This window comes from Acidovorax sp. LjRoot66 (genome assembly GCF_964253305.1).
Taxonomy (GTDB): Bacteria; Pseudomonadota; Gammaproteobacteria; order Burkholderiales; family Burkholderiaceae_C; genus Acidovorax.
In genome coordinates this window covers 6626008-6850178 of record NZ_CAXUQU020000001.1, presented here as the reverse complement: position 1 = coordinate 6850178, position 224171 = coordinate 6626008, and the positions used below count along the sequence as shown (strand labels likewise).

The window sequence follows — 224171 nt, the reverse complement described above, 5'->3', positions numbered from 1 at the left end:
ACGGCAAGCTGCGTGGCTCCATCCTCGTGCCGGCCCAGGCCGACAAGGCCGAGATCGAACGCCTGGCGCTGGCCAGCGAGGCCTTCATCGCCCAGGCCGCCGGTGCCGCGCCCAAGCGCGTGATCGTGGTGCCGGGGCGCCTGGTGAACGTGGTGGTATGACCATGATGAACAAGCGCACCCTGCTCCTGCTGGCACCTGCCGCCTTGCTCACGGCCTGCGGCTTCCGCCTGCGCGGTGTGCCCGAGTTCACATTCGATACGCTGTTCATCGCCGCGCCTCCCAGCTCGACGCTGGCGCGCGAACTGCAGCGTACGCTGGATGGGTCCGGCTCCAAGCTCACGGTGCTGCGCGACATGGCCGACCTGCCCAAGGCCCAGGTCGGGCTGGAGTTGTTGTCCGAGCAGCGCGAGCGCGTGGTCGTGGGGCAGAACGCCTCGGGCCAGGTGCGCGAGCTGCAGCTGCGGCTGCGCGTGAAGTTTCGCGCGCGCAGCTCCACCGGCGCCGAACTCCTGCCCGAGACCGAGCTGCTGCAACAGCGCGACATCAGCTACAACGAAACCATCGCCCTGGCCAAGGAGGCCGAAGAGGCGCTGCTGTACCGCAACATGCAGACCGACATCGTGCAGCAGTTGCTGCGCCGGCTCGCAGTCGTCAAGCGCTGAAGTTATTTCAGCGGGGGCACGCGCATCAGCGTGCTCTTGCCGAACAGTGATTCGACCAGGTCCACGGCCACCTCCGCCGTCTGGTTGCGCACATCCAGGGCCGGGTTCAGTTCCATGATGTCCAGCGAGGCCAGGCGGCCGCTGTCGGCGATCATCTCCATGCACAGTTGGGCCTCGCGGTAGGTCGGGCCGCCGGGCACGGTGGTGCCCACGCCGGGGGCGATGGCCGGGTCCAGGAAGTCCACGTCGAAGCTCACGTGCAGGTGGGTCTGGTCGTCCATGCCGGCCAGGGCCTGCTGCATGGCCTGGCGCATGCCGATCTCGTCGATGGCGCGCATGTCGAACACCTCCAGCCCCTGTTCGTGCACCAGGCGCTTTTCACCGGCGTCGACACTGCGGATGCCGATCTGGCGCACCTGCTGCGGCCGCAGGGCCGGGCCGCCGCCGGGCATGCCGGCCAGGCCGGTGAGCTCGGGCGGGCCCAGACCGCACAGGCAGGCCACGGGCATGCCGTGCACATTGCCGCTCGGGGTCAGGGCGCTGGTGTTGAAGTCGGCATGGGCGTCGAGCCACAGCACGCGCAGCTTCTTGTCCGTCTCGGCACAGTGGCGCGCCACCGCACTGATGCTGCCCAGGCCCAGGCAATGGTCGCCACCCAGCAGAATCGGCAGGCGGCCCTGCTGCAACTCGGCGTACACCGCGTCGAACACCAACCGGTTCCACTGCACCACCTCGGGCAGGTGGCGGTAGCCATCCACTGGCGGCTGCCAGGGGTTGGCCGGGCCGTTCAGGTTGCCGCGGTCCGCCACCTGCAGATCGTGCCGTTCCAGGGCAGCCTGCAGGCCTGCCACGCGCAAGGCTTCGGGGCCCATGGAAGCGCCTCGTGCGCCAGCACCGATGTCGGTGGGGGCGCCGATCAGGCTGGCGGCAAGCTGCGGGGCAGGGCAGGTGGTCATGCGAAAAGGCCTTTGTGGGGTGGTGATCTGGCAAGCCATTGCGGCACGGATAGCGCCGCAGCATTGCGGACCGTTATTGTGGGTCTGCGCACGCGCAATGGAAAGCCAGAGGCCTGTGCAATTCTTGCAGTAAATCGATCAATTTGCAGGGGCACACTGGCAGTTTGCGCAGTGTGATCGGTGTATCGCTTCGTGGGGTGGTGCGGCGCGCACTCCGGGAGCGATAGACTTTGCCCCATGCAAGTCGCCCTGGCCCAACTCTCCACCCACCTCCAACGGGCCTTGTCGCCGCTGTATGTCCTGCATGGCGACGAAGCCCTGCTGCAACAGGAGGCGGCCGACGCCATCCGCGCCACGGCGCGCACCCAGGGCTATACCGAGCGCAGCTCCTACACGGTAGCGGGCGCTCACTTTGATTGGAGCGCTGTGCTGGCAGCGGGGGGATCGCTGAGTCTGTTTGCCGACAAACAGATCGTGGAGATCCGCGTCCCCTCGGGCAAGCCTGGCAAGGACGGCAGCGTGGCGCTTCAGCAGATTGCCGAGGCCGCCAAGGGCAACGACAGCACTCTCACGCTGGTGATGCTGCCGCGCCTGGACAAGGCCACCCGCACCGGGGCCTGGTTCGCCGCGCTGGAAGGCAACGGCACTTCGATCCAGATAGACCCCATCGAGCGCGGCGTGCTGCCGCAGTGGATCGCCCAGCGCCTGGCCACCCAGGGCCAGCGCGTGGTGGCGGGTGAAGAAGGCCAGCGCACACTGCAGTTCTTTGCTGACCGGGTGGAGGGCAACCTGCTCGCCGCGCACCAGGAAATCCAGAAGCTGGCACTGCTGCACCCGCCTGGCGAGCTCACGCAGGCGCAGGTGGAGGCCGCCGTGCTCAACGTGGCGCGCTACGACGTGTTCAAGCTGTCCGAATCGGTGCTGGCCGGCCACACCGGCCGCGTGCAGCGCATGCTCGACGGCCTGCAGGCCGAGGGCGAGGCCGAGGTGCTGGTGCACTGGGCCCTGGCCGAAGACATCCGCGCCCTCAAGCGTGTGAAAGATGCGATGAACGCCGGCCGCCCCCTGCCCATGGCCCTGCGCGAGAACCGCATCTGGGGCCCCAAGGAGCGCCTGTTCGAGCGCATCCTGCCGAAGGCCAGCGATGCGGCGCTGGCACGCCTGCTGCAATCGGCCCACACCGTGGACGGCATCGTCAAGGGCCTGAAGTCGCCCGACTGGCCCACCGATGGCTGGCAGGCCCTGCAGCGCCTGGCGCTGCAGCTGTGCAAGCTCACCAGCGCGGCCCGCTGACAGGTCGATCGGCGGGGCTCAGCGAGCGTCCAGCGTGACTCGCGCCTTGTCCACCCACATCTGCAGGTTGGCCACCAGGTCCTTCTGGCTGAATGAGCAGCTCTCTTCGGAGAACAGCGCGCTCGATTCGAGCCGGTCCAGCAGATTCAGCAGCACCTCGCTGTAGCGCGGAGGCAGCGCCGCCAGCAATTGCGCCTGTCCGCGCGCCAGGTCGCTCAAGGACGCTGCACTGGCCGCGCCCTCGCTGAAACGCGCCAGGGCGCCTTGCAATGTGGTGAGTTGATCGTGTTCTGCAGCCATGCCCCAAGTATCGGCGAAAGGACGTGGCGACCCGGCGCCGGCACGACCGTGCGTTTTTCCGTACAGGGTTCGTGCACAAGTTCACGCCTGCCCCGCCGGCCTGTTCCGTACACCATTGTTTGCAAAGCCGGCCGTCGGCAGACTCGCAGCCAGGCGGGTCGCAGCCCGGCATCTCGGGGATGGAATGGCTGCAACACCGCTGGTTCATGGAGCCCTTGCAGGCTCTGAACGGTGATTCCATTTTCTTTTTTATTCTTATCGAGGGAACCGATGAAGTATCTGATGACGAAGAAGTCTTTGCGCACTGCCGCTGCCCTGGGTGCTGCCGCGCTGTGCTCCGCTTTCGTGATGACCTCCGCCCAGGCCGTGCAGCCTGCCATTTCCATGGGCTATGACCATGCCCTCGTGTTGCGTGCCGACGGCACGGTCTGGTCGTGGGGTTACGGCAATGGCGGGCAACTGGGCCTTGGCAATTCCAGCACTCGCACGGTGCCCACGCAGATCCCCACGCTGCAGAACGTGGTCCAGGTGGTGGCACGGGGCTCATTCTCGATGGCGCTCAAGGCCGATGGCACCGTCTGGGCCTGGGGTGACAACTCGGGTGGCCGCACCGGCGGCAGTGGCACCAGCGTGCCGGTGCAGATCAACGGCCTGTCGAACATCGTCAGCATCAATGCCGGCACCGATACGGCGGCGGCCTTTGCCACCGACGCTGCGGGCCAGGTGTACGCCTGGGGCAGCAACAGCACAGCGCAACTGGGCACCGGGCAGACCAGTGGCGGCGGCAACCCCGTGCCCCGCCTGGTGGCCGGCGCGCAGGGCGCCGTGGCGGTGAGCGCATCGGACGCAGCCGTGCTCGCGCTGCGCCAGGACGGCAAGGTGGTCGCCTGGGGATCCAACGGCAACAAGGCACTGGCCCCTGTTGCCGGGACCGCCACGGCCCCGGTCGTGATCGACGCCCTGGGCTCCGTGCAGGCCGTGGCCTCGACCTCCATCAACATCGCCGGTCAGTACTACGCGCTCAAGAGCGACGGCACCGTCGCCGTCTGGGGCCAGGCATCGACCAACGCCCCCTACTGCGGCCAGAAGGGCATCCAGAATGGAGGCTATGCGCTGATCGACATCTCGCCCATCCAGGGTCTGGCGCGCATCCAGCAGATCGAGCCCGGCGACGGCCACACCCTGTTCGTCGATGCCGATGGCGCCGTGCATGCCTGCGGCGTCAACAGCGCCGGCCAGCTTGGCGATGGCACCCTGGTGAACCCCTCGACCGAAGTACCCAAGATCGCGCACATTGCGGGCCTGCCGCCCGTGGTTGCAGCAGCGGCGGGGTCTGCGATCTCTGGCGTGATTGGAACGGACGGCAGCGTCTGGATCTGGGGCAAAGGCACCAACCTGGGCGGCACCGACAAAACTACCGCCCCCGTGCGGGTGATGCAGGCCAACGGGGCGGCGTTCGATGCGGGCCGGGTGGGGGACGCCACCGGCACCTTCTCCGGCGGGCAGACCGGCCCCCTGAGCAATGTGACGGTGGATGTGGGCGCCACGGTCTCGACACTGCACCGCGGCAAGACGGGCCGCGTCTACGTGGCAGCGCTGGCGGGATCGACCGTGCTGTTCCTGGGCCCCAATGGCTGGGCGCCCTACACCGGCGGAGCCTTTCCTGCCTACTTGTCGGGTGCGCTGCCGCGCACGGTCCCTGTGCGCATTGCCTCGGGCCTGAACTTCAGCGGGCTGGAGGGTGTGCAGCTGGTGGTGGGTTACGGTGTGGGTGACGATGCCACGGCCGCAGCGGAGATGGTCCGTGCGGGCCGCTACCAGGTCGTCCATACGCTGAACTGACCCCCTTGAGCCGGTGCGGGTGTCGGCGCGGGGCGCGGCAACCGCCCGGGAGCATGGCCCGCATGCCCTGCCCCTGGGTGCGCAGGGGCAGGGCGCTTCTGCGAGAATCGGGGCCATGAACGCGCTCAACGTGGCTGAATACACGCACACCCTCGGATCCCAGGCCAAGGCCGCCTCCGCCCTCATGGCGCGCGCGCCTGCGGCCGTCAAGAACAAGGCCCTGCGGTCCCTGGCGCGCCTGCTGCGCGAGCACACCGCCGCACTGCAGGTGGACAACGCCCGCGACCTGGAGCGCGCCCGCGCCGCGGGCCTGGCCGAACCCCTGGTCGACCGCCTCAAACTCACGCCCAAGGTGCTCGACACCTGCGCCGAAGGCTGCGAACAGCTGGCCGCCATGGCCGACGTGATCGGCGAGATCATCGGCATGAAGCAGCAGCCCAGCGGCATCCGCGTGGGCCAGATGCGCGTGCCCATCGGCGTGTTCGGCATGATCTACGAGAGCCGTCCCAACGTGACCATCGAGGCCGCCAGCCTCTCCATCAAGAGCGGCAACGCCTGCATCCTGCGCGGCGGCTCGGAAGCCATCGATTCCAACAAGGCGCTGGCGCGCCTGGTGCAGCTGGCGCTGGCCGAGGCCGGCCTGCCGCAGGACGCGGTGCAGCTGGTGCAGACCACCGACCGCGAGGCCGTGGGCCAGCTCATCACCATGCCGCAGTTCGTGGACGTGATCATCCCGCGCGGTGGCAAGGGCCTGATCGAGCGCATCAGCCGCGATGCCAAGGTGCCCGTCATCAAGCACCTGGACGGCAATTGCCACACCTACGTGGACGACCCCTGCGACGTGGCCATGGCCGTCAAGGTGGCCGACAACGCCAAGACGCAGAAATACAGCCCCTGCAATGCCAGCGAAGGCCTGCTGGTCGCGCGCGGCGTGGCGCCCGAGTTCCTGCCGCTGATTGGCGCTGTGTACGCCGCCAAGGGTGTGGAGATGCGCGTCTGCCCCGAGAGCCGCACCCTGCTGGCCTCGGTGGCCGGCGCCAAGCTGGTCGATGCCACCGAGCAGGATTGGTCCGAGGAGTACCTGGCGCCGATCATCAGCATCAAGGTGGTGGAGGGTGTGGACGAAGCGATCGCGCACATCAACCACTATTCGTCGCACCATACCGACGCCATCCTGACCACTAATCACGTCCACGCCCAGCGCTTCCTGCGCGAGGTGGACTCGGCCAGTGTGATGGTCAACACCAGCACCCGCTTTGCCGATGGGTTCGAGTTCGGGCTGGGTGCCGAGATCGGCATCAGCACCGACAAGTTCCATGCCCGTGGTCCCGTGGGCATCGAAGGCCTGACTTCGCTCAAGTACGTTGTACTGGGCGAGGGCGAGGTGCGCAGTTGATGCTCGGCTTTGACTGCCGCTTGCGGCAGCTGGCTTGACGCGCCTGTCGCCTGTACCCATCATCCTCCCGTGAAAATCATCATCCTGGGTGCCGGCCGTGTCGGCCACAGCGTGGCCGAGAGCCTGGTGTCGGAACGCAACGACATCACCGTCATCGACACCGACGCCGAGCGCCTGCGTGACCTGGAGTCGCGCTTTGACCTGCGCGGCGTGGTGGGCAACGGCATCGACCCGGCCGTGCTGGCCGAGGCCGGCGCGCACGACACCGACCTGCTGATCGCCTGTGCCGCGCAGGATGAGACCAACCTGGTGTGCTGCAAGATCGCGCAGATCGTGTTCAACATCCCCACGCGCATCGCGCGCGTGCGCTCCTCGGGGTTCGACAACGACGAGCGGCTGGTGGGCCCCGAGGGCTTTGCGGTGGACCGCATCATCTGCCCTGAAGAATCGCTGACCCGCTACATCGGCAAGCTCATCGAGTACCCCGAGGCCATGCAGGTGCGCGAGTTCGCGGGCGGCCGGGCCTGCCTGGCCTCGGTGCGCGCGCGGACCGGGGCGCCCATGGTGGGCCACACCATTGCCGAACTGCGTGCCGGCGCACCCGACGTGGCGGTACGCATCGTGGCCATCTACCGGCGCTTTCCCGACGAGCCCGACCGATTCGTGGCCTGCGACGGCAACACGCGCATCGAGCCTGGCGACGAGGTGTTCGTGCTCGCGGCCAGCGAGCACATAGCGCACGTGCTTGCCGCATTGCACCGGCGCGGCGCGACGGCCGTGCAGCCTGTGCGCCGCATCATGATCGCCGGCGGCGGGCGCGTGGGCCTGCGCCTGGCGCGCCAGCTGGCGAAACAGGCAGGGCGCTTTCGCGTGAAAATTGTCGAAGGCGACATGCATCGCTGTACCGAGCTGGCGTCCCTGCTGCCTTCGGACACACTGGTGCTGCAGGGCGACGCCACCGACGAGGACTTGCTGGGCGACGAGAACATCGAAGAGATCGACCTCTTCCTGGCGCTCACCGACGATGACGAGAACAACATCATGTCCTGCCTGTTGGCCAAGCGCATGGGGGCGCGCCGGGTACTGGCGCTGATCAACCGGCGCAGCTACGCCGACCTGATGCATGGCACGCAGATCGACATTGCGCTGTCGCCCGCGCAGGCCATGCTTGGCGAGCTGCTGGCCTATGTGCGCCAAGGCGATGTGCAGGCCGTGCACAGCCTGCGCCGGGGCGTGGCCGAGGCGCTGGAGATCGTCGCCCGTGGCGACCGCAAGAGCTCGCGCGTGGTGGGCCGCAAGGTCAGCGAACTGCAGTTGCCCGGCGAGGTGCACATGGGCCTCATCGTGCGCGGCCTGCCCGATTCGCCCGATGTCTCGCCCGAGGACCTGCGCGAGCCCCAGGTCATCATCCCGCGCAGCTCCACGGTGATCGAGAGCAACGACCACGTGGTGTTCTTCCTGCCGCACAAGCGGCTGGTGCGCGACGTGGAAAAGCTATTCCGTGTGAGCGCCACCTTTTTCTGAACGCCATGGTGGACCTGTTTCCTGTCCTGCGCGTGCTGGGCATCCTGGCCATGATCTTCTCGCTGACCATGGGGCTGCCGCTGGCCGTCTCGCTGTGGACGCGCGATGGCATCTGGCACGTGTACCCACAGGCCATGGGAGCCACCTTCATGGCCGGCGCCTGGCTCTGGTGGCGCCTGCGCCACTTTCGCCATGAGCTGCAGCCGCGCCACGGGGTCATGCTGGTGTCGCTGGTCTGGATGCTGCTGCCACTGGCCGCAGCCCTGCCGCTGATGCTGGCGGGGCACTACATCGGGCGCCCCATGTCGTTCACGCACGCCTATTTCGAGGCCGTGTCGGGCCTGACCACGAGCGGCTCCACGGTGCTCAGCGGGCTCGACACGCTGCCGGTGTCGGTCAACGTGTGGCGCACCTTTCTGCAGTGGGTGGGGGGCATGGGCATCCTGATCCTGGCGGTGGCCGTGTTGCCACTGCTGGGCGTAGGCGGCAGCCAGCTGTTCAAGGCCGAGGCCGCCGGCCCGCTCAAGGATGCCAAGCTCACGCCGCGGATGACCGGCACGGCCAAGGGCCTGTGGGGGGTGTATGCGCTGTTCTCCGTGTCCTGCGGTCTGGCCTACTGGCTCGCCGGCATGGCGCCGCTGGATGCGCTGATGCACATGTTCACCACGGTGAGCCTGGGCGGCCTGTCTTCCTACGATGCCAGCTTCGGGCACTTCCAGTCGCCGCTGCTCGAAGCCATCTGCATCTTCTTCATGCTGGTTGCCAGCTGCAACTTTGCGCTGTACTTCGTGGCCTTTCGCAAGGGACACTGGCGTGGCTTCTGGGCGGATCCGGAACTGCGTGCCACGCTGTTCGCGCTGATCGGGGGCGGGCTGGTGGTGTCGCTGTTGCTCTGGGCCAAGGGGGTGTACGCGCCGCTCGATGCCTTGCGCCACGGCATGTTCAACACGATCTCGCTGGCCACCACCACCGGCTATGCCACGGTGGACTATCTGGCCTGGCCTGTGTTCGCCCCCGTGTTCATGCTGCTCCTTTCGGGCGTGGCCACCAGCGCGGGATCGACCGGCGGCGGGATCAAGATGGTGCGCATGCTGATCCTGGTCAAGCAGGCGCGCCGCGAGATGAACCGCCTGGTGCATCCGCGCGCGGTGCAGCCGGTGTGCCTGGGCGGCGGCGTGGTGGACAACCGCGTGATCTTCTCCGTGCTGGCCTTCATGCTGGTATACGGCGGCACGGTCTTCGGGCTGAGCATGCTGCTGCTGCTGACCGACCTGGACCCCGTGACCGCGTTTTCGGCGGTGCTGGCCAGCGTCAACTGCGCGGGGCCGGGCCTGGGCGGCGTGGGGCCGGCAGGGAATTTCGCGGTGCTCACCGACTTCCAGATCTGGGTCTGCACCTTCGCCATGCTGCTCGGGCGGCTTGAAATCCTGAGTTTCATGGCCCTGCTGACCCCGTCGTTCTGGCGGCGCTGAAAGAAAGCGGGCCCGGGCTTGCGAAGAACCGGTCACGCCCCAACCCTACAATGGATTGCAATCGTTACCGTCTCCTCTGAGGGCTCCCCATGGTTCCGCATCTCATCACGGCCCTTACCGGGCCGATCAACGAACTCGAGCAGCGCGTGCTCGACTCCATGCCCGCCATCGAGCGCTGGTTCCGGCTGGAGTGGATGGAGCACACCCCGCCGTTCTACACCTCGGTGGACATCCGCAATGCCGGCTTCAAGCTGGCCCCGGTCGACACCAACCTGTTTCCGGGCGGCTGGAACAACCTGACCAAGGAGATGCTGCCGCTGGCCGTGCAGGCCGCCATGGCCGCCATCGAGAAGATCTGCCCCGAGGCGCGCAACCTGCTGATCATTCCCGAGAACCACACGCGCAACACCTTCTACCTGTCGAACGTGGTGCAGCTGCAGCGCATCTTCAACATGGCCGGCCTCAACGTGCGCGTGGGTTCCATCAGCCCCGAGATCAAGAAGCCCACCCTGATCGAGCTGCCCAATGGCGACACGGTGACGCTGGAGCCCGTGGTGCGCACCAAGCGCCGCCTGGGGCTCAAGGACTTCGACCCCTGCACCATCCTGCTGAACAATGACCTCACTGCAGGCGCGCCGGGCATTCTGGAAGACATCCACGAGCAGTATCTGCTGCCGCCCTTGCATGCCGGCTGGAGCGTGCGCAAGAAGAGCACCCACTTCAAGAACTACGAAGAGGTGGCCAAGCGCTTTGGCAAGATGCTGGGCATCGACCCCTGGCTGGTGAATCCCATGTTCAGCCAGTGCGGCGACGTGGACTTCTCCGAAGGCGCCGGCATGGAGAACCTGCAGACGCACGTGGATGCGCTGCTGACCAAGGTGCGCCGCAAGTACAAGGAATACGGCATCAACGAGAAGCCGTTCGTGATCGTCAAGGCCAACAACGGCACCTACGGCATGGGCATCATGACCGTGCGCGACGCCAAGGAGCTGGACGCGGTCAACCGCAAGACGCGCAACAAGATGGCCGTCATCAAGGACGGCCAGGTGGTCAACGACGTGATCATTCAGGAAGGCGTGCTCACCCAGGAGCGGGTGAACGACGCCGTGGCCGAGCCCGTGGTCTACATGATGGACCGCTACGTGGTGGGTGGTTTCTACCGCATGCATGCCGAGCGCGGCATCGACGAGAACCTGAACGCGCCGGGCGCGAGCTTCGTGCCCCTGGCCTTCGAGCACAGCACACACATGCCCCAGCCGGGCATGCGCCCCGGGGTGAGCGCGCCGAACCGCTTTTACATGTATGGCGTGGTGGCCCGTCTGGCCATGCTGGCGGCGAGCTACGAGCTCGAAGCCACCAACCCGGACGCCGAAGTCTACGACTGAGGTTTGCTCTCTAAAGACGACGACCCAAAGCCGCAGGACACCCGCCTGCCACGTCTGTCCGCAAGGCGCCAGAGGGCAGTTGCTGCGCTGCAACATGCCCCGGGCTGGTGCACCGCTGCACCAGCGCAGGAGCACAATAGCGTTCCCAAAAGTAACGGAACCCCGGCAGCCACGTGTGCCGGGCGCGGTCAGTGCAAAGCTCCAAATCCTCGCTCGCAGCGCTCACGCTGGGCGCCATCGGTGTTGTCTACGGTGATATCGGCACCAGTGTGCTGTATGCGCTCAAGGAGGTGTTCGGGTCCGGCCATGTGCCTTTTACCCAGGACAACATCTACGGCATCCTGTCCATCCTCTTCTGGACCCTGACGGTCATCGTCTCCCTGAAGTACGTGGTGCTGGTGCTGCGCGCCGACAACAACGGCGAAGGCGGGCTGATCGCCATGCTGGCCCTGGCCTCCCAGGCGGTGAAGGACAAACCCCGCCTGCGCAGCGTGCTGCTGGGGGTGGGCATCTTCGGCACCTCGTTGTTCTATGGCGATGGGGTGATCACCCCGGCGATCTCGGTGCTGTCGGCAGTAGAGGGGCTGGAGGTGGTCTCACCGCACTTCAAGCAGTACGTGATCCCGCTGACCCTGGTGGTGCTGTTCTGCCTTTTCATGGTGCAAAAGCGCGGCACGAGCGGCATCGGCAAGTTCTTCGGGCCCATCACGCTGGTCTGGTTTTCGACCCTGGCGGTCCTGGGCGTATCCCACATCGTCACCCACCCCGAGATCCTCTGGGCCATGAGCCCGCACTATGCGCTGGGCTTCATGCTCGCCAACCCGGGCACCAGCTTCATCATCCTGGGCGCCGTGGTGCTGTGCGTGACCGGGGCCGAGGCCCTGTACGCCGACCTGGGGCACTTCGGCAAGCGCCCCATCCGCCTGGCCTGGTTCGGCGTGGCCATGCCGGCGCTCACGCTCAACTACTTCGGTCAGGGCGCGCTGCTGCTGGCCCAGCCCGAGGCGGTGAAGAACCCATTCTTCATGATGGCGCCCGACTGGGCGCTGTTGCCCCTGGTGGTGCTGGCGACCCTGGCCACCGTGATCGCCTCGCAGGCGCTGATCACCGGCGCCTTCAGCGTGACCAAGCAGGCCATCCAGCTCGGTTACCTGCCGCGCCTGAATATCCAGCACACCAGCGTGCGCGACACGGGGCAGATCTACATCCCGCTCGTGAACTGGGGGCTGTTCGTGGCCATCGTGCTGGCCGTGGTGATGTTCCGCTCGTCGAGCAACCTGGCGGCGGCCTACGGCATTGCCGTGACGCTGGACATGCTGATCACCACCACGCTGACCTTCTTCGTGATCCGCTACGGCTGGGGCTACCCGCTGGCGCTGTGCGTTGCCGCCACGGGCTGCTTCTTTGTGGTGGACCTGGCCTTCTTCGCCTCCAACATGCTCAAGCTGTTCGCGGGTGGCTGGTTCCCGCTCATGATCGGGGGCGTTGTCTTCACGCTGATGATGACCTGGAAGCAAGGGCGCCATCTGGTCAACGACAAGCTGCGCGCCGATGCCATCGACCTCAAGGACTTCCTGGAGTCGGTGTTCATCAGCCCGCCTACGCGTGTGGAAGGTACGGCGGTGTTCCTCACGGCCGAGACGGGCGTCGTGCCCAATGCTCTGCTGCACAACCTCAAGCACAACAAAGTGCTGCACGAGCAGAACCTGTTCGTGACAGTCAAGAGCCATGAGGTCCCCTGGATCGGCATGGACAAGCGCCTGCAGGTGGATGCCCTGGGCCACGATTGCTGGCAGGTGGTGGTGCACTACGGCTTCAAAAACGACCCCGACCTGCCGCGCGCCCTGGAGCAACTGCGCGGACGCGGCTGTGGCATGGAGCCCATGACCACGAGCTATTTCCTCTCGCGCGACACCGTGGTGCCCACCATCGGCAGCGGCATGGCACCCTGGCGCGAAAAGCTCTTCGCCCAGATGCACCACAACGCCAGCGGTGCCGCGGACTTCCTGCACCTGCCCAACAACGCGGTGGTGGAGCTCGGGTCGAAGATCGAAATTTGACTCCCCCTGAGTCGCTTCGCGCCTTCCCCCTGAGGGGGATGCCACCGTTGCGGCGGGGCGGCCCTTGCACGGTGGCCCTGGCCTGGGATGCGCCAGTTGCAGGGATCGTGGGCGATGGAATCGCCTCTGCATAGCGCAGAGCAGGGGGGCAGCCATCGGAGCAGTTGTGCACCGCATCGGTGCAACGGGCAGAATCCAGCCCATGCAATTTTTCAAAGACCTGAGCCTGTCGGCTTTCACCGCAGGCTTTGTCGCCGTGCTGGTGGGCTTCACCAGCTCGGTGGCCATCGTGTTCCAGGCCGCGCAAGCCTTTCATGCCACGCCGGGGCAGATCACCTCCTGGATGTGGGCACTGGGCCTGGGCATGGGGCTGTGCTCGCTGGTGCCATCGCTGGTGCTGCGCATGCCGGTCATGATCGCGTGGTCCACCCCCGGCGCGGCCGTGCTGGCCACTGCGGGGCTGGCCGGCGGCTTCAGCATGGGCGAGGCCATCGGCGCCTTCATGGTCAGCGCCGCGCTGATCACGCTGTGCGGAGTCACCGGCTGGTTCGAGCGCATCATGAACCGCATCCCCATGGAGATCGCGGCCGGGCTGCTGGCCGGTGTGTTGGCGCGCTTCGGCATCCAGGCATTCACCGCCGCGCAGACGGCGCTGCCCCTGGTGCTGCTGATGCTGGCCACCTACCTGCTGGGCCGGCGCCTGCTGCCGCGCTATGCCGTGGTGCTCACGCTGGCCGTGGGCATTGCCTGGGTAGCCTTGCGCGGGCAGATGGCCTGGTCCGCAGTGCACCTCTCGTTGGCCGCGCCGGTGTGGACCACGCCAGAGTTCAGCCTGGCGGCCACCGTGAGCCTGGCCATTCCGCTGTTCGTGGTGACCATGGCCTCGCAGAACCTGCCGGGCGTGGCGGTCATCCGCGCGTCGGGCTATCCGCTGCCGATCTCGCGCCTGCTCACCCTCTCGGGCCTGGGTACGCTGGTGCTGGCACCATTTGGCGCCTTTGCCTTGAATTTCAGTGCCATCACCGCGGCCATGTGCATGGGCCCCGAGGCGCATGAAGACCGCGCCCGCCGCTATACGGCCGCCGTGTTCTGTGGCGCCCTCTATGTGGTGATCGGGCTGTTCGGCGCGGTCATCACGGGCTTGCTCACCGCGTTCCCTTCTGAACTGGTGGTGGCCGTCGCTGGGCTGGCCTTGCTGGGCACCATCGGCAATGGGCTGGCGACGGCGTTGCGCGAAGAGGGGCACCGCGAAGCGGCGCTCATCACCTTCCTGGTCACGCTCAGCGGCGTGGTGGTGGCGGGTGTGGGGTCGGCCTTCTGGGGCGTGGTCGCAGGCAGCCTTGCGCTATTTGTGCAACAGTACGGGCGTTCGCGCCCCCAAGGCGGCTGACGGCTTCCTCATATATGGAGCCCGTCCCAGCCTTCGGGACGCACGCCTTCTTCACACCCATCCACGCCCCGCCCATGCAAATCCTCTTCATCGCCGACCCGCTGGCCAGTTTCAAGATCTACAAGGACACCACCTTCGCCATGATGCGCGAGGCCCAGCGCCGGGGCCACACCATCACGGTGTGCGGCCCGCAGGACGTGAGCTGGGTGCGCGGTGGCAAGGTGACGGCGCGCGTGCGCGACATCGTGCTCACCGGCCACCCGCAAGACTGGTACACAGAGCAGCCCGTGCGCAGCGCGGTGCTGGCCGACTTCGGCGCGGTGCTGATGCGCAAGGACCCGCCGTTCGACAGCGAATACTTCTATGCCACCCACATGCTCGAGCAGGCCGAGCGCGATGGCGCCCGCGTGTTCAACAAGCCCCGGGCGCTGCGCGACCACCCGGAAAAGCTGGCGATCATGGAGTTTCCGCAGTTCATCGGCCCCACCCTGGTCACGCGCGACCCGGCGGACATCCGCAGCTTCCATGCCGAGCACAAGGACATCATTCTGAAGCCCCTGGACGGCATGGGCGGCATGGGCATCTTCCGCGTGGGGCCGGACGGCATGAACCTGGGCAGCATCATCGAGACGCTGAACAAGGACGGCGCCGAGAGCGTCATGGTGCAGAAATTCCTGCCGCAGATCTCCGAAGGTGACAAGCGCGTGCTGGTCATCGGCGGCAAGCCCGTGCCGTTCTGCCTGGCGCGCATCCCCCAGGGCACCGAAGTGCGTGGCAACCTGGCGGCCGGCGGCAAGGGCGTGGCCCGCCCCCTGTCCGAGCGCGACTGGGAGATCGGCAACGCCCTGGGCCCCATCCTGCAGGAGCGTGGTCTGCTGCTGGCCGGCGTGGACGTGATCGGTGACTGCGTCACCGAGATCAACGTCACCAGCCCCACCTGCTTCCAGGAGATCTTCGACCAGACCGGCTGCGACGTGGCCGCCCTGTTCATCGATGCACTGGAGGCTGCGCTGGCTGCCTTGCCCGTGCGATAAGTGGCCAACTTTGCCGGCAGCCCCAAAACTCATGCTATAGTCGAGGGCTTCGCTACCAAGACCTCTGTTCACAGAAGTCGGTCAGCAGAAGGTACTGCTTCGGTAGTGCCTTCGGCAGTTTGGGTAGACCGAAGCGAACTTTGCAAAAAGTTGGGTCCTTTGAGAAAAGCGAGCAAAAACTCGGTATACAATCAAAGGCTGCGCTGAAAAGAGCTGGTCGCCGAAAGGTGGTGAGAGCTTCGAAGTGCTGGGGTAGATGAAGACGCCAAGCGGCTTCAAAAACTTCCAAAAAGTTTGACGGAACTTAAAAACCGTGCTATAATTCAAGGCTCAGCTGATCGCAGCTAAGTCGGTAGAAATAAAGAAAAGAACTACGGTTCTGGCCTGATTTCTACAAGGATCCTTAAAAATATACAGCCGATAAGCGTGGGCGTTTGATGGCGAGTGCCAAGTTCTTTGGAACTAGTGCTTAGCACTACAAACGCTCATGAGATAGAAGTGAAGTTCACTTCAATTCTTTTTTATGAGTTGCTCGAAAGAGCGAAAAAAATCAAGATCGAACTGTAGAGTTTGATCCTGGCTCAGATTGAACGCTGGCGGCATGCCTTACACATGCAAGTCGAACGGTAACAGGTCTTCGGATGCTGACGAGTGGCGAACGGGTGAGTAATACATCGGAACGTGCCCGATCGTGGGGGATAACGGAGCGAAAGCTTTGCTAATACCGCATACGATCTACGGATGAAAGCAGGGGACCGCAAGGCCTTGCGCGGACGGAGCGGCCGATGGCAGATTAGGTAGTTGGTGGGATAAAAGCTTACCAAGCCGACGATCTGTAGCTGGTCTGAGAGGACGACCAGCCACACTGGGACTGAGACACGGCCCAGACTCCTACGGGAGGCAGCAGTGGGGAATTTTGGACAATGGGCGAAAGCCTGATCCAGCCATGCCGCGTGCAGGATGAAGGCCTTCGGGTTGTAAACTGCTTTTGTACGGAACGAAAAGACTCCTTCTAATACAGGGGGTCCATGACGGTACCGTAAGAATAAGCACCGGCTAACTACGTGCCAGCAGCCGCGGTAATACGTAGGGTGCAAGCGTTAATCGGAATTACTGGGCGTAAAGCGTGCGCAGGCGGTTATGTAAGACAGATGTGAAATCCCCGGGCTCAACCTGGGAACTGCATTTGTGACTGCATAGCTAGAGTACGGTAGAGGGGGATGGAATTCCGCGTGTAGCAGTGAAATGCGTAGATATGCGGAGGAACACCGATGGCGAAGGCAATCCCCTGGACCTGTACTGACGCTCATGCACGAAAGCGTGGGGAGCAAACAGGATTAGATACCCTGGTAGTCCACGCCCTAAACGATGTCAACTGGTTGTTGGGTCTTCACTGACTCAGTAACGAAGCTAACGCGTGAAGTTGACCGCCTGGGGAGTACGGCCGCAAGGTTGAAACTCAAAGGAATTGACGGGGACCCGCACAAGCGGTGGATGATGTGGTTTAATTCGATGCAACGCGAAAAACCTTACCCACCTTTGACATGTACGGAATCCTTTAGAGATAGAGGAGTGCTCGAAAGAGAACCGTAACACAGGTGCTGCATGGCTGTCGTCAGCTCGTGTCGTGAGATGTTGGGTTAAGTCCCGCAACGAGCGCAACCCTTGTCATTAGTTGCTACATTCAGTTGGGCACTCTAATGAGACTGCCGGTGACAAACCGGAGGAAGGTGGGGATGACGTCAAGTCCTCATGGCCCTTATAGGTGGGGCTACACACGTCATACAATGGATGGTACAAAGGGTCGCCAACCCGCGAGGGGGAGCCAATCCCATAAAGCCATTCGTAGTCCGGATCGCAGTCTGCAACTCGACTGCGTGAAGTCGGAATCGCTAGTAATCGTGGATCAGAATGTCACGGTGAATACGTTCCCGGGTCTTGTACACACCGCCCGTCACACCATGGGAGCGGGTTCTGCCAGAAGTAGTTAGCCTAACCGCAAGGAGGGCGATTACCACGGCAGGGTTCGTGACTGGGGTGAAGTCGTAACAAGGTAGCCGTATCGGAAGGTGCGGCTGGATCACCTCCTTTCTGGAAAACCGCATTCAAAATTGAACGCCCACACTTATCGGTTGTTGGAAAAGGGTCTGTAGCTCAGCTGGTTAGAGCACTGTGTTGATAACGCAGGGGTCGTTGGTTCGAGCCCAACTAGACCCACCAAATTCCGATGGACAGAGAACTGCGGCGAGAGCTGTGGGGAAATGCATGGAATGGGGGATTAGCTCAGCTGGGAGAGCACCTGCTTTGCAAGCAGGGGGTCGTCGGTTCGATCCCGTCATCCTCCACCAACGACGACAGACAAAAACAACAACAAGTTAGTAAGAGATTACTCAACACCAAAGCGGCTTTGAATCAGAAATGATGCGAGGCTGTTTTGTTGTTGATCAATATCGATTGATCAATCGGCTGTTCTTTAAAAATTCATAGAGTCGAATCAGAGTTGCTAGCGGAAACTGCACATTCGTAAAGGTTTAGTGCAGACCGTGCCGCTAGCAACGATAATTTTTGATTGCGTCAAAACGAATATTCAAACCTAGTTTGAAATTCTTAAGTAATACGATGACAGATCTAAGGATCTGAAGTTGTTTACGGCATAACGCGCCAGGTGAAAGACCTGGCAAGTCCTTGAAGATTACGGCGATATCTTGAAAGAGATGTCAAAGTTATAGGGTCAAGTGACTAAGAGCATGTGGTGGATGCCTTGGCGATTACAGGCGACGAAAGACGTGATAGCCTGCGATAAGCTTCGGGGAGCTGGCAAATAAGCTTTGATCCGGAGATTTCTGAATGGGGAAACCCACCTCGCAAGAGGTATCGCATGATGAATACATAGTCATGCGAGGCGAACCGGGTGAACTGAAACATCTCAGTAGCTCGAGGAAAAGACATCAACCGAGATTCCGAAAGTAGTGGCGAGCGAAATCGGAAGAGCCTTCTATTGATAGCACGACTGTTAGCAAAACGGAATGGAAAGTCCGGCCATAGCAGGTGATAGCCCTGTATGCGAAAACAGACGTGTGGTACTAAGGTAGAGACAAGTAGGGCGGGACACGAGAAATCCTGTCTGAATATGGGGGGACCATCCTCCAAGGCTAAATACTCGTAATCGACCGATAGTGAACCAGTACCGTGAGGGAAAGGCGAAAAGAACCCCGGGAGGGGAGTGAAATAGATCCTGAAACCGCATGCTTACAAAAAGTAGGAGCCCGCAAGGGTGACTGCGTACCTTTTGTATAATGGGTCAGCGACTTACATTCAGTGGCAAGGTTAACCGAATAGGGAAGCCGTAGAGAAATCGAGTCCGAATAGGGCGAATCAGTCGCTGGGTGTAGACCCGAAACCAAGTGATCTATCCATGGCCAGGATGAAGGTGCCGTAACAGGTACTGGAGGTCCGAACCGACTAGTGTTGCAAAACTAGCGGATGAGCTGTGGATAGGGGTGAAAGGCTAAACAAACTTGGAAATAGCTGGTTCTCTCCGAAAACTATTTAGGTAGTGCCTCAAGTATTACCGTCGGGGGTAGAGCACTGTTTAGGCTAGGGGGTCATGGCGACTTACCAAACCTATGCAAACTCCGAATACCGACGAGTACAGCTTGGGAGACAGAGCACCGGGTGCTAACGTCCGGACTCAAGAGGGAAACAACCCAGACCGCCAGCTAAGGTCCCTAAAATTGGCTAAGTGGGAAACGAAGTGGGAAGGCTAAAACAGTCAGGATGTTGGCTTAGAAGCAGCCATCATTTAAAGAAAGCGTAATAGCTCACTGATCGAGTCGTCCTGCGCGGAAGATGTAACGGGGCTAAGCCAGTTACCGAAGCTGCGGATGTGCAATTTATTGCACGTGGTAGGAGAGCGTTCTGTAGGCCTGTGAAGGTGTCTGGTAACGGATGCTGGAGGTATCAGAAGTGCGAATGCTGACATGAGTAGCGTTAAAGGGGGTGAAAAGCCCCCTCGCCGTAAGCGCAAGGTTTTCTACGCAACGTTCATCGGCGTAGAGTGAGTCGGCCCCTAAGGCGAGGCAGAGATGCGTAGCTGATGGGAAACAGGTCAATATTCCTGTACCGATGTGTAGTGCGATGTGGGGACGGAGAAGGTTAGCTCAGCCAACTGTTGGATATGTTGGTTCAAGCCTGTAGTCGTGCCTGGTAGGCAAATCCGCCGGGCTTAGATGAGGGGTGATAACGAGTCTGCTTGCAGACGAAGTGAGTGATACCCTGCTTCCAGGAAAAGCCACTAAGCTTCAGCTACACACGACCGTACCGCAAACCGACACTGGTGCGCGAGATGAGTATTCTAAGGCGCTTGAGAGAACTCAGGAGAAGGAACTCGGCAAATTGATACCGTAACTTCGGGAGAAGGTATGCCCCAAGTAGGTGAACTCGAACAGAGGGAGCCCAACGGGGTTGCAAAAAATCGGTGGCTGCGACTGTTTAATAAAAACACAGCACTCTGCAAACACGAAAGTGGACGTATAGGGTGTGACGCCTGCCCGGTGCTGGAAGATTAAATGATGGGGTGCAAGCTCTTGATTGAAGTCCCAGTAAACGGCGGCCGTAACTATAACGGTCCTAAGGTAGCGAAATTCCTTGTCGGGTAAGTTCCGACCTGCACGAATGGCGTAACGATGGCCACACTGTCTCCTCCTGAGACTCAGCGAAGTTGAAATGTTTGTGATGATGCAATCTCCCCGCGGAAAGACGGAAAGACCCCATGAACCTTTACTGTAGCTTTGTATTGGACTTTGAACAGATCTGTGTAGGATAGGTGGGAGGCTTTGAAGTGATGTCGCTAGATGTCATGGAGCCAACGTTGAAATACCACCCTGGTGTGTTTGAGGTTCTAACCTAGGTCCATTATCTGGATCGGGGACAGTGCATGGTAGGCAGTTTGACTGGGGCGGTCTCCTCCCAAAGCGTAACGGAGGAGTTCGAAGGTACGCTAGTTACGGTCGGACATCGTGACGATAGTGCAATGGCATAAGCGTGCTTAACTGCGAGACTGACAAGTCGAGCAGATGCGAAAGCAGGACATAGTGATCCGGTGGTTCTGTATGGAAGGGCCATCGCTCAACGGATAAAAGGTACTCTGGGGATAACAGGCTGATACCGCCCAAGAGTTCATATCGACGGCGGTGTTTGGCACCTCGATGTCGGCTCATCTCATCCTGGGGCTGTAGCCGGTCCCAAGGGTATGGCTGTTCGCCATTTAAAGAGGTACGTGAGCTGGGTTTAAAACGTCGTGAGACAGTTTGGTCCCTATCTTCCGTGGGCGCTGCAGATTTGAGGAAGCCTGCTCCTAGTACGAGAGGACCGGAGTGGACACACCTCTGGTGTATCGGTTGTCACGCCAGTGGCATTGCCGAGTAGCTAAGTGTGGAAGAGATAACCGCTGAAAGCATCTAAGCGGGAAACTCGTTTCAAGATGAGATCTGCCGGGGCCTTGAGCCCCCTGAAGAGTCGTTCAAGACCAGGACGTTGATAGGTCAGGTGTGGAAGCGCAGTAATGCGTTAAGCTAACTGATACTAATTGCTCGTGAGGCTTGACCCTATAACTTTGATAGCCGTGTACGCTCCTTCATGGACGTGTGCAAGCTTCGAAGATTGTTATGCCAAGTTGACGCAGTCAAAACACATAAAATCTGATTCCACTCTATGAATTCGTTGTCTTGCTCCAAGAGCAAGTCGACTCCAAGTTATGCCTGATGACCATAGCAAGTTGGTACCACTCCTTCCCATCCCGAACAGGACAGTGAAACGACTTTGCGCCGATGATAGTGCGGGTTCCCGTGTGAAAGTAGGTCATCGTCAGGCTCTTATAGCCCCAAACCCCCTCAGTCTCCAAAGGACTGGGGGGTTTTGCGTTTGGGCGAGCGAAATGCCTCCGGCCCGATGGTCGTGATGGCTGCAGAAGACACATAGCCGCGCGGCACGTGCTGCCATGACCGCACGGCCTTTGCGATTTTCCGCAGAGCGTTCAGAGGTTGGTGGGCCGGTCCGGCAAGTCTTCTCGCGATCCAGGCCCGCACCCAGCGGTTCAGCCGCCTTGCCGCTGGCCGTCCACAAACACCAGCAGTTCTTGCTTGCCAAATGCCGTCCACTCCTCATTGGTGGTGAGTGGTGCGGTCACGATCACGGCCACGCGGTCGGTGGCTGTGGTCTGGGTGGCGAAGTCGATGCGCACGTCCTCGTCGGACAGTTGCGCCTCGCTGAACGGGTGCTTGCGCTCGACGTAGTACAGGCCAGTGGAGGCATGGGCCCACAGCGCCTGCCCATTGGAGAGCAGGAAGTTGAAGGTGCCGTGCGGCGCGATGCGCGCGGCCAGTTCCTTCAAGGTGATGGTCAGCTCGGCAATGCTGGGCACGCTGGCATGGGACTTCGCCAGCTCCTGCATGATCCAGCAGAACGCGTGTTCGCTGTCGGTATCGCCCACCGGGTGGAAGGTTGAATGCAGGCGGGGCCGGAAGTCCTTGAGGTCGCCGTTGTGGGCAAACACCCAGTAGCGCCCCCACAATTCGCGCACGAAGGGGTGGCAGTTCTGCAGGCTCACCAGGCCCTGGGTGGCCTTGCGGATGTGCGCAATCACATTCTGGCTTTTGATGGGGTAGCGGCGGATGAGCTCTGCCACGGGCGAATCCACGGCGGGCAGATGGTCCACGAAGTGCCGCAACCCCCGGTCCTCGAAAAAGGCGATGCCCCAGCCGTCGGCATGGTCGGCCGTGTTGCCGCCGCGCTGTGCGAACCCGGTGAAGCTGAAGGTCACGTCGGTCGGCGTGTTGCAGTTCATACCCAGCAGTTGGCACATGGTCGCGAGAAGTCCGGATCAGTCGGCCATCAGGCCTGGGGTGAAGAGGAGGGGGTATCGGCCGGCGCCGCAGGCGCTTCGCGCAGTTGCCAGGCGGCCACCAGGGCCAGCACGCACAGCGCGGTCAGCATCAGAAAGGTTTCGCCAAAGGCATCGATGCGGGCGGCGTTGCTCGCGCCCGAGGTCAGCGATGCACCATGCGCACCCAGGCGCCATTCGAGCACGATACCGCACAGGCTCACACCCGCAGCACCGCCGAGCATGCGCAGAAAGCCGATGGCGCTCGATCCCTGCGAGATCAGCGACTTGTCCAGCGGCCGCATGGCCCCGAGGTTCAGCGATGGCAGGATGAAACCGAGGCCGATGCGGCCGAGGATGGCAAAGGCCACCAGCATCCACAGCGCCGAGCCCAGGCCCACCAGCACCATGAGCCCGAAGGACAGGGCCAGAAGGGCCAGCCCGATGCTCACCAGCAAGTGCGTGGGCTGCCGGTCGGCCAGCCGGCCCACCATGGCGATGGTGATGGCCAGCACGAAGCCTGCGGGCAGCATGATGGTGCCCACGTGCGAGGCCGACAGCTGCATGCCGAGCTGCATGAACACGGGCAGCAGGTAGGTGGATCCGAACAGCGCCGTGCCGTAGATGAAGGCCACGATACTGCCCATGGCGAATTGCCGGTACTGAAAGAGCCGCAGGTCCATCAGCGGCTTGCGGCCCTGCCGCAGTTGCCGGCGCTGCCAGCCGATGAACAGGCCTGTGGCCACCACGGCGCCCGCCAGCAGGAGGATGGCCTCCGTGGCGGTGCCCCCATGCAAGGCCACTAGCCCATTGAGCAGGCACAGCGTGCCGGCGGTACCCAGCGCCAGACCGCGCCAGTCGAGCGCCTCGCCATTGCGGTTGGCCGCCACGCCGCCCGGCGCCGTGACCGGTACGAACTTGTAGGCCAGCCAGATGGAGGCCAGGCACAGCGGCACCACCATGAAGAAGATGGAGCGCCAACCGAACCAGTCGACCAGCAGCCCGCCGATGCTCGGGCCGATCGCCGGTGCCAGCACCACGCCCATGCCGAAGATGCCGCTCGCGCGGCCCTGTTCATGGGGTTGGAATGCGTACAGGATGATGACGGCAGGAATGGGTTGCACCACCCCGGCCGCAAGGCCCTCGGCCACACGCGCCACCAGCACCAGGCCGAAATCGCGCGCCAGGCCACCCCCGATGCCGCCCGCCAGCAATAGCAGCATGGCCCCCACGTAGGTGGCGCGGTAGCCGTAGCGCGACAGCAGCCACGGCGTGGTGAGCATGGACACCGTGGTGGCCACCATGAAGCCCGAGGTCACCCACTGGGCACGTTCCTGCCCCAGGGTGAAGTAATGGCTCATGTCCGGGATGGCGACGTTGACGATGGTCGAGGACATTATCGACGCCATCGTGCCGACCATGACCGTCAGCAGCAGCAGCCAGCGGTAGCGCTCGCCATGGCGTTCGCGCAGTGCGGCGAGGGAGCTGGAGGATGGCTGTGCGCTCATGGGCGGGGGATCGTGGTCAGAAGGGTATCAGGTGCGCTCGGACCAGAGCTTGCCGCCGGTGGCCCAGTTCTCGCGCTTGATGTCGGTGATCAGGATGTCGACCGACTCGGGCGAGCCGCCGAGCACTTCGACGGACACGCGGGTGATTTCTTCCACGAGCTTCTTCTTTTGCTCGATGGTGCGGCCTTCCATCATCTCGACGTGGTAAGTGGGCATGCAGGACTCCTTGGGGTAATGGTCAATGAACGAAAAGAAAAGAGGAAATCATATCGGGGCCGCCGGGTCCAATGCGTCCAGAGCCGGACGAGGCCGAGCGCACAGCGGGCAGATGCAGACCTTGCCACGGGCCGCCGCAGGAATTTCGGCCAGGGCCTCGGGCGCCACGGTGGTGGCCATGCACCAGCAGGTTTCGGGCGGCTGTCCGGCCGCCATGGCGCACTGGTTCGCCTGCCCGCACAAAGGGCACTGCGAGACGGTGGAAATCGGTGGGGGAGTCATCGTGGGGTGGGTGCAGCAGGGCGCGCCATGCCTCGCGCGCTGCCTGGCTGGCGTGCCCGGCCCATTGTGCCGCCTCCCGGGCCCAGGGGCCAGGGTGAGGGCCTTTGTGGGGTCACCGGTGTGGGGCCATGCCGAAAAAAAAGGCACCCGAAGGTGCCGTTGGAGGAGGGATCCGGAGGACCCCTCTGTGCAGGGGGGCCGCAAGGCCCCGGTGGTCAGGCCGCCGCCTTGAGCTTCAGGCGCCAAGCGTGCAGCAGCGGCTCGGTGTAGCCGCTGGGCTGGGCCATGCCCTTGAAGACCAGGTCGCAGGCCGCCTGGTAGGCCATGCTGGTGCCGAAATGGCCGGCCATGGGCTGGTACAGCGGGTCGCCGGCGTTCTGGCCGTCCACCACGGCGGCCATGCGCTCGAAGGTCTCCTTCACCTGGGCTTCGGTCACCACGCCGTGGCGCAGCCAGTTGGCCATGTGCTGGCTGCTGATGCGCAAGGTGGCGCGGTCTTCCATCAGGCCCACGTTGTGGATGTCGGGCACCTTGGAGCAGCCCACGCCCTGGTCCACCCAGCGCACCACATAGCCCAGGATGCCCTGGGCGTTGTTGTCCAGCTCCTGCTGCTTCTCGGCATCGGTCCAGTTCGGGGTGGCGGTCACGGGCACGGTGAGCAGGCCGGTCAGCAGGTTGTCGCGCTCGGCGTTCACGTCGGTCTTTTCCAGGCCTATCTGGATCTCGGCCACGTTGACCTGGTGGTAGTGAAGGGCGTGCAGCGTGGCGCCCGTGGGGCTGGGCACCCAGGCGGTGTTGGCGCCGGCCTTGGGGTGGGCGATCTTCTGTTTCAGCATCTCGGCCATCAGGTCGGGCATGGCCCACATGCCCTTGCCGATCTGCGCCTTGCCGCGCAGGCCGCACGACAGGCCCACCAGCACGTTGTTCTTCTCGTAGGACTGGATCCAGGCGCTGGTCTTCATGTCGCCCTTGCGGATCATCGGGCCGGCCAGCATGGCGGTGTGCATCTCGTCGCCGGTTCGGTCGAGGAAGCCGGTGTTGATGAAGGCCACGCGGCTGGCGGCGGCGGCGATGCAGGCCTTGAGGTTCACGCTGGTGCGGCGCTCCTCGTCCATGATGCCCAGCTTGACGGTATCGGTGGCCAGGCCCAGCAACTGCTCCACGCGGCCGAACAGATCGCTGGCAAAGCCCACTTCGGCGGGGCCGTGCATCTTGGGCTTGACGATGTAGACGCTGCCCTTGCGCGAGTTGCGGATGCCGTTGGCACCGTGCCCTTGCAGGTCGTGCAGCGCGATGGTGGTGGTGACCACGGCGTCCATGATGCCCTCGGGGATCTCGCGCTCCTTGCCCTGGGCGTCGGTGTACAGGATGGCCGGGTTGGTCATCAGGTGGCCCACATTGCGCAGGAACATCAGCGAGCGGCCATGCAGGCGCACGGCACCGGTCGCGCCGGACGGCGCGGTGTACACGCGGTCGGCGTTCAGCCCGCGCGTGATGGTCTTGCCGCCCTTGGCGACTTGCTCGGTCAGCGTGGCCTGGATGATGCCCAGCCAGTTGCTGTAGCCCAGCACCTTGTCTTCGGCGTCCACGGCGGCCACGGAATCTTCGAGGTCGAGAATCGTGGAAAGCGCCGCCTCCAGCACCAGGTCACTCACGCCGGCCGCATCGCTCTGGCCGATGGGGGTGCTGCGGTTGATCTGGATGTCGAGGTGCAGGCCGTTGTGCTGCAGCAGCACCGAGGAAGGCGCTGCTGCGTCGCCCTGGTAGCCCTTGAATTGGGAGGGATCCTTCAGGCCCGTGGTGCCGCCGTTGGAGAGCGCCACCACCAGCTGGCCATCTTCCACGCGGTAGCCGGTGGAGTCCTTGTGCGAGCCGGTGGCCAGGGGCGCCGTGTCGTCCAGTACCTGGCGCGCGAAGGCGATCACCTTGGCGCCGCGCACGGGGTTGTAGCCCTTGCCCTTGTCCGCACCATCGGTCTCGGGGATGGCATCGGTGCCATACAGCGCGTCGTACAGGCTGCCCCAGCGCGCATTGGCGGCATTCAAGGCATAGCGGGCGTTGAGGATGGGCACCACCAGTTGCGGGCCGGCCTGGGTGGCCAGTTCGTCGTCCACGTTGGTGGTGGTGGCCTGCACGTCGGCAGGCTGGGGCACCAGGTAGCCGATCTTTTCGAGGAAGCCGCGGTAGGCCACCATGTCCGTGATGGGGCCGGGGTTGGCCTGGTGCCAGGTGTCGAGCTCGGTCTGCAGGCGGTCGCGCTCGGCCAGCAGGGCGATGTTGCGCGGCGCCAGGTCGGCGACGATGCCGTCAAAGCCCTTCCAGAAGGCGGCGCTGTCCACGCCGGTGCCGGGCAGCACCTTGTCTTCGACGAAGCGGAACAAGGACGTGGCCACTTGCAGGCCGTGGATGGAAGTGCGGTCGGTCATGGGAGTGCCTCAGGCGTTGGATGTGAACAAATGCGGAGCCCGCCACTGCAGGCCATGGGCAGACTGTATTGCAAATGTTTGTCGGTATAAATATGCTCAAAAGCTGTAAACCAATGACTTTTACGCACAAGTGAGGGTGCGGTGGGCGCGCTCCTTCACCATAATCAGCCCCATGGACAAGCTCAAGGCCTTCGAATCCTTCGTCTCGGTTGCCACGCGTGGCAGCCTCACCGCCGCCGCCAAGGCCGAGGGCGTGGCTCCGGCCATCATGGGCCGCCGGCTCGATGCGCTCGAAGAGCACCTGGGCGTGAAGCTGCTGGTTCGCACCACGCGGCGCATCAGCTTGACGCATGAAGGCAGCGCCTTCCTGGAGGACTGCCAGCGCCTGCTGTCCGACGTGGCCAATGCCGAGGCCAGCGTGTCCGAGGGCGGCGTCAAGGCCACAGGGCACCTGCGCATCACGGCGCCAGCAGGCTTTGGCCGCAGGCATGTGGCGCCGCTGGTGCCGCGCTTTCGCAGCGAACACCCGGACGTGACGATTTCACTCAACCTCAGTGACCGGGTGGTCGACCTCGCCGGTGAAGGCTTCGACTGCGCCGTGCGCGTGGGCGACCTGCCCGATTCGTCCCTGGTGAGTGTGCGCATTGCCGACAACCGGCGCCTGTGCGTGGCCACGCCCGGGTACCTGAAAAACCACCCGGCCCCGCGCCACCCGGGCGAACTGCCCTCTCACGATTGCCTGACCCTGTCGAGCGAAGCCTCGCAGACGCGTGGCTGGGCGTTCCGCATGCCGCTGGAGGGCGGCGGCACCGAGGTGGTCCACCTCAAGCCCGGCGGGCCGCTCGACTGCTCCGACGGGCAGGTGCTGCACGACTGGTGCCTGGCCGGCTACGGCATCGCCTGGCGCAGCACCTGGGAGGTGGAGGCCGAGATCGCCGCCGGCCGCCTGGTGGAGGTGCTGGAAGAGTTTGCTGCACCGCCCAACGGCATCTACGTGGTCTTCCCCCAGCGCAAGCACATGCCGCTGCGCGTGCGGCTGTGGATCGACTTCCTCAAGCACCATTACGCGCAGCCTGCCTTCTGGCGGGGCATACCGGCCCATTGATCGGGCCCGTGGCAGACTGCAGACTCCATGTCCGAGCCCACGCTCCTGGTCGCTGACGACCACCCCTTGTTCCGCGCTGCCGTGCTGCACGTGCTGCACGGGCGCCTGCCCCAGTTCCGCACGCTGGAGGCCGCCAGTGCGGCCACGCTGGGCACGGCGCTGCAGGAGCATCCCGAGGTGGAACTGGTGCTGCTGGACCTGAGCATGCCGGGCGCGCGCGGCTTCTCGGCCCTGCTGCACGTGCGTGGTGAGTATCCGGAGCTGCCCGTGGTGATCATCTCGTCCAACGACCACCCGCGCGTCATCCGCCGCGCCCAGCAGTTCGGCGCGGTGGGCTTCATCCCCAAGTCCGCGCCCGCCGAAGCCATGGGCGAGGCCATCGAGGCGGTGCTGGCCGGCGACAGCTGGTTTCCGCCCATGGCCGCCGAGCGCTCCGAGGCCGACGCCGAGCTGGCCGCCCGCCTGGCGCAGCTCACGCCCCAGCAGTTCCGCGTGCTGCTGTGCCTGGCCGACGGCCTGCTCAACAAGCAGATTGCGGGTGAGCTGGGCCTGGCCGAGAACACCGTCAAGGTGCATGTCACCGCCATCCTGAAAAAGCTGGCCTGCCACAGCCGCACCCAGGCCGCTGTGCTGGTCAAGAGCCTGGAGACCGAGGACGCGGCATCCGCCTGAGCCTGCTGCGGCGCTATCTTTCCTGCAGGCGCAGCAAGGTCTGGCTCATCAGTGCCCGCAGCGCGGGTGCGCGCACCGGCTTGGCCAGAAAGCCCCAGCCGCGTTCGGCGGCCTGGCGGCGCAGCGTGGCGTCGCGCTCGGCGGTCACCAGGATCACGGCCGGAGCCTGGCCCCAACGGCGGCACAGTTCGGTATAGACGTCAGGACCGTGCTGGCCGCCACCCAAGTGCACGTCCAGCAGCACCAGCTGCGGTGCCTGGCCCGGCTGGGCCTGCGCCAACGCCTCCTTCGCGTCACCGGCCAGCGGCACCTGGCAGCCCCAGCGCTCCAGCAGGGCCTTCGTGGCAGCGCAGGTCGGACCATCGTCCTCGATCACCCAGGCACTGCTGCCGTGCAGCGGGGCGTCCTCGAGCGCTGGCTGGGCCGTGGCGGGGGCTGCGATCTGCTGCTGCAGGGCGGTCGGATCACCCAGCGGCACACAGACCCAGAACACACTGCCGCGCCCCAGTTGCGAGCGCAGCCCGATGGGGTGGCCCAGCAGGCGGCCCAGGCGCTCCACGATGGCCAGGCCCAGGCCGGCACCCCGGTCGTCGGCGCGACCCTCGTCCAGACGGCGGAACTCCTCGAAGATCTCGCGCTGCAGCGCCTCGGGAATGCCTGGCCCCTGGTCATGCACCTCGATGCGCAGGTGGCCGTTGCCCACGCGGCGGCAACCCACCACGATGCGACCGTGCCTGCTGTAGCGGATGGCGTTGGAGACGAAGTTCTGCAGGATGCGGCGCAGCAGGTTCTCGTCGGTGCGCACCACCTGGCGCGTGGCCACACACGAGAGCTTCAGGCCCTGGTTCTCGGCCAGTACACCGAAATTGTGGGCCAGCACCTGCAGCAGCGGGCCCAGGGCCACGTCGTGGATGCGCACGTCGAGCTGACCAGACTCCATGCGCGAGATATCGAGCAGGCTGTTGAGGATCGCGTCCTGCGCAGCCAGGGCCCCGTCGATGCTGTCGGCCGCATGCCGGCCGGCATCGTCGTGCAGGTGGCTGCGCAACAGCGAGCTGAACATGCGGGCGGCGTTCAGCGGCTGCAGCAGGTCGTGCACGGCCGCTGCGACGAAGCGGGTCTTGTAGCGGTTGGCCTGCTCGGCCTCGCGACGGGCGGCGTCCAGGTCGCGCGTGCGGTCGGCCACGCGCTGTTCCAGCGCATCGGCCAGCGAACGCAGCTCGCGCGCGGCGTTCTTGTAGCTGGTGATGTCGGCGTAGCTGGTCACGAACCCGCCCTCGGGCAGGGGGGTGCCGCGTATCTCCAGCACCGTGCCGTCGTCCTTGGCGCTTTCGTGCAGGTGGGGCAGGCCGCTGCGCAGGTGCGACAGGCGCCGCTCGACGGATTCGTCGACCGGGCCAGGGCCCAGCAGGCCGCGGCGTGCGTTGTGGCGCAGCAGGCCCTCGATGGGCTGGCCCACCTGCATCAGGTCGGAGGGGTAGCGGAACAGCTGCACGTAGCGCGAGTTCCAGGCCACGAGGCGCAGGTCGGCGTCGATGATGACCACGCCCTGCGGCAGGTGCTCCAGGCTGCGCGACAGTCCCGTATCCGTCTGTTGCGCGGCCTGCTGCGCCGCCTGCACGATGCCGTCCTGCGCGGTGCGCAGTTCCTGGGCGTGCTGCTGCAGCACGGTCTCTAGCTCCTGGCGGCTGCGCTGGCGCAGGTGGGCCAGGCGCTGGCGCTGGCGCACGAACAGCACCAGCAGCGCCAGCGCCAGCCAGCCGCCGCCGCCCGCCGCAGCAGCCCAGCGGCTGTCCGCCACGCTGCTGTGGGTTGCGTGCACCAGGTGCAGTTGCCAGGGCGTGCCGGGCAGGGGCTGGGTCTGCCACAGCAGGCGGCCGGGCAGGCCCGGCAGGTCGGCTGTCTGCATGCGCACCAGGCGGCCGCCGTTGTCCATGCGGTCGTCCACCCGGTAGTCCAGCGGGCGCAGCGGTTGGTCCGAATACTGGCGCGTGGCGGCCAGCTCGCGGCGCTCCGCTTCGGTCAGCGGTTCCAGCAGCCGGTAGCGCCAGGCATCCTGGCTGGCGAGAAAGACCACGCCGTGCGCGTCGGACGCCAGCACGATGTCCTCCGTCTGCAGCCATTCGCGCTCCAGCTCCTGCAGTGCGATCTTGATCACCACCAGGCCGAGCGGCTCGCCCTGGTCATCGCGGATGGCCTGCGACAGGAAGTAGCCCGGCTCCCCCGTCGTCACCCCGATGCCATAGAAGCTGCCGCTGCCTTGCGCCAGCGCCTGCTGTACGTAGGGGCGAAAGCTGTAGTCCACGCCCACGTTGCTGGTGGCGCTGCGCCAGTTGCTGGCTGCCACGGCCAGGCCCTCGCGGTTGATCAGGGTCAGGGTGGACGACTGGCTGGCGCCGTTGGCCCGCTCCAGCTTGAGGTTGAGCTGCTCCACTTGCGCCGGGCTCTGGGGGCGGCTCAGCGCGTCGTACAGCTGCGCATCCAGCGCCAGCACCTCGGGCAGGGTGCGGTAGCGGTCGATGCGCTGGCCCAGCGTCTGCCCGTACAGGGCCAGCTGGCGCTGTACGCTGTCGCTCTCTTCGTCGAGCGAATGCTGCCAGGCCCATTGGCCGGCCGCGAACATGCTGGCCGCCATGCCTGCGAGCAGGATCAGCACAGTCCAGAACTTGCGGCGGTGGGAGGTGGTCATGGACGAGGCGGTTCGTGGAAGGCGCTCACAAGCGCGTGTTTGGTGCGCGTGGGAGTGTGCCGCACCTTTCTGGGGTGCTAGGTGTTTTCCCTAGGATTTGCCGATGGGCCTCCTATGGGGGCGCCGCCGACTACTACCAATTAGCTATCTGCGGAAACAGCGGGCAGCGGTACAAACAGCACCCTCGAAGCACCCCGGTGGTGCAGTTCCCGTGACTTCTGGAGTCCCCCATGCACGCCATTCCTGCCCAGGCCGCCCAACCGGTGCACCTGCCGTTCTACCGCCAACTGTACTTCCAGGTGGTGCTCGCCATCGTCCTGGGCGTGTTGCTGGGTTATTTCGAACCGGCTTACGGCGAAGCGCTCAAGCCCCTGGGTGATGCCTTCATCAAGCTGGTGAAGATGATCATCGCCCCGGTGATCTTTCTGACCATAGTGACCGGCATCGCGGGCATGTCGCAGCTGAGCTCCGTAGGCCGCGTGTTCGGCAAGGCCATGGCGTACTTTTTGTTCTTCTCCACGCTGGCGCTGGTCATCGGCATGATCGTGGCCAACGTGGTGCAGCCCGGCGCGGGCATGAACATCAACCCGGCCGACCTGGACCAGACGGCCGTGAAGACCTACGTGGCCAAGTCGCACGAGATGACGCTCACCGGCTTTGCCATGGACATCATCCCCAAGACGCTGATCAGCCCCTTCGTGGGCGACAACATCCTGCAGGTGCTGCTGGTGGCCGTGCTGTTCGGCGTGGCGCTGGCCATGGTGGGTGAGGCCGGCCGCCCCGTGCAGAACTTTCTCGAAGCGCTGACGACCCCCGTGTTCAAGGTGGTGGGCCTGGTGATGAAGGCCGCGCCCCTGGGGGCCTTCGGTGCCATGGCGTTCACCATCGGCAAGTTCGGCCTGGGCTCGCTGGTCAACCTGGCCTGGCTGGTCGGTTCGTTCTACATCACCTCCTTGCTCTTCGTGCTGGTGGTGCTGGGCTTCGTGGCGCGCCTGTGCGGCTTCTCGGTGCTCAAGCTGTGCCGCTACCTCAAGGCCGAGCTGATGCTGGTGCTGGGCACCTCGTCCTCCGAATCGGCCCTGCCTTCACTGATGGAAAAGATGGAAAAGGCCGGTTGCAGCAAGTCGGTGGTCGGCCTGGTGGTGCCCACGGGCTACTCCTTCAACCTGGACGGCACCAACATCTACATGACGCTGGCCGCGCTGTTCATCGCCCAGGCCACCAACACCGAACTCACGCTGGGCCACCAGGTCGCCCTGCTGCTGGTGGCCATGCTCAGCTCCAAGGGCGCGGCTGGCGTGACCGGCGCGGGCTTCATCACCCTGGCCGCCACCCTGGCCGTGGTGCCCGAAGTGCCCGTGGCCGGCATGGCCTTGATCCTGGGCGTGGACCGCTTCATGAGCGAATGCCGCTCGCTGACCAACTTCATCGGCAACGCCGTCGCCACCGTAGTGGTCTCGCGCTGGGAAAATGCGCTCGACTACACCCGCCTGCACGCCGCCCTGGACGGTCACCCGCTGCCGGACGTGGCAGTCCCCGTGTCAGCACCCGTGGTGCCGGCCGATGTGGCCGCCGTGGCGCGCACGGCCGCCTGATCGCTGGCAGGCCCGTTGCGGGGCCATGGTTTCACAAGAAGGGGTGTGCCTGCATGGGCACGCTCCTTTTTCGCATGCAACTGCCGGCCGAGGGACGGGTCAGGAAGAGCGCCTACCTCTGCGGGGCCGTTCCTCGCGCACAATCGCCGCGAACTGCCCCAAACAAGGATCCGCGATGACCCTCGAAGCCGTATTGGCCGCCCTGCACATAGTGGCCATCCTGACCCTGGTGGTCTTCCTGTCGAGCCAGGCCGCGCTGTGCCGCATCGAATGGCTCAATGCCGCGGTGGTGGAGCGCCTGGCGCGGCTCGACGCCATCTATGCCGCCTCGGCCATGGCGCTGGTGGCCACGGGGCTGGCGCGGGTGTTCTTCGGGGTCAAGGGCATGTCCTGGTACGTATCCCAGCCCATGTTCCACTTCAAGATCACACTGGTGGTGGCGATTGCCATCGTCTCCATCTTCCCTACCATCGCCTTCCGGCGCTGGCTGCGCCAGCTGCGCGCCGATGGCACCCTGCCGGATAAGAGAGAAGTCGCCAGGGTGCGCCGCCTGGTGATGCTGCAGGCCCATGCGATCCCGGTGGTGGCCGTGATCGCGGTGTTCTGGGCGCGGGGCTGGTAAGCACAGGCCCCAGGCCATGAAAAAACCCGCCGGGCACGGGGCCGGGCGGGTTGCTGGCGAATGCCGGCCAGGCAGGCCGGCACGGCAGATCACTTCTTGAGGCACTCGCTCATGAAGGCCTTGCGCTCGTCGCCCTTCTTGCCCTTTGCGTCGGCGTTGCAGGTCTTCATCTTGTCCTGCTGCGTGGCAGGCTTATTGGACAGGCAGGTCTTCATGAAGGCCTTGCGCTCGTCACCCTTCTTGTCGGCTGCCTCGGTGTTGCAGGTGGCCATCTTGGACTGCTGCTTGGTGGGTGCTGCGGCCGATGCTGCAGGCGCCGCCGGGGCGGCTGCAGCCGCAGCTGCGGGCGCGGAGGCCTTGGCCGCAGGGGCGTCGGCAGCGTGTGCTGCACCGAAAGAGAGGACCAGGCTCAGGGCCGTCAGGGAGAGAAGCTTTTTCATATAGTGCTCCGGTGGTAAGGGCATCCGATGCAATCCGCATCGGATTGCCCGATTACAACGTACCGCCCCCGGGCTGCGCTGACACGGTTCGCGGGATGACAGGATTCTTTGCAATCTGTTGCAGCTGCGCAGCGCTTTTTATGTGCCTGTTGTGCAGGCCCGTGCGCGCATTTGGTGGCGTGGGCAACACACCCTGCCAGGGCAGTCACGGCCCGCCCCGTAAAATCCCGGGATGCTCTCTGTCAAACACGATCTGCTGGCCGCTCTCGCGGCCGAGCTGGACACCCTTTCCCCTGGCGCGGGCGCCAAGGCGGCGTTCGAATCCCCCAAGGTGGCCGCGCATGGCGATTTCGCCTGCACGGCGGCCATGCAACTGGCCAAGCCGCTCAAGCTCAACCCGCGCGCGCTGGGCGAACAGCTCAAGGCGGCGCTGGAGGCCACGCCCGCCTTCACGCGCTGGGTCGATGCCATCGAGATCGCGGGCCCGGGCTTCCTGAACATTCGCTTGAAGCCCGCTGCCAAGCAGGAGGTGGTGCGCGAGGTGCTGTCTGCCGGCGAGCGCTTCGGCTACCAGGCCGACCGCGGTGCCAAGGTGCTGGTCGAGTTCGTCTCGGCCAACCCCACGGGCCCGCTGCATGTGGGCCACGGCCGCCAGGCCGCCCTGGGCGATGCCATCTGCAACCTGTTCGCCACCCAGGGGTGGGGTGTGCACCGCGAGTTCTATTACAACGATGCGGGCGTGCAGATCCAGACGCTCACGAACAGCACGCAGCTGCGCGCCAAGGGCTTCAAGCCCGGCGACGAGTGCTGGCCTACGGATTCCGAGAACCCGGCCAGCAAGGCCTTCTACAACGGCGACTACATCCAGGACATCGCCAACGACTTCCTGGCGAAGAAGACCGTCAAGGCCGATGACCGCGAGTACACCGCCAGCGGCGACGTGGACGACGTGGAATCGATCCGCCAGTTCGCCGTGGCCTACCTGCGCAACGAGCAGGACAAGGACCTGCAGGCCTTCAACCTGAAGTTCGACGAGTACTACCTTGAGTCGAGCCTGTACACCAGCGGCCGCGTGGAGGCCACGGTGGGCAAGCTCGTGGCCAACGGCAAGACCTACGAGCAGGACGGCGCCCTGTGGCTCAAGAGCACGGACTACGGCGACGACAAGGACCGCGTCATGCGCAAGCAGGACGGTACCTACACCTACTTCGTGCCCGACGTGGCCTACCATATCGCCAAGTGGGAGCGCGGCTACACCAAGGTGGTCAACATCCAGGGCACCGACCACCACGGCACCATCGCGCGCGTGCGCGCTGGCCTGCAGGCGGCCGAAGTGGGCATCCCGCACGGCTACCCCGACTACGTGCTGCACACCATGGTGCGCGTGGTCAAGGGCGGCGAAGAGGTCAAGATCAGCAAGCGCGCGGGCAGCTACGTCACCTTGCGCGACCTGATCGAATGGACCAGCAAGGACGCGGTGCGCTTCTTCCTGCTCAGCCGCAAGCCCGATACCGAGTACACCTTCGACGTGGACCTGGCCGTGGCGCAGAACAACGACAACCCGGTGTACTACGTGCAGTATGCGCATGCGCGCATCTGCTCGGTACTGCGCAGCTGGGCCGAGCAGGGCGGTGGCGACGTGGCTTCTCTCCAGGGCGTGGACCTGTCCCCGCTCGAAGGCCCGCAAGCCCAGGCACTGATGCTGCAGCTGGCCAAGTACCCCGAAATGCTCACCGCTGCGGCCGATGGAGAAGCCCCGCACGACGTCACCTTCTACCTGCGCGACCTGGCCGCCAGCTACCACAGCTACTACGATGCCGAGCGCATCCTGGTGGACGACGAGGCCGTCAAGCGCGCGCGCCTGGCCCTCGTCGCCGCCACCGCGCAGGTATTGCACAATGGCCTGGCTGTGCTGGGCGTATCGGCTCCGGCCAGAATGTAAGCGACCACTACCTATGAAGAACAAGCAACTGGGCGGAACCATCATCGGCTTTATCGTGGGCGTGATCTTCGGCCTGGGGGCCGCGCTGGCGGTCGCCGTCTACGTGACCAAGGTGCCCGTGCCTTTCCTGAACAAGGGTGGCGCACGCGGCACCGACCAGGACGCGGCCGAAGCGCAGAAGAACAAGAACTGGGACCCGAACTCGCCGCTGTATGGCAAGAACCCCGCGCGGCCTCCTGCGGCCGCAGCGTCGGCTCCCGCCACGGCAGGGGTGGCACCGGCGCCTGCGCCTGCTGCCTCGGCACCTGCCGTGGCAGCAGCGGACCCGCGTGCCGCCGCCTCGTCGGCCAAGCCTGCCGCCGCAGCCACCAAGCCCGGCAGTGCCGACCCGTTGGGGGATCTGGCCGCTGCCAAGGCCGCTGCGGCGCCCGGCAACAGTGCCGACCCCTTCGACTACTTCGTGCAGGCCGGTGCCTTCCGCACCCAGGCCGATGCCGATGCGCAGCGCGCCAAGCTGGCCATGCTGGGCTGGGAGGCCCGCGTGAGCGAGCGCGAGCAGAATGGCCGCACCGTGTTCCGCGTGCGCGTCGGCCCGTTCACCAAGCGAGATGACGCCGCCCAGCTCAAGGACAAGCTCGACACCACGGGCGTCGAGTCCGCCTTGGTGCGGGTGCAGCGCTGAGGGCATGCCTGCCTGAACTTTTTCCGGGGGCGTGGCTCACACACCCCAATACCAGACCAAGGAGTGCCACTTTCATGAAACGCCGCGAGTTTTCCCTGTCTGCCGCTTCCGCAGTGGCCGCATCCGCCCTGACCCTGCCCGTGGCCGCCCCCGCGCTGGCGCAACCGCGCCAGTTCAAGGAGGGCAAGGACTACCGCAAGCTCGACAAGCCTGTCACGCCCGACGCGCCGGCGGGCAAGGTCGATGTGATCGAATTCTTCTGGTACAGCTGCCCCCACTGCAATGCCTTCGAGCCCACGCTCGACGCATGGGTCAAGGCAGCCCCCAAGGACCTGAGCATCCGCCGCATCCCGGTGGCGTTCAATCCCAGCTTCGTGCCACAGCAAAAGCTGTATTTCACGCTCGAAGGCATGGGCAAGCTCGATGCGCTGCATGCCAAAGTCTTCCGTGCCATCCACGTGGAGAAGGCCAAGCTCGCCAAGGACGATGAAATCATGGCCTGGATCGCCACGCAGGGCGTGGACGTGGCCAAGTTCAAGGAAATCTACAGCTCGTTCACCGTCTCCAACCAGGTGCGCCGCGCGTCGCAGCTGCAGGATGCGTACGGTGTGGAAGGCGTGCCCTCGATGGGTGTGGCCGGCCGCTTCTACACCGATGGCACCATGGCCGGCAGCATGCCTGTCGTGCTGCAGGTGGTAGAGCATCTGGTGGGCGCGGTCCGCAAAGGCTGACCATTTCTTGGCAGGACTGGCGCCTGTGTGTACCAAAAGCCCGCGGATGCGGGCTTTTTTCATGGCATGTCGCCACGGGTGGCTACAATGATCTGCAAGATTCGTGCCCTATGAACTACCGCATCCTCCCGACCCTACTCCTCCTCTCGGCCCTGGCCATGGTCCAGACGGCGGCCCACGCCGAAAAGGCCGACCGCAACAAGCCCATGAACATCGAGGCCGACGCACTGCGCCACGATGAGCTCAAGCAGACCAGCGTGTTCACCGGCCGCGTGGTCATGACCAAGGGCACCATCGTGCTGCGTGGCGCGCGCCTGGACGTGCGCCAGGACGCGGACGGCTACCAGTTCGGCGTGGTCACGGCCGAGCCGGGCAAGCGCGCCTTCTTTCGCCAGAAGCGCGACACGCTGGCGGGCGCGCCCGACGAGTTCATCGAAGGCGAGAGCGAGGTCATCGAGTACGACGGCCGGGCCGACAACGTGAAGTTCATCACCCGCGCCGAGCTGCGGCGCTACCGCGAATCCACGCTGACCGACGAGATCACCGGGCAGGTCATCGTCTACAACAACCTGACCGACGTGTTCACCGTGGACGCCAAGCCGCGCGGCAGCACCAATGCGGCGGGCGACACCCCGGCGCCCGGTGGCCGCGTGCGCGCCATCCTGTCGCCCAAGGAAACACCCGCCAGCGCGGCCGCCCCTGCCGCAGCGGCATCGGGCACCCCCTTGCGCCCCAGCAGCACCCTGAGCGGCGGCGCCAAGTGAGTGGGCAGCACGTGAGTACCGCCGCCGATTCCCCGGCGGACAGCCGGCTGGAGGTGCACCACCTCGAAAAATCCTATGGCAGCCGCAAGGTCGTCAAGGACGTATCGCTGGTCGTGCAAAAGGGCGAGGTCGTCGGGCTGCTCGGCCCCAACGGCGCGGGCAAGACCACCTCGTTCTACATGATCGTGGGCCTGGTGCGCAGCGATGCCGGCGACATCCGCATCGACGGCCACTCGGTGGCCCACATGCCCATCCACCGCCGTTCGCGCCTGGGGCTGTCCTACCTGCCGCAGGAAGCCTCGATCTTCCGCAAGCTCACGGTCGAGGAGAACGTGCGCGCCGTGCTCGAATTGCAGCGCGGCGAGGACGGCCAGCCGCTGCCGCGCCAGGCCATCGAAGAGCGCCTGACCGCGCTGCTCACGGAACTGCGCGTGGAGCACCTGCGCGCCTCGCCCGCGCTGGCCCTGTCCGGCGGCGAGCGCCGCCGCGTGGAGATCGCCCGCGCGCTGGCCACGCAGCCGCGCTTCATCCTGCTGGACGAGCCCTTTGCCGGCATCGACCCCATCGCCGTGATCGAGATCCAGCGCATCATCGGCTTCCTCAAGGCGCGCGGCATCGGCGTGCTCATCACCGACCACAACGTGCGCGAGACGCTGGGCATCTGCGACCACGCCTTCATCATCAGCGATGGCCATGTGCTGGCCCAGGGAACCCCCTCCGAAATCGTCGACAACGCCGAAGTGCGCCGGGTGTACCTGGGTGAACACTTCCGCATGTAGCAGACCGATGGACCACCCGTTCGCCATGCACCTGCCTTTGCGGCAGCCCCGGGGGGCTGTGCGATGAAGCCCGGCCTGTCACTGCGCGTATCGCAGCACCTGGCGCTCACGCCGCAATTGCAGCAGTCCATCCGGCTGCTGCAGCTGTCCACGCTGGAGCTGGGGCAGGAGGTCGAGCAGATGCTCGACGAAAACCCCTTTCTCGAACGCAATGCCGACGAGGCGCCGCGCGAGGAGTTCGGCGTGGAAACGGCCGATGCGCCGGTGCAGCCAGACGATTACAGTTCCGACGACGCGGTCTATTCCAGCGCCCCGGGCACCAGCACGTCGACCGAGACCTCGGCCGACAGCCCGCAGGGCGATGCGGAAGTGGGCAGCAGTGCGGGCGACGAGCCCGACTGGAGTGGCGATGGCACCGTGGACGTGTCCCCCAACGATGCCGAGTGGGGCGGCGATGCGCCGGCCCGCAACCGCAATGATTCCGAAGGCGACGAGGCCGATGCCACCGAACTGGCGCGTACGCACGAATCGCTCACCGCGTTTTTACACCGCCAGGCCCTGTCGCTGCGCCTGTCCGAGGTGGACCGGGCCGCCCTGCGCTTTTTGATCGAATCGCTCAACGACGACGGCTACCTCGAAGACCCGCTGGAAGAGCTGGCCGTGGGCCTGGCCGGCCCCGACGACCTGGAGCAGATCGAGGAGCTGGTGCACCGCTTCACCGTCGCCCTGCGCCTGCTGCAGAGCCTGGAGCCTGTGGGCGTGGGTGCACGTGGCCTGGGTGAATGCCTCACGCTGCAGCTTACCGCGCTGGCCGCCGATGAAGACAGCGAAATCGACCCCGACACCGTGCAGACCGCGTTGCGTGTGTGCCAGCAGCCGCTGGAGATGCTGGCGCGCCGCGACATCCGCCGCCTCACGCAGCTGTGTGGCGATGGCGAGGAGCGCACGCGCGCCGCCATGGCCCTGATCGCGCGGCTGGAGCCTCGCCCCGGGCGCAAGTTCGTGGACGTGGAGCGCAACATCATCGTGCCCGACGTCATCGTGCGCAAGGCCGGGCGGGCGAATGGCCGAGATGGCCAGCACAACTTCATCGTGGCCCTGAACCCCGACGTGATGCCGCGCCTGCGCGTGCACGACATCTATGCCGGTGCCCTGCGCGGCCACAAGGGCGGCGAGGGCCACCAGGCCATGCAGCAGCGGTTGCAGGAGGCGCGCTGGTTCATCAAGAACATCCAGCAGCGCTTTGACACCATCCTGCGCGTCTCGCGGGCCATCGTCGAGCGGCAAAAGAGCTTCTTCACCCATGGCGAGCTGGCCATGCGCCCGCTGGTGCTGCGCGACATCGCCGATGAGCTGGGTTTGCACGAGTCCACCATCAGCCGCGTGACCACGGCCAAGTACATGTCCACGCCCATCGGCACCTACGAGCTCAAGTACTTCTTCGGCTCGGGCCTGGGCACCGAGACCGGCGGCAACGCATCGAGCACGGCCGTGCGCGCCCTCATCAAGCAGTTCGTGGCGGCCGAAAGCCCCGCCAAGCCGCTGTCGGACAGCCAGATCGCCGAGATGCTCAAGGAGCAGGGCATCGAGTGCGCGCGCCGCACCGTGGCCAAGTACCGCGAGGCGCTCCGGATCGCGCCAGCCAACCTGCGCAAGGCGCTCTGATCAGGCCGCTGTTCTGAACGCCCGGCTGGAGATGCTGACGGCGTTGCCGTCCGGGTCCTTCACATTGGCAAACGCATAGCCATTGGCCTGGTGCGTGCTGCCGAATGCCAGGCCCTGCGTCAGCGCATTGGCCTTGAAGGCCTCCACGTCGTGCACATGAAAGCACAGCTTCACCCCGGCCTGGCCGAGCTTCACGCTCTTGGCCGCCTGGTGGATGAGGATGCTGGCGCCGCCGTCCGGGGCCTTGAGTTCGATCAGGCCCTCCACCACCTCTCCCGTGGTCTGCAGGCCGAAATGCGTGCCGTAGAACGCAGCGCTGCGCTGCATGTCGCGCGCGTAGACCATGATGGTGCCGAGCATGGGGTGCATGGTGGGTGGGCCATCCGCCATCAAGGCGACTTCGAGGCCGGTGCGCGCCGCAGCGAGCGCAGCAGCTCCAGCGCCTGTGCGGTCGGCTCCTGCGACTGGCCATTGGCCAGCACGGTGAAGGCCACGCGCAGTTCGTTCATGCCCAGCACGCCCTGGGTCAGGTGCTTGTAGCCGCCCGGCTCGGGGGCGCGGTCGGTGGCCGAAAAGTAGTAGCCCGTCTTGCCCGAGGCGCTCAGGTCCTTGAGCGGCAGCTCGGCTTCGACGGCCCTGGGCTTGGCCTGGGTCGCGCCCGACTGGACCTGCGCCCGCAGCTCATCGGCCGTGGGGGCCTTGGCGGAGCTGCCTGCGGGCCAGATGGGCGTGAGGATCATCTGCAGGGCCGTGGCATCGGGACCGCTGATGGCGACCGAGGGCGGTAGCTCGGCATGGGGGCGGCGCACCTGGGCGCGCCATTGGGCGGGCAGGTCGATGACGAGGTCGTCGCGCCCGGGCAGCGGAACGCGCAGTTCTTCGGCAAGAACGGGCAGGCACAGGGCGAAGGTGAGCAGCGTGAGGGCAGTGCGGAGCATGGAGCGGTGGAACGGAGTGAGTGAGGTGGTGGCTTACTTGCGGCTGGTGAAGACGGCGTCATACGACTGCGTGCTGAAGCCCGCCACCCGCTGGCCATTGGTGAGCAGCACCGGCACGCCACGGGCCCCGAGCTGCGCAAAGGCGGCCTTGCCGGTGGGCGTGTCCACGTCGAACTCCCGGTACGCGATGCCCTTGCCTCCCAGGTAGGCCTTGGCCGCCTTGCAGTAGCCGCACCAGGTGGCCATGTAGAGCGTGACCTCGCCCCGGGGCTGGGCGGCGGCCGTCTGGGTGCCAGTGGCAGCCTGGCCGGGGGCGGCGGGCGGCAGCGGGTTGCCCGGGACCACGCTGACGGGCAGGCTCTCGAGCTTCAGGGTCTTTTGCACCGCACCCGACGTGGGCGGCTGGTCGCTGTAGACGACTTTTCCGCGCGCATCCACGGATTTGTAGAGCGTCTGGGCATGCGCCGTGCCCGTGAGCGCGGCCGCAATCAGGGCGAGGGTCAGGGTGCAGCGCAGGGTGTGCATGGGGGCTCCGGGTAAAATCGGCTATTCCGGGAGCATAAGAGACTTCTGCCGCCCCGAGGCCCGCTGGGGCAAGGCCTCACCCGTATGGGCCATCCTTGCCGTCCGGCATGCAGCTTTTCGATGCCCGTTGCGGGCTTTTTCGGGGGCGTCCTGCCCCCGTTTCGCTGTCTTTTTTCGACCCTCCGTTTCCCTGCCCCATGGCCCGCATTGTTTTCGACCTCCCCACGCACTTCGGCTTTGCCACCGAGCTGCAGATCTACATCAGCCACGTCAATCAGGGCGGGCACCTGGACAATGCGCAACTGCTGAGCCTGGTGTCCGAGGCGCGTGTGCGCTTCTTCCAGTCGCTCGGCTACCCCGAGGCGGATGTGGGCGGCCTGTCCACCGTGGTGGGCGACATCGTGGCCCAGTACAAGTCCGAAGGCTTCCATGGCGAGACCATGTGCGTGGAGATGGCGCCCGAGGACCTCAACCGCTACGGCTTCGACCTCGTCTTTCGGATGACGGAGAAGACCACCGGCCGGGAAGTGGCGCGCGGCAAGGTCGGCATCGTCTTCATCGGCCGCAGCGACCGCAAGGTGGCACCCATCCCTGAATCCATCCGCCAGCTGCTGCTGGCGCGCGCAGCGACCGACGCAGTCGGCGTTTAAGCGCGTATCCTGTCGCCCAGTGCCATGAACCAACTCCAACTCTTTCTTCCCTGCGCCGCCGGTGTCGAGGGCTACCTCGCCGACGAGGTGCACGCCATCACCGGCCTCACGGGCCAGGACCTGCTCATGGGCCGGGGCGGCGTGCTGCTGCGCGCCTCGTGGCGCCAGGCGCTGCTGCTCAACCTGCACAGCCGGCTAGCGCAGCGCGTGCTGGTGCAACTGGCGCACCGGCCCTACCGCTCCGAGAACGACCTCTACGGCATCGCCAGCGAGGTGGCCTGGGAAATCTGGTTCACCACGCGCCAGACCTTCAAGGTCGAGGTCACGGCCCAGCACAGCCCGCTGCAGAGCCTGAACTTTGCCGGCCTGCGCGTGAAGGACGCGGTGGCCGACCGTTTTCGCGCCAAGTCCGGCGTGCGCCCCGACGTGAACACGCAGTGGCCCGACGTGCGCATCCACCTGCACCTGACCACCGAAGAGGCCACGGTCTACATCGACACCTCGGGCGAGCCGCTGTTCAAGCGCGGCTGGCGCGAGGACAAGGGCGACGCCCCGCTCAAGGAAACCCTGGCCGCCGCCATGATCGCCGCCAGCGGCTGGGACCCGCTCGGTGATGCGCCCGTGCCGCTGTACGACCCCTGCTGCGGCAGCGGCACCATCGCCATCGAGGCCGCGCAGATCGCCTGCCGTATCCCGGCCGGCATGCTGCGCCGATTTGCGTTTGAAAAGCTCCTGCCCTTCCAGGGCCATGTGTGGTCGGCCATCCAGGCCGAGGCCGAGAGCGCCATCCAGGCGAGCCCCGTGCCCATCTTCGGCAGCGACGTGGCCCACCGAATGGTCGATTTTGCCGAGCGCAATGCCGAGCGCGCGGGCGTGGCCGGGGCCGTGCAGTTGCGCGGTGGCGACGCATTGCAGCGCATGCCGCCGAGCGAACAGCCGGGCCTGATGCTGCTCAACCCGCCCTACGGCGAGCGCATTGCCGCCGCCGGCTCCGCCGGCCAGAACGCCAATGAGCGCGCGGCCGAGCGGGCCCTGGGCGCCAGCGTGGGCCGCGAGGCCGCGCACACCGACGACGGCGGCGAGTTCTTCAGCCAGCTGGCCACCCACTGGAAGAAGAACTATGCGGGCTGGACGGCCTGGATGCTGACCCCCGACCTCAAGCTGCCCGGCAAGATGCGCCTGAAGGAGTCGCGCCGCGTGCCCATGTGGAACGGCCCCATCGAGTGCCGCATGTTCCGCTTCGACATGGTCAAGGGATCGGTGCGCACCAAGCCATCGTCCGATACGCCACCGGCCGGCCCGCGCGATGCGGGTTGAGTTGGCGCTGCCGGCCCAGGCGCCGGCGGGTGAACCCGTGCGCCCTGTGGTCGTCGACACCAACGTCGCGCTGGACTTGCTGATCTTCTCGGACCCGGCCACCGTGCCGCTGCGCCAACTGCTCGCCGAAGGGCGCCTGGCCTGGATCGCCACGCAGGTCATGCGCGACGAACTCGAGCGCGTGCTGGCCTACCCGCACATCGTCGGCCGCATGGACTACTACCGTGTGGACGCGGCGCAGGTGCTGGCTGCCTTCGACGCCCAGGCCCGCCTGGTGGCGATTGCCCCGCGCGTGGCCTACGTCTGCAAGGACACCGACGACCAGAAGTTCATCGACCTGGCCGCCGCGCACCGCGCCATCCTGTTGAGCAAGGACAAGGCCGTGATCTGCATGCGCAAGCGCCTGCTGACGCTGGACGCTCACGTGGCGACAGCGCTGGTGTGGGAGGTGGCGGCCGAACCCGCCAGCGCTGGCGCCTGATATTTCCGTCAGCGGTCGAAGCTGAAATCGCCCGCCGCGTGCACCTGCCACGCGCCCTCGCCCTTGAGCTCCAGCACATGGGTGTGGTGCTTGAGCACGGCCGGGCGGTGGGCAATGCTGATCAGCGTGGTGCCGTTGGCGCGCAGGCGCTCGTAAAGCGCCGCCTCGTTGGCGCTGTCGAGGGCGCTGGTGGCTTCGTCCAGGATCACGATGCGCGGCGCACGCGCCAGCACCCGGGCAAAGGCCAGGCGCTGCTGCTCGCCGATGGAGAGCTGCTTTTCCCAGTCGTGCGAGGCGTCGAGCCCGCCCACGCGTTCGGCCAGCGATTCGAGCTGCACTTCCTGCAACAGCTCCAGCAAGCGTTCGTCCGCCAGGTCGGTCTCCTTCATGGGGTAGATGATCTGGCTGCGCAGCGTACCCATCTGCATGTACGGGCGCTGGGGCAGAAAGAACACGTCCTCCATCGGCGGGTGCTGTACGGCACCGCTGCCGGTGCGCCACAGGCCTGCAATGGCCCGCAGCAGCGAGCTTTTGCCGCAGCCGCTGGGGCCGGTGATCAGCAGGGCATCGCCGGTTTGCAGCTGCAGTGACAGGTCCTGCACCAGCAGGCGGCCGAACTGCGGGGTGTAGAGGGTGAGCCCCTCGATGGCCATGGCCTCGCCAATGCGCGAGGAGATCTGCGGCGCGGGTTCTGCAGGGGGATCCTGCGGACTGTCGGTGCGCGGTGCGGCGGCAGGTTCGGCCCAGGGGGTGGGTGCTGCAGGGGTCTTGAGGACCATCTGCGACAGCGCATGCAGCCGGTCGATGCCGGCCACGAAGCGGCTCAGGCTCTCGAAGTTGTCCACGATGAGCGACACCGCGCCCAGCACCGCAGCAAAGGCGCCCGCCGCCTGGATCGCGCGCCCCACCTCGAGTTCGCCCGAAAGCACGCCATTGGCCAGGATGATGCTCGGCAGCACCAGCGTGAGCTGGCTGAACGAGCGCTGGAACAGGTTGAGCGAACGCTGCTTCTTGATGAGCCGCGCATAGTTGGTGAAGGCCGCCTCGAAGCGGTGGTCGATCTGCGCGCGCTCCTGCGGCTCGCCGCGGTAGAAGGCGATGGACTCGGCGTTCTCGCGCAGCCGCATCAGCCCGAAGCGGAAGTCCGCCTCGCGCCGGATCTGCCAGAAATTGAGCCGGATCAGCGGTGCGCCAAACAGGTACAGCGCGCCGAAGGTTCCCAGCAGTGCATACACCGCCAGAAAGGCCACCAGCACCTTGGAAATGGACCACAGCACCGCGCTGAAGGCCACGAGCTGCATCAGCGAGCCCAGAAAGATCAGCAGGAAGTGCGTGGACCGGCCGGTGAAGGTGTTGATGTCTTCGCTGATGCGCTGGTCGGGGTTGTCGATGTCGCTGCCGGTACCGAGTTCGTAGTACTTGCGCTCACCCAGGTAGCCATCCAGAAAGCGGTGCGTGAGCCAGCGCCGCCAGTGGTTGGAAAACGCGTCGCGCATGTAGTAGTAGAAGGCGTACACCGGCACCGCGAAGGCCAGCACGATGAGGCTGGCGCGCACCGCGTCCCAAAAGCGATCGGCCTGCTTGGCCGCCAGGGCCGAGGTCATCTCGCCGGTCTTGTCGATCAGCATCACGGCCAGCTGTGTCTCGCAGACCATCAGGCCGATGAGCAGCGCGAGCAGGCCCCAGGCGGTTCTTTTTTTCTCGCCCATCCAGTAGGGGCGGGCCACGCTCATGAACTGCTTCCATGCCGAGAGCGATAGGGTGGGAGGGCGGCGGCGACGGGGCTTCTTCGCGGCCGGCGGCGGCGATGCGGGAGCGGGTGGTGCTGAAAGGGTGGCGGCAGGAGTAGACATTGGGCAGAGGCAAAAGGAGGCAAACGGGAGCACCGCCTGCACGATAGGCGGGCGCCCGATCTGCCGCTGTCAGCCAATGCCTACAGCCCGCTAAGGACGGGCCCGCTTTGCGCGCAGCCCATGCCCACGCGCATGGTTCAAGGCCGCAGCAGGTCGTAGGCCGCGCGCACGCGCTGCATGTCGCGGCCGAGCTTGCGGTTCTGCGGCAGGTGCTGCATCCAGCCCATGCGCCCGATGCTGGTGGCCAGCATGGCCTGCAGCTCCGGGCTGCCTGACGCGATCCAGGCGGTCCACATCGCGCGGGCGTCGTCGAGCGCGCCCACCAGGCGCAGGTAGATGGCCGTGGAGTGCGCGTAGCACAGCGCATCGCGCGCGTGGCATACCGGCAGCGGCAGCACGGCAGCCGGGTCGTCCTCGAAATCGATGTAGCCCACCACGCGATCGGGGCAGCGCACCAGGTTGCGCGCGAACGCCTGGCTCAGGCAGGTGCCGCTGGCGTGCACCTGCGCAATGGCCACCAGGCCCTGCTGCCACAGCGCCAGCACGGCGGCGGGCCCGGCGGACACGGCATGGTCGATCTCATTGCCCAGCGAGGGCGTTTGCTGCGCGGGCCGCCCCAGGTGGCGCATCAAAAAGCCATCCTCCTGCGCCGCCAGCACGGTGGGCACGCGCAGGCCGCGCGCCTGCAGGTCGCGCAGGCGCCGCACCTCGGTGGCGATGGCTTCGCGCCCGCCCCGGTTGGGCACCGGGCGCAGCACTTCCAGCCGCAACACCGCAGCCATTGCCGCCATGGCACGGTAGCGGCCCGGGCCGTGGGGTGCACCGGCTTTCTTGAGCCATACCTGCTCCTCGCCGAGCCGGTAGCTGGCGACATTGAACTGCTGCTGCACGAGCTGCTGGCGCAGGTAGGCCGCGTAATCGACGGGGTTGCTGCCGGGGTTGCTGTCAGGAACCTTGCCTGCTTCCATCGTCATACGGCGGCGGTGGCGGGCAGATCGCTGACGGCGGCCACGGCCGCGTGGGCCACTTCCACATGGTGCGGCACTGACGGTTCCAGCGCCGGTTCGCTGGCGGCAAAGCTGTGTGCGCTGGACAGCGGCCAGTACAGTCGGAACACGTTGTGCTGCGCCTCCAGCGGGCCCAGCAAGGCGCCGGGCTGCATGCGCGTGATCAGGTTGGACAGAAGACGTACCTCGGTATCGCTGATGCGGCGCACGATGTGGTGGGCCGTGATGTCCTTGGGGTGCTGCAGTCCGGCGGCCTGCACCAGCTCCTGCAGCGCATGCAGGGTGCTGTGGTGGAACTGCGCCACGCGCGAGGCCTTGTCGGGCACCACCAGGGCCTGTTGGCGCTGCGCGTCCTGCGTGGTCACGCCGGTGGGGCAGTGGCCGGTGTGGCAGCTTTGCGCCTGGATGCAGCCCAGCGCCATCATGAAGCCGCGCCCGGCATTGCACCAGTCGGCACCCAGCGCCATCATGCGCGCGATGTCGAAGGCGGTGATCACCTTGCCCGCGCAGCCTATGCGCACGCGCTCGCGCAGGTTCACGCCCACCAGCGTGTTGTGCACCAGCAGCAGGCCCTCCTGCAGCGGCGCGCCCACATGGTCGCTGAACTCCACGGGGGCTGCGCCTGTGCCACCCTCGGCCCCGTCCACCACGATGAAGTCGGGCGTGATGCCCGTGACCAGCATGGCCTTGACGATGGCAAACCACTCCCAGGGATGGCCGAGGCAGAATTTGAAACCCGTGGGCTTGCCGCCCGAGAGCTCGCGCAGGCGGGCAATGAACTGCATCATCTCCACCGGGCTCGCAAACGCGCTGTGCCGCGAGGGCGAGATGCAGTCTTTGCCCACGGGCACGCCGCGTGCGGCCGCGATCTCGATGGTGACCTTGGCTGCGGGCAGTACCCCACCGTGCCCGGGCTTGGCGCCCTGGCTCAGCTTGAGCTCGATCATCTTCACCTGCGGGTCCTGCGCATTCGTGGCAAAGCGCTCGGGGCTGAAGCTGCCATCATCGTTGCGGCAGCCGAAGTAGCCCGAACCGATTTCCCAGATCAGGTCGCCTCCGTGCACGCGGTGGTGTTGCGAGATGGAGCCTTCGCCCGTGTCGTGGGCAAAGCCACCCAACTGCGCGCCCTTGTTCAGCGCCAGCACCGCGTTGGCCGACAGCGCGCCAAAGCTCATGGCTGAGATGTTGAACACGCTGGCGTGGTAGGGCTGGGTGCACGGCGACACGGAGGGCGAGGGCGCATCGGGGCTGCCGCCGATCCATACGCGAAAGTCGCTCGACGTGAGGTGCGAAGGCGCCATGGAGTGGTTCACCCACTCGTAGCCGCGTGCGCCCACGTCCAGGTGCGTGCCGAAGGGCCGGTTGTCGGGCTCGCCCTTGGCGCGCTGGTAGACCAGCGAGCGCTGGGCGCGCGAGAAGGGGGCGGCCTCGCTGTCGCTCTCGATGAAGTACTGGCGCACCTCGGGGCGAACGTATTCGAGCATGAAGCGGATGTGCCCGATGACCGGGTAGTTGCGCAGGATGGCATGGCGCGTCTGGCGCAGGTCGTACACGCCCACGGCCACCAGCGCCCCCAGCGCTCCCAGGGCCAGCACCAGCGGCAGGCTTGCGCCGAAGGCCACGAGGGCGCAGAGCGCCGCCAGCAGGCCCAGCACACACAGTGCAAAGGCCGTGTAGCGCACCGGGTACAGGGAGTTGAGTTGGTGGATCATCGGGTGTCCTGGTTCTTTTGCGGGCGAAGCGGGAGGGCTACACTGGCCGCCTTTGCGCGGGTGGCGTTGCCGCCCACCGCACTGTGCCCGGGTGTTGCGCTCGGGCGCAGGCCTTGCGCATCATAAAAGTAAAACTTTGCTTCCAGCAGCCGCACCACGGAGCCCCGCCATGACCGACCCCATTGAAAAGCCCGAAACCGATCCCGAAACCGCTGCCTTGGCCCCGGCCCTGGGTCCTGACGAGCTCGAAGAGATCGACAACCTCCTTGACGACCTGCGCACGCGCGGCGACGAGATTCCCCAGTGGGAGTTCTGCGATGGCTTCATGACCGCCGTCATCTGCAACCGCCGCCCAATCGCGCCGGCCGAGTACCTGCCCATGCTGCTGGGCGATGGCGCCGAGCTCGAAGTGGCCGAGGGCGAGCCCCTGCCGCTGCTGCCGGCGTTTGCCGACGCAGCCCAGCAGGCGCGGTTCCTGGAGTTGTGGACACGCCGCTGGGACGAGGTGGTGCGCCAGCTCGATGCCAAGGTCGACCGCCTGGACGACGATCAGACCTTCCAGCCCGAGGCCATGGACATGCGCGGCGCGGTGGCCAGCCTGACCGAAGAGCAGCGCGCCGAGATGGACTCCGACGAGCAGGACATCCCCTCGTTCGGCCAGGTCTGGGCGCTGGGTTTCATGTTCGCGGTGGAAAATTGGCCCGAGGACTGGGCGGCCCCGCGCGACAAGGAGGCCGCCCAATGGCTCAACGACGCGCTGGACAGCATCGTTGCCCTGACCGAAGACGACACTGGCAAGCCTGAAGTCTGCATGTTCGACGAGAACGGCCCGCCCAGCACCAGCCAGGCCCGGGTAGAGGCCTTCGGCGAGGCCATCTGGGCCGTGTACGACCTGCGCCAGATCTGGAAGAGCATGGGCCCGCGCGTGGAAACCATCCGCAAGGCGCCCGAGCCCGGCCGCAACGACCCCTGCCACTGCGGCAGCGGCAAGAAGTACAAGAAGTGCCACGGCGCCAACTGAGCGGCGGTTGAGCCCTTGTCCTGCGGCGCACGCGGTTGCGGTGCGCCGTTTCCACGGGCGCGGCGTCCGTGGGTGTGTTTACTGCTTCCTCTATCCTGTCCCCGTTGACCGAACGCGCCTGCGGCGTGCGCCTGTCCCATGAACGCCTCCACCTTGTCCCGCCTGCGCGCCGAATGGGCGCCGGTCAGCATTCCGCGCGAACTGCTGGCCGGTGCCGTTGCCACCTTTGCACTGATCCCCGAGGTCATCGCCTTTTCCTTTGTCGCGGGGGTGAACCCGTCGGTGGGGCTCTTTGCCTCGTTCGTCATCAGCCTGGTGATCGCCTTCGTGGGCGGGCGCCCGGCCATGGTCTCGGCGGCGGCTGGCTCCGTTGCCCTGGTGGCGGCGCCGCTGGTGCAGTCGCATGGGCTGCAGTACCTGTTGGCTGCAGGCATTCTGGCAGGCCTGGTGCAACTGGCCTTCGGGCTGCTGCGCCTGGGGGTGCTGGTGCGATTCGTTTCCAGCTCGGTGCGCACCGGCTTCGTGAACGCCCTGGCCATCCTGATCTTCTCGGCCCAACTGCCGCACCTTGCCGGCGCGGGTACGGCCACCTGGGCCATGCTGGGCCTGGGGCTGGCCATCATCTACGGACTGCCTGCGCTGGGCCAGCGCCTGGGCTGGCGCGCGCTCACGGCCATCCCTTCGCCGCTGATCTGCGTGGTGGCACTCACGCTCGTGGCCTCTGGTATGGGCCTGCCGCTGCCCACCGTGGCCGACCTGGGCCAGTTGCCCGATTCCCTGCCCCTGTTCGGCCTGCCCGAGGTGCCGCTGGCGTTCGACACGCTGCGCATCATTGCGCTGCCCGCGCTGGCCATCGCCATGGTGGGCCTGCTGGAATCGGTGCTGACCGCTGCCGTGGTAGACGAGATGACGGATACGCCGAGCTCCAAGAACCGCGAATGCGCCGGCCTGGGCGTGGCCAACGTGGCAGCCAGCCTGTTCGGCGGCATTGCCGGTTGCGGCATGATCGGCCAGGCGGTGGGCAACGTGAAATACGGCGGGCGCGGACGCCTGTCCACGCTGTTCGCGGGCGTGTTTCTGCTCATCCTCATGGTGGTGCTCAAGCCCTGGGTGTCGCAGGTGCCGGTGATCGCCCTGGTGGCCATCATGGTCATGGTGTCGGCGTCCACCTTCGACTGGAAGTCGCTCGGCACCCTGGTGCGCCACCCGCGCATGTCCAGCGCCGTGGTGCTGGCCACGGTGGCCGTGACCCTGTTCACGCACAACCTGGCAGCCGGCGTGGCGGTGGGGGTGCTGCTCAGCGGCGTGTTCTTTGCCTTCAAGGTGGCGCGCATGCTGCAGGTGCGCGCAACGGATGATGAAGCCAGCGGCCTGCGCACCTGGCAGGTCACGGGCCAGGTGTTCTTTGCCTCGGCGGATGCCTTCATCGACGCCTTCGACATCCTGGGCGCCGAAGGCCGGCCCGTGCGCATCGACGTCTCGGGCGCGCATTTCTGGGACGTCACCGCCGTGGCTGCGCTCGACAAGGTGGTGCAGCGCCTGCAGCACCATGGCTGCACGGTGCAGGTGCTGGGGCTCAACCAGGCCAGCGCGGTGCTGATCGACCGGCTGGGTTCGGCGCCGCGCAGCGGCTGAGGTCAGGCTGCTGCCGCAGCCTGCGCTGGCTTACTTCTTTTCCTGCGCGAGGAATTTGGCCAGGTTGCCCGCCGCCGTGCTGCGCACCTTGCGCTTGAGCGAGGGCGACCAGCCCAGCAGCAGCCCGGGAGTGCCCAGGGCCTGGCGCGACCAGCGCCAGAAATTGAAGCGGTCGCGGTGCGTGGCGATCAGCCCTTCGGGCGTGAAGGTGAAGGTGCCGTCGATGATGTTGTGCACCTTGCGCCCCGTGGCGCTGAAAAGGTAGTGTGCCTCCCAGTGCGCGCGTCCGCCCTTGTCATCGGCCTCGATGCCGCTCGATTCGAGCTTCCAGTGCCCGGCACCGTTCTTGCGCGTGGCAGTGGCCAGCATGCGCCACATGCCGCCGATCTGCTCGCGGCCCTTGAGCGAGAAGGCCTCGTCGTCGAACGTGGCGTCGGGCGCGTAGCAGGCCTGCATGGTGGCGTGGTCGAGTTGGCCGAAGGCGGTGTAAAAGCGCTGCAGGGTCTGGGCGTTGGGGTGCATGGAGGCTCCGGTAGGGGCAATGCGGGCTCTGGAGCCCGGGCGGAGGATGCTACACCGACGCTGTGCAGGCCCGCTGGCGCCTGGGCGACGCGCTTGCCGCGTCAACCCAGGTAGTGGTGCAGCCGCTGCAGCGCGTGCGCCACGGTGGCGCTGCGCACCGTGGCACGGTCGCCCGGGAATTGCTGCAGTTCGGTATGCACGGAGCCGTTGATGGCCCATCCGAACCACACCGTGCCCACCGGCTTGGCCGGGCTGCCGCCCGTGGGGCCGGCCACGCCCGTGACGGCCATGGCCACCTGTGCGCGCGAACGCGCCACCGCACCCGCAGCCATGGCGCGGACCACCGGCTCGCTCACCGCGCCGTGTTCTGCGATCAGTGCCGGCGGCACGCCCAGCAGCTCGGCCTTGGCCTCGTTGGAATAGCTCACGAAGCCGCGTTCGAACCACTGGCTCGACCCGGAGAGGTCGGTGCAGGCCGCGGCGATCATGCCGCCCGTGCAGCTCTCGGCCGTGGCCAGCATCTGCCCGCGCGCGAGCAGTTGGGCCGCGATGTCGGCCAGCAGCCGGGCCTGGTGTGCCGCCTCGCTCATGCCCAGAACCTCCACAGCGCAATCACCAGCAGTGTGCAGAAGGCCGCCACAAAGTCGTCCCACAGGATGCCCCAGCCACCACGCCAGCCAAAGCCCTTGAACAGGCTGTCGGCCCAGGCCACGGGGCCGGGCTTGGCGGCATCGAAGAAGCGGAACAGCGCAAACGCAGCGAGTTGCCCCCACCAGCCCATGGGCATGGCCAGCCACAGCACCAGCCAGAAGGCCACCACTTCGTCCCAGACGATGTTGCCGGGGTCAGCGATGCCAAGGTTGCGCGCCGCCACCGTGCACGCCCACCAGCCGACCACCGTGCTGGCGGCGATCAGCAGGCCCATGGCCAGGGGGCTCAGCCACTGCTGCAGCGCCAGAAAAGCTAGCCAGGCCCAGAGCGTGCCCACGGTGCCGGGGGCGATGCGCGAGAGCCCCGCGCCAAAACCCAGCGCGATGCAGTGGGCCGGGTGCGAGAGCATGAAGGCGGCAGTGGCGCGGCGCGGCGCGGCGGGCGGCAGTGAAGACGGGGACATGGGGTCCATGGCGGGGATCATTGGCGTTCCTGCAATTGGATGTCCTTGGCGTAGCGGATCGTGTGCTCGGCGCTGAACTGCGCCGTGGCGCCCGCCGCCAAGGGCTGCTGCCAGGCCACGGTGCCCGGTGTGCGGTTGAAAGCCATCTCGGCGGGCTGCGGCTGGTAGCGCGACTCGACCTCGATCTTCTCGTTGAGCGAGACGGGTGCCGCATGCAGCACCTGCAGCGTGATGCCGGTCCTGTGGCGGTTCTCCACGCTGTAGGCGCGGCGCGTGCGGCGCTCGGTGCGTGAGCCCGTGAAGCCCGTGGCGCTGGTCAGGTCCTGCGGCGCCTCGGCGCGCACGGTGACCAGGTCGTCCTTGCCGAACGACAGGCTGGTGCTGCCTGCAGGTGCGGTGCTGGGCGCGCCGAAGTCCAGCCGCCCGGTGCCCACGAAGGCGCCGTCGCGGTACAGCCCCACGGCGCCTGCAGGCCACACGCCGGGCGGCGTGGCGACTTCGGCCACCAGGTAGGCTACATCCTCCACCGCCGGCGCGGTGCGCGTGAGCAGCGTGGCCGCTGCGCTGTGATTGCCCAGCGCCAGGGTCACGCGCTGGCCGCTGGAGGGAACGCTGATGCGCTGGGGCACGGCGAACTCGGTGGCAAAGCCCCTGTCGGTGGTGCTCACGTCGAAGCTCGGCATGGCCTCTTCGGCCATGGACCGCTCCCGAGCCACAGGGGCGGGAGGCGCGGCAGGGGCCATGGCCATCGCGGGGGCTGCCATGCTCATGGGCTGCGGTGGCGGCGCCACATCCAGCGTCCACGGGCGCGGCAGGCGGCCCTGGGTGGCGCGTCCCGGCTGGCCGGTGGAGAGGACGAGCTGCACATTGCTCCAGTCCTCGCCGCTGTTCTGTGCGACCAGGGCCTGGCGTTCCAGCAGCACGGTGGCCTTGGCCGGGTCCAGCGTGGCGCGGTAGGTGGGCTGCCAGCCCGGGCCGCGCACTTGGTAGGACAGGCGCAGCTCGCCCTCGCGCTCGGCCGCGAGGTTGATGCTGACCGACACCACGCGCGCGCGCTGGCTGGCCACACGGTTGCGCTCGGCCACCAGGGGCTTCAAGGCCAGTTCCAGTGCCTCTTGCTTGCGCTGCAGCTGGTGCGTGCGGGCCAGTGCGTCCTGGCCCGACTTGCGCAGCACGTCGGCCATGGCCGTGATCTGCGCTGGCGTGGGGCTCTGTACACGGCCACCGGGCGTATCGTCGCCAGTGCCCCGGCCGCCGGCCACACCCTTGAGGTAGCTGTCCACCAGGCCCAGCGCGCCGGATTCGGCCTTCACGCCAGCGATCTGGTCTTCCAGGTCGCGTATGCGGCCGTCCAGCGGGCTGGCGCATGCCGGGGCCACGTCGCGGTCTTCGGTGAGCACGTTGAATTCGCCCACGCGCACGCTGGCATCGGCACTGATCTGCAGGCTCTGCGCATCCAGGGAGGCCGGCAGGCAGCTGAAGGTGAAGCTGCGCGCACCCATCGCGACCTTGGCCACGCGCTCCACGGTGGCGGTGCCTGAATAGACGGTGACGCGGGCAATGCGCGAGTTGGCGCTGCTGTCCTGCGCGAGCGCGGTGCCCGCTGCGCACAGCAACAGGCTGGCGCAGACGGCGAGCCGGGTGGCGAAACCGATGGTAGGGGTCAAGGATGCCTCCTGGTGTGGTTCGGGGCGCGCCGCAGGCGGCAGCGCAGGAATTGTTTCAGCGTTTGTAGCGCAAATGCAGGTCGTCGTGCGGCGGCGCATGGGCGATCAGCGGCGCCAACCTGGGTGGATTCATGGGATTGTCACGCAGCCTTCATACCCTCGAAAAGTCTTCCATTCTCACCCCCCCAACAAACCATGAAGCATTTCGTTCCCCGCGCCCTGTCCCTCCTTGCCCTGGGAGTAGGTGTGATCGCCTGCGGCGGCTCCGACGACGGGTTCCAGTACCCCGGCGCCAACGGGACCAGCCTGCCCTACGAGGTGATGGGCCGGGTGGACAATGCCGAAAAGACCGAGCTGCGCAACGGCAGCTACGGCTCGTCCATGGCGCCGCACCCCACCCAGGAAGGGTACTTCTATGCCCTGAGCGACCGCGGCCCGAACGCCGCCACCGAGGCCACCCGCTCGCCGCCTGGCATCATCTTCGTCAAGCCGGACTACACCCCGCGCATCGGCCTGTTCAAGCTCACGTCTGAAGGCAAGGCCGAACTGGTGAGCACCATCCTGCTCAAGGACCCCAAGGGCCGCCCGATCACCGGCCTGCCCAACCGCCAATTCGGCGGCACCGGCGAGACGCCCTACAACCTGGACGGCAGCGTCGTGTCGCTGGACCCGGATGGCGATGGCATCAAGGGCTTCGATGAAAGCGGGCTCGATTCCGAAGGCCTGGTGGCGATGAAGGATGGCACGTTCTGGATCAGCGACGAGTACGGCCCGCACATCGTGCACTTCGACGCCACGGGCAAGGAGATCGAGCGCATCAACCCCTTTGCGGCCGACCCGCGCAACAAGGCCGGGCGCACCCTGCCGGCCGAGCTGTCCACGCGCTGGCCCAACCGGGGCATGGAAGGCCTGACCATCACGCCCGACGGCAAGACGCTGGTGGGCATGATGCAATCGAACCTCTACAACCCCACCAGCGCCGTGGGCAGCATCAACCTGGTTCGCCTCGTCACGCTGAACATCGAAACCGGTGCCACGGCGCAGTACCTGTACCGCCAGGATGCGGCGGGCCTGGCCAACTCCGAGATCGTGGCCCTCTCCGCCACCAGCTTCCTGGCGGTCGAGCGCGATACCAAGTTCTACGGCATCGACACCGGGGTGGTCCGCAAGAACATCTACAAGATCGACATCGGCCAGGCGACCAATGTGGACCGCTCCAACACCGCCCTGCGCAGCGCCAACGCATCGCTCACGGTGAATGCCGCCAACGGCCTGCTGGTGGACGGCAAGACCCTGGAGCTGGTGGTCAAGGACGGCGGCACCGCCGACAACTACGCCGCCGGCTGGGCGCAACTGGCGGCGCTGGGCATCAAGCCCATCACCAAGGTGCTGGCGTATGACGCCATTGCCTCGCAGAAGTACCCGCACGACAAGCTGGAAGGCATGTGGGTCATCGACGCGAACCGCCTGGCCATCATCAACGATGCCGACTTCGTGATCGCCCCGGACAACCTGGGCGGCATCAAGCAGAAGTACCTGTACGACGGCAAGCCCGACAGCAATATGCTGTATGTGGTGAAGCCGATATCTCCGCTGTTCTGATCCTGCTCAGCGGGGGCCGTACACGGGCAGGGCCTGGCCGAGTTCATAGGCTCCGGCATCAGGGGCTCGGCCCTGGAAACCCTGGCTGATGTTGGGAATGGCCTGCCCTGCATCGACTGCGGCCGAGCCGGGTTGCAGGCGCAGGTCGGGCACGGTGTACAGCGTGATGGGCGAGCCGGGAAAAACGGGAACGGAGGCGAACGAGTCCATGCCCACCTGCACGGCGGCGCGCTCGGTGGTGCGGGCCCGCAGCTCGGCCAGGCTGGAAAAGCTGGTGGCGCCCCAGCGGCCGGTGAAGCTGTCCACGGTGGAACCATAGGCATCGAAGTCGAGGTCGGCGCTGGCGGCATCCAGGTCGGCAATCGACAGCACGCGCCCGGTGCCGCTGGAATAGCCGCCATAGGTACCACCCGGCCCGCCGATGAACAGGTTGTTGCGTGCATACAGCCGCCCCACCGTAGCGCCGGCATAGATGCCGAGTGCGTCGCCGTTCTTCACCACGGTGTTGTGCAGCAGCACGTCGCCGTAGCTGCTGCGGTACAGCTTGAAAGCCACGTGCACGGCGTTGTAGACGACATTGCGCACGAAGTAGGTGGGCCCGCCCAGGCCCGGCTGCGATGACAGCGCGATGAACACATTGGTCAGCCGGTTGCGCATGATGCGGCAGTTGTGCATGCAGAAATCGGCCTCCACGCCGTCGTCCGCAGCCTCCGAAAGGTCGTTGTTCAGGATGTCGATGCTGTACTGGTCCACTGCCTCGTCGTCTTCGAGCAGCGAGATGTTGTCCCGAAAGCGCGCCACGCGGTTGTTCATGAGCACATGGCCGGGGCCCGTGATGAGGATGCCCTCGCCCGCGTTTCCGCCCGATGCACCGAGGGCCGCTTCGGACCAGACCACCGTGCCGGTGACCGTGTTGTCGGCGATGTAGGCGTTCTCCGCGCGCGTGAAGGTGATGATGCCGTGCCCGCCCAGTGCCGCCGTGGCGTTGACGGTGCTGCGCGTCATGCTGAAGTCGTTGCTACCGTTGAAGCGCACGCGGCCGTTCAGGGTCATCTCGGTCAGCATCACATGGCGCTGGTTGAAGACGTTGATCTCTCCTTCGACCACCGCGCCCGGGGTGCCCCGGATCACCAGCGGCCGTCCCGAAGCGCCGCTGCGCGCCACGCTGAAGCCGCTGTAGTGCCCGGCCCCCAGTTCCACGACCTCACCGGCATTCGCGCCGGCCAGCACGCTGGCAAGCGTGGCCGGCGTGGCGGGCTTGACCACCGCGCCAGGCGCAGGCGTGGGCACGCTGCGGGTCGTGGCCGTGGTCGTGCGCACGGTGCTGCCGCCATCGGGGTCGGTGAGTGTGAGCTCGATCTCGTAGGTGGTGCCGGGCACCACGTCGAAGATGCTGCCCGAATGGCGCAGCGGCCAGGTGCGGCCCTGGCCCGAGGTCTCATTGTGGATGCGGCGCAGCGGCATGCCGGTGAGCCAGGCGCTGCTGCCCTGCGCACGGTAGCGCACGCCGACCACCGCATTGCGGTTGGCATCGCCCGTGAAGTCCCATTCCACCGTGATGTTCTCCAGCGTGGGGAAGGGCGTGGTGACGGCGCCGGGCACGCTCGCGTCCGCCGCGCTGGCAGGGCCCACCAGGCCGCCCGCGCCCAGCAGCTCCAGCCCCGGCCGGGTCAGGCTCACCCGGGGGTAGGTGGCAGTGCCGATCACCACCTGCGGCAGGCGCAGCACACTGCCCGTGGTCAGGTACTGCAGCTCAGTGCCCACGGCTGGGTCGTCCACGCGCAGTTGGCCCGGGTCGAGCAGGCGCACCACCACGTCGCGGTAGCGGTCGCCCGCGTCGAGCTGCAGTGTAGGCAGGCGCAGCGTGGCGGTCGCGGGCTCGAAGGTCGCCGTGTCGGCGGCCAGGGCGACCCCTTGCATGCAGACCAGGAGGGTCGCCACAAGCCGTGACAGAGAGGTGGATGGCATGGTCATGGTGGGAAGTTTTTTACAGCGCGTCGGGAACGGCCTCGGCCAGAAAATCGTACACCGCGCGGATGCGCTGGCTGGTGCGTATCTCGCGGTGCACCGTGAGCCAGATGGGCAGCTCGGGCAGCTTGAGCATGGGCAGCAGCGCCACCAGGTTCGGGTCTGTGCGGGCCATGTGGTCGGCCACGAAGCCGATGCCCAGGCCGCTGCGCACCACCTGCCAGTAAGCCATGAGGTCATCGGTGCGCAGCGCGAAGTGCTGGCGCTCCACCGGGTAGCCCATGGCGGCAAAGCCGCGCGCGATGTCGCCATAGAGGTCGTTGCCTACCAGGTCGTGCTGCAGCAGGTCGGGCGGCTGGCGCGGCGTGCCCCGGCGGCGCAGGTAATCGCGGTGGGCGTACGTGCCCAGCGTGACCTTGCCGATGCGCTTGGCCACCAGGCTGGCCTGCGTGGGCTGCACCATGCGCAGGGCGATGTCGGCCTCGCGGCGCAGCAGGTTGGTGACCTCGTTGCTGGAGACCAGTTCCACCTGCACCTCGGGCAGTTCCAGGCGCATGCGCGCCAGCAGGGGTGGCAGCAGCATGCAGGCCACCGGCTGGCTGGCGGTGATGCGCACGGTGCCGCTGACCCCGGCCTCGCCGCCCGAGACGCTGCGTGCCAGCTGGTCGGCACCCGTCTCCATGGCGCGGGCCGATTCGGCCAGGCGCAGTGCGGTCGCCGTGGGCAGCAGGCCGCGTCCCGTGCGCTCGAACAGCACCACGCCGAGCTGGGCCTCCAGCTCGGCGATGTGGCGCCCGATGGTGGGCTGGCTCGCGTTCAGCACGCGCGCGGCGCCCAGCAGGCTGCCCTGGTCCAGGGCAGCCAGGAAGGATTGGATGAGGCTCCAGTCAAAGCGTTGTTTCATGGCCGGCACAGGTATTCATTTTTGCATTGCTGCTATCGACAGTTAGCCAATTGTGTAACGGCGGCCGCATTTCCACAATCGCTCCATTCCCTCTTTGTTCAGGAGCCCTGCCATGTCGATCGCTGCATCCACCGTTCTCATCCTCGGGGCCCGCGGGCGCCTGGGCCTTGCTGCCGCCCGCGCTTTCGCACAGGCGGGCTGGCAGGTGCGTGCCCAGGTACGGCCGGGTGCCAGCGGCCCCGCTGTGCCAGGCGTGCAGTGGGTCGCCATCGCACCGCAGGACACTCCAGCCCTTGCCGCCGCAGCGCAGGGCGCGCAGGTGGTGGTGCATGCCATGAACCCGGCCTACACGCACAAGGCCTGGCGCAAGGAGGCGCCGATGCTGATGGACGCTGCCATCGAAGTCACCCGCACCCTGGGCGCCACGCTCATGCTGCCCGGCAGTGTCTACAACTATGGCCGTGCCATGCCGCCGGTGCTGCGCGAAGACACGCCGCAGACTGCGCTGGACTTCAAGGGACGGATGCGCATCCACCTGGAGCAGCGCCTGCAGGCCGCCACGCGCGATGGCACCATGCGCGCCGTGGTGCTGCGCGCAGGCGATTATTTCGGCAGTGGCGTGGGCAGTTGGCTGGACCAGTCCATCGCCAAGGACCTGCCCAAAGGCCGTGTCACCTGGCCCGGCCCGTTGGATATCAGCCGGCCCTGGGCCTATCTGCCTGACCTGGCCCGCACCCTGGTGCGAGTGGCCGAGGCGCGGCACCGCCTGTCCGCGTTCGACACGCTGCATTTCGCCGGCCACCAGGTCACGGCGCACCAGTGGGTGCAGGTGCTCTCCGTGGTGGCGGCCGAGCAGGGCTGGGCAGCAGACGCCCAGGCCCTGCGCGTGGGCCGGTTGCCCTGGCCGCTGCTGCGCATGGCCGGCCTGGTGGTGCCCCATCTGGCGGCCCTGGCAGACATGCGCTACCTCTGGAGCACGCCGCACCGGCTGGACAACACGCGCCTCGCCGCGCTGATCGGCGAGGAGCCGCACACCCCTTTCGAGCAGGCGGTTCGCCGTGCGCTCCACGACCTGGGGCTGCTGGCCCCGGCCCTTCCCCAAGCCACCCTGGCATGAACCGCAAGGAGATTCTCACCATGCAACGCCGTACCTTCATCCGCCTGGCCGGCGGTGGCACTATCGCCGCCGCCATCGCCCCCCTGGCTGCCTGCAGCTCGGGTCCGCACTATCCGGCCCAGGCCGTGGAGGCCTGGCAAGGCCCGGTGGGCGAAACCGACCTGCGCCGCCGGGCCGTGGCCTATGCCATCACCGCGCCCAACCCGCACAACCTGCAGCCCTGGGTGGTGGACCTGCGCGAAGAGGGCGTGATCACCCTGCGCACCGACCGCGAGCGCGTGCTGCCCGAGACCGACCCGCTGGGCCGCCAGATCCTGATCGGCCACGGCGCCTTCCTGGAGCTGCTGGTGCTGGCACTGGCCCAGCAGGGCATGGCCAGCGAAGTCACGCTGTGGCCCCAGGGGCCGCTGCCGGCGCAACTGCGTGACTGGGATGATCGCCCCGTGGCCCGCGTGGTACTGCGGCCCGGCAGCGAGCCCGAGGTTTTGTTCACCCAGGTGCTGCGCCGCCGCACGCCCAAGGTGGATTTCGACCTGGCCCGGCCCGTGGCACCCGATCTGCTCAAAGCCTTGCTGGCCAGTGCGTCCCGGTCGGGCAGCCCGCAGGCGGGTGGAACGGTGGAGCCCGCCCGCCTGGACGCCTTGCGCGCGCTGTGCTGGCAGTCTGCCCAGGTGGAGCTGCGCACGCCGCGCACCATGATGGAAAGCATCCGCCTCACCCGTGTCGGCCCCTCCGAGATCCTGGAGCACCGCGACGGCATCTCGCTGAACACACCGTTCATACGCGCCGCAGCGGCGCTCGGCTTCTTCGACCGCTCCGCCCCGCCCGAGGAGGGCAGTGCAGGCTACAAGGGCGCGATGGACCGCTTCGAGGGCCACAGCCGCACGGCGATGGGCTTCGTGTGGCTGACGGGGGGCAACACCCGCGCCGACCAGATCGCGGCCGGCCGCGCCTACGTGCGCCTGCAGCTCAAGGCCACCGAACTGGGCGTGGGCATGCACCCCATGAGCCAGGCCCTGCAGGAGTTTGCCGAGATGGCGCCGCACTACGAGCGTGCGCACCAGCTGGTGTTGGGGCGGGGCGCGCCCAAGGGCGCCGGCGAGCCCACGGTGCAGATGCTGTGCCGGCTGGGCTATCCGCAGGGCGAGGTACCTGCCACGCCACGCCGGCCGCTGGCGCGCCTGCTGCAGACTTGAACCGTGCCGGGGCTCAGGCCTGCGGGGCCACGTAGGCGATCAACCGGCCCATGCGGCGTATCCATTCCGAGGTCACGATGAACTGCGGTTTCTCGCGTTTCACGTAGGGCTCGATCTCGGGCGGGGTGTCGGCCGGGTAGGGAGAAGTGTCGTACACGTCGCCGACATGCCTGCTGCGGTAGGCCGTGCCGGTGTAGGGCGTGGTGGGGCCATCGCCGCGGTAGGTGTTGACGATCTCGGGCACGGCCGAGGTCCAGTAGTTCTTCGTCCCCAGCTCGGCCAGCAGCGTCTGCGCCTCGCTGTCGGGCACCACCGGGGTGGGCATGGTGGCGCCGGTGAACAGGTCCGGGAAGTCCACCTCGCGGATCGAGAAGTAGCGCGGCAAGGCGCGCGTGGCGCCCGTGGACTTGAGCGGCGAGCGCGCCAGCATGTCGGCAATGGCTGCATCGCTCATGCGGCTGAGCGACTGGTAGGTCGACTCGAGTCCGGCGATGTCGATGGGTCGGCCGGCCGAGTAGTGGCTGATGGTGTTGGTGTAGTCCTTGTCCGCGTAGTAGGCGCCGTTGTGGATGTTGGAGCCGTAGCGGTGCATGTACAGGCCGTCATTGGTGCCCAGCTCCACGAAGGTGGGATGGGTGCGCCCGCCGCCGAGCAGCGGATTGACCGTGGCCGCATCCGCCGGCAGCGGGCAGGACTTGAGCCAGGCAATCGCCTCCGGGATGCGGGCCAGGTACTTCTTGTCGCCGGTGAGCTGGAAGTAGTTGAACAGCTGGCGGATGTTGGTCTGCGTGGTGTGCGTGGCCAGCGAGCGTGGTTCGTAGCTGCGCGCGCCGGCGGGCGCACCGGCTGGCCGCCCGCCCGTGGGGCGCGAGAGGTGCTGCAGGCTCCAGCCGGCCTGGGGACCGGGCTGCTGCATGAGGCGCATGCACTCCATGGCGCGCTGGATATTGCCGATCAGGCGCGTCTCGCCCAGCGCCGTCACGCACAGCGTGAGGAACTTGATGTTCTCGCCCATCACGTCGTCGTTGAAGGTCACGTGCAGCGTGTAGTCGCCATCGGCCATGCCGACGCGAGCGCCCGGCGGCACCTGCTGCGGATTGGGCAGCGGCATGCTGCTGATGGCCCCCGGGAAGTGCGGAAAGCGCTGTGGCCAGCCGCCATCGGCAATGCCGTATTCGGGGCCGAACTGCGACTGCACCACGAAGTCGATGGCGCGCTGCAGCGGGCCGGAGAAGCGCGCATCGCGCTTTTCCACGAACATGCGCAGCAGCAATTGCGAGGCCACGGCCGTGCCGGCATCGTCGAAGGTGGCGTTGCCGTAATAGTGCTGGAACTCCTCGAGCCGCCAGCCGTTCTTGCCGATGGTGTCGTACCAGCGCTTGAGCGAATCCTCGCCCGCGAAGTCGTGGATGTAGTTCCACCCGCCCGAGCGGTGCTGCGCCGCGACGATGGCCAGCGCGGTGCGCTCGGCCGCCTGGTAGTAGCGCTCATCGCCCGTGGCGTGGTAGGCGTCCAGGTACACGTGGCCGACGGAGGGCGTGCCGGGCGGCTGGATCCAGCACATGGTGCGGTAGGCCTCCATCTCGCCAAAGGTCTGCTTGAGGTCGGGGGAGTACGACCACACGTAGCCGCCCTGGTAGGACACCACCTCGTCCATGTACTGGGCTGCGCGCTTGAGGCCAGCGGCGGCTTCGGCTTGGGGGCCGGTCAGGGGTGGGGGCCCGGAGTCGCTGCCGCCGCAGGCTGACAGCAGCAGCGGGGTCAAGGTGGTGGCAATGGCAAAGTCTCTGCGCTTCATCGGTGTGTCTCCTCGAAGGTTGGGAACAGGGCTGGCGAGCACCTGGCGTGCTGCCGTCGCAGGCTGGCCCGTGGGGCTCTTGTCCTGCCGTTGCGGGGCATCCATGACAGATGACGTCGTATAACTTGGGCGTGATTCTCTGCAACGCGACCCGCTGGCGTGCTGGCGTTTACCCGAACTTCTTGTGTGCAGATGTTGCAGCAAAATGGTTTGGCGGTGCCCGGATGGGGCGGGCTGATGTCTTTCTGGGTACCATTGAAAGCGAATTGGTTATATGACGTCATATGAATTGACGCAAAAAGGCTGGCATTGAGACCTTGGGTTCGAGCGGCCCTGCACTACAACAAAGGAGGAGACCTGTGAACCGATGGACCCGATCCCGCATGGCATGGCTGGGCGCCCTGTGCATGGCCCTGCTGTGCGCCGAGGCCAGCCACGCGCAGGCACCCATGCGGCTGCGCGCATGGAACATCCACCCCGATGGCTACCCGGTGACCGAGGCCATGAAGGGCTTTGCCGCCCAGGTGGCGCGGGCCACGCAGGGCCGCTACCAGATCGATGTGTTCTCGAACGCCACGCTGGGAGACCAGCCCAAGGCGGTGCAGATGCTCAAGAGAGGCGAGCTCGACATTGCCGAGTTCAGCCCCGCGCCGTTGTCCGACGCAGTACCCGGCATCAAGGTGCTGAACCTGCCGTTCCTGTTCACCGATTCGGCCCACATGTTCCGCCACCTCGATGGCGCACTGGGGCAGCGCTTTGCCGCCAACCTGCAGTCCGCTGGCTTCGTGGTGCTGGGCTGGTACGACGGGGGCGGGCGCTCCTTCTACTGTGCCAACCGCGCACTGGCCAGCATCCGCGATCTGGCGGGGGCGTCGATCCGCGTGCAGCAGTCCGAGGTGTTCATGGAGATGATCCGGCTGCTCGATGCCAAACCCGTGGCCCTGCCTTTCAAGGAAGTGCTGGGCGGCTTCCAGCAGGGCGCCATCGATTGCGCGGAGAACAACATGCCCTCCTACGAGTCCACCGGGCATTTCAAGGTGGCCAAGAGCGTGTACATGACCAACCATGTGATCTCTCCCGAGGCACTGGTGGTGTCCAGCACACTGTGGGCCAGGCTCTCGCCCGAGGACCGCAAGGCCTTCTCGGACGCGGGCGCCCAGTCGGCCCTGCTGATGCGCGAGCTGTGGAACAAGCGCGTGGCCCAGGCGCTGGAGAGCACGGCCAAACAGGGGGCGCAGTTCGTGCGGGTCAAGGACGTCTCCCCCTTCGTGCGGCGCATGGCGCCGCTGTACAGCAAGTACATGGCCGACCCGACCACGCGTGAAGAGCTGCTGACCATCATCTCCAAGTGATGGGCGCTGGCGCTGCGGGGCCCGGTGGCCGGGTCAGTGCATGAGGCGCCGCCGGCACAGGGCCACGAACTCCTGCACTGCACGCGACTGGGCCTGGCGCGGCTTGAAGGCCAGCAAGGCCCGGAAGAAGAGGCCGTCGGCGGCCAGGGGCACGCTGCGCAGGCCCAGGGGCGCATGCTCGGCGGCCACCAGCGGGTTGGTCACGGCCAGCCCTGCACCCGCCAGCACCAGCGCGCACTGCGTCGCGCTGTAGGGGGTCTCGATCACGAAGCGCGGGGCGATCCCTGCGGCGGCAAACAGCCTTTCCAGCCGCTGCTGGGCCGGGTCGGTGGCCGACAGGCCGATCAGCGGCGCATCGCGCAGGTCCGCCAGCTCCAGGGTTGCCTTGCGCGCCAACGGGTGGGCGGCGGGCACGGCGCACACGGCAGGCAGTTCGTAGAACGTCGAGGACACCAGGCCGCTGGTGTCCGCCTCGTCACCGAGGAAGGCCAGGTCCACCGCGCCCTGGAACAGCGCCTCGCGCAGCGCCTTGGAGCTGTCGACCATCAGCAGGCAGCGGGTGCGCGGGTAGTGGCGCTGGAATCCGGCCAGCACCCCGGGCATTATGCTCGCGGCCAGGGCATGCAGGCTGCCAATGCGCAGCACCTGGTCTTCCAGCGACTGCAGCGCCACGATCTTGCGCTGCACCGCCTCCAGTCCTTCGTACACGCGCTCGACCTCTTGCATCAGCGCATGGGCCTCGGGCGTGGGCACCAGGCGCCCCTTGGGCCGGTCGAACAGCGTGAGTTGCGAGCGCAGCTCCAGCTGCTGCAGCAGCTGTGTCACGGCAGGCTGGCTCACGTGCAGTGCCGCCGCCGCACGGTTGGCCGAGCCCAGTTGCATGACCATGCGAAACACCTCGATCTGGCGCGTGCTGACCCCTTTGGCATCGTGCGCTGGCAGGCTTTTCATATAAGTTTGGCTTAATGGAAACGGCTGCGGCATGGTACCGCGATGCCGAGCGCCTGGCTACGATGCAGGCATGAATCCCGATGTCCCGTTCGGTGTGCAGTTGCACCACCCCTCTTCGACCCAGGCGCCCGCCTTGCGCGCCAACGCGTGGCTCCAGGACCTGCGCTGCATCCACTGCGGGGCCCGCTACCCGGTGCAGGACATGCCCGCCGGCTGCCCTGTGTGTGCGGCACAAGGCACACCCGCCAGCCTGGAGGCGGCCTACAGCGACCGGCCCCGCACGCTGGTAGCAAGCAGTTCGGGTTATAGTTGGGGCGAGTGGCTGCCCTATACCCATGGGGTATCGCTGGGCGAGGGGAACACGCCTTGCCTGGCGCTGCCCCGGCTGGCCCGGTCGCTGGGCATCCGCGAACTGACGGCCAAGCACGAGGGCATGAACCCCACGGGTTCGCACAAGGACCGCATGTCGGCGCAGGCCGTGACCCGCGCGCTGGCGGTGGGTGCCTCCAAGGTGGTGCTGGCATCGAGCGGCAATGCGGCCGTGTCCGCTGCCGCTTACTGTGCGGCGGCGGGTCTGCCGTGCGAAATCGCCACCTACCGGGACATGCCGGAGTCCTTTGCCCGAGCGCTGGACCGCCTGGGTGCCCGCCGGGTTGCGTTCGACCAGGGGCTGGACCGCTGGACCCATGTGCGCCAGCAGGTGCAGGAGGAAGGGGCCTTCGCGCTCACCAACTTCAGCGTGCCGGCCGTGGGCAGCCCGGCCTTTGGCGTGGAAGGCTACCGGGCGGTGGCGCTCGAATGCGTGGCCGAGGGCTGCGTGCCCAACCATGTGATCGTGCCCACGGCGCGCGGTGACCTGCTCTGGGGCCTGTACAGCGGTCTGCGCGACCTGCTGGCCGCCGGCCTCATCGCCCGCTTGCCGCGCCTGTGGGCGGTGGAGCCCTTTGCCCGGCTGAGCCAGGTGCTGGCCGGTGCCCCGGCCCAGGCCGATTTCAGCGGCAGCACCGCGCAGTTCTCGATTGCAGGCAGCACCGTCACCCTGCAGCAGCAGATCGCAGTGGAGCGCTCGGGCGGCGGTGCCGTCGTGGTGGGCGATGCGGATGCAGCGCGGGGCGTGGCCGCACTCGGTGCCCAGGGCCTCTGGGTGGAGCTGTGTGCGGGCGCTTGCGTAGGCGCGGCGGCACTGCTGCGCCAGCAGGGCCGCATTGCGCCAGAGGACCATGTGCTGCTGCTGCTGACCGCCAAGGGCGACCGAGACGCCTGATCGCTTTTTTCGTATCTCTTCGCCTGACCAAGGACCCCGCCATGACTTTCCTGTTCCGCCGTAGCTTCGTACTGGCCTGTGCCTGCCTTTGGGGCACCAGCGCTTTCGCCGCCTACCCCGACAAACCCGTGCGCCTCATCGTGCCGTGGGCGCCGGGCGGCAGCACCGATGCCATTGCCCGCGCCATCGCGCAGCGCATGGGCGAGTCGCTGGGGCAGAGCGTCATTGTGGACAACCGCTCGGGCGCGTCCGGGCGCATCGGCACCGAGGCGGCCGCCAAGGCCGCACCCGACGGCTACACCATCGCCATCGTGGAACTGCCCCACGCCATTGCGCCGGCCGTCACGGCCAAACTGCCTTACGACCTGCTCAAGGACTTCACGCCCATCTCGATGGTCGGCACCTCGCCGCTGCTGCTTTTCGTCAACGGCAGCAGGTACAAGGCGGGCGACATCAAGGGCTTTCTGAAGGACGGGCGCGCCAGCGCCACGCCCGTCACCCTGGCCCACAGCGGCAATGGCTCCATCAGCCACCTCTCATCCGAGCTGCTCGCCGGGGCCAGTGGCCTCAAGGTCAACGCCATTCCCTACCGAGGCTCGGCTCCGGCGCTCACCGACGTGGCGGCCGAGCAGGTGGCAGGCCACTTCGCCACGCTGGCCAGCGGCGCATCGCTGCTGTCGGCGGGCAAGATCTCGGTGCTGATGACCACCGGGCCCACGCGCCTGTCATCCATGCCCCAGGTGCCCACGGCCCGCGAGGCGGGCCTGGCCGGCATGCAGTTCAACCAGTGGTGGGCCCTGGTGGCGCCGGCCACCACGCCCATCGAGGTGATAGAGCGTCTGCGCAAGGAGGCCATCGCGGCGCTGGAGCACCCTGCCACGCGCGAGCGGCTCACCACGCTGGGCATCGAGCTCAAGGGGTCCACCCGAGACGAGTTGCGCTCCTTCATGCGCGACGAGGTGGGCCACTGGGGCGCCGTGGTCCGCAAGACCGGGCTGCAGCCGGAGTGAACCGCAGCTACTGCGGGATTAGCCGGGCGGCGAGGGCACCAGGTACTCCCGCACAAGGCTGCGCGCCCGGTGCAACCGGCTCTTGGCCGCTTCGCGCGTGGTGGAGAGGCGCTGGGCCATCTCCTCGATGGTGAGCTCCTCGAAGTCGCGCATCAGCAAGGCCTCGCGGTACAGGGGCGGCAGCGAATCGATGGCCAGGGCCAGGTCGTGGCGCAGCTCGTGGTCGGGTCGGTGCGACCAGGCCAGCGCATCCTCCACCTGCGCCAGCGGTTCACCCCTGAGCCAGGCCAGCGCCGGACGCATGCACAGCCGCTGCACGATGCGCACCACCCAGCCGCCAAAGGCTGCCACCTCGCGCAGCGCGCCCACGCGGCGGTAGACGATGATCAGCGCCTCCTGCACCACGTCGTCGGTGGCGGTGGTGGCCGCGCAGTGGCGCAGCGCATAGCGGCGGATGTCGGGCCGCGCCAGTGCCAGCAGGCGCTCCATGGCCTGGGTGTCGCCGGCCCGCGCAGCGGGCAGCAACTGCGCCACCGTGGGCGATGCCGCGGTCATCACTCGACCGGCTTTCTGCCCACCATGGCACAGGCCGGGCAATAGCCGAAGAGACCGGTCACGATGCCCGTGGCGCCCGATGCGGCCAGCACCAGGCCCCACGGCGTGGCGCCCAGCCACACAAGGCTGGCAACCAGGAGGGCCACCCCGGCGACGACGCGCAGCAGGCTTTCGGGACGGGTGATGTTCTTGCGGTACAGCATGGCAAAGCTCCTTGGGTGTTGAAAGAGAAGGCGCCGGGTTTGGACGCCTTCCCTGACAAGAGCGGGCATTGCAGCCAAGGGATTCATGCTTTCGAAATAAATCTCGGAGGCCCTGATCAGCCGAAGTGGTCGAACGAGGCGTAGCGGTGTTCCACCGGCTGGCCCAGGGCGTCCACCAGCCGCAGGCCCGGCGCTGCCTCGACCGTACCGATGCATGTCACTGGCGTCCGGCTGGCCTGTGCGGCCGCAGCCACGGCCGCGCGCTGCGAGGGCGGCGCCGTGAAGGCCAGCTCGTAGTCGTCGCCACCGGCCAGGGTGCACTGGTGCAATTGCTCGGGGCTCATGGCGGCGCCGGCCTGGGCCATCAGGGTGGCGGTGATGGATGTGTCGATGCGTGCACCCACCCCGGATGCTTTGAGGATGTGGGACAGATCGCCCAGCAGCCCGTCGCTCACGTCCATGGCACTGCTGGCCACGCCGCGCAGCCACTGCCCCAGGGCCACGCGCGGCGTGGGCTGCTCCAGCCGCAGGCGGGCGGCGGCGAGCACCTCGGGGGGCAGGGCCGTGTGCCCCAGCAGCGCCTCCAGCGCCAGCCGCGCATCGCCCAGGGTGCCGCTCACATAGAGGTCGTCGCCCGCGCGCGCGCCGCTGCGCAGCAGCGCCTGTCCGGTGGGCACTTCGCCGAACACCGTGATGCAGATATTGAGCGGACCCTGGGTGGTGTCACCACCGACCAGTTCGCAGCCATGCGCATCGGCCAGGGCCAGCAGCCCGCGTGAAAAGCCGGCCAGCCAGGCCTCGTCCACGCGCGGTAGCGCCAGCGCCAGCGTGAAGGCCAGGGGACGGGCTCCGCAGGCGGCCAGGTCCGACAGGTTCACCGCCAGCGCCTTGTGGCCCAACCGCTCGGGCGCTACGTCGGCAAAGAAGTGGCGGCCCTCCACCAGCATGTCGCTGGAGACGGCCAGCTGCATGCCCGGCGCATGTGCCAGCAGCGCGCAGTCGTCCCCTACGCCCAGGACGGCGCGGTGCACGGGCCGCGTGAAATAGCGTGCGATCAGATCGAATTCACCCATGGGTCGATTGTGGCGTGCCTCGTATCCATTGGCACCGACAGCGTGACATATCTCTGCAACACACGGTGCCTAGAGTTACCGCTTCCTGGCAGGGAGACCCTTTAACGGGTTCCCGGGGGCCGCAGGCTTCTCGCAGCCGCGCGGTGAACCCCGGCTTTCCCTGCGCCATCCCTTCATTCCAGACCACCCACCCGCCCGCACGCGGAGGAAACGAGCATGACCACCGTCTACCACGCCCTGTCGACCAGCAACTTCACCCAGGATTGGACCGATATCGGGCTGATCACCGCCAATGACAACTGGGATGGCGTGCCCTCCGTCGTCGGCTACCTGGGTGACATCGATGCGGCCTCCACCACCCCCTATGCCGGTGGTGATCCGCAGACGGTGCTGGGCGCCAACAGCGGTGCCGTGGATGTGATCGCCAACCAGACCAATCCCAGCACCAACACGTCGGGCGGGGTGGCGGAATTCCATCTCACCAACCCCGTTGTGGCATTGCAGGGCTCGGGTACGGCCGATGCCCCTGGCCTCGTGATCCACCTCGATGCCACGGGGCGCAAGGACATCGTTGTCAACTACAAGCTGCGCGACGTCGATGGCGCGGTAGACAACGCCATCCAGCCCGTGGCCCTGCAATACCGGTTGGGCAACAGTGGCAACTTCACCAATGTGCCTGCCGCTTACGTGGCCGATGCGTCAGAGGGCGGCGCGGCGACCAAGGAAACCGCCGTGTCGGCCACCTTGCCGGCCGACGCCAACGGTGCTGCACAGATCCAGTTGCGCATCATCACCATCAATGCGGCCAGCAGCGACGAGTGGACCGGCATCGACGACATCGTGGTGAGTTCCACCGCGGCCGGCCCTGTCGGCCCGAGCCTGGCCTACAGCGGCTCTATCAACGAATCCCAGGCCTTCGACGGCCACATGGCCCCAGGTACCAAGATCACCATCACCCTGACGGGCGAGACCTTCACCGGCACCGACGGCGCCAGCCTGCTGTCTGCCGCCACCGTGACCAACGTGCCTGCCGGCCTCACGGCGGTGCTCACCCGCACCAGCGCCACCACGGCCGAGCTGGGCTTTACCGGCACGGCCACCAGCCATGCCAATGCCAACGACGTCAGCAACCTCACGGTCACGTTCGCCGATGGCGCCTTCACCGGCGGCTCCGCTGCCGGTGTCGCGAACGCCACCCAGAACAGCCTGAAGGTCAATTTCGCCGACATGGGCGCGGCAGGCAGCGCGCAGACCTTCACGCCCAACGCGGGCACCACCCTCGGCAGCTCCGACGCATCGGCCGCGCTGGCGCTCGACGCCAACTGGATGGTGGTGGGCGACGATGAAGCCAGCGTGCTGCGTGTCTACGACCGTGCAGGCGGCGCTGCCGTCAAGGAGTGGAACTACGGCGCCGCACTGGGCAATGGCGGCGAGCTGGACCTGGAGGCCGGCACCCGCATCGGCGACACCTTCTATTTCACCGGCTCGCACAGCAACAACAAGAGCGGCGCGGAGCAGAACAACCGCGAATACATCCTGACCGTGAAGATCGATGGCACGGGCGCCGACACGCAATTCACCTACCTGGGCAAGCACAGCGGCCTGGAAGACCAGCTTGTGGCCTGGGACCAGGGCAACGTCCACGGCAAGGGCGCGAACTACTTTGGCTTCGCCGCCTCGTCGGTCGGGGTGATTCCCGAAAACGTCAACGGCTTCTCCATCGAAGGCATGACCGCCTCGCAGGACGGCAGCAAGCTGCTGGTGGCCTTCCGTGCGCCGCAGACCGATGCCAACACGCGCGACAAGGCCGTGGTGCTGGCACTGGACGTGGCCGGGCTCGTCGACGCCACGGGTGGCAGCGCGCCCAACGTCAGTGCCGTGTTCGAACTCAACCTGGGCGGCCGTGGCATCCGCTCCATCGAGAAGGCTGGCGACGGCAGCTACCTGATCCTGGCCGGCCCCTCGGGCTCGGCCAGCACCGAGGTCACCCATGATTTCCGCCTGTTCCGCTGGGATGGCGTGAGCACCACGCCCGCTGAGCTGGACGTGAACCTCGACGCCCTGCGTGACGGCACGGGCGGTAGTTTCGAGACCATCGTCGACGTGCAGAGCACGGCCCAGGGCACCCTGGTGCAGTTGCTGCAGGACAACGGCGACAGCACCTGGGGCGGTTCCACTGCGTCCAAGGACCTGCCTGCAGCCCAGCAAAAGTTCGTGGGCAACTGGGTGCAGATCGGTGGCAACGTCACTGACTCCGCTGGCCCCAGCCTGGTCAACAGCACCCCGGCTGACAATGCGATCAATGTGGACAAGGCGGCCAACCTCGTGCTGCGTTTCGATGAAGGCGTGGCGCGCGGCACAGGTGACTTCGTGATCAAGAAGGTCAGCGACAACAGCGTCGTTGCCACGATTTCCGCTGCCGACACCACCCAGGTCACAGTGGCATTCAACACCGTCACCATCAACCCCACAGCCGATCTGGCCGTGAATACCGATTACTACGTTGAAGCCGTAGCAGGCACGCTGAAGGACCACTACGGCAACAACTGGGCCGGGCTGACGGGCGCAACGGCCTTCAATTTCACCACATCCTCCGCGCCCCCTGCCAAGGTGCTTATCACCGAAGTGAACTCCAGCACCAGCTCGGGCGCGGGTGGCGGCGACTTCTTCGAGCTGTACAACTACGGCACCACGGCCATCGACCTGTCGGGCTGGAAGTGGACCGACGAAGCCGGCGCCTTCTCCAGCGCCACGGCACTGACCGCCGGCACGACGCTGGCTGCCGGCGAGAAGCTGATCATCGTCAACACCACGGACGAAGCTGCATTCCGCGCAGCATGGAACAACCTGCCCACCACGACCAAGGTCCTCGCCGTGGGCGGTGCTGGCCTGGGCGGCGACGACGCCGTCGTGGTCTTCGATTCGGCTGGCAAGGTGGCTGCAACCATCAACTACAAGGCCACAGGCACGTCCATCACCGCCAGCGACAACACGGTGATCCAGCCCCTGGTGAAGACCGGCGGCGGCAACTCCGCCGGCGGCCACACCGGTGTGGCCGTGGGCGGCGCTGCTGGCACCTCTGCGGTGTGGGATGGCGTCTCCACGAGCAATCCGCAGTACAAGCCTTCAGTGGCCGGCCAGGATGGCGCCTTCGCCCAGACGGGAACGCCCGCCAACATCGGCTCGCCAGGCGCAACTCCCAAGCCCAAGGTGCTGATCACCGAGGTGAACTCCAGCACCAGCTCGGGCGCGGGTGGCGGCGACTTCTTCGAGTTGCACAACTACGGCACCACGGCCATCGACCTGTCGGGCTGGAAGTGGACCGACGAAGCCGGCGCCTTCTCCAGCGCCACGGCACTGACCGCCGGCACGATGCTGGCTGCCGGCGAGAAGCTGATCATCGTCAACACCACGGACGAAGCTGCATTCCGCGCAGCGTGGAACAACCTGCCCACCACGACCAAGGTTCTCGCCGTGGGCGGTTCCGGCCTGGGCGGTGATGATGCTGTCGTGGTGTTCGATGCGACCGGCAGCGTGGCTGCAGCCATCAACTACAAGGCTACCGGTACCTCCGTCACGGCCAGCGACGGCACGGTGGTCCAGCCCTTGGTGAAGACAGGCGGCGGCAACTCTGCCGGCGGCCACACCGGTGTGGCCGTGGGCGGCGCTGCTGGCACCTCTGCAGTGTGGGATGGCGTCTCCACGACCAATCCGCAGTACAAGCCTGCAGTGGCGGGCCAGGATGGCGCCTTTGCCCAGACGGGCACGCCGGCCAACATCGGCTCGCCGGGCCTGACCGAAGGCGCCAAGGGCGCAGTGCCCACGTACACCCAGGCATTCGACGATGCCAATGGCTTCGCCGAGTTCACGAAGTACAGCAAGGACGCCGATGCGGCCAACAACTGGTACCTCAACACCACCGCCGGCGCGGACAAGGCGGCCGAGGTCAATGGTTTCGGGGACAGTGCCCCGGCCAATGACTGGCTGATCTCCAAGGCATTCAACCTGAACGACACCAGTGCCGAGTTCCTGAGCTTCCGCACCTGGACCAACTTCACCGACAGCGGCTTTGCCCAGCCGGTCACGCTGAAGTACTCCACCAATTACGCCGGTACGGGTGACCCTGCGCTTGCCACCTGGAGTGATCTTGCCTTCACGCCTTCGCCGCAGGGCAGCCAGGCCTGGACCCAATCGGGCCCTATCGACCTGTCAGCCATCACCGGTACGAACGTCTATTTCGCTTTCCAGTACCAGTCTTCCGGCACAGCGTCCAGTTCGTCGTCGAGCTGGCGCGTTGACGACTTCAAGATCGACAGCTACAGCGGCCCCGTTGTCTCCATCGCGGCCACCAGCGCCGACAAGATGGAAGGCAACGCGGGCACTACCGCCTACACCTTCACCGTGGCGCGTGCCGGTGATACGTCGGGTACGGCATCCATGAACTGGGCGGTCACCGGCTCTGGCGCTTCGCCGGCCACGGCGGACGACTTCGTCGGCAACGCGCTGCCATCGGGTTCGGTGAGCTTCGCAGCGGGCGAGACCAGCAAGCTCATCACCGTCAACGTGCAGGGCGACATCAGCATCGAGCAGGACGAAGGCTTCACCGTCACGCTGTCGGGCGTGCCCGGCGGCATCACCGTCATCGGCGCAGCCGCGCAGGGCGTGATCCGCTCGGACGAGGCCCCTATCACCAAGATCCACGAGATCCAGGGCAGCAACGACACCGCGCTGCTGATGGGCAGCGCCGTCACCATCGAAGGCATCGTGACGGGCTACGCCCCCAACCTGCAGGGCTTCTACGTGCAGGAGGAAGCGGCCGACTACGATGCCGATGCCAGCACCTCCGAAGGCATCTTCGTGTACTACGGCAGCACGCCTATCGTGGGCCTGGACGCCAACAGCGTGGGCGACAAGATCCGCATCAAGGGCACGGTGGCCGACTTCAAGGGCCAGACCCAGCTGACGGGCCTGTCGGGTTTCACGCAGGTGCAGGACAACGCAGGCCTGCCCGCCGCCACGGTGGTGACCTTGCCCGTGGCCAGCGCCGTGAGCTGGGAAGCCTACGAAGGCATGCTGGTGACCGTGCAGTCCGCAACGAACGGCGGCAAGCTGGTGGTCACCGACAACTTCAACCTGGCCCAGTATGGCCAGGTGACGCTGACCTCGGACGCCATCCAGACGACGTACACCGAGAACAACGCGCCCAGCACCGCGGGCAATGCCAACTACCTGGCGGATCTGAAGAAAGACCAGATCATCCTGGACGACCTGAGCAGCACGTCGAACCCCGCCAGCCACATCGGCCGTGACGGCCAGCCGCTGTCGGCCAGCAATACGCTGCGCGCCGGCGATGGCGTGACGAGCGTGACCGGCATCGTGGACCAGCTCGTGGACGCCGCCGCAGGTACCCACGAAACCAGCTACCGCGTGCAGCCCACGCAGACGGTGCAGTTCACCGGCGATGCCGCTCGCCCCACCGTCAATTCCATCCCGGACAGCGTGCGCAACGCCGAGATCAAGGTGGCTTCCGCCAACGTGCTGAACTACTTCACCACGCTGGGCACGGCCAACTTCGTCACGCCCGAAGGCAACAGCATCGCGGCACGCGGGGCCACCAATGCCACCGAATTCCAGCGACAGCAGGACAAGATCGTCGAGAACCTGCTGGGCCTGGATGCCGACGTGGTCGGCCTCATGGAGGTGCAGAACAACGGCTTCGGCTCCGGCAGCGCGATCCAGTCGCTGGTGAATGCGCTCAACGCCAAGGCCGGCCCGAACACCTATGCCTTCGTGGAACAGACCAAGACCGGCAGCGATGCGATCATGGTGGCCATCATCTACAAGCCGGCCAAGGTAGAGCTGGTCGGAGCCGCCGCCACGCCCGACCCCACGGTGTACGACGCGTTCTCGTCCACCTACGGCAGCCGCGTCCCCGTGGCGCAGACCTTCAAGTCGAAGGCCGATGGCGAAGACTTCACCGTGGTGGTGAACCACTTCAAGAGCAAGGGCAGCGGCACGGCCGCCCAGGGCGTGGATGCCGGCGATGGCCAGGGCGCCAGCACCATCGCGCGCGACAAGGCGGCCGATCAGCTTGCGCAGTGGCTCGCCACGCACCCCACGGGCAGCAGCGATACCGATGTCCTGCTAGTGGGTGATTTCAACGCCTACAGCAAGGAAACCCCCATCTCCAAGCTGGCCGCCAGCGGCTACAGCAAGGTGTCCACGGGCAACTCGTATTCGTTCGACGGCCTGTGGGGTTCGCTCGACCATGCGCTGGCCAGTTCCAGCCTGACCAGCCAGGTTGCCGGCACCTTCAAGTGGGGCATCAACGCCGAAGAGCCCACCTTGCTGGACTACAACATGGAGAACAAGAACGACGCGCAAGACGCCAGCTACTTCAACGCCGACCCCTACCGCTCCAGCGACCACAACCCGATCCTGATCGGCCTGAACCTCAGCAGCACGCCTGCGTCCGGTGGCGGTGGTGGTGGCGGCGGCACGCCGACCACGCCGACCATCCCCGTCATCCCGCCCGCAGGCCCTGGCCTGCCTGCCACGCTGCAGGGCTCCAGCGGCAACGACACCATCGTCGTGCCCGACCTGCCCCTGACCCGTGTGGTCACGGGTGGCGGCGCCGACACGGTGACGGGTGGCAGTGGCGTGGACACGGTCGTGGTCTCGGCCACGCTGGCCGACGTATTGCGCTTGGGCATCAGCCAGGACAGCAGCGGCAAGGTGGTGATCAACACCCCCACGGGCCCTGTCACCCTGAGCGGCGTGGAACGCGTGGAGCTGCAGGGCAGCCTGTTTGCCTTCGACGTGGCGCTGCCCTCGGCGACCAGCGAGGGCGGCAAGACCGGCCAGATGCTGGCCCTGGCCTACACCATCTTCGGCCAGAAGCCGGACACCGCCGCCCTGAGCCAGTGGGTGCACAAGGCCGACAGCATGACGGGCCTGGACGCACTGGCCCAGTCCTTCATCGATATGCTCGCCCCCGGCATCGGCAACGATGGTCTGGTGAACTTCCTCTTCGAGCGTGTTACGGGCGTGGCCCCCACGGCCCAGCAGGTGCAGGAGTTCTCGTCGATGATCGGCCCCGGCAAGGCCTATGCCACGCAGGGCGCCTTCCTGGCTGCAGTGACCAAGCTGCCGATTGCCACCGAGGGCTTGGCCGAGCTGGTGGGTGTGGTGCAGCCATTGGACGCCAGCGCCTTCCCTGTGTAAGCAGGAGCGCGCAGGCCCGCCGCGCTATGCCGGCGGGCCTGCGAACCACAGCGCCCAGTGGTCGATGCAGGCCTTGATCTTGGGCAGGCGGTGCCTGCGCGTGAGCGTGATGGCGTGGATGGGCGAGGACTGCTCGTCCACCCATTCGCGCAGCACCGGTGCCAGCACGCCCTGCTGCACCAACGGATCGGCCACGAGGGTGGCCAGCCGGGCAATGCCCAGGCCCTGCAGCGCCAGGCGCGCCGTGATGCCGGTGCTGCCGGAGCGCCAATGCCCGTCGGCCACCACCACGTGGGGCTCGCCATCGACCATGAAGGGCCAGCGGTTGAGCTGGGCCATCGCGCTGTTGGTGATGAGCCGGTGGCGGTGCAGCTCATCCGGGTGCTGCGGCTCGCCATGGGCCTGCAGGTAGGCCGGCGTGGCATACAGCCTGCGCACCAGGGTGCCCAGCGGGCGCGCCACCACGGTATCGCTGGTGGGCGGCCCGGTGCGGATGGCGATGTCGATGCCGTCGCGCGCCATGTCGGCCATGCGGTCGTCCACCACCAGCTCCACGCGCAGCAGTGGGTGTGCCTGCTGCAGGCTGTCGAAGCTGGGGATCAGCAGGTGCTCGGCCAACACCGAGCTGGCGGCCACGCGCACTGAGCCGCTGGCCTGGCCGCTCTGGCTGGCGAACTCGCCTTCGAGCTCGTCCATGGTGCTGGTCAGGCGTCGGCAGTACTCGAGGAAGGTGAGCCCTTCGGCCGTGGGCGTGAGGCCATGCGTCGAGCGGTGGATCAGCCGCGCATTGCAGGCCTTCTCGATGCGCGCCAGGGTGCGCGAGACCTGGCTCACCGGCACATCGCGCTCGCGCGCCACGGCCGAGAGTGAGCCCAGGTCCGCCACGCGGACAAAGAGGTGCATGTCTTCAAAGCGGATATCGCGCATGGACGCATGGTAGCGGGACTGGCGCGCACAACCGTGGTGGCCCTTGCAGGCTGCGCAAAACGCCCTTGCGCCATACGGCGTTTCGCCCGCGCAGGCCTGTGCCTACAGTGGCCACACCCTGTTTCGAACGTGAAGGATGTGTTCCATGCCGCAGATAGATGAGCTCTACCCCGACGACCTGCATCGCCTCAAGGCCGCCGCCCTCCGCGAATCCCACCGCCTGCGCGGCGAAGCGCTGCAAAATGCCCCAGGTGCGCTGTGGCGCATGGCCGTACAGGCCTTGCGGCGACTGAGGGCGCCGTTCAGATCCGCGCGCCGCGAAAGCGCTGTGCCGCCTGCCGGCTGACCTCGGCCAGCAACTGCTCTTCGCGCTGGCGCTCGCGCAGCCAGCGGGCATCGTTCTGGCCGGCCTCGGTCTCGGTGCGCAGCATGTGCATGGCGTTGGCAGCGCCCTGCATGGCGGCATGGCTGGCGATCTTGTCCATCGTCATCATGATGTGCTCGCGCAGCGGCATGTGGTCGCCGGTGGCCGGGTCCACGTACACCGCGTCCATGCCGAAGCGGCAGGCCTGGAAGCGGTTGTAGGTGTAGACCAGGTAGTCGTCCTCCTCGGGCATGAAGGGCTGGTCCGCGAGGAACCAGGCACCGAGCGACTGCACATAGCCCGCCAGCGCGGCGGCACGCTCGATGGTCAGCGGCGTGTCGAAGACTCGGATCTCGATGGTGCCGAACTCGGGCTTGGGGCGGATGTCCCAGTAGAAGTCCTTCATGCTCTTGACCACGCCGGTGCGCGTCATCTTGTCGAAGTAGGCCGTGAAGTCCTCCCAGGTCAGCGCGAACGGTGCGCGGCCCGACAGCGGGAAGGCGAATACCGAATTGAGCCGTGCCGAGTCGAAGGCCGTGTCCTGGCCCTGCACATAGGGGCTCGACGCCGACAGCGCGATGAAGTGCGGGATGTAGCGCGACATGCGGTGCAGCATGAGCAGCGCGGAATTGGCATCGGGGCAGCCGATGTGCACGTGCTGGCCGAAGATGGTGAACTGCTTGGACAAATAGCCGTACAGCTCCGACAGCTCGCGAAAGCGCGGCTTGTCGTAGATGCGCCGCTCGTGCCACTGCTGGAAGGGGTGCGTGCCCCCGCCCACCACGGCAATGTTGAGCTTGTCGGCGCTCTTGACCAGTGCATCGCGGATCGGCGTGAGCTGGCCCAGCACCTCGCTGGCCGAGTGGCAGATGTCAGTGGAGATCTCGATCATGCTGTTCGTCATCTCGGGCACCACGCTGCCGGGCAGCGGTGTCCTGTGCATGAGGCGCAGCATGTCCTCGGCATAGGGCGCGAGGTCGTAGTCGTTGGTGTTGACGAGCTGCAGTTCCAGCTCGACGCCCAGCGTCAGGGGTTCGGAATGGTTGAAGGCTTCAAGGCTCACGCGTTGTCTCCGTTGCTGCTGGTGGTGGCGTTCGACAGCGGCGCCCAGGGTTTCGAACTCTCGCCCGCACGGTAGATGGCCACCGTGGCGATCACCGCGCCCAGCACCTCCATCAGCAGGATGGCGGGCAGGGCCACGCGGGCGATCAGGTGGCCGGTGGACGGCGAGGCCACGACGAACTGCGAGGCGATCAGCAGCGCGATGGAGGACATGGGCGTCATCGCGCCGCCCACCCACAGGGCTTGGCGCCAGCTGGCACCGCTGCCCACATTGCCCAGGGCCACGCCCAGCACCTTGGCCACCAGGCGCACGGCGATCAGGGCCAGCACCACGCCGGCCACGGGGCCGCTCCAGTCGGCTTGCGCGGCCACGGTGGAGACCAGCACGAACATCAGCATGGTCAACAGCGACGACGCATTGCCCAACTGGCGCGGCCAGGCCCAGGGACGCGGGTTGAGCTGCTTGAGCAAGATGCCGCCCAGCAGCGCGGCCAGCGGGGCCGAGCCACCCATGTGCGCGGCCACTGCGGTGCCCGCAGCAATCAGCGCCAGCAGCAGCATGGAGGTGTTTTCGCTGGCCGGGCTCATGATGCGCAGGGCCATGCGCATCACCAGCGCCAGCGCGGCGGCCACCACCACCGAGACGCCGAGCACCACGACCACGGGGTACATGGTGTCGATGAGGGTCAGGCTCTGGCGGTTGATCTGCTCGGCCCGGGCACTGCCCAAGGTCAGCGCGTACAGTGTGGACAGGGTGGCCAGCACAATGGCGCGCTCGGTCACCGGGCCGGCGGCGCGGGTGTCGGCCACCACGCGCGTCAGCACCGCAGGCGAGGCGGCCAGCGCCACCAGGGCCAGGGGGCCGGCCACCTGCGTGGGCTGGTTGAGCCAGACCAATACCCAATACACAGCGAAATAGGTCAGCGTGGATTCGGCAATGCTCTGCACCAGCACCATGGGGTTGTGGCGGAACCAGCGCAGCGGGATGCGCCCGCCGCATTCGAACAGCACCAGGGCGATGCCCAGTTCCAACAGGAACAGACCGATCCCTTGTAGCGGCCACAGGGCACCGCTGAAGCCGGCCAGGCCTGCGGCCGTGCCTACCAGCGAATAGCCCACCACCTTGGGCAGGCCCGTGTGGCGCTGGCACAGGTAGCCGGCCATGGCGGCCACTGCCAGCAGCAGGGACCATTGCACCGTGGGGAGCCCGGCCGAGGGGCGCAGCCACTGCGCCCAGAAGCTCAGGATTTCATTCATGTAGGTGACCTCTGCATGGCGCGGGCACACGAGTCGCCCGCAGGTTGATTCTTCGGCGGCGCAGTGCCACCGGTGGGGTGGCGTGTGCCGTGCGGTACCCGCCAGATCACATCTGATTGGCACGGCGTTGTACACAGCCGTGGCCCCAGCAGACAGCTGCTGGCGCGCCGTTACCTTAACGTACCCTGCAGAGACCTCAGAAATCGCTTCGGTTTTTCAGAAGGGCTGTGGCTTTCCAGGGTGCGCCTAATTTAACTGCCGCCGCCTGCGCTTCTTGTAGGACAGTTTCGAGCTTTGTAAGGAGCTGTTTGCAACCTTGCAGTGTGCGTCAGGCGGCTGGTGTGCGCCCGCGCCCCGGCATGAAGAAGCTCAAAGGGGCCGAGCGCAGGCGCTTGCGAATGGCCGCGTAGATGTGAGAGCGCTCCACGCCGCTCACGCTCTGCGCGCGCAGCGCCAGACTGAAGGCCAGGTAGAAGCTCACCGTGACGTTGAGCGCACCGATCAGCGGAATGGCCGCCACGGCCCACCAGAAGGCCTGCAGGTGCACCACCGCCATGCCCAGCGCGGCGCAGGCCGCCCCGATCTGGCCGGTGGACAGCGTCACGTGGCGCACGTCCAGCCCCAGGCCGAAGAAGCCGGCGATGGCCGGCACCAGGCCGAGCATGAAGCCGAGCGAGATGTTGGCCGCGAAGCCCGACAGGTTCTCGCGCAGGAACCGCGCCCATCGGGCCGCGCGCGCCTGTCCCAGAAACCGGGTGATGCGCGGGTTGTAGTGCATGGCCGAGTCCAGGCGGTGCAGCACGAACCAGTTCTCCGTCCACCCCGCGATGATGCTCGACAGGAACAGCAGCACCCCGGTGAAGGCCGCGAAGAACAGCGAGGGCCCGAGCAGGTGCAGCGACTCGAACACATGCTCGGCCTGCTTTTCCGTGATGGCCGGCGCGCCGGTGGCCTGGGTGATGAGCAAGGCGAGGGCCAGCACGGCCGGGAACACCACCAGCACATTGCCCAGCACAGCCGCCACCTGCGAGCGCACCAGGTGGGTGATCTCGTCCACGAACGATTCGATGGCATCGCTGGCCCCAAGCTCCTTGAGCTTGGCGGCCATGGCCGGTGCCGTCATCGCCGGCTGCTTGGTCGCCACCGTGAGGTGCAGCAGCTGGATCAGCACAAAGGTGGTGGCGTAGTTCACGCCCGCCCAGAAGCCGCCCCAGAAGGCCGACAGCGCCAGCGCATACAGGCCGAACTTGGCCAGCGTGGTGAAGGCCATCAGGGCCCCGCCGCCGGCCGCCTTCTTAACCATGGACCGGTACTCGGCGCCCGTGCGGGTGATGTAATGCTCGCCCGTCTCGGCGCTGCGCTCGGCCACCTTGGCCGCCAGCAGCGAGGAGTTGGAGGCAAACAGCGCGCGCAGGCTGCGCCGCTCCTGTCCCACCAGCACCAGATTGGCCATGAGTTTGGCGGCCGTCAGCGCCGGCTGGGGCGACAGCAGGCAGTCGAGCAACTGGCGCACGCGCAGGATGCGCTCGCGCAGCTGGCGCAGGCGAAACACCAGGCCGACCGAGATGCCGTTTTCCTCGAAATGCGTGTACACCGTGGCGGCGGCGGCGCGGCAGGCCTCCAGCCGCTCGCGCAGGCGCTGCACCGCAGCGTCGAGGCGCTCGGGCGTGCGCAGGCCGTGCAGCACCTCCACGCGCAGGCTTTCCACGTCGTGGATCAGGGCATGGAAGGGCTGGGATTCGCGCGCCGTCTCGCTCATGCGCAGGCGCAGCTCGGGTGCAAAGCCGGTCGAGAGGATCTGCCCGGTACAGTAGGTGATGGCATCGAGCAGGGCCTTTTGCCAGCGCGAGGCGCCGCCCGTGTCCGTGGGTGCCAGCAGGTGCACCAGGCGTGTGAGCTGGGCCTCTTCCAGCGCGGCCACCCACTGGGCGTCGAACCCGCCGGGCAGGGCCAGCATGAACAGCTCCGAGGCATCGATGGTTTCGGGGCTTGCCGGCAGCAGCTTGTTGCGCAGGCGCTCGGCCACCTCGCTGGCCAGGGCCGTGCGCGGCGCAAAGCCGAAGTCGGCCAGCAGGGTGGTGATGTCCACCGTGTCGACCAGCATTGCCCACCATGCCTGGAGTTTCGCCTGCACCTCGGGGCGGGCTTCCGCCGCGTCCAGGAACAGCTGCAGGCGGCCGATGGCGCCGGGCACCGAGTCGCGCTTGCCGCGCACCCAGTCGAGCAGGCCGATCAGCCACAGGTGGCGGTGGGCCAGATCGGCGTCCGGGTCCAGCCGCGCGAGGATGGTGGCCAGATCGACGCTGCGGCTCAATGCAGCACCCGGCCGGTCAGGGGTTGTCCCGTGGGACCCTGGTTGATCGCCTCCAGCATGAACAGGTCCACCTTGGCATCGAAGGGCTCGCCTTCCTCGCCCACGCAATGGAAGGTGCCGTGCATGGTGCCGCTGGCCGTGCGCAGGCGGCAACCGCTGGTGTACTGGAAGGATTCACCAGGCTTGAGCAGGGGCTGGTGCCCCACCACGCCCAGGCCCTTGACCTCTTCGGTATGGCCGCGCGAATCGCTGATGATCCAGTGGCGCGAGATCAACTGGGCGGGCGCATCCCCGGCATTGGTGATGGTGATCGTGTAGGCGAAGCTGAACACCCCTGTGTCCGGGGCAGACTGCTCCGGCAGGTACTCGGGCTGCACTTGCACGTCAAACTGGTACTTTGGCATGGGCGAATGGTAACTGCGACAATTGGGGCATGAGCCGACCTTTTCGCATAGCCCCCTCGATCCTCTCCGCCGATTTTGCCCGCCTGGGCGAAGAAGTGCGCAATGTCATTGCCGCCGGAGCGGACTGGATCCACTTCGACGTGATGGACAACCATTACGTGCCCAACCTCACATTCGGCCCCATGGTGTGCCAGGCGCTCAAGCCACATGCCAAGACGGCCGATGGAACCGCCATTCCGGTGGATGTTCACCTGATGATCGAGCCTGTCGACGCCCTGGCGGCCGCGTTTGCCGATGCGGGAGCCGACTACATCAGCTTCCACCCCGATGCCTCGGGCCATGTGCACCGCAGCATCCAGGCCATCCGCTCCAAGGGCGCCAAGCCCGGCCTGGTGTTCAACCCGGCAGAACCGCTAGACGTGCTGGACTGGGTGATCGACGACATCGACCTCATCCTGATCATGAGCGTGAACCCCGGCTTCGGCGGCCAGAGCTTCATCGATTCGGCCCTGCGCAAGATCGAGGACGCGCGCCGCCGCATCGATGCTTCGGGCAAGGACATCCGCCTCGAAGTGGATGGAGGCATCAAGACGGACAACATCCGCCGGGTGGCGGATGCGGGTGCCGACACTTTCGTGGCGGGCAGTGCAATTTTCGGCAAGCCGGACTACAAGGGCGTCATCGACGCCATGCGCCTGCAACTTGGCTGAGCCCGCCGCAGGCGACTTTCGCTTACTTTGCGGGGACGATGATGGTGGTCGTCGTCGATTCGCGCAGCACGCCGCCGCCAGAGACCGAGCCGCTCACGGCACTGCTCTCGACGCGGCGCACGCATTCCGAACGCTCCTGCGCGCTCTGGAACGCACTGCAGCGGTCGGTGCCGTTGGCCGCTGCGATCGGGCCGGGGTCGCTCAGTTGGCCCTTGCGCGATGCATCCAGCGCGTTGGTGGCCTCGCGCATGCAGGTCGCCATGCTGTCCTGGGTGTTGTTGGTCATGCACTTCTGGCGATCCTGCTCATAGCGGGCCGTGGCCTCCGAGGAAGGCGACTGTGCCAAAGCGGCGCCAGATGCTGCCAGCAGGGCGGCGGTGACAACGGGGGCGAAAAAGGCGAAACGTTTCATGGCGAGGGCTCCTTGCGCAGGGCGCAAATGACAGGGTGCAACACGGTTGCTAAAGGATGGATGCAGCGTAGCCCTGCATCCCCTCGGACCCTGTCGGACAGCGCCGACCCCGGTCGTGCGCCGTGGCGCCTTCTTCCTGCCGCCCTTGCCTAACCCAGCCGCTGGAACGTCAGCGTGAAAGCCACCCCGTCGGCCGTATTGCGCGCATTGACGGTGCCGCCCATCTTGGCCATGTAGGTCTTGGCCACGAACAGCCCCTGGCCTCGGTGCTCGCCTTCGCCCACGGGTGTGGGCAGGTCGGGGTCGGACACCCCGAGTTCGAAGATGCGGCCCAACAGCTCGTCGGCAATCGTGACCCCCACGTTGTGCAGCGTGGCGCTGGCGGTGGATTCCGAGGCCGTGAGCGTGAGCGTGATGGCCGTGCCTGCAGGGCGGTAGCGGTCAGCATTGCGCAGGATGTGCGTGACCACGTCTTCCAGCGCGAATTCGTCGGCGCGCACGATGACGGTGCCCGCGCCCCCCTGGTACACCACGTCTACGATGCCTGCGAAGTGCGCGTTGTCCGCCACGTGGCGCAAAAAGGCGTCGAGGTCGAGCCGGCCCTGCGGCACGTCGGCCGCCTGCAACGCCTCGGCCGGCGATGCCGTGCCATAGAGCACGTGCACCGCCTGCTGCATGCGCTGCACATAGCGGTGGCCTGGGTCGCCAGGGCCCCCATGCAGCACCATCAGCGACTGCAGGGGCGACATGATCTCGTGGCCCACGGCGTGCCACATGTCGCGCTCCTGCTGTGCGCGCAGCTGCTCGCGCTGGATGTCGTCCTTCACGCGCTGCAGCAGGTCGGCCAGGCCGCCCGCGAGGATGCCCAGCTCGTCCGAGCCGCGCAGGTCCGAGACATCGAGGTCGCCCAGGCGTGGGCCGATGTGCCCGTCCTGCACGTTGTACGACACGGCGGCCGCGCGGCGGGTGAGGGCGGTCACGCGGCGCAGCAGCCCTACCTCCACGATCAGCCAGGCCAGCGCGATGGCGGTCAGCATGGCACCCAGGTACCAGGACATCCGCGTGGCCACGGCGGCCAGGCCCTGCTCCAGTCCGCGCAGGTTGCCGGTGAAGCTGACCACGTAGTTGCCCGTGGGCGTGTCGAGGATGTCCAGGCCCGCCGGCGTGGTGCGCGCATCGGGCGCATCGAGCGGCAGCCAGCTCACCAGGCGGATCAGCCAGGGCGCCGAGGGCTCGGCCTGCACCTCGCTGCCCTTGAGGGTGAGGGTGTTCTCCTCGCCATCGCCCATCTTGCGCACCTGCACCTTTTCGCCGGGCAGCAGGCTGCGCGTGACCTCGGTGAGCGAGGCGCCGGGCTGCGCGCCGGGGGTGTTGCTGTCGAACAGTGCCGGGCCATCGCCGGGCGCAAGCATCTCCACACGCACGCGCATGCTGCCCAGGTCTTCGGGCGGCCACACCAGGCGCTCCTTGCGGAACAGCGCCTCGCGGAACAGCTCCACCGGCAGGCGGATGGAATAGAAGCTGCGGCGCAGGCAGTCGGGCGCAGCGCCGGCCAGGTCGCGGCACTGGCCGTTCTGCCACAACCAGCCGCGAAAATCGCGCACCGGGCGCGCGCGCGCATCGAGCGCCTCGCCGCCGTTGTCCACAAAACCCGTGAGCCGGCCACGTGCCCCGGGGCTGGTGCCGGCCGCCGTGCCGCTGGCTGGCGCCATGGCCTCGAAGGGCGCCACCCAGCGGCTGGTGGTTCCGCGCATGTCCAGCGTCACGCGGGCCCGGTGCACGGCCGCCAGGTCCAGCGCGCCGCGTTCGCGCGCGGCCAGCTCACCGGCATAGAAGCTGCCCACGATGTAGATGAAGCCCCCCGCATACGGGTTGTTGCCGATGGCCGCGCAGACCGAGGAGCCATCGGGGTACAGCACCGAGCAGCCGGCCATCTCCACCGCCTGCTGGGCCTTGTTCTGGTCGTCGAAGTCGATGGCCGAGTAGGGCAGCAGCAGCGGCGCGAGCGGCGTGGCACCCTGGCCCAGGCTCCCTGCGTTGAGCAGCGCGAGCTGCCCCGAGGGGTGGCGCAGCCGCGCCATCACCTCGGCCTGGCTGCGCTCGAAGCCGTGCTGGTAGCTCTGCCAGGCGCGCTCCTTCTCCTCGCGCAGCAGCACCACGCTGAGCGCCACGGTGGCCACCGCCAGCAGGATGAACACGCTGCGCACGAGGATGCGCAGGCGAAAGGCCGGCAGCCCCAGCCGAGGCATCTCGAGCCGGGGCATCTCCAGGCCGGGGCGCAGCAGGCGCTTGATCATGTCTTGAGGCGGCCTTGCGCCAGCGGCGAGCCGACCCAGCGAAACCCGCGCATGGGCACATTCTCGATCCCTTCGAAGGCCGGGTCCACCTCGCGCAAAGCCTCGCGGATGGTGCTCACATGCTTGCGCACGTTGTCGCGGTTGCGCCCGCTCTTGACCACCTCGAACAGCTCGTCGTACGAGACCACCTCGCCGCTGCGCTGGTGCAGCGTGGCCAGGATGCGCTGCGCCGTGAGCGGCAGGTTGATGCGCTCGCCGCGCCATGTGGGGGTGCGCTGCCACAGCGGGTCGAGCACCAGCGCATCGCCGGGCGCGACCGCCGCGACAGCGGCTGGCGTAGCCGCCTGCGTGGTGCGCAGGATGTCGAGAAAGGTCTCGATGAAATCGGCCTCCTCGAAGGTCGTCTTTTGCAGGTAGTCCCAGGCGTCAAGCGCCTTCATGATGCTGCGGTAGATGGCCGCCGGCATGGCCGACACCACCAGCACCGGCGTGCCCTGGCGCAGCTTGTTGATGGCATTGATGAGGGCCACGCCCGCATGGCGCTCGCGGCCGAGCTCGATGTCCAGCACCACGGCGTCGTAGTGCTCGCGCGCCAGGGCCGCCTCGGCCTCGTCGCGGGTGAACCACTGGTCGATCACGATGCCGCTGCGCGCACTGCGGATCCAGCCGGCCAGCTGGTTGCTGGTGGGCAGGTCGTCTTCGATCACGGCAATGCGGGTCATGAACAGGTTCTGAGAGTGGTGCTGCCGGGATTATCCCGGGCCCCCGCCGCAGCGGTGTGAGTTTTTCTTCCGGGGTGGGAGCTTTTGCACTCCTGGCGTGAGCGCTTTGGTGGGTGCGCCGCATTGATGCTTCCGGGGGGAATGCGAAGAATTGGACACCAATGCAGCACGGAAATCCGGCGCCGCAGAGAAACCACCCACCGAACCGAATCAACGAGGGAAGACACCATGAAAGCCACCTGGAACCGCATCACCCGCGCCCTGCGCCGCACCCCTGCCGCCACCCCTGCCGTGGAGCCCACGCTGGATGGCGCCCAGGACGAGATCGCTGCAGGCGCTCCCATCGCTGCCTCCCGCCCCCTGGCCCTGCCGTCGCCCCGCACCCTGGGCTGGCTGGTCGCCGGCACGGCAGTGGTGGCTGCTGGCGCCATGGTGTACCGCAACCCCCCGGTGCAGCACCTGGACCAGGGCGAGCTCGGTGTGCGTGTGAACCAGCTCACCGGCTCGGTCAGCCAGTGGCGCGACGGCAGCGTGTGGGTGCTGCCCGGCCTGCACAGCGTGCGCGTGTTCACCCTGCGTGACCAGACCTACCGCCCCGAGCAGATGCGCCAGGCGACGGGTGCCGCGCCGCTGCAGTCGGTGGAAGGCCTGTCCTTCGGCCTGGACCTGAGCGTGCGCTACGCGCTGGACCCGGCCGCCATGGCCGCGCGCTCGGCGCAGTTGCCCGACAACATCGGCGCCGAAATCGTCGAGCCTGCCGTGCAAGGCCTGATCTACAAGGTGTTCGCCCGCTACACGGTGCGCGAGATCTTCTCTTCCAAGCGCGCCGAGATCCAGCAGATCATCGAGACCGAGCTGCGCACCCGCCTGGCTGCCGATGGCGTGCTGCTGCGCCACGTGCAGATCGGCAAGGTGGACCTGCCCGCTGAATACCGCCGCGGCATGGACAGCCTGCTGGCCGAGGAGCTGGCCTCCGAGAAGATGCGCTACACGCTGGAGCTCAAGGACAAGCGCGTGAAGGAAACCGAGCTCGACGCCAGCGCCGACAAGGTGCGCCGCGAAGTGGCCGCCGAAGCCTCCGCCCGCGAACAGGTGATCGCCGCCCGCGCCCAGGAAGAAGCGATGAAGCATGTGCTGCCCTTCAAGCAGCGCCAGATCGAGCAGCGCCAGTTGGAGGCCGAAGCCGAGAAGGTCTCGCGCATCAAGGCCGCCGAGGGCACGGCCCAGGCCCGCCGCATCGAGGCCAGTGGCGAGGCCGATGCCCGCCAGAAGCTGGCCGAGGCCGAGGCCTACCGCATGGACCGCATCGGCAAGGTCAACGCCGAGCAGATGGCGCGCGAAGGCGCGCTGGTCACGCGCCACCCGCTGCTGATCCAGAAGACGCTGGCCGACAAGCTCTCGGACAAGATCCAGGTCATCATCGCGCCCCCTCCGACCAATGGGGACTTCATCGGTGCCGCGCTGCTGGGCGGCAACCGCAACGCCCAGGCCGTGGCCGCGCAAGCTGCCGCTGCCGATGACGCCTCCACGACCCAAGCCACGGAGCAATGAGCATGAACCGCACCACCCTGACACTCGCCGCGGCCATCGCCTCGGCCGCCACCATGGTCGCCACCGCTGCCGTCCCCCCCGCGCCCGCCAGCACCCTGGGCAGCGCCATCGTCGTGCAGGACCAGGCCAGCCTGCGCGCAGCGCCGCGTGACTCGGCCCAGCAGCAGTCCGCGCTGTGGCAGGGCGAGGTGCTCGAAGTGCGCGGCGAGCGCCTCGATTACCTGCAGGTATGGGATCACAAGCGCGAGCGCGGCGGTTTCATCCGTACCAGCGACGTGCGCCGCGTGGCGCTTGATGAGGCCGAGGGCCCGGCCCTGCTGTCGGTGCTGCGCTTCGTGCGTGACACCCCAGGCGCCGAAGCATTGGGCATCGGCATCACGGCCGCCTACCTGCAGGCGGCACCGGCCAGCGCGCTGGCGGGAGAGCAGGGCGCCCAGGCCTTCGACGCATTGGGAACCCTGGCCGACCGGCTGGCGCGCCGTGCCTCGGCCGCCGTGCCGGGCAAGGCCTCGGGCGCCACCCTGTCGGCCCACCTGGACGTGGCCAACGGCTACGGCGTGCGCTTTACCACCTACGAGGTCGAAGGCCGCATGCAGGTCTGCTACGACGGTGAGGCCTTTCGCCGCGTGCTGGCCATGCCCGTGGCGGATGGAGAGCAGCGTGCCCGTGCCGCCCTGGCGCTGACCCGGCCCGAGTGCGTGAACCCCGACCTGCCGGCGCACGAGCGTGCCCGCGTGCAAGAGTGGCAATCGCAGGTGCTCGACCGCGTGGACGTGGCGGGCCTGTCGCCCTATGTGCGCAACCGCATCCAGATGCGCCGCGCCGGCGTGTGGAGTGCCATGGCCTTCCAGCAGGCGCGCAAGGACATCGCCGGCGCGGCCGTGGCGGCTGCGGCCTCCCGCGCCCTGGCCGAGTTCGCCGGCGTCAGCAAGAACGATCTGCCCGACGAAGACCAGTCCGCCTACAACGACGCCGCCATGCGCGTGGGCGCCGTGCGCTGGGCCCTGGTGCCCACCAGCCTGCCCGTCGCCCAGGGCAACCGCCCCGGCATCGTGACCGAGCCCGGAGCGCCCGGCGAGACCTGCGTGCTGCTGGTCGATGCCCAGAAGGGTGTGAAGGCACCACTGGTGCGCCGCTGCACCTACGGCGTGGTCTGGACCGCCTCTGCCAGCGTGAACCGCGAGGGCACGGCGGTTGCCCTGGCCGTGCAGCCCCTGGAAGGTTGGCGTGAGCTGTGGGTGATGCGCAAGACAGCCGAGGGCTGGCTGGTCGACGTGCTGCCCCCCGCCGCCAGCGCGCCCGAGACCGGCGTGGCCGAGTGGGCCGGCTGGGTGCCCGGCGGCCAGCAGATGCTGGTGGCGCGCGAGGCACGCGGCCAGGGCCGCTACCGCCGCAGCTTCGAGATCGTGCGCCTGGAAGGCCTGGCCACCGAGCGCGTGACCGGCGACGTGGCTGCGCTGCCCCTGTTCCAGCGCTGGCAGGACCCGGCCTGGAAGCTCCAGACCTTGAGTCTGCGGTAAGCCGGCACCTTTAAACTCGCCAAGGCCGGGCAGCGCTGCCCGGCCTTTCTTCATCCGCATTCCGAGGAGTTCTTCGCATGTCCGCATCGCTACCGTTGTCCGCCCTGCTGTCCCGTGTGGACGCCGCCATCGTGGACCTGGACGGAACCATGGTGGACACGCTCGGGGACTTTGCCGAGGCGCTCAACCGCATGCTGCGCGAACTGGCGCTGCCTGCCATCGGGGCCGAGCACATCGAGCACATGGTGGGCAAGGGTTCGGAGCACCTGCTGCGTTCGGTGCTGGGCCATGTGTTGGCGTCCGGCGGGCAGGCGGCAGATGCCGCGCAGGTGGAGTCGCTGTACCCCGCTGCCTGGGTCAGCTACCAGAAGCACTACCTTGATATCAATGGCCAGTACGCGCAGGTGTACCCAGGCGTCGTGGCTGGCCTGCAGGCGCTGCAGGCGGCAGGCCTGCGCCTGGCCTGCCTGACCAACAAGCCCACGGACTTTGCCGTGCCGCTGCTCAAGGCCAAGGGGCTCCACGGTTATTTTTCTCAGGTGTTCGGTGGCGACAGCTTCGAGCGCAAGAAGCCCGATCCGCTGCCTCTGCTCAAGACCTGCGAGGCTTTGGGCAGCACGCCGGCGCGCACGCTGATGGTGGGGGATTCGAGCAACGACGCGCAGGCGGCGCGCGCCGCCGGCTGCCCGGTGGTGCTGGTGACCTACGGCTACAACCACGGCCAGCCGGTGCGGGCCGTGGATGCCGATGGCTTCGTGGATGCTCTGCAAGAGCTGAAAAACGCCTGAGCGGCTGCTCAGGCGGCGATACGGCGCTGCCCACTTGTTGGCAACAGCCGCGATGCGTTGCTGGCCGGGCGGGGCGCAGCGACCGGCGCGGCATGGTGGTCCGCACCGAGCCGGAACACCGCCACCGCCTCCACCAGCTGGCCGGCCTGGGTCTTCAAGCTGTCGGCTGCCGCCGCGCTTTGCTCCACCAGCGCGGCGTTCTGCTGCGTGGCCTGGTCCATCTGCGTGATGGCCTCGCCCACCTGGCCCACACCCGAGCTCTGCTCGCTGCTGGCGGCGCTGATCTCGCCCATGATGTCGGTCACGCGGCGGATGGATGCCACCACCTCGCTCATGGTGGCGCCGGCCCGGTCCACCAGGGCGCTGCCGCGCTCCACACGTTCCACGCTGGTGCCGATCAGGCCCTTGATCTCCTTGGCCGCCTCGGCGCTGCGCTGGGCCAGGTTGCGCACCTCGCTGGCCACCACGGCAAAGCCCCGGCCCTGTTCACCCGCGCGGGCGGCTTCCACTGCGGCATTCAAGGCCAGGATGTTCGTCTGGAAGGCAATCGAGTCGATCACGCTGATGATGTCGGCGATCTTCTTGCTGCTTTCGTTGATGCCCTTCATGGTGTCCACCACCTCGGCCACCACCTGGCCGCCCTGGATGGCGACGGTCGAAGCGCTCATCGCCAGCTGGTTGGCCTGGCGTGCGTTGTCGGCGTTCTGGCGCACGGTGGAGCCCAGTTCCTCCATGGAGGCGGCGGTTTCTTCGAGCGCCGACGCCTGCTGCTCGGTGCGGGCTGACAGGTCGTTGTTGCCCGAGGCGATCTCGGCGCTGGCGGTGGCCACGCCCTCGGCGCTGTGGCGCACATTGCCGACGATGGTGGCCAGGCGCGACTGCATGGTGGCCAGGGCCTGCAGCAACTGGCCGGTTTCGTCGTTGTGCGTGGTGGTGATGGGGTGCGTCAGGTCGCCATCGGCAATGCTTTCGGCCGCCTGCTTGCCTTGCTGCACCGGCCGCACGATGGAGCGCGTGACGGTGAAGGCCAGCAGCGCGCCCAGCGCCACCGCGATCAGCGTGCCCACGCCCAGCAGCACCTGGCTGGCTTTGGCCTGCGCGCCGGTGTCGCTCTGGCTCGCGGCCAGTTGCGTGGCCATGGCGGTGCGCAGGTCATCGAGGGACTTGAGGTACCGGTCGGCCAGTGGGCGCAGTTCCTTGTCCACCAGCGTGGGTACATTCGGCTCGCCACCACGGTGCAGTTCGCGGATCTCGGCGAGCTTGTCGCTATAGGCTTTGCTCGCGGCGGCAATGGTAGCCAGTTGCGCGCGGTTGCTGTCGCCCTGCACCAGGCCTTCGACGCGCTGGACCTTGGTCTCGATGCCCTTGGCCGTGGCCTGCGTGTCGGCCGTGAGCTTTTCCATGTAGTCGCGGTCGATGGCTTTGAGGAAGGCCTCGGTGCGCACCCAGTTCAGGCGGATGTCGGCAGCCCAGTTCTCGACCAGGGTCTGTTGTTCGATCTCCTGCGTGGCCACGCGCTCGCTGGCGCCCTGCAGGCTGGCGATGCGCCACATGCCGGTGGCGGCGAGGAGCGCGGTGATGAGCAGGATGGCGCCGAAGGACAGGCCCAGGCGCAGGCCGACGGAGAGGTTGCTTGGTTTCATGGTGTGGTCAGGCGCGCGAACGAAGGTGCAGGGTCAAAGGGCGAGGGTTGTCGGCGGATCGCTCCTGGGCGCGGGTGGCGAGGAGATGGCCCGGCAGCAGCGTGCGGCGGATGGCGCATGCACACGCTGCCGGGGCTTGAACAGGTTCTTCGAAGGTTACGCCTGCGGTTTGCAGGCGCTGTGTCTGCCGGGTGACAGAAGTAGGTAGGTGCTTTCCCGGGAGGGGGCGCTGTTTACGCGGGCTGCTTGCCCAACAGCGCGTCCTTGAGCTTCCAGTCCGCTGGCGCATTGCCCAGCCAGATGCCCAGCAGGGCGTTGAAGAACTCGGGCTCCTTGAAGGGCTCGCCCTGGGGCTTGCCCTTGACGGTGATCACCGTGCCGGTGCCGGGAATCCAGTCCACCTGGAACTGGTCGCCCGCCATGAGCTTCTTGTGGTCCGAGAAGATCTGGCTCATGCGCAGCACGCCGGGGATCAGCTTGGAGAAGGCCGCGCGGTCCATGTTGTCCTCCATGCCGCGCGAGAACAGCTTGCCCAGTTCGGTGGAGTCGATCTCGCGCAGCATGGTGATGCTCATGCGCTTGGGGCCCTTCTGGCTCGCCACTTCCTGCGGCGTGCCGGCCTTCTTTTCGAGGTACAGCCCGGCGGTGTAGACCTTGAACACCGCCTTGTAGCGCACGCCCGCACCATTGAGCTGGAGGGTGCTGTCGGCCACCTGCGCGGTCTCGTCGTACTTCACGTTGGACACCGTGATGGGCTGGGCCATGGTGGCCCCGGCCAGAAGGCATGCGGCGGCGAGTGCAGCGCATCGCACCATGTTTCTCATGCTTGTCTCCTCAAAATAGAACGACCGTTCGTTTCTAATTGTTGCAAGACCGTGCAACGGGCGCAACAGGGTTTTCGAGTGGTTCTTCATGGTGATTGCATGCCAAAAACCCGAAAGCGCCAAGACCTTTGCTACACTTTGGCCCATGTTCATTCACCACGTGTTCATCACAGGTTGCAGCGACCGGGGAGCCTGGCCCTGGCGTCAGCCTGTCTGCCTGAACGCCTGATGGCACCTGGGCGATCCGCCCCAGCGTGCACCCGTGGCCCTTGTCAGGGCCGATTGAATGAACCGCAGCGCCCCCAATGCCCATTGGCGGGGACACGCGCTGTGACAGCTGGGAGCTCTCCCCGTGATCACTGAACTTGAATTCAAAAGCCTGGCCGGCGAAGGCTACAACCGCATTCCGCTCATGGCCGAGGCCTTTGCGGACCTGGAAACCCCGCTCTCGCTGTACCTGAAGCTGGCGCGCGCCAAGGAGGGCGGCAAGCACAGCTTCCTGCTCGAATCCGTGGTGGGCGGCGAGCGCTTCGGGCGCTACAGCTTCATCGGCCTGCCGGCGCGTACCTTGCTGCGCGCCAGCGGTTTCGGCGCTGCGGCGCGCACCGAGGTCGTTACCGACGGCCAGGTGGTGGAGACTGCCGAAGGCAATCCGCTCGACTTCATCGCGGCTTACCAAAAGCGCTTCAAGGTAGCGCTGCGCCCCGGCTTGCCGCGTTTTTGCGGTGGCCTGGCAGGGTACTTCGGCTACGACGCTGTGCGTTACATAGAAAAGAAGCTCGAGAACACCTGCCCGCCCGATACCCTGGGCTGCCCCGACATCCTGCTGCTGCAGTGTGAGGAACTGGCGGTCATCGACAATCTCTCGGGCAAGCTCTACCTCATCGTCTACGCCGACCCGGCCACGCCCGAAGCCTATGCCAAGGCCAAGAAGCGCCTGCGCGAACTGAAAGAGCAGCTCAAGTATTCGGTCAGCGCCCCGGTGGTCAAGCCCACCGAGAGCCATCCCGCTCAGCGCGATTTTTCCAAGGCCGACTACCTGGCTGCGGTGGACCGCGCCAAGGAGCTGATCGCCGCCGGTGACTTCATGCAGGTGCAGGTGGGCCAGCGCATCCACAAGCGCTACACCGAAAGCCCGCTGTCGCTGTACCGCGCGCTGCGCTCGCTGAACCCCTCGCCGTACATGTACTTCTACGACTTCGGCGACTTCCACGTGGTGGGCGCCAGCCCCGAGATCCTGGTGCGCCAGGAGAGCACGCCGGACGGGCAAAAGATTACCATCCGCCCGCTGGCCGGCACGCGCCCGCGCGGCGCCACGCTCGAGAAAGACAAGGCGGCCGAGGTCGAACTCATCAACGACCCCAAGGAGCGGGCCGAGCACGTGATGCTGATCGACCTGGCGCGCAACGACATCGGCCGCATCGCCAAAACCGGCACCGTGAAGGTGACCGAGGCCTTCGCGGTGGAGCGCTACAGCCACGTGATGCACATCGTGAGCAATGTCGAAGGCATCCTGAACGACGGCATGACCGCCATCGACGTGCTCAAGGCCACCTTCCCGGCGGGCACGCTCACCGGCGCGCCCAAGGTGCACGCCATGGAGCTCATCGACCAGCTCGAACCTATCAAGCGCGGCCTGTACGGCGGCGCCTGCGGCTACCTGAGCTATGCCGGCGATATGGACGTGGCCATCGCCATCCGCACCGGCATCATCAAGAACGGCACGCTCTACGTGCAGGCGGCCGCCGGGGTGGTGGCCGATTCGGTGCCCGAGCTCGAATGGAAGGAAACCGAGCACAAGGCCCGCGCCCTGCTGCGCGCCGCGGAGCTCGTCGAGGAGGGCCTGGAATGAGCCGCGCCATCGACCAGGTGCAGCACTGCACCACCATGGCCGACGTGCGCCGTGAAATCGACGCACTCGACGACGTGCTCGTGCCGTTGCTGGTGCAGCGCACCGGCTACATGACGCAGGCTGCGCGCATCAAGCACAGCGATGTGCAGGTGCGCGACGAGGCGCGCATACAGGCCATCGTGGACCGGGTGCGCGAGCGCGCCCTGGTACAGGGCGGCCAGGCCGACGTGGTGGAGGCCATCTACCGGGGCATCATGGAAGCCTCCATTGCCTACGAACACCGCGAGTTCGCGCGCCTGCGCGCCGGGCACGCCAGCGACGCGGGCCAGACCGCAGGGAGCGCAGCATGAAACTCTTGATGGTCGACAACTACGACAGCTTCACCTACAACATCGTGCAGTACTTCGGCGAGCTCGGTGCCGAGGTCGAAGTGCACCGCAACGACGAGATCACGGTGGAAGAGATCGCCGCCCGCCTGGCCGCCGGCCGGCTCGACCGGCTGGTGATTTCGCCCGGCCCCTGCTCGCCGGCCGAGGCCGGCATCTCGGTGGCTGCGATCCAGCACTTCGCCGGCAAGTTGCCCATTCTGGGCGTGTGCCTGGGCCACCAGGCCATCGGCGCGGCCTTCGGCGGCAGCATCGTGCGCGCACAGCAGCTGATGCACGGCAAGACCAGCGTCATCACCACCACGCAGCAGGGCGTGTTCGCGGGCCTGCCCGAGCAGTTCACCGTGAACCGCTACCACTCGCTGTCCATCGAGCGCGCCAGTTGCCCCGAGGTGCTGGCCGTGACCGCTTGGACCGACGATGGCGAGATCATGGGCGTGCGCCACAAGACGCTGGACATCGAGGGCGTGCAGTTCCACCCCGAGAGCATCCTCACCGAGCACGGCCACGCCATGCTCAAGAACTTCCTGGAGCCCCGTCCATGATCATCGAGACGCACCAGTTGCTGATGTTCATCGCGGCCGGCTGGCTGCTCAACCTGACGCCCGGGCCGGACGTGCTCTATATCGTCTCGAACGCGCTGCGCTCGGGCGTGCGGGCCGGCATCGTGGCGGGCCTGGGTATCACGGCCGGCTGCTTCGTGCACATCTTTGCCGCCGCCGTGGGCGTGGGTGCGCTGCTGGCCGCGTCGGCCACGGCCTTCACCGTGCTCAAGTGGGTGGGCGCGGCCTACCTGCTGTGGATGGGCGTGCGCATGTTGTTCGCCAAGGCCTCGGGTGATGGCGGCAGCGGTGCCGCCATTGCGGCGGCGCAGGCCGCGCCGGCTGCGGCCGTGTCGCTGCGCAGCGTGTTCATGGGCGGTTTCTGGACGAATGTGCTCAACCCCAAGGTGGCGATCTTTTTCCTGGCTTTTGTGCCCCAGTTCATCGCGCCGGGCACGGACAGCAAGGCCCTGGCCTTCGTGCTGCTCGGGGTGCTGTTCAACCTCAACGCCATTCCCGTCAACGTGGGCTGGGCGCTGGCCGCCGGCTGGATGGCGCGCCGCGTGGGCGCCGTGCAGCGCGGCATGCACTGGCTGGACCGCGTCGCCGGGGCGATGTTCATCGGCTTCGGCCTCAAGCTGGCGTTCTCGGACCGGCCTGCTGCCTAAAAAAATACGAGACGGAGACCACACCATGTCCATCACCCCCCAGGAAGCGCTGCAGCGCACCATCGAGCACCGCGAAATCTTCCACGACGAGATGCTGCACCTGATGCGCTTGGTCATGAGCGGCGAACTCTCGCCCGTCATGACAGCGGCCATCATCACCGGCCTGCGCGTGAAGAAGGAAACCATCGGCGAGATCACGGCCGCCGCGCAGGTCATGCGCGAGTTCTCCACCAAGGTCCACGTGCCCGACAGCACGCACCTGGTGGACATCGTGGGCACCGGCGGCGACGGGGCCAACACCTTCAACATCTCCACCTGCTCGATGTTCGTGGCGGCTGCTGCGGGCGCCAAGGTCAGCAAGCATGGCGGGCGCGGCGTGTCGAGCAAGAGCGGCAGCGCCGACGTGATGGAGGCCCTGGGCATCCACATCAACCTCACGCCCGAAGCGATTGCCCAGTGCATCGCCGAGGTGGGCATCGGCTTCATGTTCGCGCCCAACCACCACCCGGCGATGAAGAACGTGGCCCCCGTGCGCCGTGAGCTGGGCGTGCGCACCATCTTCAACATCCTCGGCCCGCTGACCAACCCGGCCGGTGCGCCCAACATCTTGATGGGCGTGTTCCACCCCGACCTGGTCGGAATCCAGGTGCGCGCGCTGCAGCGCCTGGGCGCCGAGCATGCGCTGGTGGTCTATGGCCGCGACGGCATGGACGAAGTGAGCCTGGGCGCTGCCACCCTGGTGGGTGAGTTGAAGAACGGCCAGATCACCGAGTACGAGGTGCATCCCGAGGACTTCGGCCTGTCCATGGCCAGCAACCGCGCGCTCAAGGTGGAAACGCCCGAGCAGTCGCGTGACATGCTGATTGGCGTGCTCAAGGGCGATCCCGGCGCCGCGCAGGACATCGTCTGCCTGAACGCGGGCGCCGCGCTGTATGCGGCAAATGTGGCGAGTTCCATCGCGGATGGCTTGGCCAAGGCGCGCGCCGCAATCGCCTCGGGCGCCGCGCTGGCGCGGCTGGACCAATTGGTGGCGCGCACGCACGCGCTGGCCGTGCCCGCCTGACCGGCAACCCATGGCAGAACAAGGGCACCGCATGCTGCGGGACGTCAACGACCTCGCGGCTGCCGTGAGGGAGGACGCCTGCTTGTACCTGCCCGAGCGGCTGCACCGAAAGACCGTATGGGCCTATCTGGTGCCCGTCCTGTTCGCTTGGGGGGGGCAGCTATCTCATGCTGTTTGTGCTGCAGCCCTCGATCGCTACTGCGTGGTGGGGCATTGCGCTGGTCGTTGGTTCCGCCATGGGCATGTGCTGGTGGCAGCTGCGGCGCTTCGCGTACCGAGTGCGGTGGGTGCTGGACATGTCCCTGCGCACGCTGCAGCCTGCACAGGCAGCAGGCCAGGCCATCCCCCTGGAACCGGCGCATTCCATCGGCATCATGCCCGGCCCTCCGGACCATGGCTCCCTTTCCTGCGATGTCGAGTTCCGCCACAGAACGGCGGGTCCGATCGCGACCCTGTTCGCGGTGGAACTGCAGTCCTCCGATACCGAAACGCTGTCCATGCAGATGGGCACCCTTGACCGGTGTGTGGACGAGCTGGCGGCCCGCCTCGCTATCCGGCGGTCCGGTGGCCGGTTAACGCCTGTCCAGTGACCTGTCCTACGTGCCGAACTGCCATGCTGCCGTCACGCCGCGGAGCGCAGAAACCGCTTTGCACAGTGCGCCACGCCAGAGAAGTTGTCGTGACGAACAAGCCTTCGCCTAGACTCGCACGTCTGCGCATGTTGTCGGTTTGGGTGACTGCTATCGAGCAGCAATCCAAGGTGTGGCTGCCCTTGGGCATTGGGGGGAGCAGTCTTGCTGAGCTGACTTTTCTCGCCCCGTTGTGCGGCATTTCTTTGCTTGTTTTTGTAGCAACGGGGATCATGGTCCTGGATCTGCGGGCGCAGTATCTTTGGAGCATTTTCTGGTCGGTGGGAGTGATTTTGGTTGGCGGCGCAACCTTCACATTGCGACGTCAATTCAGGCAAAACCAGTCGCGGGGCTGGGTCTTGGATTTTCAAAGCCGCACGCTGACGCCTTGGGGCCTGAAAAGGCAAGACACTCTTGTTTTACATGACGGGTGCCGCTTGAGCTGGGAGTTCTTTGAACCGGGGAAGAGTGCGACGTTTACTTGCACTCTAATACTGCATCCTGGGTCCCTAGGCACGAGGATTCTCCTGACGCGTGTGACGCTGCTGCGCGGCTCCAGGCGGGAGGAAGCGTTGGTTGATGAATGCTTGGAGCATTTGAACCGTCGTCTTGGTCTTCGGAATTTCGATCCAGTGCAGAGCAGGTAGCCAGGGGCGGTACCACGCCAACGCTGATTTCTGGTGAGCCGAAATCTTCGTACTGTATTTTTGGTACGGCCAGTTTGAATTTTTGTGAAGGTTTTTCCATGAGTGACATCCTCAACAAGATCGTTGCCGTCAAGCACGAAGAGGTGGCCGCCGCCACCAAGCGCATGCCCCTGGCCGCGATGCGTGCCGATGCCGAGAGCCGCGTGCTCACGCGCGACTTCGAGGCCGCGCTGCGCGCCAAGATCGCCAAAGGCCAGGCGGCGGTGATTGCGGAGGTCAAGAAGGCCAGCCCCAGCAAGGGCGTGCTGCGCGCTGACTTCATCCCCGCCGACATCGCCCAGAGCTATGCCGATGGCGATGGCACGGTGAGCGCGGCCTGCCTTTCGGTGCTGACCGACAAGCAGTTCTTCCAGGGCAGCGTGGATGCCCTCAAGCAGGCGCGCGCCAGCTGCCAACTGCCCGTGCTGCGCAAGGACTTCATGGTCGACGCCTACCAGATCTACGAATCGCGGGCCATGGGCGCCGATGCCATTTTGCTGATAGCGGCGAGCCTGGACGATGCGCAGATGGCCGACTTCGAGGCGATTGCGCGCAGCCTGGACATGGCGGTGCTGGTCGAGGTGCATGACGGCGCCGAGCTCGAGCGTGCGCTCAAGCTCAAGACCCGCCTCGTGGGCATCAACAACCGCAACCTGCGCACCTTCGAGGTGTCGCTGCAGACCACGCTGGACCTGCAGAAGAACGTGCCGGCCGACCGCCTGCTGGTCACCGAGTCCGGCATCCTCACGCCGGCCGACGTGAAGACCATGCGCGATGCGGGCGTGAATGCCTTCCTGGTGGGCGAGGCCTTCATGCGCGCGCCTGAACCCGGCGAGGCGCTGGCGAACCTGTTCGCCTGATCCACGGCCTGCCACCCATGACCGACGCCACCCAACTGCAAAGCGCCGACCCCGCTGACTGGCCTGTGGCTCCCGGCTGGCAGCCGCTGGTCGACGCCTTCTTCGCCAGCCCGCGTGGCCGGGCGCTGCTGGCCTACCTGCAAACGCGCCTGGATGCCGGCGCCGCCATCTTTCCACCGAAGCCTCTGCGCGCGCTGGACCTGACCCCACCCGAGCAGGTGCGGGTGGTCATCCTGGGCCAGGACCCTTACCACGGGCGTGGCCAGGCCGAGGGGTTGGCGTTCTCCGTCGCGCCCGGCGTGCAGTTGCCGCCCTCGCTGCGCAACATCTTCAAGGAGATGCAGCGCGACCTAGAGACGCCGTTTCCGGCCTGGCCAGAGCCGGGCGGCAGCCTCGTCAAATGGGCGAAGAACGGCGTACTGCTGCTCAACACCGGCCTCACGGTGGAAGAGGGCCAGGCCGCGAGCCATTCCGGCAAGGGCTGGGAGGAACTGACCGACGCCGTGATCCGCCACGTGGCCGAAGGCGAGCGTTCGGTGGTGTTCATGCTCTGGGGCTCGCATGCCCAGTCCAAGCGCGCTTGGATTCCGGCCGACCGGGGACACCTGGTGCTCACCTCCAACCACCCCTCGCCGTTGTCGGCGCTGCGTCCTCCCGTGCCCTTCATCGGCAACGGCCACTTCGGCAAGGCGCGCGCATTCCGCCAACAGCACGAAGGGCGCGATTGAGAATCACCAGGGCCCGGGCAGCCACTCCCTGAGCAGGTCCAGAAAGGCCTGCGCGGCCACGGGCAGGCGGCGGCCCGACAGGGTCTGCAGCTCCAGGTCGCGCAGGTCCATGCCCTGGTCGCCGATGGGCAGCGCGACGATGTCGCCTGCCGCCACCATGTGGCGCGCCGCGATCTCGCTGGACACCGACAGCCCGCCCCCGTTGGCCACGAAGTGGAGCATGGTCTTGACGTGGTTGCTCACCAGCACCGGCGCCAGCTGCAGGCCCTGGCGGCTGCAGACGATGTCGATCATCTGCCGCACCGTGGTTTCGGGCGGCGGCAGGGCCAGCGGGTACTGGCCCATGCGCGCCAGCGTCACGCTCTTCGCACCGGCCAGAGGGTGGCCGGGCGGCACCAGGGCCAGCACCGGCGCCCGCTGGCGGTAGGCCACGTCGATGTCCTTGTGTGGCGCGCGGCTGAAGCACAGGCCTATATCGGCCGCGCCGCTGCGTACCGCACCGGGCACCTGGGCCGTGGGCAGGGACTGCACCTCGAACTGGATGCCGGTGTGCGTGCGCTGGAACTCCACGCACAGGCGCGGCACCAGTTCGTTCGCAAACGCGTCGGATGTGGCCAGCCGCACCTGGCCGGCGCGCAGACCCTGCAGTGCGCCGATCTCGCCCAGCGCCCGCTCGGCGTCCAGCACCGTGCGGCGCGCGTGCGTGGCCAGGATCTCGCCGGCCGCGGTGAGCACCATGCCGCGCGGGTGCCGCTCGAACAGCGGCGTGCCCAACTGCGACTCGAGCCCGGCGATCTGCCGGCTCAGGGCCGAGGCGGCCACGTGCAGCCGGGCAGAGGCTTCGGTGAGCGAGCCGCTTTGCGCCACTTCGAGGAAGTAGCGCAGGGCCGTGTCTTGCAGAAGTTGGGCGCGCATGGGGGGCGATGGGAGGTTTGCCGTGGATCATCTCAAAAAGCGAAGCGCTTTGCCGGCACGGCAAAGCTATTTGCTGATTTGGTGGTGGTCATGCGGCTGCCACATTCCTAAGATGAAGCCTGCTGCGCCGCCTTCCTGTTCCTGTGGATAGCGGGGGAGGGCGTGCCCGGTCCTTAATGTCCCCGTTCTTTTTCTGGAGTGCTTCGTATGCGTCTTTTGTCCTGGGGCCGTAGCGTGCTCGGCCTGGCCTGCCTGATGGCCGTGTGTGCGGGCGCGCATGCGCAATCGAACTGGCCCGACCGTCCGGTGCGGGTGATCGTTCCCTTCCCGGCCAGCGGTGCCACCGACCTCGTGGCCCGCGTGGTCGCGCAGCGCGTGGCGCAGGACCTGGGCCAGCAGATGGTGGTGGACAACCGCCCCGGCGCCGGCGGCACCATCGGCGCGGCCGAAGCCGCCAAGGCGCAGCCCGACGGTTACACCCTGCTGCTCACCACGAGCAGCACGCACGCCATCTCGCCCCACCTGATGCCGCGCCTGGCCTATGACCCGCGCAAGGACTTCACGCCCGTCGCCCACCTGGCCGACGCACCCAGCGTGCTGCTGGTGACCAACTCGCTGCCCGTGAAAACGGTGGGCGAGTTGATTGCCTACGGCAAGGCCCACCCCGGCAAGCTCAATTACGCCACCAGCGGCAATGGCACCATCGTGCACCTGAACGCCGCGGCCTTCAGCGCCCAGGCCGGCATCGAGATGATGCATGTGCCCTACAAGGGCACGGCCCTGGCCATCCCCGACCTCGTGACCGGGCAGACGCACGTGCTGTTCGACTCGCTGCCCACCGGCATGCCACATGTCAAGGGCGGCCGCCTGCGCGCCTTGGCCGTGACCAGCGAGAAGCGCAGTGCGCTCGCGCCCGAGTTGCCCACCATGGCCGAGTCGGGCCTGCCCGGCTATTCCTCGGTGACCTGGTTCGGCGTGTACCTGCCGGCCGGCGCACCGCCGGCACTGGTGGACCGCATCCACAAGGCCTTTGCCAAGGCCATGCAGTCGACCGAGGTGGCCGAAGGCTTGGCCAAGCTCGGCGTGGAGCCCGCTGCCCCCAGCACCCCCGCCAAGTTCGCCGCCATGGTGCAGGCCGACAGCGCGCGCTGGGCCACCGTGATCCGCCAGCACAAGATTTCCGTGGAGTGACCGAGACGATGAACGCACGCATCCCTGCCGACACCCCCGCCCTGGACTGGGCCCTGCCCTATGCCTCCCACCGCAGCGCGGTGATGGGGCGCAACGTGGTTTCCACCTCGCAGCCCCTGGCCGCGCAGGCCGGCCTGCGCATGCTGCTGGCAGGCGGCAACGCGGTGGACGCCGCGATCGCCGCCGCCATGGCGCTCACCGTGGTCGAGCCCACGGGCTGCGGCCTGGGCAGCGACGGCTTCGCCATCGTCTGGGACGGCAAGGAACTGCATGGGCTCAACGCCTCGGGCCGTTCGCCCGCCGCATGGACCCCCGCATACTTTGCCGAGCGTGGAGGCTTGCCCGAGACGGGCTGGAACGCCGTCACCGTGCCTGGCGCTGTGTCCGCCTGGGTGGCCCTGTCCAAACGCCTGGGCAAGCTGCCGTTCGCGAAGCTGGCCGAACCCGCCATCGATTACGCGCGCAATGGCTTTCCCGTCTCTCCCACCATCGCCCGGTTGTGGGCGCTGGGCGCTGCCAAGCTTGGCTGCCAGCCCGGCTTTGCCGAGTGCTTCATGCCCGGTGGCCGCGCACCGCGCGCGGGCGAGATCTTTCGCAGCGAAGCCCATGCGCGCACGCTGGAGCTGATTGCCCAGACCGAGGGCGAGGCCTTCTACCGTGGCACGCTGGCGCGCCAGATGGTGGAGCATTCCCGCGCCCATGGCGGCGCTATGACCGAGGATGACCTCGCATCGCACCAGGCCGACTGGGTGGGCACCGTGAGCCAGCGCTTCGGCGATTCGGTGGTCCATGAAATCCCACCCAACGGCCAGGGCATCGCCACGCTGATGGCGCTGGGCATGCTCGAATCCCACGGTATCGGCGGCCAGCCACTGGACCATGTGGACACGGTACACGCCAGCATCGAGGCCATGAAGCTCGCGCTGGCCGACCTGCACCAGTACAACGCCGACATCGACGCCATGCAGGCCGTGACGCCTCGCGACCTGCTCGACGCCGACTACCTGGTGCAGCGCGCGCAACTGATCGATGCCGCGCAGGCCGGCGACCCCGGCCACGGCACGCCGCGCCCCGGCGGCACGGTGTACCTGGCCGCGGCCGATGCCTCCGGCATGATGGTCTCGTTCATCCAGTCCAACTACATGGGCTTCGGCTCGGGTGTGGTCGTGCCGGGCACGGGCATCAGCCTGCAGAACCGGGGCCACGGCTTCACCCTCACGCCAGGGCATGCCAACGAAGTGGCCCCGCGCAAGCGCCCCTCGCACACCATCATCCCGGCCTTCGCCATGCATGCCGACGGCACGCCGCAGATGGCCTTTGGCGTGATGGGCGGCCCCATGCAGTCCCAGGGCCACCTGCAGATGGCCCTGCGCGTGCTGCGCTACGGCCAGAACCCGCAGGCCGCAGCCGACGCCCCGCGCTGGCGCGTGACCGGCGGCAAGGGCGTGGCGGTGGAGCCGGCTTTCGACCCTGCGGTGGTCGCCGCACTGCGCGCGCGCGGCCACGAGGTCACGGTGGAAGAGGGCAATGGCGTCTTCGCCTTCGGCGGCGCCCAGCTCGTGCTGCGCGACGGTGGCAGCTACATCGCCGGCTCCGACCCGCGCAAGGACGGGCACGCGGTCGCTTTCTGACGCATCAGAGAGCGGCTGTCGGCCCTGGGGGGCGGCTGCGCACCGGGTGATTGCCTTTTTGTTTCTGTATGGCAGAATATTATTATTGTTTTACAGAAAACATGAGGCAATCACCATGGTATCCATCCAAAGCCCGGCCTTCCGGCGCCTGTCCCGCGGGCTGCACGCGCTGACACTGCTGTGCGCGCTGGCGGGCGTGTGCTTTTCCGTGGCCCGCTGGCTGCTGCTGGGCCGTGGCGAATCGGGCGGCCTGGCGCAGATGCTGCTGCCCTCACAGGCGCTGCAGGCAAACATTGCCGCCCCTTTGCAGATCGACGTGAGCTGGCGCCTGGTGGGCGTGGCCATCGAATGCCTGCCGACCGCCGCCATGCTGTTCACCGTGTGGTGCCTGCACCGCATCTGCACGGCCTTCCTGCGTGGCGAGGTGTTCGGTCCTGCGGTGGTGCGCGGCTTTCGTGGCGTTGGCTGGGGCTTCATCGCGATGTTCGCGGCCTCGCTGGTGCACGGGGCGGCGGTGACGGCGCTGCTGTCCTGGCTGGCCTCGGGCCAGCGCGGCGGGCAGGTGGCGCTGTCGGTGGGTTCGTTCGAGATGAGCGTGCTGATCGTCGGCCTGATGATGCTGCTGCTGGCCCACGTGATGGCCGAGGGGCAGCGCCTGCAGGAGGAGTCCAGTGCGTTCGTCTGACCGCGCAGTGACCCGGCGGCTCCACTCCCGAGGCATGCGCCGGAAAGGTGGCCATGCCCATCGTCGTCACGCTCGATGAAATGCTCGTGCGCCGCAAGGTGAAGTCGCGCGACCTGGCGGCGCATGTGGGCATCACCGAGGCCAACCTTTCGCTGCTCAAGAGCGGCAAGGTCAAGGGCGTGCGCTTCGAGACCCTGGCCGCCATCTGCGACTACCTGCAGTGCCAGCCCGGCGACCTGCTCGCCTGGGTGGCGCCCGAGAACGGTGTGGACGACGGCGCCGTGGACGATGTGGCCACCTGACGGCTACCGCCCGGGCCGACGGCGCCTCGGGGCTGCAGTTGCGATTTCGCTGCTGCTGCACGCGGTGCTGCTGTGGCGGCTGGTGCTGCCGGCATCGGCCGTGCGGGTGCCCGAGCCGCCCGCCAGGCAGGCGATGGAAGTCCTGTGGATCACGGCGCCGCAGGTTGCGGCATCGTTGTTCAGAACGCCCGCGCCAGAACCGGTGACGGCGCAGCTCCCCCGGTCGGCTGGACCTCGGCCTGGGCCGGTGCGCGAGGGCCGCAGTGTGCACTCACCTGCTGTTCTGGCCTTGCCGCAGGAAACAGGCCCGGGCCTGGTTGCCATTCCTGCGCCGGTGCCCGCCGCCTCCGATGCCCGCGATGTGCCCGCCATCCAATGGAGCCCCGAGGGCGTGGCCCGCGCGGCGCGGCAGGAGCGGGAATGGCAGCGCCGCCATGGTTCGCCAGCAGCTGCGGCACTCGCTGCGAACGCGGCAAGCCCGGCGCCCCGGCCCCTGGGCACCCTCACCGAAAAGGAGTGGCAGAACGCGTATTCAGGCCGCGTCACGCGCGTGGAAAGCGAGGCCGGCGTCTACTGCGTACGCCTGCCCTCGGCCAATCGCCTGCCGGAACAGGGGGCCGCGCCCCGCATTGCCACCGTCACGAACTGCTGAGCGTGCCCTAGTCCACTGAAACCGAGAAATCGGCTGTGCGCCGGGGTGGCAGCGGGTGCAGCGCAAGGCGCGGGCTGCGGCCAAGGCTGGCCGCCTTGGCAAAGCCCGCAACGCAGCGATGTGCCCGCTGCAACCCCGGCCCGCAGGGTGAGGGTCTGGCAGGGCCGCACTCGTCGTTGCCGTGCTCGCCGGGTGTGCAACCCGGCTGCGCCCGGCGCCTAGATTGCGGCCCTGCCAGTCCCTCACGCACAGCCGATTTCTCGGTTTCAGTGGACTAGGAGCGCTGGCGCTCCAGCAGCATCGAATCGCCATAGCTGAAGAACCGGTACTGCTGCGCAATGGCATGGCGGTACAGCTCCCGGATCCGGTCATAGCCCGCAAAGGCGCTGACCAGCATCATCAGCGTGCTCTTGGGCAGGTGGAAGTTGGTGAGCAGCAGGTCCACCACCTGGAAGGGGAAGCCCGGGGTGATGAAGATGTTCGTATCGCCCGAGGCCTGGCCGCTGCGCGCCCAGGATTCGAGGGTACGGACCGTCGTCGTGCCCACCGCCACCACACGGCCGCCGCGCTGGCGGCAACGCTCGAGCGCTGCCAGCGTGGCCTGCGGCACTTCGTACCACTCGCTGTGCATCTGGTGCTCGGCAAGGTTCTCGGTCTTCACGGGCTGGAAGGTGCCGGCGCCCACGTGCAGGGTGACGCTGGCACGCTCCACGTCGCGTTCAGCCAGCGCAGCGAGCACACCCTCGTCGAAATGCAGGGCCGCCGTCGGGGCCGCCACTGCGCCGGGTGCGCGCGCGAACACGGTCTGGTAGCGCTGGGCATCTTCTGCGGCGTCGGGATCGTGGTCGGCATTCTGCTGGCGCTCGATGTAGGGCGGCAGCGGCAGGTGGCCGTGGCGCTCCATCAGCTCGTGCGGCGTCTCGCCGGCCGGACCTTGGAGGGCGAAGCGGAACAGCGGGCCATCGTCCTCGGCTGGCCAGCGCGAGAGCAGGGTGGCGTTGAAGCCGCCGCCGTGCAAGCCTCCCGCCATGTGCACCACGGCGCCAGGCAGGGGCTTCTTGCTGACCTTCATGTGGGCCACGACCTCGTTACCGAGCAAAACACGCTCGATCAGCAGTTCCAGCTTGCCGCCGCTGGCCTTTTCGCCAAAGATGCGCGCCTTGACCACGCGCGTGTCGTTGAAGACCAGCAGGTCGCCGCTTTGCAGCAGGCCAGACAGCTCGCGAAAGATGCGGTCCACCGGTGCGCTCGCGCGGCCGTCGAGCAGGCGCGATGCGCTGCGCTCTGCAGCGGGGTGTTGGGCAATGAGTTCGGGGGGCAGCGAGAAGTCGAAATCGCTGAGGGTGAAGTGGCGCGGGGCCGGCGTGGCAGAAACAGTCATGGAGCTTGAGGGCCGGACGGGCCCGTACCAAGGGGTAAAGAAACAGGGGCGCTATTTTCCCACGCCAGCCCGGGCTGCCTTTACCAGGCCTGCCCGGCAAAACCGGACCACAGCTGGTTAAGGTCCGGGAACTTCCACTTGTCCGGGTCTTCGCGGGCCACGATCTTCTCGGCACAACCGGGCGCAGCCAGGTCCACCACCTCGGGTGGAATGCGCAGGTCCGACTTGGTCGAGAAGAACACCTTCACCTTGGGCGAGGTCAGTGATTGCTGCCCCTGCTCCATCACCACGCCGATGCGCCCGGACGTCAGCCGCACCAGCGAGCCCACGGGGTAGATGCCGATGCTCTTGACGAAGGCCTGGAACAGGCGGGGGTCGAAATGGCCTTTGGTCCACTCGGCCATGCGGCGCAGCGACTCTGCGGGGTCCCAGCCGGATTTGTAGGGGCGGTCCGAGGTGATGGCGTCGTACACGTCGCAGATGGCGGTCATGCGGGCAATCAGGCTGATCTCATCGCCCTTGAGCTTGCCGGGGTAGCCCGAGCCGTCCATCTTCTCGTGGTGGTGGCGGCAGGCATCGAGCACCGCATCTTCCACGCTGCCACCCTCCTTGAGCATGTCGTAGCCCTCCTGTGGGTGGGTCTGGACGATGGCGAATTCGCTGTCGGTGAGCTTGCCCGGCTTGTTGAGCACCGCCAGCGGGATCGCCGCCTTGCCCAGGTCGTGCAGCAGCCCGGCCATGCCGGCGCTGCGGGTGTGTTCTTCGTTGAGGTTGATCTGCTTGGCCAACGCCACCATCAGCGCGCACACCGCCACCGAGTGCATGTAGGTGTAGTCGTCCGCCGTCTTGAGCCGGGCCAGGCTGATCAGGGCGCCCGGGTTGCGCGTGACCGAGTCGGAAATCTCCTCCACCAGTCCGCGGGCATTCTCGGAATTCACGGCCTTGCCCATGCGCGCTTCCCGGAACATGGAGACCATGGCCTGCTTGGCCTCGCCGCAGATCGAGGCGGCCGCCAGCAGTTCGCTGTGCATGCTGGCGGGTGCCTTGCCGCGTGTCTGGCGGCGCGCGGGGGGGGCAGGAGGGGGCGGGGGATCGACCACCAGGGGGGGCAGGTTCTCCAGCATGCTGAAGTCCGTCTCGACCTGGATGTCCGCCTCTTCGCGCGAGATGGAGCGCACGCCCGCCGCCACGTCCAGGCCCTTGGAAATGTCGATCCACACCTCCTCGATGGCCGTATCCTTGATGCGCGCCAGATCCTTGGGGTCCTTCAAGACGAACTTGGCACGCCAGAAGGGGTGGTCCATCCAGGAGCCGCAGAAGTCGTGCAGGTACATGCCCAACGTGAGATGCTGAATACTGATGCGCTTGAGCATGGAATCTGTCCGGATCGCCGGGGTCTGCCGAAATCAGGTAATAAACAGTAACCATGGTAGCCTTTTTGACTGCCGAAACCTTCGCCCTGCCGGATAACCTTTGAACAAAATGCCCGCGGCTGCTGCTCCCAGCAAGCCCTCCACCGCCAGCGTGGCGCAAAAGGCACTGCACAAGCTGGGTCTGAAGCGCGACATCGATCTGGCCCTGCACCTGCCACTGCGCTATGAGGATGAAACCCGCATCACGCCGCTGTCCAGTGCCCGCGACGGCCAGATGGTGCAGATCGAAGCCACCGTGACGGCCTGCGAAGTGCAGTTGCGCCCGCGCCGGCAGTTGCTGGTGCAGGTCGAGGACGCTTCGGGCACCTGCGAACTGCGCTTCTTCAGCTTCTACCCCTCGCACCAGAAAACCCTGGCCGTGGGCGCGCGCTTGCGCATCCGGGGCGAGGTCAAGGGCGGCTTCTGGGGCCGGCAGATGCTGCACCCGGCCTTTCGCCAGGCCGGCGGCGAGCTGCCGGCCGCGCTGACCCCCGTCTACCCGACCACGGCCGGCCTGCCGCAGGCCTACCTGCGCCGGGCTGTGGTGGGGGCGCTCAGCCGGGTGGACCTGTCCGAAACCCTGCCCGCCGGCACCGAGCCGCCGTATGCCGTCTTCCGGCATGACAACGGCAGCTACCGCGCGTTCAATCTGCGCGAGGCACTCACTTTTTTGCACCATCCCACGCCCGACGTGTCGCTGTCCACATTGGAGGACCACAGCCATCCGGCCTGGCAGCGCCTGAAGGCCGAGGAATTGCTGGCGCAGCAGCTGTCGCAGCAGCAGTCGCGCCGCGAGCGCGACCAATTGCGCGCACCGGTGCTGCGCCCCCGCAAGGTGGTGGATGGCGTGCTGCCGTTGCACGAACAACTGATGGCCGTGCTGCCCTTTTCGCTGACCGCGGCGCAGCGGCGGGTCGGGGTGGAGATTGCCAAAGACCTGGCGCACCGCGTGCCCATGCACCGCCTGCTGCAGGGCGACGTGGGCTCGGGCAAGACCGTCGTGGCGGCGCTGGCCGCCGCCATCGCCATGGACGCCGGTTGGCAGTGCGCGCTGATGGCGCCCACCGAAATCCTGGCCGAGCAGCATTTCGCCAAGATGATCGGCTGGCTCGAACCGCTGCTGGCGGCCCACGGCAGGCGGGTGGCCTGGCTGGTGGGCGGGCAGAAGAAGAAGGAACGCGCGGCCATGCTGGCGCTGGTCGAAAGCGGCGAGGCCGCGCTGGTGGTGGGCACGCATGCCGTGATCCAGGACCAGGTGCGCTTCAAGAACCTGGCGCTGGCCATCATCGACGAGCAGCACCGCTTTGGGGTGGCGCAGCGCCTTTCGCTGCGGCAAAAGCTCGCCGCCCAGGGTATGGAGCCGCACATGCTGATGATGAGCGCCACGCCCATTCCGCGCACCCTGGCCATGAGCTACTACGCCGACCTCGATGTCTCGGTGATCGACGAACTGCCGCCCGGGCGCACCCCCATCGTCACCAAGCTCATTGCCGACAGCCGCAAGGACGAAGTGATTGCTCGCATTGGCGCCCAGGTAAACGACGGACGGCAGGTGTATTGGGTGTGCCCGCTGATCGAGGAAAGCGAGGCGCTGGACCTGAGCAACGCCACCGCCACCCACGCCGACCTGAGCGAGGCCTTGCCCGGTGTCATGGTCGGCCTGCTGCACTCGCGCATGCCGACGGCGGAAAAGAAGGCCGTGATGGCGCTCTTCAGCAGCGGCCAGATGGGCGTGCTGGTGAGCACCACGGTGATCGAGGTCGGGGTGGATGTGCCCAATGCCTCGCTGATGGTGATCGAGCATGCCGAGCGCTTCGGCCTGTCGCAACTGCACCAGCTGCGCGGGCGCGTGGGGCGCGGTGCGGCGGCATCGGCCTGCGTGCTGCTGTATTCCACCAACGACAGCGGCCGGGTGGGCGAGACCGCCAAGGAGCGGTTGAGGGCCATGTCGGACACGAATGATGGCTTCGAGATCGCCCGGCGCGACCTGGAGATCCGCGGGCCGGGCGAATTCCTCGGGGCCCGGCAGTCGGGCGACGCGCTGCTGCGCTTTGCCGACCTGGCCACCGACACCCACCTGCTCGAATGGGCGCGCGAACTCGCGCCAATGATGCTGGACCGCCACGCCGAGCTGGCCGAGCGCCACGTGATGCGCTGGCTGGGTGGAAAATCCGACTACCTGAAAGCCTGACTCCCGCCATGACGCACGCCCCTGTTGCCGAGCCGTGGCCGGCCGTCACCGTGTCCCACCCGCTGGCCTTCCCTGCCGTTGCAGCCTGTGCGAGGATTCTTGTGCTGCTGCCGGTCTTCTTTCTGCACCGCTGCAGCACCACGCCCTGGGTTGCCGGGCGCGCGGCGCTGCACAATGCAGGGTCTACCCGTCTGGAATCTCCATGACCCTCACCGAACTCAAATACATCGTCGCGGTGGCGCGCGAAAAGCACTTCGGCCACGCCGCCGATGCCTGCTATGTGTCGCAGCCCACCCTGTCGGTGGCCATCAAGAAGCTCGAAGAGGAACTTGACGTGAAGCTTTTCGAGCGCAGCGCCGGCGAAGTGACCGTCACCCCGCTGGGCGACGAGATCGTGCGCCAGGCGCAAAGCGTGCTGGAGCAGGCGGCCGCCATCAAGGAGATCGCCAAGCGCGGCAAGGACCCCCTGGCCGGGCCGCTGACCCTGGGCGTGATCTACACCATCGGCCCCTACCTGCTGCCCGACCTGGTGCGCCACTCGATCGCACGCACCCCGCAGATGCCGCTGATGCTGCAGGAAAACTTCACCGTCAAGCTGCTTGAGATGCTGCGCACCGGTGAGATCGACTGCGCCATCCTGGCCGAGCCCTTTCCCGACACCGGCCTGGCCATGGCGCCGCTGTACGACGAGCCCTTCATGGCGGCCCTGCCCAGCACCCATCCCCTGGGCACGCAGAAATCCATCACTGCCGCAGAACTCAAGAGCGAAACCATGCTGCTGCTGGGTGCGGGCCACTGCTTTCGCGACCATGTGCTGGAGGTCTGCCCCGAGTTCGCGCGCTTTGCCAGCAATGCCGAGGGTATCCGCAGGTCCTTCGAGGGTTCGTCGCTGGAAACCATCAAGCACATGGTGGCGGCCGGCATGGGCGTGACCCTGGTGCCGCGCCTGTCGGTGCCGCGCGATGCGCTGCTCACGGTGTCGCGCCGGCGCAAGAGCGACGAGAACTACATCCGCTACATCCCCATCCGAGAGGACGATGGCAGCCCGCCACCCATGCGCCGCGTGGTGCTCGCCTGGCGGCGCAGCTTCACGCGCTACGAAGCCATTGCCGCGCTGCGCAACGCGATCTACGCCTGCGAGTTGCCGGGCGTCACGCGCCTGTCGTGAGGTGAGCACCCCCTGAGGCGCTGCGCGCCTTCACCCCTCTCTCATATTGCTTTGCAATCTGGGAGGGGGACGCCCCCAGCGCAAGCGCTGGATACGCCGTCTTCGCGCCGGGGCGGCCCTTGCGAGGGGGCGCTGGCGTGGGTCGCGCCACTTTCATGCTCTGCGCCTGCCTTGCGCGCAGGTCGGAATGAAATCTGCCTTTCAGGGCATGTCTGGCGCTGCTGGGGCCGGCAGCGATACACTTTCGCCGCGCAGGGCACGCCGGCGTGCCATACACGGGGCCCGGTGCTGCGAAGCTGCGCCACATGACGTCCGCACCTGTCCCGCGCTCCCCAATTCCCAAGGAAAGCTACAGAGATGAAGAAAATTTTGATGGCCGCAGGCCTCGCCGTGGGCCTTGCCGCCTGCTCCAGCGTGACGACCAACGCGCCGCAGGCCACGACGATCAAGAAGGTCCATATGGACCGCCTGGTGGCCGCATTGCCCGCCGCCGCCCAGGGCAGCTTTGATGAGTTCCTGGCGCAGGCCGCGCGTGAGAACCCCATGCTGCAGGCCAGCGTGGCCGGCTACAAGGCCAAGGCCCCGCTGGCCGGGGACGACCTTGTCAACATCAGCCGCCTGCTGGGCCTGTACAACCGCCTGCGCAACCAGGCTGCGGTGATAGACACCACGGCGCGCATGGTCGCCCTTCCCACCTTCCGCAGCGACAAGGTGCCTCCGCACGAGGACAAGGCCATCATCGCCTTCGGCGCGCTGGTCGAAGCCATGGCCAAGGATTTCGGCCTGGAATACCGCAACGTGGACAACCGCATCTTCGAGGTGAAGCTGCCGGGCACGGGCAAGGAAGAATTCGGCATCCTCACGCATGCCGACGTGGTGCCCGTGGTGGCCGACGAATGGGTGCTGGAGGACGGCACGCGCCTCGATCCCTTCAAGCTCACGCGCGTGGGCGGCAACCTGTATGGCCGCGGCTCCATCGACGACAAGGGCTCCATCGCCACCGTGCTGTATGCGATGAAGGCCGTCAAGGACAGCGGCCTGCCGCTGGCGCGCACCATCCGCCTCATGATCGAGACCACCGAAGAGACCGGTGGCGACGCCATGAAGTACTACCGCACCAAGACCGAGCTGCCCGAGTACAACATCGTGCTCGACAGCAAGTACCCGGCCGTGGTCGCAGAGAAGGGCTCGGGCGCGCTGCGCACCTCGTTCCCGCTGCAGGATGCGCCGGCCGGCTTCACCTACATCGCTGCCATGGCCGGTGCCGCCTCCACCAACGCCGTGCCGCAGACCGCGACCGCGCGTCTGCAGGGCGGTGACCTGGCTGCCGTGGCGGCCCGCCTGAACGCGGCCAAGGCCGCGTTCATCGCCAAGTACACGCCCCAGGGCGGCAGCTTCGGCATCGACGTGGTGCAGGACGCCAGCGCGGTGCAGATCAAGGTGACCGGCACCTCCGCCCACGGCTCGCGCCCCGAAGAAGGCGTGAACCCGCTGCCGCGCCTGGCACTGTTCCTGCGCGAATCCGACGTGCCCGTGGCGCCCACCGGCTATGCCAACGCCGTGCGCTACATTGCCGAACTCTACGGCACGGACTACCTGGGCCGCACCATCGGCCTGGCCTATGGCGATGATTTCATGGGCCCGCTGACCATGTCGCCCAACCTCGTGCGCGAGAAGGATGGCATGGTCGACGTGCTGGTGAACGTGCGCATGCCGCGCGGCAGAACGCCCGACGCCCTGGTGCACGCCACCAAGGTCAAGGTCAACGACTGGGCCGCGCAGGCGTCCGTTCCGGTGATCATCGACCACCAGCAGGGCAACTGGATGGCGCGCGACCCCAAGGGCGCCTGGCTGTCCACACTGCTCAACACCTTCGGCGACACCACGGGCCTCCCAGCCCAGCCGGTGTCCACCGCCGGCAGCACCACGGCCAAGCTCATGCCCAACGCCATCAACTTCGGCCCCGCCATGCCCGGCAAGAAGTACACGGCCCACAACGCCAAGGAATTCAAGGAAGTGGTGGACCTCGATGCCGACATGCAGATGTTCACCGAGATGCTGGTGCGCATCGGCAATTTGGGCCAGATGCAGTGAGGGAAAAGGCGCTTGCGCTAAAGTGACCGCAAGCCGCCGCGCCCTGGCCGGGAGCGTTCCCGGTCCACCGGTGCGGCGTATTTCCATCGATTGATCGACCACCATCCCAACGAAGGAGCTCCCATGGCCAAAGCCGCCAAGTCCACCGCCCCCACCATCAACATCGGCATCAGCGAAAAAGACCGCGCTGCCATCGCCCAGGGCCTGTCGCGCCTGCTGGCCGACACCTACACGCTGTACCTGACCACGCACAACTTCCACTGGAACGTGACGGGGCCCATGTTCAACACGCTGCACACCATGTTCATGGCGCAGTACACCGAGCTGTGGAACGCGGTGGACCCGATTGCCGAGCGCATCCGCTCGCTGGGCCACATCGCTCCCGGCTCGTATGCCGACTTCGGCAAGCTGGCCACCGTCGCCGATGCGCCGAGCAAGCCGCCCAAGGCGCTGGACATGGTGCGCGTGCTGGTCGAAGGCCATGAGGCCGTGGCCCGTACGGCGCGCAGCCTGTTCCCCCTGGCCGACAAGGCCAGCGACGAGCCCACGGCCGATCTGCTGACCCAGCGCCTCACGGTGCACGAGCAGACCGCGTGGATGCTGCGCTCGCTGCTCGAAGAATAAGCTTTGCCAGCCACCCCAGCGGGGCCACGGGGCCCCGTTTTTCCGTCCGGCCGGGCCTTTCCCCGCAGGGCCGCGCTGCACGATGGGTGCTCGTCCTACAAGCGGAATCGGCGCTTTGCTGAATGATCGCCGCTGGCATTTGCTTCTTTCAACCACGGCCAGCCTTCGAGAACACGACGCCCTATGCGAATCCTTTATGTAGAGGACAACCCCGAACTGCGCGAAACCATCGGCATGCTGATGGAGGGTGAGGGGCGCGCGATCACGACCTGTGCCACCGCCGAAGAGGCGCTGGAACTCGAAAAGGCCGGCAGCTTCGACCTGCTGGTGACCGATGTGAGCCTGCCCGGGCTGTCGGGCACGGACCTCGCCCGGCAGGTGCTGGCGGTGGACCCGCAGCGCTGGGTCGTGCTGTGCACCGGCTATGACCTGGGTGCGCATCCATCGGGCTGGGGCCCCCATGTGCGCACGCTGATGAAGCCTTTCGAGCTGGAAGACCTGGAAGCATTGCTGGTACAGGTGCAGTCCACCCTCGACAAGACGCCCGCCGGGCTCTGAGAGGCTGAGAATCTCTCGTCCATGCCCGCCTTGCACGCCAAAACACCCCGGCTCGTCGTTGCAAATGCTCGCCATAGCCCCGGCTATGGCTGTGCTTTGCGCCTAGATCCGAAGTGTTTTGACGCGCCCTGCGGACACGGCCAAAAAATCCCCAGCCTCTGATTTCCTGCGCTGCCGGCGCGGGTAGTCGTCCGATCAGCCCGCAGCCGCAGCGCCGCAGCGCGGCAGAACCACATGGAAGCGCGTGGTGCCGTCTTCGGACTGCACATCGATCCGGCCGCCATGCGAGCGCACGATCTGCTGCACGATGAACAGGCCCAGCCCCAGGCCCTGGTGGCGCCCCGGTTCCTGGTCACGCCCCCGGAACGGGCTGAACAACTGCGGAAGCAGGGCCGGCGGAATGGTGCCGCCGTTGGTCACCGTCAGGGTGACAGTGTCCGTGTCGGTGCCATCAAGTGCCACATGGATCGCCACCGCAGGATCGCCGTGGTGCACCGCATTGCCGATGAGGTTGATGGCCAGCTGGCACAGGCGCTCCTCGTCCCCCATGCCGGCCAGATTTCCCTGGTCGCTGGTGCTGATCACATGGTTGGGAAAGCTGGTGCGTATCTCCTGCAGCGAGCGCTGCAGCACGGCATGCAGGTCCACGGGGGCCATGCGCATCGCCAGGCCGGTGCCCTGGCGGATGCGCGTCACGTCCAGCAGATCCTCGATCATGCGTGCCATGCGCTGGCTGCTGCTGAGCACGCGGCCGGCCAGTGCCTGCGCCCTGTCCGCCGCCAGGGGCTGGCGTTGCAGCGCCGTGGCCGCCGCGCCGATGGCCATCAGCGGCGTGCGAAGGTCATGGCTGAGCACCGCCATGAACATTTCGTTGATGCGCAGGGCCTCGGTGCGCTCGCGCAGTTCGCGTGCCAGGCTGCGCTTTTGGCGGAACAGCTCGAAGAACACGCCCGCCTTGGACGCCAGCATCTGCGGATCGATGGGCTTGTACAGAAAGTCCACGGCCCCCGTTTCGTAGCCACGGAACTGCCAGTTCGGGTCGCGCGAACCGGCGGTCATGAAGATCAGGGGGATATGGCGGGTGCGCTCGCTGCCGCGGATCAACTCGGCCAGCTCGAACCCGTTCATCTCGGGCATCTGCACGTCCAGCAGGGCCAGCGCCACGTCACCGTGCAACAGCAGCAGCTCCAGTGCCTCGGGGCCCGACTGGGCCTTGAGCACCTCGATGCTGTCGCTGTGCAGCAGGGCTTCCACGGCCACGAGGTTTTCGGGCACGTCGTCCACCACCAGGCACTTGATGCGCTCGGCGGGCGGTGGCTGTGGGTGCAGAAGGGTGGGGCTCACAGGATTCTCCGCATTTGCAGTTCGGTCAGCAGGGATGCGATCTCCGAAGGGGGGAGGATGTGGTGCGGCGTCATCAGGTCCAGCGCGGACTGGGGCATGGCGGACATGGCGGCGCTTGCGGGGGACTGCACGATGCAGAGCCCCCCTGCAGCGCCGATGGCGGCCATGCCACGGGCGCCATCGTGGTTGGCGCCGGACAGGAGCATACCAATCAAACGCCCTCCATAAATGTCCGCCGCCGATTCGAACAGCACGTCGATGGACGGGCGCGAGAAGTGCACGGGCGCATCGACCGACAGCGCCAGCTGCGGACCGGCATCCACCAGCAGGTGGTAGTCGGGTGGGGCAAAGTAGACGCTGCCGGCCTCGATGGGCTCCTTGTCCTGCGCCTCGGCCGTGCGCAGCGCACAGCGCGGGCGAAAGATCTCGGGCAGCAGGCTGGGTGCCTCGCGCGGCAGGTGCAGCGTGACCAGCACCGCCACGCAGGTCTGCGCCTGAAGCGATGGCAGGATGGTGGAGATGGCATCGATGGCGCCCGCGGAGCCACCGATCACGATGGCATCGAATGCGCGCGGCCCGTGCGGGTACACCGGGGCTGCGGTAGTCATATGCCCACCTTCTTGCGGTAGATGCGGTCTTCGAGCACGAAGTCGTCGAAGGCCGGGGCCTGCTCGGTGAAGCGCATCGACTCCTTGGACCCCAGGCCCAGGAAGCCCCGGCGGCACAACGCCTCCTTGAACAGGCCCAGCGCCCGGTTCTGCAGCTCGCGCTCGAAATAGATCAGCACGTTGCGGCAGGACACCAGGTGCACCTCGGCAAACACCGTGTCCGTGGCCAGGCTGTGGTCGGAAAACACCACCTGCTTGCGCAGCGCACGGTCGAACACCACCCGGCCGTAGCCGGCCGAGTAGTAGTCCGACAGCGAGGTCTTGCCGCCCGAGCGTGCATGGTTCTCGGTGAAAGCGGCCACGCGCGCCAGGTCGAACACGCCGGCCTCGGCGGCCTGCAGGGCCTGCTGGTTGATGTCGGTGGCGTAGATGATGGTGCGTTCGAGCAGGCCTTCCTCGTGCAGCAGGATGGCCAGCGAGTACACCTCCTCGCCGTTGCTGCAGCCGGCCACCCAGACCTTGAGCGAGGGGTAGGTGCGCAGGATGGGGATCACCTGCTCGCGCAGCGACTTGAAGTAGCGCGGGTCGCGGAACATCTCGCTGACCTGCACCGTGAGGTATTCGAGCAGCGCCGGGAACACGGTCGCGTCGTGCAGCACCTTGTCTTGCAGCTGCGACAGCGTCTGGCAGCCAAAGCGCGAGATCGCGGCCTGCAGGCGCCGCTTGAGCGAGGCCTGCGCGTAGCCGCGAAAGTCGTAGTGGTAGCGGTAGTAGATCGCGTCCAGCAGCAGGCGCTGCTCGATGTCGGCAATCCTGGCCGTCTTGGGTTGGGCGCTCACTTGGGCATCCACACCCGTACCAGCGACAGCAGCTTCTCCACGTCCAGTGGCTTGGCGATGTAGTCGTTGGCGCCGGCGGCCAGGCATTTGTCCTGGTCGTCCTTCATGGCCTTGGCCGTGAGGGCGATGATGGGCAGCCTGCGCCAGGCGGGCTGCTTGCGGATCTCGCGCATGGCGGTGTAGCCATCCATCTCCGGCATCATGATGTCCATCAGCACCAGGTCGACGGCGGGCCCGGTGCCACCCGAGCGCTCCAGGAACTCGAGCGCCTCGCGGCCGTTGCGCGCGATCTGCACCGAGATGCCCGTGGGCTCCAGGATGCTGGAGAGCGCGAACACGTTGCGCACGTCGTCCTCCACCACCAGCACCGTGCGGCCCTCGAAGGCCGCGTCGCGGCTGCGCGCTACCTGCAGCATCTGCCGGCGCTCCACCGAAAGTTCGGATTCCACCTGGTGCAGGAACAGGGTCACCTCGTCGAGCAGGCGCTCGGGCGAGCGTGCGTCCTTGATGATGATGGACTTGGAGAAGCGGCGCAGCTGCTGTTCCTCGTCGCGCGTCAGGGCCCGGCCGGTATAGACGATGACCGGCGGGAAGGACACGTCCTCCTGCTCGGACATGGCCTGGAGCAGCTCGTACCCGCTCAGGTCGGGCAGGTTCACATCCATCACCATGCAGTCGAAGGTGCTGCTGCGCAGATAGTCCAGGGCCGCCGTGGCGTTTTCCACGCACACGATGTCCACGCCGTCGCTGGCCAGCAGGGCGCGCACGCTCTCGCGCTGGCGCGCGTCGTCTTCCACCACCAGCACGCGGCGCATGCCCTGGGTGAACTTGGCTTCCAGGCGCTGCAGGGCGTGTACCAGTTCTTCGCGCTTGACGGGCTTGAGCGCGTAGCCAACGGCACCGCGGCCCATGGCCTCCTGCGAGTAGTCGGCCACCGACACCACGTGCACGGGGATGTGCCGGGTGGCCGGGTTGCGCTTGAGCTGGTCGAGCACCCCGAGACCCGAGAAGTCGGGCAGGTTCACGTCCAGCACGATGGCGCTGGGCTGGTGCAGGGTGGCGGCAGCCAGGCCCTCCGTGGCCGTGTGGGCCAGGATGCAGTGGAAATCCATCTCCTGCGCCAGGTCGTTCAGGATGTTGGCAAAGCGCACGTCGTCCTCGATCACGAGGATGTTGCGCTCGCCCTTGGGGCGCGCTGCCACGGGCAGGATGGCGGGGGCTGTCGGCGCCGGCCGGGCAGGCCTGGAGGCTGGCGGCGCGCTGGCGGCGCTCTGGGGGGCCTGGAAGGCACGGCCGGTGGATGGCTCGTCGGACTGCACGGCATGGCGCGGCACGGTCAGGGTGAACTCGCTGCCCTGGCCCGGCGTGCTGTGGATGGCGATGCTGCCGCCCAGCAGTTGGGCCAGATCGCGCGAGATCGACAGGCCCAGGCCGGTGCCGCCATACTTGCGGTGGGTGCTGCCATCGGCCTGGCGGAAGGCCTCGAAGACCAGCTCCTGCTGGTGCTCGGGAATGCCGATGCCGGTGTCGCGCACGGCAAAGGCCAGCAGGTCGCCTGGTTGGTGCGAGACATGCAGCGCCACGCTGCCCTGCTCGGTGAACTTGACGGCGTTGGACAGCAGGTTCTTGAGCACCTGGCCCAGGCGCAGGGCGTCGGTGTCCATGGTGGCCGGTACGTTGGCATCGATGGTGAGCGCCAGACTCAACCCCTTCTCCTCGGCGATGGGGCGCAGCGGGTCGACCAGGGCCTGCATGGCGCGCGCGATGTCCACGGTCTCGATGTCGATGGTGGCCTGGCCGGCCTCGATCTTGGACAGGTCCAGGATGTCGTTGATCAGCGCCAGCAGGTCGTTGCCGGCCGAGGAGATGGTCTGCGCGTACTTCACCTGCTCGCCCGTCAGGTTGCCGGCCTTGTTGTCGGCCAGCAGCTTGGCCAGGATCAGGGTGGAGTTGAGCGGGGTGCGCAGTTCGTGGCTCATGTTGGCCAGGAACTCGCTCTTGTACTGGCTGGTCTGCTCGATCTCGCGCGCTTTCTCGGTCAGGTCCGACTGGGCGGCCAGCAGCTCCTCGCGCTGGTTCTCGAGCTGCTGGGTCTGTTCTTCCAGCTGTGCATTGGTCTGCTCCAGTTCGGTCTGCTGCAGCTCCATCTGCGCCTGCGACTCCTGCAGGATGCGGCTTTGCTGCTCCAGCTCTTCGTTGTTGACGCGCAGTTCCTCCTGCTGGGCCTGCAGCTCTTCGGACTGGCGCTGGGTCTCTTCGAGCAGGGCTTCGAGCCGGCTGCGGTCCTGGCCCGAGCGAATCGCCACGGCCAGCATCTCGGAGGCCTGCTTGAACAGGCGGTGCTCGAATTCGTCCACCGCGCGGTAGAAGCCGAGTTCGATCACGGCAAACACCTCGCCGTTCTCCATGGCGGGTGCCACCAGCAACTCGGCCGGCGCCGACGCGCCCGTGCTGGAGGACACGGTCAGGTGGTTGGCCGGCACGTCGCGCACGTGCAGCAGCTCGCGCGAGCGCGCGCACTGGCCCACCAGGCCTTCGCCATCGATCAGTTTCTGCGCCAGTCGCTCGCGCGGCAGGGCGTAGCCGCCGAATAGGGTGAAACCACCCTGCTCGTCAACAGCGTAGGCCGCGCCCACCTTGGCGTTGAGGTAGGTGGCCAGGTATTCGAGCGCCAGTTCGCCGATCTCTTCGACGCGGCGGTCGCCCTGCAACTGTTGTGCCAGGCCGCTCAGGCCCGTGACCACCCAGTTCTGGCGCGCCTTGAGGCGGTGCTCGCGCGCCGTGAGGGCTGCCGAGATGCAGATCAGCACCAGCAACACCAGGGACCCGCCCCAGGAATAGTAGGCCGAAAGGGCGGCCGCTTCTTCCCAATTGCGGCGGCGGTCCTCCAGTTCCTGGGTCTGCAGGCCCGCCAGGTCGGAGGCCAGGTCCCGGATGCGGTCCATGATGTTCTTGCCTGCATCCGTGCGCACCAAGGCCATGGCCCCGTCCACGTTGCCGGTCTTGCGCAGCTCCACGGTTTCGGCGAGTTCGCTGCGCTTTTGTTTGGTCAGGTCTTCGATCTGGACCACGAGTCGCAACTGGCCCGGGTTGCTGCCCGTACTGGTCTTGAGGGCTGCGATCTGGCGGTCCAGGACGTTCTGTGCCAGCAGGTAGGGCTGCAGGTACGAGGCATCGCCTGTGAGCAGGTAGCCGCGCTGGCCGGTTTCCAGGTCCTTCATCGCCGAGTGCACCAGCGACAGCTGGCGCATGCCCTGCGAGGTGCGGTCCATTGCCGCCACGGCTTCGGCCCGGACCTCGGACGCACGGTAGTTGACGAAGGCAATGACCAGCGTGGCCAGGGCCGCCACGATGAACCCCGCCATCAGGCTGCGGGGAATGGCAAAACGCTGGGCGGCCTGGGTACTCGGTGATCGGGGCATGCGAAGCGGGTTCCGGGTGAGGGGCAACCGGACAATGTAACGGGTTTGTACAAATTCCCGGTGTAGGACATTTCCTGCATCGCAAGCGCGGCGAGTGGGGTCCTCGCGGCTGCTACATTCCCGGTGCCGCCCGCCCGACGGGCAACATTGCCCGTATTTGCCGCCTTCTTCGCCATGTCCGCCCCTTCGCGCAGCCGCCTGTCCCTCTACCTTGACCTGATCCGTTGGAACCGGCCCGCCGGCTGGCTGGTCTGCCTGTGGCCCACCTTGAGCGCGCTGTGGATTGCCTCGGATGGTTTTCCGGGCTGGCACCTGCTGGCGGTGTTCGTGCTGGGCACCTTTCTCATGCGCAGCGCCGGCTGCTGCGTGAACGATGTGGCCGACCGTGACTTCGACCGCCATGTCAAGCGCACGGCGGCGCGGCCCGTGACCACCGGGGCCATTTCCGTCAAGGAGGCGCTGACCCTGGGCGCCGTGCTCGCGCTGGTGTCCTTCGGCCTGGTGCTGACCACCAATGCGGCGGCCATCGCCTGGTCCGTGCCCGCCGTGCTGGTGGCCATTGCCTACCCGTTTTCCAAGCGCGTGATTTCCATGCCACAGGCGGTGCTGGGCATTGCCTTCAATTTTGGCATCGTGATCGCTTTCGCCGCAGTGCAGGGCCAGGTGCCAGCCGTGGCCTGGTGGATGTGGCTGGGAAACCTGTTCTGGGTATTGGCCTATGACACCGAGTACGCCATGGTCGACCGCGACGATGACCTGAAGATCGGCATCAAGACCTCGGCCATCACCCTGGGCCGTTTCGATGTGGCAGCCATCGTGCTGTTCTACCTGCTGTTCCTGGCCATCTGGGGCGTGGCGCTGGCGCCCTATGGCCTGGGCCCGGTGTACTGGCTGGCCACGGCCGCAGCCCTGGCGCAGGGTGTCTGGCACTGGACGCTGATACGCCACCGTACCCGCGAAGGCTGCTTCATCGCCTTCCGCGTCAACCACTGGCTTGGCGCAACGGTGTTCGCCGGCATTGCCGGCAGCTATCTGCTGCGGCAGATGGCGGCCAACTGAATAGCAATCTCCAGGGCTCAGGCCCCGAACTCGTTGCCCAGTTCGTCGGCGCGCTGCTCGGCGGCTTTCATCGCGCGCTCGAAGGCCTCGCCCACGCCATCCTTTTCCATGGACTGCAGGGCCGCATAGGTGGTACCGCCCTTGGACGTGACGCGCTGGCGCAGCACGGCCGGTGACTCGTCTGAGCGGGCCGCCAGTTCCGAGGCGCCCACGAAGGTGCCTACTGCCAATTGGTGGGCCTGTTCTGCCGAGAGGCCCATGGCCGTGCCCGCGCGCGCCATGGTTTCCAGAAAGTAAAAGACATAGGCCGGGCCCGAGCCCGACAGGGCCGTCACAGCGTCGAGCTGTTTTTCGGTGTCCACCCACAAGTATTCTCCCGTGGTGGCCATGATGGCCTGCACGCTCTCGCGCTCCGCTCGTGACACACCGGGGCGGGCATACAGAGCGCTCATGCCCTTGCCCACCAGGGCCGGGGTGTTGGGCATGGTGCGCACCACGCGCTCGCTGCCAAGCCACTGGGCGATGCTGTCCGAGCGGATGCCGGCGGCCACGCTCAGGTGCAGTGCGCCCTCGGTATGGGCACGGGCCTGGGCCGCGGCATCCTTGAAGGTCTGCGGCTTGACGGCCCAGACCACGATGCGGGCGCGCTGCAGGGCCGGGCCAGCCTCGGGCTGGGCCTGCAGACCATGGTTCTTGAGCAAGGCGCCCCGCGCCTCGGCCCAGGGCTCGACGACCTCGATCTGGCTGGCCGGGTGCCCCTGGCGGATCAGGCCGCCGATGATGGCGCTGGCCATGTTGCCGCCGCCGATGAAGGCGATCACGGGAAGGGAAGGGGAGGCGGTGGTCTGGCTCATGGTGTGCAGTCGGAAGAACGAAGACAAGGGAACGGCAGGGGCATGATGGTAGCCGCCCCGCCGAACTCCGGGGCCTTCATTCCAGGGTGGCCTGGCGCACGGCCAGCTCCCAGCGCTCCATGAGTTCCTGCGCGCGCGCCTTGCCCAGAGTGGGCACGAAGCGCCGTTCGGCCCGCCACAGCTGCGAGAGCTCGGCCGTGCTGCCGTACACGCCGCTCGACAGGCCTGCAAGATAGGCAGCACCCAGGGCCGTGGTCTCGATCACGGCCGGGCGCACCACGGGTATGCCCAGCAGGTCGGCCTGGAACTGCATCAGCAGGTCGTTGATGCACGCCCCGCCATCCACGCGCAGCTCGCTCACCGGGGCGCCGCCAGCCGCCACGGCATCGCGGCTCATGGCCAGCAGCAGGGCGGCGCTCTGGTAGGCGATGCTCTCCAGTGCGGCGCGCGCGATATGGCCCAGGGTGGAGCCGCGCGTGAGGCCGGTGATGGTGCCGCGCGCATCGGGCTTCCAGTACGGGGCGCCCAGGCCGGTGAAGGCCGGCACCATCATCACGCCGCCCGAGTCGGGCACGCTCTGGGCAAGCGACTCGACCTCGCCGCTCGTGGAGATGGCGCGCAGGCCGTCGCGCAGCCACTGCACCACGGCGCCGCCCACGAAGACGCTGCCCTCCATCGCAAACTCGGTCTGCGTGCCGGCCTGGGCCGCACTGGTGGTGAGCAGGCCGTTCGTCGAGGTCTGGAAGGTGGTGCCCGTGTGCATCAGCATGAAGCAGCCCGTGCCATAGGTGTTCTTGGCCATGCCCGCGCTGAAGCAGGCTTGGCCGAACAGCGCGCTCTGCTGGTCGCCTGCCACACCGCCCACGCGGATGGCGTGGCCCAGCAGGCCGGGCGCCACGTCGCAGAAATGCGAGCTCGATGGCTGCACGCTGGGCATCAGCGATTTGGGAATGCGCAGCAGCGCCAGCAGCTCATCGTCCCACTGGTTGGTGTGTACGTTGAACAGCATGGTGCGCGAGGCATTGCTCACATCGGTCACATGCACCTCGCCATGCGTGAGCTGCCACATGAGCCAGCTGTCCACCGTGCCGAAGGCCAGCTCGCCGCGCTCGGCCTGCGCGCGTGCGCCCGGCACATGGTCCAGCAGCCACTGCAGCTTGGTGCCCGAAAAATAGGCATCGATCAGCAGGCCGGTCTTGGCCTGGATGGTCCCGGCCTTGCCTTGCTCGCGCAGTGCGGCGCAGGCGGGTTCGGCCCGGCGGTCCTGCCAGACGATGGCGTGGTGCACCGGCAGGCCGGTCTTGCGGTTCCACAGCACCGTGGTCTCTCGCTGGTTGGTGATGCCCACGGCGCGGATGGCGCTGGCCTGGATGTTCGCCTTCTGCAGCGCCTCGCGGGCTGTGGCCAACTGGGTGCGCCAGATCTCCATGGGGTCGTGTTCCACCCAGCCGGGCTGGGGGTAGATCTGCGGCAGCTCGCGCTGGGCCTGGGCCACGATGTGGCCCAGCTCGTCGAAGACGATGCTGCGGGAGCTGGAGGTGCCTTGGTCGAGTGCGAGCAGGTAGGTCATGGCAAACAAGGATAAGTCAGGCGGCCACGGTGCAAATCACCTCGGCGTCCTGCAGCAGTACAGGGAAGGGCTCGGGCGGCGGCGCATCGGTGAACAGCCGGTCGATTTGCTGCAAGGTGGCCAGCTGCACCATGGCCGGGCGGTTGAACTTGCTTTGGTCGGCCGCCAGCCAGACCTCGCGCGACTGGGCAATGATGGTCTGCGCCACCTTCACCTCGCGGTAGTCGAAGTCGCGCAGCGAGCCATCGGGCTCGATGCCCGAGATGCCGATGAGCGCGATGTCCACGCGGAACTGGCGGATAAAGTCCACCGCCGCCTCGCCGACGATGCCGCGGTCGCGCGTGCGCACCACCCCGCCGGCCACGATCACCTCGCATTCGGGGTTGCCGCTCAGGATGGCGGCCACATTCAGGTTGTTGGTGATCACGCGCAGGCCGCGGTGGTGCAGCAGTGCCTTGGCAATCGCCTCGGTGGTGGTGCCGATGTTCAGGATCAGCGAGCAGTCGTTGGGCACCTGCTCGGCCACGGCGCGTGCAATGCGCGCCTTGCCCTCGGCATGCAGGGTTTCGCGCTGCGTGTGGGCCAGGTTCTCCACGGTGGAGCTGGGCACGCGCACCCCACCGTGAAAGCGCGTGAGCAGGCCCGATTCCGCCAGGCGCTGCACGTCGCGGCGCACCGTCTGCAGGGTCACGCCCAGGGTCTCGGCCAGCTGTTCGACGCTGGCGGATTTGCGCGCGCGCACTTCTTCAAGGAGGAGGAGTTGTCGGGGGTTGGTATTCACGCGAATGGATCAGCAAGAAGGACGCCAGTAGTGGATGTACTTTAAATGGAACAAAAAGGAACCCGTTAAGGGTAAACCTTGATTTGAAACGATCACAAAAGAACAAGAATGAACGCAATCGAAAACAAACGACCGCTGTGCGCTTGCGTCAGCGGTTTGGCACAACAGGCCCCTCGAGGGGCACTATGGAAAGGCATGCGTGATGCAGCTGGCACTGGACAGCATCAGCAAGAGGGTGGGGGCGCAGACCTGGCTCCATGGCATGAGCATGGCGCTGCACAGCGGCGCCGTGACGGTGCTGCTGGGCGCCACGCAAGCCGGCAAGACCAGCCTGATGCGCATCATGGCCGGGCTCGACACGCCCACCGCCGGCACCGTGCGGGTGGACGGTGCGGACGTGACCGGCGTGCCGGTGCGCGAGCGCAACGTGGCCATGGTCTACCAGCAGTTCATCAACTACCCCTCGATGAAGGTGGCGGACAACATCGCCTCGCCGCTCAAGCTGCGCGGCGAAAAGAACATCGACACCCGGGTGCGCGAAATCGCCGCCCGCCTGCACATCGAGATGTTCCTCGACCGCTACCCGGCCGAGCTCTCGGGCGGGCAGCAGCAGCGTGTGGCGCTGGCGCGGGCCCTGGCCAAGGGCGCGCCGCTGATGCTGCTCGACGAGCCGCTGGTGAACCTGGACTACAAGCTGCGCGAGGAGCTGCGCGAGGAACTGACCCAGCTGTTCGCCGCCGGCCAGTCCACGGTGGTCTATGCCACCACCGAGCCGGGCGAGGCCCTGCTGCTGGGCGGCTACACCGCCGTGCTCGACGAAGGCCGCCTGCTGCAGTACGGCCGCACGGCCGAGGTGTTCCATGCCCCCAATTCGCTGCGCGTGGCGCGTGCCTTCAGCGACCCGCCGATGAACCTGATCGCGGCCACCGTGGCAGCGCAAGGCGTGCAATTGCAAGGCGGAGCCACGCTGTCCATCCCGCTGCCAGAGGGTACGGCGGCCGGCGCTGTCACCGTGGGCGTGCGCGCCAGCGCACTGCGCGTGCACGCCCGCCCCGGCGACGTGGGCGTGAACGGCACGGTGGAGTTGGCCGAGATCTCGGGCTCGGACACCTTCGTGCATGCCTCCACCCCCTGGGGCGACCTGGTGGCGCAGCTCACCGGGGTGCATTACTTTGAACTGGGCACGCCCCTGGCGCTGCACCTGGACCCGGCGCAGGCCTATGTGTTCGGCGCCGACGGCGCGCTGGTGTGGGCGCCTGCGCGCCTGGGAGGGCGTTGAGATGGCACGTATCAGCCTGGACCTGGCGCATTCCTACAAACCCAACCCGCAGCAGGACGGCGACTACGCGCTGCTGCCCCTGAAAATGGAGTTCGAGGACGGCGGTGCGTATGCGCTGCTCGGCCCCTCGGGCTGCGGCAAGACGACCATGCTCAACATCATGTCGGGCCTGCTCGTGCCCTCGCATGGCAAGGTGCTGTTCGACGGCCGCGATGTGACACGCGCCAGCCCGCAGGAGCGCAACATCGCGCAGGTGTTCCAGTTCCCCGTGATCTACGACACCATGACGGTGGCCGAGAACCTGGCCTTCCCGCTGCGCAACCGCAAGGTGCCCGAAGACCAGATCAAGCAGCGTGTGGGCGTGATCGCCGAGATGCTGGAGATGAGTGGCCAGCTCAACCAGCGCGCGGCGGGCCTGGCGGCCGACGCCAAGCAGAAGATCTCGCTGGGCCGCGGCCTGGTGCGCTCGGACGTGGCGGCCGTGCTGTTCGACGAGCCGCTCACGGTGATCGACCCGCACCTGAAGTGGCAGCTGCGCCGCAAGCTCAAGCAGATCCACCACGAGCTCAAGCTCACGCTGATCTACGTGACGCACGACCAGGTCGAGGCGCTGACCTTTGCCGACCAGGTGGTGGTGATGACGCGCGGCCGTGCCGTGCAGGTGGGCTCGGCCGATGCGCTGTTCGAGCGCCCCGCGCACGTGTTCGTGGGCCACTTCATCGGCTCACCGGGCATGAACTTCCTGCCCGCGCAGCGCGATGGCGCAAGCCTCTCGGTGGCCGGGAACCGCCTGGCGGCGCCCGTGGGCCGCACGCTGCCCGAAGGCGCCCTGCAGGTGGGCATACGGCCGGAGTACCTGGCCCTGGCCGAGCCAGAACAGCCGGGCGCCTTGCCTTGCACCGTGGTGCAGGTGCAAGACATCGGCACCTACCTGATGCTCACCGCCCGGGTGGGCGAGCACACGCTCAAGGCACGCTTTGCGCCGGAGACCCGCTTGCCATCGACCGGTGACACGGCGTGGCTGCAGGTGCTGGGAACGCACACCTGCTTCTACCAGAACGAACAATTGCTGGCTGCGGAGGTCACCCCATGAGCACCACGACCAAGCCGGTGAACCAGAAGGCCTGGTTCCTGATCCTGCCGGTCATCATCTGCGTGGCCTTCTCGGCCATCCTGCCACTGATGACGGTGGTGAACTACTCGGTGCAGGACATCATCTCGCCCGAGCGGCGCGTGTTCGTCGGCACCGAATGGTTTGCCGCCGTGATGCGCGACGAGGAGCTGCACGCCGCGCTGTGGCGCCAGATCACCTTTTCGCTGGCGGTGCTGGCGGTGGAGATTCCGCTGGGCATCATGCTGGCGCTGTCCATGCCCGCGCAGGGCTGGAAGTCGTCGGCCGTGCTGGTGGTGGTGGCCCTGTCGCTGCTGATCCCCTGGAACGTGGTGGGCACCATCTGGCAGATCTACGGCCGCGCCGACATCGGGCTCATGGGCCGCATGCTGCAGGAGATCGGCATCGAGTACAGCTACACCGGCAATGCCACGCAGGCCTGGCTCACGGTGCTGCTGATGGACGTGTGGCACTGGACTCCGCTGGTGGCGCTGCTGGCCTTCGCCGGGCTGCGCTCCATTCCCGACGCCTACTACCAGGCGGCGCGCATCGACGGGGCCAGCAAGTTCGCGGTGTTCCGCTACATCCAGTTGCCTAAGATGCGCGGCGTGCTGATGATCGCGGTGCTGCTGCGCTTCATGGACAGTTTCATGATCTACACCGAGCCCTTCGTGCTCACGGGCGGCGGGCCGGGCAATGCCACCACCTTCCTGAGCCAGTACCTGACGACGAAGGCCGTGGGCCAGTTCGATCTGGGCCCGGCGGCGGCGTTCTCGCTGATCTACTTCTTCATCATCCTGCTTCTGTGCTTCATCCTCTACAACTGGATGCAGCGCGTAGGCACCGCCAACAACGAAGGGGCCGGCCATGAATGAAAAACGCTTCCACAAGCGGTCGCTGTTCCTGATCGCCTATCTGATTTTCGCCGTGTTGCCCATCTACTGGATGATCAACATGAGCTTCAAGACGAATGCGGAGATCCTGTCCTCGTTTTCGTTCTTTCCCCAGCACTTCACCTGGGACAACTACAGGACCATTTTCACCGACGAATCCTGGTACTCGGGCTACATCAACAGCCTGATCTACGTGGGCATCAACACGGTGATCTCGCTCACCGTGGCGCTGCCGGCAGCCTATGCCTTCTCGCGCTACCAGTTCATGGGCGACAAGCATGTGTTCTTCTGGCTGCTGACCAACCGCATGACGCCGCCTGCCGTGTTTCTGCTGCCCTTCTTTCAGCTGTACACCACGGTGGGGCTGATGGACACACACATCGCCGTCGCGCTGGCCCACCTGTTGTTCAACGTGCCGCTGGCGGTGTGGATCCTGGAGGGCTTCATGAGCGGCATCCCGCGCGAGATCGACGAGACCGCCTACATCGACGGCTACAGCTTCCCGCGCTTCTTCGTGACCATCTTCCTGCCTCTGATCAAGGCCGGCGTGGGCGTGGCAGCGTTCTTCTGCTTCATGTTCAGCTGGGTGGAGCTGCTGCTGGCGCGCACGCTGACCAGTGTGAACGCCAAGCCCATCGTGGCCACCATGACGCGCACCGTGAGCGCCTCGGGCATGGACTGGGCAACACTGGCCGCGGCCGGCGTGCTCACCATCGTACCGGGCGCCATCGTGATCTGGTTTGTGCGGCACTACATCGCGAAGGGTTTCGCGATGGGCCGCGTTTAAGAAGGAGCTGCCATGTTCGAGTGGATGGCCTGGACCCTGCCGGTGGCGGTGTTCTTCACGTGCATCGTGCTGATGCTGGCTGGCATGGCGGTGTGGGAGTTCAAGTCCCCCACCACGATGCGCAAGGGCTTTCTGCCCCTGGAAACAACGCGCGGCGACCGCCTGTTCATCGGGCTGCTGTCGGCGGCCTACGTGAACCTGATCTTCGTGGGCGTGAGCGGCAAGCTCGCGCAGTGGTTCGAGCTGGGCGAGGACCCGTCGATCTGGTTCAGCTTCGTGCTGTCCATGCTGTTGCTCGCGCTGATCATGCGCAAGGGCTGACGACGCCCTGGAAAAGTTCCCGTCGCGCGGCTCAAACCTTCCCCGGAGCCGGGCGACCCTTGTGTATCCAATGGGGAGATGACTATGAGGAGACAGGCACTATGAAGACGCGGTATACAGCGCTGGCACTGGCGGTAGCAGTCGTGACCGGGCAGTCGGCCATGGCGGGCGAGGCCGAAGCCAAGAAGTGGGTCGACAGTGAGTTCCAGCCTTCCACGCTGAGCAAGGACCAGCAGATGGCCGAGATGAAGTGGTTCATCGATGCTGCCAAGAAGCTCCAGGGCAAGGGGGTCAAGGAGATCTCCGTGGTCTCCGAGACCATCACCACCCACGAATACGAATCCAAGACCCTGGCCAAGGCCTTCGAGGAGATCACGGGCATCAAGGTCAAGCACGACCTGATCCAGGAAGGCGACGTGGTCGAGAAGCTGCAGACCTCGATGCAGTCGGGCAAGTCGATCTATGACGGCTGGATTTCGGACTCGGACCTGATCGGTACCCACTACCGCTACGGCAAGATGATGAACCTGACCGACTACATGGCAGGCGACGGCAAGGAGTGGACCAACCCCGGTCTGGATCTCAAGGACTTCATCGGCACCAAGTTCACCACGGCGCCCGATGGCAAGCTCTACCAGTTGCCCGACCAGCAGTTCGCCAACCTCTACTGGTTCCGCGCCGACTTGTTTGACCGCAAGGACATCAAGGACAAGTTCAAGGCCAAGTACGGCTACGACCTTGGCGTGCCGCTCAACTGGAGCGCCTACGAGGACATCGCCGAGTTCTTCACCAACGACGTGAAGACCATCGATGGCAAGGCCATCTATGGCCACATGGACTACGGCAAGAAGGACCCGTCGCTGGGCTGGCGCTTCACCGATGCCTGGCTGTCCATGGCCGGCACGGCCGACATCGGCGCGCCCAATGGCCTGCCGATCGACGAATGGGGCATCCGCGTGGCCGACGACAAGTGCACGCCCGTGGGCGCCTCGGTGGCCCGCGGCGGCGCGACCAATTCGCCCGCCGCCGTCTACGCGCTGACCAAGTACGTGGACTGGATGAAGAAGTACGCGCCCAAGGAAGCCACGGGCATGACCTTCGGCGAAGCCGGCCCCGTGCCGGCCCAGGGCCAGATCGCGCAGCAGATCTTCTGGTACACCGCCTTCACGGCCGACATGGTCAAGCCCGGCCTGCCCGTGGTGAACGCCGACGGCACGCCCAAGTGGCGCATGGCCCCCGGCCCGAACGGCCCGTACTGGAAGCAGGGCATGCAGAACGGCTACCAGGACGTGGGCTCGTGGTCCTTCTTCAAGGGCCATGACGCCAACAAGACCGCTGCTGCCTGGCTCTACGCCCAGTTCGTGACGGCCAAGACCACCTCGCTCAAGAAGACCCTGGTGGGCCTGACGCCGATACGCGAAAGCGACATCCAGTCCAAGGCCATGACGGACGCTGCCCCCAAGCTCGGTGGCCTGGTGGAGTTCTACCGCAGCCCGGCCCGCGTCGCATGGTCGCCCACCGGCACCAACGTGCCCGACTACCCCAAGCTGGCCCAGTTGTGGTGGAAGAACGTGGCCCAAGCCGTCACGGGTGAAAAGACGCCCCAGGGCGCCATGGACACGCTGGCCGACGAGATGGACCAGGTGATGGCCCGCCTGGAGCGCGCCGGCATGGCCCACTGCGCGCCCAAGCTCAACCCCAAGAGCGCACCCGCCAAGTGGCTGAGCGACAAGCAGGCCCCTTGGGCCAAGCTGGCCAATGAGAAGCCGAAGGGCGAAACCATTGCCTACGACAAGCTGCTGCAGGCTTGGAAGGATGGCAAGGCGCGCTGAGCGCCCAGGCCCCTGGCGGCCGGTCCCTGTCCATCTATCCATGGACAGCCGGACGCCATTTTTCTCCTCCGCACCCGCGGGCGCGGGAGGCCCACCAGGCCAATCCGCCCCGCAGGTGTCAAGAATTCAGGGTTTACCCTAGCCTAGACCCCGTGCCTGTGGACAATCAGCACCTATGACCCACGCTTTCGCTCCCCTGCCCACGCGGCGCTCCGACCTCCTTGACCGCCTTGCCGCGCCGCACCAGTACGACCTGGCCGTGATCGGGGGCGGGGCGACGGGCCTCGGTGTGGCGCTGGACGCGGCGGCCCGGGGCTTCAGCGTGGTGCTGGTCGATTCGCACGATTTTGCCAAGGGAACCTCCTCGCGTGCCACCAAACTGGTGCACGGAGGCGTGCGCTACCTGGCCCAGGGGAACATCGCGCTGGTGCGCGAGGCCCTGCACGAGCGCACGACGCTGCTCAACAACGCCCCCCACCTGGCCCAGCCCCTGGCCTTCGTCATGCCGTCCTACAAGGTGTGGGAGACGCCGTTCTACGGCATCGGCCTGATGATGTACGACGCCCTGGCCGGCAAGGCGGGCCTGGGGTCCACCCAGTTCCTGGGCCGCGCCAAGACGCTGCAATGCCTGCCCAACGCCCGCCAGGACGGACTCAAGGGCGGCGTGAAGTACTGGGATGGCCAGTTCGACGATGCCCGCCTGGCGCTGGCCCTGGCCCGCACGGCGGCCGCCAAGGGTGCGCTGCTGGTCAATTACTGCCCGGCGACCTCGCTGGTCCATGACAACGGCAAGGTGGCCGGCTTCGTCTGCGAAGACAGCGCCAGCGGCCGCCAGTTCACCGTGCGCGCCAAGGCCGTGGTCAACGCCACCGGTGTCTGGGTGGATGCCCTGCGCCAGATGGATGGCGACGCCATCGGCCGCCCTGTCAAGCCCATCGTGGCGCCCAGCCAGGGCGTGCACATCGTGGTGGACCGCGAATTCCTGCCCTCCGACCATGCCCTGATGGTGCCCAAGACGGCCGACGGCCGGGTGCTGTTTGCCGTGCCGTGGCTGGGCAAGCTCATTTTGGGCACCACCGACAGCCCGCGCCAGGACGTGGTGCGCGAGCCCCTGGCCTTCAAGGAAGAGGTGGCCTTCATCCTCGACGAGGCGGCCCGCTACCTCACCCGGGCCCCCAAGGTGGCCGACATCCGCAGCATCTGGGTGGGCCTGCGCCCCCTGGTCAAGCCGCAGGACGACGACGGTGACAACACCAAGAAGATCAGCCGCGAGCACACCGTGCTGGCCAGCAAGAGCGGCCTGGTGACCGTGACCGGAGGCAAATGGACGACCTACCGCGCCATGGCCGAGGATGTGTTGCAAAAATGCTTCACCGTAGGCCTGCTGCCGGAGACGGCCGCCGGCGTCACCAACCGCCTGCCCCTGGTGGGCACGCCCGCCGAGCCGGTGCGCCACCGCATCAGCGACGCCCAGGGCTTGCATTCCTACGGGGGTGAGGCCCCTTGCGTGCAGGCGCTGCCGGGCCCAGGGGTGGACCTGGGTGGCGGCCTGACCGAGGCCATGGTGCGCTTTGCCGCACGCTTCGAGTACGCCTGCACGGTCGAGGATGTGCTGGCCCGCCGCTCGCGCATGCTGTTCCTGGACGCCCGCCAGGCCATCGCCAGCGCCCCTGCGGTGGCGGCCCTCCTGCAGGAGGAACTGGGCGCCGATCCACAACTGGATGCGTTTTTGTCACTTGCCGAGCAATATTTGCACGCGCCAGTGTGATAGGCACTTGACTTCGCCTTGTGCTTTGGCAATAATCGAGGGCTTCGCGTTTCCTACGTGAAGTTTCTGCCCAGCGGGAAGTGCTGCAAATGGTTTGCGGTGCGGACGACGGGCCCAAGACTGACTGGCTGATCTGCAGCCCTTGAGAAGTTCTCTGGGGCCGTGGTCTTCTGGTGCAAGTTGGGAATATTGAAATGATCCAGACAGAATCTCGGTTAGAGGTTGCCGACAATACCGGCGCCAAGTCCGTCCTTTGCATCAAGGTGCTGGGTGGCTCGAAGCGTCGCTATGCAAGCGTTGGCGACATCATCAAAGTGAGCATCAAAGAAGCCGCTCCGCGTGGCCGCGTCAAAAAAGGCGAGGTTTACAGCGCAGTGGTCGTTCGCACCGCAAAGGGTATCCGCCGCGGTGATGGCTCGCTCGTCAAATTCGACGGCAACGCAGCAGTGTTGCTGAATGCAAAGTTGGAGCCTATCGGCACCCGCATCTTTGGACCCGTGACGCGTGAACTGCGTAACGAAAAGTTCATGAAGATCGTGTCCCTGGCTCCTGAAGTTCTCTAAGGACGCGCCATGAACAAGATTCGCAAGGGCGACGAAATCATCGTGCTGACAGGGCGCGACAAGGGCAAGCGCGGCACGGTGTCGTCGCGCAAGGACGATTCCTATGTGCTGATCGACGGTATCAACGTCGTCAAGAAGCACGCCAAGCCGAACCCCATGAAGGGTACGACGGGCGGCATCGTTGAAAAGTCCATGCCTATTCACCAGTCCAACGTAGCCATCTTCAATGCGGCTACCGGCAAGGCTGATCGTGTGGGCATCAAGGTGCAGGCAGACGGCGCACGCATTCGCGTGTACAAGTCCAGCGGCGCTGAAATCAAGGTGGCCTAAGGGGCAAACATGGCACGACTCCAAGAAATCTACCGCGACAAGATCGCTCCCGAACTGATCAAACAGTTCGGCTACACCTCGCCCATGCAGGTTCCCCGTCTGACCAAGATCACGCTCAACATGGGTGTGAGCGAGGCAGTCTCGGACAAGAAGGTGATGGACAACGCCGTGGCGGACCTGACCAAGATCGCTGGTCAAAAGCCCGTGGTCACCAAGGCCAAGAAAGCTATCGCCGGTTTCAAGATCCGCGAAGGCCAGGCCATCGGTTGCATGGTCACGCTGCGTGGCGTGCAGATGTATGAGTTCCTGGACCGTTTCGTGACCGTGGCTCTGCCCCGCGTTCGTGACTTCCGTGGTATCTCCGGTCGCGCTTTCGACGGCCGTGGCAACTACAACATCGGCGTCAAGGAACAGATCATTTTCCCTGAAATTGAATACGACAAGGTTGACGCCTTGCGTGGTCTCAATATCAGCATCACCACGACGGCCACGTCCGACGAAGAAGCCAAGGCTCTTCTCGCTGGTTTCCGTTTCCCGTTCAAGAACTGAGGCAGGGTATGGCTAAAGTAGCTTTGATCCAGCGCGAACTGAAGCGCGAAAAACTGGCCGCCAAGTACGCAACGAAGTATGCGGAACTGAAGGCGATTGCCGGTGACGCCAAGCGCAGCGACGAAGAGCGTGATGCAGCCCGCCTGGGCCTGCAGAAGCTTCCCCGCAATGCGAACCCCACGCGCCAGCGCAACCGTTGCGAAATCACCGGTCGTCCGCGCGGTACCTTCCGTCAATTCGGTCTGGCCCGCGCCAAGATCCGTGAACTGGCTTTTGCAGGCGACATCCCCGGTGTCACCAAGGCCAGCTGGTAAGCAGGCAGGAGAATTACAACATGAGCATGAGTGATCCTATCGCTGACTTGCTGACCCGCATCCGTAATGCACAGATGGTCGCCAAAGCCACGGTTCTGGTGCCTTCTTCCAAAGTGAAGATTGCCATCGCCCAGGTGCTGAAGGACGAGGGTTATATCGACGGATTCCAGGTCAAGACCGAATCCGGCAAGTCCGAACTCGAAATCGCCCTGAAGTACTACGCAGGTCGCCCGGTGATTGAGCGCATCGAGCGCGTCAGCCGCCCTGGCCTGCGTGTCTACAAAGGCTACGATTCCATCCCGCAAGTCCAGAACGGTCTTGGTGTGGCAATTGTCACCACCCCCAAGGGCGTGATGACCGATCGCAAGGCGCGCGCTACCGGTGTCGGTGGCGAAGTGCTCTGCTACGTGGCCTAACCCGCGACATTGAGGAGAAACTGAAATGTCCCGAGTAGGAAAAATGCCCGTGACCATCCCCGCTGGCGTGGATGTGTCCGTTAAAGCCGACCAGATCTCTGTCAAGGGTACTGGTGGTGTTCTGTCGCTGGCGCAAAACGTGCTGGTGAAGGTGTCGAGCAACGACGGCAAGCTCAGCTTTGAGCCTGTCAACGATTCTCGCGAAGCCAATGCCATGAGCGGCACGATCCGCCAACTCGTCAACAACATGGTTGTGGGCGTGAGCAAGGGTTTCGAGAAGAAGCTGACCCTGATCGGCGTGGGCTACAAGGCCGCCGCCTCCGGCGCCAAGCTCAACCTGGCTGTCGGTTATTCGCACCCGGTCAACATCGAGATGCCCGCTGGCATCACGGTGGCCACCCCCACCCCCACGGAAGTGGTTGTGAAGGGTGCCGACCGCCAACGCGTTGGCCAAATTGCCGCTGAGATCCGTGCTGTTCGTCCACCCGAGCCCTACAAGGGCAAGGGCATCCGCTATGCGGACGAGAAGATCACGATCAAAGAGACCAAGAAGAAGTAAGGAGCTGCAACATGTTGACCAAGAAAGAGCAGCGTCTTCGTCGTTCGCGCCAGACCCGTATCCGCATTGCACAGCAAGGCGTGGCCCGTCTGACCGTGAACCGCACGAATCTCCATATTTATGCCAGCGTCATTTCCGGCGACGGCAGCAAGGTGTTGGCAAGCGCCTCCACCGCAGAAGCCGACGTCCGCAAGGAACTCGGTGGTTCGGGCAAGGGCGGCAATGCCGCTGCAGCCACGGCCATCGGCAAGCGCATTGCTGAAAAGGCAAAGGCTGCTGGCGTTGAGAAGGTTGCATTTGATCGCTCAGGCTTTGCCTACCACGGTCGCGTCAAGGCTCTGGCCGACGCAGCCCGTGAAGCTGGCCTGCAGTTCTAAGCGGAGCGGAATACAAAATGGCTAAATTTCAACCCAAAGTGCAAGACGAAGGTCGTGACGACGGTCTGCGCGAAAAAATGATCGCGGTCAACCGCGTCACCAAAGTCGTGAAGGGTGGCCGTATCCTCGGTTTCGCCGCACTGACTGTGGTCGGCGACGGTGACGGCCGCGTGGGCATGGGCAAGGGCAAGTCCAAGGAAGTGCCTGCTGCCGTGCAAAAGGCGATGGAAGAAGCCCGTCGCAACATGGTGAAGGTCACGCTGAAGCACGGCACGATCTTCCACCAGGTGACTGGCCACCACGGCGCTGCACATGTGATGATGGCACCGGCCCCCAAGGGTACCGGCATCATCGCTGGCGGCCCCATGCGCGCTGTCTTCGAAGTGTTGGGCGTGACCGACATCGTGGCCAAGAGCCATGGTTCGTCCAACCCCTACAACATGGTCCGCGCTACTTTTGACGCACTGGTGAACTCCACGACGCCTTCGCAAGTGGCAGCCAAGCGCGGCAAAACGGTCGAAGACATCTTCGCCTGATTGGAAGCTGTAAATGACTACGCAACAAACCGTCAAGATTCAACTGGTGCGCAGCCCTATCGGCACCAAGGAATCGCACCGCGCCACCGTCCGTGGCCTGGGTCTGCGCAAGCTGAACAGCGTCAGCGAACTGCAGGACTCGCCCGAAGTGCGCGGCATGATTAACAAGATCAGCTATCTGGTCAAAGTCCTCTGAGAGATAGATCATGGAACTCAATAGCATCAAGCCCGCAGACGGCGCCAAGCATGCCAAGCGCCGTGTAGGCCGCGGTATCGGCTCCGGTCTGGGCAAGACCGCTGGCCGTGGTCACAAGGGTCAGAAGTCCCGCGCAGGCGGCTACCACAAGGTGGGTTTCGAAGGCGGTCAAATGCCTTTGCAACGTCGCCTGCCAAAGCGCGGCTTCAAGTCGCACCTGCTGCAGTTCAATGCCGAAGTCAACCTGACCGACCTGGAAAAGCTGGGCCTGGCCGAAGTGGACGTGCTTGCCTTGAAGCAAGCCGGCCTGATCGGCGAGCTGGCCAAGGTGGTCAAGGTCATCAAGACCGGTACGCTCACCAAGGCTGTCAAGCTGACGGGTGTTGGCGCTACAGCGGGTGCCAAGGCGGCTATCGAAGCTGCTGGCGGCAGCCTGGCCTGATTTTGGTTCTGAAAGAAGGCACCTGTGGCAACTAGCGCGGCTCAAATTGCAAAAACCGGCAAGTTCGGCGACCTGCGTCGTCGCCTGGTTTTTCTGTTGCTTGCGCTGATCGTTTACCGCATCGGGGCTCATATCCCGGTGCCTGGTATCGACCCAGCCCAACTTCAGCAGTTATTCAGCGGCCAGCAAGGCGGCATCCTGAACCTGTTCAACATGTTCTCGGGTGGAGCGCTCTCGCGCTTTACCGTCTTTGCACTGGGGATCATGCCGTACATCTCGGCATCGATCATCATGCAACTGATGACCTACGTGGTCCCGACGTTTGAACAGCTCAAGAAGGAAGGCGAGTCCGGCCGCAGGAAGATCACCCAGTACACGCGCTACGGCACGCTGGGCTTGGCCATTTTCCAGTCGCTCGGCATTGCCGTGGCGCTGGAGAGCTCGGCCGGCTTGGTGCTGAGCGCTGGCATGGGTTTTCGCATCACGGCTATGGTCAGCCTGACGGCAGGCACCATGTTCCTGATGTGGCTCGGTGAGCAGATCACGGAACGTGGTCTTGGCAACGGTATCTCGATCCTGATCTTTGCAGGTATCGCGGCCGGTCTGCCAAGCTCCATCGGTGGCCTGCTGGAGCTGGTGCGCACAGGTGCGATGAGCATTCTGGCAGCTATCTTCATCGTGCTGGTGGTCGCTGCGGTGACTTACTTCGTGGTGTTCGTGGAACGTGGTCAGCGCAAGATCCTGGTGAACTATGCGCGCCGGCAGGTGGGGAACAAGGTGTATGGTGGACAATCGTCGCACCTGCCCTTGAAGCTGAACATGGCAGGTGTGATTCCTCCCATCTTCGCGTCGTCCATCATCCTGCTGCCAGCCACCGTGGTGAACTGGTTCAGTGCCGGTGAGTCGATGCGCTGGTTGCGCGACATCTCTTCTGCCCTGACGCCTGGTCAGCCGGTGTATGTGATGTTCTATGCTGCTGCGATCATCTTCTTCTGCTTCTTCTACACGGCGCTGGTCTTCAACAGCCGTGAAACGGCAGACAACCTGAAGAAGAGCGGTGCGTTCATTCCCGGGATTCGTCCTGGTGAGCAGACGGCCCGCTATATCGACAAGATTCTTGTGCGACTGACACTGGCGGGGGCGGTTTACATCACCTTCGTCTGCCTGCTGCCCGAGTTCTTGATTCTGAAGTACAACGTACCGTTTTACTTTGGTGGAACTTCGCTGTTGATCATTGTGGTGGTGACCATGGACTTCATGGCCCAGGTCCAGAACTACATGATGTCGCAACAGTATGAGTCGCTGCTCAAGAAAGCCAATTTCAAAGGCAATCAGGGCGGTTGACGGGTGACGGTGGCCAGGCGCTTTCTGCGGTTGGTTTCCTGAATGCAAGGTTTGGTTTAGTTGGCGCCCCACGATGTTTGTCGCGGGCACAAATTGTGTTCCGTGCAAGATGCCGGGACGGATGCAAAAGTTTTAGGAGAATGCAATGAGAGTTTCGGCTTCGGTCAAAAAAATCTGCCGCAACTGCAAGATCATCCGCCGCAAAGGTGTGGTGCGCGTGATCTGCACGGAACTGCGTCACAAGCAGCGCCAGGGTTGATTGGAAAGTATTAGAGGACGCATATGGCACGTATCGCTGGCATTAACATTCCGCCCCACAAGCACGCGGAAATCGGTCTGACCGCCATTTTTGGCATTGGTCGGACTCGCGCTCGCAAGATTTGCGAAGCAACCGGAATCGCTTACTCCAAGAAGATCAAGGATCTGACGGACGGCGACTTGGAAAAAATTCGTGAGCAGATCGAGCAATTCACCATTGAAGGTGATCTGCGCCGCGAAACCACCATGAACATCAAGCGCTTGATGGACATTGGCTGCTACCGTGGTTTCCGCCATCGTCGTGGTCTGCCGATGCGTGGTCAGCGTACCCGCACCAATGCCCGCACCCGCAAGGGTCCGCGCAAGGGTGCTGCTGCACTGAAGAAATAAAGAGATTGAAAGATCAATATGGCCAAGTCTCCAGCCAATAACGCAGCACAGCGCGTTCGCAAGAAGGTTCGCAAGAACGTGTCGGACGGCATTGCCCACGTGCATGCGTCGTTCAACAACACGATCATCACGATCACGGACCGCCAGGGCAATGCCCTGTCGTGGGCCTCGTCGGGTGGCCAGGGCTTCAAGGGCTCGCGCAAATCCACGCCTTTCGCTGCCCAGGTGGCTTCGGAAGTGGCTGGCCGCGCCGCCATTGACCAAGGCATCAAGAACCTGGACGTCGAGATCAAGGGCCCAGGTCCTGGTCGCGAATCCTCGGTGCGCGCACTGGGTGCCCTGGGCATCCGCATCACGTCGATCTCCGACGTGACGCCAGTCCCGCACAACGGCTGCCGCCCTCAAAAGCGCCGTCGTATCTAATTTTCACAAGCCCACCGCCGCCTGCGTACGCGAGAGCGACACAGGCGGCTCCCGCAATGGTTTGCGGTAGATGACAAAAAGGAAGTTCAAGTGGCACGTTACCTCGGCCCCAAGGCCAAACTCTCCCGCCGTGAAGGCACCGACCTGTTCCTCAAGAGCGCACGTCGCTCCATTGCGGACAAGTGCAAGTTCGACTCCAAGCCTGGTCAGCACGGCCGCACCTCCGGTGCCCGCACGTCCGACTATGGCCTGCAACTGCGCGAAAAGCAGAAGGTCAAGCGCATGTACGGCATTCTGGAAAAGCAGTTCCGCCGCTACTTCGAGACCGCTGATGGCCGCAAGGGCAACACCGGCGCCAACCTGCTGTTCCTGCTGGAATCGCGTCTGGACAACGTCGTGTACCGCATGGGCTTTGGCTCCACGCGTGCAGAAGCCCGTCAGCTGGTGTCGCATTGCGCCATCACCGTGAACGGCAAGCCCGTCAACATCCCCTCGTACCTGGTCAAGGTCGGCGATGTCGTGGCCGTGCGCGAAAAGTCCAAGAAGCAGAACCGCATCGTCGAAGCACTGCAACTGGCTGCACAGGTCGGCATGCCCGCCTGGGTGGACGTCAATGCCGAGAAGGCAGAAGGCGTGTTCAAGAAGGTGCCTGACCGCGACGAGTTCGGCGCCGACATCAACGAATCGCTGATCGTTGAGTTGTATTCGCGCTAATCGCTAGTTCGAATCACATTTCGAGAAAACCGTACCTGAACCGCGAGGCATCGCGGTTTAGGCGCTTCACCAGCCTTACCGGTGTAACGAGCTGGGGGTATTGAGAGGAAGTCTGAATGCAAACCAATTTGCTGAAACCCAAGGCGATCAATGTCGAGCAGCTTGGCCACAACCGTGCCAAGGTCGCGCTGGAGCCGTTCGAGCGTGGCTACGGCCATACGCTGGGCAACGCCATTCGGCGCGTCTTGCTCTCGTCCATGGTGGGTTACGCAGCGACGGAAGTCACCATTGCAGGCGTTCTGCATGAGTACTCGTCCATTGACGGCGTTCAGGAAGATGTGGTCAACATCCTGCTGAACCTCAAGGGCGTGGTGTTCAAGCTGCACAACCGTGACGAAGTCACGCTGAGCCTGCGCAAGGATGGTGAAGGCGTGGTGACCGCGCGCGACATCCAGACGCCCCATGACGTCGAGATCGTCAACCCCGACCACGTGATTGCCACGCTGTCGGCCGGTGGCAAGCTGGATATGCAGATCAAGGTGGAAAAGGGCCGTGGCTACGTGCCGGGCAACCTGCGCCGCTATGCCGACGAATCGACCAAGTCGATTGGCCGCATCGTGCTGGACGCCTCGTTCTCCCCTGTGAAGCGTGTGAGCTACACCGTGGAAAGCGCCCGTGTGGAGCAGCGTACCGACCTGGACAAGCTGGTCGTCGAGATCGAGACCAACGGCGCCATCACTGCCGAAGACGCAGTGCGTGCATCGGCCAAGATCCTGGTGGAGCAGCTGGCTGTGTTCGCACAGCTGGAAGGTGGCGAGCTGGCTGCGTTCGACGCACCTGCAGGCCCACGCGGCAATGCCACGTTCGATCCGATCCTGCTGCGCCCTGTGGACGAGCTGGAGCTGACCGTGCGTTCCGCTAACTGCCTGAAGGCCGAGAACATCTACTACATCGGTGACCTGATCCAGCGCACCGAGAACGAGCTGCTCAAGACGCCTAACCTGGGTCGCAAGTCGCTCAACGAAATCAAGGAAGTGCTCGCATCGCGTGGTCTCACGCTGGGCATGAAGCTTGAGAACTGGCCACCAGCCGGTCTGGACAAGCGTTAATCAAAACCGCTATAATCCCGGGTTCCCCGAAAGAGGGACCCTGGTTTCCAGAGTCCCCCGCGGTCTTGCCGTAAGGGGGACTTTTCGCTCCCCCCGAGGGAACAACAGTGCCTCGCGCAGTACCTGATACGGCTGCCCGATTTAATTACATAGACAGTAGAAGGAAAGCACCATGCGCCACGGACACGGACTCCGCAAACTCAATCGCACCAGCTCGCACCGCCTTGCGATGCTGCAGAACATGATGAACTCGATCATCGAGCACGAAGTCATCAAGACCACCGTTCCCAAGGCCAAGGAACTGCGCCGCGTGATCGAGCCCATGATCACCCTGGCCAAGGTCGACACCGTCGCCAACCGCCGCCTGGCTTTCAACCGCCTGCGCGACCGTGACAGTGTCACCAAGCTGTTCAACGACCTGGGCCCCCGCTTCAACGCGCGTCCCGGTGGTTACACCCGCATCCTGAAGATGGGTTTCCGCGTTGGCGACAATGCGCCCATGGCCCTGGTTGAATTGGTCGACCGTGGCGATGAAAAAACTGAAAATTCTTCGGCCGCAGCCGCAGAATAAGGTATATAATTCAATCTTGCCGCGGGATGGAGCAGTCTGGTAGCTCGTTGGGCTCATAACCCAAAGGTCGGAGGTTCAAATCCTCCTCCCGCAACCAATATAGCGGTTAGCCGCTTCAAAAAAGCCCACTTGATAGTGGGTTTTTTTGTTTCTGGGCCGGTTTTGTCGGGGCTTCCATCCTTGAAAGCCCCCTGGCTGGCCATCCGCAAGCGGTCACTGGGGATGCTGGTGGCGAAACTCCTGTGTCTTGCCGCCATAGCCATAGGCCGTGGCGCGCACGTCCTGCACGTAGATGTAGCTTTCTTCGTGCAATTCGCCCAGCAGCCCCTGGAATGCGGCGAACACTTCGGCGATGTAGCGCGCCTTCTCGGCCTTGGTGTTGGTCTCGTCGACCACCTTGATGTCCAGGTACACGCTGCGCTTGCCCTGTGCTGCGAGGCTGCTGCCGCCCACGATCCAGTCCTCGGGATGCACGTAGGAGACGGTGACCGCCGTGATCTTGGGGTTCTTGCCCAGGATGCGGGTGGTCAATTCGAGCAGCGTGTCCGAGATGCGCTGCGAAAGGGCGGCCGAGCGTTCGGCAGAGACCTTGACGTTGATGATGGGCATGGTGGAAAACTCCTGGTCAGTGGTGGCGGGTTGTTGGTGCCTCCACTGTAGTTTTCGGCCCTGTTTTCGGACACGGCGGCCCGCGGGAAGCGGCTTTGCAGCGCGTGCAAAGCCACCCCGCCGATGTTCAGGCCGATGCCTGTACCCGCTTCAATGCGCGGGCGCACAGGCCACCCAGGCACAGCACCCAGGCCAGCATGGCCACCAGCGGCGCCAGCGGCATTGAGGGGGCGAGCGCCACGGCCGAGAAGCGGGGCCGGCGGGCAAAGTCTGCGGGGCCGAAAGGGCGCTCGTTGAAGACATAGGGGTAGTAGAACTCCCGCACTTCCCTGTGGAAGGTTTCTATGCGCTCCTGGTAGCGCAGCTGGGCTGGCAGGTCGCTGCGCGCCAGTCCGTGCAGTGCGCCCTGGGCCGCCACACCGGGCAGCAGCCAGCCCAGGCGTTCCGTCCAATGCTGGCGGCGCGTGAGCCCGCTGCGGTAGGCACTGACCTCGCCGGCCACGCTCTCGTCGCCCAGTTGCTGGAAAGCGTAGTACCACTTCCAGTGGAACTGCACCGGCAGGGCGGCTGTGTCCTTCCACTCGGGGTGGGTCTTGAAGAACTTGTGCATCGTGGCATCGCGCGGCTGGTCCCAGGCGCCGTGCACGTTCTGGCGTTGCACGAGCATCAGGTCCACGCCCTGGCCCACGGGAATTCTGCGCGTGATGGCCATCTGCGCCAGCGTGGGCAACACCAGGGTGAGCACCACCCAGCAGCCCATCAGCGCGGTGGCATGCGCGGTGGAGCTCCAGGGCCGGGCGGCCACCAGCACGCACACGGTGCCCCAGAAGGCCGCGTAGACCACCACCACGGCCAGCGCTCCTGCCAGGGCCGCCATGCCGATGGGCAGCACGGCTGCGGCTGCCAGCAGCGGCAGGGCCAGGCTGGCGATGGCCAGCGCCGTGCGCAGGCCCGCGCGGCGCAGCCACAGCCGCGTACCCGCCCCCGGCATGGCCAGCAGCGTGCGCAACCGGCCCGACTGGCGCTCGCCCGACACCAGGTCATGCAGCAGCGCAATGATGAACAGCGGCGCCAGGTAGATCAGCACGAACGCGAAGTCGAAACGCCCTGCGAGCGCGAGTTCGGGGTTGAAGGTCTCCCCCTCGTACAGCTGGGCCTGCAGCCCCAGGGCGCGCACGCGCAGCACATAGGGCGCCACGTCGCGCAGGCCCAGGGCCAGGAAGGCTGCGCTCGAAGGCGGGTCCTGCGTGTCGTAGAACGTGTAGTAGGCAGCGTAACCCGCATCGCCGCCTTTGGCAAAGCGGCTGGCCACGGCCTGCACGTCCCGCTCGTGCAGCGCAGCCAGGCGTGTGATGTGGGCCTGCTGGCGTGCCACCTCGCGCGCGCCCGATACCAGGGACACGGCGGACAGCAGGCACAGCAGCACCAGGGCCCACAGGCACAGGCGTGAGCGGCAGACCAGCCGCCATTCATGGGCAAGCCAGCGCATCATCGGGTGCTCCTGCCCAGGCGCCGCGCGCTGAAGGCCAGCAGCGCCAGCAGTGCTGCCAGCCAGGCCAGCAGCGTGGCTGCGGCCGGCAGCACCGACTGCAAAACGGCCGCCGGTGTGGCCGGCAGGTACTGGAAATGCGCAGTGTCGTGCCAATGCGTGCGGTCCACGCGGTTCTGCCGGGTGGGGTTGCGGTCATCGGCATAGCGGATCTTCTGCGCCTGCAGGCGGTTGAGCGACTGGATCAGCGTGTAGCGGTAGTGCTCCCCCTGCTCCAGAAAGCGCCGGTAGCTGGCCAGGTCGGTGCCCGCCGTGGCCATCGATAAACGCCGCAGGGCCAGCAGTGGGCTGATCAGGCCGGCGCGGCCCATCCAGGCGCTCTGCCGCCCCTGCTGGTCGAAGGAATCGGCGGCATAGCGGTTGAAGAGCTCACTGGTCATGCGTTCGCCTTCCATGCCGAGCAGGCCCTTGTAGTTGACGGGCAGGTCCTCGACCCTGGCGACGCCATACTGCGCCAGCACCTTTTGGCGGAAGCCCGCGAAGTACGGATCGTCGGGGTTGTGGCTGTCACCCATGGCGGCGAGGTCGCGCGCCACGGCAATGTCGCTCTCCAGGCGAGTGGGCAGCCCGTGGGCATAGGCGGCCGTATCGGCCGCCAGCCGCGGCACCAGGATCACGGTGACCGTCCACAGGGCGAGCAGGCACAGCAAGGCATCGCGCCGCCGCGCAAACAGCGCGGAAAGCCCCACCACCGCCAGCGCCCACAGCAGCAGCCAGAGCGCATGGCCCGCCAACAGCGCTGCCGAGCGCAAGGGCTGCGAGAGCGCACCCATCCAGACCAGCGCCAGAGCGGCGGGCAGCAGGGCCAGGGCCGCCGCGCCGGCCAGTGCCAGCAGCTTGCCGCGCACAATCTGGCCCGCCCGCACGCCCTGCGCCAGCAAGATGCGCAAGGTGCCCGACTCGCGCTCGCGTGCCAGGGATGCGTGCCCGAGGAACACCAGCAGCAGCGGCGCCAGCACCTGCAGCACGAAGGCCGGCGTGAGCTGGCCGAAGCGCAGCAGCAGGGACGACTGGCGCACGTCGCCGAAGTTGGCGCTGTTCTGGCGGTGACCCTCCAGGAACAGCGTGTGCCCGGTGTAGGCATCGATGCCCGCGTCGAATGCCGCCAGCGGGTTCAGCGGCCGGAACACGAAGTGTCCGTAGTGCACCATGCGGTGCGGGTGGCGGTCGGGCTGGGCCTCGAACTCCTGGTTGGCCTGCGCCTGGTAGCGGGCGCGCTCGGCATCGGCTGCGCGGCGCGATTCCCAGGCCGTGAGCGAGGCCACCAGGGTCAGCACGGTGAGCAGCGCCAGGCCCAGCACGGCCACGCGGTCGCGCAGCATCAGGCGCCACTCCTCGCGCGCGATGCGGGTGACGGCGCGGCTCATGCCGTGGCTCCCGGCGTGGCGTAGCGCCGGTGCAGGGCGCGCACGTCAAAGCGCTCGTCGCCACTGGCCGCCACTTCCTCGACCAGGCGCCCGGCATCGATGAAGCCGATGCGGTCGGCCACGTCGGCTGCGCTCAGCAGGTCGTGCGTCACCATCAGCACCGCCACGCCCTGCGAGCGCAGCAGCGCCAGCAACCGGTTGAACTCGGCAGTGGCCTGCGGGTCCAGGCCCGAGGTGGGCTCGTCCAGCAGCAGCGCCGGCACCTTGCGTGCCAATGCCAGTGCAATCGCCACCTTCTGGCGCATGCCTTTGGAAAAACCCGCCACGCGCTGGCCGTGGGCCGCAGCGGCCAGCCCGGCGGCCCGCAGCGCCTGGTCAATGGCCTGCGCGCCCTCAGGCTGGCCCGCCAGGTCCAGCAGGTAGGCCACGTTCTCGCGGGCGCTCAGGTGCTCGTAGAGTGCGACGTTCTCGGGGATGTAGGCCAGTTGCCTGCGCGCCCCGTCCGGGTCGGCCACCGGGTCGGTGCCGTGCACGCGCAGGCTGCCCGCAGTGGGCGCAAGAAAGCCCAGGAACAGGCTCAGCGTGGTCGTCTTGCCCGCACCGTTGGAGCCCAGCAGGGCGTAGATTTCACCCCGGTTCACCTGCAGGTCCAGGCCCTGCAGGATGGTGCGGCCGCCGTAGCCGGCCGTGACGGCGCGGGCCTGCAGTACAGGTTCTGGGAGATGGTGGTCTGCCATGGTCGTCATGCCCATCGTGTTCAGAACTTCGCCTGCAGGCCCATGGTGACCGTGCGGGCTGTGCCCGGGGTCACCCACACGCGGCTGTAGGAGCTGGTGTAGTAGGTCTTGTCAAAAAGGTTGTCCACGTCCAGCGTCAGCCGCAGCGTGGGCGACAGGCGCCAGTACGCGACCAGCTTGGCCGTGGTGTAGGCGGGCAGGTCGAAGGCCGGCGTGCCTGCGGTGGCCTCGCCTTGCGTGCGCGCCTGGCCCAGGCGCTGGCCCACGTGGGTAACGCCGCCGCCCACGCCGTAGCGCTGCCCATTGCCCAGCATGTTCTCGTACACCGCCAGCACGCTGCCGTTGACCTTGGGCACGTTGAGCAGGCGGCCACCCACTTCCAGGGTGTTGTCCTTGGTGATCTCCACGTCGTTGAACACCATGCTCGCGTTGACCCGCCAGTGCGTCGTCACCTGGCCCGCCAGGTCAAATTCCAGGCCCCGGCTGCGGACCTCGCCAGCAGCGGTCGAAAAGCCGCTGTTCAGTGGGTCGGCCGTGAGCACGTTGCGCTTGCGGATATCGAACAGCGCCGCAGTGGCGCCCATGCGCTTGTCCGCGCTTTCCCACTTGGTGCCCAGTTCCAGCGCCCGGCCCGTTTCCGGTTCGAATGCGCGGGTCGCCACGTCCGAGCCGACGTTCGGGCGGAAGGAGCGGCCCGCATTGGCATAGACCGTCCACTGGGGTGTTGGCAACCAGCTCAGGCCGACACGCGGTGAGGTGGACGAGGGTTCCTGGCTCGCCGTGGCGCGGGTCCGGCGGTTCTCCAGGGACTGGCGGTAGTTGTCCATGCGCACGCCCGCCACCAGCCGCCAGTCTGGCGCCAGCCTGATCGCATCCTGCAGATAGAACGCCGTATTGCGCTGGTGCTCCAGCGTGTCGGTATTGGCCGCCGGCGTGGGCTGGGCCTGGCCGTAGACCGGGTTGTAGATGTTGACCGCATACGGCGCAGCGGTGGTCGGATTGGCCCGCAGCATCAGCGAATCCATGTGGAAGCGAAAGCTCTCCACCCCCAGCAGCAGTTCGTGCTCGATGGCCCCTGTTTTCAGATTGCCTTGCAACTCTGCCTGGAGCGCGATGTCGTCAGACTCGAAATCGCGAAAGCGGCGCTGTCGCGTCAAACTGCCATTGGCCTGCAAGACGGTGGCTTCGGTGGAGAAACCAGTCACCGAGGTCTCGCGGTACGACAGGCCGAACCGGCTGCGCCAGGTGGGGTTCCACTCGTGCGACAGGATGAACTGGTGTGTCTGGTTCTCCACCGTCACCTTGCCGTCGGCCGGTTCGCCCAGGAAGCGGCTGCGGGGAATGGCGCCCAGTTGGTTGTTCACCGCGATCACGCCGCGGTCGAGGGGCGTGGCCTGGCGCAGCACCTCACCGGCATATTCCAGCACCGTGTCGCGACCCAGCTTCCAGGTGAAGGCGGGCGCCACCACTTCGCGCCGCGCCGTCACATGGTCGCGAAAACTGTCACGGTCTTCCACCGCCACGTTGAGGCGGTAGGCGAAGTTCTCGCCGAGGGGGCCCGTGCTGTCGAAGGCGCCACGCTTGAGCCCATGGCTGCCCACGTAGCCTTCCACGGAGTGGGCCGCCTTCCACAGCGGACGCTTGGAGACGATGTTGAGCGTGCCGCCCGGCTCGCTGCTGCCGTACAGCGCGGCAGCAGTGCCCTTGAGGAACTCGATGCGCTCCACCCCCGCCAGGTCGCGCGGTGCGTTGAAGCCGCGGTTGGACGAGAAGCCGTTGAGCAGCGTCGCCATGCCGGTGTTCTCGTTGCCCGGCAGGCCGCGGATGGCGATGTTGTCCCACAGCCCGCCAAAGTTGTTCTGCCGCGATACGCCGCCGACATAGTCGAGCACGTCGTCGAGCTTGGTGGCGCCCAGGTCGTCGATGGCCTGGCGCGTCACGATGCGTACCGACTGGGGCAGCTCGCGCAGCGGCAGGTCCGACTTGGCTCCGGCCGCTTCATCGGCGTGGTAGGCCCCGGACTCTGTGCGGCCCACGATCTCGATGGTGGACAGCTGTCCAGGCGCCTGGGCCACGGGGGGCGGTGTAGTCTGCGCGAAGACCGGAGCAACCAGCGCGCAAGCAATGGCCCATGCCAAAGGGTGTGGGCGCAGGTGGAGGGAAACGGGCACGGAAATACCCGTGCGAAGCGTGGCGGTGGTCATGAAAGGCATTCAAAGGGGCAGGGTCTCGCGCGCATGCCTGCTGCGTGCAGGTGCGGTAACGCGGTGGCGCGGACCAGGAAGAAATGCACCGGCCTGCGGCAGGCGCCGGGCGCAGCCGAAAGGTCGATGGGGATGGGACGTTCAGCCCAACGCAGCGCGCAGGGTCAGGCCTGTGCGGCGGGAGGGTCGCGTGACGCGAACGGCCAATGGCCGGGATGCGGGATGAAGGCCACGGCATCTGGCACCGGCCGCACCCGGGCCCAGGCCTGCGCAGCGCCATGCACGGGCGGGGCCGTGGCCAGGTCGGCCGCCTGCTGGGCGTGGGCCAGGCACCAGGCGCACACACCTGCCTCGACAGAGGTCTTGCCGGGCTGCCCAGCCTCGCTGTCTTCGTCGGACGCCATGGCCTGCGCTACCGCCGCGCGCTGGCTCCCCAGGTGCTCTGCGGCGTGCAGGCCCATGCCTGCCGTCAGGTGCAGGCACAGCGTGAGCAGCAAGAGCCAGAGGAGGGGGCGCGAGATCCGCATGGTGGATGCGAATCATACTATTGAGAACCAATTCTCAGTCGAGGCGGGCCGGGCGGGGCCAAGAGATGCCGTCCGGCACCTCCTGGCCGCCGGCCCGGGTCAGGCCGTTGCCTGCCTGCGGATGAAGCGCCCGGCGCGCGCCCCGGTGGCCCGGCCGGCAGCGGTATAGCTCAGCACACCGTTCACCCACACCTGCTCGATGCCCTCGCTGAACTGCACGGGTTGTTCGTAGCTGGCGGTATCGCGCACACGCAGCGGGTCGAACACCACCACGTCGGCCATGCAGCCGGCTGCCAGGCGCCCACGCTCGCCGATGCGAAAGCGCTGGGCCGACAGGCCGGTCATCTTGTGGATGGCCTCTTCCAGACGCAGCAGTCCTTTTTCGCGCCAGTAGCAGGCCAGCACGCGCGGAAAAGCGCCCCACAGGCGGGGGTGCGGGCGCTCGTCGTGCGGCAGGCCGTCCGATCCGATCATGGCCAGCGGGTGCGCAATCACGCGCTCCACGTCGTCTTCGCGCATCTGGAAGTAGCAGGCGCCTCCGGGCTGCAGCCGGTCGCACGCCGCCTGCTCGCTCACATCCCATTCGCGGGCGATATCCTTGAGGTAGCGGCCCACCATCTCCGGGTGGGGCTGGCTGCCGGTGATCAGGATGTCGATCACACCGTCCACCAAGTCGGTGCGCAGCACCGTGGAGCCGGCGGTGTAGGGATACACGTCCAGGCTGATGGGCTGGCCCTGGGCCAGCGACTCGATCAGCGGCAGCGTCTCGCGCGTGCGGCCCCAGTTGGCGGCCCCTGCGCACTTGTGGTGCGACAGCACCAGCGGCAGCCCGGCCTGCCGCGCCGTGAGCGCAGCCTCCTGCAGCGCCGGCAGAATGCCTGCGAGCTCATCGCGGATATGGGTGGCGTAGACGCCGCCGTTGCGCGCCGCCACGCTGGCCAGCTCGGTCAGCTCGGTGAGGTCGGCCGCATAGGCCTCCTTGTAGAACACGCCGGACGACAGGCCCAAGGCGCCCGCGTCCATGGCCTCCTGCATGTCGACCGCCATGGCGGCGCGCTCGCTGGCCGTGGCGGCGCGGCCCAGCTCGGGCAGGTGGCGCATGCGCAAGGCTGTGTGGCCCAGCAGGGCTGCCACGTTCACGCCGGGCTGCGCGGCATCCACGGCGCGCGCATAGGCGGCCATGGTGTCATGGCGGAACTGGTGTTTGCCCAGCAGTGACAGCGGCGCCGCCGGCGCATCGGTCACCATGGGCGCCAGCGAGATGCCGCAGTTGCCCACGATCACCGTGGTCACGCCCTGCGACAGCTTGGGCAGCATGTCGGGCGCGTCGATGGCGGCGGCATCGTCGTGCGTGTGCACGTCGATGAAGCCGGGCGCGATCACGCGGTCCGTGCAGTCGATGGTCTCGACTGCCATGCCGGTGAACAAGGCGGGGTCGATGGCGCCGGGAGCGGCCAGCGCCACGATGCGCTCGCCCGCCAGCAGCAGGTCGCCCACCCATCCGGGGCGGTCGGTGCCGTCGATGATGGTTCCGTTCTTCAGCAGGGTCGCTTGCGTTGCTGCCATCAATGGTCTTTCTGGCCCGGCTTGTGCAGGCCCGGGCCGGGGTCCATGGCGCCCGAATACTCGGCGCTGTCGAATCCGTGTTTGTGCAAAAGCTGCTTGAACTGCTGCAGGCCGCGGGTGGCTACCGGCCCCAGCTGCTGCGCCAGGCGCACCATCAGGATCTCGATCACCACCAGGTGCGCCAGGTAGGCCTCGGTGCCCACGCGCATCACTGCGTCCTGCGGCACCGACACGGCCAGCACCAGGTCGGCTGTCTCCGCCAGCGGCGTGCCTGGCTGCGTGAGGGCGATCACGGTGGCGCCCTGCGAGCGCGCAAAGCGGGCCGCCTCTACCGTGTAGGGCATGCGCCCCACGTGCGAGACGACAAAGGCCACGCCCTCGGGGCCCAGCGTGCTGGCGGATACCAACTGCTGGTGTGCATCGAAGATCGCATTCGCCGTGAGGCCCAGGCGGAACAGCCGGCTCTGCAGCTCGCTGGCCGTGAAGGTCGACGCCGCACCCACCGAATAGCAGTCGATGCGCCGCGCCTTGGCGAGCCTGGCGGCCACTTGGTCGATCACGTCCACGTCGATGCGCCGGCCCAGCTCGGTCAGCGAGGCGACGGCCGCGTGGATGATCTTGCTGGAGACGTCCTGCGCCGAGTCTTCGGCCAACACGCTGCGGTGCAGGTACGAGCCCGAGACGGCCAGGTCCTGGGCCAGCGCCAGCATGAATTCGCGCACCGAGTCGTAGCCAAAGCTGCGGCAGGTGCGCACGATGGTCGGCATGGACACGCCGGCCTGCTGTGCCAGTTGCTCCACCGTGGCGGCCACGGCGGCGCGCGGGTCTTCGAGCACGGCGCGCACCACGCTGCGCTGCGCTTCAGGCAGGCTGTCCTGCCGTTCGCGCAACTGCTGCAGCAGTCCGGGCGTGGGGCTGGGCGGCACGGTGGACGATGGTGACGGAGGCAGGCTGCTGTTCATGCGCTTCTCCGGCCTCAGAACCGCGTGCTGATGGCACCCGTGATGGCGCCATCGTCTTCTACCAGCGGCATCCAGCGCCATTTGTCGAAGGTGGTGCAGGGGTGCGAAATGCCCAGCGCCACGCGGTCTCCCACCTGGGGCGCGCTGCCTACGCCCGCTGCGGCATCGAAGCGCAGGTAGGCATGCTGGTCGTTGAGTGCGCTCACGCTCCAGCCGGCGGGCACGGCAGCTGCCGTGCGCTCGCCACGCCGCGCCAGTTGCACGGGGATGGGCATCTCCAGGTCGTAGGAGATGTCGCGGCGCCCGCAGGTCAGCAGGGCAAGGCCCGGCTCGGGCACCGACTGCACCATGGCCCAGACCGTGAGCGCCGGGCGCAGCGAGGCGTCGAGCCCTTCGCGCTGCTCCACGTTCTTCAGAAAGCGCGCGTAGTTGCCATGGTCGTGCGTCACATAGCAGCCCGAGCGCAGCACGCCTTCCACCGGGCGCGACAGGCCCTGGGCCTGCAGCAGCGGCACCACCAGGTCGAACACGGCCGAGCCGCCGGCCGTGAGCAGGATGCGGTCGCGTGCGAACAGGTGCTCGGTGTCGCAGGCCCGCGCCACGTCCATCACGCGGCGCACCAGGGCGGTCACTTCGCGGGCGTCGTGCTCGTTGTCGCAGCGCGCCACGCCGCCTTCATAGCATTCGATGCCGTCGAACTGCACGGCCTTCGACGCCGCCAGCGCGCGCGCCAGCGCCAGTGCCTCGTCCAGCGTGCGGCAGCCCGTGCGCTGGCCGGGGATGCCCATCTCCAGCAGCACGTTGAACACGCGGGCACTGCCACGGCGCTGCTTCCAGTCCTCGACCAGCGTGAGCTGCGCGAGCGAATCGACGAGGAACCACACGGTGAGGTCGGCATGGCGGGCCAGCAGCGCGTCGAGCGCGTCCAGGTCGGCATCGCAGACCACCTGGTTGGCGATGATGGCGCGGCGCGCACCGGCCTCCACCCCCACCGCGACCTGGAAGGCCGTGGCGAAGGTCAGGCCCCAGGCGCCGGCCGCCAGCTGCTGTGCGAAGAGCTGGGGCGACATGGTGGTCTTGCCGTGCGGTGCCAGGGCGATGCCTTTGCGCTGCGCGAAGTCCTGCATCCAGGCCAGGTTGTGCGCCAGCGCCGTGCGGCGGAGCACCGCCAGGGGGAACGCCAGGTCGTCGGCCAGCACGTTCCAGCCGCGTGCGCCGATCTCGCTGGCGCGGCAGGGCGCTGCCGCGATGGGAAAGCTCTTGCTGGTGGCGTCCAGCGTGAAGTCAGTGGTGGTGGTCATGTGGTTTCGTCATGTTGGTGGGGCGCAGCGGGGCTGCGCCGGTCAGATGTCGTCGCGCCAGCAGGCCTTCCAGTGGTCCGCCCCCACGGGGCGCAGGGCCATGTCGGCGCTGGCGCATTCGGCCACCGCATGCGGGCAGCGTGTGCGGAACACGCAGCCCGAGGGCGGATTGGCGGGGCTGGGCAGGTCGCCCTGCAGCAGGGGGATGGTACGCCGCTGCGCGGGGTCGGGGATGGGCGCGGCCGCGAGCAGGGCGCGCGTGTAGGGATGCGCGGGCTGCGCATACAGCGCGCTGGTGGGCGCGATCTCCATCACCCGGCCCAGGTAGAGCACCACCACGCGGTCGCACAGGTACTCCACCACATCGAGGTCGTGCGAGATGAACAGCAAGGTCAGGCCCAGCTGCTCCTTGAGGTCGCCCAGCAGGTTCACCACCTGGGCCTGGATCGACACGTCGAGTGCCGACAGCGGCTCGTCCGCCACGATGAAGTTCGGCTGCACGGCCAGCGCGCGCGCAATGCCGATGCGCTGGCGCTGCCCGCCCGAGAACTCGTGCGGAAAGCGCTCCGCATGCTCGGGCCTGAGGCCCACCTGCGTGAGCAGCTCGTGGATGCGCGGCAGGCGTGCCGCACCGCGCGCCTGTTTGTGCGTATCGAGCGCCTCGCCCAGCACCTCGCGAATGCGCATGCGCGGGTTCAGGCTGGCGTACGGGTCCTGGAAGATGATCTGGATCTTCGAGCGCAGCGGGCGGAACTGGCCCTGGCTCATTCCGGCCAAGTCCTGCCCACTCGCGCCCTCGCCGTGGTACAGCATCTGGCCCGCCGTGGGGTCCACCAGGCGGGTGAGCAGGCGGCCGATAGTGCTTTTGCCCGAGCCTGATTCGCCCACCAGGCCCAGCGTTTCGCCGCGCCGGATGGCAAAGCTCACATCGTCCACCGCGCGCACCGGGTGCGGGCCGCTGCCAAAGTACTTGCGCAGGCCGCGCACTTCGATGAGGTTGTCGCCCGGGGTCGGGGCCATGGACTCGGCGTTCATGCAGCCACCTCTTCAATGGGCTGCTCATTCACACGGATGCAGCGCACCCGGCGGCTGCTTCCTGCGCTGCCCTCGTCGGACAGGGCCGGCATGCGCGCATCGCAGGCCGCGATGCGGCGCTCGCAGCGCGGCGCAAAGGCGCAACCCGGCGGCGGCGCGAGCGGGCTCGACACCTGGCCCGGTATGGCCACCAGGCGCGGCCGTTGCCCGGCCACCGCCACGGCATGGCGCCTGGCCACGCCGGGCAGGCAGGCCAGCAGGCCGCGCGTGTAGGGGTGCTCGGGCTGCGCGAAGAGGTCGTGCACGGGGGCCGACTCGACGATGCGCCCTGCATACATCACGGCCACCGCATCGGCGTACTGCGCCACCACGCCCAGGTTGTGGGTGACGAACAGCATGCTCATGCCCGTCTCCTTCTGCAGCCGGCCCATGAGTGCCAGGATCTGCGCCTGGATGGTCACGTCCAGCGCGGTGGTGGGCTCGTCGGCGATCAACAGTGTCGGGCTGCAGGCCATGGCCAGCGCAATCATCACGCGCTGGCGCATGCCGCCCGACAACTGGTGCGGGTACTCGTGCACGCGCTGCTTCGCCGCCGGTATCTCCACCAGCTCCAGCATGCGCTGGGCGTGGGTCATGGCGGCCTTGCGGTCGAGCTTGAGGTGCAGGCGCACCGATTCGGCGATCTGCTCGCCCACGGTCAGCACCGGGTTCAGGCTGGTCATGGGCTCCTGGAAGACCATCGCGATCTCGTTGCCGCGCAGCGCGCGGCGCTCGGCCTCGGGCAGGGCCAGCAGGTCCACACGCCGGCCATCGCGCCGGGTGAACCAAGCCTGGCCGTCCACCTGCGCCTGCGAGGTCTTGGCGTGCAGGCCCATCAGCGTGAGGCTGGTGACGGACTTGCCCGAGCCCGATTCGCCGACCAGCGCCAGCGTCTGGCCCGGGTGGATGGCAAAGGACACGTCGGCCACGCTCTGGATGCGGCCGGCGTCGGTGGCGAACGAGGTGGACAGGCCCTGCACTTCGAGCCGCGGGGCGGCCATGGCAGCCGTGTGGGTGGTCATGGAGATACCTTCGTAGCGCGCCCGCGGGCGGGCGCTTGCGTGGGTGGGGCGAAAGCGGGGCTCACGAGGCTTTCTTGAGCTTGGGGTCGAGCAGGTCGCGCACGCCGTCGCCCAGCATCTGCAGCGACAGGGCGGTGAGCACGATGGCCAGGCCCGGGTAAAGAATGGTCCAGAACGCGCGGTCGGCCGACTCCAGGCTGCCCGCGATCATGGTGCCCCAGGTGGGGATGTCCGGCGGCACGCCCACACCCAGGAAGGACAGGCCCGCCTCGGCCAGGATGGCGTAGGCGAAGATGAAGGTCACCTGCACCAGGATGGGCGAGACCAGATTGGGCAGGATGTGCCGCAGCAAGATGAGCGGCGTGCGCACGCCCAGGGCGCGTGCTGCATCGACGAACAGCAGCTCGCGCAGCACCAGCGTGCTGGCCCGCACCACCCGCGCCACGCGCGGCGTGTAGACGATCACCAGCGCCAGCATCACGTTCCACAGCGAGGCGCCCAGGATGGACACCAGGGCGATGCCCAGCAGGATGTCGGGGAAGGACATCATCGCGTCCACCACGCGCATCAGCGGCGCATCGAGCCGGCGAAAGAAGCCCGCGAACATGCCCAGCAGCGTGCCGAACAGCACGGCACCCGCAGCGGTGAGCCCGCCGATCAGCAGCGAATAGCGCGCGCCATGCACGATGCGCAGCATCACGTCGCGCCCCAGCTCGTCGGTGCCGGCCCAGTGCGCGGCCGAGGGCGCGTTCAGGCGCTCGCTGATCGAGATGGCGTTGGGGTCGGCATCCGACACCCAGGGGAACACGGTGGCCACGGCCACCACCAGCGCCAGCAGGATGGCCGAGGCCAGCACCACCTTGCGCGAGAACAGGCGGCGTGCCAGTGGCAGCCAGTAGTCCGTGAGATTGCGAATCAGGCGTTGCACCATGTCATTGGCCCTCCAGCCGGATGCGTGGATCGACCAGCGTGTACAGGAAGTCGATGGCCAGGTTGATGAACACGTAGATCGCTGCGATCACCAGCAGCGTGCCCTGGATCACCGGGTAGTCGCGGCGCAGCACGGCGCGCACCACCAGGTTGCCCACCCCGGGCAGGTTGAACACGGTTTCGGTCACCACGGTGCCGCCGATCATCAGCGCCAGCGTCAGGCCCAGCACCGTGACGATGGGCACCAGCGCATTGCGCAGCACGTGCTTGACCATCACCGTGCCCTCGGCCAGGCCCTTGGCGCGCGCGGTGCGCACATAGTCCTCGCCCAGGATGTCGAGCATCGAGGCGCGCGTGAAGCGGATGATCAGTGCCGAGTTCAGCAGGCCCAGCACCAGCGCCGGCAACAGCAGGTGGGTCAATCGTTCCGCAAGCGGCGACTCCGGATTCCCATAACCCGAGGCCGGGAACCAGCCGAGCTTGACCGCGAACAGCTGGATCAGGATCAGCCCGAGCCAGAAGCTGGGCACGCTGGCCCCGAGCATGGCCACGCCGCTCAGCGCCTGGTCACCGGGGCTGCCGCGCCAGATGGCTGCGGCCATGCCGCAGGGGATGCCGATGAGTGCGGCGATGCTCACGGCGAACAGCGCCAGGAACAGCGTGGGCTCAGCGCGTTCGAGCAGGGCCTGCGCCACCGGGCGCTGCAGGAAGATCGACTGCCCCAGGTTGCCCTGCAGCAACTCGCCGATCCACAGCACGAACTGCGTGGGCAGGGGCTTGTCGAGCCCGTACTGCACGCGCGCCGCGGCGATGTCCTCGGCCGTGGCCTGCTCGCCCAGCAGCAGCGCCACCGGGTCGCCCGAGGCCAGGCGCGTGAGCGCGAACACCAGCACCGCGACGAGGGCCAGCACCACCAGGGCACCGCCCAGGCGGGTCATCAGAAAACGCATGGCAACGAACCTTGTGCGGTGGGCTTACTTGGCCAGGCCCGTGTTCCAGAAGAACGGCCAGATCGCCGGCGTGTAGCCCTCAAGCTTGGCCGAGCGCGCCGAGAGGCCGTTGAACTTGCCCACCTCGATGAAGGGCACTTCGTCGTACACCACCTGCTGCACGGCGCCCCACAGCGGGCCGCGTTTGGCGATGTTGGTCTCCTGGTTGAAGGCGGTGAGCGTGGCCTTCTTGGCCGGCGAGTCCCACCAGCCCGGTGCGCCTTCACCGAGCTGCGGCGGCGAGAGCATGGGCTCAGGGAACAGGCCCGAGTGCGTGAAGTACACGTCCCACAGCTTGGCGTCGTTGCGCCGCTGCACCAGGGTGGCCCAGTCCACCACCTGCAGCTCGGTCTTGAAGCCGGCCTTCTTGAGCTGCTCGGCCATCACCAGCGCCATGTTGTAGTGGAACTCGTACTGGCGGCTGGCCATGATGCGCACCGGCTGGCCGTTGTAGCCGGCCTTGGCGGCCTGGTCCTTGGCGGCCTGCGGATTGCGCTCGTTGTACAGCTTGCCGCCCGCGTCCGAGTAGTAGGGCGTGCCCTTGGGGAAGAAGTTGGGCTCCACCACGAAGAATCGGTTGTCGCCAAAGCCTGCGGCCAGCAGTTCGCCCGAACCCACGGCGGTCTGCACCGCGCGGCGCAGCGGCTGCGCGGCCAGCACGCCTTCCTTGGTGTTGAAGACGATGTAGGGGAAGCCGAAGTTCTTCGTCACGATGGGCACCACGGCCGGGGCGCCCTTGTCGATGCGGCCGGCCGCTTCCACGGGCAGCAGGTCGGCGTACTGGAACTGGCCCGACAGGGCGCCTTCCACGCGGGTGTTGGCATTGGGCACGGGCACGAAGCGCAGCTCGTCGAGCAGGGCCTCGCGGCGGCCGGCATAGCCGCTCGGCGCCTCCTTGCGGGCGCTGTAGCTGTCGTGGCGCACCAGCACCGTGAACTGGTCGGGACGGCGCTCCTTGAACTTGTAGGGGCCGGTGCCGATGAAGTCCTTGAGTTGCGGCGCAATGCTTTCCTTGGCCATGATGGCGGCCATGCCGCTGGGCAACGCCAGCTGGGCCAGCAGCGGTGCATAGGGCGCCTTGAGCGTGAGCTCCACCGACAGCGGGCCCTTGGCGGTGAGCGAGGCCACCTCCTTGGCCACTGCCTTGCCGCGCGGCGACAGTTCCATCCAGCGCTGCAGCGAGGCCACCACGTCGTCGGCGTTCAGGTCGCGCCCGTTGTGCAGCTTGACTTCCTTGCGCAGGGCGATGGTGTAGGTCAGCCCGTCCTTGGACACGGTAGGCAGGCCTTCGGCCAGCATGGGCGCCACGGCCCAGTTCGCGTCGAAGGTGTACAGCGGCTCGTAGACGTGCTGCATGATGGTGCCGACCAGGTCGGCCGTGCTGACCATGGGGTCCAGCCCCTGGGGCTCGCCGACCATCGCCAGGTTGGCGGCGCCCCCCTTGGCAGGGGCCGCCTGGGCCGGCAGGCTCGAGCCGAGGGCCACGACCATGGCGGCAGTGGCTGCCGCCAGGCCAAGAACACGGCGCCGTGCGGTTTGCACAGGCACTGCGAGCGTCAACCGATCACGGATGGATGAGGATTGCATCGTGGCTCCATAAGTAATAACATTACATTTTTAATCGTAGATGACTCGTTTGTGAAAGTCAAACGGGTTTTTTTCGATGATTTATGTAAATTCATTACACAAGGAGCTTGCATGAGCCATGTAGAACTGCTGGGCCAGTCCCCCATCGCCTCCGACCGCCAGGCGCGGCCCCTGTCGCCCGCCACGCGCGCCGGCGACTTCGTCTTCGTCTCGGGCCAGGTGCCCACGGACGACCAGGGCCAGGTCATCGTCGGCGGCATCGAGGCGCAGACGCGCCAGGTGTTCCAGCGCGTCAAGGATGCCCTGGCGCTGGCCGACTGCACCCTGGCCGACGTGGCCAAGGTCAGCGTCTGGCTGGCCGATGCGCGCGATTTCGGCAGCTTCAACCGCGTCTACATGGAATGCTTCGGCGAGCACCGGCCCGCACGCTCCACCGTCGAGTCGCGCCTCATGATCGACGCCAAGGTCGAGATCGACGTCACCGCCTACAAGCCCCGTGCCTGAGCGCGCCAACACCTCCAAGGGCAAGAGCTTCGACGTGGCCGCGCTGGGTGAGGCCATGGTCGAGTTCAACCAGATCCATCCCGGCCAGCCGCAGTACCTGCGCGGCTTTGGCGGCGATACCAGCAATGCCGCCATTGCGGCGGCGCGGGCCGGCGCGCGCGTCGCCTACCTCACGCGCATCGGGCAGGACAGCTTTGGCCAGGCGCTCACCGCGCTGTGGCGTACCGAGGGGGTGGACACCCGTGCGGTGCAGGGCGATGGCGAACACCCCACGGGCATCTACTTCGTCTCGCACGGGGATGCCGGGCACGAGTTCAGCTACCTGCGCGCGGGTTCGGCCGCGAGCCGCATGTCGCCGCAATGGCTGGCCGGCGAGCCCACCGCCGTGCTGCAGGCCGCGCACATTCTGCACCTGTCGGGCATTTCGCTGGCCATCTCGCCCCAGGCCTGCGACACCGCCTTCGAGGCCATGCGCCTGGCGCGCGAGGCCGGCACGCTGGTGGCCTTCGACTCCAACCTGCGCCTCAAGCTCTGGCCGCTGGCGCGGGCCCAGGCCTGCATCGCGCAGGCCGTGGCGCTGTGCGACATCTTCCTGCCCAGCCTGGAGGACATGCAGGCCCTGACGGGCCTGTCCGACCCGGACGCCATCGTCGACTGGGGCCATGCCCGGGGCGCGGCCACCGTGGTGCTCAAGCTCGGGGCCGAGGGGGCACTGGCCAGCAACGGCCAGCGCAGGGAGCGGATCGCAGGCCTGCGCGTTACCCCTGTGGATGCCACGGGCGCGGGCGATTGCTTCTGCGGCAACCTGCTGGCCCGCCTGGCCCAGAGCGACGACGTGTTTGCTGCGGCGCGCTATGCCAACGCGGCAGCCGCACTGGCCGTGCAGGGCTATGGCGCCGTCGCGCCGCTGCCGTACGCGCGCCAGGTGCAGACAGCGGTGGCGTGAACCGGCGGGGCATGGCCGTCGGCACCTGCCCATGTCATGCCGCGAACAGGTCCGACCGCGCCGCCTTGGTGATGGCGGCCACGCAGGGGTGGCTGATGCGCCGCTCCACAGAGATCGCGAAGAATTCCTCCACCAGCTCGGTGGAACGGCCGATCACCTCCACCCCGAACTGGGCCTGGGTCTCCTCTTCCAGCACGGTGGGCGAGGTGAACACCCCGCGGCCCTCGCGCCCAAAGGCGTTCATCAGCGCGCTGTCGTCGAATTCCCCCACCAGGCGTGGCTGCAGCTGGTGCTTGTTGAACCAGTGGTCGAGCTGCTGGCGCACCGACGACATGGGCCCCTGGATCAGCATCGGCGCACCGTGCAGGCACTTGGGGAACGGGCCTTGCAGCTGGCTGCGCAGGGCCGGCGCGCAAAAGAAGCTCATCGAGCTGGTGCCCAGGCCGTGGTTGAAGGCCTTGACGCCGATCTTCTTGGAGACCGGCTCGTCCGCCAGCACCAGGTCCAGCCGGTTCAGGCTCAACTGCGCCACCAGCTCTGGAAACTTGCCTTCGTGGCAGGTCATGTGCACCTGCTCGGCCAGGCCCATCGCCGGCTCCAGCAGGTGATAGGCAACCGACTTGGCCACCGAATCTGCCACGCCCACCCGGAAGGTGATCGGGCGCGACTGCCCGCGTGCCAGGCGGATGGATTTTTCGAGCTCGTCGCCCAGGGTAAAGATCTGCTCCGCATAGCCCAGGGCCACCCGGCCCTCGGCGGTCAGCTCCAGCCCCCGGCCGCGCTTCCTGAACAGGTCGTGGCCCAGCCACTCCTCCAACTGCTTGATCTGGCCCGACAGCGTCTGCGGAGTGGTGTTGAGCTGCTCGCCGGCGCGCATGATGCCGCCCGCCTTGGCCGTGGTCCAGAAGTAGCGCAGGTGCTTGAAGTTCATGCCATCTCCTTGATACTTCGCAAAAATCGAAGTAAAAATCTCAATAAATCGAATATACGCGAAGTGTCAAGATCCCTACAGTACGTACATGGACAGATCGCGGAACGCCCCTTCGGGCACCGAACCCTGGCCATACAACGTTCACAAGGAGTCAAAGATGCGTATCACTACCCGAGGGCAACTTGCCGTGTCGGCCATGACCGATCTCGCACTGCGCCAGCAGATGCGTCCTGTGGCACTGTCGACCATCAGTGCACGCCAGGGCACCTCGCTGTCCTACCTGGAGCAGCTGTTCAGCGCGCTGCGGCGCGCCGGGCTGGTGGACAGCACGCGCGGCCCCGGCGGCGGCTACACCCTGGCGCGCCGCGCCGAGCAGGTGTCCGTGGCAGAGATCATCCTGGCGGTGGAGAACCTCAAGGGCGATGACACCCAGGGGCTGGGCCAGGGCCAGGCCGCGCAGATGACGGCCATGACGGGTGAGCTGTGGATCACCTTCAACAGCCGCGTGATGGACTACCTGCAGTCCGTGAGCCTGGCGGAACTGGTAGCCCAGGAGATCGAACGCGGCGTGGTGGTGGATGCCGCCGAGCCGCAGCAGCGTGCCCGTGCCGTACCAACGAGCAAGCCCAAGCCGCGCATGGCGGGGGTGGGGGTGCCCAACTCGGTGTTCGCGCTGGGCACCATGCCGCTGATGCAACGGCGCTGAAGCGCGCCAGGGGGGGGCCACCCACTGCGCCCGATTTTTTCAGGGCAGGGGGCGGCTCAGCCTCTCAGGCGGCGTACACCTGCTCCATGGATTTGAAACCCTTCATCTCGATCGGGTTGCCGCTCGGGTCGCGGAAGAACATCGTCCACTGCTCGCCGGGCTCGCCCTCGAAGCGCACCTGGGGCGCGAGCACGAAGGGCGTGCCGGCCGCGCGCAGCCGCTCGGCCACGGCCTTCCAGGCGGGCAATTCGAGGATGGCGCCGAAGTGCGGCATGGGCACCAAGTGCTCGCCCACATGGCCGGTGGCGGCGCTGGCGAACGGCGTGCCCAGGTGCAATGAGATCTGGTGGCCGAAGAAGTCGAAATCGACCCAGGTGTCGGTGCTGCGGCCTTCGCGGCAGCCCAGCACGCCGCCGTAGAAGCGGCGGGCTGCGTCGAGGTCGGTGACGTTGAAGGCAAGGTGGAAAAGACTGTGCATCGGCGCAGGATAGCAGCCGATGCGCACCCCCTTGCGACGTCAGCCTTTGGGGCGGGCCAGCATTTCAGCGGTGTTGGTCTTGCGGTCGGCGTTCACGCGCGCCACATGGGGGCGCTCATTCATGCGGGCCAGGTATTCACGCACCGGCAGGTCGGCCAAGAAGTCGCGGCCGTAGATGATCTTGGTGGCCGAGGACACCAGGGGCAGGTGCACGATGGCCGCGCAGTCCGCCGCCGTGAACGTGTCGCCGCCGATGAATGGGCTGAACTTCGTGAGCTGGGCGAATGCCGCGACGTTCTTGGCCAGTTGGGCGCCGACTTTTTCGCGCGCGGCCTCGCTCACCGTGCCGCCGAAAAAGGCCTGCGGGTACAGATTGCGCGCCACCAGTTCCAGGTGCAGTTCCATGAAGGTGATCAGCTCGCGCACCTTGCCGGCGGCCAACGGGTCGGCCGGGATCAGCGGATGCGCGGGGTAGGCCGACTCGATGTAGTCGGCGATCACGGCCGACTCGCACAGCGTGCCGCCCGGGGTGCGCAGGTAGGGCACCTTGCCCAGCGGGCTGGCACTGCGGTCGGTTTCGCCGATCCAGGCCAGTTCCTCGGTGAAGGGCACGCCCTTTTCGAGCAGCGCGAGCTTGACCTTGTTGTAGTAGTTGCTGGCCGAAAAGCCGCAGAGTGTGAGCATGGGGTGTCTCCTGTATTGCCTTGGGGGCCATTGGTGTGCGCCAGCCGCCATGCTAGGGGCTGGCCGGGGCCGGGCGCGTCGCGCAGATGACGCGCGGCGGCGTGCCAGGGGGCCCTCCCTACAATGAGGGAGCACGCGCTTGCTGCGCAATCCCTTCCATTCTCAGGAGCGGCCGCCCTGGCCCCGCCATCCGCGCCGCCACCGTTCTCCAGGAGCCTTTTGCATGATTTTCTCCCGCACCCTCACCGGCCTCACCCTGTGCGCCCTGCTGGCCGCCCCCGCGCTGGCCCAGGTTTCCGACGTGAAGGTCGAGGGCGCCTGGGCCCGCGCCAGCGTGCCAGGCCAGAAGGGCACCGGTGCTTTCATGAAGCTCACAGCACCGCAGGGCGCGCGCCTGGTCAGCGCTTCATCCCCCGCCGCTGGCGTGACCGAGGTGCATGAGATGAAGCTCAATGGCGACGTGATGCGCATGCGCGCCGTACCGGTGCTCGATCTGCCCGCAGGCAAGGCCGTGGAGCTCAAGCCCGGTGGCTTTCACATCATGCTGCTGGACCTCAAGGCCCCCCTGGCCAAGGACAGCACCGTGCCCCTCACGCTGACGTTCAAGGACGCCAAGGGCGTGGAAAGCAAACTTGAGCTGACCGTGCCCGTGGCGGCCAGCGCGCCGAGTGCACAGCCTGGGGCGGCAGCCCCGGCGCATGGGCACAAACACTGAGCTAGGGGCCTGTGCAGGCCATCGCCAGCCGCCACTCATTGGGGTAAGCTGTCAAGACAGGTTCCAACCCCCTTCTTGCGGAGCAGCCATGAGCGACACATCCAACTTTGGTTTCGGCAAATTCGTCCCCGGTTTCGATTTTCTGCAGAGCCTGGCCAAGGGTGCGTCGACCAGCATTCCGCAACTGCCCAACCTCTCGAACTGGGTGGCACCGACCATCAGCGTCGAAGAACTGGACAAGCGCATCGACGAACTCAAGGCCGTGCAATTCTGGCTGGAGCAGAACTCCCGCGCGCTGGCCGCTACCATCCAGGCGCTGGAGGTGCAGAAGATGACCCTGGCCACCCTCAAAGGCATGAACTTCAGCATGGGGGATGTGGCCAACGCCTTCAAACTGAAGACCGCCGATACGGTGATGAGCGGCGTGCAAAAGGCGGCCGACACGGTGAGTGGTGCGGCTGGGGCCGTCGCCGGTGCGGCTGCCCGCGTCACCGGCCGCGCGAAGGAAGAAGAGCCTGAGCAGGCAGAGGCAGAGGCAGAGGCCGAGCCCGAGGCGCAGGCGCCCGGCAAGGCCAAGAAGGGCAAGTCCGCTGCCTCGGCACCGGACGCCTCCGTGGTGGACCCGCTGCAGTGGTGGGGCGCGCTCACCGGCCAGTTCCAGCAGATCGCCGCCAATGCCATGAAGGATGCGGCCAAGCAGACTGCCCTCGACACCACCAAGAACATGGCCACCGGCCTGGCCAAGGAGGCCATCAAGACGGCCACCGGCATGGCCAGCCAGTTTGCTGCCAAGGGCATGAAAACCATGGCGGGCGGCACTGGCAGCAAGCGCACCAGCCCTGCGGCCAAGAAGGCGGTGGCCGCCAAGCCTGCAGCCAAGGCCAAACCGGCGGCGAAGAATACGGCTGCTGCCAAGCGCGCGCCGCGCAAGCGCGCCGGCTGACCCCGGCCTGTGCGTCCCGCGCGGGTGGGCGCCGCGCAACCGCCTGCGAGAAGACACACACCATGACACTCTTTCCCTCCGGCCATGCGACCCACCCCCAGTGGCGCATGGCTGCGGCCCTGGCGCTGGCGCAGCTGCGCGCGCAGATGGCGCTGCCCCAGTACGCGAGTGCCCCCACGCTGGGCCTGCTCTACATCACCGACCACTATGCGGGCGATGCCCAGGCCCTGCTCGACCACCTGGCCAGCGAGCTGCCCGGCGTGACCGACTGGAGCGGCACCGTGGGCGTGGGCGTGGCCGCCAACAATGCCGAGTATTTCGACGAGCCTGCACTGTCCGTGATGCTGCTCGATGTCTCGCCCGACCAGTACCGCGTGTTCTCGGGCGTGGCCCCGCTGCCGCGCCAACCGTCCAGTGGCTTCGTGGCCCACACGGCGCTGGTGCATGCCGACGGCCACACACCCGAGCTGGCCGAGTTGCTGGCCGAAATGGCTGCGCGCACGGAGACCGGCTACCTGTTTGGCGGCCTGAGCGCCAGCCGCGGGGCGGGCGTGCAGTTCGCGGTCGCCGGTGACGGCAATATTGCCGGGCAGGGCGGTGCCAGCGGTGTCTTCGATGGCGGCCTGTCGGGCGTGGCCTTTGGCACCGAGGTGGTCCTGGTTTCGCGCGTCACCCAGGGCTGCCAGCCCGTGGGGCCGCTGCGCAGCGTGACCGCTGCGCATGAGAACGTGGTGCTGCAGCTCGACGGCGAGCCGGCGCTCGACGTGCTGCTCGACACGCTGGAGGTCTCGCTCGACGGCGATCCGCAGCCTGCGCTGCGCAAGGTGCGCGCCACGCTGGCCGGGCTGGTGGATGCCGGAGAGCAGCCCCGGGGCCAGCAGCGCACGGGCCACTTCGGCACCGATACGCGCGTGCGCCACATCGTGGGCCTGGACGGTGCGCGCCGGGGCGTGGCCCTGGGCGACCGGGTGGAGCCCGGCATGCACCTGGCCTTCTGCCAGCGCAACGTGGCGGCGGCGCGCGCCGACCTGATGCGCATCTGCGCCGAGATCCGCGAAGAGCTGGAACCCGAGGAACTGGAGCCTGCGCCACTGGAGTCGCAGGACCACACGGGCCGCGCCATGGCCCCGGCGCCCGGAACGGCGGCGCAGGGCCCTGGCGCCGGGCACCACGGCCGGCGCATTCGCGGCGCCATCTACGTGAGCTGCTCAGGCCGTGGGGGTCCGCATTTCGGCGGGCCCAGCGCAGAGCTGCAGATCGTGCGCCATGCACTGGGCGACGTGCCGCTGACCGGCTTCTTCGCCGGCGGCGAGATCGCGCACCACCACCTGTACGGCTACACGGGTGTGCTCACGGTCTTCACCTGAGCTGCAGCCAATGCATCAACTGCTTTCGGTGGGCAGCCCGTCGGCATCCCACTCGGGCAGGCCGCCGCGCAACCAGTACACCGTCTTGTAGCCCTTGCTGGCCGCCACCTTGGCCGCCTTGTAGGACTTCCAGCATTCGGCCCCGTTGCAGGCAAAGATCACGGGCTTGCTGCGGTCCACCTTCTCCAGTGCCTGAAAGTCATCCTGCGTGGCGTTGAAGGCCACGTCCTTGAGGCTTTTTTCCACGTAGGCCGCGAAGACGGCGCCGCGGATACGCTTGGCCTTGAACTCCTTCTCGGTGCGTGTATCGACCACCACCGCCCCCTGCGCCTGCAGCTTTTGCGCCTCGCGTGCGGTGATGCGGTTCACGCCGGGCAGGCTGTTGGGGGTGAAGAGTCCGAGCTCTGCCACGCGGCGGTACTCCTGCGCTTCAGGGCGCAGGGCCACCGGGCTCAGCCCTGTGGTCCCGGAGCCCGAGGCGAACCACTGGGCCAGGCGTGCCTTGACGTCGGCAGGCAGATCCTTCTTCACGGCGATCGAGAAGCCGCCCGGTACCGGCTGCGAGGTCGCCAGCACCCGTGCGTCGCCCTTGTGGGTGGCCGACCATTCGGCCCAGTCGTCCGCCCGCACCACGGTGGCATCCGTGCTGCCGAGCACCAGCGCGCTCAAGCCCGCCTGCGGGTGCTTTTCGTGCAGTACCGACTTGAGATCCTGGAACGACAGGCCTGCTTCGTTGAGCATGCCGCGTGCCATGTAGGTGTAGATCGAATCCTGCTGGGGCAGGTACAGGCGCAGGCCTTTCATCGCCGCCACGTTCGCCACCTGGGCAGAGCCCACGAGCAGGTACAGGTCCGATTTCTGCGTGGCGCCCACCAGCTCGTACCCGCGCTGCAGCGCCGAGGCCGCCACCTGGGCCGGGCCGATGAACACATCGTAGCCCGCGCTGCGCGTGGCGCGCATGACATCGGCCAGGTCTTCGCTGGTGACCACGGTGGCAGCTTGACCGGCGGCCTTGGACAGGCCTGACTCGAACGCGCTGCGCAGAATGCTGTGCGCGGCCTTCTTGGCCGTGGGCTCCACGGCCACGATGGCCGTGAGCTGGGCATGGGCGAAGGGACTGAGCAACAGCAGCAACAGGGACAGCAAGGCAGGGCGTGTTTCGCGATACATGGTGTCTCCTTCGGAGTCTGTCAGCCGATGTCAAATATGCACCAGGGCGCTACCGGGCACACGTCCTTGAGGATGTTGTTGCCATTTTTTACACCTGCTCTCACAAACCCCCAGGGCAAATCGGGGCGGTCATACCAGAATGGGATATGCCCCGCATGCTGGCGGCCGTCTGCGGCCGGTGCCGACTGCGGAAACATCTGCCTTACCCACCTCCGGAGGACCGTTCCATGAAAAATCCCGTGACCCTGCCGCGCCGGCACCTGCTCACTGGCAGCGCTGCCGCACTCAGCGCCCTGGGGCTGGCTGCATGGACCCGCGGCGCGCATGCCCAGGCTGCGCCTGCGGCGGCGGCCAAGCCGCTGCCCCCCTACGTTGGGTGGAAGAACCCTGGCAGCCTGATCGTGCACAGCAGCAGCACCCTGGAAACGCGCCGGGGCGCTTTCGGCACGGGGGTGGTCACGCCGTCGAGCCAACTGTACATCCGCAACAACCTGCCTGCGCCTGATGCCGCCATCGTGGCCGAGCGCGATGCATGGACTGTGTCCATCGAGGGGGTGAAGGCGCCACGCGCACTGACCGTGGCTGAGCTCAGAACCCTGGGCATCGAGACCGTGACCACAGTGCTGCAATGCTCGGGCAACGGGCGCGGCTTCTTCCCCAGCAAGCCCAGCGGCACGCCGTGGACGGTGGGCGCGGCAGGCTGCGTGGTCTGGAGCGGGGTGCCGCTGCGCAACGTGGTGGCCGCCCTGGGTGGGCTGGCGGGCGGTGCTGCCTACCTCACGGGCACGGGCGGCGAGAAATTGCCCGAGGGCGTGGACCCGCTCTCGGTGGTGGTCGAGCGCTCGGTGCCCATCCAGGCGCTGGAGAATGCCATCCTGGCCTGGGAGATGAACGGCGAGCCCATGCCGCTGGCCCATGGGGGGCCGCTGCGCCTGGTCGTGCCGGGCTACCAGGGGGTGAACAACATCAAGTACGTCAAGCGCGTGGCCTTCGGTGCCGAGCAGTCGCAGGCACGCATCATGTCGCACGGCTACCGCATGTCGCCACCCGGCACCAAGGCGGGCCCCGAGCAGCCCTCGGTGTGGGAGATGACGACCAAGTCCTGGATCAACGGCCCCCTGCCCGAACAGGGCACGCTCAAGGCCGGCATGGTGCAGGTGCATGGCGTGGCGTTTGGCGGCACGCGCGGCGTGAAGGGCGTGGAGGTGTCGGTGGACGGGGGCAAGACCTGGCAGGTGGCCCAGCTCATCGGGCCTGACCTGGGCCGCTTTGCGTGGCGCCAGTTCGTGCTGCCCGCACGCCTGGCCGCAGGGTCACATGAACTGCTCAGCCGCGCCACCGACACGGCAGGCAACGTGCAGCCCGAGCAGCGCGAGGAAAACCTGGGCGGCTACAACAACACGAGCTGGCGCGACCACGGTGTGACCGTGGTGGTCGCTTGAAGCGGTGCGCATCTTGCGCACCGCAGCCGCGGCCTGGCTGCTGGCGCTGATCGGCAGCGGCGCCTGGGCCGCAGATGCCGGCGAACTGGCGCGGGGCAAGGAGCTGTTCGGCAAGATCCAGCCCTCCTGTGCCGTGTGCCACACGCTGCAGGCGGCCGGGGCCGAGGGGCAGGTGGGTCCCATCCTGGACGAGCTCAAGCCCAATGCCGAGCGCGTGCTGCGCGCACTGCGTGCGGGCATTGGCGTCATGCCCTCCTATGCCGACAAGCTCAGCGAAAAGGACATGCGGGCCTTGGCGCACTTCGTGGCGCAGGCCAGCGGCGCTGCTCCCTGAGCGTCAGGCCTTGTGGGCCGCTGCCGTGGGCAGCCGGCTGGGTGCCGCGCTGTGGGGCATGCCCGTGAAGGCAAAGTCCAGCTCGGGCGCCAGGCCGCTCACGATGCGCGCCAGCGACTTGCCCGAGCCGCAGGCATGCGTCCAGCCCAGGGTGCCGTGGCCGGTGTTGAGGAACAGGTTGCCGAGTTTCGTCTTGCCGATCAGCGGCACGTTGCTCGGCGTGGCGGGGCGCAGGCCGGTCCAGAACTGGGCCCGGCTGGCATCGCCCGCGCCGGGAAACAACTGCTCCACGCGGCGCACGATGGCGTCGCAGCGCACCTGGTTGAGGTCGCGGTTGTAGCCGTTGAGTTCGGCCGTGCCGGCAATGCGCAGGCGGTCGCCGCCGCGCTCGCTGGTGTAGCGCGAGAACACGAGCTTGTACTCATCGTCGGTGAGACTCACCTGGTGCGCCATCGATGCATCCTTGACCGGCATGGTCACCGAGTAGCCCTTGGCCGGGTAGATCGGCAGGCGGATGCCCAGGGGCTGTGCCAGCAGCGGGCTGAACGAGCCCATGGCGAGCACGAAGGCATCGCCGTGCACGCGCTCGAAGCGGCCTTCGGCGGTGGTCAACTCCACATGGTCGATGCGTCCGCCCGCCTCGCGCAGCGCGGTGATGTGGTGGCCCAGGCGGAACTGCACGCCCGCAGCCTCGCACAGGCGCGCCAGCTCGCGGGTGAAGGTGTTGGCGTCACCGGATTCGTCCTCGGCGGTGTAGGTGGCACCGGCCAGTTGCGGGCGGATGTGGGCCAGGGCCGGCTCGATGCGCACGGCCTCGTCGGCGCTGATGACCTGGCGCTCGCAGCCGAGCTGGCGCATCTGCTCGGCCGGGGCCAGGGCGCCGTCGAACTCCTTCTGATCGGTATAGAAATGCAGGATGCCCTGCGTGCGCTGGTCGTAGGCAATGCCGGTGGCGGCGCGCAGCTGCTGCAAGGTGTCGCGGCTGTAGGTGCCGAGGCGCACGATCTGCTCGATGTTGTGGCGCGTGCGCGCCGGCGTGCAGTTGCGCAGGAAGGACAGGCCCCAGAGCCACTGGCGCATGTCGGCACGGATGCGGAACAGCAGGGGGGCATCTTCCTTGCCCAGCCATTGCAGCACCTTGAGCGGCGCGCTCGGGTTGGCCCAGGGCTCGGCATGGCTCACCGATATCTGGCCGCCGTTGGCAAAGCTGGTTTCCGCGCCGGGCGCGCCCTGGCGGTCGATGACGGTCACCTCGTGGCCAAGTTGCTGCAGGAAATAGGCCGAAGTCACGCCGAGCAGGCCGGCGCCAAGAACGATCACACGCATTTTGAAAGCCTCTGGAAGGGCAATCGCCGGGCCTGTCGGTGTCGCTGCGGGTGTAGGTCTCAACAACGCGCAGCGGGCACGTCATGGCCCGGCTGCCGCTCCCCCTGTCCTTGGTACCTGAGAGATTCACCGCCGCCCCTCATGGGCTGCGGCTTGCTCCTTCGGTGCGCTACATGGCGTAGCGGCTCTCCAGACGGCCTTGATGAATGGTGCAGTACGGAACCTGAGCGTGCATGGGAGTTTGCGCCTTCGGTGAAGCGGGCGGTGCCGCTTGCTCTCCTGCGGGGGCCATTCTAGGGCGAGGCCAGCGCACAAAAGCGAACGCCGCAGCTAATGTGCGGCGTTCGTTGCTGATACAAGACCGGGCAGTGGCCCGGTCAGGTGTCAGTTGCGGCGCGGATTGTCAGGGTTGCTGTCGCGGCGGTTCGACACGCCATCGCCATCGCGGTCCCGGTCGTTGCGGTTGGCAACGCCGTCACCATCACGGTCCCAGCCGCCACGGCGCATTTCCCAGCGGCCATCGCGTTCCTGCCAGGTGGGCTGGCGGTAGGCGTAGCCCGGGCGTGCCTTGACCCAGTGGCCGGCGACCCAGACGTGGCGGCCGCCACGCCAGTCCCAATGGCCTTCTTCCCAGACCTGGCCACGGCGTGGGCGTGGCACCGCTTCACGGCGGGGTGGTGGAGGGGCGGGGATCACCTGGTACCCCTGGGGGCCCGACTGGATCACCACGGTACCTTGGTGCACCGGCTGGGCCGTGGCTACGGACGAGAGGCTTGCCAGGGCCAGGGTGGTTGCAATAAGGGCTGCGTAAGTGGTTTTGTAAGCCATGGATGACTCCTTTTTCAATGTTGTTGTGTCGCCTTTGTATGGTGGGCAGGCAGCAGTGCCACGTCTGTAGGCGCTGCGCCTTGGTGCCTGTAGGCGAGCGGGGCCGGCGCCACCAGGGTAGCCGGCAGGTCCCCGTCAGTTGCGGTAGGGGTTGTCCGGGCGGCGGTCGTGGCGGTTGGGCACGCCATCGCCATCGCGGTCCCAGCCGCCGGGGCGCATGTGGTGGCGGCCGTCGCGCTCTTCCCAGCGCGGTTCACGGTAGCTGTAGCCGGGGCGGGCCTTGACCCAGTAGCCCTGGATCCACACGTGGCGACCGCTGCGCCATTCCCAATGGCCGGGCACCCAGGCCATGCCACGGCGTGCATGGGGTGGCGCTTCGTAGCGGGGTGGGGGGGCGCGTGGTATTGCACCGGGGTGACCTGCAGCGGCGCCAGGGCGGGGCGCTGCACGGGGTGTTGGTAGTAAGGGGTGCCGGTCTGGATGACGACGGTGGCGCTGGGGGATGCCAGCGCCGGGGCAATGGCACCCAGCGACAGCAAGGCCAGGGAAGCGACGGCGAGGGCGATGCGGGCCATGAAGGTCTCCTTGGAAATGATTCCTTGCGGAACCGGAGCCTTGATCGTGGGCGCTTTGCGTCAAGCCGGTGTAGTGCTCATGCGAAGAGTTGTAAGTGTGTGTTGCTGCAGCGCGGCTTGCGCACCCAAAGCGTGATTTATGTCACGTCAGCGGACCAGCAGGGCCAGCGCCGGCGGCAGCACCAGCCAGAAGCCTGACACCGGCATCAGCACCACGCCTGCCAGTACCAGCGCCAGCAGGCACCAGCCCATGGGCCGCAGCGCGACGGCCGGCTGGCTGCGCTCCAGGGCCGTCACTTCCCACGCCAGCAAGGCCAGCACAGCGCCGAACAGCAGGAACCAGACGGCGGCACCCAGGTGCATGTCGTCTGCCACGGCGTTGAACACGCCTCGCTGCCACAGGATCTGCCACTGCGGGACAAACAGGACGGCCGCCGCCAGCGTGTGCAGCACGGCCACGGCCAGCAGCCAGCGGCCCTTCCAGGGGCGGGCAGCAAGGGTGGAAAGGGACCAGGGAAGGCTGTGCATGGAATGCTCCTTGTCATACGGGGGACGGAGGGTGGTCAGCCGATCCAGCGGTCGGCCTGCGTGCGTACCTGCGCCCGGATTTCGGTCAGCAGGTGCATGAGCCCGAGCCAAGCGCGCTCGAAAGCCGGCAGTTCTGGCGGTATGCCGGCCAGGTGCCTGGCCAGGACTTTTTGCTGCGCTGCCACGGGGGCGGGCGGCCGGCTCTTGCCTGCGAAGTCGAAGACCGGCTCTGTGAAGGGCTCGGTCTGCCAGGCCTGCATGATCGAGAGGGCGGGCATCAGCTCGTCGGTGAAGGTGGTGACATCCATCGCCGCATCCACCAGCCCCAGCGCTATGTAGGCTTGCAGCACGCCTTGGGCGTGGGCCGGCGACGCGGGTTGCAGCAGCGCGCGCCAGGCCTGCAGCACACCGGTGCGAAAGGCCGGCGACAGCTCGCGCGTGCAGCCGAAATCGAGCACGCCGAGTTGCCCATCGGGCAGGAACAGAAAGTTACCCGGGTGCAGGTCCGCATGCATGTGCCCAAGGCCAAAGGTGCAGTGCATGAACCAGTCCCAGAGCAGTTGGCCGGCCTGGTTGCGTGCGGCCTGCGTGGGCTCGCTGCGCAGCCATTCACCCAGGTGCACGCCTGGCAGGTACTGCTGGGTGAGCACCTGCGCGCGTGTGTGCGAGGCGATGGGCTGCGGCACCACGATGCCCGGCAGCGCCGCATGTTCGGCAAACCACTGCAGCTGCCGGGCCTCGTGCAGGTAGTCCACCTCGTGCAGCAGCGTGCGCTCGATCTCCTGCATCACCCGTTCAACCACTACATCGCCGGGCAGCGGCAGGTCGCTGTGCGCCAGGGCACGCAGGGTGGTGCGCAGCAGGCGCATGTCCGAGGCAATGGTCGAGGCAATGCCCGGGTACTGCACCTTGACCGCCACGGCGCCATGCCCGGCCAGCTCGGCGCGGTGCACCTGGCCCAGGCTGGCGGCGGCAAAGGCCTGGGGCTCGAAGCGGGTGAACAGGGCCTCGGGCTCCTGCCCGAAGGCCTGGCGGAACACCCGGCCCACCAGCGCGCGGTTGAGCGGCGTGGCCTGGTGGCAGGCGCGCGCCAGTTCGCGCCGCACGCCCTCGGGCAAAAAACTGGTGTCCATGCTCAGGATCTGCGAGACCTTGAGCGCTGTGCCGCGCAACTGCCCCATGGCCTGGAACAGGATGCGGCCCATGGCCGCCTCGTGGCGGGCCTGGGCATCGGCCTGTGCCACTTTGTCGGCGTGGGCGGGCCGCATGCGCAGGCCCAGTTGTGCCAGGCCCAGGCGCGCGGCCGTGATGCCGGTGATGGTGCCGCGCGCGAGCGTGCCGGTGCGGGGTGGCTTGGCGCCTGTCATGCGCGGGGCGGGTTTTGAGGGCTGGCAGCAGCCGGTGCGCCAGCATCCACCCGCGCCAGCAGGGTCCGCACGATGCGCCGGTGGAACGGCGCGATCACGGCCATGTAGGTGTGGCCCAGCGCGTTGTGGATGTGCACCACGGAGGAAAGAGCCAGCACGGCCTGCCCGTCCTGCATGCGCTTGTGCAGCGACACCTGCACGTTCAGGTGGCGGTCGTCCACGCCCATCACCACCTCGCGCTCGCCCAGGTGGCGGATCTCGAAGAAACCCACCAGATCGCCCACGCGGTAGCCCGCCTCAGTCTGGCGGGTGCCGTCATGCAGTTGCCCCACAGCCTTGAGGCCGACCATGCGCACCAGGCGGTTGCGCAGGGCCATGAGCGCGCGTGTCCAGCCCGGCGTTTGTTTCACCATGTCGAGCCAGGTCTGCAGCGCGCTGCTGTCGGGTGTGGGGTCGGCCGCTTCGAAGCAGTCGGCGAACTGTGCGCCGGGCAGTCGCGATGCGATCACGCTGCCCTGGGGCAGTGCGGTGGCGCGGACGGTGCGGGCGGGGCTCATGGCGCGGCCTTGCGGGCACGGGGTTTGCGAGCGGGCTTGGGCGCATCGGCCACGGGGGGCTGGGCCGACGGGCGCGCGCGCGGTGTGCGCGGCGGCGTATCCATCGCGGGCACCATCGTGTCCCCCAACGCGCTTTTGGCCATGCGCAGCACGCCCACCAGGCCGCTGCCGTGCTGCATGAAGCGCGCCATCTGGCTGCGCAGCATGAAGCCGCCCAGCTGCAGCACGCGGTTCACCAGGCCCGCGCGCAGCGCCAGCACCAGCACGCCCAGCGACAGGTCCACCAGTTGCGTGGTGTCCGCGAACTCGTCCGATTCGTCGGCCAGCCAGTAGGCCACCACGCCCGCCAGGTAGTCGCCGTACAGGCCGCTGGCCACCCCCTTGAAATCGCAGGGCTCGATCTCGCCCTGGGATTCGGCCGTTTCGATGAAGCCCGTCACCGCCTCGCGCAGCGCCTGGCGTGCCGCCAGCGGCTCGGCCAGCATGGACAGCGGCGAGCGCCTGGCCAGGATGCGCACCCCGGCCACGAACTCGCGGTCGGGCAGCAGGCGCTCGAGCACGGCGTCGGTCAGGCGCTGCAGCTTTTCCTGCAGGCCGTAGTCCGCCAGGCCCGGTGTGGCCAGCGTATCGGCCAGGGCGCTGCGCACCGCTTCGTCCAGATAGCCCAGCACGATGCGGTCCTTGGTCGGGAAATACTTGTAGATCGTCGCATCGCCAATGCCGGCCGCGCGCGCGATGTCCTTCATCGTCGTGCCGTCGAAGCCCTGGCGCGTCATCAGATCGACCGCGCTGGCCACGATCTGGCGGCGCGTAGCGTCCTGCTGTTGGCGAGTGGTTTTCATTTTCTTTAAATCCCATGAATTCGGTATTTAAAGAATAGTTAATTCTGTTTAAACCGTCAAGCGGGTTCGGAGCGCGCAGGCAACATGAAGCCCATCTGCCGGCATGTCCAGGCAGGTTGGCGAGGTGTTTTGCTGTCGGAAAGCAGCGGTGCTGCTCAGCGCCGCATGCCTGTGAACGCCTCGAACTCCCAGCTTCGCAGGGCCAGCAGCAAGGTATAGCCCTCCAGCTCGCGGGCCGGCAGCTTCTGGTCGGCCAGGTGCTGCTGCGCAAAGTCCTGGGCCACGCGCTGCATGCGCTCCATGAAGGCCGGGGCCAGGCTGCGGCTGATGGTGCCGTGTACCAACAGCACGCCCTCGCCCGCGCCATCGAAGCCGCCGGCAAAGTAGTCGAGCAGCGCATGCTCGCGAAAGTAGTTCATCACCGGGCCATGGGGCCGCCAGCGGAAGGTTTTGGCCAGCTTGAGCCGGTAGCGGTTGAGCGGCCGCAGCTCGATGATGCCGATGCGGTCGAGCTGGGCCAGGTACTTGATGCCTTCGGCCTCCGAGAGGCGGTAGGTCGTTGTCACCTGCTCCAGCGTCCACTGGCTGAGCACGCAGATGGCCATCAAGAGCAGCCGCTTGTCGGCTACCACGGCTTTTTCCTGCTCTTGCGTCAGCTCCTTGAGCAGGGGCTGGCTGTCGGCCACGCGGCGCGCCAGGTCGGCAAAGTCGAGCGCCAGCGCGCGGCAGATGGCGTCGATGCGCGACAGCGGCATGTCCCCCTTGGCCAGCATGCGCTTGACGCTGGACTCTGCCATGCCCAGCTGCTGCGCCAGGTCGGCGTAGGTCATCTGCGCGGTCTTGAGTTCCTTCTTGAGGGCGGTGACGAGGTCGGCGGTGGTGCTCATGGGTATCGATTATCGGTACCTGCGGTGTTTCCGGTAGCCCTTTGCACTGATTTCGGTACTCGTTCGGCCTGGAGCCTGCCCACACTGCGCTGCATCAACCACTCCCGAGACGCCGCACCATGCCACTGCCCTCCGCTCCTTCCACCACGGGCCTGTCCCGTCCAGAGGCCTGCCTTCTGGTTGGCGCCTGTGCCTTGCTGGGTCTGGCCCTGTTCGGGCCGGCGATGCTGGACAGTGCCCACCAGCACGGGTTTGCCGACCAGCGCACGCTGCTGGGCATTCCTTGTGCGCTCGACGTGCTGAGCAACCTTCCGTTTGCCATCGCGGGCATTCTGGGCCTGGCCTGGCTGGTGCGCTTGCCGCATGCCGCGATGGACGGGGTATCCCGCGCCCTCGTTGCCCTGTTCCTGGCCGGGCTGGTGTGCACTTCGGTGGGTTCGTCCTTCTACCACTGGCGTCCCAGCGACTTCGGCCTGTTCTGGGACCGGCTGGGCATGGTGCTGCCGTTCGCAGGCCTGCTGGGGCTGGCGGCCGCGGGCCGCGTCAGCGGGCGCGCCGGCATCGCCACGGCGGGGGCCGTGCTGCTGGGCGGCACCTCTGCCGTGCTGTGGTGGGCGCTGTCCGGCAACGTGCTGCCCTGGGCGGTGGTGCAGCTGGGGGGCATGCTGGTGGTGCTGGCGCTGGCCGTGCTGCCCCGTCGCGCGGGTTCCCTGGCGGTGCACCTGGGCGCAGTGATCGCCTTCTACGGCGTGGCCAAGCTGTTCGAGGCCGCCGACCATGCGATCCTGGAGGCCACGGGGCAGTGGGTGTCGGGCCACAGCCTCAAGCACCTGATCGCGGCCGGCGCTGCCTTGCCCGTGCTGTCTGCGCTGGCAGCGTTGCTGCAACGCACGAATGCCCGTCGCACTGTCGTCGCAACCGGGCAGAATGGCGGCCAGCACCGGACGCAAAGCCGGTCGACCACGGCGCGCAATGCACGCCGCCAGGGCGCCTGAGAGATGTCGTTCTTACACACCAAGATGCCAACGAGGAGAGACGCATGAGCACCGAGACCCCTTCTGCGGGCGCGAGCCCCCTGCACGGCAGCCCCGGCGTTCAGGGTAGCCACGGCGGCCATGAGGACCCCAACCAGTTCGCCCTGCTGCGCCAGCGCCGGTTTGCGCCCTTTTTCTGGACGCAGTTCTCGGGCGCGGCCAACGACAACCTGTTCAAGTTCGCCTTCACGGTGATGGTGACCTACCAGCTGAGCGTGGACTGGCTGCCGCCGGCCATGGCGGGGCTGGTGATCGGGGCGCTGTTCATCCTGCCATTCTTGCTGTTCTCGGCCACCTCGGGCCAGCTCACGGACAAGTACGACAAGACGCGCATGATCCGCTTCGTGAAGAACCTGGAGATCGCCATCATGCTGGTGGCGGCCGTGGGCTTCGTGATGGGCAACGTGCCCATCCTGCTCCTGTGCACCTTCCTCATGGGGATGCACTCCACGCTGTTCGGCCCGGTGAAGTTCGCCTACCTGCCCCAGGTGCTGACCGAGCGCGAGCTCACCGGCGGCAACGGCATGGTGGAGATGGGCACCTTCGTCGCCATCCTGCTGGGCAACGTGGCCGGCGGCCTGCTGGTGGCGCTGCCGGGCATCGGCCACACCACGGTGGCCATCGCCTGCGTGGCGCTGGCACTGGTCGGACGGGTGGTGGCGCAGGCCATTCCCTCGGCCCCGGCCACCGATCCGGGCCTGGTCATCAACTGGAACCCCGTCACCGAAACCTGGCGCAACCTCAAGCTCGCGCATGGCAACATGGTGGTCTTCCGCTCGCTGCTGGGCATCAGCTGGATGTGGTTTTTCGGCGCGGTGTTCCTGTCGCAGTTCCCGAGCCTGGCCAAGGAGGTGCTGCACGGCAACGAACAGGTGGCCTCGCTGCTGCTGGTGGTGTTCTCGGTGGGCATCGGCATCGGCTCGCTGCTGTGCGAGGTGCTCTCGCGCCGCCATGTGGAGATCGGCCTGGTGCCCCTGGGCGCCATCGGCATGAGCGTGTTCTCCATCGATTTGTACTTTGCCGCGCGCAGCCTGCCGCCGTCGGAGATCATGGGTCTCGGGGCCTTCCTCGCGCAAAGCCAGCACTGGCGCGTGATGCTCGACCTGGCGCTGCTGAGCCTGTTCGCCGGCCTGTACAGCGTGCCCATGTACGCACTGATCCAGATGCGCAGCCAGCCCACGCACCGCGCGCGCATCATCGCCGCCAACAACATCCTGAATGCGCTGTTCATGATCGCCAGCTCGCTGATCGCCGGCGCGCTTCTGGGTGCCGGTTTCACCGTGCCGCAGATCTTTCTGTTCACCGGCCTGGCGAATGCGGTGGTGGCGTTCTACATCTTCATGCTGGTGCCCGAGTACCTGCTGCGCTTCGTGGCCTGGGTGTCCTCGCGCTTCGTCTACCGCTTCAAGGTGCAGGGCGATGAGAACCTGCCCACCACGGGCGCTGCCATCCTGGCCTGCAACCACGTGAGCTTCATCGACGCGGTGCTGCTCATGGCCGCCAGCCCCCGGCCCATCTACTTCGTGATGGACCACCGCATCTTCCGCGTGCCGGTGCTCGGCTGGCTGTTCCGCCTGGCCAAGGCCATCCCGATCGCGCCCTACAAGGAAGACCCCGCCATCTACGACGCGGCCTTCGAGCGCGCGGCCCAGGTGCTGCGCGAAGGCGACCTGCTGGCCATCTTCCCCGAAGGCGGCATCACCAAGGACGGGCAACTCCAGGAGTTCAAGGGCGGCATCATGAAGATCATCGAGCGGGCGCGCGAAGAAGGCATCAACGCCCCCGTGATCCCCATGGCGCTGACCAACCTGTGGGGCTCGTACTTCAGCCGCATCGAGCAGGGCGGGGCCATGGTGCGCCCCTTCCGCCGCGGCTTCTACAGCCGCGTGGGCCTGAACGTGGGGCACGCCGTGGCGTCGTCGGACGTGCAGCCCGCGTTGCTGCGCTCGCGTGTGGCCGATCTGCTGGGCACCTGAGTGCTGGGCGCCGACCCCCTGCAAGCGCCAGAGCGCGTGGCGCTGGCGCGCCGGATCGTGGCCTTTCTGCGCGGGATTGGCCTGGAGGTGACCGAGGCAGAGGTGCCAGCTGACAGCTTCCTGCCGGGCCTGCGCATCGTGCAGGGTGGCCTGCAGGTGGACCTGGACCAGCTGCGCTGGCCGGGTGACCTGCTGCACGAAGCCGGGCACCTGGCCGTGGTGCCGGCAGCCTTGCGTGCCCACATGGACGACGCGCTCGCCGAACTGCCCCCGGTGCCGCATGGCGGCGAGATCGAGGCCACGGCATGGGCCTGGGCGGCCCTGCGGCACCTTCAGTTGCCGTCCGAGGTGCTGTTCCATGACGGTGGCTACCATGGCCGGTCCCAGGGCCTGCGCACCACCTTCGAGCTGGGCGTCTACTTGGGCGCCGCTGGGCTGGTGTCGGCGGGCCTGGCGGCCACGCCCGCGCAGGCATCGGCAGGGGCCGCTCTCTATCCGCACCTCATGGCCTGGCTGCGCTCCTGAACCCGGGCCTTGCCGATTCGGTCAGGGGGCTCATACCCATTGGTGCCCGAGTGCCTGCTGCGCTTCGTGGCTGGCTGTTCAGCCTGGACCAGGCCATCCCGATCACGCCCTGCAAGGCAGACCCCGCCACCTGCAAAGCAGCTTTCGAGCACGCTGCCCAGGTGCTGCGTGGCCGCGTTCACTCCGCGCGGATGTTCGCGCGCTGGGCAATCGCCCGCATGCGCGGTAGTTCGTCCTCGATCTGCGCGAGCACGGTGTTGCCGGGGGCGTAGGCCTGCTCCAGGCCACTGGCGATGAGCTTGCCGCGTATCTCGGCATCCGCCATGGTTTCGGACAGCGCCTTTTCCAACCTGGCCTTTGCTTGGGCGGGCAGGCCGCGGGGCGCGACAACGGCCAGCCACGAGTCGGCAGCAAAACCTGCAAAGCCGCTTTCCGCCACCGTCGGTACATCGGGCAACCGCGTGGCGCGCGCGGCGCCCGTGACGACGATGGCCTTGATCTTGCCCGACTTGAGCTGCGGCAGCGCCGCGGCCACCGTGTCGATGGTGAACGGGATCTGCCCGCCCATCAGGTCGCTCATGGCCGGCGCGCTTCCCCGGTAGGGCACGTGCAGCAGCTTGATGCCTGTGGCAGACCACATCAGCTCGGCGGCGAAATGGCCGGTGGTGCCGCTGCCGAACGAGCCGTAGGAGAACTTGTCGGGAGCCTGGTGCGCTGCCGTGATCAGCTGCTTGAGGTTGTCCACAGGCACATCGCGATGGGCCAGCAGGATCAGCGGCACGCGCGCCACCATGCCGACCGGCTCGAAGCTCTTGAGTGGATCGTAAGGCAGCTTGTTGTTGAGCGCGGGGTTGACGGTGAAGGTGGAGCCGGAGCTGATCAGCAGCGTGTAGCCATCGGCAGGAGCATTGGCCACGAAGGATGCGCCCACGATGGTGCCTGCCCCGGCCTTGTTCTCGACCACGATCGGCTGGCCCAGGCGCTCGCCCAGCTTCTTGCTGATCAGGCGGCCCACGATATCGACGGCCCCGCCAGGCGGGAAGGGCACAACCAGCTGGACCGGTTTGACGGGGTAGCCATCGGCATGTGCCTTGGCCCCTCCACCCAGCCCTGTCACTGCAATGGCTACCACGAACACGGCGACGCTTGTGCGTCGGTTCAGATGCAAGCACTTCATTTGGCGATCCTTCGGGTGAGGGCTGGTCGGCCGGCCGTTGTTGGCTGCGAACAGGCGGCAGGGCGCACCAGCCTTCGTCTCGCACCGGCCATGCCTGTCGCAGCTACAGATGTTTGCGCAGCCGCCATGGCCGTGGATGCACGGGATCATGGCGGCGACCCGTGGGCATGCCCGGGTCGATGGTGGGAGTCAGAGGGGTTCAGATGAGCGACAGGCCCGCCAGTCGGCCCAGGCGCTGCTGCTCCGTTTCATCGCGCGGTGCATCAGCCGTTGCGAAAAAGAAAGCTGTAGGCGTTCAACGCCGGCACCCCTCCCAGGTGCGCGTACAGGACACGGGAGCCTTCGGGGAATTCGCCCTTGCGCACCATGTCGATCATGCCGTGCATGGACTTGCCTTCGTACACCGGGTCGGTGAGCATGCCTTCCTGGCGCGCGCACAGGCGGATGGCTTCGAGCGTGCCCTCGCTGGGCAGGCCGTACTCAGGGCCGCCGTAGCGCGTGTCCAGCACCACGTCCTCTGCGGTGATCTCCTGGCCCAACTCGACGAGCTTGGCGGTGTTCTGTGCGATGCGCAGCACCTGGGCATGCGTCTTCTCGGGCTTGGCCGAGGCGTCGATGCCGATCACCTTGCGCGCCCGGCCATCGGCCGCGAAGCCCACCACCATGCCGGCCTGTGTGCTGCCCGTGACCGAGCACACGACGATGTAGTCGAACGCAAAGCCCAGTTCCTTCTCCTGTTGGCGCACTTCCTCGGCAAAGCCCACGAAGCCCAGGCCGCCGTACGGGTGCTCGGAGCAGCCGGCGGGGATGGGGAAGGGCTTGCCGCCGGCCTTCTTCACGTCGTCCATGGCCTGCTCCCAGCTGGGGCGGATGCCGATGTCGAAGCCTGCGGCGTCCAGGCGCACGTCGGCACCCATGATGCGCGACATCTCGATGTTGCCCACGCGGTCGTACACCGCGTCGGAGTAGTTGACCCAGTTCTCCTGCACCAGCACGCACTTCATGCCCAGGTGGGCCGCCACGGCCGCCACCTGGCGCGTCTGGTTGGACTGGATGCCGCCGATGGAGACCAGCGTGTCGTAGCCGCCGGCAATCGCCTCGGGGATGAGGTATTCGAGCTTGCGCGTCTTGTTGCCGCCAAAGGCCAGGCCGCTGTTGCAGTCCTCGCGCTTGGCATACAGGTGCACCTTGCCACCCAGGTGGGCCGACAGGCGCGGCAGCGGCGTGATGGGCGAGGGCCCGAAGGTCAGCGGGTGGCGGGCGAATTTCTGCAGGTTCATGGCGGCTCTCGTGTGCGATGGAAGGGGTGAGGAATCACTCGCAGGGGCGCTTCGGTGGCGCCTTGCCTGCAGTGCCTCCATCGTAGGAAAAGCTGCGTTTAACGTGGTTGTGAAAATGGAGTGGATTTCAGAGTTTTGGTATGTGAAAATGAAAATTGATTTTCATTGATTCCACAAAACCAACCATGTGCGCAACAAAAGTTCGTGACAAGAGCGTGCCGGCCAGCGCTGGAATGACGGACGAGCTCGACCGCACCGACAAGGCCATCCTGCGCCTGCTGCAGCGCGATGCCTCCCTGTCCAATGTGGCCCTGGCCGAGAAGGTGCACCTGAGCCCGCCCGCCTGCCTGCGCCGGGTGGAGCGGCTCAGGCGCCTGGGGCTCATCGATGGGGTGGTGGCGCTGCTCAACCCCAAGGCCGTGGGGGCCGGCATGCTGGTGATGATCGGCGTGGTGCTCGACCGCTCCACGCCCGAGTCGTTCGCGGCCTTCGAGAAGGCCGCCGTGAAGATCTCGGGCTGCATGGAGTGCCATGTGGTCACGGGCGAGTTCGACTATTTCATGCTGGTGCGCACGCGCGACAGCGACAGCTTCAACCGCCTGCACGCCGAGCAACTGATCTACCTGCCGGGCGTGCGGCAGGTGCGCTCCTTCATGGTGCTGCGCAACGTGCTGTCCACCACGGAGCTGCCGCTGGCCTTGTGACCAGCAGCGGGGATCAAACCGTCTCGACGGCGAACGTCAGCCCGGCATTTGCCTGCAGGCGCGCCACCAGCGGCTCGCCCATAGCGGGTGCAGTGGTCCAGATGCCGCCGGGAGTGCCGGTGGCTTCCTGAAGCAGGCAGACCGCGGCCTCGGCGATCATCTTCGAGGTGGAGCCATAGCCCGGGTCGCGGTCGCCCTTGACGCCCACGCGCAGGGTGTTGCCCTGGCCGTCATCGCCGAGGAACAGCACGTCGTAGAAGCCCGCCTCGCGCTCCTCGCGCGATGGGCCTTCGCCCGGCTTGGGCCCCTTGTCCGAACCCATGGACTTGTCGCCCGCCACGGCATTGGCCAAGGCCTCGCCCTTCTCTCCGGGGCCGGTGACCAGCATCTCGTCGTAGACGAAATCCGTGCCCCAGGCATGCTGCAGCAGGAAGTTGGAGCGGTGCACATTGCGCGTGTTGATGGCGGCCATCACGAACGGGGCCACCCACATGCCCAGGGCTTCGTCCAACATGGGCTTGTGGCCCGTGGGCTGGCGCGGTCCCTCGAAGCCCGGCGTGAGCGAGAACGGGTTCTTGAGCAGATCCAGCACCTTGGGGTCGGCGGCCGAGGCGGCCATGGTGGCCTTCAGGCTCGCTGCCGTGCCGCCCGAGAAGGTGCCCTTCATCTTGCGCACCCGGCCGCGCACGCGGTTGGCGGGGTGGCCGAAGCGTGCCTTCATTTCGCGCTGCAGCACGAACACCCCCAGGTCGAACGGGATCGAGTCGAAGCCGCACGAGAACACGATGCGTGCGCCGCTGGCCTGGGCCGTGGCCTCGTGCGCGTCGATCATGTGGCGCATCCAGGCGGGCTCGCCGCACAGGTCCACATAGTCCACGCCGGCCGCAGCGCAGGCGGCCACCAGTTCGTTGCCGTACAGCTGGTAGGGGCCCACGGTGGTCAGCACCAGGCGGGTCTGCGCCATCAGCGCCTGAAGGCTTTCCATGCTGGCACTGTCGGTCACCACCAGGGGCGTATCGGCCGGGGCGCCCAGCTCGTCGCGCACGGCGGCCAGCTTGTCGGCGCTGCGCCCGCCCATGGCCCAGCGCAGGCCGCTGCCGGCGGGGTAGCGCTGCAGCAGGTACTCCACCACCAGCCGGCCGGTGAAGCCGGTGGCGCCGTGGACGACGATGTCAAAGGGTTTGGTCATGGGGGCTCCTGGAAATTCGGGGGGTACGGGGTGGGCCCGTGATCGGCGGGATTGTCGAAGACGGGGAAGGCATCGGCTGTCGCCCATGCGCTTCGGTGGGTGACCAGGAGCGTGCGCGGCAGAAGGAGCATCGGCTGCAACGCCCGATGAACCGGTCTCGCCCGGTATCACCTCCGGCGCCCAGGTGGCCACCCTGGGCTTGTCGGTACTACCCAGCGATCCTCGGATTTCGGGCGTTTCGCTTCGATGCCTTCTGCCGCGCACGCTCCAGCACGCAACTTTCGGATCGGATAAGGGTGTCAAAGTGTGACCAAGTACCGGAAAACGATACCCGGCAGCCTGCGCAATGCCACTGTGGTGGTTCAATGCGGACAGCCGGATGGGGCTTTGCCACTATTCGTTCCGTGTTCAACCAAGGCCCCAGGGCCACCCGCCTATATGTCAGCATCTCCTTTCGTCGTTCAGCGTGACACCCGTGCCTGGCAGCTCCAGGTCTGGATCTCGTTCGGCATTGCCGTGTTCCTGTGCGCAGTCGGCCTGGCCTGGCTGCCCGGAGAACAGCTGGAGCGCGCGTTCATGGTGATGGGCTATGTGTTCTGCCTCTCGGCCGCCTTCGTGCTGGCCAAGTTCGTGCGGGACAACGAAAGCGCTGGCCGCCGTGGCGCTGGCGACACCCCCATGTGGAAGCTGGTGGTGTGGGGCGGCTTTGCTGTCGCCATGGGCCTGACGGGCTGGGGCCTGTTCAGCATGGAGGTCAACCAGACCTACAAGGCCTTCCTCGGTGTGAGCTGGCTGTACCTGATCACCACCGCTTTCACGCTGGCCAAGATGCTGCGCGACCGCCACGAGGCCGACCTGCTCGATGCCCGCCTGCAAGGCCGCCGTGAAGCTGCCCAGGTTGCGCCCGGCAACAACGGCTGAGCCGCGCCGCCGGTTTTTGAATCCCTGGCCCGTCGCCTGTGTGCGCCGGGCCCACCCCACCCGAAGGAGTGATCCATCATGATGAACAAGACCTTGCAACGCACCCTGGCCCGCATGCTGCTGGCCGCCAGCTTCCTCACGGCCATGGCCAGCCTGCCCGCCCGTGCGCAGAGCGAGGCTTCGGCCGCTCTGTCGCTGCTGCCCGTGGCCTCCGTCGTGGGCACGGCTTCGGTCGGCTCGGCGGCTGCCGGTGCCATCGTGGCCTTGCCTGCGGCCCTGTCGGTCGGCGGTGCCGTGCTGGCGGTGCGGGCCGTGGAAGTTTCGGCCGTCGGCACGGTGTACGTGCTGGAGCGCGCCTCGGACGGCGCCCGCGTCAGCGTCGAAGTGGTGGGCAAAGGTGTTGGCGCCTCGGCCCATGCCGTCGGCACGGTCGTGGTCTGCACGGTGATCGGCTCGGGTGTGGTGCTGTCGGTGGCCGGCGAGGCCCTGGCCTTCGTACCCAATGCCATCGGCCGCGCGCTGCTGTACAACGAGCGCCTGTGATGAGGTCCGCCGCCATGCAAACCAACCTCCATCGCGCCATCCAGATGCCCATCCAGTTGCCGCTGCAGCCCGCGTCGCGCCGCAGCAGCAGCGCCTTGCGCCGCGTGACCATGCGCTGGGCCATGGGCGCAGCCCTCATTGCCGGGGCCGCCGTGTTCACGGCCACCCAGGCCCATGCAGGCCGCTCGTGCGAAGCCCAGAAGCCGCCACCGGCCAAGAGCGTGGAGCGCGGCATGCAGTTGGCCGAGCGCACCTCCCAGGCGCTGGACGCCACGGGCGCCCAGGTCGTGATGCTGGGCCGCGCCGGCCAGGACCTGGGCAAGTACGGAGTGCGCTACTCGCACCTGGGCTGGGCCTACAAGACGCCCGAGGGCCCCTGGCGCGTGGCGCACAAGCTCAACGAATGCGGCACCGCCGTGGGCCATGTCTACCGCCAGGGCCTGGGCGAGTTCTTCCTCGATGACCTGTGGCGCTACGAAGCCGTATGGGCCGTGCCCAGCCCCGAGGTGCAGCAGCGCCTGTTCGTGCTGCTGCAGGACAAGGGCCGCACCAAGGTCATGAACCAGCCTGCCTACAGCATGGTCAGCTACGCCTGGGGCACCAAGTACCAGCAGTCCAACCAGTGGGCGCTGGAGACACTGGCCGCCGCCATGGAGCCGACCTCGGTGAACTCGCGCGAGCAGGCGCAGGCCTGGCTCAAGTTCAAGGGCTACGAGCCCACCACGCTCAAGATCGGGCCGCTCACCCGCATGGGCGGGCGCGTGGGCTCGGCGAACATCGCGTTCGACGACCATCCCAACGACAAGCGCTACTCGGACCGCATCGAGACCGTGACCGTCGATTCGATGCTGGCGTGGCTGCAGCGTGCGCAGCTGGGCTCGGCGCCGGCCACCCTGGTGCTCAAGAACTGAAGTTTCCGTGAGACTGCGTCTGCACGCCAGATGCCTTTGACTGCCACCAACACAAGGGAGATGTGCCCATGAGCAAATCGCTGCGCCTGTCCGAAAAATGGTTCCGCCGTGGCCTGTGGCTGGTGGCCTTCGTCTTCGCGGGCTTCCTGATCGGGCTGGGCGGCACCCTCGTCGGTGACCTTCCCCAGGTCGAAAAGCGCCTGCAGGTCGAGGACTTCGTCGACAAGGCCGCCTTCGACGCGGTGCGCAACGAGGTGCGCACGGCGCAGAAGGCCGAGGAAGACGCCGAGACCGCGCTGCAGCAGGCCCAGCTGCAGCGCAGCAAGGCGCGCAGCGAAAGCGCGGCCGAGCGCGAGACCTTCAACAACTGGCTGGCCACGCGCAGCGCCACGCAGCGCGCCGACCAGGACCCCGAGGTGATCGCGCGCACGCAGCGGCTCGACGTGCTCAAGCTCGCAGAGCGCAAGACCCAGCAGGCGGTCGAGGCGCAGCAGCAGGCCTCGCTCGATGCGCACCAGGGCGCCACTGCCGCGCAGCAGCGCCAGAGCGAGATGGAGTCCGAGGGCTATGCACGCATGTCCGTCGAGCAGCGCAAGCTCGAGCTGCGCGTCTTCCTGTACCGGCTGGCGCTCACGCTGCCGCTCTTGGCCATTGCGGGCTGGCTGTTCGTCAAGAAGCGCAAGGGCACCTACTGGCCCTTCGTCTGGGGCTTCATCTTCTTCGCGCTGTTCGCCTTCTTTGTGGAGCTGGTGCCCTACCTGCCCAGCTACGGTGGCTATGTGCGCTACGTGGTGGGCATCGGCATCACGGTGCTGGTGGGGCGCTATGCCATCGTGGCCCTCAACCGCTACCTGGAGCGGCAAAAGCTCGCCGAGGCCCTGCCCGACCAGGAGCGCCGCAAGGAGCTGAGCTACGACGTGGCCCTGGCACGCCTTGCCAAGAGCGTGTGCCCCGGCTGCGAGCGGCCGGTGGACCTCAAGAACGAGAAGATCGACTTCTGCCCGCACTGCGGCATCGGCCTGTTCGACCACTGCGGCGTATGCACCACCCGCAAGAGCGCATTCGCCCGCTTTTGCCACGCCTGTGGAACCGGTGCGAGCGGCGCTCCGGCACCGCAGATCCTGCCCGTGATCGCGTCCACGCCTGCCATACCTGCAGGGCCCGGCGGCGTGTCCTGATCCCCTTCAGCGCCCCGGCGCCTGCCGGGGCTCATACAGCTGCACGCGGTCACGGCCGGCTGCCTTGGCTTCATAGAGCGCGGCATCGGCATCGGACATCAGCGCGCCCAGCGAGTCCTGCAGAGACACCGCGGTGCACACCACCAGGCCGATACTGACCGTGGCGCGCAGCGGGTCGCGCTGCCCCGGCACGGCGAACGGATGGTTGCGTACCTGCTTGCACAGGCGCCGGGCCACCGCCATGGCATCGGCCTGGCGGATGCGCGGCAGCACCACGGCGAACTCCTCGCCACCCAGCCGGCCGAACAGGTCACCGGGCCGCAGCGCCTCGCTGACCGTGGCGGCAAAGCCATGCAGTACCTTGTCGCCCTGCGCATGGCCATGGGTGTCGTTCACGCGCTTGAAGTGGTCCAGGTCCAGCATCAGCACGGCCACGCTGCTGCGCTCGCGCGCCAGGCGGGCCAGCAGCTTGCTGCCCTGGGCCATGAAGGCGCGGCGCGCCAGGGCGTCGGTCAAAAAGTCGTGGCTGGCCACGCGGTGCAGGCGGCGCATGGCCTCGACGCTCGCCGCCTTGGCCGTGGCCACTGAAAGCGGGCCCAGCCCCAGCAAGGAGATCCCCACGCGCAGCGAGAACACTGCCCAGGCCTGGTTGGGCGCGAACGCCAGCTCCAGCATGCCCGCGCCGGCCGCGATCGCCAGGCCGAAGCAGGTCAGCATGGACAGCACGCTGGTGGCAAACACGCCGTAAGTGAGGGCGCACCAGAGCAGCGCCGGCACCGGAAACGCCAGCGCCCCGGGGCCGCCAATGGCGATCGCCGCCGCCTCGCTGGCAGCCAGCGCGAGCAGGGGCGCCGCGTACTTCCAGCGGCGCCGGGACCAGCGGCGCTTCTTGAGCGTGCGCCGCGCCTCCTGCGGGGTCGGCAGGCTGAGGATCACCGGGAGGATCAGCACACTGTTGACCAGCTCCGTGCAGAACCACATGCCCAGGGCCGTCAGCCAAGTGGTGTTGAACAGCAGCGGGCCCGTGCCCGAACCCGCCAGCGCCGCCGCCGCACTGCTGGCCACGCAGATGCCGAACATCAGCACCGCCGACATCTGCCGCTTGAGGAAGCGCGTGGCCACCGGCACCTGGCCGAACAGCCACCAGCCCATGGCCACGCCGCAAAGATTGGCGCTGGCCAGCCACAGCGTTGCCAGGGAGGCGGTGCCGGTCACCAGGTCCGCGGCCACATAGCCCAGGGCGGCTGCAGCCCAGGTGCCCGATGCCGCCAGGCGTGGGTAGCGCACCAGCAAACCCAGCAGCAGGGCATTGGCGGGCCAGAAGGCGGCCATGAACCCCAGGGGCCGGGTCACGATGCCCAACAGCGACGCAGCAAAAACCAGCAGGCCGATGCCTGCGCACAGGCCCCAGCCCGTCAGCGGGCCAGCGGCGGTGCCGGGTGAAGGGGGACGAAGCAAAGACGGCATGCGTTGAAGTTCAGGGCGCCCAAGGCGATTTGGACCCACTGTAGCCGCGAAATCTCTCAGCGCCCCAGGGGGCTCGGCAGCAAACACTGCCGACAACTGTGGAAGATTGTGTCCGGGTGGGACATTTCCAGGCGCTCAGGCCGCCTGCGCGGCAGTGCCTGCCGCCAGAACGACTTGGTTGCGCCCCGATTGCTTGGCCTGGTACAGGGCATCGTCAGCTCTTTTGAACCATGTGTCCGCGGAGATGCCTGTGTCATGCACCCAGGCCAGGCCTATGCTCACCGTGACGGAAATCGGCGATCCCTGTGCCTCGATGCGCAGCAGGGCGACTTGGGCGCACAGCCGCTCGGCAATCGCCTGGGCCTCCGCCTGCGTCACCGCCGGCAGGTAGACCACGAACTCCTCGCCTCCCATGCGCGCCAGCAGGTCCGAGCTGCGCAACTGCCCTTGCAGGCACCGGGCAAACTCCACAAGCACCCGGTCACCCACGGCATGGCCGAAGCGGTCATTGATCTGCTTGAAGTGGTCGAGGTCCAGCTGGGCGACGGCGCTTTGGGGCGGCAGCCGGGCGGGCAGCCGCGATTCCAGCCAGCGCCGGTTGCCGGTTCCGGTCAGCGGGTCGGTGTGGGCCGCCTGCTCCAGCCGGATCTCGGCGCGTTCATTGGACAGTGCGGCCACCATGAGTGCCATGCCGAAGTGGCAGAACATCTGCACGGAGAACGCCCAGGCAAAGCCGGTGGAGCCTGCCGTGCCGCTGAGGATGTAGGCGAGCCGCAAGGCATAGATGCTGCCGCTCAGCCCCAGAAAGGCGGCCATCAGCATACGTGAAGGCAGGGGCTCGCTGCGGCGGTCGCACAGTATCTCGAATGTGCAGGCGGCCAGCACCAGTGTGGCCGTGGCGTGGAAGGCGCCTGCGCGCAGCAGGTTCTGCAGGGGAAAGCCCGTGGCAATGCCCGCCACCAGACATGCCAGCGGCAGCAGCACCACGGCCCGCCAGGGCACCCGCCTGCGGCCGCTGAAGCCGCGCACCCCCGCCCAGAAAAGGGCGTACCCGCCGGTGCCCAGCAGCAGGCTGCCATGGGTCCACATCCACATCGGCAGGGCTGCGCTCTCGCCGCGCCAGGCCAGGATCGCCCCCACCGCCAGCATCAGTTAGGCCGTAGCCAGAGGCGCCAGGCCCTGCGGTCGGCACGAGTGGCGGCGAATGTGAAAGATGCTCAGGGCACCGGCGATGAGAGAGGTGTTGTAGAGAAGGAGAACGGTGGCCAGGTCGAGCTGGAAGTCCATGGAGTCGTGTGCGCAGAGGTGTCGCGCCGATTATCGAGGGGCACCGTGACGCTGCTCTGGCCGCTGCGCTTTCAGCGCGGGTAGGTTCCCGGCGGGCCGAACGTGGCTGCGGGCTACCTGGCGCGCCATGCTTGCCACCGCTGGCGCCATTGGCGCTTGAGCACGCGGCCCACGCGCCAGGGCCAGGAAGCACGTACACGGGCCAGCAGCACGGCCTTGATGCGCGTCCAGTGGCCATACAGCCAGGCAAACCAGCGCAGTTGCAGCAGGGCTGGCTGGGTGAGTGTGAACAGGCGCGCCAGCACGGCCGTGCCCACCAGCTTGGCGGCCACGATGATGAGCATGCCCAGCAGCACATGCCCCTGGCCGATGGTCCACAGCGCCAGCAGCTTGATGGGCAGCAGCATCAGCGAGGGCAGGGCGAACACCAGCACTGCGCCCCAGGGCGGCAGGCTGCGCACGGCCCCCTCGATCCAGCGCAGCCCGGGCCAGCGGCCGATGCGCGCCAGCACGCGCTGCAGCGGCTCCCAGCCCCATTCCTCGAAGACGATGACCAGCGCCAGCAGCCAGCCGGCCAGGCCTGCGATCAGGCGCAACGGCCACAGCAACAGCTTGCGCAGGATGGGTGGCACGGTGGACGGGACCAGGTCAGGTCAGACGCCGCGCGCCCGGTCGGCCTTGAACTGTGCGCGGAACTGGGCTAAGGTGCCCGCGTCCAGCGCCTCGCGCACCTCGCGCATCAGGTTCAGGTAGTAGTGCAGGTTGTGGATGCTGGTGAGCATGGGGCCCAGCATCTCGCCGCAGCGGTCCAGGTGGTGCTGGTAGGCGCGGCTGAAGCCCTCGCGCCCGCCTGCCTCCCACGAGATGCCGCTCTTGCCCGCGCAGGCGTGGCAGGTGCAACTGGTGTCCAGGGGCTGGTGGTCACTCTTGTGGCGGGCGTTGCGGATCTTGAGGTCGCCATAGCGCGTGAACATGGTGCCGTTGCGCGCATTGCGCGTGGGCATCACGCAGTCGAACATGTCCACGCCCTGGGCTACGCCCTCCACCAGGTCCTCGGGTGTGCCCACCCCCATCAGGTAGCGCGGCTTGTGGGCCGGCAGCAGGTGCGGGGTGTGCGCCATGATGCGCAGCATCTCGTCCTTGGGCTCGCCCACGGAGACGCCGCCCACGGCGTAGCCGGGGAAGTCCATCTCCACCAGGCACGCGAGCGACTCGGCGCGCAGGTTCTCGTACATGCCGCCCTGCACGATGCCGAACAGGGCGTTGGGGTTGTTCAGCCGGTGGAACTCGTCCTGGCTGCGCTTGGCCCAGCGCAGGCTCATCTCCATGGACTGGCGCGCCTCGCGCTCGCTCGTCAGGTGGCCCTTGGTCTCGTAGGGCGTGCACTCGTCGAGCTGCATCACGATGTCGCTGTTGAGCGTGGTCTGGATCTGCATGCTCACCTCGGGCGACATGAACAGCTTGTCGCCGTTCACGGGGCTCGCGAAGGTCACGCCCTCCTCGGTGATCTTGCGCATGGCGCCCAGGCTCCAGACCTGGAAACCGCCCGAATCGGTGAGGATGGGCTTGTTCCACTGCTCGAAGCCGTGCAAGCCGCCAAATCTCTCCATCACGTCGAGCCCCGGGCGCATCCACAGGTGGAAGGTGTTCCCGAGGATGATCTGCGCGCCCATGTCGTGCAGGCTCTGCGGCATCACGCCCTTGACGGTGCCATAGGTGCCCACGGGCATGAAGATCGGCGTTTGCACCACGCCGTGGTTGAGCGTGAGCGTGCCCCGGCGCGCGTGGCTGGCGGGGTCGGTGGTGAGGAGGTCAAACTTCAGCATGGGCCGCATTGTCCCAGACCGTGCGGTGCATGAGGCCATGGGTGCCGTCAGGCCCCTGTGTCGGTACACTGAACCCCATACCAACGGAAGGAGAACCCCATGTTCAAGATCCTGATTGCCGTGGACGGCTCGGACCTCTCCCTGGACGGCGTGCACCATGCCCTGGGCCTCGTGCGCCAGGGGCTGTCGGCCAGCATCGTGCTGGCCAACGTGCAGGAGCCCGCCACCCTGTATGAGATGGTCACGGCGCGCGACGCGGACCTGATTGCCGCCGCCAGCCTGGAAGCGGGCGAGCACCTGATGGCCCCAGCCCGTGCCCTGCTCGATGCCGCTGGCGTTGCCTACGAAACCGACATCGGCGTGGGCGACGTGGCACACACCCTGGTGGACATGATCGAGCGCAGCGGCTGTGACTTGGTGGTCATCGGTGCGCGCGGGCAGGGTGCCATCAGCAGCGCACTGCTCGGTTCGGTGTCGCAGGAGGTGGCCCACGCGAGCCCCGTGCCCGTGACCATCGTCAAGCATGCCGACGTGGCGCTGCAGGGGGAGCCTGAGCAGGAGGACGGCACGGCCGATGCCATGACCTGAAGCACATCCCCATGTGCCAAGGGCCGCGTGAGCGGCCCTTGTGGCAGAGAGAATGCAGCAGGGGACCGTCAGGCCGCCTTGCGGAATGGTTCAGCCGTGCGCTGCAGCTTGCCGTGGGGCAGGCTGGCCAGGCGCGAGAACATCCGCCGTACATAGCCGTTGACCCACAGGCATTTGTTGAGCTCATCCACGGGCAGCGGGCCCGACACCACCACGATGTCGTTGGCCATGTCCTGCGCCCCGGCCGCGCGCAGACGGCGGCGCGTGTTGTTGGCCCAGGACTGGATGCGCGTGGGGCTGCCATGCTGGTGCACCTCGCCCGTGTGCGCATCAAAGGCGATGGCCACCGTATCGGTCTTGAGCTTGAACCTGCGTTCACCCGTCACCGCGCTGGGCTCATCGCGCATGTCGTACAGGTAGTAGCTGCCGGCCTTGAGCTGGTATTGCATGTCCATGGTGATTCCTCTCTGGGGTCATTGTCGAGGGCGCACCACAGGGCAATCGCAGGGAATGGGGCCGGAAAACCGCTCTTATCGGAACGTGTCCGCATGCAGCCATGCCAGTCGGTGCGCGTGCCATTGTGCGCGGCCCGTCGGCATGTGCAAATGAAACTTGACCGCAATTGAGTAACGGTTTGTGAGGGGCTGAGGCGAGCCACTTTCACCGGCGATTGAGATCGCCTGCCGATGGTCAAAAGCGCGCGGCCAAGGCCTGCCCCACGTGCACGGGCCGCTCCGCCGCACTGGGGGCTGAGGGCCGCGGCTCCCAGCCTGCCCGCGCAGACTTGGACGTGCCTAAAGAGCGGCCGCCTCTGGCGGACGCACCAGCGCGCGTCCGCGCCTCAGAGGGAGCTTAGAAATCTACCAGGCTCAGGCCCACGCTAAACACCGTGCGCTTGCGGTTGTAGTCGATCATGCTGTCGCCATAGCCGCTGAACAGCTGGGTGTGCAGGCGCAGGTTGCTCTTGCTGCCCAGGAAGCCCGAGCCCAGGGTCTGCAGCCATTCCACCCGCAGCGAGCCCCGGTCGCTGTTGGCCAGCGAGTGGCGCATCGTGGCACCCAGGGTGTTGTCCTTGTCGTAGTTCCAGAAGGCGGCCAGTTCCAAACGGCCCATGTAGTCGCTGATGCCAGGGTTGTCGTCGCTGCTCGCGCTTTCGGAAAGGCGCTTCCACAGGCGGGCGCGCACGTTGATGTCGTTGCCCAGCTCCAGCCCCGTCATCAGGTAGGCGCGGTTCCAGCTGCGCGACAGCGGCTTGCTCTGGCCGTTGGACTGGTGCACCAGGCCGATGCCGCTGTAGCGCCAGCGCCAGCCGAAGGGCAGTTTGGCGTCGGTGGGGTAGACGTACATCATTTCCGGCTCATGATCGGTCGTGCGGAAGGGGCGCGACAGCTCGGGCGTGAACAGCTGCCAATACGACTGCTGCGTGTAGCCGAACCAGATCGAATCCTTGAGCGTGGGGTGGCCCTGCGTGAGCAGGCCCTGCGCCACCTTGGTGCGCACCGACAGCTGGATGCGGTTCTCGGTACGGCGGTAGGGGGTGGATTCGGTGGCCGAGCTGCCCTCTGCGGTCGACGTGGGCATGCGGTTCACGTTGCTGCCTGCCGCCACCGATACCGTGATCGGGCGGTAGCCACGGAAGCTGAAGGTGCCGCAGTCGCTGCCCGACTCCAGCTCCCAGAAGCGCGAGAGATCGCTGTACTGCGGGTCGCGGCAGCCTTCGGTGCGCGCCACCTCGATGATGCGCGTGGCGGGCAGCGTGGTGTCCACCGGAGTCGGCACGGCGTTGGCCGCCTCGGCCGTGGCGGCTGGCGACTGCCAGGCCTGCTGGCCGGCCCATTGGTCAAAGCAGGCCAGACGCGCCTGGTTGTCGTCGGGCAGCGCGGCGCAGCGGCGCCAGGCGGCCTGGTCGCCCGTGCTGGTGCTGCCGGGGGCCATGGAGGGCGCGGGCGCCCCTTGCGCCAAAGCCGCGCCGGCCGGCGCCAGCACCGCCAGGGCCAGGGCTGCCGTGCGGTGGGCCGCAGCCATGCCCGTGGCGCGCGCTCGGGCGGGGCGAAGGGACGGGAGAGGGGTGCTGTGAGCGTGTTGCATGTGCCTGGTATTTCATTGCCGCGATGGCCATGGACGTTCTTGTCCGGCCAGATCGCTGGGTTGCGTGTCGGTGCCCATTCTTCCAGAATCAGGCGGCCGCCGACTGTCGGCGGAGACCGCGACATGCAGGCTGCTGTTGCGCGGGCGCGTCATTTCATGGTGATGCGGCGTCGCTGCTGGCCTTGGCCTTCGCCGCGAATTCGGCGCGCAGGGCCCTGAGCTTCTCGCGCGGGTCCTCGCGCGTGGTGGTGCGGTCCAGGCCCATCTCGGCGATGAAGCGGCTGGGGCGGGCCTGCACCATCTCGCGGCCCTTCTTGCGCCGCTTGGTCCAGCTCACGGCCAGCGTGCGCTGGGCACGGGTGATGCCCACGTACATCAGGCGACGCTCTTCCTGCAGGCGCTGCTGCGTGTCTTCGGCAACCACCTTCTGGCGGCCCTCGTCGTCATCGAGCTTGAAGGGCAGCATGCCCTCGGTGACGCCCACCAGGATCACGTGCGGCCACTCCAGTCCCTTGGAGGCGTGCAGGGTCGAGAGCACCACCATGTCCTGCTCCTTCTCGCGCTCCGAGATGGTGGACAACAGGGCGATGGTCTGCGACACCTCCAGCAGGCTCTTGCTCTCGGCAGCCACGGGCGTGCCCGAGGTGTCGTCGATCTGGCCGCCGGCGCGCTGGGCCATCCAGTCGCAGAACTCGAGCACGTTGGTCCAGCGCGCGGCGGCCACGGTCTCGCTGTCCTCGCCGTCGTACAGGTGCTGCTCGTAGCCGATTTCCTTGAGCCAGTCGGCCAGGAAGGCACGCGAGGCCTCGGCGCCGTGCGTGTGCCGGGCGCGGTGTTCCAGGTCGTTGATGTAGCGGCCGAACTCGTGCAGGCCATCGAGCGCGCGCTTGGGCACGGCCGCCGGCAGCATGCCGTTGAACAGCGCGGCGAACATGCTCTGCTTGTGCTGGGTGGAGAACTCGCCCAGCGAGCCCAGCGTGGTGTGCCCGATGCCGCGCTTGGGGCTGGTGATGGAGCGCAGGAAGGCCGGGTCGTCGTCGTTGTTGATCCACAGGCGGAACCAAGCGCACAGGTCCTTGATCTCGGCGCGGTCGAAGAAGCTCGTACCGCCCGACACCTTGTAGGGGATGTTCTGCCGGCGTAGTGCCTTCTCGAAGGGCTTGGCCTGGTGGTTGGCGCGGTACAGGATGGCGAACTGCTTCCAGTCCGGCGGCGGGTTGGCGGCCGCGCGCAGGCTCATGATGCGCGCCACGGCGCGCTCGGCCTCGTGCTCCTCGCTGTCGGCATCGATCACGCGCACGGGCTCACCCTCGCCCAGTTCGCTGAACAGCGTCTTTGGAAACAGCTTGGGGTTGGGCCCGATCACGTTGTTCGCCGCGCGCAGGATGGCGCTGGTGGAGCGGTAGTTCTGCTCCAGCTTGATGACCTGCAGGGTCGGGAAATCAATGGGCAGCTTGCGCAGGTTGTCCAGGGTGGCGCCGCGCCAGCCGTAGATGGACTGGTCATCGTCCCCCACCGCCGTAAAGCGGGCGCGTTCGCCCACCAGCAGCTTGAGCAGCTCGTACTGCGTGGAATTGGTGTCCTGGTACTCGTCGACCAGCACGTGGCCCAGCAGCGCCTGCCACTTGGCGCGCACCTCGGGAAAGTCGCGCAACAGGCGCAGCGGCATGCCGATCAGGTCGTCGAAGTCCACGCTCTGGTAGGCCGCAAGGCGCTCCTCGTAGCGCGCCATCAGCACGGCGATGCTGCGCTCGTTGTCGTCTGCCGCCTGCGCCAGCGCCTCCTCCGAAGTGAGGCCCTTGTTCTTCCAGGCGCTGATGACCCACTGCCACTGGCGCGCGGTGGCCATGTCGACCGTGCCGCCGGCGGCTTCCTTGAGGATGCCGGTCACGTCGTCGGCATCCATGATGCTGAACTGGGGCTTGAGGCCCAGCACCGAGCCGTCCTCGCGCACCATGCGCACCCCCAGGGCGTGGAAGGTGCAGATCAGCACGTCCTTGGCACGCCGGCCGATGAGGCCCTTGGCGCGCTCGCGCATTTCGGAGGCGGCCTTGTTCGTGAAGGTGATGGCGGCGATGCGCTTGGGATCGAGCCCGCGCTCGATCATGTGCGCGATCTTCTGGGTGATCACCCGCGTCTTGCCCGACCCTGCACCCGCCAGCACGAGGCAGGGCCCCTCGGTGTAGTGGACAGCCTGGAGCTGGGCAAGGTTGAGACCGAAAGACATGGGAAAGCAGCGGGCAGGGAGGGGGTGACGCGCACAGCGCCGGAGGGGCGCGCGGCGTGCTTTCAGCAAGGGGACGGGGGATCATACCTTGGGCACCTCTCGCACCCCGTTGTGAACAATTGGCCACAGAAAGGTCAACTACTGTCACAAAACCTGACTGATACGGTTTTGTACTGGTCGCGAATGGAGGGCTCACTTAAACTGATCAGTTGCTTTCTGCACTGCGGGGTATTTGCGTGAAGACCAATCTGAGGGGGGATTTGGCAACCAGCTTGCTGGCGCCCGCGCTGCGCACGCGGTTTTCAGAGTTGTTTGGCGTGGCCGCCCGCAAATCGGTGTTCGCGTGGCGCGAGTCGCCCCTGGCCCAGGCGCAGGTGGCCATGCTCGACGTATCGTCCAACCTGATGCGGCTGCAGCCGATGCCCCCGTGCGTGATCTGGGTGGGCCACGAACAGCCGGGCGCCCGCTTTGCGCAGACCTGGGTGGGGCGCCTGCCGCAGGACTACACGGTGGCCGACCTCATTGACATCCTCGACCGCGCGGCGGTCTTTCTGCTCGACTGGAAGGCGCGGCAGAATGCCGCCCCCATCGCCGTGGCGGTGCAGGCCGCACCCCCGGCACCCACGCCTGCCCCTGCAGCACAGCCAGCGCGATCCTTTGCCCACAGCACCATCCAGCCGGCAGCGCCTGCCGCCGTGGGTTCGGCCGCCATGGCCGCCGCGCAGGGCAGCCGTTACCGCCTGGGCTCCTGGGTGTTCCTGGGCGCGCCGTTCGACAGTGCAGGCTACGTCAGCGCCCTGGCCCTGCTGGCCCGCCAGCCCGTGACGGCGCATCAGCTGCAGGCGCACAGCGGCCTGGAGCCCGCCATGGTGGCCGTGCTGCTGCGGGAGCTTGCGCACCGCAAGGTGCTGCAGGTGATTGCCCCCACCCAGGCGGTGCCCGCTGCGGCCTCGCCGTCCCGCGCGGGCGGCGCCGTGTCCCAGGGCTTCGTGCGCCGCCTGTCTCACTGGCTGACAGGAGCCAACCGCCCATGAATGCTTCGGTAAAGACCTATTCCAGCGCTGCCCCCATGCCGCGCATCGCCTTCATGGGCCCCATGGGCGTGGGCAAGACGACGGCCATCCGTGCGCTGTGCGGCGACGACATGGTCGCCTCCGACGTGCCGAACCTGGACCGCCAGGCCCATGCCAAGGAGTTCACCACCGTGGGCGCCGAGTTCGGCCAGATCGACCTGGGCGATGGCGAGTTCGTGCAGGTCTGCGGCTGCCCCGGGCAGGACCGCTTCGACTTCCTGCGCCAGTGGGTCGTGTCCGCCTCGGTGGGCGTGTTCGTCATGGTCGATGCCAATGCGCCCGATGCCATGGAGGCCGCAGGTGCCCTGCTGGCCGAGGCTGCTGCCGCTGAGCATCCGCCGCTGGCCCTGGTGCTCAGCACCCGCCCGGCATCTGCCGCCACCATGCAGGCCTTTGCCGATGGATTGCAGGCCGCCGGCCATGGCGTGGTGCCGGTGCTGCAGGTGGATGTGAGAAAGCGTGCCGACGTGCTGCAGGCGCTCGGTGTGCTGGTGTCGATGTTGTCCCTGCGCAGCGAGTCCCCATGAAAAGCAGTTCCCCCCTGATTTCCGAAGCACTGGCCCAGACGGCCCAGCGCGCTCTTGACACCCATGCCGCGCCCATCAGCGGCCTGCAGCTGGCCTTGCTGGCCACACCCGATGGCTTTGAGATCGCCTGCCTGCGCAACCGCAGCGACCTGCAGGCCAACCGCCTGTCGGCCATGGCCAGCTCGCTCATGGCCATGGCCCGTGCGGTGGGCCGCGAGATCCAGAGCCCCCAGTGCAAGCGCCTGACCTTCGAGGCCGAGGGCAGCACCGTGGTCTTCCAGTCCATCGATGCGCCGGTGCCCTGCATCCTGTGCCTGGTGCTGGGCAGCGATGCCCTGCTCGGCCGCGCCCTGTGGGCCGCGGGTGAGGTGGTGCAGGAGATGTCCCGGGCCTAAGAGGCTGAGAATCTTTCGTCCATGCCCGCCTTGCACGCCAAAACACCCCGGCTCGTCGTTGCAAATGCTCGCCATAGCCCGAGCTATGGCTGTGCTTTGCGCCTAGATCCGAGGCGTTTTGACGCACCCTTCGGACACGGCCAAAAAATTCCCAGCCTCTGAGGCTCAACCGATTTCCGGGCGCGGGCGTTCATTGGCAGCCTGCGCCCACTCCCCTTTCCAGCCAGTGTGAACGAACGACAAGGAAACGAAAAAATGGCGACTCTCAATGAATCCCTGAACCAGCTGCAGTCCGTGGAAGGTGCGCTGTGCGCCGCCATCGTGGACAGTGGCAGCGGCATGCTGCTGGGCAGCATCGGCACGGGGGTGGACATGGAACTGGCCGCCGCCGGCAACACCGAAGTCGTGCGTGCCAAGAACAAGACCATGCAGGCGCTGGGCCTGCAGGACACCATCGACGACATCCTGATCACGCTGGGCAAGCAGTACCACATCATCCGCCCCCTGGCCACCAAGGAAGGCATCTTCATCTACATGGTGCTCGACAAGGCGCGCGCGAACCTGGCCCTGGCCCGCCGCAAGGTGCAGGACGTCGAGAAGCTGATCGAATTCTGACGGCACGCGCTGGCACGCGCCTTCCTGCGGGAAACCCCGCTGTCCCAGGTCTGTTGGCACTTTGATACTGCACGGACCAACGAGACAAGCCTGAAAGGCCGTGCCATGCCGACCAAGAGCCTCGCGCCATCGCGCCCCATCGCCGCCGCGCCGCAACGCGCGAGCTGGGGTGGGGTGTTTTTCATTCTGAGCGCCGGTGTGGCGATGGCCCTGGCTGCGCTACCTGCCCGCGCGCAGATCGGCAACACGGCGCCGGTGCGCATCGGCGTGGTGGGGCCGTTCACCGGGGCATCGGCCGACTTCGGCGTGCCCCTGCTCAACGGTATCCGCATGGCGGTGGACGAGATCAATGCCGGCGGCGGCTACCTGGGCCGGCCGCTCGAGCTGGTGGTCAAGGACGATGCGGCCAACCCCGACCAGGGGCGCAAGGTCTCGCAGGACCTGCTGGCCGAGAAGGTGGTCGCCACCATCGGCTTTTGCAACACCGGCGTGGCGATGAAGGCCATCGACCTGTTCCAGGACGCCAAATCGCCGCTCATCGTGCCCTGCGCGTCTGGCACGGCCGTCACCGCCAAGTACCCGCCGGCCGACAGCTACATCTTTCGCGTGCAGGGGCGCGACGCACTGCAGGCCCCCTTCATGGTGGAAGACATCGTCAAGCGCGGCTGGGACAAGGTGGCCATCTTCGCCGACAAGACCGGCTATGGCGAAGGCGGCTACAACGACGTGGTGGCCGCGCTGGCCGCCAAGAACCTGAAACCCGTGCACGTGGCACGCTTCGACCTGGGGGTGAAGGACCTCACCGCCGAGCTGGCCGCCGCGCGCACGGCAGGTGCCAACGTGGTCTTCAGCTACACCGTGGGGCAGGAGAACGCCGTCATCGCCAACGGCAAGAAGACCCTGGGCTGGAAGGCGCCGCAGGTGGGGCCATGGACCCTGTCGTTCCCGTACTTCCTCGATGGCGCGCGCGATGCGGCCGAGGGCGCCCTCATGGTGCAGACCTTCATCGCCGAGCCCAGCAACGAGCGCCGCGCCTCCTTCCTGTCGAGCTACACGCGCAAGTTCCAGCGCAAGCTGGCCGTGCCCATGGCGGCAGCCAATGCCTACGATGCCACCTATTTGCTCATGTACTCCTTCCTGGGCATCCGCGACGGCAATCTCAATGGCCCGGCGCTCAAGGAATCGCTGGAGGGCAAGATGAAGACCTACTACGGCGTGGTCGCCACCTACGACAAGCCCTTCAGCACCGCCGACAAGGACGCCATCACGCGCAACATGCTGGTGATCGGAGCGGTGAAGAACGGCGCCATCACTTTTGCCTACCCCGAGGATGCCAAGCGCAACCTGATCATCCAGCGCAAGCAGTAGGTAGCAGTTCCGCACGCGGCTTCGCCACAGGCGATGGCTCCCGCCTGACTCTGCGCTGACGGTGCAGTTCGGCAAGCCCCGGGCCGCCCGACAATATCTTCCGTGCTCTCCGTCCTTCTCATCACCTTCCCCTTCTTTGCCCTGGTGCTGTGTGGCTACCTGGCCGCACGGCGGGGCGTGCTGCCGCAGCCGGCCATTCCGGGGCTCAACGCCTTCGTGCTGTTCTTCGCGCTGCCCTGCATGCTGTACCGCTTTGGCGCCAGCACGCCCATTGCGCAGCTGCTCGATCCGGCCGTGGCCGGTGTCTATGTGCTGTGCGCGCTGGTCATGGTGGCGGGCACGGTGGCGTTCACGCGACGCGGGCGCATCGGCTGGAACGACGCGGCCTTCGGCGCGCTGGTGGCTGCGTTCCCCAACACCGGCTTCATGGGCGTGCCGCTGCTCGTGGCGCTGCTGGGTGCGCAGGCCGCGGGACCCGCCATCGTGACCATTGCGGTGGACATGCTGGTCACCAGCTCGCTGTGCATCGCCCTCTCGCGCCTGGACGGCGCGGGCACGCATGGCGTGGGCGTGGCGCTGCGCAATGCCTTCAAGGGCATGGTGGCGAATCCCATGCCCTGGTCCATCGCCCTCGGTGCGCTCGCCTCGGCGCTCAGCTTCAAGCTCCCCGGCCCGGTGGACCGTACGGTGGCCATGCTGGCCGATGCGGCTTCGCCCGTGGCGTTGTTCACCATCGGCGCGGTGCTGGCCCGCTCGCAGATGAACCAGCATGAACAGGTTCCTGCCCGCGAGTACGTGCCGGTGGCATTGGCCAAGCTGCTGGTGCACCCGGTGCTGGTCTGGGGGGCGGGCACGGCGGCCATGGCCGCCGGCGTGCCACTCACGCCGTTTGCGCTCACGGTGCTGGTGCTGGTGGCGGCATTGCCCAGTGCCAGCAACGTCTCGCTGCTGGCCGAGCGCTTTGGCGCCAACAACGGGCGCGTCGCGCGGATCATTCTGGTGTCCACGGCGCTGGCATTTTTGAGCTTCTCGGCGGCGGTGGCTTTGCTGACCTGAGTCCGGCGCAAAGCAAAACAGCCCACCGAAGTGGGCTGATGTATTTCTGGTGCCAACTTGATTAGTTGACGAAGGCTTCGCTGCTTTGGATCTGTGGAGCGTTCAAGGCGGCAGGTTTTTGCTGGCTGCGCACGGGGGCGTCGCGGCTCAGGTTGGGCGCCACCACTGTGTCTTTGTCCTGCATCATCACGCGTAACTTCTGCAGACTTTCCTGAAAAGTACCTGCTAGGCGATCTGCTTCCTCACGGTTATTGACAATGTAGGGGGTGATGGTGATCAGCAGTTCAGTCTTGTTTTTGGTCTTGTTGGTTGTACCAAACAACCCACCCAGTATCGGTATGTCTTTGAGCACCGGAATACCGACGATACCGTTCTCTGTCCTGTTTTCGATCAGGCCAGCCAGCATGATGGTCTTGCCATCTTCGATCGTCGCATCGGTAGTGACTTTGCGCTTTTGAAAACTGGGGTACTTGGTGCCACCGGCATCAACAGGCTCGCCCACACTGCTGACTTCTTGCGAAATGCTCAGCGTGAGCCGTCCCGCTGAGGTGATGCTGGGTTTGACTTCCAGCAAAATGCCTGTAGGGCGGTATTGGACCGAGTTGGACGTGGAGAACTGGCCGCTGCTGAGCAGGCTGCTGGTGGGCGTGGCCACAGTTTGCGTGATGATCGGAACCTCATTGCCAACCTCTATCCTGGCCACTTTGCCGTCGCTGGCGAGCACATGGGGCGTGGATAGTACGTTCACATTGGTGTCTCGGCCCAGCACATTCAACAAACCGATGACTTGCCCTGCGCTGCCAAAAACAGCGTAGTTGAGTCCCGTGGATGTTCCTGTGACTGAGGGTGTGGCACCGACTGCTGCTGTGGTAACGCCGGTCGTTTTGATACCACCGTCCATGCCAAGGAAAGCCGGCCAACTCTTGCCGCCAGTGCTCAGTGCGGACTTGATCCACCACTCCACGCCGTACTGCAGAGCATCGGTCAATGTGACTTCGGCCACCATCACCTGAACCATCACTTGGCGCGGCGAGGTATCCAGGCGCTCCAACACCTTGCGCACCTGCTGGTAGTCCTGTGGCGACGCGCGCACGATCAGCGTATTGGTTTCCGTGTCCGCTATCACCTGCACCGAGCCACCCAGGCCGGGAGCGGTGCCCGTCGTGCCTTGCGAAGGCGTATTGCCCCGCTCAATAGTGCGTGCTGAGGAGCTGTTGTTCTGGTTGTTGTTGCCACCGGCGGCTGCACCAGCCAGTCCGGTGCTGCTGCCTGTTGCGCCGCCGGTTGAACCAAACGCCGTCCCAGAAGCCGATGGCAACCCAGAAGCCCCCGAATTCGCATTGTTCTGCGTCGGCGCCGACCCGCCAAAGATCTGCGTCACCAGGCTCGCCAGATTGGCCGCATTGCCATTGGCCACCGGGTACACATGCACGAACGAACCCAGCCCATTGCGCGGCTCGGCGTCCAGCGTCTTGATCCACTGCTCTGCCGTCTGCAGCAGGGCCGGATTCGCAGCAGCCACCATCACCGCATTCATGCGCGCGACGGGCAGGAAGTAGGTCTTGTTCGCGTCGGTACCGGCCTTGTTGAAGATGCCCGAGGTCTTGAAGATGGCGTCGAGCTCCTTGGCCACGTCGGCCGCTTCGCTGTGCGCCAGCGGGAACAGCTTGATCTGCACCTGGCTCACGTAGTCGGAGTCCAGGGTCTTGACCATCTCCACGATCTTCTCGACGTTGGCCGCACGGTCGACCACGATCAGGTAGCGGTTGGACGGGTCGTTGGTGATGGCCGCCTGCGCGCCGACGAAACCGCGCAGGGTGTTGGCCAGCTGGTTGGCCTGCACGAACTGCAGCGGGATGATCTGCATCACCGACGAGGCCGGGCCCACGCCCTGGCCGATGCCGCTGTCGCGCACGGCATTGGTGTCGCGCAGCACCTTGTAGATCTTGCCCTGGCGCACGATGGAGATGTTGCTTGCCGCCAGCGCCGTCTCCAGCGTGCTGTAGATGTCGGCCATGCTGATGGCGCCGGTGCTCTTGAGCGTGACGCGGCCCTGCACGGTGGGGTCGATCACATAGTCTAGCTTGAGCACTTCGCCGAGCACGACCTGGATCACCTCGTAGATGTCGGCGTTGTCGAACTTGAGCGTCACGCCCGGGTTGGGCGTGTTGGACAGCACCGCGCCGGGGTTGCCGCCCGCAGGCGCTGCGGCAGTGCCAGGGGCGGGCATGGCCATGGGGGCCGGCATGGCGGGCGCTGCCGCACCGGGCGTGGCGGCAGGGGCCGTTGCCGGTGTTGTGGCCGGTGCCACGGCGCCGCCCGCCTGCGGGGGCTGCATGGTGATGCCGGGCAGGCTGAAGCCGCCCGGCACGGGGGTGCCGCTGCCACTGGGCGCCGCAGGCATGGGCTGGCCGGTGAAGGGGTTGATCGGTGCCTGCTGGGCCATCGCCAGTTGCGTGGCCGCGAGTGTGGGCAGGAGCATGCTCACAGCGGTCAGTTTGCGCAGCATGGGAGGAATGGATTTTTTCATTGCAGTCTCTGAAATTCAGCGGTTCGGCTGGGTTTCGATTTATTTTCGGGCAGCGGCGGCGGGCGCAGCAGGGGCGGCCGCCTCGGGCAGCGGCTTCATGTGCAGGCCGGAAAAGCGGGCCACGATGTGCAGTTGCTGCCCGCCGCGCTGGGTGTCGTCCACCACCTTGATCTCGACCTTGTCCATGACCAGCAGGGTGGGCGACTGCGCCAGGGCGATCTGCAGGCGCGGCAACTGCTGGGGCACGCCGTTGAAGCGTGCCGTAAGGGACATGCGCGAGATGCTGCCCTTGGGTGCATCCGAGAAGTCCGAAAGGTCGATATTGTCGAAGTACAGGCCCTGCAGCAGCTTGGTCACCTGCTGCTGCATGGCGTTCACGGAGTCGGTGATGTCATTGGCCACGAACAGCTGCGCCTGCACGGGCGTGTAGCTGCCGCCCACCTGCTCGCTGTTGGCCTGCACCTTCTTGTCCAGGTCCAGGGTGTTCTGGTTGCTTTCCAGCAGGGTCTGCAGGTCGCTGGCCTGCTCGCGGTGCTCCAGGTAGCCGGTGAGGCGCTGGTCCACGAGTGCGGCAATCAGCAGCAGCACGACGACGGGAAAGGCAAAGTACTTGATGCCGTGGGCGGCATGCACCCGCTTGAGATCGCGCTTCATCATGGTTGGGAGGCCCCCGATGCGGGTGGCTGTGCCGGTGCGGGAACAATGGGTTTGGGCGCTTCCTTGCGCGACTGCAGGTGGATCTGCGGGGTGCTGGCGGCCAGGTATTCGGGCACGGGGAAGTCGGTCCAGGCGCCAAAGCCTGCGAGCGGCCGCTCCTGCAGCCATTTCACGCTGGCTTCATTGCCCTGGCCCGCCAGCGCGACCACGCCATTGTCGGAGCTGAAGTACTGCAAAGTGGCCGGAGGCGGTGGGAAATACGCAACCAATTGCGAGAACGGGCCCAATGCGGAGGGTGCTTCGCGCGCCGTGTTGACGGCCTGCACCGCATCGGCCATGCGCAGCGTGCGGGCCTTGAGCAGCTTGGCTGCCTCGACCTTGGGCAGGTCCTTGCGCACGCGGTCGCGGCCTTCCTCGATCTGGCGCACCAGGCGCCCGTCGTGCCAGACCATGAGCGCCAGGCCCGCCAGGCCTGCAGCGCCCAGCCCGACGCTGAGCACCTTGAGCGCCTGCACCATGTCGTTGTGCGTGTGGCGCACGATGATGCCGCCCTGGTCCGAGCGCCAGAGTTTTTCGAGCAGGTCGCTGTGGGAGTCGGCTGGCAGCACATGGTGCTGGTAGCCGGCCCAGGTCTGTGGCTCGGCGGTGTAGCCCTTGGGCGTGGTCAGTTGCACCGGGCGGCCCGGTGCGGTCTCGGCCGGCGCGCCCAGGGCGGCCAGCTCCACCTGCAGGGTCTGGGCCAGGTGCTCGTGGGTGTCGCCCGCGTCGAGCACGCGGGTGCGCAGCATGGTGCCGTTGGCGCCGTACACATGCAGGTACTGGTCGGAAGCATCGGCCTCGACCACGGCGCGCAGCGAGGCGGGTTGTTTGGCCGCGATGCGCTGAAACAGCTGCGCGCGGGCGTACAGCTCCACCAGGTCGAGGCGGCAGGCGCTGCTGATGCGCTCGATCTCGGTCACCCAGTCCTTGTGCATCCACATCAGCGAGGCGCCCTCGACGCCGCCGAAGGCGTCCACCTGCGTGCGCGTGTCGCTCGCCGGGAAAGGCAGCGAGGGTGGGGCCCCGGCCCCCTGCATGCTGGGCGGAACGATGCCCAGGATGTCACCGGCCAGCACCCAGTGCGCGCGCGTGGCTGGCGGGATCTTCCAGCGCGTCACGCAGTCGGCCAGTTGCTGCTGCAGTTGCGACGAAAACCCGTCTCCCTCTGGCAGGGGCACCGAGAGCTCATGCGCACGCTTCCAGCCCAGCAGCCCGCGGTAGAAATGCAGGATGCACAGGCTGTGCGGTGAGAGGGAGAGCACGAGCTGGTGGCGCCAGCCGGCTGAGGGGGAAAAATTGCGCATCGGTTGAGGTTTCAATCTGATCGAGGTGTTCTTTTCGGGCTGCCTTCGGGTGTTCGGTCGGTCGCGGGGCTGGCGGGGTCAGCGGGCGCTCACATCAACAATGGAGTCCGCCACGCTGTACTTTCCACCCTGCTGGACCAGGGTAGCCACCAGGGCCGCACCTGTGGGCCGGGGCCCCCCAAGGCGCAACCGCGCCTTGGCGGCCGTGGGCGGTCCCGCCATGTCGGCCGCGATCAGGCCCGTGCCGGCGGTCCACTGCTGGGCCAGTGCTGCCGTGATGGGAGTGCCCGAGCGGCGCATGGTGGCCAGCCGCTGCAGGTGGTCGTCCGTGAGATTGCCCAGGGTCCGCAGCAGCACGACGGGCGTGGTGTCCAGCCGCACCTTGCGGTTCTTGGTGCCTACCACCAGCAGGTCCTGCAAACCCACGGGAACCTGGGTCGTGCCGCCCCGCACCAGGGGGCGCGGTATCTCGTTCCAATCCGTCAATTCTCGCATGCTTGAAAATCCGGTCGTTCCCCGCGCATCCATCACCCGGTTCTTGAACTCCATGGTCAGCAGCGCCAGCTCGCGTGCACGCTCCGGGGCCGTGCCCAGCAGCGCAAACAGCCGCTCCCACTCCTGGGCGGTCAGGTCGTTGGCGTCGGGCAGGCCGCTGGCGTCCTGCAGCTCGACCGTGAAGGGCTGGCGGCCCAGCGTGGCTTCGTAGCGGGCCGTGGGCGTGGTGCCGGCAGCGGCCGCTGCCGCCGTGCCGCGAGATGAAGGGGCCGTGCCCGGTGCGGTGGCGGGCGGCGCACCCGGTTCGGGCAGGCGCCACAGCGGCCAGTTGCGGCGCACTTCTTCAGGCAAGGGCGGGTTGGCGCCCGCCACGGCAGAGGCAACGCCCAGTTGCAGCGCGGTGTAGGCGGCGGCCGACTGCAGCACATAGCCTTCCTGCAGCGCTTCTTTTTCGCGGGCAAGCAACTGGGCGTCCAGTCGCAGCGAGACCGAGACGCCCAGCACCACCGTGGTCACCACGGCCATCAGGCCCAGCGCAAACAGCAGGATGTAGCCGCGCTCGGCCGCGCCTCGTCCCGCACGGGCGCGGCGCTGCTGGTGCCTGGTGTGCTGCGGGGCGCGGGCGGTCATGGTGCAGTCGCCTCGCCGCGTGCGCTGTACACCAGGGCGGGCATGTCATCGCGCACGCCCGACAGCCCCAGGCGCAGCAGGTCCGGTGGCTGGCGCAGTTGCTCCCACTTGGCCAGCCAGGTCGGGATGGGCTTGCCTTCGCGGTTGGGCATGCGGGTCAGGTATGAGAAGGCGCACATGCGCAGGCCCGAGGCCAGCACGCTGGTGTCCAGCAGCGTCGGGGCCGGTTGCCTGTTGTTGGTGGTGGCCACCGCCAGCGTCTTGACCCGGTGCACCAGCGCCATGGTGCCGCCGCCTTCGGCAGTCTCGCAGGCGTATTCCACGCGCGCGATGGCCGGAGCCGCCCCGGGCGTGCCCATCACCGGGTGCAGGGTGTCGAACTCCAGCGTGGTGGCGCTGCCCTTGACGGCGATGCCACGGGTGGTCCATTCATGGCGCAGGATGCGCTCGGCGCCGCGCACTTCTTCGCGCGAGCGGGCGCGGTCGTTGTTGCGGCCATAGAAGTCGAGCGCGGTGGACATGGCCGAGGCCCCGATCACCGCCACCACGGCCGAGATGGCGAGCGCCACCATCAGCTCCAGCAGCGTAAAGCCGGTCTGGGTGCCTGCAAGGGGATGGCTGCGCAGGCTCCTCATGGCGTGGGCCGCACGGGGGTTTGCGGGTTCTGCGGGGTCGACGACGTGGGTGCCGCGCCGCCTGCCGCGCGTTCGCCCGGCGGGGGCGGTGCCAGGCGGTAGCTGTTCAGCCGGTAGACCTGCTGGTTGCCCTTGGGGCCCCAGAAGACCTCGACTTCCACCTCTTCGAGCTTTTGCCGGAACGCGGGAATCCGATCCTGCTGGGCGCGCGTGAGCGCCTCGAATGGGCGCAGGTGGATGCGGTAGCCGAAATCGGTGCCCGCATAGCCCTGGTCCACGGCGTCGTCGGCCACGGCGAAGGTGGGGCTGGCCAGCGCTTCGTCGAGCTTGGCCTGTGCCAGCGCCATGGCGGCTGTGTGGCCGTTGATCTTGTCGTCCAGGCGCGCCGTGCCCGAGATCGCGGTGAACGCGATCGCCAGGCCAAAGCCGATCAGCACCATGGCCACCAGCACCTCCAGCAGCGTGAAGCCGTGTTGCTGCTGAACGGGGCGTGGCCGGGCCGGCAAGGGCTTACTGCTCGGTCGGCACGGCATCTTTTCTTTCAATGCGCCCGCTGATGCGGGCCATGCGGAACTGCTGCTGCACGCCCGATGGGGTGCGCACGAGGAAGGCCGCTTCCTGCGCGGTGCCATCGGGGTAGAACAGGAGTTGCAGTGTTTCGTCTTCGGCACGGGTGGCCGTGGCTGCCGTGCGCGGGCGGGTGTCGGGGCTGGCGATGAAGCGGTAGCTGCCGGGCAACTCCAGCACATTGCCGGCTGCCGTGGCGATGCGCCCCGAGTCGAAGTACAGCGTGGCCTCCACCGGGGTGCCACCGAGCACGGCCCGGTTGCGCAGGCGCTTGAGCTCCTGCTGCGTGCGGTCGAGCCAGCGGCGCTCCTCGGCGCGGCCGGCCAACTGGTCCACCGAGACCATGGCCAGGCCCGTACCGATGCCTACCAGCACCAGCACCAAGAGCAATTCCAGCAGAGTGAACCCGGCGGTTTTTTTCATGCGCAACCGCACGGAGCCCCAAAGGCTTTATTCCCAGCTGCGGATGTCGGCGTCGTCGCCCGTGCCGCCTTCCTTGCCGTCGGCGCCCAGGGACGAGATCTCGTAGTCGCTCTTTTCGCCAGGCGAACGGTAGACGTAGCTGTTGCCCCAGGGGTCCTTGTCCACCTTCTTCTTGAGATAGGGACCACGCCAGCGGGCGGCCTCGGCCGCGTCGGCCGGCTTGTCCGACAGGGCGGCGATGCCCTGGTCGGTGTTCGGGTAGCGCGACATGTCCAGCCGGTAGGTGTCCATGGCGGCGCCCAGCATTTCGATCTGGGTGCGCGCGGCCTTGACCTTGGAGGCGTCGAGCTGGCCGAACAGGCGCGGGCCGACCAGCGAGGCCAAGAGGCCCAGGATGACCATGACGATCAGCAGCTCGATCAGCGTGAAGCCGCCGGCGCGGCGCAGCGAGGGCTTGCGGGAAGGGATCTGGAGGGGCATATGCATTGGAAAAAACCTACTTGCTACTTCACTTGTTCATTCACAGGGGCATGTCGTTGATCGAGAAGATGGCGGTCAGCATCGACACCACGATGGTGCCGATCAGCCCGCCCATCAGCAGGATCATCATGGGCTCGAACAGCGCCACCAGGTTGCGGGTGGCCTTCTGGATGTCTTTCTCATACTGGTCGGCCACCTTCACGAGCATGGCGTCGAGCGCGCCCGATTCCTCGCCCACCGCGGCCAGCTGGCCCAGCAGGCGGGGAAAGAACGGGTCGGCGCGCACTGGGCCCGACACGCCCTTGCCTTCCTGCACGGCCCGCACCAGCCGGTCGAGCGCCCGGCGCAAAGGGATGTGCTCGGTCAGCTCGCGCACGATGCGCATGCCGGTAAGTATCGGAACCCCGCTGGCCAATAGAGTTCCCCAGGTGCGGCACACATGGGCCAGCTGGATCTTGAGCAGCAGGGGGCCGAGCACGGGCATGCGCAGCAGCAGCAGTTGCCAGCGCTCGCGCCATTTCTCGTCGCGCAGGGCCATCGCGAAGCCGGTGAGGGCCAGCGCGATCACGGCCAGGATGTACAGGCCGTAGGTCTTCAGGAACTCGCCGGTGCCGATCAGCACGGCCGCCGCCATGGGCAGCTCCTGGTGCATGTCGGTGAAGATCTGGCCGAACTTGGGCAGCACGAACACGGTGAGCCCGAGCAGTGCGCTGACGCCGAAGAAGAACAGCAGCACCGGGTAGATGGACGAGGTGACCAGGAACGAGCGGAACTCGATGCTGCGCGTATAGAACTCCACCAGCCGCTGCATCACCACGGGCAGCACGCCGCCTTCTTCGCCGGCGCGCACCATGTTCACGTACAGGCGCGGGAACACCGAGGGGTGGCGCATGAAGGCATCGCCCAGGGAATTGCCCTTTTCCACATCGACCACCACGGCCTGCATCACGCCGCGAAAGAAGGGCTGCTCGATGCTGCTCTGGCAGATGTGCAGCGCCCGGTCCAGTGGCAGGCCGGCGTCGAGCAAAGTGAGCAGTTGCTCCGTCATGGCCAGCACATGTTTGATGCCTACGCGCCTGCTGCCGCCGCCGAGCGAGGCCGTCCAGGAGATGCCGCTTGCGGCCGGCTTGGCGTCGGCCGCGAGCGGCAGGTGCTGGGCGGTGTCGGCAGGCAGCGGGCTGCCGGTGTCGGCCAGGGGCGGCTGGCTGGCGCCCGCTGCACTGGGGCGGGGTCTCACGTCATCTCCTGGCGGGTGACGCGCGCCAGCTCTTCCAGCGTGGTGACGCCGGCCAGCACCTTGCTGATGCCGTCGGCCCGCATGGTGCGCACACCCTGCTCGATTGCCTTGCGGCGCACACCTTCGGCGGGCAGCTTCTGGATGATGGCTTCCTTGATCGCCGTGGTCATGGGCAGCATTTCATAGATGCCCGTGCGCCCGATGTAGCCCGACTGGCCGCAGTGGTGGCAGCCCTTGCCGTGGAACAGCTCGGTCACCTGGTGCGCCTGCACGCCTTCTTCGGCCAGGAACAGGAGGTCGGCCGAGGTGGGCGTGGTGCCCTCCCGGCAGTGCGGGCAGATCATGCGCACCAGGCGTTGAGCCACGATCAGCACCACGGAAGATGCGATCAGGTAGCTCTCCACGCCCATCTCCATGAGCCGGTGGGGTGCGCCGAACGAATCGTTGGTGTGCAGGGTCGAGAACACCAGGTGGCCCGTGAGGGCGGACTGGATCGAGATCTCGGCCGTTTCGCGGTCGCGGATTTCGCCGACCATGATGATGTCCGGGTCCTGCCGCACGATGGAGCGCAACGCGCTCGCAAACGTCAGGTCGATCTGCGACTTGACCTGGATCTGGTTGATGCCGTCGATCTGGTACTCGACCGGGTCTTCCACGGTGATGATCTTGTTGCCCGGCAGGTTCACCTTGCCCAGCGAGGCGTACAGCGTGCTGGTCTTGCCGCTGCCGGTGGGGCCGGTCACGAGGATCATACCGTGCGGCTGCACGATGGCGGCCTCCAGCATGGCCAGCGCCTCGGCGTTCAGGCCGAGCGAGTCCATGCCCATCATGCCGGGGCCCTGGTCCAGCAGGCGGATGACCATGCTCTCGCCGTACACCGTGGGCACGGTGGAGACACGCATGTCGATCTGGCGGCCGCCGACTTCCATCTTCATGCGGCCGTCCTGGGGCAGGCGGCGCTCGGCGATGTTCATCTTGGCGCGCAGCTTCAGGTGCGAGATGGACGCCATGTACATGCGCCGGGGCGGCGATTCGGCGTCGAACAGCACGCCGTCGATGCGGTAGCGCACGCGGAACTTCTGTTGCGAGACTTCGAGGTGCAAATCCGACGCCCGGCTTTCCACCGCGCGCAGCAGCAGCGACTGCACCAGGCGCACCACGGGGGCGTCTTCGGCCAGGGCCTTCAGGGTTTCGAGGTCGTCGTCCTGGTTGTCGGAGCCCGAGGCGTTCTCGTCATCAAAGGCGGCGAGGTTGGCGTTTTCGGGCCGGTAGATCTGGTCCAGGCCGGAATGGACCCACATGCGTGGCGCCAGGTGCAGGCGCGTGGGCACGGTGAAGAACTGCTTGAGGGCATCCAGTGCTGCCAATTGCACCGGCACGCTGGAGGCGATGTGCACCACCTCGTCCGACACCGAGAACGGCAGCAGCGAGTTGGAACGCAGGAAGGCCGGCGACAGCCCCTCGATGGGGGCCACGTCCTGCAGCGCGTGCGTCATGGTGTTGAGCAGCGGCACCTTCAGGTTGCGCGCGAACTGGGCCAGAAGCTCTGCTTCCTGGTTGCCGGCGTCATCGGTGCCGATGGGGAGACTGCTCATAGTTGCTGTGGGAATGGCCGGTTCGGCACGGAGGACTCGGGGTGGAAGGGGTTTGCCAGCTGCCAAAGGCATGTGGCATGGGTGCTGCACGACCCGTCCAGCCACGGGCTGGGGGCGTTCTGGCACCACCCGGCATTGTAGTTTGTTCGCCTTTGCCGGAGCACCCCCCATCCTGGGGGGCTATGCCGGGCCGCGTAACAAAGACGAGTTCTTGTTAATGGGCCGGCTCAGATCGTCAGAGGATCCACATCCACCAGCCAGCGGATCAGCCCTTTGTGGGCCGGATCGCTGCGCGTTGCCTGCATCACGGGCTGCCAGGTGGACAGAAAACGCTGCAGGGCGGCCCGGCTCGGGCTTTCCAGCAGCATCTGGGCGCGCTCCACGTTGGCGATGCGCTGGATGGTCAGCGGCACCGGCGGGTACAGGGTGACATGGTCCAGCCCCGGCAGGCCATGCTCCCGGGCGGCGGCACTGGCGGCGGTCAGGAAGCCCTGGGCCACTTCCTGGGTGCGGGCGTCGGCGCGCACAAGGGCCTGGTAAGCGAAGGGCGGCATGCCCGCCTCCTGGCGCTCCTGGAGCTGCTGGGCGGCGAAGGCAGGGTAGTCGTGCGTGCGCAGCGCCTCGAACACCGCGTGCTGGGGGTGAAAGCTCTGTACCCACATCTCGCAGGGGGCTCCGCCCTGGGCGGCCATGTAGGCCGCATCGCGCCCTGCGCGCCCGCCGGCCTGCATCAGCAGGGCAAAAAGGCGCTCGGCCGCACGGAAGTCGCTGGAGAACAGCGCGCCGTCGGGCTGCACCGCCGCCACCAGGGTGATGCGGCGAAAGTCGTGGCCCTTGGCGATCATCTGCGTGCCCACCAGCACGTCGACCTCGCCCGAGTGCACCTGCGCCAGCTGGCTCTCGAGTGCGCCCTTGGCCTTGGTGGTGTCGGCGTCGATGCGGGCGATGCGCGCGGGCGAGCCGTCGGGGCGCAGCACCTCGGACAGCAGGCCGCCCAGTTGCTCCTCCAGCTGCTCGGTGCCCCGGCCCATGGACAAGATGTCGGGGCTACCGCAGGTAGGGCAGTGGCGCGGCACGCGCACGGTGTAACCGCAGTGGTGGCAGCGCAGGGTGCGGTCGGTCTTGTGGAACACCTGGTGCGCGCTGCAGTGGGGGCAGTCGCTCTTCCAGCCGCAGTCGGCGCAGTGCAGCACGGGGGCGTAGCCGCGGCGGTTGAGCAAAATCATGCTCTGCTCACCGCGCTGCACCCGCTCGGTGATGGCGGCCAGCAAGGGGGCGGTGAACACGGCGCGCCGGGGCTGCTGGTTCATGTCCACCCGGCGCACGCGCGGCAGTTGGCCCGCGCCGATGCGGCTGGGCATGTGCAGGCGCAGGTAGCGGCCGCCCTCCGGGTCTTCGGGCGTAGGCGGGCGGCTGGCGTACCAGCTTTCCAGTGAGGGCGTGGCCGAACCCAGCAGCACCTTGGCTCCCTGCTCGCGCCCGCGCCATATGGCCAGGTCGCGTGCGGAGTAGCGGGCACCTTCCTGCTGCTTGTAGCTCGGGTCATGCTCCTCGTCCACGATGATCAGGCGCAGCCCGGGCAGGCTGGCGAACACCGCCATGCGCGTGCCCAGCACGATGCGCGCAGTGCCGCTGTGCGCGGCCAGCCAGCTCTTGAGGCGCTGCGGGTTGGTCATGCCGCTGTGCAGCGAGACCACGGCCTGGGCGCCGAAACGGGGCGCGAAACGGGCGGTGAAGCGCTCTTCGAGCTGGGGGGTGAGGTTGATCTCGGGCACCATCACCAGGGCCTGGGTGCTGGGGTCGGCGTCCAGCACCTCCTGCACGCAGCGCAGGTAGACCTCGGTCTTGCCGCTGCCGGTGCTGCCGAACAGCACGAACGGACCTTTTTCGGCGGCGATCTGCGCGCGTGCGCTTTCCTGCTCGGGCGTCAGGGCCACGGTGGGCAGGTCCTGGCTGGTGTCGCCAACGGGCGCGGCCGGGCGGCGCAGGCGCCGGGCCAGTTGCTCCGGTCCCAGGTCGCGCAGCTGCGGCGGCAGGGCCGCCAGGGCCACCTCGCCCAGCGATCGCTGGTAGTAGCGTGCCGCAAACCCCACCAGGCGGCGCCAGGGCGCATCGAGCGGCGCCACGCCGGCCAGCACCCCGGCAATGGCGCGCATGGTGGCGCCCTCGGGCAGCTTGCCGGTGGCTTCGTCGCTGTCCCAGACCACGCCCAGCACCTCGCGCGTGCCAAACGGCACCCGTACCAGCGTGCCCGGCGGCAGGGCCTGGGGGCTGGCGTAGCTCAGCAGCTCCCCCACGCCGCTGTGCGAGGGCGCGTGCAGGGCCACATGGACGATGGTGGTGGGGGGCAAGGTCAAGGGATCAGGGGTGTGCGGCGACCGCGCAGGAGCGGTAAGGCAACCGGGAATCGTACGCGAATCCTCCAGGTCGCCGGGCGCACGGGCGGCCTGCGCAGCTTGCGTGCGCTAGTTCATGTGCTGTGGCGATGTGGGCGCCAAGTGCATGATCGCGCTGCGTTTTTCCAGTCATCCCACAATTCTGTGGATAACTTTGTTGACATCCTGTCTTCACCATGGCCCAGGCCGCATGGATACTGGGCCTGAACAGATTGCCTGTTAATCCGGCAGCGTCAAAAAATCCATATGAATCAATCATCTGAAGATTTTTTGGGCGATTTTTTGTGTTACCGGCATCCACCAGACTTTTGCTGCGCCGCATCACGTTTTGTGTGCATAAGTGCAGTTGGCTGGGTTCGTCAAGAGGACATTGGGCGTGCTTTCTGTGCTAGCCGGCAAGGCGAGATATCCACTGATTTCTGCGATATCGCACGCAAGTGCTTGATTTATCAAGGGTTTCCCGAGAAGTCCAGCAAATCTGTGGATAACTTTGTTGATATCTCCTGCGCGCAGACCGCCAGCCCTTGAAGGACCGCGCTTTCGCTAGGTTGCCTGCCAAAAGTGCAACCGACGGATGCCTATATAAATCAAGCACTTGCGACACGGCGAAAATAAAGTGCTGCCGTGGAAACCGCGCGATAGAATTTTTCAAGGACGGGCCGTCGGTGTGCACAACCCTGGCTATTCCTGGTCCTGGGATGGCTTTTCTGACAGCCCTTTTTACCCAAATCAGTGGGCCTGCCGGGGCCAGCGGCATTTTTGACCGGCGCACTTCACGGCGCAGGCGCAGCGGCGGGGCGGATCACCCGGCTGTCGGTTCTGCCGCGCTCTGCCAAGTCATCCCAGGATTTTGTGGATAACTTTGTTGACATCCTGTCCCAATGGCTTCGCAAGCCGCATGGATGCTGGGCTTCAACAGAATGCCTGCCAAAGTGGCAGGGTCAAAAAATCCATATGAATCAATCATCTGAGGATTTTTACAGCGCTTTCCTGTGCTAGGGCAACGCCTGCTGCTTTTGCTGCGCCGCGTCACGTTTTGTGTGCATAAGTGCAGTGGGCCCGGTTCGTCAAGGGGCGGTTGGCCCTGGTTTTTATGCTAGGGCTGCAGGGCGATATCCAGTGTTTTCTGTCATTTCGGCTGCAAGTGCTTGATTTCACGGGGTTTTCACAAGAAATCCAGAAATTCTGTGGATAACTTTGTTGATATCCCCGGTGTTTGGCCCACCGACCCTTGCAAAGCCGTGCTTCCGGTAGATTGCCCAGCAAAAGTGCACTCGGTGAATGCCTATACAAATCAAGCACTTGCAGCAGTGTGAAAAAAAAAGGGCCGTCACGCAGACGGCCCGATTGATTTTTTCGCAGATGTACCGCTGGTGTGCGCAACCCAGGCTATTCCTGGCGCTGGAGGGCGGTTTTTTCAGCCTCCTGCGCGCTGGCTGCGGGAATACCGGTGCACGGTCTCGACCAGCGCCGCCACATGCTCGGGCGGGGTGAACTGGCTGATGCCATGCCCCAGGTTGAAGATGTGCGTGGGCCCGGTGCTGCTGCGGTCGGTGTGCGGCGTGCCAAAGCTGTCGAGCACCCGGCGCGCCTGCACGGCGATCTGCTCGGGCGGGGCAAACAGCACATTGGGGTCGATATTGCCCTGCAGGGCCTTGCCCGGGCCGCCCACGGCGCCGCCCACCAGTGCACGGGCGCGCGCCAGGTTCGCTGTCCAGTCCAGGCCCAGCACCTCGCAGTCCAGCGGCTTCATGTCTTCCAGCCACAGGGCGCCGCCTTTGGTGAAGACCAGGCGGGGCACGTCGGTGCCGTCCACGCCGGTGCGTTTGAGCTGTGCCAGCACCCGGGCCGTGTAGGCCAGGCTGAACTCCTGGAAGGCGCCGTCGGCCAGCACACCACCCCAGCTGTCGAAAATCATCACCGCCTGGGCGCCCGCGTCGATCTGGGCATTCAGGTAGGCCGCCACGGCGTCGGCGTTGGTCGCCAGGATGCGGTGCATCAGGTCGGGGCGGGCGTACATCAGGCTCTTGACCATGCGGTAGTCGTCGCTGCCCTTGCCTTCGACCATGTAGCAGGCCAGCGTCCAGGGGCTGCCTGAAAAACCGATCAGCGGCACGCGGCCGTTCAGCGCCTTGCGGATGCTGGTGACGGCATCGAACACATAGCGCAGCTTGTCCATGTCCGGTACGGCCAGTTCGGCCACGGCGGCCTCGTCACGCACTTGCCTTGCAAAGCGGGGCCCCTCGCCCTCGGCGAACGACAGGCCCAGGCCCATGGCGTCGGGCACGGTGAGGATGTCGCTGAACAGGATGGCCGCGTCGAGCGGGAAGCGGGCCAAAGGCTGCAGCGTCACCTCGGTCGCGTAGTCCACATTGGTGGCCAGGCCCATGAAGCTGCCGGCCTTGGCGCGGGTGGCCTTGTACTCGGGCAGGTAGCGGCCCGCCTGGCGCATCAGCCACAGGGGCGTGTAGTCGGTGGCCTGGCGGCGGCAGGCGCGCAGGAAGGTGTCGTTGGAGAGGGGGGCGAAGCTCATGCCCCGATTGTCGCAGGGCCGTGGAAGGCTACCGTTCAGCTATGTAGTGCGACATGCGCGCCGTCTCGCCGGGCGCCAGGTAGGCGCGCACCTCGGTTTCCAGCGCCTGGTCGGCCATGGTGGCACGGGCGCGCTGGTGCAGGTAGTCGGCCCAGGACTCGACGATGAAGCGCTCCACATAGCGCGAGGGCTCGCCCAGGTCCTTGTACACACGCCAGAAGGTGGCGCCGTCGCGCCGGCGCGGCGCCTTCATGCGGCTGATGGTATCGAGGAAGTCGGCGTCGTTGCCCGGCGCGATGCGGTAGCCCACCTCCACGGCCACCGGGCCGGCCTCGGGCAGGGGCTCGGCCTCGATGAAGAGTTCATCCCAGGGCGTCGCCTGCGTCACCTCGTGCAGGGCACCCATGCGCAGCGGCATGGGGCGCGCCAGCAGCAGGCCGGCGCCCATGATGGCGGCAGCAACGCAGAGCGTGGGCGCCAGGCCCACGATGTCCGAGGCCGCACCCCAGAAGGCCGAGCCCATGGCAAAGGCGCCCAGCGCCGCCACCATGTGCATGGCCACCGCACGCGAGCGCACCCAGGGCGGGGCACTGGCCTGGGTGGCGGTGTTGAAGGTGGACATGGCCGACATCCAGGCCGCGCCCCCCAGCACCATGGCCAGGTACACCACCCAGGCGGTATGGGAGAACGCTGCCACCAGCATGGCCCCGGCAAACACCAGGCAGGCCACGTTGACGATGGCATCCAGGCTGAACCGGGCGCGCAGCTTGCCGATGACCAGGCCCACGGCCACGGCGCCGGTGCCCAGGCAGCCCATGAGCAGCCCGAAGCCCTGGGCGCCCGTGCCCAGCTGGCGCTGGGCGATCACGGGCAGCAGCGCCCAGAGGGCCGAGCCCGCCGCGCTGTACGCCATCACGCGCACCAATTGCGCCAGGATCATGCGCGAATGCCAGGCAAAGCGCAGGCCGCTCAGGGTGCCGCCCCACAGGCGCTCGGCCGGCAGCCGCGTCGGGGCATGCGGGCGCGGGGGCCAGCGGCGGATGGATTCCCACATCACCACGGTGGTGCACGCCGCCACGGCGAACACCCAGCCAGCCCCCAGCTGTGCGAACACCAGCCCGGCCAGCGTGGGGCCCACGGCGCGCGCGGCGTTGTAGGCGATGCTCACGGCGGTGATGGCCTGGGGCCATTCTTCGCGCGGCACCGGGTCGATGACCGAGGAGTTCCAGGCCGGCGTGAGCACGGCCGTGCAGCAACCGCAGACGAACACCAGGAACAGCACCGACGCCGGCCCGCCCCAGCCCATGAGCACCAGCAGGGCCAGCAGGCTGCAGGCACCGATCTGCGCCATCAGCGCGCCGGAGATCAGCCGGCGCCGGTCGGTCGTGTCGGCCAGCACGCCTGCCGGCAGCGCCAGCAGGAACATGGGCATGAACACGGCGGTCTGCACCAGGGCGGCCAGGAAGGAGGAGCCCGTGAGCTCCACCATCAGCCAGGCGGCCGCCATGGTCTGCATGCCGCTGCCGATGAAGAACACCCCGCCGCACAGCCACAGGCCCCTGAATGCAGGTTGGCGCAAGGGGCTCCAGAGCGAGGTGGATGTGGACATGGATGCGGAGTGGGATTCTTATATAGAAGAGGTGCGCGCTGCACCTGTGGCCACAGGATAGCGTTACCAGCCGCCTTTGGCGTGGCACAACCCTTTGATTGCCTGTACATCGGCCAATGAATTGGCCTACTCGATGTGCCGCCCGCCCCTGAGCCGGTAGGTGCGCGGCACATCGGTGCGGGTGGCCACCAGGGCCTCGGCCTGGCGCTGCAGGTGGGCCAGGCTGGCATCGAGCGCGTCGACCGCGCCCGCGTCCAGCCCGGCCAGCAGGCCCTGGTTGAGCGCCTTGATCTGTGGGAACAGGGCATCGTGCACCGCCTGGCCCGCCGGGGTGAGCGAAAGCACGGCCTGGCGCCGGTCGCCCGGCATGGCATCGCGGGTGATGAGTTTCTTGGCCAGCAGCGAGGTGATGGCGCGCGAAGTGCGCGCACGGTCCAGCCCCAGGCGCTGGGCCAGCTCGGCCGGGGGCATGCCCGGGTGCTCGGCCAGCCACATCAACAGGCCCCACTCCCGGCGCGTGATGCCATAGCCGCCCTCGCACAGGCGCACCACCAGGCTGCCGGCCACGGCCAGCAGGCGGTTCAGGCGGTACATCAGCAGGTGCTGGGCCGTCTCGGGGTCGGCCAGCCGGGGCGGGGTGGCGGGTTCGGGTGTGGGCATCAGGGTATGTCCGGGCAATGGTTGTTTAGATCAATCCATTGTGGGCCCGATACAGTGCGCCATTCCTTCTATCGATATTCATCCGGGAGCGCCGCCATGTGGAAACCGCCTGCCTTCATCCTCACCGCCGCGCTCGCGCTGTCGGCCTGCCTGGTCCGCGCCCAGGAGGCCCCGCTGCGCATCATCGTCGGCTATGCGCCCGGCGGCTCCAGCGACCGGGTCGCCCGCATCGTGGCCGACAAGCTGCAGGCCAAGCTCGGCTCGCCCGTGATCGTGGAGAACCGCACCGGCGCCGGCGGCCGCCTCTCGGCCCAGGCCGTCAAGAGCGCGCCGGCCAACCAGCCCGCGCTGCTGCTGGCCAACCCGGCCGTGATGCTGGTGGCGCCGCTGGTCTTCCCTGATGCGGGCTACGACGCCGAGCGCGACTTCCGCCCCGTGAGCCACGTCAACAGCTACGAGTTCGGCGTGGCCGTCTCCAGCGCCGTGCCCGTGCGCGAGCTGCCGCACCTGATCGCCTGGCTGCGCGCCAATCCCGACAAGGCCAACTTCGGCGTGCCGGCCACCGGCAGCCTGCCGCACTTCTTTGGCCTCATGGTGGGTGATGCGGCCAAGGTGAATGCCGAAGTGATCGGCTACCGGGGTTCGGCGCCGCTGCTCAACGACCTGATCGGTGGCCAGGTACCCGTGGCCTTCGACACCTTCGACACGCTGCTGCCGCAGCACGAGGCGGGCAAGATCCGCATCCTCGCGGTGTCGAGCGCCAAGCGCAGCCCGCTCGATCCGAAGATCCCGACCTTCAAGGAAGGTGGCCTGGACCTGGCCGCCACGGGCTGGAATACCTTCTTCGCGCCCATGAGCATGCCCAAGGCCCAGGCCGAGCGCCTGGCCGGGCTGATCCACGAGGTCATGAAGGACCCCGACACCCGCCGCAAGTTCGAGGCCGCCAAGATGGAGCCCGTGGCCAGCAGCATGGCGCAGACCGAGGCCATGCTCAAGGCCTACCGTGCGCAATGGGCACCCGTGGTGCAACGTTCGGGCTTCAAACCCTGAGGCCCCCATGCAGCACCAGCGCCCCAATATCATCTTCATCGTCGCCGACGACCTGGGCTATGCCGACCTGGGCTGCTACGGCGGTCGCGAGGCCGCCTTCGGCCCGGTCTCGCCCGTGCTCGACGGCCTGGCCGCGCAGGGCCTCAAGCTCACGCAGGGTTATTCCAACTCCCCCGTGTGCTCGCCCACGCGCTTCGCGCTGATGACCGCGCGCTACCAGTACCGCCTGCGCGGCGCGGCCGAAGAGCCCATCAACAGCAAGAGCCGGGGCAGCACCACGCTGGGCCTGCCGCCAGCGCACCCCACGCTGCCCTCGCTGCTGCGCGCCGGCGGCTACCGCACGGCGCTGATGGGCAAGTGGCACCTCGGCTACCCGCCGGCCTTCGGGCCGCTGCAGTCGGGCTACGAGGAGTTCTTCGGCCCCATGTCGGGCGGGGTGGACTACTTCACGCACTGCAGCTCTGCCGGGCAGCACGATCTTTACCTGGGGGAGGAGGAGGCGCAGCAGGACGGCTACCTCACCGACCTTATCACCGACCATGCGCTGGATTTTGTGGAGCGCATGGCGCCCGGCGCCCAGGCGGGCACGCCGTTCTTCCTGAGCCTGCACTACACGGCACCGCACTGGCCCTGGGAAACACGCGACGATGCCGCGCTGGCCGAGGAGGTGCGCCAGAACCTTTTCCACCTGCACGGCGGCAACATCGAGACCTACCGCCGCATGATCCACCACATGGACGAGGGCATCGGCCGCATCATGGAATCGCTGGCCCGCCACGGCATCGACAGCGACACGCTGGTGGTCTTCACCAGCGACAACGGCGGCGAGCGCTTCTCAGACAACTGGCCCCTGGTGGGCGGCAAGATGGACCTGACCGAGGGCGGTATCCGCGTGCCGTGGATCGCCCACTGGCCCGCCGTGATCGCCCCGGGCGGCGAGAGCGTGCACAGCTGCATGACCATGGACTGGTCCGCGACTATGCTCGACGCGGCCGGCGTGGCCGCCGATGCGGATTACCCGCTCGACGGCACCTCGCTGATGCCATTGCTGCGCGATGCCGACTGGGAATGCGAGCGCCCGCTGTTCTGGCGCATGAACCACCGCGGCCAGCGCGCCATGCGCGAAGGCGAGTGGAAGTACCTTCGCGTGGACGGCAATGACTACCTCTTCAACCTGGCCGACGACGAGCGCGAGCGTGCCAACCGCGCCCAGGTGGACCCCGGGCGTCTGGCCGCGATGCGCGCGGCATGGGAGGCGTGGAACGCCACCATGCCGGCCATCCCGGAGGACGCGACGGTCAGCCTGGGCTATTCCATCAAGGACATGCCGCAACGCTGACGGTGCTTACGTGGTGGCCGCGGCAGCCGGCGCAGCCACATGCTCGCGCCGCTGCACGATCACGAAGCGGTCGGCCACGAAGGCCAGGCTGGTGTACGTGGCGTTGGCGGCGGGGTTGCCGCCCGTGGCGTGGTAGTCCGAGAACGATGCGGACTGGTTCACGAACACGCCCTGCGTGAGGTTGATGGACAGGGCCACGCGCGTGCGCCGGCCCAGGGCCACGGCGGCATCGATATAGCTGCGGTCCGTGGAGTACACGCCCAGGGTCAGCGCACCGTGCGTGCGCAGCGTGGCCTCGGCCACCTGCAGGCTGGCGGCGCCCGAATCGGTGGCCACCAGGTAGGACACGGGGCCGAAGCATTCCTGGCCGTAGATGGCGCTGTCGGCCTGCTCCAGCGCCACGATCACCGGCGTATGGATCTGCGCGCTGGCGAACTCGGGGTGGGGCAGGGCGCGCGAAGCCAGCACCAGGCGGCCCTTGCTGCTCGCCTGCTGCATGCGCGCCACGGTCTCGGGCGAGCCCACGGCGCCCAGCACCGAGGTGGCCACGCGCGGGTTCGAGGCCAGCTCGGTCACAGCGGCGGCCAGGTCCTCGCCCACCTGCTCGAAGCTCTTGTGGCCTTCGTCGGTGGCGATGCCGCCGCGCGGCACCAGGAGGTTCTGCGTGGTCGTGCACATCTGGCCGCTGTACAGCGACAGCGTGAATGCCAGGTTGCGCAGCAGCGCCGCGTACTGGTCGGTGGATTCGATGATGACGGTGTTCACCCCGGCCATCTCGGCATACACGCGCGCCTGCCGGGCGTTGTCGATGAGCCAGTGGCCGAACTGGTTGCTGCCCGTGAAGTCGATGCTGGCCACCGCGCTGTGCGTGGCCAGGGCCTGCGTGTCTTCGGCGCGGGGGCTCAGGGCCAGCGTCACGGTGTTCGGGTCCAGCCCCT

Annotated in this window: 203 protein-coding genes, 3 tRNA genes, 3 rRNA genes, 1 pseudogene and 1 riboswitch (2 of these 211 only partly in view); of the genes and pseudogenes, 113 read left to right on the top strand and 97 right to left on the bottom strand. The window is 66.9% G+C overall.

Going from position 1 to position 224171, the window contains the following annotated elements:
• Both leuS and ACSQ3Y_RS32095 read left to right on the top strand, forming a co-directional pair.
• Nucleotides 1-161 carry the 3' portion of a leucine--tRNA ligase gene (gene leuS / locus ACSQ3Y_RS32100; protein ID WP_436180050.1) on the top strand. 2551 nt of this gene lie to the left of the window's left edge, so 161 of the gene's 2712 nt are visible here — the last part of the coding sequence; its start codon lies beyond the left edge, outside the window; it ends in the stop codon at nucleotides 159-161.
• Nucleotides 162-166: 5 nt separating this feature from the next.
• The gene (locus ACSQ3Y_RS32095; RefSeq protein ID WP_436180201.1) at nucleotides 167-664 is read left to right on the top strand and encodes an LPS assembly lipoprotein LptE; all 498 of its coding nucleotides are present in this window, start codon (nucleotides 167-169) and stop codon (nucleotides 662-664) included.
• A 2-nt stretch (nucleotides 665-666) separates the two neighbouring features.
• Here the strand turns inward: ACSQ3Y_RS32095 and rocF are convergent, their stop codons facing one another.
• A complete protein-coding gene (gene rocF, locus ACSQ3Y_RS32090) occupies nucleotides 667-1620 on the bottom strand; it encodes an arginase (protein WP_436180049.1) in 954 nt (317 codons plus the stop codon).
• Between the two features lie 237 nt (nucleotides 1621-1857).
• Between rocF and holA the strand changes: the two genes are divergently transcribed.
• The gene (gene holA / locus ACSQ3Y_RS32085; RefSeq protein WP_057267250.1) at nucleotides 1858-2913 is read left to right on the top strand and encodes a DNA polymerase III subunit delta; all 1056 of its coding nucleotides are present in this window, start codon (nucleotides 1858-1860) and stop codon (nucleotides 2911-2913) included.
• An 18-nt stretch (nucleotides 2914-2931) separates the two neighbouring features.
• On the opposite strand, the gene ACSQ3Y_RS32080 is transcribed toward holA, so the two are convergent.
• Nucleotides 2932-3213 (bottom strand): hypothetical protein, encoded by a 282-nt coding sequence (locus ACSQ3Y_RS32080; RefSeq protein WP_057267251.1) that lies wholly within the window; start codon nucleotides 3211-3213, stop codon nucleotides 2932-2934.
• Between the two features lie 282 nt (nucleotides 3214-3495).
• Between ACSQ3Y_RS32080 and ACSQ3Y_RS32075 the strand changes: the two genes are divergently transcribed.
• The 13 genes from ACSQ3Y_RS32075 (at nucleotide 3496) to rrf (ending at nucleotide 21187) form a co-directional block, all read left to right on the top strand.
• Nucleotides 3496-5055, top strand: coding sequence for an RCC1 domain-containing protein (locus tag ACSQ3Y_RS32075; RefSeq protein ID WP_436180048.1), 1560 nt, complete (start codon nucleotides 3496-3498; stop codon nucleotides 5053-5055).
• A 115-nt stretch (nucleotides 5056-5170) separates the two neighbouring features.
• Nucleotides 5171-6451 carry a glutamate-5-semialdehyde dehydrogenase gene (locus ACSQ3Y_RS32070; RefSeq protein ID WP_057205286.1) on the top strand — a complete coding sequence of 427 codons (1281 nt, stop codon included), beginning with the start codon at nucleotides 5171-5173 and terminating at the stop codon, nucleotides 6449-6451.
• Nucleotides 6452-6520: 69 nt separating this feature from the next.
• Nucleotides 6521-7975, top strand: a complete 1455-nt coding sequence (gene trkA / locus ACSQ3Y_RS32065) for a Trk system potassium transporter TrkA (RefSeq protein ID WP_436180047.1) — start codon at nucleotides 6521-6523, stop codon at nucleotides 7973-7975.
• A 5-nt stretch (nucleotides 7976-7980) separates the two neighbouring features.
• Complete coding sequence (locus tag ACSQ3Y_RS32060; RefSeq protein ID WP_436180046.1) at nucleotides 7981-9447, top strand: TrkH family potassium uptake protein; 1467 nt, start codon at nucleotides 7981-7983, stop codon at nucleotides 9445-9447.
• Nucleotides 9448-9536: 89 nt separating this feature from the next.
• Complete coding sequence (gshA, locus tag ACSQ3Y_RS32055; protein WP_322591897.1) at nucleotides 9537-10832, top strand: glutamate--cysteine ligase; 1296 nt, start codon at nucleotides 9537-9539, stop codon at nucleotides 10830-10832.
• Nucleotides 10833-11023: 191 nt separating this feature from the next.
• Nucleotides 11024-12892 (top strand): potassium transporter Kup, encoded by a 1869-nt coding sequence (locus tag ACSQ3Y_RS32050; RefSeq protein ID WP_436180045.1) that lies wholly within the window; start codon nucleotides 11024-11026, stop codon nucleotides 12890-12892.
• A 202-nt stretch (nucleotides 12893-13094) separates the two neighbouring features.
• A complete protein-coding gene (locus tag ACSQ3Y_RS32045; protein ID WP_436180044.1) occupies nucleotides 13095-14282 on the top strand; it encodes a benzoate/H(+) symporter BenE family transporter in 1188 nt (395 codons plus the stop codon).
• A 74-nt stretch (nucleotides 14283-14356) separates the two neighbouring features.
• Nucleotides 14357-15316 (top strand): glutathione synthase, encoded by a 960-nt coding sequence (gene gshB, locus ACSQ3Y_RS32040; protein WP_436180043.1) that lies wholly within the window; start codon nucleotides 14357-14359, stop codon nucleotides 15314-15316.
• Between the two features lie 558 nt (nucleotides 15317-15874).
• Nucleotides 15875-17407: ribosomal RNA gene (locus tag ACSQ3Y_RS32035) — 16S ribosomal RNA — on the top strand.
• A 52-nt stretch (nucleotides 17408-17459) separates the two neighbouring features.
• Nucleotides 17460-17536: transfer RNA gene (locus ACSQ3Y_RS32030), tRNA-Ile, on the top strand.
• 52 nt (nucleotides 17537-17588) lie between these two features.
• A tRNA-Ala gene (locus ACSQ3Y_RS32025) sits at nucleotides 17589-17664 on the top strand.
• Between the two features lie 381 nt (nucleotides 17665-18045).
• Nucleotides 18046-20924, top strand: a 23S ribosomal RNA gene (locus tag ACSQ3Y_RS32020).
• Nucleotides 20925-21074: 150 nt separating this feature from the next.
• A 5S ribosomal RNA gene (gene rrf, locus ACSQ3Y_RS32015) occupies nucleotides 21075-21187 on the top strand.
• The 16S, 23S and 5S rRNA genes sit together here with 2 tRNA genes alongside, the layout of an rRNA operon.
• 223 nt (nucleotides 21188-21410) lie before the next feature.
• Here rrf and ACSQ3Y_RS32010 read toward each other — a convergent pair.
• The 5 genes from ACSQ3Y_RS32010 to ACSQ3Y_RS31990 form a co-directional block, all read right to left on the bottom strand.
• Nucleotides 21411-22178, bottom strand: coding sequence for a class II glutamine amidotransferase (locus tag ACSQ3Y_RS32010; RefSeq protein WP_057203873.1), 768 nt, complete (start codon nucleotides 22176-22178; stop codon nucleotides 21411-21413).
• A 29-nt stretch (nucleotides 22179-22207) separates the two neighbouring features.
• Nucleotides 22208-23704 (bottom strand): MFS transporter, encoded by a 1497-nt coding sequence (locus ACSQ3Y_RS32005; protein ID WP_057203874.1) that lies wholly within the window; start codon nucleotides 23702-23704, stop codon nucleotides 22208-22210.
• Nucleotides 23705-23731: 27 nt separating this feature from the next.
• On the bottom strand, nucleotides 23732-23920 hold the full coding sequence (locus ACSQ3Y_RS32000; RefSeq protein ID WP_057203875.1) for a 4-oxalocrotonate tautomerase: 189 nt from the start codon (nucleotides 23918-23920) through the stop codon (nucleotides 23732-23734).
• A 48-nt stretch (nucleotides 23921-23968) separates the two neighbouring features.
• A complete protein-coding gene (locus tag ACSQ3Y_RS31995) occupies nucleotides 23969-24202 on the bottom strand; it encodes a cysteine-rich CWC family protein (protein ID WP_436180042.1) in 234 nt (77 codons plus the stop codon).
• 215 nt (nucleotides 24203-24417) lie between these two features.
• Complete coding sequence (locus ACSQ3Y_RS31990) at nucleotides 24418-26628, bottom strand: malate synthase G (protein WP_436180041.1); 2211 nt, start codon at nucleotides 26626-26628, stop codon at nucleotides 24418-24420.
• Nucleotides 26629-26800: 172 nt separating this feature from the next.
• Between ACSQ3Y_RS31990 and ACSQ3Y_RS31985 the strand changes: the two genes are divergently transcribed.
• Nucleotides 26801-27733: a LysR family transcriptional regulator gene (locus ACSQ3Y_RS31985; protein WP_057203877.1), complete on the top strand. Its 933-nt coding sequence runs from the start codon at nucleotides 26801-26803 to the stop codon at nucleotides 27731-27733.
• 27 nt (nucleotides 27734-27760) lie between these two features.
• Entirely contained in the window at nucleotides 27761-28405 is a 645-nt protein-coding gene (locus tag ACSQ3Y_RS31980; protein WP_057203878.1) for a LuxR C-terminal-related transcriptional regulator, read from the top strand.
• Between the two features lie 13 nt (nucleotides 28406-28418).
• Here the strand turns inward: ACSQ3Y_RS31980 and ACSQ3Y_RS31975 are convergent, their stop codons facing one another.
• Nucleotides 28419-31094, bottom strand: a complete 2676-nt coding sequence (locus tag ACSQ3Y_RS31975; protein ID WP_436180040.1) for a hybrid sensor histidine kinase/response regulator — start codon at nucleotides 31092-31094, stop codon at nucleotides 28419-28421.
• A 230-nt stretch (nucleotides 31095-31324) separates the two neighbouring features.
• On the opposite strand from ACSQ3Y_RS31975, the gene ACSQ3Y_RS31970 reads away from it, so the two are divergent.
• Together ACSQ3Y_RS31970 and ACSQ3Y_RS31965 are read left to right on the top strand one after the other, a co-directional pair.
• Nucleotides 31325-32689 (top strand): dicarboxylate/amino acid:cation symporter, encoded by a 1365-nt coding sequence (locus ACSQ3Y_RS31970; RefSeq protein WP_057203880.1) that lies wholly within the window; start codon nucleotides 31325-31327, stop codon nucleotides 32687-32689.
• Between the two features lie 175 nt (nucleotides 32690-32864).
• Nucleotides 32865-33311: a DUF2214 family protein gene (locus ACSQ3Y_RS31965; protein WP_057203881.1), complete on the top strand. Its 447-nt coding sequence runs from the start codon at nucleotides 32865-32867 to the stop codon at nucleotides 33309-33311.
• A gap of 89 nt (nucleotides 33312-33400) precedes the next feature.
• On the opposite strand, the gene ACSQ3Y_RS31960 is transcribed toward ACSQ3Y_RS31965, so the two are convergent.
• On the bottom strand, nucleotides 33401-33751 hold the full coding sequence (locus ACSQ3Y_RS31960; RefSeq protein ID WP_436180039.1) for a PsiF family protein: 351 nt from the start codon (nucleotides 33749-33751) through the stop codon (nucleotides 33401-33403).
• 232 nt (nucleotides 33752-33983) lie between these two features.
• On the opposite strand from ACSQ3Y_RS31960, the gene argS reads away from it, so the two are divergent.
• The 6 genes from argS (at nucleotide 33984) to ACSQ3Y_RS31930 (ending at nucleotide 40314) form a co-directional block, all read left to right on the top strand.
• Nucleotides 33984-35693 carry an arginine--tRNA ligase gene (gene argS / locus ACSQ3Y_RS31955; protein ID WP_436180038.1) on the top strand — a complete coding sequence of 570 codons (1710 nt, stop codon included), beginning with the start codon at nucleotides 33984-33986 and terminating at the stop codon, nucleotides 35691-35693.
• 13 nt (nucleotides 35694-35706) lie between these two features.
• Nucleotides 35707-36375: an SPOR domain-containing protein gene (locus ACSQ3Y_RS31950; RefSeq protein WP_057203884.1), complete on the top strand. Its 669-nt coding sequence runs from the start codon at nucleotides 35707-35709 to the stop codon at nucleotides 36373-36375.
• A gap of 74 nt (nucleotides 36376-36449) precedes the next feature.
• Entirely contained in the window at nucleotides 36450-37106 is a 657-nt protein-coding gene (locus tag ACSQ3Y_RS31945; RefSeq protein WP_057268505.1) for a thiol:disulfide interchange protein DsbA/DsbL, read from the top strand.
• A gap of 110 nt (nucleotides 37107-37216) precedes the next feature.
• Complete coding sequence (gene lptA / locus ACSQ3Y_RS31940; RefSeq protein WP_436180037.1) at nucleotides 37217-37870, top strand: lipopolysaccharide transport periplasmic protein LptA; 654 nt, start codon at nucleotides 37217-37219, stop codon at nucleotides 37868-37870.
• Nucleotides 37867-38649: an LPS export ABC transporter ATP-binding protein gene (gene lptB / locus ACSQ3Y_RS31935; RefSeq protein ID WP_057203887.1), complete on the top strand. Its 783-nt coding sequence runs from the start codon at nucleotides 37867-37869 to the stop codon at nucleotides 38647-38649. Before lptA ends, lptB begins: the two co-directional genes overlap by 4 nt.
• Before the next feature lie 63 nt (nucleotides 38650-38712).
• Nucleotides 38713-40314, top strand: a complete 1602-nt coding sequence (locus ACSQ3Y_RS31930) for an RNA polymerase factor sigma-54 (protein ID WP_057203888.1) — start codon at nucleotides 38713-38715, stop codon at nucleotides 40312-40314.
• Here ACSQ3Y_RS31930 and ACSQ3Y_RS31925 read toward each other — a convergent pair whose 3' ends face one another.
• Genes ACSQ3Y_RS31925 through ACSQ3Y_RS31915 form a run of 3 tightly spaced genes read right to left on the bottom strand, consistent with a single transcriptional unit; the run spans nucleotide 40315 to nucleotide 41777 of the window.
• A complete protein-coding gene (locus ACSQ3Y_RS31925; protein WP_369819482.1) occupies nucleotides 40315-40674 on the bottom strand; it encodes a VOC family protein in 360 nt (119 codons plus the stop codon). It abuts the gene before it with no gap.
• Between the two features lie 29 nt (nucleotides 40675-40703).
• Entirely contained in the window at nucleotides 40704-41252 is a 549-nt protein-coding gene (locus tag ACSQ3Y_RS31920) for a hypothetical protein (protein ID WP_057203890.1), read from the bottom strand.
• Nucleotides 41253-41285: 33 nt separating this feature from the next.
• Nucleotides 41286-41777: a glutaredoxin domain-containing protein gene (locus ACSQ3Y_RS31915; RefSeq protein WP_436180036.1), complete on the bottom strand. Its 492-nt coding sequence runs from the start codon at nucleotides 41775-41777 to the stop codon at nucleotides 41286-41288.
• Between the two features lie 197 nt (nucleotides 41778-41974).
• Between ACSQ3Y_RS31915 and ACSQ3Y_RS31910 the strand changes: the two genes are divergently transcribed.
• The 3 genes from ACSQ3Y_RS31910 to ACSQ3Y_RS31900 are packed head-to-tail and all read left to right on the top strand — an operon-like array spanning nucleotide 41975 to nucleotide 44225.
• Nucleotides 41975-42427 carry an acyl-CoA thioesterase gene (locus ACSQ3Y_RS31910; protein WP_436180035.1) on the top strand — a complete coding sequence of 151 codons (453 nt, stop codon included), beginning with the start codon at nucleotides 41975-41977 and terminating at the stop codon, nucleotides 42425-42427.
• Nucleotides 42428-42451: 24 nt separating this feature from the next.
• A complete protein-coding gene (locus tag ACSQ3Y_RS31905; RefSeq protein ID WP_436180034.1) occupies nucleotides 42452-43744 on the top strand; it encodes a THUMP domain-containing class I SAM-dependent RNA methyltransferase in 1293 nt (430 codons plus the stop codon).
• The gene (locus ACSQ3Y_RS31900) at nucleotides 43734-44225 is read left to right on the top strand and encodes a putative toxin-antitoxin system toxin component, PIN family (protein WP_057203894.1); all 492 of its coding nucleotides are present in this window, start codon (nucleotides 43734-43736) and stop codon (nucleotides 44223-44225) included. The genes ACSQ3Y_RS31905 and ACSQ3Y_RS31900 overlap by 11 nt, the downstream gene beginning before the upstream one ends.
• 8 nt (nucleotides 44226-44233) lie before the next feature.
• On the opposite strand, the gene ACSQ3Y_RS31895 is transcribed toward ACSQ3Y_RS31900, so the two are convergent.
• From ACSQ3Y_RS31895 to ACSQ3Y_RS31885, 3 genes are all read right to left on the bottom strand, one after another.
• The gene (locus ACSQ3Y_RS31895; RefSeq protein WP_057203895.1) at nucleotides 44234-45958 is read right to left on the bottom strand and encodes an ABC transporter ATP-binding protein/permease; all 1725 of its coding nucleotides are present in this window, start codon (nucleotides 45956-45958) and stop codon (nucleotides 44234-44236) included.
• A gap of 257 nt (nucleotides 45959-46215) precedes the next feature.
• On the bottom strand, nucleotides 46216-47052 hold the full coding sequence (locus tag ACSQ3Y_RS31890) for a hypothetical protein (protein ID WP_436180033.1): 837 nt from the start codon (nucleotides 47050-47052) through the stop codon (nucleotides 46216-46218).
• Nucleotides 47049-48797, bottom strand: coding sequence for an FMN-binding glutamate synthase family protein (locus tag ACSQ3Y_RS31885; protein ID WP_436180032.1), 1749 nt, complete (start codon nucleotides 48795-48797; stop codon nucleotides 47049-47051). The genes ACSQ3Y_RS31890 and ACSQ3Y_RS31885 overlap by 4 nt, the downstream gene beginning before the upstream one ends.
• 169 nt (nucleotides 48798-48966) lie before the next feature.
• Between ACSQ3Y_RS31885 and ACSQ3Y_RS31880 the strand changes: the two genes are divergently transcribed.
• Both ACSQ3Y_RS31880 and ACSQ3Y_RS31875 read left to right on the top strand, forming a co-directional pair.
• Nucleotides 48967-49818 carry a YecA family protein gene (locus ACSQ3Y_RS31880; protein ID WP_057203898.1) on the top strand — a complete coding sequence of 284 codons (852 nt, stop codon included), beginning with the start codon at nucleotides 48967-48969 and terminating at the stop codon, nucleotides 49816-49818.
• Between the two features lie 138 nt (nucleotides 49819-49956).
• Nucleotides 49957-51453, top strand: a complete 1497-nt coding sequence (locus tag ACSQ3Y_RS31875) for a SulP family inorganic anion transporter (RefSeq protein ID WP_057203899.1) — start codon at nucleotides 49957-49959, stop codon at nucleotides 51451-51453.
• 30 nt (nucleotides 51454-51483) lie between these two features.
• Here ACSQ3Y_RS31875 and ACSQ3Y_RS31870 read toward each other — a convergent pair whose 3' ends face one another.
• From ACSQ3Y_RS31870 to ACSQ3Y_RS31855, 4 genes are all read right to left on the bottom strand, one after another.
• Complete coding sequence (locus ACSQ3Y_RS31870) at nucleotides 51484-51975, bottom strand: nuclear transport factor 2 family protein (RefSeq protein WP_436180031.1); 492 nt, start codon at nucleotides 51973-51975, stop codon at nucleotides 51484-51486.
• Between the two features lie 101 nt (nucleotides 51976-52076).
• Nucleotides 52077-52565 (bottom strand): CinA family protein, encoded by a 489-nt coding sequence (locus ACSQ3Y_RS31865; RefSeq protein ID WP_057203901.1) that lies wholly within the window; start codon nucleotides 52563-52565, stop codon nucleotides 52077-52079.
• A complete protein-coding gene (locus ACSQ3Y_RS31860) occupies nucleotides 52562-53089 on the bottom strand; it encodes a phosphatidylglycerophosphatase A family protein (RefSeq protein ID WP_200961152.1) in 528 nt (175 codons plus the stop codon). Before ACSQ3Y_RS31860 ends, ACSQ3Y_RS31865 begins: the two co-directional genes overlap by 4 nt.
• A gap of 17 nt (nucleotides 53090-53106) precedes the next feature.
• Complete coding sequence (locus ACSQ3Y_RS31855) at nucleotides 53107-54855, bottom strand: DUF4139 domain-containing protein (protein ID WP_436180030.1); 1749 nt, start codon at nucleotides 54853-54855, stop codon at nucleotides 53107-53109.
• A gap of 96 nt (nucleotides 54856-54951) precedes the next feature.
• On the opposite strand from ACSQ3Y_RS31855, the gene ACSQ3Y_RS31850 reads away from it, so the two are divergent.
• Entirely contained in the window at nucleotides 54952-56358 is a 1407-nt protein-coding gene (locus ACSQ3Y_RS31850; RefSeq protein ID WP_436180029.1) for an esterase-like activity of phytase family protein, read from the top strand.
• Nucleotides 56359-56364: 6 nt separating this feature from the next.
• Here ACSQ3Y_RS31850 and ACSQ3Y_RS31845 read toward each other — a convergent pair whose 3' ends face one another.
• Both ACSQ3Y_RS31845 and ACSQ3Y_RS31840 read right to left on the bottom strand, forming a co-directional pair.
• Nucleotides 56365-58332 (bottom strand): right-handed parallel beta-helix repeat-containing protein, encoded by a 1968-nt coding sequence (locus tag ACSQ3Y_RS31845; protein ID WP_436180028.1) that lies wholly within the window; start codon nucleotides 58330-58332, stop codon nucleotides 56365-56367.
• Between the two features lie 13 nt (nucleotides 58333-58345).
• The gene (locus ACSQ3Y_RS31840; RefSeq protein ID WP_436180027.1) at nucleotides 58346-59230 is read right to left on the bottom strand and encodes a LysR family transcriptional regulator; all 885 of its coding nucleotides are present in this window, start codon (nucleotides 59228-59230) and stop codon (nucleotides 58346-58348) included.
• Nucleotides 59231-59342: 112 nt separating this feature from the next.
• Between ACSQ3Y_RS31840 and ACSQ3Y_RS31835 the strand changes: the two genes are divergently transcribed.
• On the top strand, nucleotides 59343-60347 hold the full coding sequence (locus ACSQ3Y_RS31835) for an NAD-dependent epimerase/dehydratase family protein (RefSeq protein WP_436180026.1): 1005 nt from the start codon (nucleotides 59343-59345) through the stop codon (nucleotides 60345-60347).
• A 20-nt stretch (nucleotides 60348-60367) separates the two neighbouring features.
• On the top strand, nucleotides 60368-61543 hold the full coding sequence (locus ACSQ3Y_RS31830; RefSeq protein WP_057268676.1) for an Acg family FMN-binding oxidoreductase: 1176 nt from the start codon (nucleotides 60368-60370) through the stop codon (nucleotides 61541-61543).
• A 13-nt stretch (nucleotides 61544-61556) separates the two neighbouring features.
• Here ACSQ3Y_RS31830 and ACSQ3Y_RS31825 read toward each other — a convergent pair whose 3' ends face one another.
• Nucleotides 61557-63341 (bottom strand): pectate lyase, encoded by a 1785-nt coding sequence (locus ACSQ3Y_RS31825; RefSeq protein ID WP_436180025.1) that lies wholly within the window; start codon nucleotides 63339-63341, stop codon nucleotides 61557-61559.
• A 407-nt stretch (nucleotides 63342-63748) separates the two neighbouring features.
• Here ACSQ3Y_RS31825 and ACSQ3Y_RS31820 point away from each other — a divergent pair, with 407 nt between their 5' ends.
• Nucleotides 63749-64693 carry a TRAP transporter substrate-binding protein gene (locus tag ACSQ3Y_RS31820; protein ID WP_436180200.1) on the top strand — a complete coding sequence of 315 codons (945 nt, stop codon included), beginning with the start codon at nucleotides 63749-63751 and terminating at the stop codon, nucleotides 64691-64693.
• A gap of 33 nt (nucleotides 64694-64726) precedes the next feature.
• Here the strand turns inward: ACSQ3Y_RS31820 and ACSQ3Y_RS31815 are convergent, their stop codons facing one another.
• Nucleotides 64727-65644, bottom strand: a complete 918-nt coding sequence (locus ACSQ3Y_RS31815; protein ID WP_436180024.1) for a LysR substrate-binding domain-containing protein — start codon at nucleotides 65642-65644, stop codon at nucleotides 64727-64729.
• A gap of 70 nt (nucleotides 65645-65714) precedes the next feature.
• On the opposite strand from ACSQ3Y_RS31815, the gene ACSQ3Y_RS31810 reads away from it, so the two are divergent.
• Together ACSQ3Y_RS31810 and ACSQ3Y_RS31805 are read left to right on the top strand one after the other, a co-directional pair.
• Nucleotides 65715-66908 (top strand): pyridoxal-phosphate dependent enzyme, encoded by a 1194-nt coding sequence (locus ACSQ3Y_RS31810; protein WP_436180023.1) that lies wholly within the window; start codon nucleotides 65715-65717, stop codon nucleotides 66906-66908.
• Nucleotides 66909-66949: 41 nt separating this feature from the next.
• Nucleotides 66950-67918 carry a Bug family tripartite tricarboxylate transporter substrate binding protein gene (locus ACSQ3Y_RS31805; protein WP_436180022.1) on the top strand — a complete coding sequence of 323 codons (969 nt, stop codon included), beginning with the start codon at nucleotides 66950-66952 and terminating at the stop codon, nucleotides 67916-67918.
• An 18-nt stretch (nucleotides 67919-67936) separates the two neighbouring features.
• Here the strand turns inward: ACSQ3Y_RS31805 and ACSQ3Y_RS31800 are convergent, their stop codons facing one another.
• From ACSQ3Y_RS31800 to thiL, 3 genes are all read right to left on the bottom strand, one after another.
• On the bottom strand, nucleotides 67937-68473 hold the full coding sequence (locus ACSQ3Y_RS31800; protein WP_436180021.1) for an RNA polymerase sigma factor: 537 nt from the start codon (nucleotides 68471-68473) through the stop codon (nucleotides 67937-67939).
• Complete coding sequence (locus tag ACSQ3Y_RS31795; RefSeq protein WP_436180020.1) at nucleotides 68473-68676, bottom strand: YgaP family membrane protein; 204 nt, start codon at nucleotides 68674-68676, stop codon at nucleotides 68473-68475. Before ACSQ3Y_RS31795 ends, ACSQ3Y_RS31800 begins: the two co-directional genes overlap by 1 nt.
• 116 nt (nucleotides 68677-68792) lie before the next feature.
• A complete protein-coding gene (thiL, locus tag ACSQ3Y_RS31790; RefSeq protein WP_436180019.1) occupies nucleotides 68793-69749 on the bottom strand; it encodes a thiamine-phosphate kinase in 957 nt (318 codons plus the stop codon).
• A gap of 216 nt (nucleotides 69750-69965) precedes the next feature.
• Here thiL and ACSQ3Y_RS31785 point away from each other — a divergent pair, with 216 nt between their 5' ends.
• Nucleotides 69966-76973: an ExeM/NucH family extracellular endonuclease gene (locus tag ACSQ3Y_RS31785; protein ID WP_436180018.1), complete on the top strand. Its 7008-nt coding sequence runs from the start codon at nucleotides 69966-69968 to the stop codon at nucleotides 76971-76973.
• Nucleotides 76974-76997: 24 nt separating this feature from the next.
• Here the strand turns inward: ACSQ3Y_RS31785 and ACSQ3Y_RS31780 are convergent, their stop codons facing one another.
• The 5 genes from ACSQ3Y_RS31780 to apaG all read right to left on the bottom strand — a co-directional run bounded on the left by ACSQ3Y_RS31780 (nucleotide 76998) and on the right by apaG (nucleotide 83301).
• On the bottom strand, nucleotides 76998-77876 hold the full coding sequence (locus ACSQ3Y_RS31780) for a LysR family transcriptional regulator (RefSeq protein ID WP_436180017.1): 879 nt from the start codon (nucleotides 77874-77876) through the stop codon (nucleotides 76998-77000).
• A 326-nt stretch (nucleotides 77877-78202) separates the two neighbouring features.
• Nucleotides 78203-79327 (bottom strand): YbdK family carboxylate-amine ligase, encoded by a 1125-nt coding sequence (locus ACSQ3Y_RS31775; protein WP_436180016.1) that lies wholly within the window; start codon nucleotides 79325-79327, stop codon nucleotides 78203-78205.
• On the bottom strand, nucleotides 79324-80583 hold the full coding sequence (locus ACSQ3Y_RS31770) for a cation:proton antiporter (RefSeq protein ID WP_057268525.1): 1260 nt from the start codon (nucleotides 80581-80583) through the stop codon (nucleotides 79324-79326). The genes ACSQ3Y_RS31775 and ACSQ3Y_RS31770 overlap by 4 nt, the downstream gene beginning before the upstream one ends.
• Before the next feature lie 328 nt (nucleotides 80584-80911).
• Nucleotides 80912-82897, bottom strand: coding sequence for a site-specific recombinase (locus ACSQ3Y_RS31765; protein WP_057268526.1), 1986 nt, complete (start codon nucleotides 82895-82897; stop codon nucleotides 80912-80914).
• Complete coding sequence (apaG, locus tag ACSQ3Y_RS31760) at nucleotides 82894-83301, bottom strand: Co2+/Mg2+ efflux protein ApaG (protein WP_057203920.1); 408 nt, start codon at nucleotides 83299-83301, stop codon at nucleotides 82894-82896. The genes ACSQ3Y_RS31765 and apaG overlap by 4 nt, the downstream gene beginning before the upstream one ends.
• Nucleotides 83302-83330: 29 nt before the next feature.
• Here apaG and rpe point away from each other — a divergent pair, with 29 nt between their 5' ends.
• Nucleotides 83331-84011 (top strand): ribulose-phosphate 3-epimerase, encoded by a 681-nt coding sequence (rpe, locus tag ACSQ3Y_RS31755; protein ID WP_436180015.1) that lies wholly within the window; start codon nucleotides 83331-83333, stop codon nucleotides 84009-84011.
• A gap of 22 nt (nucleotides 84012-84033) precedes the next feature.
• Here rpe and ACSQ3Y_RS31750 read toward each other — a convergent pair whose 3' ends face one another.
• From ACSQ3Y_RS31750 to ACSQ3Y_RS31740, 3 genes are all read right to left on the bottom strand, one after another.
• A complete protein-coding gene (locus ACSQ3Y_RS31750) occupies nucleotides 84034-84423 on the bottom strand; it encodes a hypothetical protein (protein WP_057203922.1) in 390 nt (129 codons plus the stop codon).
• A gap of 149 nt (nucleotides 84424-84572) precedes the next feature.
• A complete protein-coding gene (locus ACSQ3Y_RS31745; protein WP_428003236.1) occupies nucleotides 84573-86720 on the bottom strand; it encodes a sensor histidine kinase in 2148 nt (715 codons plus the stop codon).
• Entirely contained in the window at nucleotides 86717-87442 is a 726-nt protein-coding gene (locus ACSQ3Y_RS31740) for a response regulator transcription factor (RefSeq protein ID WP_436180014.1), read from the bottom strand. Before ACSQ3Y_RS31740 ends, ACSQ3Y_RS31745 begins: the two co-directional genes overlap by 4 nt.
• Before the next feature lie 228 nt (nucleotides 87443-87670).
• On the opposite strand from ACSQ3Y_RS31740, the gene ACSQ3Y_RS31735 reads away from it, so the two are divergent.
• The 3 genes from ACSQ3Y_RS31735 to ACSQ3Y_RS31725 all read left to right on the top strand — a co-directional run bounded on the left by ACSQ3Y_RS31735 (nucleotide 87671) and on the right by ACSQ3Y_RS31725 (nucleotide 91301).
• Nucleotides 87671-88993, top strand: coding sequence for an SPFH domain-containing protein (locus ACSQ3Y_RS31735; RefSeq protein WP_436180013.1), 1323 nt, complete (start codon nucleotides 87671-87673; stop codon nucleotides 88991-88993).
• A gap of 53 nt (nucleotides 88994-89046) precedes the next feature.
• On the top strand, nucleotides 89047-90513 hold the full coding sequence (locus ACSQ3Y_RS31730; protein ID WP_428003770.1) for a hypothetical protein: 1467 nt from the start codon (nucleotides 89047-89049) through the stop codon (nucleotides 90511-90513).
• Nucleotides 90514-90590: 77 nt separating this feature from the next.
• A complete protein-coding gene (locus tag ACSQ3Y_RS31725) occupies nucleotides 90591-91301 on the top strand; it encodes a phosphoglycolate phosphatase (RefSeq protein WP_436180012.1) in 711 nt (236 codons plus the stop codon).
• Between the two features lie 8 nt (nucleotides 91302-91309).
• Here the strand turns inward: ACSQ3Y_RS31725 and ACSQ3Y_RS31720 are convergent, their stop codons facing one another.
• Both ACSQ3Y_RS31720 and ACSQ3Y_RS31715 read right to left on the bottom strand, forming a co-directional pair.
• Nucleotides 91310-92944 (bottom strand): methyl-accepting chemotaxis protein, encoded by a 1635-nt coding sequence (locus tag ACSQ3Y_RS31720; protein ID WP_436180011.1) that lies wholly within the window; start codon nucleotides 92942-92944, stop codon nucleotides 91310-91312.
• A gap of 233 nt (nucleotides 92945-93177) precedes the next feature.
• Nucleotides 93178-93768, bottom strand: a complete 591-nt coding sequence (locus tag ACSQ3Y_RS31715; protein WP_436180010.1) for a chalcone isomerase family protein — start codon at nucleotides 93766-93768, stop codon at nucleotides 93178-93180.
• Between the two features lie 352 nt (nucleotides 93769-94120).
• On the opposite strand from ACSQ3Y_RS31715, the gene trpE reads away from it, so the two are divergent.
• The 9 genes from trpE (at nucleotide 94121) to ACSQ3Y_RS31670 (ending at nucleotide 101182) form a co-directional block, all read left to right on the top strand.
• Nucleotides 94121-95620 carry an anthranilate synthase component I gene (gene trpE / locus ACSQ3Y_RS31710; RefSeq protein ID WP_436180009.1) on the top strand — a complete coding sequence of 500 codons (1500 nt, stop codon included), beginning with the start codon at nucleotides 94121-94123 and terminating at the stop codon, nucleotides 95618-95620.
• Nucleotides 95617-95970 (top strand): chorismate mutase, encoded by a 354-nt coding sequence (locus tag ACSQ3Y_RS31705; RefSeq protein ID WP_436180008.1) that lies wholly within the window; start codon nucleotides 95617-95619, stop codon nucleotides 95968-95970. The genes trpE and ACSQ3Y_RS31705 overlap by 4 nt, the downstream gene beginning before the upstream one ends.
• The gene (locus tag ACSQ3Y_RS31700; protein WP_428003243.1) at nucleotides 95967-96551 is read left to right on the top strand and encodes an aminodeoxychorismate/anthranilate synthase component II; all 585 of its coding nucleotides are present in this window, start codon (nucleotides 95967-95969) and stop codon (nucleotides 96549-96551) included. The genes ACSQ3Y_RS31705 and ACSQ3Y_RS31700 overlap by 4 nt, the downstream gene beginning before the upstream one ends.
• On the top strand, nucleotides 96548-97216 hold the full coding sequence (locus ACSQ3Y_RS31695) for a LysE family translocator (RefSeq protein ID WP_436180007.1): 669 nt from the start codon (nucleotides 96548-96550) through the stop codon (nucleotides 97214-97216). The genes ACSQ3Y_RS31700 and ACSQ3Y_RS31695 overlap by 4 nt, the downstream gene beginning before the upstream one ends.
• 25 nt (nucleotides 97217-97241) lie before the next feature.
• Nucleotides 97242-98279: an anthranilate phosphoribosyltransferase gene (gene trpD / locus ACSQ3Y_RS31690; RefSeq protein WP_436180006.1), complete on the top strand. Its 1038-nt coding sequence runs from the start codon at nucleotides 97242-97244 to the stop codon at nucleotides 98277-98279.
• A 167-nt stretch (nucleotides 98280-98446) separates the two neighbouring features.
• Nucleotides 98447-98869, top strand: a complete 423-nt coding sequence (locus tag ACSQ3Y_RS31685) for a hypothetical protein (protein WP_436180005.1) — start codon at nucleotides 98447-98449, stop codon at nucleotides 98867-98869.
• An 89-nt stretch (nucleotides 98870-98958) separates the two neighbouring features.
• Complete coding sequence (locus ACSQ3Y_RS31680; protein WP_436180004.1) at nucleotides 98959-99555, top strand: hypothetical protein; 597 nt, start codon at nucleotides 98959-98961, stop codon at nucleotides 99553-99555.
• Between the two features lie 98 nt (nucleotides 99556-99653).
• Nucleotides 99654-100454, top strand: coding sequence for an indole-3-glycerol phosphate synthase TrpC (gene trpC, locus ACSQ3Y_RS31675; RefSeq protein ID WP_436180003.1), 801 nt, complete (start codon nucleotides 99654-99656; stop codon nucleotides 100452-100454).
• Nucleotides 100455-100471: 17 nt separating this feature from the next.
• Nucleotides 100472-101182: a uracil-DNA glycosylase gene (locus tag ACSQ3Y_RS31670; RefSeq protein ID WP_436180002.1), complete on the top strand. Its 711-nt coding sequence runs from the start codon at nucleotides 100472-100474 to the stop codon at nucleotides 101180-101182.
• Nucleotides 101183-101185: 3 nt separating this feature from the next.
• On the opposite strand, the gene ACSQ3Y_RS31665 is transcribed toward ACSQ3Y_RS31670, so the two are convergent.
• The gene (locus ACSQ3Y_RS31665; RefSeq protein WP_436180001.1) at nucleotides 101186-102097 is read right to left on the bottom strand and encodes a LysR substrate-binding domain-containing protein; all 912 of its coding nucleotides are present in this window, start codon (nucleotides 102095-102097) and stop codon (nucleotides 101186-101188) included.
• 207 nt (nucleotides 102098-102304) lie between these two features.
• Between ACSQ3Y_RS31665 and ACSQ3Y_RS31660 the strand changes: the two genes are divergently transcribed.
• From ACSQ3Y_RS31660 to ACSQ3Y_RS31640, 5 genes are all read left to right on the top strand, one after another.
• Entirely contained in the window at nucleotides 102305-103288 is a 984-nt protein-coding gene (locus ACSQ3Y_RS31660) for a Bug family tripartite tricarboxylate transporter substrate binding protein (protein ID WP_436180000.1), read from the top strand.
• 8 nt (nucleotides 103289-103296) lie between these two features.
• Nucleotides 103297-104919 (top strand): gamma-glutamyltransferase family protein, encoded by a 1623-nt coding sequence (locus ACSQ3Y_RS31655; protein ID WP_436179999.1) that lies wholly within the window; start codon nucleotides 103297-103299, stop codon nucleotides 104917-104919.
• Between the two features lie 115 nt (nucleotides 104920-105034).
• Nucleotides 105035-105604: a DUF2975 domain-containing protein gene (locus ACSQ3Y_RS31650; RefSeq protein WP_436179998.1), complete on the top strand. Its 570-nt coding sequence runs from the start codon at nucleotides 105035-105037 to the stop codon at nucleotides 105602-105604.
• Nucleotides 105605-105657: 53 nt separating this feature from the next.
• Nucleotides 105658-105906: a helix-turn-helix domain-containing protein gene (locus ACSQ3Y_RS31645; protein WP_428003251.1), complete on the top strand. Its 249-nt coding sequence runs from the start codon at nucleotides 105658-105660 to the stop codon at nucleotides 105904-105906.
• Nucleotides 105893-106558 carry a hypothetical protein gene (locus tag ACSQ3Y_RS31640; RefSeq protein ID WP_436179997.1) on the top strand — a complete coding sequence of 222 codons (666 nt, stop codon included), beginning with the start codon at nucleotides 105893-105895 and terminating at the stop codon, nucleotides 106556-106558. Before ACSQ3Y_RS31645 ends, ACSQ3Y_RS31640 begins: the two co-directional genes overlap by 14 nt.
• Nucleotides 106559-106832: 274 nt before the next feature.
• Here ACSQ3Y_RS31640 and queA read toward each other — a convergent pair whose 3' ends face one another.
• On the bottom strand, nucleotides 106833-107939 hold the full coding sequence (gene queA / locus ACSQ3Y_RS31635; protein ID WP_436179996.1) for a tRNA preQ1(34) S-adenosylmethionine ribosyltransferase-isomerase QueA: 1107 nt from the start codon (nucleotides 107937-107939) through the stop codon (nucleotides 106833-106835).
• 80 nt (nucleotides 107940-108019) lie between these two features.
• Entirely contained in the window at nucleotides 108020-109312 is a 1293-nt protein-coding gene (locus tag ACSQ3Y_RS31630; protein WP_436179995.1) for an HD-GYP domain-containing protein, read from the bottom strand.
• A gap of 109 nt (nucleotides 109313-109421) precedes the next feature.
• On the opposite strand from ACSQ3Y_RS31630, the gene recG reads away from it, so the two are divergent.
• From recG to ACSQ3Y_RS31600, 6 genes are all read left to right on the top strand, one after another.
• Nucleotides 109422-111542 (top strand): ATP-dependent DNA helicase RecG, encoded by a 2121-nt coding sequence (gene recG, locus ACSQ3Y_RS31625; RefSeq protein WP_436180199.1) that lies wholly within the window; start codon nucleotides 109422-109424, stop codon nucleotides 111540-111542.
• A gap of 8 nt (nucleotides 111543-111550) precedes the next feature.
• Nucleotides 111551-111748, top strand: a complete 198-nt coding sequence (locus tag ACSQ3Y_RS31620) for a hypothetical protein (RefSeq protein ID WP_436179994.1) — start codon at nucleotides 111551-111553, stop codon at nucleotides 111746-111748.
• A complete protein-coding gene (locus ACSQ3Y_RS31615) occupies nucleotides 111745-112710 on the top strand; it encodes a LysR substrate-binding domain-containing protein (protein ID WP_057268545.1) in 966 nt (321 codons plus the stop codon). Before ACSQ3Y_RS31620 ends, ACSQ3Y_RS31615 begins: the two co-directional genes overlap by 4 nt.
• A gap of 357 nt (nucleotides 112711-113067) precedes the next feature.
• Nucleotides 113068-114804, top strand: a complete 1737-nt coding sequence (locus ACSQ3Y_RS31610) for a dipeptidase (RefSeq protein ID WP_428003256.1) — start codon at nucleotides 113068-113070, stop codon at nucleotides 114802-114804.
• Nucleotides 114805-114927: 123 nt separating this feature from the next.
• Nucleotides 114928-115428 (top strand): Dps family protein, encoded by a 501-nt coding sequence (locus tag ACSQ3Y_RS31605; protein ID WP_057268547.1) that lies wholly within the window; start codon nucleotides 114928-114930, stop codon nucleotides 115426-115428.
• Between the two features lie 183 nt (nucleotides 115429-115611).
• Nucleotides 115612-115986, top strand: a complete 375-nt coding sequence (locus ACSQ3Y_RS31600; protein WP_436179993.1) for a response regulator — start codon at nucleotides 115612-115614, stop codon at nucleotides 115984-115986.
• Nucleotides 115987-116181: 195 nt separating this feature from the next.
• Here ACSQ3Y_RS31600 and ACSQ3Y_RS31595 read toward each other — a convergent pair whose 3' ends face one another.
• Genes ACSQ3Y_RS31595 through ACSQ3Y_RS31580 form a run of 4 tightly spaced genes read right to left on the bottom strand, consistent with a single transcriptional unit; the run spans nucleotide 116182 to nucleotide 122199 of the window.
• On the bottom strand, nucleotides 116182-117330 hold the full coding sequence (locus ACSQ3Y_RS31595; protein ID WP_436179992.1) for a hybrid sensor histidine kinase/response regulator: 1149 nt from the start codon (nucleotides 117328-117330) through the stop codon (nucleotides 116182-116184).
• Nucleotides 117327-117938, bottom strand: a complete 612-nt coding sequence (locus ACSQ3Y_RS31590; protein WP_428003259.1) for a chemotaxis protein CheB — start codon at nucleotides 117936-117938, stop codon at nucleotides 117327-117329. Before ACSQ3Y_RS31590 ends, ACSQ3Y_RS31595 begins: the two co-directional genes overlap by 4 nt.
• Entirely contained in the window at nucleotides 117935-118777 is an 843-nt protein-coding gene (locus tag ACSQ3Y_RS31585) for a CheR family methyltransferase (RefSeq protein ID WP_436179991.1), read from the bottom strand. Before ACSQ3Y_RS31585 ends, ACSQ3Y_RS31590 begins: the two co-directional genes overlap by 4 nt.
• Complete coding sequence (locus ACSQ3Y_RS31580) at nucleotides 118774-122199, bottom strand: response regulator (protein ID WP_436179990.1); 3426 nt, start codon at nucleotides 122197-122199, stop codon at nucleotides 118774-118776. The genes ACSQ3Y_RS31585 and ACSQ3Y_RS31580 overlap by 4 nt, the downstream gene beginning before the upstream one ends.
• A 174-nt stretch (nucleotides 122200-122373) precedes the next feature.
• Here ACSQ3Y_RS31580 and ubiA point away from each other — a divergent pair, with 174 nt between their 5' ends.
• The gene (ubiA, locus tag ACSQ3Y_RS31575) at nucleotides 122374-123258 is read left to right on the top strand and encodes a 4-hydroxybenzoate octaprenyltransferase (protein ID WP_436179989.1); all 885 of its coding nucleotides are present in this window, start codon (nucleotides 122374-122376) and stop codon (nucleotides 123256-123258) included.
• 17 nt (nucleotides 123259-123275) lie between these two features.
• On the opposite strand, the gene proC is transcribed toward ubiA, so the two are convergent.
• The 3 genes from proC to ACSQ3Y_RS31560 all read right to left on the bottom strand — a co-directional run bounded on the left by proC (nucleotide 123276) and on the right by ACSQ3Y_RS31560 (nucleotide 126463).
• Complete coding sequence (gene proC / locus ACSQ3Y_RS31570; RefSeq protein WP_436179988.1) at nucleotides 123276-124112, bottom strand: pyrroline-5-carboxylate reductase; 837 nt, start codon at nucleotides 124110-124112, stop codon at nucleotides 123276-123278.
• A gap of 76 nt (nucleotides 124113-124188) precedes the next feature.
• The gene (gene glpK / locus ACSQ3Y_RS31565; protein ID WP_436179987.1) at nucleotides 124189-125682 is read right to left on the bottom strand and encodes a glycerol kinase GlpK; all 1494 of its coding nucleotides are present in this window, start codon (nucleotides 125680-125682) and stop codon (nucleotides 124189-124191) included.
• Nucleotides 125683-125698: 16 nt separating this feature from the next.
• Nucleotides 125699-126463 carry a DeoR/GlpR family DNA-binding transcription regulator gene (locus ACSQ3Y_RS31560; protein WP_305744633.1) on the bottom strand — a complete coding sequence of 255 codons (765 nt, stop codon included), beginning with the start codon at nucleotides 126461-126463 and terminating at the stop codon, nucleotides 125699-125701.
• A gap of 202 nt (nucleotides 126464-126665) precedes the next feature.
• On the opposite strand from ACSQ3Y_RS31560, the gene ACSQ3Y_RS31555 reads away from it, so the two are divergent.
• The 25 genes from ACSQ3Y_RS31555 to ACSQ3Y_RS31435 all read left to right on the top strand — a co-directional run bounded on the left by ACSQ3Y_RS31555 (nucleotide 126666) and on the right by ACSQ3Y_RS31435 (nucleotide 143642).
• Entirely contained in the window at nucleotides 126666-127742 is a 1077-nt protein-coding gene (locus tag ACSQ3Y_RS31555) for an ABC transporter ATP-binding protein (RefSeq protein ID WP_436179986.1), read from the top strand.
• Nucleotide 127743: 1 nt separating this feature from the next.
• Nucleotides 127744-128835: an ABC transporter ATP-binding protein gene (locus ACSQ3Y_RS31550; RefSeq protein ID WP_436179985.1), complete on the top strand. Its 1092-nt coding sequence runs from the start codon at nucleotides 127744-127746 to the stop codon at nucleotides 128833-128835.
• The gene (locus ACSQ3Y_RS31545; RefSeq protein ID WP_436179984.1) at nucleotides 128832-129728 is read left to right on the top strand and encodes a carbohydrate ABC transporter permease; all 897 of its coding nucleotides are present in this window, start codon (nucleotides 128832-128834) and stop codon (nucleotides 129726-129728) included. Before ACSQ3Y_RS31550 ends, ACSQ3Y_RS31545 begins: the two co-directional genes overlap by 4 nt.
• Nucleotides 129721-130533 carry a carbohydrate ABC transporter permease gene (locus ACSQ3Y_RS31540; protein ID WP_057268556.1) on the top strand — a complete coding sequence of 271 codons (813 nt, stop codon included), beginning with the start codon at nucleotides 129721-129723 and terminating at the stop codon, nucleotides 130531-130533. The genes ACSQ3Y_RS31545 and ACSQ3Y_RS31540 overlap by 8 nt, the downstream gene beginning before the upstream one ends.
• Nucleotides 130534-130545: 12 nt before the next feature.
• On the top strand, nucleotides 130546-130854 hold the full coding sequence (locus ACSQ3Y_RS31535) for a DUF2160 domain-containing protein (protein WP_428003269.1): 309 nt from the start codon (nucleotides 130546-130548) through the stop codon (nucleotides 130852-130854).
• Between the two features lie 101 nt (nucleotides 130855-130955).
• Complete coding sequence (locus ACSQ3Y_RS31530) at nucleotides 130956-132686, top strand: ABC transporter substrate-binding protein (RefSeq protein ID WP_057203958.1); 1731 nt, start codon at nucleotides 130956-130958, stop codon at nucleotides 132684-132686.
• A 175-nt stretch (nucleotides 132687-132861) separates the two neighbouring features.
• A complete protein-coding gene (locus ACSQ3Y_RS31525; RefSeq protein ID WP_436179983.1) occupies nucleotides 132862-134454 on the top strand; it encodes an FAD-dependent oxidoreductase in 1593 nt (530 codons plus the stop codon).
• 194 nt (nucleotides 134455-134648) lie between these two features.
• Nucleotides 134649-135017 carry a 50S ribosomal protein L14 gene (gene rplN, locus ACSQ3Y_RS31520; protein ID WP_057203960.1) on the top strand — a complete coding sequence of 123 codons (369 nt, stop codon included), beginning with the start codon at nucleotides 134649-134651 and terminating at the stop codon, nucleotides 135015-135017.
• 9 nt (nucleotides 135018-135026) lie between these two features.
• On the top strand, nucleotides 135027-135347 hold the full coding sequence (gene rplX / locus ACSQ3Y_RS31515; RefSeq protein ID WP_057203961.1) for a 50S ribosomal protein L24: 321 nt from the start codon (nucleotides 135027-135029) through the stop codon (nucleotides 135345-135347).
• A 9-nt stretch (nucleotides 135348-135356) separates the two neighbouring features.
• The gene (rplE, locus tag ACSQ3Y_RS31510) at nucleotides 135357-135896 is read left to right on the top strand and encodes a 50S ribosomal protein L5 (RefSeq protein WP_057203962.1); all 540 of its coding nucleotides are present in this window, start codon (nucleotides 135357-135359) and stop codon (nucleotides 135894-135896) included.
• Between the two features lie 8 nt (nucleotides 135897-135904).
• On the top strand, nucleotides 135905-136210 hold the full coding sequence (gene rpsN, locus ACSQ3Y_RS31505) for a 30S ribosomal protein S14 (protein ID WP_007861712.1): 306 nt from the start codon (nucleotides 135905-135907) through the stop codon (nucleotides 136208-136210).
• A 20-nt stretch (nucleotides 136211-136230) separates the two neighbouring features.
• A complete protein-coding gene (rpsH, locus tag ACSQ3Y_RS31500) occupies nucleotides 136231-136626 on the top strand; it encodes a 30S ribosomal protein S8 (RefSeq protein WP_057203963.1) in 396 nt (131 codons plus the stop codon).
• A gap of 25 nt (nucleotides 136627-136651) precedes the next feature.
• Nucleotides 136652-137185 (top strand): 50S ribosomal protein L6, encoded by a 534-nt coding sequence (rplF, locus tag ACSQ3Y_RS31495; RefSeq protein ID WP_057203964.1) that lies wholly within the window; start codon nucleotides 136652-136654, stop codon nucleotides 137183-137185.
• Between the two features lie 11 nt (nucleotides 137186-137196).
• Nucleotides 137197-137562: a 50S ribosomal protein L18 gene (gene rplR / locus ACSQ3Y_RS31490; protein WP_007861721.1), complete on the top strand. Its 366-nt coding sequence runs from the start codon at nucleotides 137197-137199 to the stop codon at nucleotides 137560-137562.
• A 17-nt stretch (nucleotides 137563-137579) separates the two neighbouring features.
• Nucleotides 137580-138098, top strand: a complete 519-nt coding sequence (rpsE, locus tag ACSQ3Y_RS31485; RefSeq protein WP_057203965.1) for a 30S ribosomal protein S5 — start codon at nucleotides 137580-137582, stop codon at nucleotides 138096-138098.
• A gap of 13 nt (nucleotides 138099-138111) precedes the next feature.
• Nucleotides 138112-138294, top strand: a complete 183-nt coding sequence (gene rpmD / locus ACSQ3Y_RS31480; protein WP_007861725.1) for a 50S ribosomal protein L30 — start codon at nucleotides 138112-138114, stop codon at nucleotides 138292-138294.
• A gap of 10 nt (nucleotides 138295-138304) precedes the next feature.
• A complete protein-coding gene (gene rplO, locus ACSQ3Y_RS31475; protein ID WP_057203966.1) occupies nucleotides 138305-138736 on the top strand; it encodes a 50S ribosomal protein L15 in 432 nt (143 codons plus the stop codon).
• Nucleotides 138737-138760: 24 nt separating this feature from the next.
• Nucleotides 138761-140080: a preprotein translocase subunit SecY gene (gene secY / locus ACSQ3Y_RS31470; RefSeq protein ID WP_436179982.1), complete on the top strand. Its 1320-nt coding sequence runs from the start codon at nucleotides 138761-138763 to the stop codon at nucleotides 140078-140080.
• Nucleotides 140081-140225: 145 nt separating this feature from the next.
• Nucleotides 140226-140339, top strand: a complete 114-nt coding sequence (rpmJ, locus tag ACSQ3Y_RS31465; RefSeq protein WP_057203968.1) for a 50S ribosomal protein L36 — start codon at nucleotides 140226-140228, stop codon at nucleotides 140337-140339.
• A gap of 23 nt (nucleotides 140340-140362) precedes the next feature.
• Complete coding sequence (gene rpsM, locus ACSQ3Y_RS31460) at nucleotides 140363-140728, top strand: 30S ribosomal protein S13 (RefSeq protein ID WP_008906516.1); 366 nt, start codon at nucleotides 140363-140365, stop codon at nucleotides 140726-140728.
• An 18-nt stretch (nucleotides 140729-140746) separates the two neighbouring features.
• Nucleotides 140747-141151: a 30S ribosomal protein S11 gene (gene rpsK / locus ACSQ3Y_RS31455; RefSeq protein WP_005793662.1), complete on the top strand. Its 405-nt coding sequence runs from the start codon at nucleotides 140747-140749 to the stop codon at nucleotides 141149-141151.
• 90 nt (nucleotides 141152-141241) lie between these two features.
• A complete protein-coding gene (gene rpsD, locus ACSQ3Y_RS31450; protein ID WP_057203969.1) occupies nucleotides 141242-141865 on the top strand; it encodes a 30S ribosomal protein S4 in 624 nt (207 codons plus the stop codon).
• 116 nt (nucleotides 141866-141981) lie between these two features.
• The gene (locus ACSQ3Y_RS31445) at nucleotides 141982-142974 is read left to right on the top strand and encodes a DNA-directed RNA polymerase subunit alpha (RefSeq protein WP_007861735.1); all 993 of its coding nucleotides are present in this window, start codon (nucleotides 141982-141984) and stop codon (nucleotides 142972-142974) included.
• Nucleotides 142975-143146: 172 nt separating this feature from the next.
• Nucleotides 143147-143545, top strand: a complete 399-nt coding sequence (gene rplQ, locus ACSQ3Y_RS31440) for a 50S ribosomal protein L17 (protein WP_057203970.1) — start codon at nucleotides 143147-143149, stop codon at nucleotides 143543-143545.
• A 20-nt stretch (nucleotides 143546-143565) separates the two neighbouring features.
• Nucleotides 143566-143642, top strand: a tRNA-Met gene (locus ACSQ3Y_RS31435).
• Between the two features lie 116 nt (nucleotides 143643-143758).
• Here ACSQ3Y_RS31435 and ACSQ3Y_RS31430 read toward each other — a convergent pair.
• The 14 genes from ACSQ3Y_RS31430 to ACSQ3Y_RS31365 form a co-directional block, all read right to left on the bottom strand.
• Complete coding sequence (locus ACSQ3Y_RS31430; RefSeq protein WP_057268559.1) at nucleotides 143759-144154, bottom strand: tautomerase family protein; 396 nt, start codon at nucleotides 144152-144154, stop codon at nucleotides 143759-143761.
• Between the two features lie 127 nt (nucleotides 144155-144281).
• On the bottom strand, nucleotides 144282-145646 hold the full coding sequence (locus ACSQ3Y_RS31425; protein ID WP_436179981.1) for a DUF3526 domain-containing protein: 1365 nt from the start codon (nucleotides 145644-145646) through the stop codon (nucleotides 144282-144284).
• Nucleotides 145643-147070, bottom strand: a complete 1428-nt coding sequence (locus tag ACSQ3Y_RS31420) for a DUF3526 domain-containing protein (RefSeq protein ID WP_436179980.1) — start codon at nucleotides 147068-147070, stop codon at nucleotides 145643-145645. The genes ACSQ3Y_RS31425 and ACSQ3Y_RS31420 overlap by 4 nt, the downstream gene beginning before the upstream one ends.
• Complete coding sequence (locus ACSQ3Y_RS31415; protein WP_436179979.1) at nucleotides 147067-147816, bottom strand: ABC transporter ATP-binding protein; 750 nt, start codon at nucleotides 147814-147816, stop codon at nucleotides 147067-147069. The genes ACSQ3Y_RS31420 and ACSQ3Y_RS31415 overlap by 4 nt, the downstream gene beginning before the upstream one ends.
• A gap of 11 nt (nucleotides 147817-147827) precedes the next feature.
• Nucleotides 147828-150011, bottom strand: coding sequence for a TonB-dependent siderophore receptor (locus ACSQ3Y_RS31410; RefSeq protein WP_436179978.1), 2184 nt, complete (start codon nucleotides 150009-150011; stop codon nucleotides 147828-147830).
• A 164-nt stretch (nucleotides 150012-150175) separates the two neighbouring features.
• Nucleotides 150176-150538 (bottom strand): hypothetical protein, encoded by a 363-nt coding sequence (locus ACSQ3Y_RS31405; RefSeq protein ID WP_436179977.1) that lies wholly within the window; start codon nucleotides 150536-150538, stop codon nucleotides 150176-150178.
• Nucleotides 150539-150637: 99 nt separating this feature from the next.
• A complete protein-coding gene (locus tag ACSQ3Y_RS31400; protein ID WP_436179976.1) occupies nucleotides 150638-152104 on the bottom strand; it encodes an N-acyl-D-amino-acid deacylase family protein in 1467 nt (488 codons plus the stop codon).
• Nucleotides 152104-153066 (bottom strand): MurR/RpiR family transcriptional regulator, encoded by a 963-nt coding sequence (locus ACSQ3Y_RS31395; RefSeq protein ID WP_436179975.1) that lies wholly within the window; start codon nucleotides 153064-153066, stop codon nucleotides 152104-152106. Before ACSQ3Y_RS31395 ends, ACSQ3Y_RS31400 begins: the two co-directional genes overlap by 1 nt.
• Before the next feature lie 14 nt (nucleotides 153067-153080).
• Nucleotides 153081-154367 carry an amino acid deaminase gene (locus tag ACSQ3Y_RS31390; protein WP_057203976.1) on the bottom strand — a complete coding sequence of 429 codons (1287 nt, stop codon included), beginning with the start codon at nucleotides 154365-154367 and terminating at the stop codon, nucleotides 153081-153083.
• Nucleotides 154368-154409: 42 nt separating this feature from the next.
• A complete protein-coding gene (locus tag ACSQ3Y_RS31385) occupies nucleotides 154410-155402 on the bottom strand; it encodes an ABC transporter ATP-binding protein (RefSeq protein ID WP_436179974.1) in 993 nt (330 codons plus the stop codon).
• Nucleotides 155399-156463, bottom strand: coding sequence for an ABC transporter ATP-binding protein (locus ACSQ3Y_RS31380; protein WP_436179973.1), 1065 nt, complete (start codon nucleotides 156461-156463; stop codon nucleotides 155399-155401). Before ACSQ3Y_RS31380 ends, ACSQ3Y_RS31385 begins: the two co-directional genes overlap by 4 nt.
• A 61-nt stretch (nucleotides 156464-156524) precedes the next feature.
• Nucleotides 156525-157394, bottom strand: coding sequence for an ABC transporter permease (locus ACSQ3Y_RS31375; RefSeq protein WP_057203979.1), 870 nt, complete (start codon nucleotides 157392-157394; stop codon nucleotides 156525-156527).
• 1 nt (nucleotide 157395) lies between these two features.
• Nucleotides 157396-158343, bottom strand: a complete 948-nt coding sequence (locus tag ACSQ3Y_RS31370; protein ID WP_436179972.1) for an ABC transporter permease — start codon at nucleotides 158341-158343, stop codon at nucleotides 157396-157398.
• A 24-nt stretch (nucleotides 158344-158367) separates the two neighbouring features.
• A complete protein-coding gene (locus ACSQ3Y_RS31365) occupies nucleotides 158368-159969 on the bottom strand; it encodes an ABC transporter substrate-binding protein (protein ID WP_436179971.1) in 1602 nt (533 codons plus the stop codon).
• A 111-nt stretch (nucleotides 159970-160080) separates the two neighbouring features.
• Here ACSQ3Y_RS31365 and ACSQ3Y_RS31360 point away from each other — a divergent pair, with 111 nt between their 5' ends.
• Nucleotides 160081-160473 carry a RidA family protein gene (locus ACSQ3Y_RS31360; protein WP_007849612.1) on the top strand — a complete coding sequence of 131 codons (393 nt, stop codon included), beginning with the start codon at nucleotides 160081-160083 and terminating at the stop codon, nucleotides 160471-160473.
• Entirely contained in the window at nucleotides 160466-161419 is a 954-nt protein-coding gene (locus tag ACSQ3Y_RS31355) for a sugar kinase (protein ID WP_436179970.1), read from the top strand. Before ACSQ3Y_RS31360 ends, ACSQ3Y_RS31355 begins: the two co-directional genes overlap by 8 nt.
• A 34-nt stretch (nucleotides 161420-161453) precedes the next feature.
• On the opposite strand, the gene nhaR is transcribed toward ACSQ3Y_RS31355, so the two are convergent.
• Nucleotides 161454-162350, bottom strand: a complete 897-nt coding sequence (gene nhaR / locus ACSQ3Y_RS31350; RefSeq protein ID WP_428003285.1) for a transcriptional activator NhaR — start codon at nucleotides 162348-162350, stop codon at nucleotides 161454-161456.
• Between the two features lie 157 nt (nucleotides 162351-162507).
• Between nhaR and ACSQ3Y_RS31345 the strand changes: the two genes are divergently transcribed.
• A complete protein-coding gene (locus tag ACSQ3Y_RS31345; protein ID WP_057268572.1) occupies nucleotides 162508-163056 on the top strand; it encodes an Rrf2 family transcriptional regulator in 549 nt (182 codons plus the stop codon).
• Nucleotides 163057-163120: 64 nt separating this feature from the next.
• Here ACSQ3Y_RS31345 and ACSQ3Y_RS31340 read toward each other — a convergent pair whose 3' ends face one another.
• Both ACSQ3Y_RS31340 and ACSQ3Y_RS31335 read right to left on the bottom strand, forming a co-directional pair.
• Nucleotides 163121-163534, bottom strand: a complete 414-nt coding sequence (locus ACSQ3Y_RS31340; RefSeq protein ID WP_057204134.1) for a VOC family protein — start codon at nucleotides 163532-163534, stop codon at nucleotides 163121-163123.
• Nucleotides 163535-163573: 39 nt separating this feature from the next.
• Nucleotides 163574-164218: a glutathione S-transferase gene (locus ACSQ3Y_RS31335; RefSeq protein WP_436179969.1), complete on the bottom strand. Its 645-nt coding sequence runs from the start codon at nucleotides 164216-164218 to the stop codon at nucleotides 163574-163576.
• Between the two features lie 223 nt (nucleotides 164219-164441).
• Between ACSQ3Y_RS31335 and ACSQ3Y_RS31330 the strand changes: the two genes are divergently transcribed.
• From ACSQ3Y_RS31330 to ACSQ3Y_RS31320, 3 genes are all read left to right on the top strand, one after another.
• Nucleotides 164442-164933 carry a copper chaperone PCu(A)C gene (locus tag ACSQ3Y_RS31330; RefSeq protein WP_436179968.1) on the top strand — a complete coding sequence of 164 codons (492 nt, stop codon included), beginning with the start codon at nucleotides 164442-164444 and terminating at the stop codon, nucleotides 164931-164933.
• An 88-nt stretch (nucleotides 164934-165021) separates the two neighbouring features.
• Nucleotides 165022-165876, top strand: coding sequence for a PhaM family polyhydroxyalkanoate granule multifunctional regulatory protein (locus ACSQ3Y_RS31325; RefSeq protein ID WP_436179967.1), 855 nt, complete (start codon nucleotides 165022-165024; stop codon nucleotides 165874-165876).
• 62 nt (nucleotides 165877-165938) lie between these two features.
• The gene (locus tag ACSQ3Y_RS31320) at nucleotides 165939-167243 is read left to right on the top strand and encodes an FIST signal transduction protein (RefSeq protein WP_436179966.1); all 1305 of its coding nucleotides are present in this window, start codon (nucleotides 165939-165941) and stop codon (nucleotides 167241-167243) included.
• A gap of 15 nt (nucleotides 167244-167258) precedes the next feature.
• On the opposite strand, the gene ACSQ3Y_RS31315 is transcribed toward ACSQ3Y_RS31320, so the two are convergent.
• On the bottom strand, nucleotides 167259-168413 hold the full coding sequence (locus ACSQ3Y_RS31315) for a rhodanese-like domain-containing protein (RefSeq protein WP_436179965.1): 1155 nt from the start codon (nucleotides 168411-168413) through the stop codon (nucleotides 167259-167261).
• A gap of 227 nt (nucleotides 168414-168640) precedes the next feature.
• On the opposite strand from ACSQ3Y_RS31315, the gene ACSQ3Y_RS31310 reads away from it, so the two are divergent.
• Both ACSQ3Y_RS31310 and ACSQ3Y_RS31305 read left to right on the top strand, forming a co-directional pair.
• Entirely contained in the window at nucleotides 168641-169855 is a 1215-nt protein-coding gene (locus ACSQ3Y_RS31310; protein WP_436179964.1) for a sulfite oxidase, read from the top strand.
• Between the two features lie 13 nt (nucleotides 169856-169868).
• Nucleotides 169869-170189, top strand: a complete 321-nt coding sequence (locus tag ACSQ3Y_RS31305) for a c-type cytochrome (RefSeq protein WP_436179963.1) — start codon at nucleotides 169869-169871, stop codon at nucleotides 170187-170189.
• A gap of 3 nt (nucleotides 170190-170192) precedes the next feature.
• Here ACSQ3Y_RS31305 and ACSQ3Y_RS31300 read toward each other — a convergent pair whose 3' ends face one another.
• The 8 genes and pseudogenes from ACSQ3Y_RS31300 to ACSQ3Y_RS31265 form a co-directional block, all read right to left on the bottom strand.
• The gene (locus ACSQ3Y_RS31300; RefSeq protein ID WP_436179962.1) at nucleotides 170193-171515 is read right to left on the bottom strand and encodes a D-amino acid dehydrogenase; all 1323 of its coding nucleotides are present in this window, start codon (nucleotides 171513-171515) and stop codon (nucleotides 170193-170195) included.
• A 94-nt stretch (nucleotides 171516-171609) separates the two neighbouring features.
• Nucleotides 171610-171718: riboswitch (glycine riboswitch) on the bottom strand.
• A 181-nt stretch (nucleotides 171719-171899) separates the two neighbouring features.
• A complete protein-coding gene (locus ACSQ3Y_RS31295) occupies nucleotides 171900-172343 on the bottom strand; it encodes a YXWGXW repeat-containing protein (RefSeq protein ID WP_057203991.1) in 444 nt (147 codons plus the stop codon).
• 135 nt (nucleotides 172344-172478) lie between these two features.
• Nucleotides 172479-172918: pseudogene (locus ACSQ3Y_RS31290) on the bottom strand (YXWGXW repeat-containing protein).
• Nucleotides 172919-173065: 147 nt separating this feature from the next.
• On the bottom strand, nucleotides 173066-173446 hold the full coding sequence (locus ACSQ3Y_RS31285; RefSeq protein ID WP_428003296.1) for a DUF6463 family protein: 381 nt from the start codon (nucleotides 173444-173446) through the stop codon (nucleotides 173066-173068).
• A 35-nt stretch (nucleotides 173447-173481) separates the two neighbouring features.
• On the bottom strand, nucleotides 173482-174813 hold the full coding sequence (locus tag ACSQ3Y_RS31280; protein ID WP_436179961.1) for an ABC1 kinase family protein: 1332 nt from the start codon (nucleotides 174811-174813) through the stop codon (nucleotides 173482-173484).
• Nucleotides 174810-175370, bottom strand: a complete 561-nt coding sequence (locus tag ACSQ3Y_RS31275) for a DUF2867 domain-containing protein (protein ID WP_179683200.1) — start codon at nucleotides 175368-175370, stop codon at nucleotides 174810-174812. The genes ACSQ3Y_RS31280 and ACSQ3Y_RS31275 overlap by 4 nt, the downstream gene beginning before the upstream one ends.
• Nucleotides 175367-176212, bottom strand: a complete 846-nt coding sequence (locus tag ACSQ3Y_RS31270; RefSeq protein WP_436179960.1) for a TetR family transcriptional regulator — start codon at nucleotides 176210-176212, stop codon at nucleotides 175367-175369. The genes ACSQ3Y_RS31275 and ACSQ3Y_RS31270 overlap by 4 nt, the downstream gene beginning before the upstream one ends.
• Before the next feature lie 155 nt (nucleotides 176213-176367).
• Nucleotides 176368-177099 (bottom strand): helix-turn-helix domain-containing protein, encoded by a 732-nt coding sequence (locus tag ACSQ3Y_RS31265; RefSeq protein WP_057268587.1) that lies wholly within the window; start codon nucleotides 177097-177099, stop codon nucleotides 176368-176370.
• A gap of 119 nt (nucleotides 177100-177218) precedes the next feature.
• On the opposite strand from ACSQ3Y_RS31265, the gene ACSQ3Y_RS31260 reads away from it, so the two are divergent.
• The 3 genes from ACSQ3Y_RS31260 to ACSQ3Y_RS31250 are packed head-to-tail and all read left to right on the top strand — an operon-like array spanning nucleotide 177219 to nucleotide 180634.
• Nucleotides 177219-178094 carry a hypothetical protein gene (locus ACSQ3Y_RS31260; RefSeq protein WP_436179959.1) on the top strand — a complete coding sequence of 292 codons (876 nt, stop codon included), beginning with the start codon at nucleotides 177219-177221 and terminating at the stop codon, nucleotides 178092-178094.
• Nucleotides 178095-178138: 44 nt separating this feature from the next.
• Nucleotides 178139-180109 carry an MFS transporter gene (locus tag ACSQ3Y_RS31255; protein ID WP_436179958.1) on the top strand — a complete coding sequence of 657 codons (1971 nt, stop codon included), beginning with the start codon at nucleotides 178139-178141 and terminating at the stop codon, nucleotides 180107-180109.
• A complete protein-coding gene (locus tag ACSQ3Y_RS31250) occupies nucleotides 180110-180634 on the top strand; it encodes a hypothetical protein (RefSeq protein WP_436179957.1) in 525 nt (174 codons plus the stop codon). It abuts the gene before it with no gap.
• 178 nt (nucleotides 180635-180812) lie between these two features.
• On the opposite strand, the gene ACSQ3Y_RS31245 is transcribed toward ACSQ3Y_RS31250, so the two are convergent.
• Together ACSQ3Y_RS31245 and ACSQ3Y_RS31240 are read right to left on the bottom strand one after the other, a co-directional pair.
• Nucleotides 180813-181811 (bottom strand): Bug family tripartite tricarboxylate transporter substrate binding protein, encoded by a 999-nt coding sequence (locus tag ACSQ3Y_RS31245; RefSeq protein WP_057204000.1) that lies wholly within the window; start codon nucleotides 181809-181811, stop codon nucleotides 180813-180815.
• Between the two features lie 263 nt (nucleotides 181812-182074).
• Entirely contained in the window at nucleotides 182075-183091 is a 1017-nt protein-coding gene (locus tag ACSQ3Y_RS31240; protein WP_057204001.1) for a 1-aminocyclopropane-1-carboxylate deaminase, read from the bottom strand.
• 185 nt (nucleotides 183092-183276) lie between these two features.
• On the opposite strand from ACSQ3Y_RS31240, the gene ACSQ3Y_RS31235 reads away from it, so the two are divergent.
• The gene (locus ACSQ3Y_RS31235) at nucleotides 183277-183795 is read left to right on the top strand and encodes an Lrp/AsnC family transcriptional regulator (protein WP_057204002.1); all 519 of its coding nucleotides are present in this window, start codon (nucleotides 183277-183279) and stop codon (nucleotides 183793-183795) included.
• Nucleotides 183796-183808: 13 nt separating this feature from the next.
• Here the strand turns inward: ACSQ3Y_RS31235 and ACSQ3Y_RS31230 are convergent, their stop codons facing one another.
• Complete coding sequence (locus ACSQ3Y_RS31230) at nucleotides 183809-184984, bottom strand: saccharopine dehydrogenase family protein (RefSeq protein WP_436179956.1); 1176 nt, start codon at nucleotides 184982-184984, stop codon at nucleotides 183809-183811.
• A 438-nt stretch (nucleotides 184985-185422) separates the two neighbouring features.
• On the opposite strand from ACSQ3Y_RS31230, the gene ACSQ3Y_RS31225 reads away from it, so the two are divergent.
• The 4 genes from ACSQ3Y_RS31225 to ACSQ3Y_RS31210 all read left to right on the top strand — a co-directional run bounded on the left by ACSQ3Y_RS31225 (nucleotide 185423) and on the right by ACSQ3Y_RS31210 (nucleotide 188537).
• Nucleotides 185423-185905 carry a YiaA/YiaB family inner membrane protein gene (locus tag ACSQ3Y_RS31225; protein WP_057204004.1) on the top strand — a complete coding sequence of 161 codons (483 nt, stop codon included), beginning with the start codon at nucleotides 185423-185425 and terminating at the stop codon, nucleotides 185903-185905.
• Nucleotides 185906-185983: 78 nt separating this feature from the next.
• Nucleotides 185984-186448, top strand: coding sequence for a hypothetical protein (locus ACSQ3Y_RS31220; RefSeq protein WP_428003304.1), 465 nt, complete (start codon nucleotides 185984-185986; stop codon nucleotides 186446-186448).
• A gap of 122 nt (nucleotides 186449-186570) precedes the next feature.
• Nucleotides 186571-187359 carry a DUF2145 domain-containing protein gene (locus tag ACSQ3Y_RS31215; RefSeq protein ID WP_428003772.1) on the top strand — a complete coding sequence of 263 codons (789 nt, stop codon included), beginning with the start codon at nucleotides 186571-186573 and terminating at the stop codon, nucleotides 187357-187359.
• A 68-nt stretch (nucleotides 187360-187427) separates the two neighbouring features.
• On the top strand, nucleotides 187428-188537 hold the full coding sequence (locus ACSQ3Y_RS31210; protein ID WP_428003305.1) for a serine endopeptidase: 1110 nt from the start codon (nucleotides 187428-187430) through the stop codon (nucleotides 188535-188537).
• A 6-nt stretch (nucleotides 188538-188543) separates the two neighbouring features.
• Here the strand turns inward: ACSQ3Y_RS31210 and ACSQ3Y_RS31205 are convergent, their stop codons facing one another.
• The 4 genes from ACSQ3Y_RS31205 to tgt all read right to left on the bottom strand — a co-directional run bounded on the left by ACSQ3Y_RS31205 (nucleotide 188544) and on the right by tgt (nucleotide 193117).
• Nucleotides 188544-190004 carry a diguanylate cyclase gene (locus tag ACSQ3Y_RS31205; RefSeq protein ID WP_436179955.1) on the bottom strand — a complete coding sequence of 487 codons (1461 nt, stop codon included), beginning with the start codon at nucleotides 190002-190004 and terminating at the stop codon, nucleotides 188544-188546.
• Between the two features lie 135 nt (nucleotides 190005-190139).
• Nucleotides 190140-191153: a GGDEF domain-containing protein gene (locus ACSQ3Y_RS31200; RefSeq protein ID WP_436179954.1), complete on the bottom strand. Its 1014-nt coding sequence runs from the start codon at nucleotides 191151-191153 to the stop codon at nucleotides 190140-190142.
• A gap of 251 nt (nucleotides 191154-191404) precedes the next feature.
• Nucleotides 191405-191923 (bottom strand): hypothetical protein, encoded by a 519-nt coding sequence (locus ACSQ3Y_RS31195; protein ID WP_235516196.1) that lies wholly within the window; start codon nucleotides 191921-191923, stop codon nucleotides 191405-191407.
• 21 nt (nucleotides 191924-191944) lie between these two features.
• Nucleotides 191945-193117 carry a tRNA guanosine(34) transglycosylase Tgt gene (gene tgt, locus ACSQ3Y_RS31190; protein ID WP_436179953.1) on the bottom strand — a complete coding sequence of 391 codons (1173 nt, stop codon included), beginning with the start codon at nucleotides 193115-193117 and terminating at the stop codon, nucleotides 191945-191947.
• A gap of 99 nt (nucleotides 193118-193216) precedes the next feature.
• On the opposite strand from tgt, the gene ACSQ3Y_RS31185 reads away from it, so the two are divergent.
• On the top strand, nucleotides 193217-193705 hold the full coding sequence (locus ACSQ3Y_RS31185) for a universal stress protein (RefSeq protein WP_057204009.1): 489 nt from the start codon (nucleotides 193217-193219) through the stop codon (nucleotides 193703-193705).
• A 68-nt stretch (nucleotides 193706-193773) separates the two neighbouring features.
• Here the strand turns inward: ACSQ3Y_RS31185 and ACSQ3Y_RS31180 are convergent, their stop codons facing one another.
• From ACSQ3Y_RS31180 to ACSQ3Y_RS31170, 3 genes are all read right to left on the bottom strand, one after another.
• A complete protein-coding gene (locus tag ACSQ3Y_RS31180; protein WP_057204010.1) occupies nucleotides 193774-194160 on the bottom strand; it encodes a hypothetical protein in 387 nt (128 codons plus the stop codon).
• A 397-nt stretch (nucleotides 194161-194557) separates the two neighbouring features.
• Nucleotides 194558-195730, bottom strand: a complete 1173-nt coding sequence (locus ACSQ3Y_RS31175; protein ID WP_057204011.1) for a phospholipase A — start codon at nucleotides 195728-195730, stop codon at nucleotides 194558-194560.
• Between the two features lie 217 nt (nucleotides 195731-195947).
• Nucleotides 195948-198020: an ATP-dependent helicase gene (locus ACSQ3Y_RS31170; protein WP_057204012.1), complete on the bottom strand. Its 2073-nt coding sequence runs from the start codon at nucleotides 198018-198020 to the stop codon at nucleotides 195948-195950.
• Between the two features lie 260 nt (nucleotides 198021-198280).
• Here ACSQ3Y_RS31170 and ACSQ3Y_RS31165 point away from each other — a divergent pair, with 260 nt between their 5' ends.
• The 6 genes from ACSQ3Y_RS31165 (at nucleotide 198281) to ACSQ3Y_RS31140 (ending at nucleotide 203054) form a co-directional block, all read left to right on the top strand.
• On the top strand, nucleotides 198281-199054 hold the full coding sequence (locus ACSQ3Y_RS31165) for a hypothetical protein (RefSeq protein ID WP_157412609.1): 774 nt from the start codon (nucleotides 198281-198283) through the stop codon (nucleotides 199052-199054).
• On the top strand, nucleotides 199051-199620 hold the full coding sequence (locus ACSQ3Y_RS31160; RefSeq protein WP_082604306.1) for a GTP-binding protein: 570 nt from the start codon (nucleotides 199051-199053) through the stop codon (nucleotides 199618-199620). Before ACSQ3Y_RS31165 ends, ACSQ3Y_RS31160 begins: the two co-directional genes overlap by 4 nt.
• Nucleotides 199617-200015 carry a roadblock/LC7 domain-containing protein gene (locus ACSQ3Y_RS31155; RefSeq protein ID WP_057204015.1) on the top strand — a complete coding sequence of 133 codons (399 nt, stop codon included), beginning with the start codon at nucleotides 199617-199619 and terminating at the stop codon, nucleotides 200013-200015. Before ACSQ3Y_RS31160 ends, ACSQ3Y_RS31155 begins: the two co-directional genes overlap by 4 nt.
• A gap of 255 nt (nucleotides 200016-200270) precedes the next feature.
• Entirely contained in the window at nucleotides 200271-200630 is a 360-nt protein-coding gene (locus ACSQ3Y_RS31150; RefSeq protein ID WP_428003313.1) for a hypothetical protein, read from the top strand.
• Nucleotides 200631-200735: 105 nt separating this feature from the next.
• Nucleotides 200736-201998 (top strand): ABC transporter substrate-binding protein, encoded by a 1263-nt coding sequence (locus ACSQ3Y_RS31145; RefSeq protein WP_436179952.1) that lies wholly within the window; start codon nucleotides 200736-200738, stop codon nucleotides 201996-201998.
• Nucleotides 201999-202100: 102 nt separating this feature from the next.
• Nucleotides 202101-203054: an AEC family transporter gene (locus ACSQ3Y_RS31140; RefSeq protein WP_436179951.1), complete on the top strand. Its 954-nt coding sequence runs from the start codon at nucleotides 202101-202103 to the stop codon at nucleotides 203052-203054.
• A gap of 61 nt (nucleotides 203055-203115) precedes the next feature.
• Here the strand turns inward: ACSQ3Y_RS31140 and gspD are convergent, their stop codons facing one another.
• The 14 genes from gspD to ACSQ3Y_RS31070 all read right to left on the bottom strand — a co-directional run bounded on the left by gspD (nucleotide 203116) and on the right by ACSQ3Y_RS31070 (nucleotide 220844).
• Nucleotides 203116-205584, bottom strand: coding sequence for a type II secretion system secretin GspD (gspD, locus tag ACSQ3Y_RS31135; protein ID WP_436179950.1), 2469 nt, complete (start codon nucleotides 205582-205584; stop codon nucleotides 203116-203118).
• A 39-nt stretch (nucleotides 205585-205623) separates the two neighbouring features.
• Complete coding sequence (locus ACSQ3Y_RS31130; RefSeq protein ID WP_436179949.1) at nucleotides 205624-206241, bottom strand: hypothetical protein; 618 nt, start codon at nucleotides 206239-206241, stop codon at nucleotides 205624-205626.
• Nucleotides 206238-207584 carry a hypothetical protein gene (locus ACSQ3Y_RS31125; RefSeq protein ID WP_436179948.1) on the bottom strand — a complete coding sequence of 449 codons (1347 nt, stop codon included), beginning with the start codon at nucleotides 207582-207584 and terminating at the stop codon, nucleotides 206238-206240. The genes ACSQ3Y_RS31130 and ACSQ3Y_RS31125 overlap by 4 nt, the downstream gene beginning before the upstream one ends.
• 78 nt (nucleotides 207585-207662) lie before the next feature.
• Entirely contained in the window at nucleotides 207663-208709 is a 1047-nt protein-coding gene (locus tag ACSQ3Y_RS31120) for a hypothetical protein (RefSeq protein ID WP_436179947.1), read from the bottom strand.
• Nucleotides 208706-209344, bottom strand: coding sequence for a PulJ/GspJ family protein (locus tag ACSQ3Y_RS31115; RefSeq protein ID WP_436179946.1), 639 nt, complete (start codon nucleotides 209342-209344; stop codon nucleotides 208706-208708). The genes ACSQ3Y_RS31120 and ACSQ3Y_RS31115 overlap by 4 nt, the downstream gene beginning before the upstream one ends.
• Nucleotides 209341-209850, bottom strand: a complete 510-nt coding sequence (locus tag ACSQ3Y_RS31110; protein WP_436179945.1) for a type IV pilus modification PilV family protein — start codon at nucleotides 209848-209850, stop codon at nucleotides 209341-209343. The genes ACSQ3Y_RS31115 and ACSQ3Y_RS31110 overlap by 4 nt, the downstream gene beginning before the upstream one ends.
• 4 nt (nucleotides 209851-209854) lie before the next feature.
• Nucleotides 209855-210334, bottom strand: coding sequence for a prepilin-type N-terminal cleavage/methylation domain-containing protein (locus tag ACSQ3Y_RS31105; protein WP_179683225.1), 480 nt, complete (start codon nucleotides 210332-210334; stop codon nucleotides 209855-209857).
• A gap of 27 nt (nucleotides 210335-210361) precedes the next feature.
• Nucleotides 210362-210820 carry a type II secretion system major pseudopilin GspG gene (gspG, locus tag ACSQ3Y_RS31100; protein WP_436179944.1) on the bottom strand — a complete coding sequence of 153 codons (459 nt, stop codon included), beginning with the start codon at nucleotides 210818-210820 and terminating at the stop codon, nucleotides 210362-210364.
• 34 nt (nucleotides 210821-210854) lie between these two features.
• Nucleotides 210855-212051, bottom strand: a complete 1197-nt coding sequence (locus ACSQ3Y_RS31095; RefSeq protein ID WP_436179943.1) for a type II secretion system F family protein — start codon at nucleotides 212049-212051, stop codon at nucleotides 210855-210857.
• Nucleotides 212048-213646, bottom strand: a complete 1599-nt coding sequence (locus ACSQ3Y_RS31090; RefSeq protein ID WP_179683228.1) for a GspE/PulE family protein — start codon at nucleotides 213644-213646, stop codon at nucleotides 212048-212050. The genes ACSQ3Y_RS31095 and ACSQ3Y_RS31090 overlap by 4 nt, the downstream gene beginning before the upstream one ends.
• 227 nt (nucleotides 213647-213873) lie before the next feature.
• Nucleotides 213874-215997 (bottom strand): replication restart helicase PriA, encoded by a 2124-nt coding sequence (gene priA, locus ACSQ3Y_RS31085; protein WP_436180198.1) that lies wholly within the window; start codon nucleotides 215995-215997, stop codon nucleotides 213874-213876.
• A 1462-nt stretch (nucleotides 215998-217459) separates the two neighbouring features.
• Nucleotides 217460-218575 (bottom strand): uroporphyrinogen decarboxylase, encoded by a 1116-nt coding sequence (gene hemE / locus ACSQ3Y_RS31080; protein WP_436179942.1) that lies wholly within the window; start codon nucleotides 218573-218575, stop codon nucleotides 217460-217462.
• Nucleotides 218576-218603: 28 nt separating this feature from the next.
• Nucleotides 218604-220184: an MFS transporter gene (locus tag ACSQ3Y_RS31075; RefSeq protein WP_436179941.1), complete on the bottom strand. Its 1581-nt coding sequence runs from the start codon at nucleotides 220182-220184 to the stop codon at nucleotides 218604-218606.
• A 126-nt stretch (nucleotides 220185-220310) separates the two neighbouring features.
• Entirely contained in the window at nucleotides 220311-220844 is a 534-nt protein-coding gene (locus tag ACSQ3Y_RS31070) for a MarR family winged helix-turn-helix transcriptional regulator (RefSeq protein WP_436179940.1), read from the bottom strand.
• A 96-nt stretch (nucleotides 220845-220940) separates the two neighbouring features.
• Between ACSQ3Y_RS31070 and ACSQ3Y_RS31065 the strand changes: the two genes are divergently transcribed.
• Together ACSQ3Y_RS31065 and ACSQ3Y_RS31060 are read left to right on the top strand one after the other, a co-directional pair.
• Nucleotides 220941-221894, top strand: coding sequence for a Bug family tripartite tricarboxylate transporter substrate binding protein (locus ACSQ3Y_RS31065; protein WP_436179939.1), 954 nt, complete (start codon nucleotides 220941-220943; stop codon nucleotides 221892-221894).
• Nucleotides 221895-221901: 7 nt separating this feature from the next.
• Nucleotides 221902-223233 carry a sulfatase family protein gene (locus ACSQ3Y_RS31060; RefSeq protein WP_436179938.1) on the top strand — a complete coding sequence of 444 codons (1332 nt, stop codon included), beginning with the start codon at nucleotides 221902-221904 and terminating at the stop codon, nucleotides 223231-223233.
• Between the two features lie 6 nt (nucleotides 223234-223239).
• Here ACSQ3Y_RS31060 and paaN read toward each other — a convergent pair whose 3' ends face one another.
• Nucleotides 223240-224171, bottom strand: partial view of a phenylacetic acid degradation protein PaaN gene (paaN, locus tag ACSQ3Y_RS31055; RefSeq protein ID WP_436179937.1) — the 3' portion only. Its footprint extends 751 nt past the window's final position; only the last 932 of its 1683 coding nucleotides appear in the window; its start codon lies off the right edge, out of view — the gene reads right to left on this strand; its stop codon occupies nucleotides 223240-223242.

Coding starts and splice junctions, on each gene's coding strand:
- ACSQ3Y_RS31815 (WP_436180024.1), bottom strand. CDS start 65,644: ATGAAAAGCCTGCCAGCGCACGATGCCAAAGGGGTCAGCACGCGCCAG.
- ACSQ3Y_RS31895 (WP_057203895.1), bottom strand. CDS start 45,958: ATGAGCGTGGCCCGCCCCTACTGGATGGGCGAGAAAAAAAGAACCGCC.
- ACSQ3Y_RS31960 (WP_436180039.1), bottom strand. CDS start 33,751: ATGAAAAAGCTTCTCTCCCTGACGGCCCTGAGCCTGGTCCTCTCTTTC.
- glpK (WP_436179987.1), bottom strand. CDS start 125,682: ATGACCTACCTGCTCGCACTCGACCAAGGCACCTCCAGCTCCCGCAGC.
- ACSQ3Y_RS31540 (WP_057268556.1), top strand. CDS start 129,721: ATGAATGAAAAACGCTTCCACAAGCGGTCGCTGTTCCTGATCGCCTAT.
- ACSQ3Y_RS31265 (WP_057268587.1), bottom strand. CDS start 177,099: ATGAGCACCACCGCCGACCTCGTCACCGCCCTCAAGAAGGAACTCAAG.
- ACSQ3Y_RS31920 (WP_057203890.1), bottom strand. CDS start 41,252: ATGCTCCGCACTGCCCTCACGCTGCTCACCTTCGCCCTGTGCCTGCCC.
- ACSQ3Y_RS31220 (WP_428003304.1), top strand. CDS start 185,984: ATGATGAACAAGACCTTGCAACGCACCCTGGCCCGCATGCTGCTGGCC.
- ACSQ3Y_RS31850 (WP_436180029.1), top strand. CDS start 54,952: ATGAAGCATTTCGTTCCCCGCGCCCTGTCCCTCCTTGCCCTGGGAGTA.
- ACSQ3Y_RS31695 (WP_436180007.1), top strand. CDS start 96,548: ATGATCATCGAGACGCACCAGTTGCTGATGTTCATCGCGGCCGGCTGG.
- ACSQ3Y_RS31360 (WP_007849612.1), top strand. CDS start 160,081: ATGAGCCATGTAGAACTGCTGGGCCAGTCCCCCATCGCCTCCGACCGC.
- ACSQ3Y_RS31855 (WP_436180030.1), bottom strand. CDS start 54,855: ATGCGCCGCCGCACGACGACCTGCATTTGCGCTACAAACGCTGAAACA.
- ACSQ3Y_RS31410 (WP_436179978.1), bottom strand. CDS start 150,011: ATGACCACCGCCACGCTTCGCACGGGTATTTCCGTGCCCGTTTCCCTC.
- ACSQ3Y_RS31600 (WP_436179993.1), top strand. CDS start 115,612: ATGCGAATCCTTTATGTAGAGGACAACCCCGAACTGCGCGAAACCATC.
- ACSQ3Y_RS31820 (WP_436180200.1), top strand. CDS start 63,749: ATGGCCCTGCTGTGCGCCGAGGCCAGCCACGCGCAGGCACCCATGCGG.
- ACSQ3Y_RS31320 (WP_436179966.1), top strand. CDS start 165,939: ATGACACTCTTTCCCTCCGGCCATGCGACCCACCCCCAGTGGCGCATG.
- ACSQ3Y_RS31400 (WP_436179976.1), bottom strand. CDS start 152,104: ATGGCAGCAACGCAAGCGACCCTGCTGAAGAACGGAACCATCATCGAC.
- ACSQ3Y_RS32045 (WP_436180044.1), top strand. CDS start 13,095: ATGCAATTTTTCAAAGACCTGAGCCTGTCGGCTTTCACCGCAGGCTTT.
- ACSQ3Y_RS31060 (WP_436179938.1), top strand. CDS start 221,902: ATGCAGCACCAGCGCCCCAATATCATCTTCATCGTCGCCGACGACCTG.
- ACSQ3Y_RS31150 (WP_428003313.1), top strand. CDS start 200,271: ATGGCGACTCTCAATGAATCCCTGAACCAGCTGCAGTCCGTGGAAGGT.
- ACSQ3Y_RS31405 (WP_436179977.1), bottom strand. CDS start 150,538: ATGCGGATCTCGCGCCCCCTCCTCTGGCTCTTGCTGCTCACGCTGTGC.
- rpsE (WP_057203965.1), top strand. CDS start 137,580: ATGGCTAAATTTCAACCCAAAGTGCAAGACGAAGGTCGTGACGACGGT.
- ACSQ3Y_RS31865 (WP_057203901.1), bottom strand. CDS start 52,565: ATGAGCGAGGCGGCACACCAGGCCCGGCTGCTGGCCGACATCGCGGCC.
- ACSQ3Y_RS31985 (WP_057203877.1), top strand. CDS start 26,801: ATGGACAAGCTCAAGGCCTTCGAATCCTTCGTCTCGGTTGCCACGCGT.
- ubiA (WP_436179989.1), top strand. CDS start 122,374: ATGTCCGCCCCTTCGCGCAGCCGCCTGTCCCTCTACCTTGACCTGATC.
- ACSQ3Y_RS31720 (WP_436180011.1), bottom strand. CDS start 92,944: ATGAAACCAAGCAACCTCTCCGTCGGCCTGCGCCTGGGCCTGTCCTTC.
- ACSQ3Y_RS31975 (WP_436180040.1), bottom strand. CDS start 31,094: ATGACCACCTCCCACCGCCGCAAGTTCTGGACTGTGCTGATCCTGCTC.
- ACSQ3Y_RS31835 (WP_436180026.1), top strand. CDS start 59,343: ATGTCGATCGCTGCATCCACCGTTCTCATCCTCGGGGCCCGCGGGCGC.
- ACSQ3Y_RS31245 (WP_057204000.1), bottom strand. CDS start 181,811: ATGAAGTGCTTGCATCTGAACCGACGCACAAGCGTCGCCGTGTTCGTG.
- ACSQ3Y_RS31970 (WP_057203880.1), top strand. CDS start 31,325: ATGCACGCCATTCCTGCCCAGGCCGCCCAACCGGTGCACCTGCCGTTC.
- argS (WP_436180038.1), top strand. CDS start 33,984: ATGCTCTCTGTCAAACACGATCTGCTGGCCGCTCTCGCGGCCGAGCTG.
- tgt (WP_436179953.1), bottom strand. CDS start 193,117: ATGCTGAAGTTTGACCTCCTCACCACCGACCCCGCCAGCCACGCGCGC.
- ACSQ3Y_RS31640 (WP_436179997.1), top strand. CDS start 105,893: ATGTGGCCACCTGACGGCTACCGCCCGGGCCGACGGCGCCTCGGGGCT.
- ACSQ3Y_RS31120 (WP_436179947.1), bottom strand. CDS start 208,709: ATGACCGCCCGCGCCCCGCAGCACACCAGGCACCAGCAGCGCCGCGCC.
- ACSQ3Y_RS31070 (WP_436179940.1), bottom strand. CDS start 220,844: ATGCCCACACCCGAACCCGCCACCCCGCCCCGGCTGGCCGACCCCGAG.
- ACSQ3Y_RS31130 (WP_436179949.1), bottom strand. CDS start 206,241: ATGATGAAGCGCGATCTCAAGCGGGTGCATGCCGCCCACGGCATCAAG.
- ACSQ3Y_RS31235 (WP_057204002.1), top strand. CDS start 183,277: ATGTGCGCAACAAAAGTTCGTGACAAGAGCGTGCCGGCCAGCGCTGGA.
- ACSQ3Y_RS32070 (WP_057205286.1), top strand. CDS start 5,171: ATGAACGCGCTCAACGTGGCTGAATACACGCACACCCTCGGATCCCAG.
- ACSQ3Y_RS32010 (WP_057203873.1), bottom strand. CDS start 22,178: ATGTGCCAACTGCTGGGTATGAACTGCAACACGCCGACCGACGTGACC.
- ACSQ3Y_RS31735 (WP_436180013.1), top strand. CDS start 87,671: ATGAAAGCCACCTGGAACCGCATCACCCGCGCCCTGCGCCGCACCCCT.
- ACSQ3Y_RS31170 (WP_057204012.1), bottom strand. CDS start 198,020: ATGTCTTTCGGTCTCAACCTTGCCCAGCTCCAGGCTGTCCACTACACC.
- ACSQ3Y_RS31275 (WP_179683200.1), bottom strand. CDS start 175,370: ATGAGCCCCGCCCGCACCGTCCGCGCCACCGCACTGCCCCAGGGCAGC.
- ACSQ3Y_RS31630 (WP_436179995.1), bottom strand. CDS start 109,312: ATGCTCAAGCGCATCAGTATTCAGCATCTCACGTTGGGCATGTACCTG.
- rplO (WP_057203966.1), top strand. CDS start 138,305: ATGGAACTCAATAGCATCAAGCCCGCAGACGGCGCCAAGCATGCCAAG.
- proC (WP_436179988.1), bottom strand. CDS start 124,112: ATGAGCCAGACCACCGCCTCCCCTTCCCTTCCCGTGATCGCCTTCATC.
- rpsK (WP_005793662.1), top strand. CDS start 140,747: ATGGCCAAGTCTCCAGCCAATAACGCAGCACAGCGCGTTCGCAAGAAG.
- ACSQ3Y_RS31175 (WP_057204011.1), bottom strand. CDS start 195,730: ATGGCTGCGGCCCACCGCACGGCAGCCCTGGCCCTGGCGGTGCTGGCG.
- rplX (WP_057203961.1), top strand. CDS start 135,027: ATGAACAAGATTCGCAAGGGCGACGAAATCATCGTGCTGACAGGGCGC.
- ACSQ3Y_RS31370 (WP_436179972.1), bottom strand. CDS start 158,343: ATGCGTTTTCTGATGACCCGCCTGGGCGGTGCCCTGGTGGTGCTGGCC.
- ACSQ3Y_RS31995 (WP_436180042.1), bottom strand. CDS start 24,202: ATGACTCCCCCACCGATTTCCACCGTCTCGCAGTGCCCTTTGTGCGGG.
- ACSQ3Y_RS31105 (WP_179683225.1), bottom strand. CDS start 210,334: ATGAAAAAAACCGCCGGGTTCACTCTGCTGGAATTGCTCTTGGTGCTG.
- ACSQ3Y_RS31225 (WP_057204004.1), top strand. CDS start 185,423: ATGTCAGCATCTCCTTTCGTCGTTCAGCGTGACACCCGTGCCTGGCAG.
- ACSQ3Y_RS31075 (WP_436179941.1), bottom strand. CDS start 220,184: ATGTCCACATCCACCTCGCTCTGGAGCCCCTTGCGCCAACCTGCATTC.
- ACSQ3Y_RS31145 (WP_436179952.1), top strand. CDS start 200,736: ATGCCGACCAAGAGCCTCGCGCCATCGCGCCCCATCGCCGCCGCGCCG.
- ACSQ3Y_RS31530 (WP_057203958.1), top strand. CDS start 130,956: ATGAAGACGCGGTATACAGCGCTGGCACTGGCGGTAGCAGTCGTGACC.
- ACSQ3Y_RS31330 (WP_436179968.1), top strand. CDS start 164,442: ATGATTTTCTCCCGCACCCTCACCGGCCTCACCCTGTGCGCCCTGCTG.
- rocF (WP_436180049.1), bottom strand. CDS start 1,620: ATGACCACCTGCCCTGCCCCGCAGCTTGCCGCCAGCCTGATCGGCGCC.
- ACSQ3Y_RS31745 (WP_428003236.1), bottom strand. CDS start 86,720: ATGATCAAGCGCCTGCTGCGCCCCGGCCTGGAGATGCCCCGGCTCGAG.
- apaG (WP_057203920.1), bottom strand. CDS start 83,301: ATGCCAAAGTACCAGTTTGACGTGCAAGTGCAGCCCGAGTACCTGCCG.
- ACSQ3Y_RS31965 (WP_057203881.1), top strand. CDS start 32,865: ATGACCCTCGAAGCCGTATTGGCCGCCCTGCACATAGTGGCCATCCTG.
- ACSQ3Y_RS31590 (WP_428003259.1), bottom strand. CDS start 117,938: ATGACTACCGCAGCCCCGGTGTACCCGCACGGGCCGCGCGCATTCGAT.
- ACSQ3Y_RS31750 (WP_057203922.1), bottom strand. CDS start 84,423: ATGAAACGTTTCGCCTTTTTCGCCCCCGTTGTCACCGCCGCCCTGCTG.
- ACSQ3Y_RS31730 (WP_428003770.1), top strand. CDS start 89,047: ATGGTCGCCACCGCTGCCGTCCCCCCCGCGCCCGCCAGCACCCTGGGC.
- ACSQ3Y_RS31550 (WP_436179985.1), top strand. CDS start 127,744: ATGGCACGTATCAGCCTGGACCTGGCGCATTCCTACAAACCCAACCCG.
- ACSQ3Y_RS31395 (WP_436179975.1), bottom strand. CDS start 153,066: ATGAACAGCAGCCTGCCTCCGTCACCATCGTCCACCGTGCCGCCCAGC.
- ACSQ3Y_RS31545 (WP_436179984.1), top strand. CDS start 128,832: ATGAGCACCACGACCAAGCCGGTGAACCAGAAGGCCTGGTTCCTGATC.
- ACSQ3Y_RS31810 (WP_436180023.1), top strand. CDS start 65,715: ATGAATCCCGATGTCCCGTTCGGTGTGCAGTTGCACCACCCCTCTTCG.
- nhaR (WP_428003285.1), bottom strand. CDS start 162,350: ATGAACTTCAAGCACCTGCGCTACTTCTGGACCACGGCCAAGGCGGGC.
- ACSQ3Y_RS31685 (WP_436180005.1), top strand. CDS start 98,447: ATGCTGTTTGTGCTGCAGCCCTCGATCGCTACTGCGTGGTGGGGCATT.
- ACSQ3Y_RS31770 (WP_057268525.1), bottom strand. CDS start 80,583: ATGAATGAAATCCTGAGCTTCTGGGCGCAGTGGCTGCGCCCCTCGGCC.
- ACSQ3Y_RS31160 (WP_082604306.1), top strand. CDS start 199,051: ATGAATGCTTCGGTAAAGACCTATTCCAGCGCTGCCCCCATGCCGCGC.
- ACSQ3Y_RS31900 (WP_057203894.1), top strand. CDS start 43,734: ATGCGGGTTGAGTTGGCGCTGCCGGCCCAGGCGCCGGCGGGTGAACCC.
- ACSQ3Y_RS31525 (WP_436179983.1), top strand. CDS start 132,862: ATGACCCACGCTTTCGCTCCCCTGCCCACGCGGCGCTCCGACCTCCTT.
- ACSQ3Y_RS31270 (WP_436179960.1), bottom strand. CDS start 176,212: ATGAAAACCACTCGCCAACAGCAGGACGCTACGCGCCGCCAGATCGTG.
- ACSQ3Y_RS31650 (WP_436179998.1), top strand. CDS start 105,035: ATGGTATCCATCCAAAGCCCGGCCTTCCGGCGCCTGTCCCGCGGGCTG.
- ACSQ3Y_RS31430 (WP_057268559.1), bottom strand. CDS start 144,154: ATGCCCATCATCAACGTCAAGGTCTCTGCCGAACGCTCGGCCGCCCTT.
- rplF (WP_057203964.1), top strand. CDS start 136,652: ATGTCCCGAGTAGGAAAAATGCCCGTGACCATCCCCGCTGGCGTGGAT.
- ACSQ3Y_RS31185 (WP_057204009.1), top strand. CDS start 193,217: ATGTTCAAGATCCTGATTGCCGTGGACGGCTCGGACCTCTCCCTGGAC.
- ACSQ3Y_RS31180 (WP_057204010.1), bottom strand. CDS start 194,160: ATGGACATGCAATACCAGCTCAAGGCCGGCAGCTACTACCTGTACGAC.
- ACSQ3Y_RS31605 (WP_057268547.1), top strand. CDS start 114,928: ATGGCCAAAGCCGCCAAGTCCACCGCCCCCACCATCAACATCGGCATC.
- ACSQ3Y_RS31375 (WP_057203979.1), bottom strand. CDS start 157,394: ATGGTGCAACGCCTGATTCGCAATCTCACGGACTACTGGCTGCCACTG.
- gshA (WP_322591897.1), top strand. CDS start 9,537: ATGGTTCCGCATCTCATCACGGCCCTTACCGGGCCGATCAACGAACTC.
- ACSQ3Y_RS31805 (WP_436180022.1), top strand. CDS start 66,950: ATGACTTTCCTGTTCCGCCGTAGCTTCGTACTGGCCTGTGCCTGCCTT.
- ACSQ3Y_RS31535 (WP_428003269.1), top strand. CDS start 130,546: ATGTTCGAGTGGATGGCCTGGACCCTGCCGGTGGCGGTGTTCTTCACG.
- rpmJ (WP_057203968.1), top strand. CDS start 140,226: ATGAGAGTTTCGGCTTCGGTCAAAAAAATCTGCCGCAACTGCAAGATC.
- rplQ (WP_057203970.1), top strand. CDS start 143,147: ATGCGCCACGGACACGGACTCCGCAAACTCAATCGCACCAGCTCGCAC.
- holA (WP_057267250.1), top strand. CDS start 1,858: ATGCAAGTCGCCCTGGCCCAACTCTCCACCCACCTCCAACGGGCCTTG.
- ACSQ3Y_RS31725 (WP_436180012.1), top strand. CDS start 90,591: ATGTCCGCATCGCTACCGTTGTCCGCCCTGCTGTCCCGTGTGGACGCC.
- ACSQ3Y_RS31830 (WP_057268676.1), top strand. CDS start 60,368: ATGCAACGCCGTACCTTCATCCGCCTGGCCGGCGGTGGCACTATCGCC.
- rplN (WP_057203960.1), top strand. CDS start 134,649: ATGATCCAGACAGAATCTCGGTTAGAGGTTGCCGACAATACCGGCGCC.
- ACSQ3Y_RS31780 (WP_436180017.1), bottom strand. CDS start 77,876: ATGCACCTCTTTGTCCGCGTGGCGGACCTGGGCTCACTCTCGGCCGTG.
- rpmD (WP_007861725.1), top strand. CDS start 138,112: ATGACTACGCAACAAACCGTCAAGATTCAACTGGTGCGCAGCCCTATC.
- ACSQ3Y_RS31555 (WP_436179986.1), top strand. CDS start 126,666: ATGCAGCTGGCACTGGACAGCATCAGCAAGAGGGTGGGGGCGCAGACC.
- ACSQ3Y_RS31620 (WP_436179994.1), top strand. CDS start 111,551: ATGACGCACGCCCCTGTTGCCGAGCCGTGGCCGGCCGTCACCGTGTCC.
- ACSQ3Y_RS31200 (WP_436179954.1), bottom strand. CDS start 191,153: ATGCTGGCGGTGGGGGCGATCCTGGCCTGGCGCGGCGAGAGCGCAGCC.
- ACSQ3Y_RS31155 (WP_057204015.1), top strand. CDS start 199,617: ATGAAAAGCAGTTCCCCCCTGATTTCCGAAGCACTGGCCCAGACGGCC.
- ACSQ3Y_RS31280 (WP_436179961.1), bottom strand. CDS start 174,813: ATGACAGGCGCCAAGCCACCCCGCACCGGCACGCTCGCGCGCGGCACC.
- ACSQ3Y_RS31385 (WP_436179974.1), bottom strand. CDS start 155,402: ATGAACGCCGAGTCCATGGCCCCGACCCCGGGCGACAACCTCATCGAA.
- ACSQ3Y_RS31065 (WP_436179939.1), top strand. CDS start 220,941: ATGTGGAAACCGCCTGCCTTCATCCTCACCGCCGCGCTCGCGCTGTCG.
- trpD (WP_436180006.1), top strand. CDS start 97,242: ATGTCCATCACCCCCCAGGAAGCGCTGCAGCGCACCATCGAGCACCGC.
- ACSQ3Y_RS31340 (WP_057204134.1), bottom strand. CDS start 163,534: ATGCACAGTCTTTTCCACCTTGCCTTCAACGTCACCGACCTCGACGCA.
- ACSQ3Y_RS31125 (WP_436179948.1), bottom strand. CDS start 207,584: ATGCGCAATTTTTCCCCCTCAGCCGGCTGGCGCCACCAGCTCGTGCTC.
- lptA (WP_436180037.1), top strand. CDS start 37,217: ATGAACTACCGCATCCTCCCGACCCTACTCCTCCTCTCGGCCCTGGCC.
- rplE (WP_057203962.1), top strand. CDS start 135,357: ATGGCACGACTCCAAGAAATCTACCGCGACAAGATCGCTCCCGAACTG.
- ACSQ3Y_RS31875 (WP_057203899.1), top strand. CDS start 49,957: ATGAACGCCTCCACCTTGTCCCGCCTGCGCGCCGAATGGGCGCCGGTC.
- ACSQ3Y_RS31285 (WP_428003296.1), bottom strand. CDS start 173,446: ATGCACAGCCTTCCCTGGTCCCTTTCCACCCTTGCTGCCCGCCCCTGG.
- ACSQ3Y_RS32000 (WP_057203875.1), bottom strand. CDS start 23,920: ATGCCCACTTACCACGTCGAGATGATGGAAGGCCGCACCATCGAGCAA.
- ACSQ3Y_RS31925 (WP_369819482.1), bottom strand. CDS start 40,674: ATGCTCGGCACCATCATGGTCTACGCGCGCGACATGCAGCGCAGCGCT.
- ACSQ3Y_RS31255 (WP_436179958.1), top strand. CDS start 178,139: ATGAGCACCGAGACCCCTTCTGCGGGCGCGAGCCCCCTGCACGGCAGC.
- ACSQ3Y_RS32080 (WP_057267251.1), bottom strand. CDS start 3,213: ATGGCTGCAGAACACGATCAACTCACCACATTGCAAGGCGCCCTGGCG.
- ACSQ3Y_RS32095 (WP_436180201.1), top strand. CDS start 167: ATGAACAAGCGCACCCTGCTCCTGCTGGCACCTGCCGCCTTGCTCACG.
- ACSQ3Y_RS31295 (WP_057203991.1), bottom strand. CDS start 172,343: ATGGCTTACAAAACCACTTACGCAGCCCTTATTGCAACCACCCTGGCC.
- ACSQ3Y_RS32005 (WP_057203874.1), bottom strand. CDS start 23,704: ATGAGCGCACAGCCATCCTCCAGCTCCCTCGCCGCACTGCGCGAACGC.
- recG (WP_436180199.1), top strand. CDS start 109,422: ATGCCCGCGGCTGCTGCTCCCAGCAAGCCCTCCACCGCCAGCGTGGCG.
- gspD (WP_436179950.1), bottom strand. CDS start 205,584: ATGAAAAAATCCATTCCTCCCATGCTGCGCAAACTGACCGCTGTGAGC.
- ACSQ3Y_RS31840 (WP_436180027.1), bottom strand. CDS start 59,230: ATGAAACAACGCTTTGACTGGAGCCTCATCCAATCCTTCCTGGCTGCC.
- ACSQ3Y_RS31365 (WP_436179971.1), bottom strand. CDS start 159,969: ATGCAATCCTCATCCATCCGTGATCGGTTGACGCTCGCAGTGCCTGTG.
- ACSQ3Y_RS31310 (WP_436179964.1), top strand. CDS start 168,641: ATGAAAAATCCCGTGACCCTGCCGCGCCGGCACCTGCTCACTGGCAGC.
- ACSQ3Y_RS31655 (WP_436179999.1), top strand. CDS start 103,297: ATGAACGCACGCATCCCTGCCGACACCCCCGCCCTGGACTGGGCCCTG.
- ACSQ3Y_RS31950 (WP_057203884.1), top strand. CDS start 35,707: ATGAAGAACAAGCAACTGGGCGGAACCATCATCGGCTTTATCGTGGGC.
- ACSQ3Y_RS31880 (WP_057203898.1), top strand. CDS start 48,967: ATGACCGACCCCATTGAAAAGCCCGAAACCGATCCCGAAACCGCTGCC.
- ACSQ3Y_RS31315 (WP_436179965.1), bottom strand. CDS start 168,413: ATGTATCGCGAAACACGCCCTGCCTTGCTGTCCCTGTTGCTGCTGTTG.
- ACSQ3Y_RS31645 (WP_428003251.1), top strand. CDS start 105,658: ATGCCCATCGTCGTCACGCTCGATGAAATGCTCGTGCGCCGCAAGGTG.
- ACSQ3Y_RS32060 (WP_436180046.1), top strand. CDS start 7,981: ATGGTGGACCTGTTTCCTGTCCTGCGCGTGCTGGGCATCCTGGCCATG.
- ACSQ3Y_RS31715 (WP_436180010.1), bottom strand. CDS start 93,768: ATGAGAAACATGGTGCGATGCGCTGCACTCGCCGCCGCATGCCTTCTG.
- ACSQ3Y_RS31205 (WP_436179955.1), bottom strand. CDS start 190,004: ATGCCGTCTTTGCTTCGTCCCCCTTCACCCGGCACCGCCGCTGGCCCG.
- gshB (WP_436180043.1), top strand. CDS start 14,357: ATGCAAATCCTCTTCATCGCCGACCCGCTGGCCAGTTTCAAGATCTAC.
- ACSQ3Y_RS31905 (WP_436180034.1), top strand. CDS start 42,452: ATGAACCAACTCCAACTCTTTCTTCCCTGCGCCGCCGGTGTCGAGGGC.
- ACSQ3Y_RS31800 (WP_436180021.1), bottom strand. CDS start 68,473: ATGACCGCGGCATCGCCCACGGTGGCGCAGTTGCTGCCCGCTGCGCGG.
- ACSQ3Y_RS31260 (WP_436179959.1), top strand. CDS start 177,219: ATGCCACTGCCCTCCGCTCCTTCCACCACGGGCCTGTCCCGTCCAGAG.
- thiL (WP_436180019.1), bottom strand. CDS start 69,749: ATGGGTGAATTCGATCTGATCGCACGCTATTTCACGCGGCCCGTGCAC.
- ACSQ3Y_RS31335 (WP_436179969.1), bottom strand. CDS start 164,218: ATGCTCACACTCTGCGGCTTTTCGGCCAGCAACTACTACAACAAGGTC.
- ACSQ3Y_RS31415 (WP_436179979.1), bottom strand. CDS start 147,816: ATGACGACCATGGCAGACCACCATCTCCCAGAACCTGTACTGCAGGCC.
- ACSQ3Y_RS31910 (WP_436180035.1), top strand. CDS start 41,975: ATGGCCCGCATTGTTTTCGACCTCCCCACGCACTTCGGCTTTGCCACC.
- ACSQ3Y_RS31610 (WP_428003256.1), top strand. CDS start 113,068: ATGAAGAAAATTTTGATGGCCGCAGGCCTCGCCGTGGGCCTTGCCGCC.
- ACSQ3Y_RS31215 (WP_428003772.1), top strand. CDS start 186,571: ATGGGCGCAGCCCTCATTGCCGGGGCCGCCGTGTTCACGGCCACCCAG.
- ACSQ3Y_RS31210 (WP_428003305.1), top strand. CDS start 187,428: ATGAGCAAATCGCTGCGCCTGTCCGAAAAATGGTTCCGCCGTGGCCTG.
- rpsN (WP_007861712.1), top strand. CDS start 135,905: ATGGCTAAAGTAGCTTTGATCCAGCGCGAACTGAAGCGCGAAAAACTG.
- rpsM (WP_008906516.1), top strand. CDS start 140,363: ATGGCACGTATCGCTGGCATTAACATTCCGCCCCACAAGCACGCGGAA.
- ACSQ3Y_RS31345 (WP_057268572.1), top strand. CDS start 162,508: ATGCGTATCACTACCCGAGGGCAACTTGCCGTGTCGGCCATGACCGAT.
- rpsH (WP_057203963.1), top strand. CDS start 136,231: ATGAGCATGAGTGATCCTATCGCTGACTTGCTGACCCGCATCCGTAAT.
- trpC (WP_436180003.1), top strand. CDS start 99,654: ATGAGTGACATCCTCAACAAGATCGTTGCCGTCAAGCACGAAGAGGTG.
- ACSQ3Y_RS31930 (WP_057203888.1), top strand. CDS start 38,713: ATGAAGCCCGGCCTGTCACTGCGCGTATCGCAGCACCTGGCGCTCACG.
- hemE (WP_436179942.1), bottom strand. CDS start 218,575: ATGAGCTTCGCCCCCCTCTCCAACGACACCTTCCTGCGCGCCTGCCGC.
- ACSQ3Y_RS31990 (WP_436180041.1), bottom strand. CDS start 26,628: ATGACCGACCGCACTTCCATCCACGGCCTGCAAGTGGCCACGTCCTTG.
- ACSQ3Y_RS31325 (WP_436179967.1), top strand. CDS start 165,022: ATGAGCGACACATCCAACTTTGGTTTCGGCAAATTCGTCCCCGGTTTC.
- ACSQ3Y_RS31740 (WP_436180014.1), bottom strand. CDS start 87,442: ATGACCCGCATTGCCGTGATCGAAGACGACCTGCCCACCAGCAACCAG.
- ACSQ3Y_RS31425 (WP_436179981.1), bottom strand. CDS start 145,646: ATGATGCGCTGGCTTGCCCATGAATGGCGGCTGGTCTGCCGCTCACGC.
- ACSQ3Y_RS31915 (WP_436180036.1), bottom strand. CDS start 41,777: ATGCACACCCTGCGCTGCACCCTGACCCTCGCCCTGATTGCGGCCGCG.
- rpe (WP_436180015.1), top strand. CDS start 83,331: ATGAGCCGACCTTTTCGCATAGCCCCCTCGATCCTCTCCGCCGATTTT.
- ACSQ3Y_RS31660 (WP_436180000.1), top strand. CDS start 102,305: ATGCGTCTTTTGTCCTGGGGCCGTAGCGTGCTCGGCCTGGCCTGCCTG.
- ACSQ3Y_RS31665 (WP_436180001.1), bottom strand. CDS start 102,097: ATGCGCGCCCAACTTCTGCAAGACACGGCCCTGCGCTACTTCCTCGAA.
- ACSQ3Y_RS31945 (WP_057268505.1), top strand. CDS start 36,450: ATGAAACGCCGCGAGTTTTCCCTGTCTGCCGCTTCCGCAGTGGCCGCA.
- rplR (WP_007861721.1), top strand. CDS start 137,197: ATGTTGACCAAGAAAGAGCAGCGTCTTCGTCGTTCGCGCCAGACCCGT.
- ACSQ3Y_RS31705 (WP_436180008.1), top strand. CDS start 95,617: ATGAGCCGCGCCATCGACCAGGTGCAGCACTGCACCACCATGGCCGAC.
- ACSQ3Y_RS31825 (WP_436180025.1), bottom strand. CDS start 63,341: ATGAAGCGCAGAGACTTTGCCATTGCCACCACCTTGACCCCGCTGCTG.
- ACSQ3Y_RS32075 (WP_436180048.1), top strand. CDS start 3,496: ATGACGAAGAAGTCTTTGCGCACTGCCGCTGCCCTGGGTGCTGCCGCG.
- ACSQ3Y_RS31785 (WP_436180018.1), top strand. CDS start 69,966: ATGACCACCGTCTACCACGCCCTGTCGACCAGCAACTTCACCCAGGAT.
- ACSQ3Y_RS31980 (WP_057203878.1), top strand. CDS start 27,761: ATGTCCGAGCCCACGCTCCTGGTCGCTGACGACCACCCCTTGTTCCGC.
- ACSQ3Y_RS31445 (WP_007861735.1), top strand. CDS start 141,982: ATGCAAACCAATTTGCTGAAACCCAAGGCGATCAATGTCGAGCAGCTT.
- ACSQ3Y_RS31890 (WP_436180033.1), bottom strand. CDS start 47,052: ATGACGATGGAAGCAGGCAAGGTTCCTGACAGCAACCCCGGCAGCAAC.
- ACSQ3Y_RS31670 (WP_436180002.1), top strand. CDS start 100,472: ATGACCGACGCCACCCAACTGCAAAGCGCCGACCCCGCTGACTGGCCT.
- ACSQ3Y_RS31230 (WP_436179956.1), bottom strand. CDS start 184,984: ATGACCAAACCCTTTGACATCGTCGTCCACGGCGCCACCGGCTTCACC.
- ACSQ3Y_RS31845 (WP_436180028.1), bottom strand. CDS start 58,332: ATGACCATGCCATCCACCTCTCTGTCACGGCTTGTGGCGACCCTCCTG.
- gspG (WP_436179944.1), bottom strand. CDS start 210,820: ATGCATATGCCCCTCCAGATCCCTTCCCGCAAGCCCTCGCTGCGCCGC.
- ACSQ3Y_RS31390 (WP_057203976.1), bottom strand. CDS start 154,367: ATGACCACCACCACTGACTTCACGCTGGACGCCACCAGCAAGAGCTTT.
- queA (WP_436179996.1), bottom strand. CDS start 107,939: ATGACTGTTTCTGCCACGCCGGCCCCGCGCCACTTCACCCTCAGCGAT.
- ACSQ3Y_RS31795 (WP_436180020.1), bottom strand. CDS start 68,676: ATGCTGTACCGCAAGAACATCACCCGTCCCGAAAGCCTGCTGCGCGTC.
- ACSQ3Y_RS31240 (WP_057204001.1), bottom strand. CDS start 183,091: ATGAACCTGCAGAAATTCGCCCGCCACCCGCTGACCTTCGGGCCCTCG.
- ACSQ3Y_RS31700 (WP_428003243.1), top strand. CDS start 95,967: ATGAAACTCTTGATGGTCGACAACTACGACAGCTTCACCTACAACATC.
- ACSQ3Y_RS31420 (WP_436179980.1), bottom strand. CDS start 147,070: ATGAGCCGCGCCGTCACCCGCATCGCGCGCGAGGAGTGGCGCCTGATG.
- ACSQ3Y_RS31300 (WP_436179962.1), bottom strand. CDS start 171,515: ATGCGTGTGATCGTTCTTGGCGCCGGCCTGCTCGGCGTGACTTCGGCC.
- ACSQ3Y_RS31090 (WP_179683228.1), bottom strand. CDS start 213,646: ATGAGCAGTCTCCCCATCGGCACCGATGACGCCGGCAACCAGGAAGCA.
- ACSQ3Y_RS31615 (WP_057268545.1), top strand. CDS start 111,745: ATGACCCTCACCGAACTCAAATACATCGTCGCGGTGGCGCGCGAAAAG.
- ACSQ3Y_RS31870 (WP_436180031.1), bottom strand. CDS start 51,975: ATGCACCCCAACGCCCAGACCCTGCAGCGCTTTTACACCGCCTTCGGC.
- ACSQ3Y_RS31860 (WP_200961152.1), bottom strand. CDS start 53,089: ATGTCCCCGTCTTCACTGCCGCCCGCCGCGCCGCGCCGCGCCACTGCC.
- ACSQ3Y_RS31115 (WP_436179946.1), bottom strand. CDS start 209,344: ATGAGGAGCCTGCGCAGCCATCCCCTTGCAGGCACCCAGACCGGCTTT.
- ACSQ3Y_RS31380 (WP_436179973.1), bottom strand. CDS start 156,463: ATGACCACCCACACGGCTGCCATGGCCGCCCCGCGGCTCGAAGTGCAG.
- ACSQ3Y_RS31580 (WP_436179990.1), bottom strand. CDS start 122,199: ATGCCCCGATCACCGAGTACCCAGGCCGCCCAGCGTTTTGCCATTCCC.
- ACSQ3Y_RS31885 (WP_436180032.1), bottom strand. CDS start 48,797: ATGATCCACCAACTCAACTCCCTGTACCCGGTGCGCTACACGGCCTTT.